At 58.9% G+C, this 226,918-nt stretch carries 213 protein-coding genes, 6 tRNA genes and 1 pseudogene; 99 read left to right on the top strand and 121 right to left on the bottom strand.

Translation table 11 applies throughout. The features are described 5' to 3' along the window. Positions 1–219: 219 nt before the first annotated feature. From ACJ8HT_RS11415 to hinT, 7 genes are all read right to left on the bottom strand, one after another. Positions 220–1,524, bottom strand: coding sequence for an NAD(P)/FAD-dependent oxidoreductase (locus tag ACJ8HT_RS11415; RefSeq protein ID WP_004928794.1), 1,305 nt, complete (start codon positions 1,522–1,524; stop codon positions 220–222). Between the two features lie 332 nt (positions 1,525–1,856). Further along, a complete protein-coding gene (gene ycfP / locus ACJ8HT_RS11410) occupies positions 1,857–2,399 on the bottom strand; it encodes an alpha/beta hydrolase YcfP (protein WP_033638056.1) in 543 nt (180 codons plus the stop codon). Positions 2,400–2,478: 79 nt separating this feature from the next. Continuing rightward, positions 2,479–3,498, bottom strand: a complete 1,020-nt coding sequence (nagZ, locus tag ACJ8HT_RS11405) for a beta-N-acetylhexosaminidase (protein ID WP_033646434.1) — start codon at positions 3,496–3,498, stop codon at positions 2,479–2,481. A gap of 38 nt (positions 3,499–3,536) precedes the next feature. Next, positions 3,537–4,403: a thiamine kinase gene (thiK, locus tag ACJ8HT_RS11400; RefSeq protein WP_197651993.1), complete on the bottom strand. Its 867-nt coding sequence runs from the start codon at positions 4,401–4,403 to the stop codon at positions 3,537–3,539. Continuing rightward, positions 4,384–4,974 carry a penicillin-binding protein activator LpoB gene (lpoB, locus tag ACJ8HT_RS11395; protein ID WP_049271371.1) on the bottom strand — a complete coding sequence of 197 codons (591 nt, stop codon included), beginning with the start codon at positions 4,972–4,974 and terminating at the stop codon, positions 4,384–4,386. The genes thiK and lpoB overlap by 20 nt, the downstream gene beginning before the upstream one ends. Positions 4,975–5,000: 26 nt before the next feature. Continuing rightward, the gene (locus ACJ8HT_RS11390; RefSeq protein WP_049202783.1) at positions 5,001–5,390 is read right to left on the bottom strand and encodes a YcfL family protein; all 390 of its coding nucleotides are present in this window, start codon (positions 5,388–5,390) and stop codon (positions 5,001–5,003) included. 11 nt (positions 5,391–5,401) lie between these two features. Next, complete coding sequence (gene hinT, locus ACJ8HT_RS11385) at positions 5,402–5,752, bottom strand: purine nucleoside phosphoramidase (protein ID WP_004928776.1); 351 nt, start codon at positions 5,750–5,752, stop codon at positions 5,402–5,404. 219 nt (positions 5,753–5,971) lie between these two features. Here hinT and ACJ8HT_RS11380 point away from each other — a divergent pair, with 219 nt between their 5' ends. Next, a complete protein-coding gene (locus ACJ8HT_RS11380; protein WP_197651994.1) occupies positions 5,972–6,877 on the top strand; it encodes a transporter substrate-binding domain-containing protein in 906 nt (301 codons plus the stop codon). Here the strand turns inward: ACJ8HT_RS11380 and ACJ8HT_RS11375 are convergent. Continuing rightward, positions 6,874–7,251 carry a winged helix-turn-helix transcriptional regulator gene (locus ACJ8HT_RS11375; protein ID WP_147839435.1) on the bottom strand — a complete coding sequence of 126 codons (378 nt, stop codon included), beginning with the start codon at positions 7,249–7,251 and terminating at the stop codon, positions 6,874–6,876. The two genes, ACJ8HT_RS11380 and ACJ8HT_RS11375, sit on opposite strands and share 4 nt — an antisense overlap. Positions 7,252–7,350: 99 nt before the next feature. Between ACJ8HT_RS11375 and ACJ8HT_RS11370 the strand changes: the two genes are divergently transcribed. Beyond that, positions 7,351–8,100, top strand: coding sequence for an SDR family oxidoreductase (locus ACJ8HT_RS11370; RefSeq protein WP_197651995.1), 750 nt, complete (start codon positions 7,351–7,353; stop codon positions 8,098–8,100). 42 nt (positions 8,101–8,142) lie between these two features. Here the strand turns inward: ACJ8HT_RS11370 and ACJ8HT_RS11365 are convergent, their stop codons facing one another. Beyond that, positions 8,143–9,447: an Nramp family divalent metal transporter gene (locus ACJ8HT_RS11365; RefSeq protein WP_049271379.1), complete on the bottom strand. Its 1,305-nt coding sequence runs from the start codon at positions 9,445–9,447 to the stop codon at positions 8,143–8,145. A 230-nt stretch (positions 9,448–9,677) separates the two neighbouring features. Between ACJ8HT_RS11365 and mntR the strand changes: the two genes are divergently transcribed. Together mntR and ACJ8HT_RS11355 are read left to right on the top strand one after the other, a co-directional pair. Beyond that, on the top strand, positions 9,678–10,148 hold the full coding sequence (mntR, locus tag ACJ8HT_RS11360; protein ID WP_197651996.1) for a manganese-binding transcriptional regulator MntR: 471 nt from the start codon (positions 9,678–9,680) through the stop codon (positions 10,146–10,148). Between the two features lie 14 nt (positions 10,149–10,162). Then, entirely contained in the window at positions 10,163–10,528 is a 366-nt protein-coding gene (locus ACJ8HT_RS11355) for a DUF4180 domain-containing protein (RefSeq protein ID WP_197651997.1), read from the top strand. Between the two features lie 56 nt (positions 10,529–10,584). Here the strand turns inward: ACJ8HT_RS11355 and ptsG are convergent, their stop codons facing one another. From ptsG to yceD, 14 genes are all read right to left on the bottom strand, one after another. Then, a complete protein-coding gene (gene ptsG, locus ACJ8HT_RS11350; protein ID WP_016928184.1) occupies positions 10,585–12,018 on the bottom strand; it encodes a PTS glucose transporter subunit IIBC in 1,434 nt (477 codons plus the stop codon). Positions 12,019–12,361: 343 nt separating this feature from the next. Then, entirely contained in the window at positions 12,362–13,138 is a 777-nt protein-coding gene (locus tag ACJ8HT_RS11345) for a metal-dependent hydrolase (protein WP_197651998.1), read from the bottom strand. Between the two features lie 19 nt (positions 13,139–13,157). Then, entirely contained in the window at positions 13,158–14,165 is a 1,008-nt protein-coding gene (holB, locus tag ACJ8HT_RS11340) for a DNA polymerase III subunit delta' (protein ID WP_197651999.1), read from the bottom strand. Then, positions 14,165–14,803 carry a dTMP kinase gene (gene tmk, locus ACJ8HT_RS11335; protein WP_033646442.1) on the bottom strand — a complete coding sequence of 213 codons (639 nt, stop codon included), beginning with the start codon at positions 14,801–14,803 and terminating at the stop codon, positions 14,165–14,167. Before tmk ends, holB begins: the two co-directional genes overlap by 1 nt. After that, positions 14,793–15,818 carry an endolytic transglycosylase MltG gene (gene mltG, locus ACJ8HT_RS11330; RefSeq protein ID WP_049197996.1) on the bottom strand — a complete coding sequence of 342 codons (1,026 nt, stop codon included), beginning with the start codon at positions 15,816–15,818 and terminating at the stop codon, positions 14,793–14,795. Before mltG ends, tmk begins: the two co-directional genes overlap by 11 nt. Positions 15,819–15,831: 13 nt before the next feature. Then, positions 15,832–16,629, bottom strand: coding sequence for an aminodeoxychorismate lyase (pabC, locus tag ACJ8HT_RS11325; protein ID WP_197652000.1), 798 nt, complete (start codon positions 16,627–16,629; stop codon positions 15,832–15,834). A gap of 145 nt (positions 16,630–16,774) precedes the next feature. After that, positions 16,775–18,016, bottom strand: coding sequence for a beta-ketoacyl-ACP synthase II (gene fabF, locus ACJ8HT_RS11320; RefSeq protein ID WP_025159944.1), 1,242 nt, complete (start codon positions 18,014–18,016; stop codon positions 16,775–16,777). Between the two features lie 82 nt (positions 18,017–18,098). Continuing rightward, on the bottom strand, positions 18,099–18,335 hold the full coding sequence (acpP, locus tag ACJ8HT_RS11315; protein ID WP_004719003.1) for an acyl carrier protein: 237 nt from the start codon (positions 18,333–18,335) through the stop codon (positions 18,099–18,101). Positions 18,336–18,489: 154 nt separating this feature from the next. Beyond that, positions 18,490–19,224, bottom strand: coding sequence for a 3-oxoacyl-ACP reductase FabG (gene fabG / locus ACJ8HT_RS11310; protein ID WP_016928193.1), 735 nt, complete (start codon positions 19,222–19,224; stop codon positions 18,490–18,492). Positions 19,225–19,235: 11 nt separating this feature from the next. After that, positions 19,236–20,165, bottom strand: a complete 930-nt coding sequence (gene fabD, locus ACJ8HT_RS11305; RefSeq protein WP_015377451.1) for an ACP S-malonyltransferase — start codon at positions 20,163–20,165, stop codon at positions 19,236–19,238. 18 nt (positions 20,166–20,183) lie between these two features. Continuing rightward, positions 20,184–21,137: a beta-ketoacyl-ACP synthase III gene (locus ACJ8HT_RS11300; RefSeq protein ID WP_025302411.1), complete on the bottom strand. Its 954-nt coding sequence runs from the start codon at positions 21,135–21,137 to the stop codon at positions 20,184–20,186. A 6-nt stretch (positions 21,138–21,143) separates the two neighbouring features. After that, a complete protein-coding gene (gene plsX, locus ACJ8HT_RS11295) occupies positions 21,144–22,178 on the bottom strand; it encodes a phosphate acyltransferase PlsX (RefSeq protein WP_071845251.1) in 1,035 nt (344 codons plus the stop codon). An 11-nt stretch (positions 22,179–22,189) separates the two neighbouring features. Next, positions 22,190–22,357: a 50S ribosomal protein L32 gene (rpmF, locus tag ACJ8HT_RS11290; RefSeq protein WP_004927778.1), complete on the bottom strand. Its 168-nt coding sequence runs from the start codon at positions 22,355–22,357 to the stop codon at positions 22,190–22,192. Between the two features lie 16 nt (positions 22,358–22,373). Next, complete coding sequence (gene yceD / locus ACJ8HT_RS11285; RefSeq protein WP_004927780.1) at positions 22,374–22,895, bottom strand: 23S rRNA accumulation protein YceD; 522 nt, start codon at positions 22,893–22,895, stop codon at positions 22,374–22,376. A gap of 141 nt (positions 22,896–23,036) precedes the next feature. On the opposite strand from yceD, the gene ACJ8HT_RS11280 reads away from it, so the two are divergent. Further along, positions 23,037–23,618: a Maf family protein gene (locus tag ACJ8HT_RS11280; RefSeq protein WP_197652001.1), complete on the top strand. Its 582-nt coding sequence runs from the start codon at positions 23,037–23,039 to the stop codon at positions 23,616–23,618. Between the two features lie 6 nt (positions 23,619–23,624). On the opposite strand, the gene rluC is transcribed toward ACJ8HT_RS11280, so the two are convergent. Next, positions 23,625–24,584 (bottom strand): 23S rRNA pseudouridine(955/2504/2580) synthase RluC, encoded by a 960-nt coding sequence (gene rluC, locus ACJ8HT_RS11275; RefSeq protein ID WP_038875510.1) that lies wholly within the window; start codon positions 24,582–24,584, stop codon positions 23,625–23,627. A gap of 552 nt (positions 24,585–25,136) precedes the next feature. Between rluC and rne the strand changes: the two genes are divergently transcribed. Beyond that, on the top strand, positions 25,137–28,496 hold the full coding sequence (gene rne, locus ACJ8HT_RS11270; RefSeq protein WP_197652002.1) for a ribonuclease E: 3,360 nt from the start codon (positions 25,137–25,139) through the stop codon (positions 28,494–28,496). A 61-nt stretch (positions 28,497–28,557) separates the two neighbouring features. Here the strand turns inward: rne and ACJ8HT_RS11265 are convergent, their stop codons facing one another. Next, the gene (locus tag ACJ8HT_RS11265; RefSeq protein WP_015377446.1) at positions 28,558–28,845 is read right to left on the bottom strand and encodes a putative quinol monooxygenase; all 288 of its coding nucleotides are present in this window, start codon (positions 28,843–28,845) and stop codon (positions 28,558–28,560) included. A 213-nt stretch (positions 28,846–29,058) separates the two neighbouring features. Here ACJ8HT_RS11265 and pyrC point away from each other — a divergent pair, with 213 nt between their 5' ends. From pyrC to ACJ8HT_RS11225, 8 genes are all read left to right on the top strand, one after another. Next, on the top strand, positions 29,059–30,105 hold the full coding sequence (gene pyrC, locus ACJ8HT_RS11260; RefSeq protein ID WP_126180782.1) for a dihydroorotase: 1,047 nt from the start codon (positions 29,059–29,061) through the stop codon (positions 30,103–30,105). Between the two features lie 75 nt (positions 30,106–30,180). Then, a complete protein-coding gene (gene dinI / locus ACJ8HT_RS11255) occupies positions 30,181–30,420 on the top strand; it encodes a DNA damage-inducible protein I (RefSeq protein WP_038875499.1) in 240 nt (79 codons plus the stop codon). A 130-nt stretch (positions 30,421–30,550) separates the two neighbouring features. Then, complete coding sequence (locus ACJ8HT_RS11250; RefSeq protein ID WP_159317894.1) at positions 30,551–30,829, top strand: hypothetical protein; 279 nt, start codon at positions 30,551–30,553, stop codon at positions 30,827–30,829. Between the two features lie 201 nt (positions 30,830–31,030). Next, positions 31,031–31,285, top strand: coding sequence for a biofilm formation regulator BssS (gene bssS / locus ACJ8HT_RS11245; RefSeq protein ID WP_004927812.1), 255 nt, complete (start codon positions 31,031–31,033; stop codon positions 31,283–31,285). A gap of 141 nt (positions 31,286–31,426) precedes the next feature. Next, a complete protein-coding gene (solA, locus tag ACJ8HT_RS11240; RefSeq protein ID WP_197652003.1) occupies positions 31,427–32,542 on the top strand; it encodes an N-methyl-L-tryptophan oxidase in 1,116 nt (371 codons plus the stop codon). A 216-nt stretch (positions 32,543–32,758) separates the two neighbouring features. Beyond that, complete coding sequence (locus tag ACJ8HT_RS11235; RefSeq protein ID WP_038875489.1) at positions 32,759–33,385, top strand: LuxR C-terminal-related transcriptional regulator; 627 nt, start codon at positions 32,759–32,761, stop codon at positions 33,383–33,385. Positions 33,386–33,507: 122 nt separating this feature from the next. Next, positions 33,508–33,624 carry a DUF2770 family protein gene (locus tag ACJ8HT_RS11230; protein ID WP_046686852.1) on the top strand — a complete coding sequence of 39 codons (117 nt, stop codon included), beginning with the start codon at positions 33,508–33,510 and terminating at the stop codon, positions 33,622–33,624. 3 nt (positions 33,625–33,627) lie between these two features. Further along, positions 33,628–34,632, top strand: a complete 1,005-nt coding sequence (locus ACJ8HT_RS11225; protein WP_197652004.1) for a zinc-dependent alcohol dehydrogenase family protein — start codon at positions 33,628–33,630, stop codon at positions 34,630–34,632. On the opposite strand, the gene ACJ8HT_RS11220 is transcribed toward ACJ8HT_RS11225, so the two are convergent. Beyond that, on the bottom strand, positions 34,580–35,638 hold the full coding sequence (locus ACJ8HT_RS11220) for an AI-2E family transporter (protein WP_060440213.1): 1,059 nt from the start codon (positions 35,636–35,638) through the stop codon (positions 34,580–34,582). The genes ACJ8HT_RS11225 and ACJ8HT_RS11220 overlap by 53 nt on opposite strands. 442 nt (positions 35,639–36,080) lie before the next feature. Between ACJ8HT_RS11220 and ACJ8HT_RS11215 the strand changes: the two genes are divergently transcribed. Together ACJ8HT_RS11215 and ACJ8HT_RS11210 are read left to right on the top strand one after the other, a co-directional pair. After that, a complete protein-coding gene (locus tag ACJ8HT_RS11215; protein ID WP_033646456.1) occupies positions 36,081–36,635 on the top strand; it encodes a cytochrome b in 555 nt (184 codons plus the stop codon). 23 nt (positions 36,636–36,658) lie between these two features. Further along, entirely contained in the window at positions 36,659–37,237 is a 579-nt protein-coding gene (locus tag ACJ8HT_RS11210; RefSeq protein ID WP_016928208.1) for a YceI family protein, read from the top strand. A 43-nt stretch (positions 37,238–37,280) separates the two neighbouring features. Here the strand turns inward: ACJ8HT_RS11210 and trhO are convergent, their stop codons facing one another. Next, a complete protein-coding gene (gene trhO / locus ACJ8HT_RS11205) occupies positions 37,281–38,348 on the bottom strand; it encodes an oxygen-dependent tRNA uridine(34) hydroxylase TrhO (RefSeq protein WP_033638032.1) in 1,068 nt (355 codons plus the stop codon). A 33-nt stretch (positions 38,349–38,381) separates the two neighbouring features. Continuing rightward, a complete protein-coding gene (locus tag ACJ8HT_RS11200) occupies positions 38,382–38,678 on the bottom strand; it encodes a hypothetical protein (protein WP_197652005.1) in 297 nt (98 codons plus the stop codon). Positions 38,679–38,728: 50 nt separating this feature from the next. On the opposite strand from ACJ8HT_RS11200, the gene ACJ8HT_RS11195 reads away from it, so the two are divergent. The 4 genes from ACJ8HT_RS11195 to ACJ8HT_RS11180 all read left to right on the top strand — a co-directional run bounded on the left by ACJ8HT_RS11195 (position 38,729) and on the right by ACJ8HT_RS11180 (position 43,497). Further along, a complete protein-coding gene (locus ACJ8HT_RS11195; RefSeq protein WP_038875457.1) occupies positions 38,729–39,649 on the top strand; it encodes a Kdo(2)-lipid IV(A) acyltransferase in 921 nt (306 codons plus the stop codon). A 98-nt stretch (positions 39,650–39,747) separates the two neighbouring features. Continuing rightward, on the top strand, positions 39,748–40,032 hold the full coding sequence (locus ACJ8HT_RS11190; RefSeq protein WP_123894593.1) for a YciI family protein: 285 nt from the start codon (positions 39,748–39,750) through the stop codon (positions 40,030–40,032). 199 nt (positions 40,033–40,231) lie between these two features. Further along, positions 40,232–41,470 carry a multidrug efflux MFS transporter MdtG gene (mdtG, locus tag ACJ8HT_RS11185; protein ID WP_194572878.1) on the top strand — a complete coding sequence of 413 codons (1,239 nt, stop codon included), beginning with the start codon at positions 40,232–40,234 and terminating at the stop codon, positions 41,468–41,470. 473 nt (positions 41,471–41,943) lie between these two features. Continuing rightward, complete coding sequence (locus tag ACJ8HT_RS11180) at positions 41,944–43,497, top strand: peptide MFS transporter (RefSeq protein ID WP_046686847.1); 1,554 nt, start codon at positions 41,944–41,946, stop codon at positions 43,495–43,497. Positions 43,498–43,547: 50 nt separating this feature from the next. On the opposite strand, the gene ACJ8HT_RS11175 is transcribed toward ACJ8HT_RS11180, so the two are convergent. From ACJ8HT_RS11175 to ACJ8HT_RS11160, 4 genes are read right to left on the bottom strand one after another with little or no spacing between them, the layout of a single operon-like run. Next, positions 43,548–43,946 carry a VOC family protein gene (locus ACJ8HT_RS11175; RefSeq protein ID WP_197652006.1) on the bottom strand — a complete coding sequence of 133 codons (399 nt, stop codon included), beginning with the start codon at positions 43,944–43,946 and terminating at the stop codon, positions 43,548–43,550. Beyond that, positions 43,937–44,365, bottom strand: a complete 429-nt coding sequence (locus ACJ8HT_RS11170; RefSeq protein WP_193158955.1) for a YeeE/YedE family protein — start codon at positions 44,363–44,365, stop codon at positions 43,937–43,939. The genes ACJ8HT_RS11175 and ACJ8HT_RS11170 overlap by 10 nt, the downstream gene beginning before the upstream one ends. A gap of 2 nt (positions 44,366–44,367) precedes the next feature. Then, positions 44,368–44,802 carry a YeeE/YedE family protein gene (locus ACJ8HT_RS11165; protein ID WP_060440216.1) on the bottom strand — a complete coding sequence of 145 codons (435 nt, stop codon included), beginning with the start codon at positions 44,800–44,802 and terminating at the stop codon, positions 44,368–44,370. After that, positions 44,792–45,109, bottom strand: coding sequence for an ArsR/SmtB family transcription factor (locus tag ACJ8HT_RS11160; protein ID WP_197652007.1), 318 nt, complete (start codon positions 45,107–45,109; stop codon positions 44,792–44,794). The genes ACJ8HT_RS11165 and ACJ8HT_RS11160 overlap by 11 nt, the downstream gene beginning before the upstream one ends. Positions 45,110–45,246: 137 nt before the next feature. Between ACJ8HT_RS11160 and ACJ8HT_RS11155 the strand changes: the two genes are divergently transcribed. Further along, the gene (locus tag ACJ8HT_RS11155; RefSeq protein WP_126178817.1) at positions 45,247–46,041 is read left to right on the top strand and encodes an AraC family transcriptional regulator; all 795 of its coding nucleotides are present in this window, start codon (positions 45,247–45,249) and stop codon (positions 46,039–46,041) included. On the opposite strand, the gene leuA is transcribed toward ACJ8HT_RS11155, so the two are convergent. Further along, on the bottom strand, positions 45,998–47,680 hold the full coding sequence (gene leuA / locus ACJ8HT_RS11150; RefSeq protein WP_197652008.1) for a 2-isopropylmalate synthase: 1,683 nt from the start codon (positions 47,678–47,680) through the stop codon (positions 45,998–46,000). The genes ACJ8HT_RS11155 and leuA overlap by 44 nt on opposite strands. A gap of 209 nt (positions 47,681–47,889) precedes the next feature. On the opposite strand from leuA, the gene ACJ8HT_RS11145 reads away from it, so the two are divergent. Further along, the gene (locus ACJ8HT_RS11145; RefSeq protein ID WP_102984855.1) at positions 47,890–48,267 is read left to right on the top strand and encodes a MysB family protein; all 378 of its coding nucleotides are present in this window, start codon (positions 47,890–47,892) and stop codon (positions 48,265–48,267) included. A gap of 33 nt (positions 48,268–48,300) precedes the next feature. Then, positions 48,301–48,846: a GNAT family N-acetyltransferase gene (locus ACJ8HT_RS11140; RefSeq protein ID WP_197652009.1), complete on the top strand. Its 546-nt coding sequence runs from the start codon at positions 48,301–48,303 to the stop codon at positions 48,844–48,846. 6 nt (positions 48,847–48,852) lie between these two features. Here ACJ8HT_RS11140 and ACJ8HT_RS11135 read toward each other — a convergent pair whose 3' ends face one another. The 3 genes from ACJ8HT_RS11135 to mdoG form a co-directional block, all read right to left on the bottom strand. Beyond that, entirely contained in the window at positions 48,853–49,050 is a 198-nt protein-coding gene (locus tag ACJ8HT_RS11135; protein ID WP_046688460.1) for a YceK/YidQ family lipoprotein, read from the bottom strand. A 211-nt stretch (positions 49,051–49,261) separates the two neighbouring features. Beyond that, entirely contained in the window at positions 49,262–51,820 is a 2,559-nt protein-coding gene (gene mdoH, locus ACJ8HT_RS11130) for a glucans biosynthesis glucosyltransferase MdoH (RefSeq protein ID WP_084826418.1), read from the bottom strand. Beyond that, positions 51,813–53,381, bottom strand: a complete 1,569-nt coding sequence (gene mdoG / locus ACJ8HT_RS11125; RefSeq protein ID WP_004927882.1) for a glucans biosynthesis protein MdoG — start codon at positions 53,379–53,381, stop codon at positions 51,813–51,815. The genes mdoH and mdoG overlap by 8 nt, the downstream gene beginning before the upstream one ends. A gap of 259 nt (positions 53,382–53,640) precedes the next feature. Here mdoG and mdoC point away from each other — a divergent pair, with 259 nt between their 5' ends. The 4 genes from mdoC to ACJ8HT_RS11105 all read left to right on the top strand — a co-directional run bounded on the left by mdoC (position 53,641) and on the right by ACJ8HT_RS11105 (position 57,686). Further along, positions 53,641–54,771, top strand: coding sequence for a glucans biosynthesis protein MdoC (mdoC, locus tag ACJ8HT_RS11120; RefSeq protein WP_197652010.1), 1,131 nt, complete (start codon positions 53,641–53,643; stop codon positions 54,769–54,771). Between the two features lie 304 nt (positions 54,772–55,075). Beyond that, on the top strand, positions 55,076–55,300 hold the full coding sequence (locus tag ACJ8HT_RS11115) for a hypothetical protein (RefSeq protein WP_038875417.1): 225 nt from the start codon (positions 55,076–55,078) through the stop codon (positions 55,298–55,300). 283 nt (positions 55,301–55,583) lie between these two features. Continuing rightward, positions 55,584–57,305, top strand: coding sequence for a potassium/proton antiporter (locus tag ACJ8HT_RS11110; RefSeq protein WP_197652011.1), 1,722 nt, complete (start codon positions 55,584–55,586; stop codon positions 57,303–57,305). A 252-nt stretch (positions 57,306–57,557) separates the two neighbouring features. Continuing rightward, positions 57,558–57,686, top strand: a complete 129-nt coding sequence (locus tag ACJ8HT_RS11105) for a hypothetical protein (protein ID WP_019455877.1) — start codon at positions 57,558–57,560, stop codon at positions 57,684–57,686. Positions 57,687–57,748: 62 nt separating this feature from the next. Here ACJ8HT_RS11105 and ACJ8HT_RS11100 read toward each other — a convergent pair whose 3' ends face one another. The 5 genes from ACJ8HT_RS11100 to cho all read right to left on the bottom strand — a co-directional run bounded on the left by ACJ8HT_RS11100 (position 57,749) and on the right by cho (position 60,119). Continuing rightward, a complete protein-coding gene (locus ACJ8HT_RS11100; RefSeq protein WP_015377413.1) occupies positions 57,749–57,880 on the bottom strand; it encodes a hypothetical protein in 132 nt (43 codons plus the stop codon). Positions 57,881–57,949: 69 nt separating this feature from the next. Further along, complete coding sequence (locus ACJ8HT_RS11095) at positions 57,950–58,453, bottom strand: YlaC family protein (RefSeq protein ID WP_038875410.1); 504 nt, start codon at positions 58,451–58,453, stop codon at positions 57,950–57,952. A gap of 123 nt (positions 58,454–58,576) precedes the next feature. Next, entirely contained in the window at positions 58,577–58,876 is a 300-nt protein-coding gene (locus ACJ8HT_RS11090) for a sigma-S stabilization anti-adapter protein IraP (protein WP_016928230.1), read from the bottom strand. A 185-nt stretch (positions 58,877–59,061) separates the two neighbouring features. Beyond that, positions 59,062–59,158: transfer RNA gene (locus ACJ8HT_RS11085), tRNA-OTHER, on the bottom strand. A gap of 112 nt (positions 59,159–59,270) precedes the next feature. Then, positions 59,271–60,119: an excinuclease Cho gene (gene cho, locus ACJ8HT_RS11080; protein WP_197652012.1), complete on the bottom strand. Its 849-nt coding sequence runs from the start codon at positions 60,117–60,119 to the stop codon at positions 59,271–59,273. Positions 60,120–60,359: 240 nt separating this feature from the next. On the opposite strand from cho, the gene ACJ8HT_RS11075 reads away from it, so the two are divergent. The 6 genes from ACJ8HT_RS11075 to ACJ8HT_RS11050 all read left to right on the top strand — a co-directional run bounded on the left by ACJ8HT_RS11075 (position 60,360) and on the right by ACJ8HT_RS11050 (position 67,391). Then, complete coding sequence (locus ACJ8HT_RS11075; protein ID WP_350429770.1) at positions 60,360–61,541, top strand: efflux RND transporter periplasmic adaptor subunit; 1,182 nt, start codon at positions 60,360–60,362, stop codon at positions 61,539–61,541. Then, positions 61,538–63,475 carry a MacB family efflux pump subunit gene (locus ACJ8HT_RS11070; protein ID WP_060440224.1) on the top strand — a complete coding sequence of 646 codons (1,938 nt, stop codon included), beginning with the start codon at positions 61,538–61,540 and terminating at the stop codon, positions 63,473–63,475. The genes ACJ8HT_RS11075 and ACJ8HT_RS11070 overlap by 4 nt, the downstream gene beginning before the upstream one ends. A 3-nt stretch (positions 63,476–63,478) precedes the next feature. Continuing rightward, on the top strand, positions 63,479–64,846 hold the full coding sequence (locus ACJ8HT_RS11065) for a TolC family protein (protein ID WP_197652014.1): 1,368 nt from the start codon (positions 63,479–63,481) through the stop codon (positions 64,844–64,846). A 414-nt stretch (positions 64,847–65,260) separates the two neighbouring features. Then, the gene (gene proP, locus ACJ8HT_RS11060; RefSeq protein ID WP_197652015.1) at positions 65,261–66,763 is read left to right on the top strand and encodes a glycine betaine/L-proline transporter ProP; all 1,503 of its coding nucleotides are present in this window, start codon (positions 65,261–65,263) and stop codon (positions 66,761–66,763) included. Positions 66,764–66,903: 140 nt separating this feature from the next. Further along, positions 66,904–67,041 carry a hypothetical protein gene (locus ACJ8HT_RS11055; protein ID WP_164550953.1) on the top strand — a complete coding sequence of 46 codons (138 nt, stop codon included), beginning with the start codon at positions 66,904–66,906 and terminating at the stop codon, positions 67,039–67,041. 80 nt (positions 67,042–67,121) lie between these two features. Further along, positions 67,122–67,391, top strand: coding sequence for a hypothetical protein (locus ACJ8HT_RS11050; protein ID WP_197652016.1), 270 nt, complete (start codon positions 67,122–67,124; stop codon positions 67,389–67,391). A 66-nt stretch (positions 67,392–67,457) separates the two neighbouring features. Here ACJ8HT_RS11050 and ACJ8HT_RS11045 read toward each other — a convergent pair whose 3' ends face one another. From ACJ8HT_RS11045 to ACJ8HT_RS11035, 3 genes are all read right to left on the bottom strand, one after another. Further along, positions 67,458–68,009 carry a hypothetical protein gene (locus tag ACJ8HT_RS11045; protein ID WP_197652017.1) on the bottom strand — a complete coding sequence of 184 codons (552 nt, stop codon included), beginning with the start codon at positions 68,007–68,009 and terminating at the stop codon, positions 67,458–67,460. Beyond that, positions 67,975–68,256, bottom strand: coding sequence for a hypothetical protein (locus tag ACJ8HT_RS11040; protein WP_049199467.1), 282 nt, complete (start codon positions 68,254–68,256; stop codon positions 67,975–67,977). Before ACJ8HT_RS11040 ends, ACJ8HT_RS11045 begins: the two co-directional genes overlap by 35 nt. A gap of 141 nt (positions 68,257–68,397) precedes the next feature. Next, entirely contained in the window at positions 68,398–68,850 is a 453-nt protein-coding gene (locus tag ACJ8HT_RS11035) for a PaaI family thioesterase (RefSeq protein WP_197652018.1), read from the bottom strand. Between the two features lie 232 nt (positions 68,851–69,082). Here ACJ8HT_RS11035 and ACJ8HT_RS11030 point away from each other — a divergent pair, with 232 nt between their 5' ends. Then, positions 69,083–70,423 carry an anaerobic C4-dicarboxylate transporter gene (locus tag ACJ8HT_RS11030; protein WP_126180304.1) on the top strand — a complete coding sequence of 447 codons (1,341 nt, stop codon included), beginning with the start codon at positions 69,083–69,085 and terminating at the stop codon, positions 70,421–70,423. A 170-nt stretch (positions 70,424–70,593) separates the two neighbouring features. On the opposite strand, the gene ACJ8HT_RS11025 is transcribed toward ACJ8HT_RS11030, so the two are convergent. The 8 genes from ACJ8HT_RS11025 to uvrY form a co-directional block, all read right to left on the bottom strand. After that, positions 70,594–70,679: transfer RNA gene (locus ACJ8HT_RS11025), tRNA-Leu, on the bottom strand. A gap of 10 nt (positions 70,680–70,689) precedes the next feature. Beyond that, positions 70,690–70,763, bottom strand: a tRNA-Cys gene (locus ACJ8HT_RS11020). A 361-nt stretch (positions 70,764–71,124) separates the two neighbouring features. Further along, the gene (locus ACJ8HT_RS11015) at positions 71,125–71,577 is read right to left on the bottom strand and encodes a hypothetical protein (RefSeq protein ID WP_194571927.1); all 453 of its coding nucleotides are present in this window, start codon (positions 71,575–71,577) and stop codon (positions 71,125–71,127) included. Between the two features lie 103 nt (positions 71,578–71,680). Continuing rightward, positions 71,681–71,923 (bottom strand): competence protein TfoX, encoded by a 243-nt coding sequence (locus tag ACJ8HT_RS11010; protein WP_350429769.1) that lies wholly within the window; start codon positions 71,921–71,923, stop codon positions 71,681–71,683. Positions 71,924–72,494: 571 nt separating this feature from the next. Then, positions 72,495–72,570 (bottom strand) — tRNA-Gly (locus ACJ8HT_RS11005). Positions 72,571–72,714: 144 nt separating this feature from the next. Continuing rightward, positions 72,715–73,263: a CDP-diacylglycerol--glycerol-3-phosphate 3-phosphatidyltransferase gene (pgsA, locus tag ACJ8HT_RS11000; protein WP_033642639.1), complete on the bottom strand. Its 549-nt coding sequence runs from the start codon at positions 73,261–73,263 to the stop codon at positions 72,715–72,717. 58 nt (positions 73,264–73,321) lie between these two features. After that, positions 73,322–75,154 (bottom strand): excinuclease ABC subunit UvrC, encoded by a 1,833-nt coding sequence (uvrC, locus tag ACJ8HT_RS10995; protein ID WP_194571929.1) that lies wholly within the window; start codon positions 75,152–75,154, stop codon positions 73,322–73,324. After that, the gene (gene uvrY / locus ACJ8HT_RS10990; protein ID WP_004927947.1) at positions 75,147–75,803 is read right to left on the bottom strand and encodes a UvrY/SirA/GacA family response regulator transcription factor; all 657 of its coding nucleotides are present in this window, start codon (positions 75,801–75,803) and stop codon (positions 75,147–75,149) included. Before uvrY ends, uvrC begins: the two co-directional genes overlap by 8 nt. 702 nt (positions 75,804–76,505) lie before the next feature. On the opposite strand from uvrY, the gene ACJ8HT_RS10985 reads away from it, so the two are divergent. Continuing rightward, the gene (locus tag ACJ8HT_RS10985; protein ID WP_004927950.1) at positions 76,506–76,730 is read left to right on the top strand and encodes a DUF2594 family protein; all 225 of its coding nucleotides are present in this window, start codon (positions 76,506–76,508) and stop codon (positions 76,728–76,730) included. Positions 76,731–76,857: 127 nt separating this feature from the next. Next, positions 76,858–77,199 carry a GlpM family protein gene (locus ACJ8HT_RS10980; RefSeq protein WP_049201590.1) on the top strand — a complete coding sequence of 114 codons (342 nt, stop codon included), beginning with the start codon at positions 76,858–76,860 and terminating at the stop codon, positions 77,197–77,199. A 17-nt stretch (positions 77,200–77,216) separates the two neighbouring features. Here the strand turns inward: ACJ8HT_RS10980 and ACJ8HT_RS10975 are convergent, their stop codons facing one another. Both ACJ8HT_RS10975 and ACJ8HT_RS10970 read right to left on the bottom strand, forming a co-directional pair. Continuing rightward, positions 77,217–77,648 carry a hypothetical protein gene (locus tag ACJ8HT_RS10975; protein WP_194571930.1) on the bottom strand — a complete coding sequence of 144 codons (432 nt, stop codon included), beginning with the start codon at positions 77,646–77,648 and terminating at the stop codon, positions 77,217–77,219. A 171-nt stretch (positions 77,649–77,819) separates the two neighbouring features. Continuing rightward, a complete protein-coding gene (locus tag ACJ8HT_RS10970; RefSeq protein WP_077267548.1) occupies positions 77,820–78,134 on the bottom strand; it encodes a hypothetical protein in 315 nt (104 codons plus the stop codon). Between the two features lie 544 nt (positions 78,135–78,678). Between ACJ8HT_RS10970 and ACJ8HT_RS10965 the strand changes: the two genes are divergently transcribed. Then, on the top strand, positions 78,679–79,038 hold the full coding sequence (locus ACJ8HT_RS10965; RefSeq protein ID WP_194571931.1) for a hypothetical protein: 360 nt from the start codon (positions 78,679–78,681) through the stop codon (positions 79,036–79,038). 38 nt (positions 79,039–79,076) lie between these two features. On the opposite strand, the gene ACJ8HT_RS10960 is transcribed toward ACJ8HT_RS10965, so the two are convergent. From ACJ8HT_RS10960 to ACJ8HT_RS10945, 4 genes are read right to left on the bottom strand one after another with little or no spacing between them, the layout of a single operon-like run. After that, positions 79,077–80,345 (bottom strand): NAD(P)/FAD-dependent oxidoreductase, encoded by a 1,269-nt coding sequence (locus ACJ8HT_RS10960; RefSeq protein ID WP_194571932.1) that lies wholly within the window; start codon positions 80,343–80,345, stop codon positions 79,077–79,079. Then, positions 80,338–80,598, bottom strand: coding sequence for a (2Fe-2S)-binding protein (locus ACJ8HT_RS10955; protein ID WP_194571933.1), 261 nt, complete (start codon positions 80,596–80,598; stop codon positions 80,338–80,340). Before ACJ8HT_RS10955 ends, ACJ8HT_RS10960 begins: the two co-directional genes overlap by 8 nt. Beyond that, positions 80,595–81,719, bottom strand: a complete 1,125-nt coding sequence (locus ACJ8HT_RS10950; protein ID WP_197652019.1) for an NAD(P)/FAD-dependent oxidoreductase — start codon at positions 81,717–81,719, stop codon at positions 80,595–80,597. Before ACJ8HT_RS10950 ends, ACJ8HT_RS10955 begins: the two co-directional genes overlap by 4 nt. Further along, positions 81,719–82,666 (bottom strand): 4-hydroxyproline epimerase, encoded by a 948-nt coding sequence (locus tag ACJ8HT_RS10945; protein WP_194571690.1) that lies wholly within the window; start codon positions 82,664–82,666, stop codon positions 81,719–81,721. The genes ACJ8HT_RS10950 and ACJ8HT_RS10945 overlap by 1 nt, the downstream gene beginning before the upstream one ends. Positions 82,667–83,053: 387 nt before the next feature. Here ACJ8HT_RS10945 and ACJ8HT_RS10940 point away from each other — a divergent pair, with 387 nt between their 5' ends. Then, a complete protein-coding gene (locus ACJ8HT_RS10940; protein ID WP_194571689.1) occupies positions 83,054–83,908 on the top strand; it encodes an AraC family transcriptional regulator in 855 nt (284 codons plus the stop codon). Between the two features lie 17 nt (positions 83,909–83,925). Here ACJ8HT_RS10940 and ACJ8HT_RS10935 read toward each other — a convergent pair whose 3' ends face one another. Further along, on the bottom strand, positions 83,926–84,087 hold the full coding sequence (locus ACJ8HT_RS10935; protein ID WP_159108343.1) for a hypothetical protein: 162 nt from the start codon (positions 84,085–84,087) through the stop codon (positions 83,926–83,928). Positions 84,088–84,116: 29 nt separating this feature from the next. Between ACJ8HT_RS10935 and ACJ8HT_RS10930 the strand changes: the two genes are divergently transcribed. From ACJ8HT_RS10930 to ACJ8HT_RS10915, 4 genes are read left to right on the top strand one after another with little or no spacing between them, the layout of a single operon-like run. Continuing rightward, entirely contained in the window at positions 84,117–85,037 is a 921-nt protein-coding gene (locus ACJ8HT_RS10930; RefSeq protein WP_197652020.1) for a dihydrodipicolinate synthase family protein, read from the top strand. Between the two features lie 55 nt (positions 85,038–85,092). Further along, positions 85,093–86,709 carry an aldehyde dehydrogenase family protein gene (locus ACJ8HT_RS10925; protein WP_197652021.1) on the top strand — a complete coding sequence of 539 codons (1,617 nt, stop codon included), beginning with the start codon at positions 85,093–85,095 and terminating at the stop codon, positions 86,707–86,709. Between the two features lie 44 nt (positions 86,710–86,753). After that, the gene (locus tag ACJ8HT_RS10920; RefSeq protein ID WP_197652022.1) at positions 86,754–88,319 is read left to right on the top strand and encodes an APC family permease; all 1,566 of its coding nucleotides are present in this window, start codon (positions 86,754–86,756) and stop codon (positions 88,317–88,319) included. Positions 88,320–88,338: 19 nt separating this feature from the next. Further along, positions 88,339–89,352, top strand: a complete 1,014-nt coding sequence (locus ACJ8HT_RS10915) for an Ldh family oxidoreductase (RefSeq protein WP_197652023.1) — start codon at positions 88,339–88,341, stop codon at positions 89,350–89,352. 46 nt (positions 89,353–89,398) lie between these two features. On the opposite strand, the gene ACJ8HT_RS10910 is transcribed toward ACJ8HT_RS10915, so the two are convergent. The 3 genes from ACJ8HT_RS10910 to ACJ8HT_RS10900 all read right to left on the bottom strand — a co-directional run bounded on the left by ACJ8HT_RS10910 (position 89,399) and on the right by ACJ8HT_RS10900 (position 91,581). Next, entirely contained in the window at positions 89,399–90,079 is a 681-nt protein-coding gene (locus tag ACJ8HT_RS10910; RefSeq protein WP_197652024.1) for a hypothetical protein, read from the bottom strand. 177 nt (positions 90,080–90,256) lie between these two features. Then, entirely contained in the window at positions 90,257–90,685 is a 429-nt protein-coding gene (locus ACJ8HT_RS10905; protein WP_033642623.1) for a universal stress protein, read from the bottom strand. Between the two features lie 179 nt (positions 90,686–90,864). After that, a complete protein-coding gene (locus ACJ8HT_RS10900; protein ID WP_197652025.1) occupies positions 90,865–91,581 on the bottom strand; it encodes an autoinducer binding domain-containing protein in 717 nt (238 codons plus the stop codon). Positions 91,582–91,915: 334 nt separating this feature from the next. On the opposite strand from ACJ8HT_RS10900, the gene ACJ8HT_RS10895 reads away from it, so the two are divergent. The 7 genes from ACJ8HT_RS10895 to ACJ8HT_RS10865 all read left to right on the top strand — a co-directional run bounded on the left by ACJ8HT_RS10895 (position 91,916) and on the right by ACJ8HT_RS10865 (position 99,001). Continuing rightward, the gene (locus tag ACJ8HT_RS10895; RefSeq protein WP_141958759.1) at positions 91,916–93,445 is read left to right on the top strand and encodes a 3-hydroxyacyl-CoA dehydrogenase NAD-binding domain-containing protein; all 1,530 of its coding nucleotides are present in this window, start codon (positions 91,916–91,918) and stop codon (positions 93,443–93,445) included. Between the two features lie 9 nt (positions 93,446–93,454). Then, positions 93,455–94,666, top strand: a complete 1,212-nt coding sequence (locus tag ACJ8HT_RS10890) for an acetyl-CoA C-acyltransferase (RefSeq protein ID WP_197652026.1) — start codon at positions 93,455–93,457, stop codon at positions 94,664–94,666. 15 nt (positions 94,667–94,681) lie between these two features. Then, positions 94,682–95,893, top strand: a complete 1,212-nt coding sequence (gene hemA / locus ACJ8HT_RS10885; RefSeq protein WP_060440242.1) for a 5-aminolevulinate synthase — start codon at positions 94,682–94,684, stop codon at positions 95,891–95,893. Continuing rightward, positions 95,890–97,062 (top strand): MFS transporter, encoded by a 1,173-nt coding sequence (locus ACJ8HT_RS10880; protein ID WP_038875325.1) that lies wholly within the window; start codon positions 95,890–95,892, stop codon positions 97,060–97,062. The genes hemA and ACJ8HT_RS10880 overlap by 4 nt, the downstream gene beginning before the upstream one ends. Next, positions 97,055–97,774 (top strand): enoyl-CoA hydratase/isomerase family protein, encoded by a 720-nt coding sequence (locus tag ACJ8HT_RS10875; RefSeq protein ID WP_060440243.1) that lies wholly within the window; start codon positions 97,055–97,057, stop codon positions 97,772–97,774. The genes ACJ8HT_RS10880 and ACJ8HT_RS10875 overlap by 8 nt, the downstream gene beginning before the upstream one ends. A gap of 122 nt (positions 97,775–97,896) precedes the next feature. Beyond that, a complete protein-coding gene (locus tag ACJ8HT_RS10870) occupies positions 97,897–98,463 on the top strand; it encodes a GNAT family N-acetyltransferase (protein ID WP_194572770.1) in 567 nt (188 codons plus the stop codon). Next, positions 98,447–99,001, top strand: a complete 555-nt coding sequence (locus tag ACJ8HT_RS10865; protein WP_197652027.1) for a hypothetical protein — start codon at positions 98,447–98,449, stop codon at positions 98,999–99,001. The genes ACJ8HT_RS10870 and ACJ8HT_RS10865 overlap by 17 nt, the downstream gene beginning before the upstream one ends. Before the next feature lie 117 nt (positions 99,002–99,118). On the opposite strand, the gene ACJ8HT_RS10860 is transcribed toward ACJ8HT_RS10865, so the two are convergent. After that, positions 99,119–99,421, bottom strand: a complete 303-nt coding sequence (locus tag ACJ8HT_RS10860; protein ID WP_197652028.1) for a putative quinol monooxygenase — start codon at positions 99,419–99,421, stop codon at positions 99,119–99,121. Between the two features lie 383 nt (positions 99,422–99,804). Between ACJ8HT_RS10860 and ACJ8HT_RS10855 the strand changes: the two genes are divergently transcribed. Then, entirely contained in the window at positions 99,805–101,118 is a 1,314-nt protein-coding gene (locus ACJ8HT_RS10855) for an MFS transporter (protein ID WP_110157635.1), read from the top strand. A 74-nt stretch (positions 101,119–101,192) separates the two neighbouring features. After that, positions 101,193–101,696 carry a DedA family protein gene (locus ACJ8HT_RS10850; RefSeq protein ID WP_197652029.1) on the top strand — a complete coding sequence of 168 codons (504 nt, stop codon included), beginning with the start codon at positions 101,193–101,195 and terminating at the stop codon, positions 101,694–101,696. 220 nt (positions 101,697–101,916) lie between these two features. Here the strand turns inward: ACJ8HT_RS10850 and ACJ8HT_RS10845 are convergent. Further along, positions 101,917–101,992: transfer RNA gene (locus tag ACJ8HT_RS10845), tRNA-Lys, on the bottom strand. 349 nt (positions 101,993–102,341) lie between these two features. Here ACJ8HT_RS10845 and cycA point away from each other — a divergent pair. Then, positions 102,342–103,742, top strand: a complete 1,401-nt coding sequence (gene cycA, locus ACJ8HT_RS10840; RefSeq protein ID WP_197652030.1) for a D-serine/D-alanine/glycine transporter — start codon at positions 102,342–102,344, stop codon at positions 103,740–103,742. Positions 103,743–103,793: 51 nt separating this feature from the next. On the opposite strand, the gene ACJ8HT_RS10835 is transcribed toward cycA, so the two are convergent. Beyond that, positions 103,794–104,717, bottom strand: coding sequence for a DMT family transporter (locus ACJ8HT_RS10835; protein ID WP_169318244.1), 924 nt, complete (start codon positions 104,715–104,717; stop codon positions 103,794–103,796). 67 nt (positions 104,718–104,784) lie between these two features. On the opposite strand from ACJ8HT_RS10835, the gene ACJ8HT_RS10830 reads away from it, so the two are divergent. The 5 genes from ACJ8HT_RS10830 to ACJ8HT_RS10810 all read left to right on the top strand — a co-directional run bounded on the left by ACJ8HT_RS10830 (position 104,785) and on the right by ACJ8HT_RS10810 (position 108,171). After that, complete coding sequence (locus ACJ8HT_RS10830) at positions 104,785–105,360, top strand: helix-turn-helix domain-containing protein (RefSeq protein ID WP_197652031.1); 576 nt, start codon at positions 104,785–104,787, stop codon at positions 105,358–105,360. 117 nt (positions 105,361–105,477) lie between these two features. After that, on the top strand, positions 105,478–105,948 hold the full coding sequence (locus tag ACJ8HT_RS10825) for a helix-turn-helix domain-containing protein (protein WP_049272896.1): 471 nt from the start codon (positions 105,478–105,480) through the stop codon (positions 105,946–105,948). A gap of 86 nt (positions 105,949–106,034) precedes the next feature. Further along, entirely contained in the window at positions 106,035–106,634 is a 600-nt protein-coding gene (gene wrbA / locus ACJ8HT_RS10820) for an NAD(P)H:quinone oxidoreductase (RefSeq protein WP_049201633.1), read from the top strand. Between the two features lie 236 nt (positions 106,635–106,870). After that, complete coding sequence (locus ACJ8HT_RS10815; RefSeq protein WP_016928271.1) at positions 106,871–107,185, top strand: hypothetical protein; 315 nt, start codon at positions 106,871–106,873, stop codon at positions 107,183–107,185. A gap of 185 nt (positions 107,186–107,370) precedes the next feature. Next, the gene (locus ACJ8HT_RS10810) at positions 107,371–108,171 is read left to right on the top strand and encodes a DNA/RNA non-specific endonuclease (RefSeq protein WP_015377376.1); all 801 of its coding nucleotides are present in this window, start codon (positions 107,371–107,373) and stop codon (positions 108,169–108,171) included. A gap of 50 nt (positions 108,172–108,221) precedes the next feature. Here the strand turns inward: ACJ8HT_RS10810 and ACJ8HT_RS10805 are convergent, their stop codons facing one another. Together ACJ8HT_RS10805 and ACJ8HT_RS10800 are read right to left on the bottom strand one after the other, a co-directional pair. Beyond that, the gene (locus ACJ8HT_RS10805; protein ID WP_195873626.1) at positions 108,222–111,302 is read right to left on the bottom strand and encodes a MexW/MexI family multidrug efflux RND transporter permease subunit; all 3,081 of its coding nucleotides are present in this window, start codon (positions 111,300–111,302) and stop codon (positions 108,222–108,224) included. Positions 111,303–111,312: 10 nt separating this feature from the next. Beyond that, entirely contained in the window at positions 111,313–112,398 is a 1,086-nt protein-coding gene (locus tag ACJ8HT_RS10800; RefSeq protein WP_060440252.1) for an efflux RND transporter periplasmic adaptor subunit, read from the bottom strand. A 145-nt stretch (positions 112,399–112,543) separates the two neighbouring features. On the opposite strand from ACJ8HT_RS10800, the gene soxR reads away from it, so the two are divergent. Next, positions 112,544–113,017 carry a redox-sensitive transcriptional activator SoxR gene (soxR, locus tag ACJ8HT_RS10795; protein WP_195873625.1) on the top strand — a complete coding sequence of 158 codons (474 nt, stop codon included), beginning with the start codon at positions 112,544–112,546 and terminating at the stop codon, positions 113,015–113,017. Positions 113,018–113,058: 41 nt separating this feature from the next. Here soxR and ACJ8HT_RS10790 read toward each other — a convergent pair whose 3' ends face one another. The 5 genes and pseudogenes from ACJ8HT_RS10790 to ACJ8HT_RS10770 form a co-directional block, all read right to left on the bottom strand. Beyond that, positions 113,059–114,129 carry a fimbrial protein gene (locus ACJ8HT_RS10790; protein WP_195873624.1) on the bottom strand — a complete coding sequence of 357 codons (1,071 nt, stop codon included), beginning with the start codon at positions 114,127–114,129 and terminating at the stop codon, positions 113,059–113,061. Positions 114,130–114,147: 18 nt separating this feature from the next. Further along, positions 114,148–116,640: pseudogene (locus tag ACJ8HT_RS10785) on the bottom strand (fimbria/pilus outer membrane usher protein). Between the two features lie 15 nt (positions 116,641–116,655). Continuing rightward, positions 116,656–117,351 (bottom strand): fimbrial biogenesis chaperone, encoded by a 696-nt coding sequence (locus ACJ8HT_RS10780; protein WP_194572759.1) that lies wholly within the window; start codon positions 117,349–117,351, stop codon positions 116,656–116,658. A 48-nt stretch (positions 117,352–117,399) separates the two neighbouring features. Continuing rightward, positions 117,400–117,981: a fimbrial protein gene (locus tag ACJ8HT_RS10775; RefSeq protein WP_422663508.1), complete on the bottom strand. Its 582-nt coding sequence runs from the start codon at positions 117,979–117,981 to the stop codon at positions 117,400–117,402. 185 nt (positions 117,982–118,166) lie between these two features. Continuing rightward, on the bottom strand, positions 118,167–118,778 hold the full coding sequence (locus tag ACJ8HT_RS10770) for a response regulator transcription factor (RefSeq protein WP_197652032.1): 612 nt from the start codon (positions 118,776–118,778) through the stop codon (positions 118,167–118,169). Between the two features lie 403 nt (positions 118,779–119,181). Here ACJ8HT_RS10770 and ACJ8HT_RS10765 point away from each other — a divergent pair, with 403 nt between their 5' ends. After that, a complete protein-coding gene (locus tag ACJ8HT_RS10765) occupies positions 119,182–119,979 on the top strand; it encodes a winged helix-turn-helix domain-containing protein (protein WP_194572756.1) in 798 nt (265 codons plus the stop codon). Then, positions 119,980–120,462: a hypothetical protein gene (locus ACJ8HT_RS10760; protein ID WP_060440259.1), complete on the top strand. Its 483-nt coding sequence runs from the start codon at positions 119,980–119,982 to the stop codon at positions 120,460–120,462. Positions 120,463–120,551: 89 nt separating this feature from the next. Here ACJ8HT_RS10760 and ACJ8HT_RS10755 read toward each other — a convergent pair whose 3' ends face one another. Both ACJ8HT_RS10755 and ACJ8HT_RS10750 read right to left on the bottom strand, forming a co-directional pair. Beyond that, a complete protein-coding gene (locus tag ACJ8HT_RS10755; RefSeq protein WP_016928277.1) occupies positions 120,552–120,767 on the bottom strand; it encodes a hypothetical protein in 216 nt (71 codons plus the stop codon). A 228-nt stretch (positions 120,768–120,995) separates the two neighbouring features. Further along, a tRNA-Ser gene (locus ACJ8HT_RS10750) sits at positions 120,996–121,083 on the bottom strand. A gap of 226 nt (positions 121,084–121,309) precedes the next feature. Between ACJ8HT_RS10750 and yccA the strand changes: the two genes are divergently transcribed. Both yccA and tusE read left to right on the top strand, forming a co-directional pair. Further along, positions 121,310–121,969, top strand: a complete 660-nt coding sequence (yccA, locus tag ACJ8HT_RS10745) for an FtsH protease modulator YccA (RefSeq protein ID WP_004928091.1) — start codon at positions 121,310–121,312, stop codon at positions 121,967–121,969. Positions 121,970–122,080: 111 nt separating this feature from the next. After that, the gene (tusE, locus tag ACJ8HT_RS10740) at positions 122,081–122,410 is read left to right on the top strand and encodes a sulfurtransferase TusE (protein ID WP_049200467.1); all 330 of its coding nucleotides are present in this window, start codon (positions 122,081–122,083) and stop codon (positions 122,408–122,410) included. A 34-nt stretch (positions 122,411–122,444) separates the two neighbouring features. Here the strand turns inward: tusE and yccX are convergent, their stop codons facing one another. Beyond that, positions 122,445–122,723 carry an acylphosphatase gene (gene yccX, locus ACJ8HT_RS10735; protein WP_197652033.1) on the bottom strand — a complete coding sequence of 93 codons (279 nt, stop codon included), beginning with the start codon at positions 122,721–122,723 and terminating at the stop codon, positions 122,445–122,447. A 92-nt stretch (positions 122,724–122,815) separates the two neighbouring features. Here yccX and rlmI point away from each other — a divergent pair, with 92 nt between their 5' ends. Both rlmI and hspQ read left to right on the top strand, forming a co-directional pair. Then, positions 122,816–124,006 (top strand): 23S rRNA (cytosine(1962)-C(5))-methyltransferase RlmI, encoded by a 1,191-nt coding sequence (gene rlmI / locus ACJ8HT_RS10730; RefSeq protein ID WP_060442462.1) that lies wholly within the window; start codon positions 122,816–122,818, stop codon positions 124,004–124,006. A gap of 60 nt (positions 124,007–124,066) precedes the next feature. After that, positions 124,067–124,384, top strand: a complete 318-nt coding sequence (hspQ, locus tag ACJ8HT_RS10725; protein ID WP_033637900.1) for a heat shock protein HspQ — start codon at positions 124,067–124,069, stop codon at positions 124,382–124,384. 57 nt (positions 124,385–124,441) lie between these two features. Here hspQ and ACJ8HT_RS10720 read toward each other — a convergent pair whose 3' ends face one another. Next, positions 124,442–124,855, bottom strand: coding sequence for a CoA-binding protein (locus ACJ8HT_RS10720; RefSeq protein ID WP_194572754.1), 414 nt, complete (start codon positions 124,853–124,855; stop codon positions 124,442–124,444). 256 nt (positions 124,856–125,111) lie between these two features. On the opposite strand from ACJ8HT_RS10720, the gene ACJ8HT_RS10715 reads away from it, so the two are divergent. Together ACJ8HT_RS10715 and ACJ8HT_RS10710 are read left to right on the top strand one after the other, a co-directional pair. Continuing rightward, positions 125,112–125,777 carry a DUF2057 family protein gene (locus tag ACJ8HT_RS10715; RefSeq protein WP_194572771.1) on the top strand — a complete coding sequence of 222 codons (666 nt, stop codon included), beginning with the start codon at positions 125,112–125,114 and terminating at the stop codon, positions 125,775–125,777. A 121-nt stretch (positions 125,778–125,898) separates the two neighbouring features. After that, the gene (locus ACJ8HT_RS10710) at positions 125,899–126,357 is read left to right on the top strand and encodes a methylglyoxal synthase (RefSeq protein ID WP_015377363.1); all 459 of its coding nucleotides are present in this window, start codon (positions 125,899–125,901) and stop codon (positions 126,355–126,357) included. A gap of 33 nt (positions 126,358–126,390) precedes the next feature. Here the strand turns inward: ACJ8HT_RS10710 and helD are convergent, their stop codons facing one another. Then, positions 126,391–128,445 (bottom strand): DNA helicase IV, encoded by a 2,055-nt coding sequence (helD, locus tag ACJ8HT_RS10705; protein ID WP_197652034.1) that lies wholly within the window; start codon positions 128,443–128,445, stop codon positions 126,391–126,393. Between the two features lie 166 nt (positions 128,446–128,611). Here helD and ACJ8HT_RS10700 point away from each other — a divergent pair, with 166 nt between their 5' ends. Beyond that, on the top strand, positions 128,612–129,064 hold the full coding sequence (locus tag ACJ8HT_RS10700) for a YccF domain-containing protein (RefSeq protein WP_049200455.1): 453 nt from the start codon (positions 128,612–128,614) through the stop codon (positions 129,062–129,064). A gap of 26 nt (positions 129,065–129,090) precedes the next feature. Next, positions 129,091–131,226 carry a YccS family putative transporter gene (yccS, locus tag ACJ8HT_RS10695; RefSeq protein WP_197652035.1) on the top strand — a complete coding sequence of 712 codons (2,136 nt, stop codon included), beginning with the start codon at positions 129,091–129,093 and terminating at the stop codon, positions 131,224–131,226. A gap of 4 nt (positions 131,227–131,230) precedes the next feature. On the opposite strand, the gene ACJ8HT_RS10690 is transcribed toward yccS, so the two are convergent. After that, positions 131,231–131,887 (bottom strand): TfoX/Sxy family DNA transformation protein, encoded by a 657-nt coding sequence (locus tag ACJ8HT_RS10690; protein ID WP_049200451.1) that lies wholly within the window; start codon positions 131,885–131,887, stop codon positions 131,231–131,233. A 229-nt stretch (positions 131,888–132,116) separates the two neighbouring features. Between ACJ8HT_RS10690 and sulA the strand changes: the two genes are divergently transcribed. Beyond that, complete coding sequence (sulA, locus tag ACJ8HT_RS10685) at positions 132,117–132,623, top strand: SOS-induced cell division inhibitor SulA (protein WP_049200449.1); 507 nt, start codon at positions 132,117–132,119, stop codon at positions 132,621–132,623. Between the two features lie 357 nt (positions 132,624–132,980). After that, positions 132,981–134,060 (top strand): porin OmpA, encoded by a 1,080-nt coding sequence (ompA, locus tag ACJ8HT_RS10680; protein ID WP_025159667.1) that lies wholly within the window; start codon positions 132,981–132,983, stop codon positions 134,058–134,060. A gap of 101 nt (positions 134,061–134,161) precedes the next feature. Here ompA and matP read toward each other — a convergent pair whose 3' ends face one another. After that, positions 134,162–134,620, bottom strand: coding sequence for a macrodomain Ter protein MatP (gene matP, locus ACJ8HT_RS10675; protein ID WP_004928138.1), 459 nt, complete (start codon positions 134,618–134,620; stop codon positions 134,162–134,164). Between the two features lie 210 nt (positions 134,621–134,830). Between matP and ACJ8HT_RS10670 the strand changes: the two genes are divergently transcribed. Together ACJ8HT_RS10670 and fabA are read left to right on the top strand one after the other, a co-directional pair. Further along, on the top strand, positions 134,831–136,579 hold the full coding sequence (locus tag ACJ8HT_RS10670; protein WP_197652036.1) for an AAA family ATPase: 1,749 nt from the start codon (positions 134,831–134,833) through the stop codon (positions 136,577–136,579). Between the two features lie 68 nt (positions 136,580–136,647). Beyond that, positions 136,648–137,166 carry a bifunctional 3-hydroxydecanoyl-ACP dehydratase/trans-2-decenoyl-ACP isomerase gene (gene fabA / locus ACJ8HT_RS10665; protein WP_049200448.1) on the top strand — a complete coding sequence of 173 codons (519 nt, stop codon included), beginning with the start codon at positions 136,648–136,650 and terminating at the stop codon, positions 137,164–137,166. 317 nt (positions 137,167–137,483) lie between these two features. On the opposite strand, the gene rmf is transcribed toward fabA, so the two are convergent. The 6 genes from rmf to rlmKL all read right to left on the bottom strand — a co-directional run bounded on the left by rmf (position 137,484) and on the right by rlmKL (position 145,541). Then, positions 137,484–137,654, bottom strand: a complete 171-nt coding sequence (gene rmf, locus ACJ8HT_RS10660; RefSeq protein ID WP_004928150.1) for a ribosome modulation factor — start codon at positions 137,652–137,654, stop codon at positions 137,484–137,486. A gap of 270 nt (positions 137,655–137,924) precedes the next feature. Next, a complete protein-coding gene (gene pqiC, locus ACJ8HT_RS10655; RefSeq protein WP_049272921.1) occupies positions 137,925–138,485 on the bottom strand; it encodes a membrane integrity-associated transporter subunit PqiC in 561 nt (186 codons plus the stop codon). After that, the gene (gene pqiB, locus ACJ8HT_RS10650) at positions 138,482–140,128 is read right to left on the bottom strand and encodes an intermembrane transport protein PqiB (RefSeq protein ID WP_049272923.1); all 1,647 of its coding nucleotides are present in this window, start codon (positions 140,126–140,128) and stop codon (positions 138,482–138,484) included. Before pqiB ends, pqiC begins: the two co-directional genes overlap by 4 nt. Then, positions 140,115–141,431, bottom strand: a complete 1,317-nt coding sequence (pqiA, locus tag ACJ8HT_RS10645) for a membrane integrity-associated transporter subunit PqiA (RefSeq protein ID WP_197652037.1) — start codon at positions 141,429–141,431, stop codon at positions 140,115–140,117. The genes pqiB and pqiA overlap by 14 nt, the downstream gene beginning before the upstream one ends. A 73-nt stretch (positions 141,432–141,504) precedes the next feature. After that, positions 141,505–143,409, bottom strand: a complete 1,905-nt coding sequence (locus ACJ8HT_RS10640) for an ABC transporter ATP-binding protein (protein WP_197652038.1) — start codon at positions 143,407–143,409, stop codon at positions 141,505–141,507. Positions 143,410–143,414: 5 nt separating this feature from the next. Beyond that, on the bottom strand, positions 143,415–145,541 hold the full coding sequence (rlmKL, locus tag ACJ8HT_RS10635) for a bifunctional 23S rRNA (guanine(2069)-N(7))-methyltransferase RlmK/23S rRNA (guanine(2445)-N(2))-methyltransferase RlmL (RefSeq protein ID WP_087762369.1): 2,127 nt from the start codon (positions 145,539–145,541) through the stop codon (positions 143,415–143,417). Positions 145,542–145,644: 103 nt separating this feature from the next. On the opposite strand from rlmKL, the gene ACJ8HT_RS10630 reads away from it, so the two are divergent. Further along, positions 145,645–146,748: a YcbX family protein gene (locus tag ACJ8HT_RS10630; protein ID WP_197652039.1), complete on the top strand. Its 1,104-nt coding sequence runs from the start codon at positions 145,645–145,647 to the stop codon at positions 146,746–146,748. Between the two features lie 6 nt (positions 146,749–146,754). Here ACJ8HT_RS10630 and ACJ8HT_RS10625 read toward each other — a convergent pair whose 3' ends face one another. Beyond that, positions 146,755–147,303: a cell division protein ZapC gene (locus ACJ8HT_RS10625; RefSeq protein ID WP_004928171.1), complete on the bottom strand. Its 549-nt coding sequence runs from the start codon at positions 147,301–147,303 to the stop codon at positions 146,755–146,757. A gap of 176 nt (positions 147,304–147,479) precedes the next feature. Then, positions 147,480–148,490 carry a quinone-dependent dihydroorotate dehydrogenase gene (gene pyrD, locus ACJ8HT_RS10620; RefSeq protein WP_197652040.1) on the bottom strand — a complete coding sequence of 337 codons (1,011 nt, stop codon included), beginning with the start codon at positions 148,488–148,490 and terminating at the stop codon, positions 147,480–147,482. A gap of 258 nt (positions 148,491–148,748) precedes the next feature. Between pyrD and ssuE the strand changes: the two genes are divergently transcribed. Genes ssuE through ssuB form a run of 5 tightly spaced genes read left to right on the top strand, consistent with a single transcriptional unit; the run spans position 148,749 to position 153,062 of the window. Continuing rightward, a complete protein-coding gene (ssuE, locus tag ACJ8HT_RS10615) occupies positions 148,749–149,327 on the top strand; it encodes an NADPH-dependent FMN reductase (RefSeq protein WP_197652041.1) in 579 nt (192 codons plus the stop codon). Between the two features lie 24 nt (positions 149,328–149,351). Further along, positions 149,352–150,317, top strand: coding sequence for a sulfonate ABC transporter substrate-binding protein (locus ACJ8HT_RS10610; protein ID WP_126178717.1), 966 nt, complete (start codon positions 149,352–149,354; stop codon positions 150,315–150,317). Positions 150,318–150,337: 20 nt separating this feature from the next. Continuing rightward, positions 150,338–151,486 carry an FMNH2-dependent alkanesulfonate monooxygenase gene (ssuD, locus tag ACJ8HT_RS10605; RefSeq protein WP_197652042.1) on the top strand — a complete coding sequence of 383 codons (1,149 nt, stop codon included), beginning with the start codon at positions 150,338–150,340 and terminating at the stop codon, positions 151,484–151,486. 11 nt (positions 151,487–151,497) lie between these two features. Continuing rightward, the gene (gene ssuC / locus ACJ8HT_RS10600; RefSeq protein WP_060440270.1) at positions 151,498–152,292 is read left to right on the top strand and encodes an aliphatic sulfonate ABC transporter permease SsuC; all 795 of its coding nucleotides are present in this window, start codon (positions 151,498–151,500) and stop codon (positions 152,290–152,292) included. Then, a complete protein-coding gene (gene ssuB, locus ACJ8HT_RS10595; RefSeq protein ID WP_159317868.1) occupies positions 152,289–153,062 on the top strand; it encodes an aliphatic sulfonates ABC transporter ATP-binding protein in 774 nt (257 codons plus the stop codon). Before ssuC ends, ssuB begins: the two co-directional genes overlap by 4 nt. A gap of 56 nt (positions 153,063–153,118) precedes the next feature. Here the strand turns inward: ssuB and pepN are convergent, their stop codons facing one another. Next, entirely contained in the window at positions 153,119–155,737 is a 2,619-nt protein-coding gene (pepN, locus tag ACJ8HT_RS10590) for an aminopeptidase N (RefSeq protein WP_197652043.1), read from the bottom strand. 335 nt (positions 155,738–156,072) lie between these two features. Between pepN and ACJ8HT_RS10585 the strand changes: the two genes are divergently transcribed. The 5 genes from ACJ8HT_RS10585 to ACJ8HT_RS10565 all read left to right on the top strand — a co-directional run bounded on the left by ACJ8HT_RS10585 (position 156,073) and on the right by ACJ8HT_RS10565 (position 163,709). After that, on the top strand, positions 156,073–157,773 hold the full coding sequence (locus tag ACJ8HT_RS10585; RefSeq protein ID WP_197652044.1) for a diguanylate cyclase: 1,701 nt from the start codon (positions 156,073–156,075) through the stop codon (positions 157,771–157,773). Between the two features lie 255 nt (positions 157,774–158,028). Continuing rightward, entirely contained in the window at positions 158,029–159,234 is a 1,206-nt protein-coding gene (pncB, locus tag ACJ8HT_RS10580; protein WP_126179014.1) for a nicotinate phosphoribosyltransferase, read from the top strand. Positions 159,235–159,447: 213 nt separating this feature from the next. After that, on the top strand, positions 159,448–160,848 hold the full coding sequence (gene asnS / locus ACJ8HT_RS10575) for an asparagine--tRNA ligase (RefSeq protein ID WP_033642576.1): 1,401 nt from the start codon (positions 159,448–159,450) through the stop codon (positions 160,846–160,848). 301 nt (positions 160,849–161,149) lie between these two features. Further along, entirely contained in the window at positions 161,150–162,274 is a 1,125-nt protein-coding gene (gene ompC / locus ACJ8HT_RS10570; protein ID WP_342142860.1) for a porin OmpC, read from the top strand. A 244-nt stretch (positions 162,275–162,518) separates the two neighbouring features. Continuing rightward, positions 162,519–163,709: an amino acid aminotransferase gene (locus ACJ8HT_RS10565; protein WP_060421780.1), complete on the top strand. Its 1,191-nt coding sequence runs from the start codon at positions 162,519–162,521 to the stop codon at positions 163,707–163,709. A 72-nt stretch (positions 163,710–163,781) separates the two neighbouring features. Here ACJ8HT_RS10565 and ACJ8HT_RS10560 read toward each other — a convergent pair whose 3' ends face one another. The 7 genes from ACJ8HT_RS10560 to cmoM form a co-directional block, all read right to left on the bottom strand. Further along, positions 163,782–164,429, bottom strand: coding sequence for an MBL fold metallo-hydrolase (locus tag ACJ8HT_RS10560; protein ID WP_049195843.1), 648 nt, complete (start codon positions 164,427–164,429; stop codon positions 163,782–163,784). Positions 164,430–164,493: 64 nt separating this feature from the next. Next, positions 164,494–165,042 (bottom strand): YcbK family protein, encoded by a 549-nt coding sequence (locus tag ACJ8HT_RS10555; protein WP_025302289.1) that lies wholly within the window; start codon positions 165,040–165,042, stop codon positions 164,494–164,496. 180 nt (positions 165,043–165,222) lie between these two features. After that, positions 165,223–167,031, bottom strand: coding sequence for a L,D-transpeptidase (gene ldtD / locus ACJ8HT_RS10550; protein WP_071605332.1), 1,809 nt, complete (start codon positions 167,029–167,031; stop codon positions 165,223–165,225). Between the two features lie 220 nt (positions 167,032–167,251). After that, positions 167,252–171,700, bottom strand: a complete 4,449-nt coding sequence (gene mukB, locus ACJ8HT_RS10545) for a chromosome partition protein MukB (RefSeq protein WP_197652045.1) — start codon at positions 171,698–171,700, stop codon at positions 167,252–167,254. Beyond that, positions 171,697–172,425, bottom strand: a complete 729-nt coding sequence (mukE, locus tag ACJ8HT_RS10540; protein ID WP_033637863.1) for a chromosome partition protein MukE — start codon at positions 172,423–172,425, stop codon at positions 171,697–171,699. The genes mukB and mukE overlap by 4 nt, the downstream gene beginning before the upstream one ends. Further along, entirely contained in the window at positions 172,406–173,728 is a 1,323-nt protein-coding gene (gene mukF, locus ACJ8HT_RS10535; protein WP_004928228.1) for a chromosome partition protein MukF, read from the bottom strand. Before mukF ends, mukE begins: the two co-directional genes overlap by 20 nt. Further along, positions 173,725–174,510, bottom strand: a complete 786-nt coding sequence (gene cmoM / locus ACJ8HT_RS10530; RefSeq protein ID WP_015377334.1) for a tRNA uridine 5-oxyacetic acid(34) methyltransferase CmoM — start codon at positions 174,508–174,510, stop codon at positions 173,725–173,727. The genes mukF and cmoM overlap by 4 nt, the downstream gene beginning before the upstream one ends. 152 nt (positions 174,511–174,662) lie before the next feature. On the opposite strand from cmoM, the gene elyC reads away from it, so the two are divergent. Next, entirely contained in the window at positions 174,663–175,436 is a 774-nt protein-coding gene (elyC, locus tag ACJ8HT_RS10525; RefSeq protein ID WP_038880809.1) for an envelope biogenesis factor ElyC, read from the top strand. Positions 175,437–175,443: 7 nt separating this feature from the next. Here elyC and ACJ8HT_RS10520 read toward each other — a convergent pair whose 3' ends face one another. From ACJ8HT_RS10520 to cspE, 6 genes are all read right to left on the bottom strand, one after another. After that, a complete protein-coding gene (locus ACJ8HT_RS10520; RefSeq protein ID WP_194572334.1) occupies positions 175,444–176,340 on the bottom strand; it encodes a YcbJ family phosphotransferase in 897 nt (298 codons plus the stop codon). Positions 176,341–176,489: 149 nt separating this feature from the next. Further along, the gene (gene kdsB / locus ACJ8HT_RS10515) at positions 176,490–177,239 is read right to left on the bottom strand and encodes a 3-deoxy-manno-octulosonate cytidylyltransferase (RefSeq protein ID WP_004928235.1); all 750 of its coding nucleotides are present in this window, start codon (positions 177,237–177,239) and stop codon (positions 176,490–176,492) included. Beyond that, the gene (locus tag ACJ8HT_RS10510) at positions 177,236–177,418 is read right to left on the bottom strand and encodes a Trm112 family protein (RefSeq protein ID WP_004928237.1); all 183 of its coding nucleotides are present in this window, start codon (positions 177,416–177,418) and stop codon (positions 177,236–177,238) included. The genes kdsB and ACJ8HT_RS10510 overlap by 4 nt, the downstream gene beginning before the upstream one ends. Positions 177,419–177,713: 295 nt before the next feature. After that, positions 177,714–178,940, bottom strand: a complete 1,227-nt coding sequence (locus ACJ8HT_RS10505) for a winged helix-turn-helix domain-containing protein (protein ID WP_197652046.1) — start codon at positions 178,938–178,940, stop codon at positions 177,714–177,716. 113 nt (positions 178,941–179,053) lie between these two features. Continuing rightward, positions 179,054–179,275, bottom strand: a complete 222-nt coding sequence (locus ACJ8HT_RS10500) for a cold-shock protein (RefSeq protein ID WP_004928241.1) — start codon at positions 179,273–179,275, stop codon at positions 179,054–179,056. Positions 179,276–179,497: 222 nt separating this feature from the next. Next, complete coding sequence (cspE, locus tag ACJ8HT_RS10495) at positions 179,498–179,707, bottom strand: transcription antiterminator/RNA stability regulator CspE (RefSeq protein ID WP_019454537.1); 210 nt, start codon at positions 179,705–179,707, stop codon at positions 179,498–179,500. Positions 179,708–180,232: 525 nt separating this feature from the next. On the opposite strand from cspE, the gene hglS reads away from it, so the two are divergent. After that, complete coding sequence (hglS, locus tag ACJ8HT_RS10490) at positions 180,233–181,639, top strand: 2-oxoadipate dioxygenase/decarboxylase HglS (RefSeq protein WP_197652047.1); 1,407 nt, start codon at positions 180,233–180,235, stop codon at positions 181,637–181,639. A gap of 2 nt (positions 181,640–181,641) precedes the next feature. Here the strand turns inward: hglS and lpxK are convergent, their stop codons facing one another. The 9 genes from lpxK to ansB all read right to left on the bottom strand — a co-directional run bounded on the left by lpxK (position 181,642) and on the right by ansB (position 193,949). Further along, a complete protein-coding gene (gene lpxK, locus ACJ8HT_RS10485; RefSeq protein ID WP_197652048.1) occupies positions 181,642–182,622 on the bottom strand; it encodes a tetraacyldisaccharide 4'-kinase in 981 nt (326 codons plus the stop codon). Then, positions 182,622–184,370, bottom strand: a complete 1,749-nt coding sequence (gene msbA / locus ACJ8HT_RS10480; RefSeq protein WP_049272962.1) for a lipid A ABC transporter ATP-binding protein/permease MsbA — start codon at positions 184,368–184,370, stop codon at positions 182,622–182,624. Before msbA ends, lpxK begins: the two co-directional genes overlap by 1 nt. 35 nt (positions 184,371–184,405) lie before the next feature. Next, positions 184,406–186,676 (bottom strand): ComEC family protein, encoded by a 2,271-nt coding sequence (locus tag ACJ8HT_RS10475; RefSeq protein ID WP_197652343.1) that lies wholly within the window; start codon positions 186,674–186,676, stop codon positions 184,406–184,408. 276 nt (positions 186,677–186,952) lie between these two features. After that, complete coding sequence (gene ihfB, locus ACJ8HT_RS10470) at positions 186,953–187,237, bottom strand: integration host factor subunit beta (RefSeq protein ID WP_004928264.1); 285 nt, start codon at positions 187,235–187,237, stop codon at positions 186,953–186,955. A 62-nt stretch (positions 187,238–187,299) separates the two neighbouring features. Next, a complete protein-coding gene (gene rpsA / locus ACJ8HT_RS10465) occupies positions 187,300–188,973 on the bottom strand; it encodes a 30S ribosomal protein S1 (RefSeq protein WP_004928267.1) in 1,674 nt (557 codons plus the stop codon). 184 nt (positions 188,974–189,157) lie between these two features. Continuing rightward, on the bottom strand, positions 189,158–189,847 hold the full coding sequence (cmk, locus tag ACJ8HT_RS10460) for a (d)CMP kinase (RefSeq protein WP_004928270.1): 690 nt from the start codon (positions 189,845–189,847) through the stop codon (positions 189,158–189,160). Positions 189,848–190,113: 266 nt separating this feature from the next. Next, a complete protein-coding gene (gene aroA, locus ACJ8HT_RS10455; protein WP_197652049.1) occupies positions 190,114–191,400 on the bottom strand; it encodes a 3-phosphoshikimate 1-carboxyvinyltransferase in 1,287 nt (428 codons plus the stop codon). 113 nt (positions 191,401–191,513) lie between these two features. Beyond that, positions 191,514–192,599: a 3-phosphoserine/phosphohydroxythreonine transaminase gene (gene serC / locus ACJ8HT_RS10450; RefSeq protein ID WP_033637853.1), complete on the bottom strand. Its 1,086-nt coding sequence runs from the start codon at positions 192,597–192,599 to the stop codon at positions 191,514–191,516. 303 nt (positions 192,600–192,902) lie between these two features. Beyond that, the gene (gene ansB, locus ACJ8HT_RS10445; protein ID WP_194572351.1) at positions 192,903–193,949 is read right to left on the bottom strand and encodes an L-asparaginase 2; all 1,047 of its coding nucleotides are present in this window, start codon (positions 193,947–193,949) and stop codon (positions 192,903–192,905) included. A gap of 148 nt (positions 193,950–194,097) precedes the next feature. Here ansB and ycaO point away from each other — a divergent pair, with 148 nt between their 5' ends. The 4 genes from ycaO to pflA all read left to right on the top strand — a co-directional run bounded on the left by ycaO (position 194,098) and on the right by pflA (position 200,542). Continuing rightward, positions 194,098–195,861, top strand: a complete 1,764-nt coding sequence (gene ycaO, locus ACJ8HT_RS10440; protein WP_197652050.1) for a 30S ribosomal protein S12 methylthiotransferase accessory factor YcaO — start codon at positions 194,098–194,100, stop codon at positions 195,859–195,861. Between the two features lie 462 nt (positions 195,862–196,323). Beyond that, the gene (focA, locus tag ACJ8HT_RS10435) at positions 196,324–197,184 is read left to right on the top strand and encodes a formate transporter FocA (RefSeq protein ID WP_019454548.1); all 861 of its coding nucleotides are present in this window, start codon (positions 196,324–196,326) and stop codon (positions 197,182–197,184) included. 54 nt (positions 197,185–197,238) lie between these two features. Beyond that, positions 197,239–199,521, top strand: a complete 2,283-nt coding sequence (gene pflB / locus ACJ8HT_RS10430) for a formate C-acetyltransferase (protein ID WP_197652051.1) — start codon at positions 197,239–197,241, stop codon at positions 199,519–199,521. Positions 199,522–199,801: 280 nt separating this feature from the next. Beyond that, positions 199,802–200,542, top strand: a complete 741-nt coding sequence (gene pflA / locus ACJ8HT_RS10425) for a pyruvate formate lyase 1-activating protein (RefSeq protein WP_015377324.1) — start codon at positions 199,802–199,804, stop codon at positions 200,540–200,542. A gap of 48 nt (positions 200,543–200,590) precedes the next feature. Here the strand turns inward: pflA and ACJ8HT_RS10420 are convergent, their stop codons facing one another. Then, positions 200,591–201,742 carry an MFS transporter gene (locus ACJ8HT_RS10420; protein WP_197652052.1) on the bottom strand — a complete coding sequence of 384 codons (1,152 nt, stop codon included), beginning with the start codon at positions 201,740–201,742 and terminating at the stop codon, positions 200,591–200,593. A gap of 163 nt (positions 201,743–201,905) precedes the next feature. On the opposite strand from ACJ8HT_RS10420, the gene ACJ8HT_RS10415 reads away from it, so the two are divergent. Next, complete coding sequence (locus ACJ8HT_RS10415) at positions 201,906–202,271, top strand: DUF1801 domain-containing protein (RefSeq protein ID WP_060421731.1); 366 nt, start codon at positions 201,906–201,908, stop codon at positions 202,269–202,271. A gap of 51 nt (positions 202,272–202,322) precedes the next feature. Here the strand turns inward: ACJ8HT_RS10415 and serS are convergent, their stop codons facing one another. From serS to lrp, 5 genes are all read right to left on the bottom strand, one after another. Beyond that, the gene (gene serS, locus ACJ8HT_RS10410) at positions 202,323–203,615 is read right to left on the bottom strand and encodes a serine--tRNA ligase (RefSeq protein ID WP_060440286.1); all 1,293 of its coding nucleotides are present in this window, start codon (positions 203,613–203,615) and stop codon (positions 202,323–202,325) included. A gap of 109 nt (positions 203,616–203,724) precedes the next feature. Continuing rightward, positions 203,725–205,011 carry a replication-associated recombination protein A gene (locus tag ACJ8HT_RS10405; RefSeq protein WP_197652344.1) on the bottom strand — a complete coding sequence of 429 codons (1,287 nt, stop codon included), beginning with the start codon at positions 205,009–205,011 and terminating at the stop codon, positions 203,725–203,727. 67 nt (positions 205,012–205,078) lie between these two features. Then, on the bottom strand, positions 205,079–205,690 hold the full coding sequence (gene lolA / locus ACJ8HT_RS10400) for an outer membrane lipoprotein chaperone LolA (RefSeq protein WP_019454555.1): 612 nt from the start codon (positions 205,688–205,690) through the stop codon (positions 205,079–205,081). A 198-nt stretch (positions 205,691–205,888) separates the two neighbouring features. Further along, positions 205,889–209,539: a DNA translocase FtsK 4TM domain-containing protein gene (locus ACJ8HT_RS10395; protein WP_197652053.1), complete on the bottom strand. Its 3,651-nt coding sequence runs from the start codon at positions 209,537–209,539 to the stop codon at positions 205,889–205,891. Positions 209,540–209,659: 120 nt separating this feature from the next. Further along, positions 209,660–210,154 carry a leucine-responsive transcriptional regulator Lrp gene (gene lrp / locus ACJ8HT_RS10390; protein ID WP_004928318.1) on the bottom strand — a complete coding sequence of 165 codons (495 nt, stop codon included), beginning with the start codon at positions 210,152–210,154 and terminating at the stop codon, positions 209,660–209,662. 659 nt (positions 210,155–210,813) lie between these two features. On the opposite strand from lrp, the gene trxB reads away from it, so the two are divergent. The 7 genes from trxB (at position 210,814) to infA (ending at position 218,222) form a co-directional block, all read left to right on the top strand. Continuing rightward, positions 210,814–211,785: a thioredoxin-disulfide reductase gene (gene trxB, locus ACJ8HT_RS10385; RefSeq protein ID WP_019454557.1), complete on the top strand. Its 972-nt coding sequence runs from the start codon at positions 210,814–210,816 to the stop codon at positions 211,783–211,785. A 75-nt stretch (positions 211,786–211,860) separates the two neighbouring features. Next, positions 211,861–212,748 carry a LysR family transcriptional regulator gene (locus tag ACJ8HT_RS10380; RefSeq protein ID WP_197652054.1) on the top strand — a complete coding sequence of 296 codons (888 nt, stop codon included), beginning with the start codon at positions 211,861–211,863 and terminating at the stop codon, positions 212,746–212,748. Positions 212,749–212,841: 93 nt separating this feature from the next. Then, positions 212,842–213,459, top strand: coding sequence for a glutathione transferase GstA (gene gstA, locus ACJ8HT_RS10375; RefSeq protein WP_047727949.1), 618 nt, complete (start codon positions 212,842–212,844; stop codon positions 213,457–213,459). Between the two features lie 175 nt (positions 213,460–213,634). After that, the gene (cydD, locus tag ACJ8HT_RS10370) at positions 213,635–215,401 is read left to right on the top strand and encodes a heme ABC transporter permease/ATP-binding protein CydD (protein ID WP_197652055.1); all 1,767 of its coding nucleotides are present in this window, start codon (positions 213,635–213,637) and stop codon (positions 215,399–215,401) included. 2 nt (positions 215,402–215,403) lie between these two features. After that, a complete protein-coding gene (gene cydC, locus ACJ8HT_RS10365; protein ID WP_197652056.1) occupies positions 215,404–217,143 on the top strand; it encodes a heme ABC transporter ATP-binding protein/permease CydC in 1,740 nt (579 codons plus the stop codon). A gap of 29 nt (positions 217,144–217,172) precedes the next feature. Beyond that, on the top strand, positions 217,173–217,898 hold the full coding sequence (gene aat, locus ACJ8HT_RS10360; RefSeq protein ID WP_110157607.1) for a leucyl/phenylalanyl-tRNA--protein transferase: 726 nt from the start codon (positions 217,173–217,175) through the stop codon (positions 217,896–217,898). A 105-nt stretch (positions 217,899–218,003) separates the two neighbouring features. After that, positions 218,004–218,222 (top strand): translation initiation factor IF-1, encoded by a 219-nt coding sequence (gene infA / locus ACJ8HT_RS10355; protein ID WP_002211347.1) that lies wholly within the window; start codon positions 218,004–218,006, stop codon positions 218,220–218,222. A 205-nt stretch (positions 218,223–218,427) separates the two neighbouring features. Here the strand turns inward: infA and clpA are convergent, their stop codons facing one another. Next, the gene (gene clpA, locus ACJ8HT_RS10350) at positions 218,428–220,707 is read right to left on the bottom strand and encodes an ATP-dependent Clp protease ATP-binding subunit ClpA (RefSeq protein ID WP_004928343.1); all 2,280 of its coding nucleotides are present in this window, start codon (positions 220,705–220,707) and stop codon (positions 218,428–218,430) included. 27 nt (positions 220,708–220,734) lie between these two features. After that, the gene (gene clpS, locus ACJ8HT_RS10345; RefSeq protein WP_004928347.1) at positions 220,735–221,055 is read right to left on the bottom strand and encodes an ATP-dependent Clp protease adapter ClpS; all 321 of its coding nucleotides are present in this window, start codon (positions 221,053–221,055) and stop codon (positions 220,735–220,737) included. A gap of 356 nt (positions 221,056–221,411) precedes the next feature. Between clpS and cspD the strand changes: the two genes are divergently transcribed. Continuing rightward, a complete protein-coding gene (gene cspD / locus ACJ8HT_RS10340; RefSeq protein ID WP_004928349.1) occupies positions 221,412–221,633 on the top strand; it encodes a cold shock-like protein CspD in 222 nt (73 codons plus the stop codon). A gap of 87 nt (positions 221,634–221,720) precedes the next feature. On the opposite strand, the gene macB is transcribed toward cspD, so the two are convergent. Together macB and macA are read right to left on the bottom strand one after the other, a co-directional pair. Continuing rightward, a complete protein-coding gene (macB, locus tag ACJ8HT_RS10335) occupies positions 221,721–223,667 on the bottom strand; it encodes a macrolide ABC transporter ATP-binding protein/permease MacB (protein ID WP_197652057.1) in 1,947 nt (648 codons plus the stop codon). Next, the gene (gene macA, locus ACJ8HT_RS10330) at positions 223,667–224,782 is read right to left on the bottom strand and encodes a macrolide transporter subunit MacA (RefSeq protein ID WP_060440293.1); all 1,116 of its coding nucleotides are present in this window, start codon (positions 224,780–224,782) and stop codon (positions 223,667–223,669) included. The genes macB and macA overlap by 1 nt, the downstream gene beginning before the upstream one ends. A 194-nt stretch (positions 224,783–224,976) precedes the next feature. On the opposite strand from macA, the gene ACJ8HT_RS10325 reads away from it, so the two are divergent. Further along, the gene (locus ACJ8HT_RS10325) at positions 224,977–225,930 is read left to right on the top strand and encodes a VirK/YbjX family protein (RefSeq protein ID WP_049272985.1); all 954 of its coding nucleotides are present in this window, start codon (positions 224,977–224,979) and stop codon (positions 225,928–225,930) included. Positions 225,931–225,944: 14 nt separating this feature from the next. Here ACJ8HT_RS10325 and ACJ8HT_RS10320 read toward each other — a convergent pair. Next, a partial coding sequence (locus ACJ8HT_RS10320) for a DUF2813 domain-containing protein (protein WP_442520130.1) occupies positions 225,945–226,918 on the bottom strand: 974 nt, incomplete at its 5' end.

The following is a 226,918-nucleotide window of genomic DNA, read 5'->3' as shown; positions in this document are numbered from 1 at the left end:
TAAAGTCTGCACAATGATTTGAGGGCCCGCAATAAGACAAGGGGACCAAAAATGCGGGAAAACGGCCGTTTCGCCGCTGTTTAGGAGGAATCTTAAGAATTTTACCCATGCCGACGACAGCTTATGCTGAAGAATCAAACAACCGCCGCCGTTCGCCTCGCGCCGCCATAAAAAAACCCGCGCGGGCGAACCGGCGCGGGTTGGTCGACGAAGGCAGGATCAGTGCATTTTCAGACGCGGGCGGATCACCCGGTTGATGCCGCCTACCAGCATCATCAGGCCGGTTTTGATGTAGCCGTGCAGCGCCACCTGGTGCATGCGGTACAGCGAGATGTAAACGAAGCGCGCGATGCGCCCTTCCACCATCATCGAGCCGCGCATCAGGTTGCCCATCAGGCTGCCGACGGTGCTGAAGCGCGACAGCGACACCAGCGAGCCGTGGTCTTTATACACGTATGGCTTCAGCGTCTGGCCGTTCATCAGCGCCAGAATATTGGTGGCGCAGCGCGAGGCCATCTGGTGCGCCGACTGGGCGCGCGGCGGCACGAAACCGCCGCCCTCTTTCGGGCAGGAGGCGCAGTCGCCGATGGCGAAGATGTTCGGATCGCGCGTGGTCTGCAGCGTTGGCTCCACCACCAGCTGGTTGATGCGGTTGGTTTCCAGGCCGCCGATGTCTTTCATGAAGTCCGGCGCCTTGATGCCGGCCGCCCAGACCATCAGATCGGCGTCGATGAACTCGCCACCCTTGGTGTTCAGGCCTTTGGCATCGGCGCTGGTCACCATGGTGTTGGTCAGCACGCGCACGCCCAGTTTGATCAGCTCCTGGTGTGCCGCAGCGGAAATGCGCGGCGGCAGCGCCGGCAGAATGCGCTCGCCGGCTTCCACCAGCGTCACGTTCAATGCGCTGTTGTCCAGGCCTTCGAAACCGTAGCTGTGCAGCTGCTTCACCGCGTTGTGCAGTTCGGCGGACAGCTCAACGCCGGTGGCGCCGCCGCCGACGATGGCGATGTTGACCCGCTCTTTTTGCCCCGGCTGCGCCGAGAACTTCAGGAACAGGTTGAGCATTTCGTTGTGGAAGCGACGCGCCTGATGCGGGTTATCCAGGAAGATGCAGTGCTCTTTCACGCCCGGCGTACCGAAATCGTTCGAGGTGCTGCCCAGCGCCATCACCAGGATGTCGTACGGCAGTTCGCGCGCCGGCACCAGCTCGCCGCCCTGCTCGTCGCAGATCTGCGCCAGCTGCAGCGTTTGCGTCTCGCGGTTGATGTTGGTCAACGACCCCAGTTGGAAGCTGAAATGGTGGTTGCGCGCGTGCGCCAGGTAGCTGAGCGCATCCACGCCGTCATCGAGGGAACCGGTTGCCACTTCGTGCAACAGCGGTTTCCACAAATGGCTGTGGTTGCGATCCACCAGCGTGATCTCCGCTTTGTTCTTGCGGCCAAGTTTATGGCCCAGGCTGGTCGCCAGCTCCAAGCCACCGGCGCCGCCGCCAACAATAACGATTTTCTTCTTTGGCGTTGTCAAAATAACCCCCTAAATGTGAACCATTTGTTATTCCAGGGTAAATAAATAATATCCTTAGAATACATAGGGTTCGCTTAAAATAAATCGGCTCTCTAAGGCCAGAATAACATGTGAGGTTATTTGGTCATACCAAAATTGACGTACATCAAATTTTTTTGGTTAAAGGCTGGACGCGGGGATTTTTTGGGGATTGTGATTCAAATAGTTAGCGCTGAGTCACAGTTTTAAATTTTGCCGATTGCCACGAAAAACTTTACCTTGGCGTACAAAAAAGCCGCACTTTCCGTCGGTACAAAACGGTGGGTGCGGCTCGCGGCGGCGTTATGAAACTGTTAACCCAGCGCCTTGAACGCCTTGATCCGCTGCAGATGCGGCGAGATGTTTTTGAACTTGTGCGTCTGCTGTTCATCCCAGACGATTTCGTAGTAGTGATGCAGCAATTCGGCGCTGCGCCGGTTATCCAGCACCTCGTCGTGCCGCGACAGCACCACCAGACAGCGATCGCGATTTTTCTCGCGGAAATCCTCCACGCACTTGGTGGCGATATCGCGATACTCTTCCGGCCGGTCTATCTTGCCGTGCATGTGCTCTTCCGGGTACAGATTGGGGTTGAACATCGCCTGGCGAATGCCGCACAGGAAGCCGATTCGCTCCGCCCAGAAGCCGCCGAGGCCGACCCCGCAGATCAACGGGTGCGCATCGCCGCCCTGCTGCACCGCCTTGTCCACCTCTTTCAACAGATGCTGCATGTCGTGACGCGGATGCAGCGTGCTGTAGCTGATGAAGCGCACGTCCGGATCGATAAACTGCAACTGTAACACCTTTTCATGATTGCCGGGACTGGTGGAATCGAAGCCGTGCAAATAGATAATCATGTGGATCCTCGCAACAAGCCAAGGGCCGCGGGCGCGGCCCTCATCATTTCCGCTCTGCGCCGCGATGCGGCGCCTGGATTCACCCTTGCGAACGCTGCTTGTGCTCCTCCCAGCGTTCGCTCAGCGCGCTGAGCGCCTTGTGCGCCTGCTGCCAGCGCTCGGAGTCGCGCAGTTCCTGACGGGTGAACTGACCGCGATGATATAACCGCTTCACCTTCTCTGCTTTGACCGGGGACAGGTTATCCAGCACGCTGACCGCACCTTCGCGGTGGTTGCACACCAGGATCATGTCGCAACCGGCATCCAGCGCCGCCTGGCCGCGCTCGGCGTAGCTGCCCATGATGGCGGCGCCTTCCATCGACAGATCGTCGGAGAAAATCACGCCGTCGAAGCCCAGCTCCTGACGCAGGATCTGCTGCAGCCAGTAAGGCGAGCCGCTGGCCGGACGCGGGTCCGCTTCAGTATAGATGACGTGGGCCGGCATGACGGCGTCCAACAGCTGGCGGTTGATCAGCTCGCGGAAGATCGCCATGTCGTGCTCGCGGATCTGCGCCAGCGGCCGCGGATCGCGCGGGGTTTCCTTGTGCGAGTCGGCGCTGACGGCGCCGTGCCCCGGGAAGTGTTTACCGGTGGTTTTCATGCCGGCGCTGTGCATGCCGAGGATAAAGCGTTCCGCCATCGCCAGCGCCTGCTGCGGATCGCTGTGGAACGAGCGCTCGCCGATCGCCGCGCTGCCGTGGCCGATGTCCAGCACCGGCGCAAAGCTGATGTCGATATCCTGTGCGATCATTTCCGCCGCCATCAGCCAGCCGGCCTCCTGCGCCAGACGGCCACCTTCCTGCGCATCGTGCAACGCGGCGAACGACTGCGCCGCCGGCAGGCGGGTGAAGCCCTCGCGGAAGCGCTGTACGCGCCCTCCCTCCTGATCCACCGCCACCACCAGCCGATCGTGCGAGGCGGCGCGGATCTGGCGCACCAGCTCACGCAGCTGCTCGGCGTCGTGGAAGTTGCGGGTAAACAGGATCAATCCGCCAACCAGCGGGTGTTTCAAAATTTCGCGTTCTTCTGCATCCAGCTCGTAGCCGGCGACATCTAGCATTACTGGGCCCACGGGCACCTCACTTCATGATTGTTCGTTCAGAATTCGGATGATGATAAACAAAGCCGCCGGCGCACCGCCGCGCCCCAGCGCAAAAATTCGGCGTCGCCGCTCTGCTGCCAGCGCACTTCAAACCACAGCAGCATCAGATAATCCACCCACGGCAGCCAGCGGCGTACCTGCGCCTGCAGCCGGGCGACGTCGTGATAGCCCTGGCACGCGTAGTGCTGCAAAAAGCGCTGCTGCTGGCCGGCCGACCAACCGTTGCCGCGAAACAGCGCGGCGATATCCAGCGCCACGTCGCCGTCGGCGGCATATTCCCAGTCGATCAGCCGCAGCCCTTCGCCGGTGGCGAGCAGATTACCCGGATGGATGTCCATGTGCAGCGGCGCCAGGCGCAGCGGCCGTGGTAAGGCGCTGCGTAAAAAATGACGCTGCAGGCGCAGCCAGTCAGGGGTTAAACGCCGCCTATCCAGCTGCTGCCAGTAGCGGCGGAACTGCCGCTGCAGATCCAGCCGGTAACCGCTGAGCGGCCGCCGGTGCAGTTCCGCCGCCATCGCCGCCAGCTCGCCGCGCTGATTCAGCGCCGCAAACTCGGCATCTGTGACGACGTCACCTTCGAGCCATTCGAGGATAAGCCACTGATTATTCTGTGCGAAAACCCGTGGCCCCAGCCCCGGCGCGCAGCGCCGCAAGACCCGCGCTTCCCGCCGCCTGCTCACGCCCAGCGCGCGCTTTTCCGCACTGTGCTGCCGCGCCAGCAGCGTGATGCCCGCGCCGTCGATGCGCCAGCTCTCGCCGGTCAGCCCCTGCACCGGGCTGAAATGACAACCGGCGGTATTCACCGCCGGCAGTCTGGTTTCCATCAATCGTCGCAGCGCGGCCTCAGCGTTTAACGGCGCCATTGCCCGACCAGACGATCTCGCCGGTTTGCACCAGCATCAGCTGCATATCCAACGCCGGCGACTTCACGTCGCCGCTGACGTCGCTGTATAGCACGTACTGCGCGCCGACGATGCGCGCCAGGCCAATCGCCTTGCTGCGCGAACCGAAGCTGTCATCCGCCGACAGGCCCAGCGTTTGTCGGGCACTGGTCAGCTTCGCTTCCGGCACCACGCTGAAAGTGGAGTTCGACGCCAGCGCCTTGTACAGCGCCGCGGTGGCCTTGCCCATCTGCAGCGAACCGTTGGTATTGTTCTTGACGCTGTCCAGCAACAGCACGCTGCCGGCCGTGACGCCATCGGCCTTCAGCATCTGCCCCACCAGCGGCTGAACGCTGCCCAGCCAGTCAAGCTGCTGGATTTTCGGCGGTTGCGGCACCGGCTCGGTGGTTGGCGGCTGTGGCTGCTCGACCGGCGGATTCGGTTGATCCGGTTCGACGGTGACCGGCGGCAGCGGCTGATCCGGCTCAGGCGGACGCGACAGACAGCCGCTCAGGGTTAATGCGGCCAGCGCCACTAAGACGTACTTTTTCATGCTTTTTCTCCAAACCTGGCAAGCGCTTACAGGTACAGGTACAGACGCGCGCTTTTGGCGTCCAGGTTGCCGTTAATCGAGTAGATTTTGGCGTCCGAGTCGGGCGCCACAACGATCTCGCGCGGTTTCTCGAAGGGGCGAATATCCAGCCCCTGCGCGTCATACCAATAGAAACGATAATGCACGGTGACCGGCGTCGGTTGGCTGTTATTGAGCACCGAGGTCGCCATCACCCGCCCGGAAGCGTTCGAAATCGAAGGCGTATCGGCCAGAATGCCAGCGGTCAGCACCGAAGGATCCATCACCACCGTTTGGCCTTGGTTGACCGCAATGCCGGACGGCGAACTGCACCCCATCAGCAACGCGGCGGGCAGCGCCAACGCCATCAGACCACGCAGAGTTTTTTTACCGCGCATGATTTCCTCGCTTAGCGTGACAGCAGCGGCCCCAGCGAGCGACCACCGACCAGGTGCATATGAATATGATAGACCTCCTGACCAGCGTGGCGGTTGCAGTTGACGATCAGGCGGTAGCCGTCTTCGGCGATGCCTTCCTGTTCGGCGATCTTCGCCGCGGCGGTGATCATGCGGCCCAGCGCGGCTTCGTGCTCCACGGTCACGTCGTTGACGGTTGGGATCAGCACGTTGGGAACGATCAGCACATGGGTGGGTGCCTGAGGGGAGATGTCACGGAAAGCGGTGACCAGTTCATCCTGATAAACCACATCAGCAGGGATTTCGCGGCGGATAATTTTACTGAAAATCGTTTCTTCGGCCATCTGGCGTTCCTTTTTACACAATTAGCTGTACGCAGTATGAGTGACAAATTCTACTGCTTTCAACCTGATTGCGCACTTTCCGCGTCGAGTGCTGCAGATTCGCGCAGGCCGGCGCCCCGCTTGTGCACCTTTTCACTTTGGTTATTCACTATTGTTGCTTTACTTGCCCCGTGCTGCCGCCAATAGTAACCCCATGATTAACAAAGAGTAGAGGGTGTTATGCCACTGAGGATTTCGGCGCTGTGCGCGCTGTTGCTGAGCGCTGCCGTTCAGGCGGCCACGGCGGGCGGTATCGATCTGCAGGCTAACCGCGAGCCGATACGCGCAGCGAAAAACCCCGCCGCTATCGCACTGATTCCGGCGAATTTTCACTTTGCGGTGCCCGGCAAGCTGACAGTGGCGGTGGCGTTCGAGAACTCCCCGCCGCTGGCGCTGTTCGCCGAAGACAATAAAACGCTGATCGGCAGCGATCCGGACATCGCCCGCCTAGTGGCCGACAGCCTCGGACTGACGCTGAATCTGGTACCCACCTCCTGGGAAGATTGGCCGCTGGGCATCAGCGCCGGCAAATACGATGCGGCGATCTTCAACATCGCCGTCACCAAACAGCGCAAGACCAAATTCGACTTCGCGACCTATCGGGTGGACACGCTGGGCTTTTACGTCAAATCCACCAGCCACATCACCTCGATCAACCGGCCACAGGACGTCGCCGGGCTGCGGATCATCGTCGGATCCGGCACCAATCAGGAAAACATTTTGCTGGGGTGGGATAAACAGAATCGCGCCACCGGGCTGCCGCCGGTGCAGCCGATCTATGTGACCGACGACGCCGCCACCAACCTGAGCATTCAGTCCGGGCGCGCCGACGCGTTCTTCGGCCCCCACTCCACCGGCGCCTACAAGGCGGCGCTGACCGGCAAGACCAAAATGGTCGGTATCGGCCCCAGCGTGGCCTACGTCGCGGTCACCACCAAAAAAGGCAACGGGTTGGTGAACGCCGTCAACGCCGCCATCAACGGCGTTATCGTCAGCGGCGAATACGCGCAGGTGCTGGAGCGCTGGGGCGAAGGCGACGAAAAGGTCGAGCGCTCCGCCATCAACCCGCCGGGCATCGGCGACTAGCCGCCGATCAGCTGCGGCGCGTGCCGACGCATCCACTCGGCCAGCGAGTCCAGCGTCGGCCGCAGCGATTTGCCGAGCGCGGTGACCTGATACTCCACCCGCGGCGGCACTTCGGGATACACCTGCCGCGTCACCAGGCCGCGCTGCTCAAACAGCCGCAGCTGGCGCGTTAGCTCTTTTTGCGCAATGGGCGCCACCGCCCGCTGCAGTTCGCTGAATCGTACCGGGCTGTCGATCACGATCAGCCGGTACAGGATCGGTATCGCCCACTTGCCCGACACCAGATTGACGAAGTCCACCATCGGGCAAGGTTCGCCCGCCGTCGGCAACGCCGCCAAATTATTTTCCGCCGCTAATGGCGCTTGCGCCGTCATTTCATCCCACCTCGCCCTTTAGTATTCAAAAGGTGCCTACTATGCAAAAGGAACTATAGCGCAAATAATGCCGCAACTGACGCTAAAGAGGAATCGGTTATGTCACGACTGCAAGGCAAATACGCATTGATTACCGGCGGCACCAGCGGCATCGGGCTGGAAACCGCCCGCCAGTTCATCGCCGAGGGCGCGACGGTAGCGATCACCGGGCGCAGCCAAAGCGCCCTGGACGCGGCGGGCCAGGCATTGGCGGGCAAGGCGCTGTTGCTGCTGAGCGACGCCGGCGATATCCCGCAGCAGCGCGAACTGGTACAGCGGCTGGGGCTAAGGTGGCCGCGGCTGGACGTGCTGTATATCAACGCCGGCGACGTTACGCATCGCCCGCTGCAGGAGTGGGATGAGCAGAGCTATCAGCGGCTGATGGACATCAACCTGAAGGGGCCGTTTTTTCTGATCCAGGCTTTGCTGTCGCTGCTGGCCAACCCGTCTTCGGTGATCCTGTGCGGTTCGGTCAGCGCCCATATCGGCCTGCCGCAGAGCAGCGCCTATGCCGCCAGCAAAGCCGGCTTGCTGTCGCTGGCCAGAACGCTGTCCGGCGAGCTGCACGCGCGCGGCATTCGCGTCAACGGCCTCAGCCCCGGCCCGACCGAAACCCCGGCGTTGGGTAAGCTGGGGTTGGCGGAAGCGGATGAGCAGGCATTGCGCGACGATATCCGCGCGCTGGTGCCGATCGGCCGCATGGGCAGCGCGCTGGAGCTGGCCAAAGCGGCGGTGTTTCTGGCGGCGGACGAGTCGGCCTTTATGGTCGGCGCCGAGCTGCAGATGGACGGTGGCGTGGGGAATTTATAATTTAATTTAGCGACGCGGCCGCGCCCCGCGCGGCCCATAAGATCACCCCAGCCCAGGGATCTCAACGCCGAAGGTCTGCAACAGCAGCACCACGTTGAGCAGCACGATCACCACCGTGCCGACCACCGCTGCCAGGCTGGTCCAGCGGCCGTTGGCGAACTCGCCCATGATGTCGCGGCGGCGGGTGAACATCACCAGCGCGATCATCGGCGCCGGCAGCGCCAGGCTCAGCACCACTTGGCTGTAGACCAGCGCGTCGGTGGCGTTGACGCCCATCGCCACCACGATAAACGCCGGCACCATGGTGACCAGGCGGCGCACCCACACCGGAATGCGGAAGCCAACGAAGCCCTGCATAATCATCTGCCCGGCCATAGTGCCCACCACCGAGCTGGAAATGCCGGAGGCGATCAGCGAAGCGAGGAAGATGCCGGCGGCCGCCGCACCGAACAGCGGCGTCAGCGTATGGTAGGCGGTGCCAATTTCGGCCACGTCGCTGTTACCGGCGTGGAAGGCACTCGAGGCCATGATGACCATCGCGATATTCACCAGCCCGGCGAGCGCCAGCGCGATCACCACCTCAATATTGGAGAAACGCAGCAGCTTGCGCCGCTCGCCGTTATCGCTGGCCGGGCTGCGGTGCTGAGTCAGCCCCGAATGCAGGAAAATGGCGTGCGGCATCACGGTGGCGCCGATAATGCCGACGGCGATGGTCAGCGCCTGCGCGTCCGGCAGTTGCGGCGTCACCATGCCGATCCCGGCCGCCTGCCAATCCACCGGTACGATGAACATCTCCACCAGGTAGCACAGCGCAATGATGCCCACCAGGCCGCCGATCATCAGTTCGACCGGGCGGAAACCTTTTTTTTCCACCATCAACAGCGCATAGGTGATCACCGCCGTCACCCCCATTCCCGCCAGCAGCGGCATATGGAACAGCAGCGCCAGCGCGATCGCCCCGCCGAGAAACTCTGCCAGATCGGTGGCCATCGCCGCCACTTCGCTAAGCAGCCACATGCCGATCACTACCGGCCGTGAAAACTGGTCGCGGCACATCTCCGCCAGATTGCGGTTGGTGACGATGCCCAGCTTGGCCGACAGCGCCTGGAACAGCATGGCGATCAGGTTGGCCATCACCACCACCCATAGCAGGCTGTAGCCGTATTTCGCCCCGGCCTGAATGTTGGTGGCGAAGTTGCCGGGATCCATATAGGCAATAGAGGCAATCACCGCAGGGCCGGCGAACAGCAACGGCGTAAAGGCGCCGCGCTTGCGTCCGGCAAGGGCGGCGCCAATCGCAATGTTGGTCCGTTCGGTTAACGATGGAGTGGTTGCCGCATCACGCATGAAGTACCCTCAATCTTTCACTGGTTATTTTTCCACCTATCATGCTGACAATGTAGCATCGGCTACACTTTATGCAACAGGCGAAATTCATTGGCTTTGTGTAGAGATATTTCTAACTACCACAATGCGTGGCATCGAATTGATAATGTGTGCTATTTGGACTAACTTAGGGCAACCCTCCCCGCATTGCCGGGAGATGCCATTTTTATGCTTACAGGACGCCCCACGCTATGGTTACCCGCGCGCCAAATAACGCCGACCGCCACGCCCAGACCGACATGCCGGACGAGGCCGAGCACGCCCTGCGTTTTAGCCGCGCCCGCGAAGCGCAGTCCAATGCGCTGATCGAAGATTACGTTGAGCTGATCGCCGATTTGCTGCAAAGCACCCGCGAAGCCAGAACCACCGACATCGCACGCCGCTTCGGCGTGTCTCACCCGACGGCGATCAAAAATATCGCGCGGCTGAAAAGCGCTGGGCTGGTGGAATCGCGCCCATATCGCGGGGTGTTTTTAACGGAAGAAGGCGAGCAGCTGGCGCAGAAGGTGCGCCGCCGTCACCGCATCGTGGTCGATCTGCTGATGTGCGTCGGGGTGCCGAGCGAAACCGCCGAGCTGGACAGCGAAGGGATTGAACACCATATCTCGGACGAAACGCTGGCGGTGTTCGAGCATTACCTGCAAAAGCACGCCAAACCCTGACTCCCGGAGCGCCGATGAGCTACGCCGTGCGGCAAATCCATGATCGGCGCCTGGTGGTTTTCGCCGAAGCCGGGCCGCCGTTGAAAGACGAAAACGGCGTCAGCCTGTTTATCGCGCCCGCCTTTGAACACGATGCCGGGATGATTGCCCTCCCCGTCAACCGCCTCGACGCCGCCTTCTTCCAACTCAGAAGCGGCATGGCCGGCGCCGTATTGCAGAAATTCATCAACTACCGCCTGCGCGTGGCGCTGCTGGGCGATATCACTCCCTGGCTGGCGCAAAGCAACGCGCTGCAAGATTTTGTGCGCGAAGCCAACCGTGGCGAACAGGTCTGGTTCCTCCCTTCTCTCGCCGAGCTCGAACAGCGGCTTGGCGCCTGACGGCAGGCAATAAAAAAGGGAGGCTTTCGCCTCCCTTGGTAACTCCCCTGCCTGAATCAGTGATTACGGATGTATTCGTCCATATCGGTTTTCAGGTTGTCGGACTTGGTGCCGAAGATGGCCTGTACGCCGGAGCCAGCGACGACTACGCCGGCTGCGCCCAGTTTCTTCAGGCCCGCCTGGTCAACTTTGGACACGTCGGCCACGCTGACGCGCAGACGGGTGATGCAAGCATCCAGGTTAGTGATGTTTTCTTTACCGCCGAAGGCCTGAACCAGCGCCGCGGACATTTCGGAACCGCCCTGCGCAGTCTGCTCGGCAGCGGTGTCTTCACGGCCCGGGGTTTTCAGATCCAGCTTGGCGATCAGCACGCGGAAGATGGTGTAGTACACCAGACCGTAGACGATGCCGACGATTGGGAACAGCCAGATTTTGCTGCTGTTGCCGCTCAGTACGATAAAGTCGATCAGGCCGTGCGAGAAGCTAGTGCCGTCACGCATGCCCAACAGGATGCAGATTGGGAACGCCAGGCCGGCCAGGATAGCGTGGATCACGTACAGGATCGGCGCGACGAACATGAAGGAGAACTCGATCGGCTCGGTGATACCGGTCAGGAACGAGGTCAGCGCGGCGGAGATCATGATGCCGCCGACTTTCGCGCGGTTTTCCGGCTTGGCCGAGTGCCAGATGGCGATGGCCGCAGCAGGCAGACCGTACATTTTGAACAGGAAGCCGCCGGACAGTTTGCCCGCGGTTGGATCACCCGCCATGTAGCGAGGGATGTCGCCGTGGAATACCTGGCCCGCCGCGTTGGTGAATTCACCGATTTGCATTTGGAACGGTACGTTCCAGATGTGGTGCAGACCGAACGGCACCAGAGCACGCTCAACCACGCCGTAAATGCCGAAGGCCACGACCGGGTTCTGATAAGCCGCCCACTGCGAGAAGGTCTGGATAGCCGTACCGATCGGCGGCCAGATGAAGGACAGCACTACGCCCAGAACGATCGCCGCCAGACCGGAAATGATCGGCACGAAGCGCTTACCGGCAAAGAAGCCCAGGTATTCCGGCAGTTGAATGCGGAAGAAGCGGTTGAACATATAGGCCGCGATGGCGCCGGAGATAATCCCCCCGAGCACACCGGTATCCGCCAGGTGCTTGGCCGCAATCTCTTCAGCCGGCAGGTGCAGCACCAGCGGCGCAACTACCGCCATGGTTTTCACCATGATGCCGTAGGCCACCACTGCCGCCAGCGCGGAAACGCCGTCGTTGTTGGTGAAGCCCAGGGCGACGCCGATGGCGAAAATCAGCGGCATGTTGGCGAAGACCGAACCGCCCGCTTCCGCCATCACGTGGGAGACTACCGCAGGTAGCCAGCTAAAGTTGGCGGAGCCGACGCCCAGCAGGATACCTGCGATAGGCAACACGGACACCGGCAGCATGAGCGATTTACCTACTTTTTGCAGGTTTGCAAATGCGTTCTTGAACATAGTTGAGTGTGCTCCTGAGTAATAATGCTTTGCTACTTCTTGTCGCGATAATTCGCGCTGCAAGGGGGGGAGAAAAACCCCTGCAATTCAGGGTGTCTGAGCACCCCTTGAATTTATTACGCAGAGTAAAATAAATAGCCTGCGCAATGTTTGATGACAATCACGTTTCGATGATCGAGCCGCGGTAACTTTGCATAAACCGGCTATTTTTTGGCAAAGCTGGCCAAAAAAGACGCATCAATCACCCTGAAACGGGAGGGAACCTTACCCGTTTCAGTGATTAATTACGAGCTTAAAAAAAATTACGCAGACAATGACCTACAGCTATAGCCTAGGTCAAAGATCACAGATCGAGGTGAAATAAGCGTGAAAAGTTGGCGGTGGTCGCTTCGGCCAGTTGTTCCAGGCTGACGCCCTTCAATACCGCCATGTATTCAGCCACATCGCGCACATAGGCGGGTTGGTTTTCTTTGCCGCGATGTGGCACCGGCGCCAGATAAGGCGAATCGGTTTCCACCAGAATGCGATCCAGCGGCACATAGCGGGCCACCTCACGCAGCTGTTCGGCGTTGCGGAAGGTCACGATGCCCGAGAAGGAAATGTAGAAGCCCAGATCCAGCAGCGCTTCGGCCGTGGCCAGATCTTCGGTGAAGCAGTGAAGTACGCCGCCGCAGTCCTGTGCGTTCTCTTCACGCAGGATCGCCAGCGTGTCCGCGCGCGCATCACGGGTGTGGACGATCACCGGCTTGTTCAGATCCCGGCCGATGCGGATATGTTCGCGGAAAGAGTCCTGCTGCAGCTCAAGGTTATCTTTCTGGTAGAAGTAATCGAGCCCGGTTTCCCCCAGCGCTACCACCTGCTCCGCCGCCGCCAAGCGGCGCAGCTCGGCGTAATCATACCCCTCTTCCAGATTGAGCGGATGCACCCCACAGGAGAAGGCCACGTCGTTGCGCTTGCCGATCAGCTCAGTCATGGAACGGTAGCCCGGCAGCGTGGTGGCGACCGCCAGCACATAGCCGACGTCGCGCGCTTTGGCCTTGGCCAGCGCATCGTCCACATTTTGGTGCAGCGCTTGATAATCCAAACTGTCAAGATGGCAATGAGAATCGACTAACAACATAATTTTTAACTCTTTTACTTTACAGCGAATGAGGTTGGGAATAGCCGGCGGCGCCAAGCATCTGTTCCCAGCGAAGTAACTGTTCGGTCAGCAGCAGCTCGCGATTGACGCCCACCACGCTGAGCAGCTGATGGCGGCAGTTCAGCCACTGCTGCACGATCTGCTGCAGTGAGACGCTGCTCAGCAGGCTGGCCAGCTGATGCACCAGCGGCTGCTGATCCTGATTCAATACATAGTGATGTGCGCCCTGCTGCCACTTCATCGCGTCCACCAGCAGCGCGCACAGCCAGTGCAGGCGCTCGGCGACGTCTTCATGGTTCAACACCGGCAACAGCGACAGCATATCGCGCTGCGGCAGCGCGGCGATCAACGCGGCGCACAGGGCGCTGCGCTGTTGCCACTGCTGCGGCTGCAACAGCTGTTCGGCGGCCAGCGGCGCGCCGTCGTGCAGGCGCAGCGCCGTGAGGCGGTCCGTCTGAGATCCGGCCGCCTGCCTGCCCAGCCACTGCAGGCTGAGCTGCTCATCCGGGCTCGCCAAATGCCAGTACAGGCAGCGGCTGCGCAGCGTTGCCATCAGCCGTGACGGCTCACGGCAACCCAGCAGAAAATAGGTTTTCTCCGGCGGCTCTTCCAGCGTTTTAAGCAGCGCGTTGGCCGCCGCCTCGGTCAGCTGTTCCGCCTGCGGCAGCCAAATCACTTTGGCACCGCCCTGCTGCGCGTGGGTGTACAGCGTTTCAATCACCTGACGGATCGGCTCGATCCCCAGGCTGCTCTTGCCCTTTTCCGGCGCCAGCACGTGGTAATCCGGGTGGTTGCCCGCCAGCATCAGCCGGCAGCTGTGGCACTCGCCGCAGCTTTTTTCACCGTTGCGCTGCTGGCAGATCAACCAGCGGCTCAGGCCGTAGGCCAGCGCGTCGTCACCGTTGCCCGCCGCCGCGTGCAGCAGCAGCGCATGATGACCACGGCCGTCGGCGTACTGCCCAACCAGCTGGCGATAAGGGCCGTTCAGCCACGGGTACCAGTTCATTATGCGCCTTCCTGCTGCCGCAGCCAGTGGCCGACGCAGTCGCGGATCGCCGCGGTCACCTGCTCCAGCGGCTGGGCGGCGTCGACGGTGACGATGGTTTTATCCTGCGCCGCCAGCTCGAGATAGCGAGCGCGGGTGCGCTCGAAGAACGGCAGCGCTTCCTGTTCGATGCGATCCAACTGACCGCGCGCCTGTGCGCGTTGCAGGCCGACCAGCGGCGGCAGATCGAGATAGACCGTCAAGTCCGGGCGAAAATCCCCCAGCACGGTGTCGCGCAGCGAGCTCATCAGCTGCGGATCCACGCCGCGGCCGCCACCCTGGTAAGCCTGTGAAGAGAGATCGTGGCGATCGCCCACCACCCAGGCGCCGCGCGCCAGGGCCGGTTTAATCACGGTTTCCACCAGCTGCACACGCGCGGCGTACAGCATCAATACTTCGGCCTTGATGGTCGGCAATTCGCCGTCGATGCCGCGCTTGAACAGATCGCGCAGCTTCTCCGCCAGCGGCGTGCCGCCCGGCTCGCGGGTGAAGACGATGTCGCTGACGCCGTGTTCGCGCAGCACATTGACCACCGTATCGCGCGCGGTGGTTTTACCCGCGCCTTCCAGCCCTTCGATAACAACGAATTTACTTTTCATTCTTTTCCTTTAACGCCTGACGGTACACGCGCACCGCCTGGTTATGGCTCGCCAGATTGGTGGTGAAGGTATGCCCACCCTTGCCGTCGGCGACAAAATAGAGATAAGGCGTTTTGGCCGGATTGGCGGCCGCCTGCAGCGAGGCCTCCCCCGGCATGGCGATCGGCGTTGGCGGCAGGCCGGCGATCACATAGGTGTTGTACGGCGTCGGCGTCTCCAGATCCTTGCGCGTGATGTTGCCATTATAGCTTTCGCCCATGCCGTAGATCACCGTCGGATCGGTCTGCAGGCGCATGCCGATGCGCAAGCGGTTGACGAACACCGACGCTACCTTGCTGCGCTCTTCCGGCACCGCGGTCTCTTTCTCGACGATCGAGGCCATGGTCAGCAGATCTTCCGGCGTTTTATACGGCAGGCTGGTATCGCGGCCGGCCCAGGCGGCCTGCAGCGCTTTGTTCATGCGCACGTGTGCGCGTTTGAGCAGCGCGATGTCGCTCATGCCGGCGGTATACTGATAGGTATCCGGGTACAAATGCCCTTCCGGCGTTTCTCCCGCAGGAATGCCGAGCGCTGCGGCAATCTCCGCTTCGCTCTTGCCCGCCAGGGTGTGTTTCAGGTATTTGGACTGCTGCAGCACCTGCTGCCAGTCACGCAGGCGTGAGCCTTCGATAAAGCGTGCGGTGAACTGCGCCTCTTTGCCGCTGGCCAACAGTTTCAGCATCTGGCGCACCGTCATGCCCGGCGTGAACCGGTAGGTACCGGCTTTAAACTCCGCCAACTCCGGCTCCAGCTTCAGCAGCCACTGGAACCAGCGCCCGTTGTGCACCAGTTTATCGCGTACCAGTAGCCCTTCCAGCGCTACCCGGCCGGTGCCGGCCGGCAGTTTGAAGATGGTTTCTTGCTGGATAGCCAGCGGCGTATCGGCAAAGCGTTCGATCTTCTGGTAGCCCCAAAACAGCAGCGCTAATACCAGAACAACAATAACAGACAGGACCTTCAGCTTTCTTTTCTTCATCAATCAGCCATGGTTAACAGTGTGGATGCAAAAAATCATACAGCTGGCGCGAAGCATAACGCCATGATTGCGCAGCGTTTACCGGCAGCAGCGGCATCAGCGCATTGCTCACCAGCACTTCGTCGGCATCGGCCAGCGTCTCCAGCGGTTCACTGACGCACTGCAGACGGTATTCCGAGCCCGCCAGCAGCGCGATCACCCGCCGCCGCATCAGGCCCGCGACGCCGGCCTGGCTCAGATCCGGGGTAAATACCGCTTTTCCCTTACGCCAGAACAAATTAGCCGCACAGCATTCCACCAGCATACCGGCAGTGTCAAGCACCAGCGCCTCGTCGGCGGCCGTCTGGTCAAGATGCGCGCGGATCAGCACCTGCTCCAGGCGGTTCAAATGCTTCAACCCCGCCAGCAACGGATTGCGCGCCAGCGCCACCGGGCTGAGCGCAAGCGTGATGCCCTGCTCACGCCACTGCAAATAGTGCGCAGGGTAGCTGCTGCGGGCGACGATACGCGTCGGGTTTTCGCACCCCGTCGGGCTGTAACCCCGCCCGCCGCTGCCGCGCGTCAGTATCGCTTTGACCACGCCGAGCGGAATTGATTCGGCCGCCAGCGCCATCTCCCGCTCGAAAGCCAGCCAATCGGTGGCAGGCAGCATCAACCGCTGCGCCGCTTGCTGCAGCCGCTCCAGATGCCAGGGCAGCAGCTCAATTTTACCGTCGATAACCCGGGCGGTAGTAAAGCAGCCATCGCCGAACTGCAGGCCACGATCGCTCGGCGCCAGCGCATCGTGGCGTTGTCCGTTAATCCAGTACATGCTTCCTCCTGTTGCCGGGTTAGTTCATTACGCTCGCAGGATAGCAGGCGGCGAGACGATACGCAGCCCCGCCGGCGGCCAAACGGCAGGCGTAAAAAAGCCCGGTTAAAAAACCGGGCTTTTCGTCAGCTATCCACAGCGCGAGTTATACTCGGCGGAAGATCAGCGAGCCGTTGGTGCCGCCGAAGCCGAAGGAGTTACACAGGGTGAACTCCATATCGCTGACCTGGCGCGCTTCGTGAGGCACGAAGTCCAGATCGCAACCTTCATCCGGGTTATCCAGGTTGATGGTTGGTGGTACCGCCTGATCGCGCAGCGCCAGCACGGTGAAGATAGACTCGATCGCGCCTGCCGCACCCAACAGGTGGCCAGTCATCGATTTGGTCGAGCTCACCAGCACGCGCTGGGCATCGGCACCGAAGACGGATTTCACCGCCTGCGCTTCCGCCTGGTCACCCGCCGGCGTAGAGGTGCCGTGCGCATTGATGTAGCCGATTTGTGACGGGGTCACACCGGCGTCAAGCAGGGCATTTTCCATCGCCAGCGCAGCGCCCGCGCCGTTTTCCGGCGGTGACGTCATGTGATAAGCATCGCTGCTCATCCCAAAGCCCACCACTTCGGCGTAGATTTTCGCGCCGCGTTTTTTCGCGTGTTCGTACTCTTCCAGCACCATCATGCCGGCGCCGTCGCCCAGCACGAAGCCGTCGCGGTCTTTATCCCACGGACGGCTCGCCGCCTGCGGGTTGTCATTACGGGTGGACAGAGCGCGAGCTGCGCCAAAGCCGCCGACGCCCAATGGGGTGCTGGCTTTCTCTGCCCCACCGGCCAGCATCACGTCAGCATCATTGTAAGCAATGATACGCGCCGCATGGCCGATGTTGTGCACACCTGAAGTACAGGCGGTGGCGATGGAAATGCTTGGGCCACGCATGCCGTACATGATTGTCAGGTGGCCTGCAATCATATTCACGATGGTGGATGGCACGAAGAACGGACTGATTTTCCGTGGGCCACCGTTAACCAGTGAACTGTGGTTTTCTTCGATCAAACCCAGGCCGCCGATGCCGGAACCGATCGCGGCTCCAATGCGGGTGGCGTTAGCCTCGGTGATGTCCAGACCTGCATCCTGCATGGCTTGCATGCCTGCAGCGATACCGTACTGGATAAAGGCGTCCATCTTGCGCGCATCTTTGCGAGAGATGAAATCCTCAGAATTAAAATTCTTTACCAGGCCAGCAAACTTGGTCGCATAGGCAGTGGTATCGAAATGGTCGATCAGGCTGATGCCACTCTGACCGGCAAGAAGAGCGTTCCACGTGGACTCTACCGTATTGCCGACAGGAGACAACATGCCCAGTCCGGTCACAACTACTCGACGCTTAGACACGTTTGTCCTCCAGGGAGGGAAAAATATGACACTAGGGATAGAAAAAACTTAGGCGGTCGAACGACCGCCTAGATATGTTCTCTTACTGCTGGCTAGCGTTGATGAAATCAATAGCTGCCTGAACAGTAGTGATCTTCTCAGCTTCTTCGTCTGGAATCTCGGTGTCGAATTCTTCTTCCAGTGCCATTACCAGCTCAACGGTGTCAAGAGAATCAGCGCCCAGATCTTCAACGAAAGAAGCGTTGTTCAAAACTTCTTCCTGTTTAACACCCAGTTGCTCAACAATGATTTTCTTAACGCGTTCTTCGATAGTGCTCATACTCTTAAATTTCCTATCAAAACTCGCTTTCGCGATGGTTTTCGTAGTGTATAAAATGCTGAAAAAGATGCAACTAAATCCCGGCTGGTCAAACCACGATTTTACGCTATTTTGCGGTTTTTGCCTCAAATAACGCAAATGGTTTTCACATTTTTTAAATCATGTACATGCCGCCATTGACATGTAACGTTTCACCGGTGATGTAGCCGGCCTCATCAGAGGCCAAAAATGCAACAGCGCTGGCGATTTCTTTAGCATCGCCCAGCCGGTTGGCTGGAACTGATGACAAAATGCCTGCGCGTTGATCATCTGTCAACGCCCGTGTCATGTCCGTCTCAATAAAGCCAGGTGCCACGACGTTGACCGTAATGCCACGCGAAGCAACTTCACGTGCCAAAGATTTGCTAAAACCAATCAGGCCGGCTTTAGCCGCCGCGTAGTTCGCCTGCCCTGCGTTCCCCATGGTGCCGACAACAGAACCGATGGTGATGATACGGCCAAACCGCTTTTTCATCATAGCGCGCATTACCGCTTTTGACAGGCGGAATACGGAAGTCAGGTTGGTGTCGAGGATATCCTCCCACTCGTCATCCTTCATACGCATCAGCAGGTTATCACGCGTGATGCCGGCATTATTCACTAAAATGTCGATTTCGCCAAATTCGGCGCGAATCGATGCCAGCACGCTGTCGATAGATTGCGCATCAACAACGTTCAACATAAACCCTTTACCGTTTGCGCCCAGGTAGCTGCTGATCGCTTCAGCGCCGCTCTCGCTGGTTGCGGTGCCGATCACTTTGGCGCCGCGTGCCACAAACGTTTCTGCAATAGCTCGGCCAATACCGCGGCTCGCGCCGGTGACCAGAACGATTTTACCTTCGAAGCTCATCATTTTCCTCTTTATTGTTCAAGCGCCGCCGACAGGCTGGCGGTGTCGTTCACCGCCGCAGCCGTCAGGGTGTCAACAATACGTTTAGTCAGGCCGGTCAGCACTTTGCCCGGCCCCACTTCCAGCAGCGACGTCACTCCCTGTGCTGCGATAAATTCTACGCTCTCGGTCCAACGTACCGGGCTATACAGCTGACGCACCAGCGCGCTGCGGATCGCTTCCGGATCGTTTTCGGTACGCACGTCGACGTTGTTCACCACCGGCACCTGCGGCGCGTTGAAGGTGATGTCTTGCAGCGCCACGGCCAGCTTGTCGGCGGCCGGCTTCATCAGCGCGCAGTGCGAAGGCACGCTCACCGGCAGCGGCAGCGCACGTTTGGCGCCGGCGGCTTTGCAGGCGGCGCCTGCGCGCTCAACCGCTTCTTTGTTGCCGGCGATGACCACCTGGCCCGGCGAGTTGAAGTTGACCGGAGAAACCACCTGCCCTTGCGCAGACTCTTCACACGCCTTGGCGATCGCGTCGTTGTCCAGGCCGATGATGGCGTACATCGCGCCGGTGCCTTCCGGCACCGCTTCCTGCATCAGCTTGCCGCGCAGCTCGACCAGACGGATCGCCGCCTTGAAGTCCAGCACGCCGGCGCAGACCAGCGCCGAGTATTCGCCCAGGCTGTGGCCCGCCATCAGCGCAGGCGCTTTACCGCCCTGCTGCTGCCAAACGCGGAAAATCGCCACCGAGGCGGCCAGCAGAGCCGGTTGGGTCTGCCAGGTTTTGTTCAGCTCTTCCGCCGGGCCTTGCTGCACCAGCTGCCACAGGTCGTAACCCAGGGCGGAAGAGGCCTCGCCGAAGGTTTCTTCGACGATCGGGAACTGTGCGGCCAATTCGGCCAGCATGCCAACGGTCTGTGACCCCTGGCCCGGGAAAACAAAAGCAAATTGCGTCATTTTTTCTTCCTGTCCAAATCAGAAACGAACCAGCGCCGAGCCCCAGGTAAAGCCGCCGCCGAAGGCTTCCAGCAGCACCAGTTGGCCACGCTGAATCCGCCCGTCGCGCACGGCTTCGTCCAGTGCGGAAGGCACCGAGGCGGCAGAGGTGTTGCCGTGACGATCTAGCGTCACCACCACTTTGTCCATTCCCATGCCCAGTTTTTTCGCCGTTGCGCTGATGATGCGCAGGTTGGCCTGGTGCGGTACCAGCCAATCCAGCTCGCTGCGGTCCATGTTGTTGGCCTGCAACGTCTCGTCGACGATGCGCGCCAGCTCGGTAACCGCAACCTTGAAGACTTCGTTGCCCGCCATGGTGACATAGGCCGGCTTGTCTTGATTCTGACGATCCTTGTACGGCAGCGTCAGCAGGTTGCCGTAGCTGCCGTCGGCATGCAGATGGGTAGACAGAATGCCCGGCGCTTCAGAAGCCCCCAGCACCACCGCCCCTGCGCCATCGCCAAACAGAATGATGGTGCCGCGATCTTCAGGATCCAGCGTGCGCGACAAGACGTCCGCGCCGATAACCAGCGCATGTTTGACCGCGCCGTTTTTCACGTACTGATCGGCCACGCTGAGCGCGTAAGTGAAGCCGGCGCAGGCCGCAGCCAGATCGAACGCCGCGCAGTCTTTGATGCCCAGCATTTGCTGCACCAGGCACGCCGCGCTCGGGAACGCGTGAGTGGTCGTGGTGGTCGCCACGACGATCAGCCCAATGTCTTCTTTAGCCACACCTGCCATTTCCAGCGCTTTCTCAGCGGCCTGGAAGCTCATCGTCGCAACGGTTTCATCCGCAGCGGCGATGCGACGTTCGCGGATACCGGTACGCGTGACGATCCACTCGTCAGAGGTATCCACCATTTTTTCCAAATCAGCATTGGTGCGCACTTGTACGGGCAAATAACTCCCCGTACCGAGAATCTTTGTATACATGTACGATCAGTCACTCTTAGGTAATACAGCCTCAAGGCGCGCAGCAATCCTTTCCGGGACTTGCCGCTGCACCGCCTGCACAGCCTGTTCGATTGCGACTGCAAACGCGTGAGGGTTCGCAGCGCCGTGGCTCTTGACTACGGTGCTGCGCAATCCTAACAGACATGCGCCATTATACTGGTCGGGGTTCAGGTGGCCGAACCGCTTAACCACCCGTTTTTGCAACCAACGGCCCAACAATTTCAGCCACCACGCTTGCTTGTTTCCGTCGCCGGACGATTTCAGCAGCGATAAGAATACCCTGACCACCCCTTCCATGGTTTTCAGGGTGACGTTGCCCACGAAGCCATCGCAAACCAACACGTCGGTCTTGCCGGTGAGCAGTTCGTTTCCTTCCAGGTAACCAATATAGTTGATTGCCGGAGTATTTTTTAGCACAGCGGCCGCTTCGCGGATATTATCCAGGCCTTTGGTCTCTTCTTCGCCAATATTCAGCAGCGCCACCCGCGGTTGCGCAATGCCGATCACCTCTTCCGCCATCACCGCACCCATCACGGCAAACTGCACCAGCATGGTACTGTCGCACTCGACGTTGGCCCCCAGATCCAGCACCACGGTTTTACTGCGTTGCTGATTCGGGATAGCCGTCATCAGCGCCGGGCGTTCGATGCCCTCCAGCGGCTTGACCAACAGCTTCGCCAATCCCATCAGCGCACCGGTATTGCCGGCGCTGACGCAGCCCTGCGCATTTCCGCTGCTGAGCTGCTCGAGCGCAATGCGCATCGACGTGCCGCGGCTGGCGCGTATCGCTTGTGAAGGTTTGGCGTCGCCGGCGATCACAGATTCGGCGGGCACGACTTGCAGACGCTCCAGAAGAACCGGATCGGCATGGGCAAGCAAAGGGGAGATGACGTCGGGATTGCCGACCAGCAGGAGATGAAGCTGTAAATTAGAGGCCAGTGCCTGCAACGAAGCAGGCACTGTGACGCAGGGACCGAAGTCCCCGCCCATTGCATCTAACGCCAGGGTTAGACGAGTCAAGGTATCGCTACTTAGCCGATAACCTTGCGACCGCGGTAGAAACCGTCGGCAGTGATGTGGTGACGACGGTGAGTTTCACCGGATACTTTGTCTACAGACAGAGTAGTCGTGGTCAGAGCATCGTGAGAACGACGCATGCCACGCTTGGAACGGGTTGGTTTATTCTGTTGTACGGCCATGGACCTTACTCCTCAATTACTTACGCTTTAAACTGGCTAATACGGCAAACGGATTCGGTTTCTCCGCCTCGGGAGGCAGTTGGCCGAATACCATGTCCGCTTCGGACACTTCACAGTGTTCAGATTCATGTACCGGAACGACAGGCAGTGAAAGAATAATTTCGTCTTCAATCATTGCCAACAGATCGACTTCGCCAAACTCGTCAACTTCGATCGGTTCGTACGCTTCCGGTAATGCCTCAGCCTGCTCATCATTGACGACCGGGCTAAAACAATATGTTGTGTGAACCTGATGTTCGAACGGGACTCCACAGCGTTGGCACATCAACGTTACCGTGACGTCCGCATGCCCTGTTATCACCGCGAGGCGCTGATTGTCGATATTGAACGACAACGACACCTCGACATCACTGTCCACACTGACCACGGAGTCGGCAACACGAGTAACCTGCTCAGGCGCATAGACACCAGCATAGTCCAGGCGTTTCTGAGCGGTACGTACCGCATCAATGGTCAAGGGTAATTTTACCTTTTGCATAGGGCGCGCATATTAACTTTGTAACGACATAGAGTCAAAGAAAAAGGCCGTAAAACGGCTCCTTTCACCAATATTCGCTTCCACAGCGGCCGACAGTTTAAAATGCCGTACCCATTTACGCTACGGTTTGCGAAAAAAATTATGCAGAGATTGCTTTTAGCCTCCACCTCCCCCTATCGAAAAATGCTGCTGGAGAAGCTGCAGCTACCCTTCGACTGCGCCGCACCCGAGGTGGATGAAACCCCACTGCCGGGTGAAACCGCCGAAGCGCTGGTGCTGCGCCTTGCGGCGGCGAAGGCTCAGGCGCTGACCCTCGCCTATCCCGAGCATCTGATCATCGGCTCCGATCAGGTCTGCGTAATCGATGGCAACATCACCGGCAAGCCCCATACCGAGGAGAACGCCCGGGCGCAGCTGCGCCAGGCCAGCGGCCAGGCCGTGACTTTTTATACCGGCCTGGCGCTGTACAACGGCCGTAGCAAGCAGCTGCAGGCCCTGTGCGAGCCGTTCCACGTGCATTTTCGCGCGCTGAGCGAAACGGAGATCGCTGCCTATGTTCGCCTGGAGCAACCGCTGAACTGCGCAGGCAGTTTTAAGAGTGAAGGATTGGGGATCGCGCTGTTCGACAGGCTGGAAGGCCGGGACCCGAACGCCCTGATCGGCCTGCCGTTGATCGCGCTGTTGGAGATGTTGCGGGCTGAGGGCATCAACCCGCTGGTCTGACGCGGATTACTTGGCCGCCTGCCGGCGCAGCACCTGCAGGCAGTGGCGCAGCTCTTCGTCCATCGGCGCTTCGATGCGCATCGTTTCGCCGGTGGAGGGATGCTCAAAGCGCAGCGCCGCGGCGTGCAGGAACAGCCGCTTCAGGCCGGTACCCGCCAGTTGGCGATCGAACTCGCGGTCGCCATAGCGATCGTCAAAGGCGATCGGGTGCCCGGCATGCAGCGTGTGCACGCGGATCTGGTGAGTGCGCCCGGTGATCGGGCTGGCCTTCACCAGGGTAGCGAATTCGTAACGCTCTTCCACCTTGAAGCGGGTTTCCGAAGGCTTGCCTTCGCTGCTGACGCGCACGATGCGCTCACCGCTTTGCAGAATGTTTTTCAGCAGCGGCGCCTGTACGGCCTTGCAGTGGGATTGCCACTGGCCGCGCACCAGCGCCAGATAATCCTTCTGCATCCCCTTCAGCCGCAGCTGTTCGTGCAGCGAGCGCAGCGCGGAGCGCTTCTTGGCCACCAGCAGCACGCCGGAGGTGTCGCGATCCAGACGGTGCACCAGCTCGAGGAAACGGGCTTCCGGGCGCAGCGCGCGCAGCCCTTCGATCACGCCGAAGCTCAGGCCGCTGCCGCCATGCACTGCGGTGCCGGAGGGCTTGTTGAGGATCAGCAGGTGGTCGTCTTCATAAAGGATGCAGTCTGCCAGTGCGGCTACCTTATCCAGCTTGGCCGACACCGGCGTCTCTTCGCGCTCGGCCACCCGCACCGGCGGCACGCGCACCACGTCGCCGGCCGCCAATTTGTATTCGACCTTGATGCGTCCTTTATTGACCCGCACCTCGCCCTTACGCACGATGCGATAAATCATGCTCTTCGGCACGCCTTTCAGGCGAGCGAGCAGAAAGTTGTCGATTCTCTGACCGGCTTCGTCGTCGGAAATCGTGATGAATTGTACTGCTGGATTGTTCGTTTTCATGGTGCGGGATTCTAAATAGAGCGCGTGAATAGCGCCACATCTTTTTCTGTGCTTAACTGTCTCTCTGACGGCGGGCGAAACCCCAGCGGACAATAAGGCAGCAAGCCGATTTGAACGTTTGCGATTTCTTCCGCAGTTAAGGAAAAGTCACCTTGCTATAACGGCATCAGCAGTGGAATAATGCAGTCACTTTCCGCGTTGATTCTCGTTAAACAGGGAAAACGGTGGAATTATAAAATTTGTCTGATCGCGCAAAAACGCAGCAATGGCGTAAGACGTAATGCGAAATCAAACAATTAGCGGGCTGCGGGTTGCAGCTTGGCCGGCAAATGGAATCAGATCTGTCGACGTAAATCAGAGGCTATTCCCCTAGTAAAAGTGCTGCCTTTCACAAAGAAAAGCAGGCTTACCGAGATAATGCGCCCCTATGCAGGCGACAACCGTGAGGTTGACGGCTTTGCGAGAAGACACGGGGCTTTCGGTTTAACTCCGGCCATGAGGTTATTTTGCCCGCAGCTTTGTCGATAATGTAAAAATAACGAGTAAGTTAAGATGAAAAGAATGTTGATTAACGCAACTCAGCAGGAAGAGTTGCGTGTTGCCCTCGTAGATGGACAGCGGCTGTATGATTTGGATATTGAAAGTCCGGGTCATGAGCAGAAAAAAGCGAATATTTACAAAGGCAAAATCACCCGCATTGAACCAAGTCTTGAAGCAGCGTTCGTGGACTACGGCGCAGAACGACATGGTTTCCTCCCCCTTAAAGAAATCGCCCGCGAATACTTCCCTAGCAATTACTCTTCCCATGGCCGCCCAAACATCAAAGATGTGCTGCGCGAAGGCCAGGAAGTCATCGTTCAGGTAGACAAAGAAGAACGTGGCAACAAAGGCGCCGCCTTGACCACTTTCATCAGCCTGGCGGGCAGCTATCTGGTGCTGATGCCGAACAACCCGCGTGCCGGTGGTATTTCTCGCCGCATCGAGGGCGACGATCGCACCGAGCTGAAAGAAGCGCTCTCCTCGTTGCAACTGCCGGACGGCATGGGCCTGATCGTTCGCACCGCGGGCGTAGGCAAATCCGCCGACGCGCTGCAGTGGGATCTCTCCTTCCGCCTCAAGCACTGGGAAGCGATTAAAAAAGCCGCCGAAGGCCGCCCTGCGCCGTTCCTGATCCACCAGGAAAGCAACGTTATCGTGCGTGCCTTCCGCGATTACCTGCGCCCGGACATCGGCGAAATCCTGATCGACAACCCGAAAATTCTCGATCTGGCCAAAGAGCACATCGCTGCGCTGGGCCGCCCGGATTTCAGCAGCAAAATTAAACTGTACAGCGGTGAAATCCCTCTGTTCAGCCACTACCAGATCGAATCACAGATCGAATCCGCCTTCCAGCGCGAAGTGCGCCTGCCGTCCGGCGGCTCGATCGTCATCGACAGCACCGAAGCGCTGACCGCCATCGACATCAACTCCGCCCGCGCAACCCGCGGCGGCGACATCGAAGAGACGGCGTTCAACACCAACCTGGAAGCGGCGGACGAGATCGCTCGCCAGCTGCGCCTGCGTGACCTTGGCGGCCTGATCGTCATCGACTTCATCGACATGACGCCGGTTCGCCACCAGCGCGAAGTGGAAAACCGCCTGCGCGACGCCGTGCGCCAGGACCGTGCGCGCATCCAGATCGGCCGCATTTCCCGTTTCGGCCTGCTGGAAATGTCCCGTCAGCGCCTCAGCCCGTCGCTGGGCGAGTCCAGCCACCACGTGTGCCCACGCTGTAACGGCACCGGCACCATCCGCGACAACGAATCGCTGGCGCTGTCCATCCTGCGTCTGATCGAAGAAGAAGCGCTGAAGGAAAACACCAAAGAAGTTCACGCTATCGTGCCGGTTCAGGTCGCTTCGTACCTGCTGAACGAAAAGCGCGAATCCGTCAGCGCGATCGAAAAACGCCAGGGCGGCGTGAAAGCCGTCATCGTGCCGAACGATCAGATGCAAACCCCGCACTACTCGGTGCTGCGCGTGCGTAAAGGTGAGGAAACCTCTACCCTGAGCTACCTGCTGCCGAAGCTGCATGAAGAAGACATGGAGCGCCCGCTGGAAGATGCGCCGATGGAACGCAAGCGTCCGGAGCAACCGGCCCTGGCTTCCTTCTCCCTGTCCGCCGATGCGCCGCCGCCGGCTGAAGAAGCTGTCGCCGTGGCCAAGCCTGCCGCTGCCGCCGCCAAGGCTCAAACCGCAGCGCCGGTCGCCGCCAAGCCGGGCTTCCTGGGCCGCCTGTTCGGGGGTCTGAAGAGCCTGTTCGCCGGTGAAGAACAACCTGCCGTCGAAGAAGCCAAACCGGCCGAAACGCCGAAGGCGGAAGGCAACGGTGAAAACCGTCGTCAGGATCGTCGCGGCCAGCGCCGTCAAGGCACCGGCCGTAAAGAGCGCGGTGAGCGTGGCGATCGTCCGGAACGCGGCGAGCGTAAAGAGCGCGGTGAAGGCCGTGACAATCGCGAGCGCGACAACCGTGAACCGCGTGAGAATCGTGAAGGCCGTGAATCGCGTGAATCCCGCGATGAGCAGCGCCGTAACCGCCGCAACCAGCAGCAAAACGCGCCGGTCGCAGAGGAAACCGCCGCGGAAGAAAGCGCCAAGGCGCCGCGCGAAGATCAGCAGCAGCGTCGTGAGCAACGTGCTGAACGCCAGCGTCGTCGTCAGGAAGAGAAGCGCCAGGCTCAGCAGGAAGTGAAAGCGCTGGAAAGCGTTGAAGCGGTCGAGAGCACCGACGAAGAGCAGGAAGAACGCCAGCAGCAGAACATGCAGCGCCGTCAGCGCCGCCCTCTGTCGCAGAAAGTGCGCATCCTGTCTGCGGAAGAAGAACTGCAGCGTGCAGCGGAAGAGTTGCTGGCGCCGAAAGCACCGGAAGCGAAAGCCGCCGACGCGCAGCCGACCGCCGACGACAGCGTCAAGCTGCTGCCGGAAACCGTTGCCGCTCAGCCGGAAGACGATGCCCAGGGCGAAAACCGCGGCAACGGCGAAGGTATGCCGCGTCGTTCCCGTCGTTCACCGCGTCACCTGCGCGTAAGCGGCCAGCGTCGCCGTCGTTACCGCGATGAGCGTTACCCGCTGCAGTCCCCAATGCCGCTGGCGGGCGCGTTCGCTTCGCCGGAAATGGCGTCGGGCAAAGTCTGGGTCAGCTACCCGGTTGCTCAGGTTGAAGAAACCGAAGTGCAGGCCGAAGTCGTAGAACAGGCAGCGGCACCGGTTGTCGCCGCAGCGGTTGAACAGCACAGCGTTACCGTGGAGGAAACTCAGGCTGCGGCCAGCGTCAACGAGCCGGCACCAGAAACCGCCGTTGAAACTGCAGCCGTCACCGTAACGGAAGAAGCTGCAGCCGTAGCGCCTGTCGTTACCGCCCCAGCCGAGGAAACCCCGGCACCGGTGGAAGCCGCACCGGCACCTGCTGCAGTTGAAGAGCCGAAAGCGGAAGAGACTGTCCCGGCAGTGGAAGCCGAGCCGGTAGCTGACACCGTTGCGGCAGAGCCTGTGGTGGAAGAAGAGCCTGTGGTCGAAACTGCACCGGTAGAAGCCACGCCAGCGGAAGAAACGCCAGTGGCAGAAGCCGCACCTGCGCCAGCCGCCGTAGAAGCCGCTCCGGTCGAAAAAGCCCCAGCGCCAATCGCCGCGGAACCTGCGCCTGTGGTTGCTCAGCAGCCGGCACCGGTGAAAGCCGTGCAGGACGTGCTGTACAAACACATCGCCACTGCGCCGATGACCAAAGCGCCTGCGCCGGCCTACGTGCCGGAAGAACGCAAGCACAGCGACTGGCAGCGCCCTTCCTTCAACTTTGAAGGCAAAGGCTCGGCAGGCGGCCATTCGGCGGTGAGCCAGGCGACTGCGCCGGCCACCAAGCCACAGCCGGTTAACGAATGAGTTAATCTGCAACCCTAAAAAAACCCGCCATCGGCGGGTTTTTTCTTGCCTGTAAAAAGGCTCAGGCTATCTTTTTCAGTTTCTTGATGTCCAAAACGTCCAACTTGCCGTCAAGCCGGCTGACGAACTGCTGAAAATGCGCCGTCTCATTATGCTTATCCAGCGCTTCGCTGCTGGCCCAACGCTCAAAGAACACGAAGACGCCCGGCTTTTCCAGATCGCGATGTAAATCATACTGCAGGTTGCCCAACTCCTGGCGGCTCGGCTCGATAATATCGTGCACCGCTTCGCTGACGGCGGCTTCAAATCCCGCTTTCGCTTGCAGGGTGGCGATAACGCGTACTTCCATTGCTTTCTCCCTTTCCACTTGATGAAGGTCGACGGTATTGGCGTCGGCATCGTTGAAATCTCTGCCACTATGCGCCCGCCGCCCTATTGATTTCAACTTGTCGCCAACAAACAGATGCATCTCAGGCACTTTCCGCTTATCCTTACACCCCGGCGTGAATAAACCCATTATTCGCTTTTCATTAGACGTATTTGACCGCCGGAGCCTAGCTAGATGACCGCACAACCTCAAGTTCTGAAAATCCGCCGCCCAGACGACTGGCATATCCACCTGCGTGATGACGAGATGCTGAAAACGGTGGTGCCCTATACCAGCCAGGTATTTGGCCGGGCGATCGTGATGCCGAACCTGGTTCCCCCCGTAACGACCGTGGCCGCCGCGCGCGCCTACCGCGATCGCATTCTGGCGGCGGTCCCGCAGGGCCACAACTTCACTCCGCTGATGACCTGCTACCTCACCAACTCCCTGGCGGCCAGTGAACTGGTCAACGGCTTCGAGCAAGGGGTGTTTACCGCCGCCAAGCTGTATCCGGCCAACGCTACGACCAACTCCAGCCACGGCGTCAGCGACGTGGCCGGCATTTACCCGCTGTTCGAGCAAATGCAAAAAATCGGCATGCCGCTGCTGATCCACGGCGAAGTGACCGATCCTGCCGTCGATATTTTCGACCGCGAGGCGCGCTTTATCGAACAGGTCATGGAACCTATCCGCCGCCAGTTCCCGGAGTTGAAGATCGTTTTCGAGCACATCACCACCAAAGAAGCGGCGCAATATGTGCAGGCAGGCAATCGTTTCCTCGGCGCCACCATCACGCCACAGCACCTGATGTTCAACCGCAACCACATGCTGGTGGGCGGCATTCGCCCACACCTGTTCTGCCTGCCGATCCTCAAGCGCAATGTCCACCAGGAAGCGCTGCGTCAGGCGGTCGCCAGCGGTTCGGATCGTTTCTTCCTCGGCACCGACTCCGCGCCGCATCTCAAGCACCGCAAAGAATCCAGCTGTGGCTGCGCCGGCTGCTTCAACGCGCCGAATGCCATCCCGGCTTACGCTGCCGTGTTCGAACAACTCGGCGCGTTGGAGCACTTTGAAGCCTTCTGCTCGCTCAACGGCCCACGCTTCTATGGTCTGCCGCTCAACGAAGACTTCATCGAGCTGCAGCGCGTGCCGACCACCCAACCGGAAGAGATCGCCCTGGGCAATGAATCCGTGATCCCCTTCCTGGCCGGTGAAACCCTGAACTGGTCGCTGAAAGACTGATATTTTTGCTTCGCCCTCTTGCCCCCGCACCCGGTTAGCTGTATAAATAAACAGTAAATCGCTTCGGGGGCAATTATGCGTGTTGAAGTCACTATAGATAAAACCCGGCCGCTGCCGGCGGGTGCCATTGAGGCGCTGACCGGCGAACTGGGCAAGCGGGTCAATCGCCAGTTTCCAGACGCCGTCGTGCAAGTACGTTATGCCGGCGCCAACGGCCTCTCCGTGCTGGGAGGCGCCAAAACCGACCGGGATCTGATCGAGGAAATCCTTCAGGAAACCTGGGAAAGCGCGGACGAGTGGTTCAGCGCAGAATAACACTGCAATGCTGTTTTTGCCGGGGGTCGCTCTCCGGCTTTTTTGTTTCTGGCGCCCTGCCCATTCATCGCTTACCCTTACTTTGGAACAAAATCCGCCTCAGCGCTGTATTTAACGCAAAGGAGTAAGCATGGCCCCGGACAAGGTGAAATCCGAAGACGCGATGACGTTTGGTGAACTGCTGGCGCTGATTGCCGATCAGAAAAGGCGCTTGAACGTATTGGAAGTGGCTTTCTCTTATCTGGCCTTCAGCCTGGATGACAAAGCCAACCAACTGCTGATCCACAGCCTGAAGCTGGAGTCGCACAGCCAGAACCGCGACGCCGAAACGCAGAAACATTTCGCCCATTTGGCCGAAGAGCTGGAAAAATGCCTGCACGGTTCACCGCCGCCAACCGGCGCGGAATAATGCCCTGCGCTTTATTCATCCAAAAATTCGCATACCGGTTTGTAGAATAATTGTTCAAATAAATATTTATTTTGCAAATTTCGGTGACAACACCCTCCACCGATGAAAGCGGATGCGTATACTGTAATTGCTCTCATGATGATGAGCCGCATTGATCCTCGTTAGTCACTCACGGTAGTTACTACTCAATAAGGGGTCTTTATGGACAGAAATGATGAAGTAATTCAGACGCACCCGCTTGTCGGTTGGGATATCAGTACTGTCGACGTTTACGACGCCATGATGATACGCCTTCATTACCTGTCTTCACTAGACCAAACGCCAGAAGAAGCCCAAGTAGACAGAACGCTTTGGCTGACCACAGATGTCGCCCGTCAATTAATCAATATCTTAGAGGCCGGCATCGCCAAGATTGAAGCTACGGATTACCAGGATCTTGATCGCAGAAAACATTGATTCATCGTCCCCTAACCCCTGAGGCGCCGCGCCCCATTCCCGGCGCCTTTTTCTTTGCCTTTCGCCGTTCAATCAGTGCATTGCGCTCGGCAACCTTTTATCATGGGGCGATAAGAAATCGCTATCAGAGAGGGTGGGCACGTGGAATATGATTTGATTGTGGTGGGCAGCGGTTCAGTCGGCGCGGCGGCAGGGTATTACGCTACCCTGGCCGGCTTGAAAGTGCTGATGATCGACAGCGCCATTCCCCCGCACCGCAACGGCAGCCATCACGGCGATACCCGCATCATCCGCCACGCTTACGGCGAAGGCGAAAAGTACGTGCCGCTGGTGCTGCGCGCACAGGCGTTGTGGAATGCGCTGATTCGACAATCCGGCGAGGAACTGTTCCAGTCGTGCGGCGTGCTCAATTTGGGGCCGCAGCACTCCGAATTCATTCGCAATGCTCAGCAGAGCGCGCAGAAATTCCGCCTGAACGCACAAACCCTCAGTGCCGAACAGATCGCTCAACGCTGGCCGGAATTCCGCGCGCCAGACGGTTACGTCGGCGTTTTCGAGCCGGACGCCGGCTTCCTGCGTTCCGAACTAGCGGTGGCCAGCCTGATCAAGCTGGCGAAAGAGGCCGGCTGCAGCCAACTGTTCAACTGCCCGGTCAGCGCGGTGGAACCTATCGATGACGGCGTTGCAGTCGTCACCGGCGAAGGGCGTTTCACCGCGCGAAAAGCCGTGGTCACCGCCGGCACCTGGGTGAAAGCGCTGTTGCCGCAGCTGCCGATCGCGCCATTGCGCAAGGTATTCTCCTGGCATCAGGCGGACGGCCGCTACAGCGTGAACAACTGCTTCCCGGCCTTTACCGTCGAAGCGCAGGACGGCACGCACTATTACGGCTTCCCGGCGGATAACGACGGCCTGAAAGTGGGTAAACACGACGGCGGGCAGCCGATGGACGCCCCCGAGCAGCGCAAACCCTTCGGTAGCTACGCCAGCGACGGCACCGAAGTTTTCTCCTTCCTGCGGCAGTTTTTGCCGGGTGTAGGCGTATGTTTACACGGCGAAGCCTGCAGTTATGACATGAGCCCCGACGAAGACTTTATTATCGATACCCTGCCGGAGTGCGATCGCCTGATGGTCATCAGCGGATTGAGCGGCCACGGCTTCAAGTTCGCCAGCGCGCTGGGTGAGATTGCCGCCCTGTTCGCGCAGGGCAAAGCGCCACCGGTCGACGTCTCCAGCTTTGGTCTGAAACGATTTAGCTAAGCGAAGGATTTCTCTGTCCAGGTTGACGTCGTGCCCTGGACAGCAAAATTTGGCAGTTACAATTTATTAACCTGCTAACTCTTTTAAATACCAAGTAAAAATTCTGATAACGGAAATTTCTTGCATTCAGCATTTGAATTTCCGAATTGAACACTTGCAGTGTAAGTCCTATTTTACAGAAGATATGCTCCATCGGCTTTCAACAAGGACGTCACCATGAAACTACTTGTCGTGGACGAATGCTGCTTCACCCGGGTCGGTATAGCCAGCTACTTTGCTGATAGTGGGATTACGACGATCAAGTGCTGCCACAGCATTGAGTACGCTACGCCGCTGTTGGCCAGCTTTCAGCCGAGCCACATTCTGGTGAACCTCAGCAACCAGTGCCGCTATAACGAAGCGGACGCACAGCTGCTGGCGTTTATGGAAGCCAGCCAGTCTGCATTGCTGTTTATCTATCTCGATACGCCTTACCCCTACAGCGAAACGCCAATGCGCATCGCCGATAACGCGTTCCTGTTCAATAAAAGCATTCTGCCGCTCACCTTGCGCACACTGCGCGAAAATCCGCTGGCGCTGGCCGATGACGGCGAAGAGCGTTCCCTGTTCAGCCCGCAGGAACTGACGGTGATGAAATATTGGATGGCGGAAATGCCCAACTACCGCATCGCGAAAAAGCTGCAGATCAGCTCGCATACGGTGTATGTGCACAAGCGCCATATCACGGAGAAGATCAACGCGCGCAACCGGCTGGAGTTCTACTCGCTGTATAACGTGCTGCGTTATTTCTACCCGCCCAGCGCACCAACGAATTCGACGCCGCTGGCGCTGCTGGCGGTGTAACATCAAGCCTGCGATAACGCAGGCTTTTTTATCGCCACTCTTCCAGCGCTAGCGCGCGCCCCGCTATAAAAGGTGCCGAGAAAAGGACTATAATCAAAGGTCTCTTTCTTCAGGCGGCTGAAATGTTAAACCGAATACTGGCGGCTATCGTCAACAACGTGCGTGAGCACCTGGTGCTGTATCTTTGTCTGTGGCTGGTGCTGCTGGTGCTGGATGTCTATTTTTTCTTCGTGATGTAACCCATGCCGTCGTCATTTCCCCGACTGAGCTTCAGCCGCTTCGGTGATCCCGCCCAGGTGCTGGCGCTGCAGCAGACGAGCAGGCCGCCGCTGCGCCCCGGCCGGTTGCTGCTGCAGATGCGCTATGCCCCGATCAACCCTTCCGACCTGATCCCGATTCACGGCCAATACGCGCACCGCATCGCCCTGCCGCAGGTGCCTGGCTATGAAGGCGTAGGCGTCATCGTCGATCCGCAAAGCGGACGCTCGACCGGCCGACGCGCGCTGGCGGTAGCGGGTGACGGCAGCTGGCAAACCTTCGTCACGCTGCCTGAAGAACGGGTGGTCTGGGTACCGGACGACATCGACGACGCCAGCGCGGCGCAAATCTATATCAACCCGCTCACCTGCTGGGTGCTGCTGACGCAATGGCTGCCACTCAACGCCGGTGACGTGCTGCTGCTCAACGGCGGCGGCTCCGCCGTTAGCCTGCTGCTGGCACAGATGACGGCGCTGCGTGGCATTCGTCTGGCGGTGGTGGTGCGCAACCTCACTCATCGCCCGGCGCTGCTGGCCGCCGGTGCCTGGCGCGTTATTGAGGCGCCGCAGCTGGCGCAAATGACCCACTTTGGCGCCCGCGCCGCTATCGACTGCATCGGCGGAGAAGACGGATTGCAGCTGGCGCGGGCAGTTCGCACCGGCGGCGACTTTGTGGCGCTGGGCCTGCTGGGTGGGCGCCAGGTGGACTGGCGGCGCGTGGTGGACGAATTGAAGCTGCGCGCTTCGCTGTTCCACCTGCGTAAATGGAATGCGCAGGCGGCACCGGCGCAGTGGCAAACGGCATTTTATCAGCTATTCCAGCTGCTGCGGCGCGGCCAGCTGGCATTGCGCCAACCCGCCGCGATTTACCCTTTATATCAGTACGCAGCGGCGCTGCAACACGCTGTGCAGCCCGGTGTGAACGGCAAGATCTTCCTCACTCCGGCGGCGCCGGAGGCTGACGTGGCGGGCGGCCGTCGCCCAGGATAACCGCCAGCCGATAGCCGCCCTCGGTGGTTTCCAGCGCGATGCGCGCCACAATTGTCAGCGGCACCGACAGCAGCATGCCGACCGGGCCGAGTAGCCAGCCCCAAAAGATCAGCGACAGGAACACCACCAGCGTCGACAACCCCAGCCCACGCCCCATCACCCGCGGTTCGAGGATATTGCCGATCACCATGTTGATTGCGATAAAACCGCCCGCCACCACCAGCGCATCACCCAATCCGTTGAACAGCAGCGCCTGAATCAGCGGCGGAATGGCGGCCAATACCGAGCCGATATTGGGAATATAGTTGAGCAGAAATGCCAGCAGCCCCCAGATAAAGGCGAAGCGTACGCCGACCGCCGCCAGGAAGATCCAGACGATCACCCCGGTAGCCAGGCTGATGATGGTTTTAATCACCAGATAACGCGTCACGCCGTCCAGCGCCCGTCGCATCGCGGCGAGGCCTTCATTCGGCTTATCCAGCGCCTGCTGCAGCTTATAAGGCAGCAGCTGCACTTCGAACAGCATAAACACCACGGTCATCAGCAGCAGGAAGACGTTGGTCATGGCGCCAGACAGGTGCCCCAGCATGCGGGTAACCAGATTCATCGCCGCGCTGGGATCGACATATTGCAGCATCGCTTCGCTGGAGAGGCTGATATTGAAGCGATCGGCGTAATACTGCAGCTCGCGCAGTTTCTCGATCATCATGCCGCGGTACTGCGGCAGCGAACGGGCGAACTCGTTCAGCGAAGCGCCCAGCATGCCGATGAACAGCATCACGACCACAATCACCGCCGTCACCAGCAGCGTCACCCCAAGGATACGCGGCACCCGTCTGCGTTCCAGCATCGCCACCAGCGGGTTCAGCACCATGGCGAGGAACACCGCCAGTAGAAACGGCACCACGATGTCGGCGGCGGCTTTCACCCCAGCCAGAATGATCACCAACATCGCCAGCAGGACGGCCAAACGCAGGCTGTTGTCGGTTACACGGGTTCGGCCCATGACGTTTCCTTGTTATTTCACTGGGTTAGCCGGCCATCAAGAGCCGATGTTTGACGCTAATGGTAGCAAAGTCCGCCGTTATGCCGCAGAGGATTTCGCGTAACCGTTCGAAAAAATTAATCTTTCCGCCCTGCTCTTCGCCGCGAGAAATAGGCATAACCTTTGCCAACAAATAATCCCACCGAGCAATTTATGGACGGTTTACGTAAAATGACAAAAGCTGACATTAATAGATAATAAGCCTAATTTTCAACAACTAGCATAATCGTTACGTGAAAGAAATAATATCATCTTCAACGATTTATCTGATGAACTCCGAACATCTCAAACAAATTCACTGACTAATATTTCTAAGAAGTAACATAGTTAAATTTATTATTGATTTTATGTTTCCTAAAGTTTAATTATTGCAGCCAGCCAATCGGTAATCGAAGGAAACAGGATGCTCTGGAAAAATACCGCCGATCGTTTCGGCCATGTGTCAGTGTTGATCCACTGGCTGGTGGCGCTGACGGTGTACGGCATGTTCGCACTTGGTCTGTGGATGGTTACGCTGGGCTATTACGACGTCTGGTACCACCAGGCGCCGGAGATCCACAAAAGCATCGGCGCGCTGCTGTTCATCGTCATGGTGATCCGCGTGATCTGGCGCTTTGTCTCGCCGCCGCCCAAGCCTCTGGCCAGCTATGGTCGCCTCACTCGCGTCAGCGCCATTCTCGCGCATCTGGCGTTGTACGCCGTGTTGTTCGGCATTCTGATCAGCGGCTATCTGATCTCGACCGCCGACGGCCAACCGATCAGCGTATTCGGCTGGTTCGACGTGCCCGCCACCGTGACCGGGATGGCGGAGCAAGCCGATACCGCCGGCGCCATTCACCTTTACCTGGCCTGGGCCGTGGTAGTGCTCTCGGTACTGCACGGGCTGGCCGCGCTTAAACATCACTTTATCGATCGTGATGTCACTTTGAAACGGATGCTGGGTAGCAGCGCCGATTAACCTTTGGACTTATGGAGATTGCTATGTTGAAAAAGACCGTATTGGGCCTGACCGCAGGCGCCCTGCTGCTGAGCGCCGGTTCCGCACTGGCGGCGGACTACAAGATCGACAAACAGGGCCAGCACGCCTTTATCGAATTCCGCATCCAGCACCTGGGCTACAGCTGGCTGTACGGCAGCTTTAAAGACTTCGACGGCGGCTTCACCTTCGACGAAAAAGATCCGTCCAAGGACAAGGTCAACGTGACCATCAATACCGCCAGCGTCGACACCAACCACGCCGAACGCGACAAGCACCTGCGCAGCGCCGAGTTCCTCAACGTAGAGAAGAACAAGCAGGCCAAGTTTGAATCCACCGAAGTGAAGAAAAGCGGCGACGGTTATGCGGTGGTCGGTAACCTGACGTTGAACGGCGTGACCAAGCCGGTCACGCTGGACGCCAAACTGATTGGCCAGGGCAACGATCCGTGGGGCGGCTACCGCGCCGGCTTTGAAGCCAACGGCAAGATCAAGCTGAAAGACTTCGGCATCACCACCGATCTGGGCCCGGCGTCGCAAGACGTTGAGCTGATCATCTCCGTAGAAGGCGTGCGCGAGAAATAAAAAAAAGCCCGGCTTGGCGGCCGGGCTTCTCATTTCCTCAGGCTCAGCGGGCTGGGCCTTCTTCTTCCGGTGCCGGAATGTGCATCGTAGTCTGCAACAAGCCTTTCGACTTATTGAAGATCTTGACGCCGTTTTCACGGCCGGCACGGCGCGCGCGCTGCTCTTCGCGCGGCAGCTTCAGCTCTTCGCGGCAAATCTCGCTGCAGCACCCTTCAAACTTGGCGGCGCAGCTCGGGCACTGAATGAACAGCAGATGGCAGCCGTCGTTCTTGCAGTTGGTGTGGGTGTCGCACGGCGCACCGCACTGGTGGCAGTTGGCGATCACATCGTCGGAGATGCGCTCGCCCATGCGCTCATCGAACACGAAGTTTTTGCCGATAAACTTCAGCGGCAACCCCTGCTCTTTCGCTTTGCGGGTGTACTCGATAATCCCGCCTTCCACGTGGTAGATGTTTTTAAAGCCGTTGTGCAGCATATAGGCGCTGGCTTTTTCACAGCGAATGCCGCCGGTGCAGTACATGACGATGTTTTTGTCTTTGCTGTCCTGCAGCATCTCCACCGCCATCGGCAGCTGATCGCGGAAGGTATCCGACGGCACCTCGATGGCGTTTTCGAAGTGACCGACTTCGTACTCATAGTGGTTGCGCATATCGACGAACACCGTATTCGGATCGTCGATCATCTGATTGACGCGATCGGCCTGCAGATACTCGCCGACGTTGCTTGGGTCAAAGCTCTCGTCATCGATGCCGTCGGCCACGATACGCTCGCGCACCTTGAGGCGCAACACCCAAAAGGATTTGCCGTCGTCTTCCAGCGCGATGTTCAGGCGCACCTGATCCAGCGCCGGGTGCGAGGCGAACAGCGCGGCTTTGAACGCGTCGAAATTATGCTGTGGCACGCTGATCTGCGCGTTGATGCCCTCTTTCGCCACGTAGATGCGGCCGAACACCTTCAGTTTTTCGAACTGAACGTACAGGCTGTCGCGAAACGCTTTGGGATCGTCGATGGAGAAGTATTTGTAAAAAGAAACTGTGGTGCGAGGCTCGGTTTCCGCCAGCATGCGCGCCTTCAGTTCCTCGTTAGAAATTCGGTTATGTAACACTGGCATGGTGTACTTTCCTGTCTTTCGGGAGGTGACTGATTATCGCGCGCAGCCTGCCGGCCCGCGCGCGGCGCACATCATACCCGAAAAACCGCCGCCGCGCAGCCCCGCCATCATGCCTACACGGTTGCTCCTGAATAATGCCCGGCCATGATATTGCCGTTGGCCTTTAGCGGGAAATATTGTGGAAAAATCCGGCACCTGATGCATATTTAACGCCGAAAAGGGGATTTTAATGCGTTGTGTTTTCCCGGAGCACGAGAAAAATGCCACAATAGTCGCAAACAAACGGCAGAAACGAACCTTGCGGCCGAACTCACCCGGCCGCCAGACCATGCTATGACTCTGTCATTACACTTAAACAACCGTATTCAAACAGAGAACCCATGACTCAAGTTCCTACTTTCAATCGCTCCTTATTGCACCCACGCTATTGGCTGACCTGGGTCGGCATCGGCTTGCTGTATCTGCTGGTGTTGCTGCCTTACCCCGTCATCTACTGGCTCGGCACCTCGATCGGGCGGTTTGCCATGCGCTTTCTCAAGCGCCGCGTCGCTATCGCCCAACGCAACCTCGAGCTCTGTTTTCCCGACATGCCGCAGGCCGAACGCGATGCGCTGGTGGTAAAGAATTTCGAATCGGTCGGCATGGGGCTGTTTGAAACCGGCATGGCGTGGTTTTGGCCTAACTGGCGCATTGAGCGCTGGTTCAAGGTCAGCGGCCTGGAGCACATCCAAAAAGCGCGTGACAACCATCAGGGCGTGCTGCTGATTGGCCTGCACTTTCTGACGCTGGAGCTGGGCGCGCGCATCTTCGGCATTCACAATCCGGGCATCGGCGTTTACCGCCCGCACGACAACAAGCTGATGGACTGGCTGCAAACCTGGGGACGCATGCGCTCCAACAAGTCGATGCTGGATCGCAAGGACGTCAAAGGCATGATTCGCGCCCTGAAACAGGGCGATATCATCTGGTATGCGCCGGATCACGACTACGGCCCGCGCAGCAGCGTTTTCGTGCCGCTGTTCGCGGTCGACAAAGCCGCTACCACTACCGGCAGCTACGTGCTGGTGCGGATGGGCAAACCGGCGATCATTCCGTTCACCCCGCGCCGCCTGCCGGACGGCAAAGGGTATGAGCTGATCATGCAACCGGCGGTGGAAAACTTCCCGCTGGATAACGAAATCGAGGCCGCCGCCTTTATGAATAAAGTGGTGGAAAAAGAGATCCTGATGGCGCCTGACCAATATATGTGGCTGCATCGTCGCTTCAAGACCCGCCCGGAAGGCGAGCCTTCGCTCTACTGATAAAGCAAACCCGCCACCGGCGGGTTTTTTATTGCGCGCCTCTTGAGAATCGACGGCGAGGGTGGGATGGTAAAGCCTTTCGCCAACCTGGAGCCGCTATGTACATTGTCAGCCTGACCTACCATCGCCCGATCGCCGAAGTCGACAGCCACCTTGACGGGCACATCGCCTGGCTTAAGAAATATTTTCAGGACGGCACCTTCGTCGCCTCCGGCCGCAAAAATCCCCGCACCGGCGGCGTGATCCTGGCCAAGGGCATTGACCGTGCGCGGCTGGACGCCATCCTGGCCGAAGATCCCTTCAACGCCGTGGCTCACTACGAGGTCACCGACTTTAGCGCCACCACCACCGCCGCCGGTTTCGAGGCGCTGGCCGGACTATAAAACGCTGTAAATTCCGCGCGCTAAGCGCGGAATAAGGTTTAAACGTCTTTTTTAAAACTTTATTTCATTTTTTGCCCAATCCTTGTCCCCTCGTTTGCCGTCGCCGCGCTGGCGGCGCATACTTACCAAGCTAACTTTCACGTTTTGCCCCTTCATCTTGCCGCCGGCAAAACGCGTCACCTTTCGGCAGTGGATATTTATGGCTTCGGCAGCAGAACCCGTTAACTGGAAACGCAACCTTTTCGTCGCCTGGGTAGGGTGTTTTCTCACCGGCGCCGCCTTCAGCCTGGTAATGCCGTTTCTGCCGCTATACGTAGAGACGCTGGGCGTAACCGGCCATCAGGCGCTCAATATGTGGTCCGGTCTGCTGTTCAGCATCACCTTTCTGTTTTCCGCTATCGCCGCGCCATTTTGGGGTGCCCTGGCCGACCGACGCGGCCGTAAACTGATGCTGCTGCGCTCCGCATTGGGCATGGCGATCGTCATGATGCTGATGGGCATGGCGCAAACGATCTGGCAATTTCTCGCGCTGCGAGCGGTGCTAGGGCTGCTTGGCGGGTTCATACCCAACGCCAACGCGCTGATCGCCACCCAGGTGCCACGCAACCGCAGCGGCTGGGCGCTCGGCACCCTATCTACCGGTGGCGTAGGCGGTGCGCTGATCGGCCCGCTGATCGGCGGCCTGTTGGCCGACCTCTATGGTCTGCGCCCGGTGTTTTACATCACCGCCACGGTGCTGTTCGTCTGCTTCGTGCTGACGCTGCTGTATGTCAAAGAGCAGTTCACCCCGGTACAAAAACGCGACATGTTGCACGCACGGCAGGTGTTTGCCTCGCTCAAAAACCCGAAACTGGTGCTCAGCCTGTTCGTGACTACCATGATTATCCAGATCGCCACCGGCTCGATTGCGCCGATCCTGACGCTGTATGTGCGCGATCTGGCCGGCGCCACCCATAATCTGGCGTTTATCAGCGGGCTAATCGCCTCGGTGCCCGGCGTCGCGGCATTGATGAGCGCCCCACGTCTGGGCAAGCTGGGCGATCGCATCGGCCCGGAGCGCATTCTGATATGTATGCTGATCGTCTCGGTGCTGCTGCTGATCCCGATGGCCTTCGTGCAAACGCCGTGGCAGCTCGGGGTGCTGCGCTTTCTGCTGGGGGCGGCCGACGGCGCGCTGCTGCCGGCGGTACAGACGCTGCTGATTTACAACTGCACCAATCAGGTGGCCGGCCGCATTTTCAGCTATAACCAGTCGTTCCGTGACGTCGGCAACGTCAGCGGCCCATTGCTTGGCGCCGCGGTCTCCGCCGGCTACGGTTTTCGCGCGGTCTTCGGCGTCACCGCTTTAGTCGTGCTGTTCAACGCCGGTTATTCCTGGTGGTGTCTGCGGCGGCGGCCGGGCTACATGCGGGAAGACACGCTGCAGGAAGAACAATAGCTGCATTTATCGCCAATTTCCGCCATTGGCCAGATCAACACCGCGTTTCCCCTACTTTTAATAATGCTTCCTTCGGGCCTGCGAATTTTCGGCCCACTCGGAACATTCTTACCTCAACATCTTGTTTATCAACAATTAATTAACTTTCAGCGCATAAAACCCGCTGTCAATCATATTCCCGCCACAACCAACAGAAAAACCAGAAAAGGAGATGCTTGTCGACTTTTCGTCTAAAAAATGGGATACAGGTACTAGACAAAACCAACGACCAGTTATCAAATGGTTAAATAATATCACGCCAGATGTGAACCATCGGCCAAGTGAAAAAAGGTCAGCACGCTTTCCACGGTTTATCAGCGTTGCAGCCGCGGTTTTGTCGGGTAATCCGCATTGGGCGGATCGCCTTCATTAAATACACATACAACCACAGTACGGGCTGCAGCCATGCAGCGCCTTTTTATTGGGAAATCGTTATGCAATCCTCTGTCAATAAGTCAGAAAGCCGGACCTTCTTCGGCCATCCCTATCCGCTGGGTTCTCTGTTCTTCACCGAAATGTGGGAGCGCTTCTCGTTCTACGGCATCCGTCCGCTGCTGATCCTGTTTATGGCCGCCACCGTGTACGACGGCGGCCTGGGTCTGGCACGTGAGAACGCGTCGGCGATCGTCGGCATTTTCGCCGGCAGCATGTACCTGGCGGCGCTGCCGGGCGGCTGGCTGGCGGACAACTGGCTCGGCCAGCGCAAGGCCGTCTGGTACGGTTCGATCCTGATCGCCCTCGGCCACCTGTCGATCGCCCTGTCCGCGGTGATGGGCACCAACCTGTTCTTCATCGGCCTGATGTTCATCGTGCTCGGTTCCGGCCTGTTCAAGACCTGTATCTCGGTGATGGTCGGCACGCTGTACAAGAAAGGCGATGCGCGCCGTGACGGCGGTTTCTCGCTGTTCTATATGGGCATCAACATCGGCTCGTTCATCGCCCCGTTGATCTCCGGCTGGCTGATCAAGTCACACGGCTGGCACTGGGGCTTCGGCATCGGCGGTATCGGGATGCTGGTGGCGCTGGTGATCTTCCGGGTGTTCGCCGTACCGGCGATGAAACGCTATGACCGCGAAGTGGGCCTGGATTCCACCTGGAACAGCCCGGTCGCGAAGAAAAAAGGCGTCGGCGCCTGGCTGCTGGCATTGGCGGTAGTCCTGGCTGCGGTCATCGTACTGATCGCTCAGGGCACCATCGTCATCAACCCGGTTGAGGTAGCCAGCGTGCTGGTGTACGTCATCGCCGCGTCGGTCACCCTGTATTTCATCTACCTGTTCGCCTTTGCCGGCCTGAGCCGCAAAGAGCGTGCACGCCTGCTGGTGTGCTTCATTCTGCTGATCTCCGCCGCGTTCTTCTGGTCGGCGTTTGAACAGAAGCCAACCTCGTTCAACCTGTTCGCCAACGATTACACCAATCGCATGGTTGGCGGCTTCGAGATCCCGGCGGTGTGGTTCCAGTCGATCAACGCCCTGTTCATCATCCTGCTGGCGCCGGTGTTCAGCTGGGCCTGGCCTGCGCTGGCGCGCAATAACGTGCGTCCGAGCAGCATCACCAAGTTCGTGATCGGTATCCTGTGCGCCGCCGGCGGTTTCGGCCTGATGATGCTGGCCGCGCAGAATGTGCTGAGCAACGGCGGCGCCGGCGTATCGCCGATGTGGCTGGTGGGCAGTATCCTGATGCTGACGCTGGGTGAGCTGTGCCTGAGCCCGATCGGTCTGGCCACCATGACGCTGCTGGCGCCGGAGAGAATGCGCGGGCAAATGATGGGATTGTGGTTCTGCGCCAGCGCGCTGGGCAACCTGGCCGCCGGCCTGATCGGCGGCCACGTCAAGGCCGACCAGTTGGATATGCTGCCGGATCTGTTCGCTCGCTGCTCCGTCGCGCTGCTGATCTGCGCCGCCGTGCTGATCGTACTGATCGTGCCGATTCGCCGCATGCTGGAAAATACCCAGTCCAAGAGCGCGCAAAAACCGGCGACCAACGCCTGACGGATAACCCGTTTTTATCTCGCAAACCGGCGCTCGAGGCGCCGGTTTTTTTATGCTTGCCAGGCCTGATGTTGCAGGACCACCCGGTAGCCGTCAGGATCTTCAAAGGTTTGCCCCGCCCTATCCCAATAGGGGTTATAGGCGACGGCCACCAAGAATCCCGCCGCCCGCATCCGCTCACACCCGGCTCGCCATTCGTTTTCATCCGGCAGGTAAAACACCAGCAGATGATCCTGCGTCGGCGCCTGCCCGACCCGCACCCCGCGATGCTGCGTGAACTCCAGATGGTAGGCATGCTGCGGATGCCCGATCATAATGCCGTCAAAGCCCTGATGATCGACAAACTCGCCCAGCCTTTCAAACCCCAACCCGCGGCAATACAGCGTGGCAATCTCTTGCAACCGATCGGTCGGGCGCGCAATGCGCAGCACCGCCTTGGCTATCGACATGAACGCCTCCACCTCATGATAATCTCATACAGCGCCATGCCCGCCAGCATCGCCAGCAGGAACGGCCATACCCGTTGTATTTCCGCCCCCGCCAACACCCAGGCCGGGCCAGGGCAAATGCCCGCCATGCCCCAACCGATGCCGAACAGCGCGCTGCCCACCAGCAAACGGCGATCCACACGCCCGGCGGCCGGGATCTGCAGCGGTTCCCCCAACAGGCTCCGCTGGCGTCGGCGCGCCCACATAAAGGCCGGCGCCGCCACTGCAATCGCCCCAACCATCACCAACGCCAGCGAAGGATCCCACCGGCCGGTAATATCGAGAAACGCCAGTACTTTGGCCGGATTGGCCATGCCGGCGATAATTAACCCCAGGCCGAAAATCACGCCGCTCAGCAGCGCCAACAGAGACTTAAGCATCTTCAGCCTCCCAACAGGTGGCGCATCAGCCACACGGTCGTAAAGCCCAGCAGCATAAACACCGCCGTGGCGGCCAACGATCGCGGTGCCAACCGCGCGACGCCGCACACGCCGTGCCCGCTGGTGCAGCCGCTGCCCAACCGGGTACCCACCCCCACCAACAGCCCCGCGATCGCCAGCCAGCCGCTGCCGGCCGCAATCTCACCAGGAGGCAAAGCCGCCGCAGCAGCATACAGCCAGGGAGAAATCAGCAACCCGCCAAGAAATGCGGCGCGCCAGCCCCGCTCCCGGCCGCCCGCGCTCAATAAGCCGCCGGTAATGCCGCTGATGCCGGCGATGCGGCCGTTGAACAGCAGCAGCAGCGCTACCGCACCGCCGATAATGGCCCCGCCCGCCAGCGCGGAATAGGGCGTGAAGTGTTGCCAGTCAATGGTCATCTCGGTTCTCCGGCTGTGGGCAATACAGTTGATACAGGGTCGTTAGCAGCGCCAGCGCTTTGGCATCGGCCACCGCATAGTAAATCTGCTTGCCGGCTCGCCGGGTGGAGACCAACCCTTCCTCCCGCAGCACGCCAAGCTGTTGGGATAACGTCGGCTGGCGGATAGCCAGCGCCTGCGCCAGCTCGCTCACTGCCATCTCGCCCTGGCTGAGTCGACACAGCAGCAGCAGCCGATCTTCATTGCCCAAGGTGCGCAGCATCGCGCCGGCCTGCGCCGCCGCCTTGCGCATCGCCTCAATATCCATCCCCCCTCCAATCAATTTACAAAATTATATAATATCATTTTATAAACTACTTATCTGCCTCGTGCCACAGGCTGGTGTGGAACCGCGCCGCATGGCATGCTGTCATCCCCCTTTTTGCCGCGCGGAGGCCGCTAACGATGCTGCTGTTTCATGACGTTCTGCCGGTCGATCAGCCCGTCCGGCCGTTGGCCAAGGATTATCGCCACGGCGACAGCGAGCCGGATCACTACCATAACTGCGCGCAGCTGATTCACAGCCTGAGCGGCGTAGTGCAGGTCACGACCCGGCTCGGCAGTTGGGTGGTGCCACCCGGCCGCGGCGTCTGGGTACCGGCGAAAATGGTGCACAGCCTGCGCATCACCGGCCAGGTGGCGGCCAGGACGCTGTTCGTCGATCCATTGGCGCGCGCCGATCTGCCGGCCCAATGCCAGGTGGTGCAGGTTTCGCCGCTGCTGCGCGAGTTGATTATCTGTGCGATGGAGATTGCGCCCGGCTACCCAAGCGGCGGGCGCGATGAGCGCGTGATGGAACTGATCCTGGATGAGTTGAGAATGCTGCCGATCCTGCCGTTGCACCTGCCCGAACCGCGTGAGGCCTCACTGCTTGCCCTATGCCGCCATATTCAGACCACGCTGGCACAGCCCTGGACGCTGGAACAGGCGGCCGCTCATCTCAGCGTCAGCGGACGCACCCTGTCGCGGCGCTTCCAGCGAGAAACCGGGCTGCATTTTAGTGATTGGGTGCGGCGCGCCCGTTTGCTGGCGGCGTTGAACGCGCTGGCGACCGGCCGCTCGGTGTTGGAAGTGGCGCTGGATCTTGGCTATGACAGCCCCAGCGCGTTCAGCGCCATGTTCCGCCGGTTATTGGGGGTCGCGCCCAGCGACTATTTCAGCCGGACCGCGCCGACGACAGATAGCGCCCGGCAACGTTGAACAGCGCCTGCAGCGAAGCGCTGGCGGAGTCAACGTCGATGCCTACGCCGTAGGTCGCCTCACCTTGCGGCAGCGTACAGCGGATATAGGCCACCGCTCGGCTATCACTCTGATGCCCCAGCGTGTGCTCGTGGTAATCCTCGATCGCCAGCGGCAAGCCGAAGCGCTGACGCAGCGCATCCACCGCGCTGGAAAGCAGACCGTTGCCGGCCCCCTGCAGACGCAGTGTCTCTCCCTCGCAGGCAACTCGCGCGTTGAAGCTGTAGGCCTCTACCCCATGACTTTCCGTCTGGTAGCTCAACAGCTGCAAGCGCGGCTGCTCCACCAGCCCATAGGTGTCGCGGAATAAGCGCCACAGCTGTGCGCCGCTCATTTCCTTCCCGCTGCCGTCGGTCGCACGCTGCACCACCTGGCTGAAATCAATCTGCAGACCGCGCGGCAGCGCCAGCCCATGATTTTGTTCCAGTAGCCAGGCAGCCCCGCTTTTACCGGACTGGCTGTTGACCCGGATCACCGCCTCATAGCTGCAGCCGACATCGGCGGGATCGAGCGGCAGGTAAGGCACTTGCCACCAGCCATCTTGTCGCTGCCGTTGCGCGGCGAAACCTTTTTTGATCGCATCCTGATGCGAACCGGAGAAGGCGGTAAACACCAGCTCACCGGCATAAGGATGGCGAGGATGCACCGGCAGTTGATTGCACTGTTCCACCACTTCCACCACCTGTTTCAGGCGGCTGAAGTCCAGGCCCGGCGCCACGCCTTGGGTATAGAGATTCAACGCCAACGTAACCAGATCGACGTTGCCGGTACGCTCTCCGTTGCCGAACAGGCAGCCTTCGACCCGATCGGCACCGGCCAGCAGCGCCAGCTCCGCGCAGGCCACGCCGGTACCGCGATCGTTATGCGGATGTACGCTGATCGCCACATCGGCGCGACGGCTGAAGTGACGGCAGAACCACTCAATCTGATCGGCATACACGTTGGGCGTACTCACCTCCACCGTCGCCGGCAGGTTGATGATCATCGGCCGCTGCGGCCCCGGTTGCCACACCTCCGCCACCGCCTCGCAGATCTCCAGCGCGAACTCTAATTCAGTAAAACAGAAGGTTTCCGGCGAATACTCGAAGCACCAGGCGGTATCGGGCTGAGCCTCGCAATGCCGGCGAATGCGCCGCGCGCCGTTCACCGCCAGCGCCACGGTTGCGGCCTTATCCTGACGGAACACGATGTCGCGAAACATCGGCGCCGTGGCGTTATACAGATGCACGATTGCCCGTGGAGCCCCCAGCAGCGCCTCGAAGGTGCGATCGATCAGATCGTCTCGCGACTGCGTCAGCACCTGAATCGTGACGTCGTGCGGGATCAGTTGCTCGTCGATCAGCGTGCGCACAAAATCGAAATCCGTTTGCGACGCCGAAGGGAAAGCCACCTCAATCTCTTTGAAACCGCACTGCAACAACAATTGATAGAATTCGCGCTTGCGCGCGTTATCCATCGGCTCCGCCAGCGCCTGGTTGCCGTCGCGCAGATCGCTGGAGCACCAGCGCGGCGCCTGCCGCAGGGTACGCGAAGGCCACTGACGATCCGGTAATGTCACCGGCGGGAACGGTCGGTATTTGCTTGAAGGGTCGATTAACATGGGCTTCTCCTGGCAACTGAGTGAACGATAGCGCCATTATTTCCCGCCATCGCCTCCTCTTCTCCCGCTTTGCGGACAACCGTCGTCGCAAAGCGGACAACAAAAAAATTTGCATCCTGCGCCAGTGAGACAACAATTAGTTTTGACGTTTATCCCACCGCACCGGCAATGCGCCGGGCGCTCTACTCTCATTGTCAACGGAGGCGAACATGAGCCTGTATGCAACCCTGGAAGAAGCCATCGAGGCCGCACGTGAAGAGTTTATCGACACCGCCGAAGGCGGCGGCGATGACGAACCGCCGGTGCCGCAGCAGTTCAATCTGCAAAAGTACGTGATGCAGGATGGCGACACGATGTGGCAGGCCGAGTTCTTCGAAGAAGAAGGCGAAACGGTGGAATGCCTGCCGCTGCGCAGCGGTGCGGCGGCGCAGGCGATATTCGACGGTGACTACGACGAGGTGGAGATCACCGCCGAGTGGATAGACGAAAATACCCTGTACGAATGGGAAGAAGGCGACTTCCAGCTTGAGCCGCCGCTGGATACCGAAGAAGGCCAGGCCGCGGCCGATGAATGGGATGAACGTTAACCCGCACCACGTTTTTATCGCCAAGGAGGCAGTATGATTATCCGCCGGGCCCGCCCTACCGACTACCCCGCCATTTTACAGCTGCAGGGGGAAAACGTGCCGGAAGCACTCGACGAGCGCCACAAACGGCAGGGATTTATCGTATCGCGCATGAATGAGGCGCAGCTGACGGCGATCAACCGCGGCATCGGCATACTCGTGGCCGAACAGGAGAACCAACTGGCCGGGTTCGTTTGCCTGATGCCCGCCGACGTGCAACCGCGGCCGCCGGTGGTGGATGCGATGCTGGCGACGCTCGCCACGCAGTCCTTCGCCGGGCGGGCGCTGAGTGAGCAGCGGGTGTTTCTCTACGGCCCGGTTTGCCTCGACGCAGCCTGGCGCGGCAAAGGCGTGCTGAAACGCCTCTACGCCGCCGTCAAAGCGCACACCAGTCATGACTACGACGTGGGCGCGCTGTTTATCGACGACGACAATCCGCATTCGTTGGTCGCTCATGTGCAAGGGTTGGGCATGACGGCGCTGGCACCTTTCCATTGCGGGCAGAAAGGCTATCAGCTGGTGGTGTTCGCCACCCGCTGAGCAGGTTTATTCATAGGGGCCATGCTGCGCATCGAACGGCAGCATAAAGGTGTCCACCACCATCGACAGCGGCACGTCTATCACCGTGACGTAACGCCAGGGCGTATCGCGCAAATCCCACTGCACGCCGGGATAGTACTGGTGGCCATGCCCCGCACCGGGCACGGTGCGGCTGATGATGCTGCCGCAACCGGTTAAGACCATCACGCCGGCCGCCACGCAGGCCAGCCGAAGGTAGGAAGAGAGCTTCACGACATTGACTCTGAGCAAAGGGTTGTTTCGCGAGTGAACAACGCATCGGCCGCAGTCTATCACAGTTCCCTTTCTCTTCCGGTACCGGCGCGCGTAAGCAAAAGGTAAAAAAAACGGGGAACGCGCCATGCGCATTCCCCGTCTGAGCGTTACCGTTCAGCGATTAACGTCGGCCCGTTGGGTGTGCCAGCGGGTTGTGCGGCAACTGCTGATAGTGCTCGCGCCAGGCGGCGCCTTCCGGCAACAGCCAGACGCGCTGGTGCAGACGAGCCAGCGTGACCGGATCGCTCAGCAGCTCCAGACGTTTGCCCTTCACCAGCTTCTCCGGCCCCAGCTGCAGCGCTTCGTTTACCCGCTCCTCGCGGTTGCGATCGAGGGTAGCGCGCAGATGGTGACGCGCCGTCGCCAACGCCGTCGCCAGCGCGTTGAAGGACGGGTTGACCACCGCATGCATAAAGCCGTTGGTCAGCGCGCGGTTGCGGTTGAGATGCAGGTACTCTTCCGTCGCCAGCAACTCGCGCGGCGGGTTGTACTCTTCCGGGATCAGGAACAGCTTGGCGCGTTTGCTCTTCATGCCCAGCGTCGCGCGGCTCGACAGCACCGACACGAACGGCGACAGGATCAGCGAGAACACGATCGGCGCCAACCACCACAGGAAGCGAAGATCCAGCCACGCCATGCCGCCGGCCCACACCAGGCCCAGCAACATCTGCGAGCCATGGCGGCGGAACGCTTCGCCCCAAGGCGTATCGTCATCGTCACGCTGCGGCGAATTCCACACCACTTCCCAACCGAGGAAGGCGCTCACCACGAACACGGTATGGAACAGCATGCGCACCGGCGCCAGCAGCACCGAGAACAGCATTTCCATCAGCATCGAAATGAACAGACGGAACGCCCCGCCGTACTCTTTCGCGCCCTTGGCCCAGATCAGCACGATGCTGAGCAGCTTCGGCAGGAACAACAGCACCAGCGTGGTGGAGAACAGCGCTATCGCCAGCTCGGGCCGCCACTGCGGCCAGACCGGGAACAGCTGCCGCGGCTGCAGGAAGTATTGCGGCTCCATCAGGGTGTGCACCACCTGCAATGCGGTGGAGAGCGCCAGGAACATGAACCACAGCGGCGCCGACAGGTAGGACATGACGCCGGTCAGGAACACCGCGCGGTGCACCGGGTGCATGCCTTTCACCAGGAACAGGCGGAAGTTCATCAGGTTGCCGTGGCACCAGCGACGGTCGCGTTTCAGCTCGTCCAGCAGGTTTGGCGGCAGCTCTTCGTAACTGCCCGGCAGATCGTAAGCGATCCACACGCCCCAGCCGGCGCGGCGCATCAGCGCCGCTTCAACGAAGTCGTGCGACAAGATTGAACCGGCGAAGGAACCCTCGCCCGGCAGCGGCGCCAGCGCACAGTGCTCGATAAACGGCTTCACGCGGATGATGGCGTTATGGCCCCAGTAGTGCGACTCGCCCAGCTGCCAGAAATGCAGGCCGGCGGTAAACAGCGGCCCGTAAACGCGGGTAGCGAACTGCTGCACGCGCGCATACAGGGTATCCATACCGGACGCCTTCGGCGCGGACTGGATGATGCCGGCGTTCGGGTTGGCTTCCATCAAACGCACCAGCCCGGTGAGGCATTCGCCGCTCATCACGCTGTCGGCGTCCAGGATCACCATGTAGCTGTACTCACCGCCCCAACGACGGCAGAAGTCGTCGATGTTGCCGCTCTTGCGTTTTACGCGACGGCGGCGGCGGCGATAGAAGATGCGGCCGTGGCCGTCGACATCGCGGCACAGCTCCATCCACGCCTTTTGCTCCGCCACGCAGATGTCCGGATCGTAGCTGTCGCTCAGCACGTAGATATCGAAGTGTTCCAGCTGACCTGTCGCGGCGACGGACTCATAGGTCGCACGCAGGCCGGCGAACACGCGTTCGACGTCTTCGTTACAGATCGGCATGATCAGCGCGGTGCGGTGCGCCGGGTTGATCGGCTCATCGCCCTTGATGGTGGAGGAAATACTGTATTTGTCTTTACCGATCAGCAGCTGCAGGAAGCCCATCAGCGCGGTCCAGAAACCGGCCGAGACCCAGCAGAACAGTACGGCGAACAGGATCAGAATGCCGGTTTGCAGCACATAAGGCAGCAGCTGCAGCACCGACTGCATCAGATCCTGATCCAGCATGGCGATAGGATCGATCAGCGCCCAGCCCTGATAAGGCAAGATGGTTTTCATGTACCAGGTGGCGATGCCGGTCTGCACCAGCATCAGCACCAGCAGCACATAGCGGCGCATGGAACCGACAACGCGCCAGCGGTTCTCGGCCTCGGCCTCCTCTTTGGTGGCGTGCCGATTGTGCGGCGAACGCCCCAGCAGAGAATCCCAGAAGCGCGCCACCGGGTTGGTACGCCAGGCTTCCGGGAACATGGTGGTTCGTTTGATCGGCGGCGTCGCCTTCAGAATGGCGCGCCCTTCGGCGTCGGTGTCGAAATCGTCATCGCTGACCGCATCCGGCCAGGCGCTTTCGATGCGCGGTTTGACCGAGGCCAACGCCACGTCATCCGCCGACAGGCTGTTGACGTTGGCGTCGGCGGCGCCCATCTGCCGATGGAGCGCCTCCAGTGCCTGAGCGTCATCCGCCGTGTGAGGGTTGAGCGCCTCCGACCGCTCGGCGGTCAGAGGCAGCGCCGCAAGATAATCCTGGGCGGGTTGAGTAGGCTTATTCATTGGCAGGTAGCTGATAGCTCCAGGTTTCCGACAGAGTCTTATCGCCATTGACCAGCGCTGCGCGCATTTCTACCGGCTTCTTGTCGTCTTTTACTTTCAGACGTACCGTCAGGCGCCAGCCTTTGGTCACTGGGTTATAGCGGACGTTGTTTTCTACCATTTCACCGTTGTCGCCGATGCTGATCTGAGAAGCGACCGGGGTGTTGGCGTCCAGCCCTTTCAGCACCGGGCCGACGAAGTCGACCAGGAAGGCCACGCTGCCGTCAGGCTCGCGAATCAGGTTGGACTGCTTCACGTCACCGGTCGAACGCATGGTCCGCGCCACATAGGCGATGTCTTGCGAATGCAGTTTGTCTTCGTCGCGGGTGAAGTTCAGGCGGTAGCTCAGCGTCAGCGGCTTTTTGGCTTCCGGCAGCGTATCCGGCGTCCAGAACGCCACGATATTGTCGTTGGTTTCATCCGCCGTCGGGATCTCCACCAGCTCGACCTTGCCTTTACCCCAGTCGCCCTTCGGTTCGATCCAGGCGCTCGGGCGCAGATCGTAACGATCGTCCAGATCTTCGTAATCCTTGAAGTTGCGGCCGCGCTGCAGCAGACCGAAGCCTTTCGGGTTCTCGACGGTATAGGTGCTGACGGACAGGTGTTTAGGATTGTTCAGCGGGCGCCAGATCCACTCGCCGTTGCCGGCATGGATAGACAGACCGTTGGAGTCGTGCAACGCCGGGCGATAGTTCAGCGTCGGCGATGGCTGGTTCGGCCCGAACAGGTACATGCTGGTCAGCGGCGCCAGGCCCAGTTTGCCCACCTTGTCGCGCAGGAACACTTTAGACTCGACGTCCACGGTGGTGTCGCGGCCCGGGATCACCGTGAAACGGTAAGCGCCGGTGGCGCGCGGGGAATCCAGCAACGCGTAGATCACCAGGTGTTTGTCGCCCTGCTTCGGACGCTCAACCCAGAATTCGCGGAAACGCGGGAACTCTTCGCCAGATGGCAAAGCGGTATCGATAGCCAGGCCGCGAGCGGAAAGCCCGTAAACCTGCCCTTTACCCACCACACGGAAATAGCTCGCGCCCAGCAGGCTCATGATCTCATCGTTTTTGTCGGCGCTGTTGATCGGGTAGAGCACCTTGAAGCCGGCAAAACCGAGGTTTTTCACCGATTCAGGATCGTGTTTGACCGAACCGAAGTTGAAATAATCCGGGCTGTACTTGATCTGTTTTACGCTGGTAGAAGTGACTTCGTTGATTTTCACCGGCGTGTCGAAGTACATCCCCTGATGATAAAACTCAAGCTTGAAAGGGGTTTTCAGCTTGCTCCAATAGGCTTTATCGTGATTGAACTGAATCTGCTGATAGTCTGCGAACTTCATCTCGCGGAACTGAGAAGGAAGGTTGCTCTTCGGGGCTTCGAAACCTTTCGCGGCCAGATCCTGCGCCTGCTTGGCCACATCATCAATAGAAAAGGCCCATGCCGGCGAACTGAACAGCGTGAACAATACGGTAGCACCTAACCAACGAACGCTCGCGGCGCGTGGTTGTCCGGATAATATATTAACTAGCACATCCCCCCCTATTCGTGTGCTCAAATCATTTAAATCCATATTAATGGATTACTCAGCTTTCCGACAACATGATAAATGGATGGTTCATGTTTACGGCTCATTGTTTAAGCAGCTGATGGAACACCAGCGTAGCAAGCCGCGCAACAAGACGCTATGGAAAAATGCGGGGGGCTATAGTAGGGTTTCGGATAACAATTTAACGTTTGACGACTTATTAAGCGTGTTAATGGGCACCCGATTAAATCACCAGCGGTAATCTATGACTAAAGGCAGCAAACAGCGCGAGTTTTTCCTCGATTCGATCCGAGCCTATTTGATGTTGCTCGGGATTCCGTTTCACCTCTCCCTGATTTATTCCAGCCATGCCTGGGCGGTGAACAGCGCGTCCCCCTCCTTCTCGCTCACGGTGCTGAACGACTTCATCCACGCTTTCCGCATGCAGGTGTTCTTCGTGATATCCGGCTACTTCTCCTACATGCTTTACGAGCGCTACGAGCGCCACCAGTGGCTGAAGGTCAGGCTGGAGCGGGTGGCGATCCCGCTGCTGAGCTCCATCCCGCTAATAACGGTGCCGCAGTTTTTCATGCTGAAATACTTCACCGATAAATTAAACGGCTGGGATGAATTTTCTCTCTATCAGAAAATAAATGTAACAGTTTGGGAATTGGTTTCTCATCTGTGGTTCTTATTGACGCTGTCATTGTTAACCTGTGCCTGCTTTTATCTGTTCCGTAAAATCAAGCGTCAAACCCGCGAGCATATTCCGGCGTTAATAAACAGACTGCGTGGATTAGGAAACATCTCACTGTGTTTCTTTATTTATGCGGTATGCTATTCGGCCGCGCACCGTATTATTTTAATTTTCGCGCCGCAGCTATTATCCAACGGCCTGTTCAATTTCGTGGTGATGGAGACGATGTTCTACCTGCCGTTCTTCATCCTCGGCGCCTATGCGTTTAAGTACGTGTGGCTTAAGGAGATTTTTCTGCGTCGCTCGCCGCTGGCGCTGCTCGGCTCGCTGCTGTTGTTTATCGCATATATGCTGAATCAAAAGCTGTTGGCGCACAGCAGCTATATGTTCGAACTGGAAGTGGTGATCAAAACCCTAATGGGGATCCTGATGACCAACGTGGTGTTCTCTTTCGGGCATAACCTGCTGAATTATCACTCGCCGCGCATCACCTATCTGGTCAATGCCTCACTGTTTATATATCTGGTGCACCACCCGTTGACCCTGATATATGGCGCTTTCGTGACGCCTTATATCGGCAACAACCTGTTGGGATTCTTGCTGGGCCTGCTGTTTGTGTTCTCGCTGGCCTTCGCTTTATATGAACTGCACAAGCGTATTCCGGTGCTGCGCTTCTTGTTCTCCGGCAAGCCACAATAACCTTCTACCCCTGTAAACCCGACCGTTTGCAGGGGTTTTCTGTCATCTTGCCGTCGTGCAAAAAGCCTATACTGGTGGTTTGCATGCAAAGCACACATTGCTCAGCCTGGCGCCGTCCGTTAGGGCAAAGTGATACGGCTGCATACATAACCCAGTCGTTATAACTGCAATGCATAAGTAGAAATCCGGATCCCTGCCTTACGGTAGTGATTGGGCTCAACACCCCCGAAGGGCTGCGCGATCGTTTACTTCATTCGATGGCGTTAGCTGCATCTCCCTTCCGTCACGACAGAGAGGATTTTGAATGACTGATAAGAAGACCCCGGCTCAGGAAGCCGAAGTGGAAAATGCCACCCTGCTGAAGATCCTCGGCAGGCTGCTGTCCGCGCTGGACGCCTCAATCAGCGGCAAAGAACGTAGCGTTTTGGTCACTGAACTCTCCAACTTCAATCTCGACGGCATTTCCGAAACGGAAAGCAAGTTGGCCAGCGAGCTGATCAAACGGGCGCTGGAATCGCTCGACCACTAACCCTACCGCGCCTGCAAACCATTGAGCCTGCCTGCGCGGGCTTAATGGTTTTTCCCTCAGCCACGATCGGCCATTGTTGCCAAAGCCGAAATACAGCAGCCTGATAATGTTAGATAAAAGGCAGGATTCTCTCTCTTCTCATCACTTTCTTCGGTTAATCACACCAAAGGGCAATAATTGATCGGTTGTTTTCGCAATCAGCCTTGGCGTTTTACCCACTAAACACGCTATCATCGACACACGCGCAGTGCCCCCTATCCCCCAGCCTCAGGAGAACGATATTTTGGATGCCAGCACCATTAACAGTTTGTTCGTCATCGGTGCCGTGCTGGTGGGGGCAAGCATTCTGCTCAGCTCATTTTCTTCCCGGCTCGGTATTCCGATCCTGGTGATCTTCCTGGCGATCGGCATGTTGGCCGGCGTCGACGGCCCCGGCGGCATCGTCTTCAGCAATTATCCGGTCGCTTACCTGGTCAGTAACCTCGCGTTAGCGGTGATCCTGCTCGACGGTGGCATGCGCACTCGGGTCAGTTCTTTCCGCGTCGCCCTGTGGCCGGCGCTGTCTCTCGCCACCGTCGGCGTGGTGATCACCGCCGGCCTGACCGGCATGGCTGCCGCCTGGCTGTTCAATCTCGATCTGCTGCAGGGACTGTTGATTGGCGCCATTATCGGCTCCACCGACGCCGCCGCAGTCTTCTCGCTGCTGGGGGGCAAAGGTTTGAACGAGCGCGTCAGCGCTACACTGGAGATCGAATCCGGCAGCAACGATCCGATGGCGGTGTTTCTCACCATCACGCTGATTGCGATGATCGCCGCCGGGGAAACCGCGCTGAGCTGGACCTTCCCGCTGCATCTGATGCAGCAGTTCGGCATGGGCATCGTCTTTGGCCTGGGCGGCGGCTGGCTGCTGCTGACGCTGATCAACCACATCAAACTGGCGGACGGCCTCTATCCGCTGCTGGCGGTGAGCGGCGGCATTCTTATTTTCGCGCTGACCACCGCGCTGGACGGCAGCGGCATTCTGGCGGTGTACCTGTGCGGTTTGCTGTTGGGCAACCGGCCGATCCGCAACCGTCACGGCATCGTACAAACCTTCGACGGCCTGGCCTGGCTCAGCCAGATCGGCATGTTCCTGGTACTCGGTCTGCTGCTCAACCCGCACGAGCTGTTGCCGATCGCCATCCCTGCCCTGCTGCTGTCGCTGTGGATGATCCTGTTCGCCCGCCCGCTGTCGGTGTTCATCGGCCTGCTGCCGTTCCGCAGCTTTACCCTGCGCGAACGCGGCTTTATTTCCTGGGTCGGTCTGCGCGGCGCGGTGCCGGTGATCCTGGCGGTGTTCCCGATGATGGCCGGCCTGCCCAACGCCCAGCTGTTCTTCAACGTGGCGTTCTTCGTGGTGCTGGTCTCCCTGCTGCTGCAAGGCACCACGCTGTCGTTTGCCGCCAAAAAAGCCAAGGTGATCGTGCCGCCGGCGCTGACGCCGATCTCCCGCGTTGGGTTGGATGTGCACCCGGAGAACCAGTGGGAACAGTTCGTTTATCAGCTTTCGGCGAAAAACTGGTGCGTCGGCGCGGCGCTGCGTGAGCTGAGAATGCCGCCCAACACCCGCATCGCCGCCCTGTTCCGCGGCAAAGAGCTGCTGCACCCTAGCGGCAGTACCCGCCTGCGGGAGAACGATATTCTGTGCGTCATCGGCCATGAGCACGACCTGCCGATCCTCGGCAAGCTGTTCAGCCAGGCGCCGGCCGTGACGCTCGACGAGCGCTTCTTCGGCGACTTTATCCTGCAATCCGACGCCCGTTTAAGCGATATCTCACAGCTTTATGGCCTCAATCTGCAAGACGACGTGGACGAGCAGCAGACGCTTGGCCAGTTCGTCATTCAGCTGATTGGCGGCGAACCGGTGATCGGCGACCAGGTGGAATGGGACGGCCTGACCTGGACCATCGCCGAAATGGACGGCAATCAAGTCAGCAAGATAGGCGTGCGGATTGTAACCGACTGACGCTGCCGCACCGGCTGCGTTACCAGACGAGGGAACTTCTGGCCTTAAGAACGTTCTTAATCACTATCATGATGCATGAAGTACGGGGTCGCTGAATTATATCCGGTTGATGTAAAAACAATTTAACAGCGACGCCAACAGGGATTAGGGATGTGAACGGCAAGACTCGATTTCTTTCGGTGATGATGATCATGGCGCTGGGCGTAGCGGCGCTCGATCTCAGCATCGCCGGTTTGGTCCATAGACTTTTAATTGGATAATTTCAACGTGACGCAGCGGGAACAAGAAAAAGACATTCTGGGGAAAATACTGGTGACGGTGTCCGCGCTTTGCCTGATTCTGGTGGCGGCGTTCCTCATCTGGGGATTCGTGCTGGATTGATACCGCCCGACGCTCAGAGATAAAAAAAACCGCCGCGGCGGTTTTTTTTATGGGTCAGGCGATCAGATCTTGCAACCTTCACAGTCCGCTTCGTCTTCGAGGAACTCAGGGACCTCTTTTACCTTCTGCGCCGCTTTTTCTTCGGCTTTCGCCAGTTCGGCATCGATATCAAAATCGAAAATATCATCACTCATCGCTTGGTCCTCACTCTGCTTCACGTTCAAACGCTGAGTATAATCGACAAGCCGCCGGCCGGAAACCTTTCAGTTTGCCGCCGCCAGCTGCGGTGGCTCATCCTGCGGCTTTTTTCCGTAGGCCATGTCGTACACGTCGTAGAAGTCGATTTCACCTTTGTTGCCGATGATTACCCGCATCTTCTGTTTCAGTGCGGCGCCGATAGACGGTTCATCCAGCAGCTGCTGCACCGCATAAGGCGACAGCGCGCGGGTAAAGTACCATTCGCCGTTGTAGCAAACCCGCAGATCCAGCACCCCGATGTCCTCGAAGCGGTATACCGGCCGGATCTCTATCAGCAGCATGGCGAACATGAACAGCACGAAAGCGGTGAAGCCCAGGAAGGCATATATCCCCATGTACGGCACCTGGTACATCACGGCGATCACCGCGAAATAACCGGCGAACATGGCAAGGCACAGATAGCGGTGAGTGCGGGCGAATTCGCTGTTGAAGCGCGGCTTGCCGTCACGCCCTTCGCGCCGATTGATCTGTTCAATCTCTTTAACCAAGATGCTTTTAATCGCGTCCATCGTTACAACCTTATGCTGGAAACAGCATTGCCATCAAATCTCACCGCTAAAAGTAACACAAGTACAGTTTCGCCGGGTAGATCAGTTAGCCAACTTAATGGCGGCAACTGTTATAGTTCGGATTCAGCGCGGCTGGGCGGCCTTGCCTTGCGCAAACATGAACATGCGCTGGGCCACATCGTCGGCCTGTTTGATTTTCTGCTTTTGCGGTTCGTTGCTGCGTTGAATGGCGCGGGCGTAAGCGATTTCATGAGCCTGATCGATCATCGCGATAATCCGGTCACGTTCGGTCTTCTCCATATTGCCCAACATGGTGGTGATAATCGCCTGATAAGCGTTGGACGCGGCGCTCAGCGCTTTCTCTCTCGCCTCGAGGGCGGCGACGCGTTGCAAGAGTTCCTGCAGTTGCTCGGAGTGAGACATACCGACCTCCTGTTGCCGGGCAGCAAGCCTGCCTGATTACAGTTTAGCAAAGGATCGAAAGAGAAAGAGGAAGGAAAGCCAGCGGTTACGGTAAAGCACACCCGAAAATCCCAACGAGGAGCCGATAGTGCAAATCAACCCGGGTGCGCTTTACGGTAAGCGCGGTGAGATGAAGGGAAGAAAGCTGGCGCGCTATGCAGGACTCGAACCCGCGTCTATCAATTTTCAAGCCAAAACAAGCCATTATAAAACCAATCACTCTGCCAACTGAGTTAATAGCGCGTTCCTTCGCTTCGGGGCGCCATTATCCATAACAACATTATGGACACAAGCTTTTTTAGCATAATGCCCTGAATTTACAGATAAGTCTTAGGTTATCGATAGCGTTATGGCATTACGGCAGCTCAATAATCCGATAATCGCCGGCGATGAGCGGCTTGCACAAAATCTTGTAGCCATCGCTGTCAAAGTGGCTGGCCGCGCTCTGCAACCGCTGCGCCTGCGCCAGGCTGCTGACCGAGCCCAGATAAAACCAATTGTGAATCACATGATACTGGCGCAGCGTCTCGCCCTGCTCTTCCAACGCCACGCGCCCGGCGAACGGCCAACAGGCGATGCGTAGCTGTTCCAGCGCCGCGCCGAGCCGCCGCGCATGTTCCTGCGCCGGCTCCACGCCGCAGCAGGCGCCGGCACACTTGCGCAGGCTGTAGCGGAAGCAGGCGCGCCCGGCGGGCAGCTTGTCAATCCCCAGCTTGCCGTAACATAAACGATGCTCGTCGGCGATGGCACGCAGCTTTTCCAGCGCGGCATGGCGATTGGCAAACAGCCCATAAAGGTGGGGCGTGACGGCGAAATCGATCTCTTTGGCGTGGGCAATCGTCACCGTGTCCGCCTGCAGACGCAGCGCGCACAGCTGTTTCGAGCGCCGCAGGCGTTTGTTGAACAGCGGCTGCTGTTGCTTGATCAACTGCGCCTCCAGCAGCAGTGCCCCCAACTCGCCCGCAGTCTCGATAAAACTGATGCGCCGGATTTGGCGCAGCATTTTTGCCTCATCCTGCGCACGGAAATGCGCCATTACGCGGCTGCGTACGTTGACGCTTTTACCGATGTAAAGCGGCAGGCTTTCGCTCTGGCCGTGAAACACATAGACGCCCGGCCCTTTGGGCAACGGTGCCAGGCAGGCGCGCAGGTGCTCCGGGTATTGGTAAATGTCGAGTTCCGGCTCGAGGCGGTTTGGCATCATGGCGGCGGCGTTATCCTGCTGATGAATGAATACTGGTTTTTTAGCCAGTATAGCGTGCCGCGCAGCCGGTTGCACACCCGGCGGATAATAACTCACCGTGATCTTTAGCGGGAAAGCCTTTACTATCCCCTTTCCAGCGGGAAAGCGCCTCACGTTTAGCGCCAGTTCAGGCTGGCGCTGCCATGATGGCAGACTGGAACCGCCGCTTTTATCGTTATGGAAAACCTGGGCATGCCATCACTGAAACTCACACCCCGTCGTCTGGCGTTGATCGCCGTCATCGTTTTCATCGCCATCGCTGTCGCGCTGGCCCTCTATTGGCAACGCCCGCCGCAGCAGGATTACGTTACCGCACCGGCCCGCCTGGGCGATATCGAGAATGCCGTGCTGGCCACCGGGCGGCTGGATGCCGTCGAACGCGTTAATGTCGGCGCGCGGGTCTCCGGTGAAGTCAAATCGCTGAAGGTCAAACTGGGGGATCGCGTCACCAAAGGACAGCCGATCGCCGACATCGACGATCTGCAACAGCGCAACGATCTGCGCAACGCCGAGGCGGCGCTGAACGTCATCAAAGCCGAACTGCAGGCCAAGCAGGCACAGCTTAAGCAGGCCGAGTCGCGTTTCAAACGCCAGCGGCGCATGCTGAACGACGAAGCCAGCTCGCGTGAAGACTTCGAAACCGCCGAGGCCACGCTCGCCACCACCCGCGCCGAACTGCTTTCGCTCAATGCGCGCCTGGTGCAGGCGCAGATTGAAGTCGACAAGAAAAAGATCGACCTGGGGTATACCCGCGTCGTCGCGCCGATGGACGGTATCGTCATCGCCGTGGTCACGCAGCAGGGTCAAACGGTCAATTCCACCCAAAGTGCGCCGACCATCGTCAAGCTGGCGCGGCTGGATATGATGACCATCAAGGCGCAGATCTCCGAAGCCGACATCACCCGCATTTCGCCGGGGCAAAAGGCTTACTTCACCATTTTCTCCGATCCGGATAAACGCTACGACGCCACGCTTCGCACCATCGAACTGGCGCCGGAATCGGTGATGAAAGACGACTCGCTCGCCGGCACCAGCTCCGCTTCGGGCTCCGGTACCTCGAACGCGTCGGTCTATTACAACGCGCTGCTGGACGTGCCCAACCCGGAAAACCGCCTGCGCATCGCCATGACCGCGCAGGTTTCCTTGCTGCTCGGCGAAGCGAAGAATGCCTTGCTGGTGCCGATCCAGGCGGTGCATAAAACCGAAGCAAAAGGGCAACAGGTGCAGGTGCTGACCCAGGATCAGCGGCTGGAAACGCGTGAAGTGACCACCGGCATCACCAACAACGTCGACATTCAGATCCTCAGCGGCCTGAAAGCCGGTGAAACCGTGGTGCTGTCGCAGCCCGCCGCCAAGTCGGCTGAGGATGGCATTTTCCTGTGAACGCGATCATCGAGCTAAAAGGCATCAGCCGGACCTACACCAACGGCGGTCAGGCGCTGACGGTGTTGAAAGACATCGATTTGACCATCGCCGCCGGCGAGCTGGTGGCGATCATCGGCGCCTCCGGCTCCGGCAAATCGACGCTGATGAACATCATGGGATGTCTCGACGTGCCGGATCGTGGCGACTACTACATCAGCGGCCAGAACGCCGCCCACCTGTCGCCGGACGAACTGGCCCGCCTGCGCCGCGAGCATATCGGCTTTATCTTCCAGCGTTATCATCTGATGCCCGATCTCAGCGCGCTGGGCAACGTTGAAATTCCGGCCATCTACGCCAACGCCCGGCGCGATCAGCGGCGGCAGCGGGCAGCGCAGCTGCTCGCGCGGTTGGGTCTGGAAGGACGCGAAGACCACAAGCCCGGCCAGCTTTCCGGCGGTCAGCAGCAGCGCGTCAGCATCGCGCGCTCGCTGATCAACGGCGGCGAAATTATCCTGGCGGACGAACCGACCGGCGCACTGGACACCCAATCCGGCCAGGAAGTGCTGGCGATCCTCAGCGAGCTGAATCAGCGCGGCCACACCGTGGTGATCGTCACCCACGATATGAACGTGGCACAACATGCGCAGCGCGTCATCGAGCTGCGGGACGGTGAGATCATCGCTGACAGCGGCCGCCAATCGGCACCCGCCGTCGCGCTGCCGCCGCCGAACCGCAGCCGGCAAAGCGGCTGGCAAAGCCTGATCGACCGCACCCGTGAATCGCTGCACATGGCGCTGAAAGCGATGAACGCCCATCGCCTGCGCACCGCGCTGACCATGACCGGCATTATCTTCGGCATCGCCGCCGTCGTTACGGTGGTGGCGCTGGGCGAAGGGGCCAAGCAGCGCACGCTGGAGAATATCAAGGGACTCGGCACCAACGTGGTGAGCATCTATCCGGGGCGTGATTTCTTCGACGACGCCATCGACAGCATCCGCACCCTGGTGCCGGCCGATGCCGACGCGCTGGCGCAGCAAAGCTTCGTCGACAGCGTCAGCCCGGAGGTCAGCGCGTCCGACAGCATTCGTTTTCGCAGTAAATCTGCCACTGCGTCAATCACCGGCGTCGGGCGCGACTATTTCCGCGTCAACGGCATCACGCTGGTGCAAGGCGCCACCTTCCGCGACGATCGCAACGCGCTGCAGGAAGTGATCATCGACGATAACGCGCGCCAGGCGCTGTTCGGCGATTTCGGCGTTGAGCCACTCGGCCAGATCGTGTTTCTCGGCTCGGTGCCGGCGCGGGTGGTCGGCGTCGCCAAAAGCGAACGCAACTATGCGCCCAACCGCATCAGCGTCTGGATGCCCTACAGCACGGTGATGTACCGCATGGTCGGCAAAACCACGCTCAGCGGCATTACCGTGCGGCTGAAGGATGACGTCGCCAGCGAAGCCGCCGTCAGCGCCATTACGCAGTTGCTGACCCAGCGGCATGGCGTCAAGGATTTCATGACGTTCAACCGCGATCAGTTCCGTAAATCGATCGAGCGCACCTCGATGACGCTCAGTTTGCTGATCCTGATGGTGGCCTCGATCTCGCTGGTGATCGGCAGCCTGGGCGTGATGAACATCATGCTGGTCTCGGTGACCGAGCGCACCCATGAGATCGGTGTGCGCATGGCGGTCGGCGCAAGGCGCGGCGATATCATGCAACAGTTCATGATCGAGGCGGTGCTGGTCTGCCTGATCGGCGGCGCATTGGGCATCGCACTGTCGTTCGCCGCCGGGTCGCTGTTCACCTCGCTGGCGGGCGGCATGTTCACCGCCATCTATTCCTGGCAAGCCGCCGCGACGGCGTTTTTCTGTTCAACCTTAATCGGCATGATCTTCGGTTATCTCCCCGCCCGCAAAGCGGCAAGGATGGATCCGGTCGTTTCATTGGCCAGCGAGTAACCCATGAAAATTTTCTCTCCCTTGGCATTAAGCCTCGCCGCCCTGCTCACCGCCGGCTGCGGCAACGCCCTGAAAAGCGACTACCGGGCGCCACAGGTCAACTATCCGACGAGCTGGCAGCACGCCGCCGAAAACGCCGCGCCGACGCCGTTCGACTGGCGCGATTTCCACGATCCCGAGCTCGATCGCTGGCTGCAACAGGTGATGGCGAGCAACAACGATCTGGCCGTCGCCGTGTTGCGCGTCTACCGCGCGCGCCTCGAGGCTGAACGCGTTGGCATCAGCACCGCGCCCGACGTCAACGCCTCGTTGAACAGCGGCATCAATCGCCCGCTGTCGGAGTCCTCCGCCTGGAATAAAACCAGCAGCGCGACGCTCTCTACGAGCTATGAAGTCGACCTGTGGGGCAAATTGGCGCGCCAGCGCGACGCCGCCGAGTGGGCCAGCCAGGCTTCCGAGCAGGATCTGCAGACGGCGCGCCTGACGCTGCTGGCCAACGCCGCCACGAATTACTGGCGCATCGGCTTCCTCAATCAGCAGATCGGCGTCAGCCAGGCGAGCATCGCCTACGCCAAACAGACGCTGCGGCTGGCCAATGCCCGCTACCGGGCCGGCAGCATCTCGGCGCTGGACGTGGTGAACGCGGAACAAAACGTGCTAACGCAGGAAAGCCGGCTGCTGACGTTGCAACACGAACGTCAACAGGCGTTGAACGAACAGGCGGTGCTGCTGGGCGTACCTTCAGGCCAGACCACCATCGCGCCCGCACGTCTGCCGACGGCGGCAATGCCGCAGATCAGCACCGGCATTCCCGCCAACGTCTTGAGCCGTCGCCCGGATCTCAGCGCCAAAGAGCTGCGGTTGCGCGCCGCTCTGGCCAACGTCGACGAGAAACGTCTGCAATACTACCCCGCTTTCAGCCTGACCGGCTCGCTGGGCACCAGCAGCAGCGCACTGCTGGAGTTTCTGCGCAACCCGACGGGCAGCCTCGGCGCCGGCCTGACGTTGCCGTTCCTGCAATGGCGGCAAATGGGCGTGGATATCAAGATCGCCCGTAACGACTACGAACAGCAGGTGCTGGAATTCAGGCAGGCGCTGTACAAGGCGATGGGCGATGTAAATAACGCCCTGTCGCTGCGCGCACAGCTGCTGGCGCAAGAGGCGCAGTTGCAGGCCTCGCTGGCGCTGGCGCGCAAATCGGAGCGGCTGAACGAGGTGCGTTACCGGCAGGGCGCCGTCACCATTACCGATTGGCTGAATGCTCAGGAGCAGCGTCGTCAGGCGGAGCTGGCGGTGGACGAAAACCGCTTCGCGCAGTACCAGAACCTGGCGAACATCTATCTGGAATTCGGCGGTTCATCGGCCCCCTAATCCAAACCACCTGGCCATCCGGCTAGGTGGTTTTTTAGTGGCAAACACATCAATTTTTCCTGTTTTATCTCCCGCACTCTCTATACTTCAAACATTGCCAATCAGACGAAAAACCGTCAAATCGCGCAATTATTAGACCATTCTCGCACCAAATCGGTGCAAACACTTAAGTTAAACTGCTGGATTTGATCGCCGCAAGATATAACGTTAAGCTATAGATGCAAAATAATTAGTCACCTAAATGACATAACCTTGGTATAAACGGCCGTATTTTGTGATCCACATCCCAACTTAAATGTGGATAATGAATCGTCTTGAACCGCGATTCGATTAGCCGATTTGATAACTCGAAAACAACAGTGAACGGAGATTACGCTTTCACGAACAACGAATAATTCATTAAGGGATGATTATATGAAGTTAAGAAAAAAACGACATAAACCGATGCACATCAGCGACATCACCATCATCGATGACAGCAAACTCAAGAAAGCGATCACCGCGGCGGCCCTGGGCAACGCGATGGAGTGGTTCGACTTCGGCGTATACGGCTTTGTCGCCTACGCACTTGGCCAAGTCTTCTTCCCCGGCGCCTCGCCCGGCGTACAAATGATCGCCGCGCTGGCAACCTTCTCCGTGCCCTTCCTGGTACGTCCGCTCGGCGGTCTGTTCTTTGGCGCCATGGGTGACAAGTTCGGTCGCCAAAAGGTGCTCTCGGTCACCATTATCATCATGGCGGTCAGCACCTTCTGTATCGGCCTGATCCCGTCCTATGCGTCGATCGGTATCTGGGCACCGATCCTGCTGCTGCTGGCCAAGCTGGCGCAGGGCTTCTCCGTCGGCGGTGAATATTCCGGTGCGGCAATTTTCGTCGCCGAATACTCGCCGGACCGCAAACGCGGCTTTATGGGCAGCTGGCTGGACTTCGGCTCCATCGCCGGCTTTGTGATGGGCGCAGGCGTGGTGGTGCTGATCTCCAGCATCGTCGGCGAAGCCAACTTCCTCGACTGGGGCTGGCGTATCCCGTTCTTCATCGCCGCGCCGTTGGGCTTGATCGGCCTCTATCTGCGCCATGCGCTGGAAGAAACCCCGGCGTTCCAGCAGCACGTGGACAAGATGGAGAAAGAGGATCGCAACGCCATCGAAAATCCGCCGAAAACCTCGTTCAAAGAGATCGCGGCCAAACACTGGAAAAGTCTGCTGGTGTGCGTCGGCATCGTGATTTCCACCAACGTGACCTATTACATGCTGCTGACCTACATGCCGAGCTACCTGTCGCATAACCTGCACTACTCGGAAGATCACGGTGTCCTGATCATCATCGCCATCATGATCGGCATGCTGTTCGTACAGCCGGTAATCGGCCTGACCAGCGACCGTATCGGCCGTAAGCCGTTTATCATCGGCGGCAGCATCGGCCTGTTGGCGCTGGCGATCCCGTGCTTCATTCTGATCAACAGTAACGTGATTGGCCTGATCTTCGTCGGTCTGCTGGTGCTGGCGGTGCTGCTCAACTCCTTCACCGGGGTGATGGCATCGATTCTGCCGGCGATGTTCCCGACGCACATCCGCTACAGCGCGCTGGCGATTTCGTTCAACATTTCGGTACTGATCGCCGGTGCGACACCAACTGCCGCCGCTTGGCTGGTAGAGGCGACCGGCAACCTGTACATGCCGGCCTACTACCTGATGGTCGTGGCGGTGATCGGTCTAATCACCGGTCTGTATATGAAAGAAACCGCCAATAAACCGCTGCGCGGCGCGACGCCGGCCGCTTCGGACCGCACCGAGGCGAAAGAACTGCTGCAGGAGACCTACGACAACATCGAACAGAAAGTCGAGGACATCAATGCACAGATCGCCGAGCTGGAAAAGAAAAAGCAAATCCTGATCGACCAGCACCCCAAACTGGACTGATCGACGCTGGAAGACAAAAGCCACCCGTTTGGGTGGCTTTTTACTTTGAATTCAACCGAAATAATATGCAGCGCATTTTATGACAATCGGGTTTGATGGTAGGCTTTACAGCACACTCTTAATTGATGAAGCACGCGATCATGAGCAAAATGGACCTTCCCGTCATCATCGGCATCCTTGTTATGCTCTCCCTGTGGCTCGGCGCACTCTTTAACATCGGCGATATCACCTTCAGCATTTCACGTCTGTTCCATTGGATTGAAAGCCAACGCGGCTAATCCCACGCAACATCCGCTATGATTGAAAGACCTTACCGCCATTTTCCGCGATTATCGCTTGCGATAAAGGGGACTGCATCATGACCGACTATGCGTTCTACAATCAGATCCTGACCCGCCTGGCCGCCAATCACCCCGGCACGCTGGATGAAAAAACCTACGAACTGTGGAAACAAGACGCCACCAGCCCGCACGCCTTCGCCGATCCCTTCGCCTATCTCAAAACCAAAGGGCTGATACAGGCCTATGTGATGAGCGACATCGACGAGAACAACTATGATATTGACCCGCATCAAACGCGGATCACCGCCGCCGGTCTCGATTTCATACGCAACGGCGGGTTCAAATAAGGGTGACACGCGCCAATAAAAAACCGCCAAACGGCGGTTTTTCACTCTAAAAGCATGCGGACCGGCTTAGGCGGGGAAAGGCCGATAAAAAATACGCAGCACTTCGTTGTCGCCCTGACGTAAAAAACCACCTTCCGGCTGCCAGTGCAGATCGCGCGCCAGATTGAGATTTTCCCAGCCGACCGCGCCCCCGACGCCGATGCAAAGATTTTTGTTGCCTGCGGCAAATCCCGCCCCGGTGCCGATCATGGCATGCAGCAAACGGGGCGCCGCCGCGTCACGCAGGGAGAATATGCCGATAAAACATCCCTGCGGCGCGCGCAGCATATCCGCCATGGTGCGGATCTCGGTATCGTCAGGGCTGACGAAATGTTTGTATTGCTTATCAAACACCGTCTGCCACAGCTGCTTGTATTTCGCCTTGCTGAGCGCACCTGAACGATGGGCACAAAGCACCACCGCATCCCAACACATCTCCCCGCTCAGCGAAAGATACTCTTCCGTATCGGTTTGCGGCTTATCGGCGTAATGCCGCGCAAATTCAGCCGCATTCAAATGCGGCGGCACGGCCTGTTTGGCGACGTCACTCTTGTAGCGTTTGAAATTCAACCAATGCATGGGGAGTATCCTCTTCACCCGGTAGATTAAAAAATCGGCAGCCGTGGATGAGACGCGCCATCAAATCCAGGGCATCGTCGGCCGTGGCGATTTCGTCATCATTCAGCCCCTGTTCCACAGACCGCTCAATCGCGTTCATCACCGCCGGAGCGCTGGTTTCGTCCCCCTGCGCCACCACGTCCAATACGGCTTTGCCAATCGCCAAACAAAGCTCATGATCAAACTCAACCTCTTTATACGGCTGCATAATCACCCCGATAAATTTTTACCCAAGAATACTAGACCACAATGACGCATCGCGCCTGCCGTCGTATCACAGCCCTGTAGGCAACCGAAGAGAAATGCATCAGGCCCCGGGGTGATAGCCCGAAGCCCGATAAAAGGTAGGTTATTGCGGTGCTTGCCCGGTGAGGCGAATGATAAAACAAGTAGCGGTCGCCGAAGCCAGCAACTTCCCTTCGGCCGTTTTGAGCGTGCCTTCCGCAAAGGCAACGTTCTTCGACGCATAGACCAAACGCCCCTCGGCGATCAGGTCTGTTTCCTTCGGCACAGGGCGCAACATTTTAACCTGCAAATCAACGGTGCCATAACCCATCCCCGCGCCCAGCGTAGTGTGCACCGCGCAACCGGTCACCGAGTCCAAGACCGTGGCGGCAAAGCCGCCATGAACGCCCCCCAGCGGATTCAAGTGGCGCCCGTCGGCCCGCGCCACGATGCGGATATACCCCTCTTCAACCGCAACTGGTTTCATGGGCATGGTTTCAGCGATCGAAGCCGGTGGGATTTTCCCGGCCATCGCTGCCTGTAACAGCGCCAGTCCGGTCATTTTTGTCGGGTCCATGGGTTTCTCCTCGGGTCAGTAAACCTCTCATATAGTAGAGGTCAGACCTGTCAGCTTGCTTTTTCGTGCGGATGCCACCTACGCCCTGACTCCTTTGAGTGTGACCAGCATCACTCTTTAGGGTTAATAACCATAAATTTATTAGTGCCTTTAGATTTAAAACAACTTTCTGCAGCCAACACGGCCGGAAACTGAGCGCAGTTAAGTTCAACATTATTAAGGCGTATTTATCATGGATTTCTTTCTGCAATTAGCGGTGATATTGGCATGCCTGCTGTATGGGGCGCGTAAGGGCGGCATTGCGCTCGGGTTGCTGGGTGGGATCGGGTTGATGATCCTGGTGTTCGGCTTTCACCTGCAGCCCGGCAAACCACCGGTGGACGTGATGCTGGTGATTATCGCGGTGGTAGCGGCCTCCGCCACCCTGCAGGCCTCAGGCGGTTTGGACGTCATGCTGCAGATCGCCGAACGGATGCTGCGACGTAACCCGCGCTATGTCTCGATCATCGCGCCGTTCGTGACCTGCATTCTCACTATCCTGTGCGGCACCGGGCACGTGGTGTACACCATCTTGCCGATCATTTATGACGTGGCGATCAAAAATAACATCCGCCCGGAGCGGCCGATGGCGGCCAGTTCGATCGGCGCGCAGATGGGCATTATCGCCAGCCCGGTTTCGGTGGCGGTGGTCTCACTGGTGGCGATGCTCAGCAGTTACACCTTCAATGGTCGCCATCTGGAATTCCTCGACCTGCTGTCTATCACCATCCCTTCGACCCTGTGCGGCATTCTGGCGATCGGCATCTTCAGCTGGTTCCGCGGCAAAGACCTGGACAAAGACCCGGAGTTCCAAAAATTCATCTCGGTGCCGGAAAACCATCGCTACGTCTATGGCGATGCTGCCACCTTGCTGGACCGGGTGCTGCCGCGTAGCAACTGGATAGCCATGTGGATTTTCCTCGCCACCATCGCACTGGTGGCGGTGCTGGGGGCGTTTTCCGATCTGCGGCCCAGCTTCGGCGGCAAGCCGCTCTCCATGGTCCTGGTGATCCAGATGTGTATGCTGATGGCCGGGGCGTTGATCGTCATCATTACCCGCACCAACCCGGCGTCTATCTCTAAAAACGAAGTGTTCCGCTCCGGCATGATCGCCATCGTAGCGGTGTATGGCGTCGCCTGGATGGCGGAAACCATGTTCGGTGCGCACCTGGCGCAGATCGAAGCCACGCTGGGCGTGCTGGTGAAAGAATATCCCTGGGCCTATGCGCTGATCCTGCTGCTGGTGTCGAAATTCGTCAACTCGCAGGCCGCCGCGCTGGCGGCACTGGTGCCGGTGGCGCTGGCAATCGGCGTCAACCCGGCCTATATCGTCGCTTCGGCGCCGGCCTGTTACGGTTATTACATTCTGCCGACCTACCCTAGCGATCTGGCAGCGATCCAGTTCGACCGCTCCGGCACCACCCGCATCGGCCGCTTCGTGATCAACCACAGCTTTATTCTGCCCGGCCTGATCGGCGTCAGCGTCTCCTGCGTCTTCGGCTGGGTCCTCGCCGCGGCGTTCGGTTTCTTATGAGTTGTATTTCGGAGCCCTGCGGGGCTCCCTGCAGGCAGGCTGGCAATCCAAGGTCACGACAAGAAAGGAAGAAATGCAGGTGTAATACGAATTTCAGGCACAAAAAAACCGCCTCTCGGCGGTTACGACATTACTGCTTATTGCTTTGATTATTCGGTATTTTAATTCCCTGGTACCCGGGGCGGGACTTGAACCCGCACAGCCATAAGCCGAGGGATTTTAAATCCCTTGTGTCTACCGATTTCACCACCCGGGCTCGGGAAAATTGGAGGCGCGTTCCGGAGTCGAACCGGACTGGACGGATTTGCAATCCGCTACATAACCGCTTTGTTAACGCGCCTTTATTCTGTTTGCCTTTTCAGGCCAAAGCCGGTGATTCACCCACTTCGTTTTGTTCTTTTGGTTGGCGATGTTGAAATCGCTTATCCTAAGCATCTGATTCTTAAGTAATTTATTTCGTTACTGCCGAATCGATGGACTGCATTATGGACTAAACCCCCCACCTTGGCAACCCCCCGAAATAGCAAAAAGTTCTCTAACGCTTTCAACTGCTTATTTTGTGGGCGCACTGTTCACAATGCCGACACAAAGGCAAGCGGAATGTTGATTTTATATGCATCGGCTCAGGAATTCACGGGCAAATCGGTTCTTTTTTCTCGGCAGGAACCGCTTACCCGCACCCTCGCCAGCTTTTCATTTGCTTATGGTGATGGGGTACCGTGCAAAACATCCTCATGGGAGACATCGCGCAATCTCCGGCGCCACCATAAAAACCCGGCGATCGTGCCCGGCAAAACCGCGATCGTACCAAAAATACGCTGATCGGCATTCAGCAAACCAGGAGCAACGGCGGATAGCACCGCGCATAACAACAGAAACCACCGCAATCGGCGAATGCCGGGATGAGCGATTCCGACGATAGCCCCCACCAAACATGCCGGCAGAAAACCGAGCGCATAGGAAAAAGCCCCAATGAACACCAGCATTCCCAGCACATCGCCGACGTTAAAGTACCCGGGATCCACATAGCCACTGCTACCAAACGTCATCAGCAGCAGCATCAGCATGCCCCCCAACGGCGGGGCGACCAGCCCGAAGAACAATATGCATCCAGCCACTCTCCTGACCAGATGCCGTATAGCGCCAGACTTCATACTCCCTCCCGTTCCCGCTTCCTTAATGATACCGGCAGTAGATATTTAACCTATGGATTGCAATAAAGAGGCCCCCACCCGGCGGGCGCCCTAATCCATAGGCTTAAGTGGGTTTCTTCGAGATCTTTTTCTTCGTCGCAGGCAGCTGAGCATAAGTCAGCGCGATTAATTGGGAAAGCCAGGCGCTTTCGCCCCACTTCTCTTCCGGAATCACAAAACAAGGCTTTGCGCCCGGATAAGGCGGCGCTTCTGAATATTCGTTCAGAAACGCTTTGCCGCCCGGCGTCGGTTTAACAAACAACCGATCATCGCATACCAGCGCCACCATTTTCTCAGCGCAATAAATACCCTACTCACCGAACATCTTCTTCGCCGAAAGTTTACCCGACGCAGAGATATTGCCGATGATAAACTCTACCGTACTCAGTTTTGAAACCATCGGACTCCCTTCTTCGTATTCGCAGTACATCCGTATCAAACTCGGTTCAATTTACTCTTATCCAGAGAGTAAACGTTATAGGAACAGATGAGTCTCGCTCTTTAGATGGCCCGTCGTCTAAAGATACCCTCGCCACAATAGAAAAACGGCTGATAAAACACATCGGGCGCCAGATGCTTGAACGACGTCACGATTAATCAGTGACAAGGCAAAGATAGCGGAATCAACGTCGGGCGGCGAGAGAACGCCTGAAAGACCACTTGGATGTCCAGACTATTTGCGAAGAGAGGAAAAGTACATCATGCAAGAAGAGTGCGCGATTCTGTTGCTTCGGCATATCGGATCGATAACCAGCAACGTAACCACTTGATTAAAGATTGGTCGGATATACAGAAAACGGGAAGGGATAGAAAACGAAAAAGGGGCCGAAGCCCCTTTCACTTACCTGCCGAATCACGGGATTCGACCGGCTAATATTTGGAGCGGGAAACGAGGCTCGAACTCGCGACCTCAACCTTGGCAAGGTTGCGCTCTACCAACTGAGCTATTCCCGCATTACCAGAACTGACTGATTTCTTTGCTAACTTTCTGCAATTCATCGTTGCCGTCTGATGCGATGCATTCTACTTACCTGACGTGATGAGTCAATAAAATTGTTGGCTCATCACGATCGTTTGCCGCTTTTTGCAGCGCATCGATCACGGTTCCAGCAGATCGTTACGCGCCGCGTTCAAATATTGGAACATCGACCAGAAAGTCAGCACCGCCGCGATATACAGCAAACCGATCGCCACATACTCTACGGAGCGATCCGGCCGCCACAGCAAGCCCACCAGCGACATCATCTGTGCCATGGTTTTCACTTTGCCGATCCAGGACACCGCCACGCTGCTGCGTTTGCCAATTTCCGCCATCCACTCGCGCAGCGACGAAATGATGATTTCACGGGCGATCATGGTGGCCGCCGGCAGCGTGATCCACCAGCTGTGGTAGTGCTCCGCCACCAGCACCAGCGCCACCGCCACCATCACTTTGTCCGCGACCGGATCCAGGAACGCCCCGAAGCGCGTCGTTTGTTTCCAGCGGCGTGCCAGGAAGCCGTCAAACCAGTCGGTGACGGCGGCAAACACAAAGATAACGGCGCAAACCATCGGAGCCCAGCTGAACGGCAGATAAAACGCCAGCACAAAGAATGGGATCAGAACTACGCGAAACAGGGTAAGCCAAGTCGGTATATTCAATTGCATAATGCTACGGTAACTATCTGGCTAGAGTGGAAATTAAGAGTATGTTGCTACATTGCCCTCAGTGTTTCAATGCATTGTAGATCTTTTCTGCCAATGCTTGTGAAATACCCGGCACTTTTGCAATTTCCTCCACGCTGGCGTTCAACAAAGGTTGCAGTCCGCCCATATACTTCAACAGCACCTGGCGCCGTTTCGGCCCTACGCCTTCAATCAGCTCCAGTGCGCTGGTATTTCTGACTTTCGCCCTTCTCTGCCGGTGGCCGGTAATCGCATGATTGTGCGAATCATCACGGATGTGTTGGATCACATGCAGCGCCGGCGAATCCGGCGGCAGCGAAATCCCCTCGCCTTCCGGCACGAAGAACAGCGTTTCTAACCCGGCCTTGCGATCCGCGCCTTTGGCAATACCAACCAGCAGCGGCTTGTTCTTGTCCCAGGTAACATTCAGAGATTTGAACACGTCGATCGCCATGCCGAGCTGCCCTTTGCCGCCGTCGATGAAGATGACATCCGGGATCTTTTTCTCTTCCAGCGCCTTGCCGTAACGGCGCTTCAGCACCTGCGTCATCGCCGCGTAGTCATCGCCAGGGGTGATGCCGCTGATATTGTAGCGCCGATACTCCGCGCGCACCGGGCCGTTACCGTCGAACACCACGCACGAAGCCACGGTTTGTTCGCCCATGGTATGGCTGATATCGAAGCACTCCATCCGGTTGATTTCCGTCAGGTTCAGCACCTTGGCCAGCTCCGCCAGCCGCTGATGGATCGTCGACTGTTGCGAAAGCTTGGTGGTCAACGCCGTTGCCGCGTTGGTACGCGCCAGCTTCAGATAACGGGCGCGATCACCGCGCGGTTTGCTTTGAATGTGGATCTTGCGCCCCGCCAGCTCGGAGAGCGACTCCGCAAGCAGGTCTTTTTCCGGCAGGCTGAAATCCAACAGGATCTCGCCGGGCAGCGTACGCGCCTGGCTACCCTGCAGATAGAACTGGCCGACAAAAGTCTGCACCACTTCGCTCATATCCGTGCCGCCCGGCACTTTAGGGAAATAACTGCGGCTGCCCAGCACCTTGCCCTGACGGATGAACAGCACGTGCAGGCACGCCATACCGGCGTCGAACGCTACGCCGATCACGTCCAGATCGTCGCTGTCACCCGACACGAACTGCCGCTCGGTAACGCGGCGCACCGCCTGAATTTGATCGCGAATGCGCGCCGCCTCTTCGAAATTAAGCAGTTTGCTGGCGTCTTCCATGCGCGCAATCAGCTGGTGCAACACCTGCTGATCTTTGCCCGAAAGGAACAGCCGCACGTAGTCCACCTGCTGTCGGTACTCCTCTTCACTCACCAGGCCGGCGACGCAAGGGCCGAGACAGCGACCGATCTGATACTGCAGGCACGGACGCGAACGGTTGCGGTACACGCTGTTTTCGCACTGGCGGATCGGGAACAGCTTCTGCAGCAGCGCCAACGTTTCGCGCACGGCGTAAGAGTTGGGAAAAGGCCCGAAATATTCGCCCTTGGCGTGTTTGGCGCCGCGGTGCACCGACAAACGGGGATGAGTATCCGCGCTGAGAAAAATCAGCGGATAAGATTTATCGTCTCGCAAAAGAACATTATATCGCGGTTGGTACAATTTAATGTAGTTATGTTCCAACAACAGCGCTTCCGTTTCGGTGTGGGTAACCGTTACATCTATTTGCGCGATATTTTTAACCAGTGTCTCGGTTTTACGGCTGCTGACCTGCTGCCGAAAATAGCTGGCGAGACGCTTTTTCAGGTCTTTGGCTTTACCGACGTAGATCACCGTGCCCGTGGCGTCGTACATACGGTAGACGCCGGGCTGGCTGGTGACGGTACTCAGGAAGGCTTTGGCATCAAAACGGTCATTCACTGCTTAACAACGTCTCCGCATTGAACAATCCATGTCGGATGGCCAGGTGGGTCAGTTCAACGTCGCCGCTGATATTCAGTTTGCTGAACATGCGGTAACGGTAACTGTTCACCGTTTTCGGGCTGAGACTCAACTGCTCCGAGATCTCATTCACTTTTTTGCCTTTAGTGATCATCAACATGATCTGCAGCTCGCGTTCAGACAGGCAGCTGAACGGAGTTTCGGCCTGCGGCTCCAGCTGACTCAGGGCCATCTGCTGGGCGATATCAGACGCGATATAGCGCTGCCCCGCATGCACGGAACGCAAGGCATTAATCACTTCCTGCGGCGCGGCGCCCTTGCTCAGATAGCCGGCGGCACCCGCCTGCATCACCTTCGCGGGCAAAGGATTTTCAGTATGGATAGTCAACATGATGACTTTGACGTCGGGTGCATAACGCACAATCTTGCGCGTGGCTTCCAGCCCGCCAATGCCCGGCATATTCATGTCCATCAGCACGATATCGACAGCGTTGCCACGGCACCATTTTACGGCGTCTTCACCGCATTGGGCCTCACCGACAACTTTTATACCTTTGATATCTTCAAGAATGCGTCGTATCCCTGCGCGCACCAGTTCGTGGTCATCAACAAGAAGAACGCTAATCAAGGAAAAATCTCCAAAAAAGGGAGTAACGCAATCAGCCTCTGTTTTCGCCAGAGATATTACTTGTTTTTCAGACAAGAATGAATACAGATTAATACATACTTCCGAATAACTTTGCGGAGCAGAGCTGATTTTTCAATTTTAGCCGTCTATGCCGCCAATAAATCGTCACGTCGGAAAAGATCGGGTGACGAAAATAATTTCGTTGCGCTGCGCCTGAGACAGGATAGCGCGATAATCATGCAACGAGGGGGAAATCTGTGTAAGCAATCACGACATGAATAATATTAACACGGCTGCTGGCCGTTTGTAATCATTTGATATTTAAAGACGTAGCAAAAGCGACTGCCATCGCCAGTCGAACCCCTGCGAGCAAAACTATTATTCTCGCTGAACACAGGCAAAATCAGTGCCAGCCGCCCAAAATAATTATAATAATCCCAATTGTTCAACAATAACGTGCCGGACAAATACTTGTTAACCGTCTCGAAATAACTTGCTGATAATTGATGATTCGGGGGGACAATGAAAGGATGTCGCCCAACGTTGAACCCTGAGCAAGCCCGGTGCAGATGGCGGACGCATGCTATGCTATACTCCGCGCCCAGTTAAATTCGCCACCGAGCGTGGAGCAACTTTTCAGCCTGCGCGCAGTGTGCAAAAGCAGCTTGTATCAGGCTACGGCCTCAAAAATCAGGAGAGAAAATGAGCAACGTTGATTTCACTACGTCTGCAAACCCGGAGATCTTGGCGACTGAGGTTGCCTGCCTCAAAGCCACGCTGACGCTGATCCTGAAGTCGATCGGCCAGGCCGACGCCGGGAAAGTTATCATCAACATGGAACGTTTTATCGCCCAGATTGAAGATCCCACTCAGGCAGAAATCTTCAAGAACAGCATTCAGCAAATCAAGCACGCTTACCGCCAGTAAGCGTTGCGCCTCAGACCCGCGCGTAATGCGGGTCTGTTTTTCCCGGCGTTACGCCACACCCCATTGATCTTGCACGGGCTTTCGGGCAGTGTGTTGGGTTTCCCCCACACCCGAGACCGTTATCGTTATGGGCATCCTTGTCAAAGCGCTGATCGGCGCATTGGTCGTGGTTCTGATCGGCCTGCTGGCCAAAACGCGCAACTATTATATCGCCGGTTTAGTCCCGCTTTTCCCCACTTTCGCCCTGATTGCGCACTACATTGTCGGTAATGAACGTTCCATTGCGGCGCTGAAAACGACGCTGATTTTCGGCATGTGGGCGGTGCTGCCCTACCTGGTGTATTTGATTTCACTGTATTTCTTGATTAACAGCTTGCGGCTGTCGTTAGCTCTGGGTGCGGCGGTGCTGTGCTGGGTTGCAGCGGCGTGGCTATTAATTACGCTGTGGGGATGGTGGCAAGGGCGCTAATGCCCTTGCCTGAGCGGTTACGGTCGCCCCGCCTGCAAAACGAAACCACGCTGCCGGTCACCGGCAATACGCAGATAACGGCTTTCACCGGCTCGCAGCGTCATAGGTACGCTGCCGCCGGTATCACGCCAAATGCACAGGTGATTCTCGATCATATCTTGCCCGATGCTGATCGAGATATTGCCTGGCGGCACGCGAAACTCTGCTTTTTCTTTCGCTTCCAGCGAAGCGGCGAACTCTCCATTCACATAGACCCCGGTACGGCAGCTGCCTGCCAGCATTCCGCTGTCGCGTACCACCACCACCGTGGCGTAAGGCGTATCCGGGATATTCTGATAGAGCATCAGACGGCTTGGGGGCGGTGACTCAGCCTGTTGCGGCGGTACAACTTGAGTCGCACATCCCGTCAACAGCGCAGAGGCAAATAACAACGCGGCGTAGTGCTTCATCCTTGTCTCCTGAAAAAATAATGCATATCGTAACAAGAGAGTAGCTGCAACCAATAGTGTTCATGCCGCAGAGCCGAAAAAATCGGATAACTTCCCACTCCCGCCCAGTGTTCTACAGAAATAAGAAGATTCCGCATTAAAGCTATTGAAATAAAGGCGATTCTTACAAATTTAAAACTTTACCATGCCGCGTTTGATATCTGCCGCAAACGCACCGCTGACGTAACTGAAACCATCCGGCGTGACGTAAACCCGGGTATGACCGCTCTCTGATAACACCGCTACCATATATCCCAGGCTGATCATTTCATGTGACGGAACGTTCATCGGGGTTAGAAATCCACGCCCGCGACACCACTGGTAAAAACGAGTTCGCCCATATCCCAACACGGAACCAACATCGGAGAGGTGCTTAAACGTATCATAATCCTCTGATGGTGAAGGTAAACCGTCATGACTCTCAGGCGTTTTCTTTATCCCAGACAAAATAAACTCCTTTTTTGACTCTGTCGCGAACGGTTATCCTTCGTCTGAGCTGAATTTAAAAAATCCCAATTTAAAATGCAAATGAATTCCCTGTAACTAAAAAGCCGTTCATGGAGTAAATCCGAAAATAAAACCACAATAAAAAAACAGAAATAAAAAAATAGGGTATTAATACTGAGCATTAAATCCTTGGCATGGGTAAATATCCTAAATAAAAATAATATTTCATCCGGATAAGAAAATACTTAGCTTGCATATGATTTTTCCTCGCGTAGCGGTCCTAGAATGAGCGGATCATTGCAGCAAAAAGAGAATGGATGAAACAAGAGGTACGTCAGCCTGCCCTCGTTTTGAGATAGCCGCTCCCGACAAGCCCTATCATTTCGGCAACATCATCCTTCAACGCGGCGCTTCCTCAATCACACCTAAACAATAACCATTATCATTTCCAATTGTTTCGTCAGTTTATTACACTTTCATACCTCGCCAGTTAGGAACATTCCTAGGCGGCGAGCCTTAGGATAGAGAAAGAGTTAGGGACACCATGAAGAATTGCCGTTGTTTAATTGTTTTGCCGCTTTTGATGATGACCGCCTGCACCCAATGGGAAAGGCCCGGCGCGGTCGAAAGCACCCGGGATGCCGAATATGCCGAATGCCGTAGCCGCGGCTACGATCGCTTCCCCCCGGACGTGGTGCGGGACGTGGAGTTCAGCTACGAAAACAAATACATCCCTTGCGAGAAAAATAAGAAAGATTGCCCATCGGGATATCGCTATGACAAAGAGCCGTCGATTAAGACGGTGCAGACCGACCGCAACCAGTCCGCCCGAAACGCCACCATCGAAGCCTGTATGTACGGCAAAGGTTGGCGAGAGAAAACCTACTATTGGCCGCAATGGTGATGTGGTGCCATTTGCCTGAGGTAAATGCCACTAACCACTCAGTTGCCGTCATCACTGCAACTCAGGCCCAGCGCAACCAGCGTTTCCGCTCTGACCGGCGTTAAAGGCACACGCGGTGGCGATAAAGGCCAGCCCAAAAGCTGCCTCGCCGCCGTCGCACAGATTTTGCCCTGGCAAGCCCCCATGCCACAACGGCTGCTCAGCTTGGCCGTGTTCCAATCTGGCTGATGGCGCACCTGTTCCAGCGTGACATCTTCGCAGCGGCACAGTAGCGTCTGCGGGTTGGCTAGCGAACTCAGACGTTCATCGAGTGCAAAGGTGCTTGCCACCGCCGTGGCGAAACGCCTCCACTGCCGCCGCTGCGCCGCCAGGGAGTCGGCTTTTGACTTCTGCCCGATGGCGGCATAACCGGCGATAGCGCCTTCGATGAGCGCCAGTTCACTGCCGCCGATGCCGGTACACTCCCCGGCAGCATAAATGTGCGCCTGGCTGGTTTGCTGCCAATGATCTACCGCCACGGCGTCTTGCTCGATCCTACACCCCAACAGCATCGCCAACTCAATGTTCGCCACCAGACCAAAACCACAGGCCAACCTGTCACAAGCGATCGTTCTCTCCTTCCCGCCGCTATTGACGCGCACCGAGGTTAAACGTTCTTGCCCCAACGCCGCCGGTACTCGACTGCCGGCACAGTAACGACGCGGCATCAGAGAAAACGCCTGGCGCAGCTTGGCCGGCCAGCGCCACAGGCCACCGGCGAACGCCGCCAATCGCCAAAGCGGCGCCTGTTCCGCCACCAGCACTACCTCGCCGCCGGCCTGTTTCACGCTGTTTGCCACCGCTAGCAACAGCGGACCACTGCCGGCTATCACCACTCGCTCACCGTGGATCGTCAGCCCCTGCTTGATTTGCGCCTGTAGGCCACCGGCGCCGGTCACCCCCGGCAGCGTCCAGCCGGGAAACGGCAGCAGCAGTTCACGCGCGCCATTGCATAAAATCAGTTTTTGATAGCGAATCACGCCGCAGCCTTCGGCGTCTTCATACGCCAATCGGCCAGCGCCGCACTGCGCCACCAGCTTGCAGCCGGACTGTAGCGCAATATTTTCCCTCGTCGCTATCGCCTGCCGATAGCGGTTCGCCGATTCAGACAAAGCCACCTGCGGGCCGTCGCGCCAGATTTGCCCGCCGGGATGCGGATTATCATCAATCATTCGCACCTGACCACCACTTTCCGCCGCGGCCAGCGCCGCCGCCATGCCGGCCGGCCCGGCACCGACGATCAGTACCTCACAGTCGAAGTTACTCATCATCGCTCCTCTCAATGCGCATGCCGGCTTGGCACAACGTCTGGCACGCCAGGCGACGCAGCCCGTTAATGGTCACCCGACACTCCTGACAAATTCCCATACCGCAAAATGGCGCGCGCGGCTGGTGTGAAATCGACAATCGGCAACGATCCTCGCCGCACAGGCTGAGCGCCGCGGCAACGCTGATGCCTACCGGCACTCGGCAGAGCTCACCATCGATGCTCAACGTGAGCATACTTTGCCTTTCATTCATATCGGCAGCTCCTCGGCGGCAAACGCCCGCGCCGCCAAATACGGGGTATCGTCAATCTCCGGCGTTTGCCGGCCGATCTGCGCAGTAATCAGGGCGGCGCTGCCGAGAGCAGTCGTGACGCCCAATCCCTCGTGCCCCAACGCCAGCCACAGCCATGAATGCCGCGGATGCATGCCCAACAGCGGCAGCCCGTCGGCGGAAGCGGCGCGCAGCCCGGTCCAGCAGCGAATGATGTTCATCTGCGCCAGCGCGGGCAAGAAATGCTGAGCGCGCGTGAGCATCGCCGCCAGTAGCGGCATATCCAACGCCAAATCGACGGCGTCGAACTGACGGGAAGAACCGATCAACCATTGCCCGGTGGGCCGAGCCTGCACATTGAATGCCACCGACGTGCCGTTGCTGGCATGCGCGCTGGCGCCATACCCCAACTCTACCAGCTGATGCCGCACCCGCGGCGGGTAACGATCGGTGATCGCCAAATGCCCCTTCTTGGCGTGCAGCAAAGTCTGCGGCAATAGACCATTGGCCCTAAGGCCGCAGGCCAAGACCACCACCGGCGCCGCCAGGCGCCTGCCGTCCGTCAGCCGCACCGCCTCCTCTTCCAGCGCTGACGCTTCGCCATGCACCACGTCGATCGCCGCTCCGCCGTCGGCCAACAGCCAGCGAGCCGCGAGCGGCGCATACAGAATGCCGTCGCCCGGCACCCGCAGCCCACCGGTCAGGCCGTGCCTCAGCATCGGTTCCATGGCGGCGATCTGCTCCGCCGTCAGCAGCTCTGCAGCCACGCCCTGCTCAGCCAATCGCACCCGCTTTTGCTCGGCGATGGCCATTTCATCCGTTTTATCCGCCAGCCATAGCGTTCCGCAGCCGCGCCAGGCACACGCTTGCGGCATGCGCCCCGTCACCTCTCGCCATAACCGCAACGAATAAGCGCTCAACGCCAGCTCGGCCGGGTTGTCGTCCATGCACACCAGATGCCCCATGCCGGCGGCCGTGGCGCCGGCGCGGCCATCGTCCACCACCGAGACGCAATACCCTTCTCGCGCCAGCCGCCAGGCGCAGGCGGCGCCGATGATGCCAGCGCCGATCACGATGACATCGACTTTCCGCCCGACGCCCATCAGCGTATTCCCCAGACAAAGGGATCGCGTTCGTCGAGCAGCAGTTGGCTATCGGCACACACATAGGCCTGCCCGCGAATAAAGGGGGTTATGCGATCGCCATTCCGGCGATAGTAGGCCTGAAATTCGCTGCCGATCACGCTGGCCTGCCGCCACTGCGTGTCCGGCGGCAGTTTGCCGTCCGCCGCCAGACACGCCAATTTGGCGCTGGTGCCGGTGCCGCACGGGGAGCGATCATAGGCTTTGCCGGGGCACAACACGAAGCTGCGGCTGTCGGCCTGCGGATCGTCACCGAACAGTTCGATATGGTCTATCACCCCGCCGTCTTCACCGCAGATGCCCGCCTGCTCCAACGTCTGCCGCACCGCCCAGGTGAACGCGGTCAACGCCTCCAGATTTTGTTTATCGATGGGCAACGGCGACTCGCCGATCAGGAAGAACCAATTGCCGCCCCAGGCGATGTCACCCGTCACCGGCCCGTAACCCGCCACCTCAAGCCGCACCTGGCGGCGGTAACGATAAGCCGTCACGTTCTCCACCGTGACGCTGCCGTCCTCGTGCAGCGTGGCGTTTACCGGGCCGACCGGGGTCTCTATCAGGTGACGCCCGGCGTGGATGCGCCCCAGGTGCGCCAGCGAAGCGATCAGACCGATAGTGCCGTGACCGCACATGCCCAGGTAGCCGCTGTTGTTAAAGAAGATCACACCGGCGGTGGCCTGTGGCGAACAGGGGCGGCACAGCAACGCCCCCACCAACACGTCGTTACCGCGCGGCTCGAGCATCACCGCACAGCGCCAATCGTCATAATGTTGCGCGAAACGCGCCCGCCGTTCCGCCATGCTGCCCTCGCCAAGATCGGGAAAGCCTTCCACGATCAGGCGGGTCGGCTCTCCGCCGGTATGAGAATCGATCGCCCGCAAAGCGGTGATATGCGCAGAAAGTGCCATCGGCGTCTCCTGGGTTAATGAGATGTTACCAATGGCGTTAGCCTGAACGAATGTGGCCATAACGGCTTGATGCGTTTCGGCGCGGCAAATGAAGAAATCAGCACAGTGACAAAAGTCAGGCCTGACGCGTCACGGGGACGCCCTTAACGAACACCATAACAATAACTTATTTATCATGGCGTTACTTTCATGCTAAACCTCCGCGTGGCGAGAAACGCCGCAGTTTTCAAGCAACCGCCACGCATCGCCCGGCAAAAGTATGCGGCAATCCGCATATTTGGCAGGCGACCGGAAATAGCGCTTGATTCGTTACAAAAAAGTTAATATTGATGCGAATGCGCCAACCTGGCCGCCTGTTTTTTCGGCTAACGACGAAAAGGGACTGCTATGCGATCCACTTCAGACCACCAGCCTCAGGTTTCTCTCTCGCCGCCTTCGCTAGCGGGGTTGCCGGAGCAGGAAGACGTTTTTGCCATTGAGCATCTGTCGCGCCTGTGCGACGGGCTGGCGCAGCAGCGCCCGAACAACCTGCGCGATCTGCTGAATACGCTGGCGCTGATTGCACCGTTGCTGAACGCGATCCCCAACGTGGTGTTCTTTATCAAAGACGCCCAGGCCCGCTACCTGCTGGCCAACCTGACGCTGGCCAGGCGCTGCGGTTTCAAAACCGTCACGCCGCTGCTGGGCAAGACCTCCGCCGACGTTTTTCCCGCTCAGCTCGGATCCGGCTATACCGAACAAGATCTGCGGGTATTGCGCCACGGCGTGCTGATTCAGGATCAGCTCGAGATGCACCTGTACAACGGCCGCGAAACCGGCTGGTGCCTGACGCAAAAGCTGGCGCTGTATGACGCACAGGGAAAAATCATCGGTATGGCGGGTATTTCGCACGATCTGCAGGAAGCCAGGGCTAATCACCCGGCCTACCAACGGCTGGCGGCGATCGACGTGCACATCCGCCGCCACTACGCCCGACCGATCGCGCTTGAGGAGCTGACGGCGCTGACCGGCTTGTCGGTGGCGCAGATCGAACGCTACTGCAAACGTATATTCCACCTCACCCCGCGCCAGATGATCCACAAAGTGCGGTTGGAAAAGGCCACGGAACTGCTGGCCGGCGATCTGCCGATCACCGACATCGCGCTGCTGTGCGGCTATACCGATCACAGTGCCTTCAGCCGTCAATTCAAAGCGATGACCGGCTCTACGCCGCGCGATTTCCGCCTGACGCTTTCCGTTTAATGCGCTGATTTATCTGGTTAACCCCCTCTTTTCACGGCGGCCACCGCGCCTGTTTTTTCACGCCCGCTTGTCGGCGCCATTGTGCCAATTTCGTCGCGGCAATCGGCGAAAAGCGTCAAGCCTCCCTGCGCAATACCGGTCAATCTGTCGGTGAGCCTTACCAAAGATTCACTTTTCATTAACACTTTCGGACGACAGGACAAACACGATGAGCCATAAAGCCATAAGCTGGAGCGGCGTATTCCCGGCGGTGACGACCCAGTTCCGCAACGATTTCTCTCTGGACCTCGACGCCACCCATACGGTGATCAAAAACCTGGTGCGTGACGGCGTCTCCGGCCTGGTGGTGTGCGGCACCGTCGGTGAAAACACCTCGATGACGGTGCAAGAGAAGCTGGCGGTGATCGAAGTGGCAAGAGACGCCGCCGACGGTAAAGTTCCGGTGATCGCCGGCATCGCCGAGTTCACCACCGCCTTCGCGCAGAACATGGCGCGTGAAGCGCAAAAGGCAGGCGTCGACGGGATTATGGTGATGCCGGCGCTGGTCTACTCCGCCAAGCCGCACGAAACTGCCGCGCACTTCCGCAGCGTCGCCGGCGCGACCGATCTGCCGATCATGGTCTACAACAATCCTCCCATTTACAAAAATGACGTCACGCCCGATATCCTGACCTCGCTGGTCGACTGCGAAAATATCGTGTGCTTCAAAGACTCTTCGGGCGACACCCGCCGCTTTATCGATCTGCGCAACGAAGTCGGCGATCGCTTCGTGCTGTTTGCCGGGTTGGACGATGTGGTGCTGGAAAGCCTCGCCGTTGGTGCGCAAGGTTGGATCTCCGGCATGTCCAATGCCTTCCCGCGCGAAGGAGAAACGCTGTTCCGGCTGGCGAAGGAAAAACGCTATGAGGAAGCCTTGGCGCTGTACAGCTGGTTTATGCCACTGCTGCACCTCGATGCCCGCCCCGATCTGGTGCAGTGCATCAAACTCTGCGAACAGCGGGTCGGTCGCGGCAGCGCCGTCACTCGTCCGCCGCGCCTGGCGCTGCAGGGCGAGACGCTCACCGAGATCAACGCCGTGATCGATAAAGCGCTGGCCACTTGCCCTGCGCTGCCGAACGTCGGCCTGTAACGCCTTCATCGCCCGGCCATGCCGGGCGTCATGCTTTCTCTACCGGGGGGAACCGATGCCCAACGATCGCTACGCCGCCATCAACGGCCAACAATTTATCGGCGGCCAGCGCCGCGCCGCAGGGGAAGCGGCGCTGCTCAGCCTGCGCGCCGACGACGGTGAGCCGACCGGCTACCGCTTCCATCAGGCCACGGCGGCAGAAACCGCCGCCGCCGCAGAAGCTGCCGCCGCGGCCTTTGCACCCTATTCGCAGCTCAGCGCGGAACAACGCGCGAACTTTCTCGACGCCATTGCCGAGGAGTTAGACGCGTTGGATGAGGCTTTCTTCGTCTTCGCCATGCAGGAAACCGCCTTGCCGCCGGTGCGGTTGAGCGGCGAACGCGCCAGAACCAGCGGCCAGATGCGGCTGTTCGCTACGCTGCTGCGGCGCGGCGACGTCGAGGGCGTGCGCATCGACTGTGCGCTGCCGCAGCGCTCCCCCCTGCCGCGCCCCGATCTACGTCAATATCGCATGGCGCTCGGCCCGGTGGCGGTATTCGGCGCCAGCAACTTCCCGCTGGCGTTCTCCACCGCGGGTGGCGATACCGCCGCCGCGCTCGCCGCCGGCTGCCCAGTCGTGTTCAAGGCGCACAGCGGCCATATGATCACCGCCGAGCTGACCGCTCAGGCGATCGAGCGCGCACGGGAACGCACGGGGATGCCCGCCGGCGTTTTCAACATGATCTTCGGCAACCGCGTGGGAGCCGACCTGGTACAACATCCGGCGATTCAGGCCGTGGGATTCACCGGCTCGCTGCAAGGCGGCCGAGCGCTCTTCGACCTGGCGATGCAACGCCCTCAACCTATCCCGGTCTTCGCCGAAATGTCGAGCATCAACCCGGTAGTGATCCTGCCACAGGCGTTGGCGCGACGCGGGCAGCACATCGCGCAGGAACTGGTCTCTTCCTTTACTCTCGGCTGCGGTCAGTTCTGCACCAAGCCCGGCGTGATCGTCGCGCTGCGCGGCGCCGCCTTCGATCGGCTGGCCGAAACGATGAGCACCTTGGTCAACGCCGCCGAGCCGCAACCGATGCTGAATACCGGCACGCTGGAGCACTACCGCCACGGGCTGGCGGCCCTCGATGCGCACCCCGGTATGCACCGTCTGGCGGGCCGCAGCGAAACGCCCCCTCATCGGGCGACGGCACGGCTGTATCAAGCGGAGGAGGCACTGCTGCTGCAGGCCGATCCGCTGCTGCAACAGGAGGTCTTCGGCCCGGCCAGCATCCTGGTGGCGGTGGATAACGAAACACAGCTGCATGCGGCGCTGGTGGCATTGCAAGGCCAGTTAACCGCCACGCTGCTGGCAGACGACGACGATCTCGATATGGCCGCCGGGCTGACGACGCTGTTGGCGCGCAAAGCCGGCCGGGTGCTGTTCAACGGATATCCGACCGGGGTAGAAGTGTGCGACGCGATGGTGCACGGCGGCCCCTATCCGGCAACCAGCGACGCACGTGGCACCTCGGTAGGTACGTTGGCCATCGAACGTTTCCTGCGGCCGGTCTGTTTACAAAACACGCCAGCGGCGCTGTTGCCGCCACCGCTGCAGGACGCCAACCCGCTCAATCTGCTGCGGCTGGTGAACGGCGTTTTCACCCGAGATCCCCTAGTTTCACCTGCCCAAAATTAGCCCGGCCGCATCTGCCTGCCACTCAATAACAAAAGGGTAATACTATGACAACCCAAGGCAAATTCAAGAAGCAGCTTACGCTCACCGATCTGACGTTCATCGGTCTGGGCGCCATCTTCGGCTCCGGTTGGCTATTCGCCGCCAGCCATGTCTCCTCCATCGCCGGCCCGGCCGGTATCTATTCCTGGCTGATCGGCGGCCTGGCGGTGCTGCTGCTCGGCATCGTTTACTGCGAGTTGGGCGCCGCCCTGCCGCGCGCCGGCGGCATCATTCGCTATCCGGTGTTCTCGCACGGCGAATTGATGGGTTATCTGCTGGGGTTTATCACGCTGATCGCCTTCTCCAGCCTGATCGCCATCGAAGTCGTCGCCGCCCGGCAATACGCCGCCGCCTGGTTCCCGTTCCTCAGCCAGCCTGGGTCCGGCGACCCGACGCCGATCGGCTGGCTGGCGCAGCTGGCGCTGCTGTGCTTTTTCTTCGCGCTTAACTACTACAGCGTCAAAACCTTCGCCAAATCCAATAACCTGATCAGCGTGCTGAAATTTCTGGTGCCGCTGCTGGTGATCGTGGTGTTGTTCAGCTTTTTCAAACCGGAAAACCTGCACAGCCAGGGCTTTGCTCCCTTCGGTTCCGCCGGAGTTGAAGCCGCCATTTCCGCCGGTGGCATCATCTTCGCCTACCTCGGCTTGACGCCGATCATTTCGGTCGCCAGCGAGGTGCAAAGGCCGCAGCGCACCATTCCCATCGCGCTGATCCTGTCGGTGGTACTGTCCACTATCATCTATGTGCTGCTACAGATAGCGTTTCTCGGCAGTATCCCCAGCGAGATGCTGAGCGGCGGCTGGGCCGGCATCAGCCAACAGTTCTCCCTGCCGTTCCGCGACATCGCCATCACGCTGGGCATGGGATGGCTGGCATTTCTGGTGGTCAGCGATGCGATCGTTTCGCCGAGCGGCACCGGCAACATCTATATGAACGCCACGCCTCGCGTGATCTACGGCTGGGCGCGCGCCGGCACCTTCTTCAAACTGTTCACCCGGGTGGATGGCGAGTCCGGTATTCCCCGCCCGGCGCTGTGGCTGACCTTCGCCCTTTCGGTATTCTGGACGCTGCCGTTCCCGTCGTGGGAAAAACTGATCGGCGTGGTGTCCGCCGCGCTGGTACTGAGTTACGCCATCGCCCCGGTCACTGCCGCCGGGCTGCGGCGCAATGCGCCCAATATGCCGCGTCCGTTCCGGGTGCGCGCCTTCTGCGTGCTCGGCCCGTTGTCGTTTATCATTTCGGCGCTGATCGTCTTCTGGTCCGGCTGGGATACCGTCTCCTGGCTGCTCGGTTTGCAGATCCTGATGTTCTTCATCTACATCCTGTTCAAAAATCAGGTGCCGACCCACGCCGTTAGCCTCCGGCAGCAAATTTGGTCCTCGCTGTGGCTGATCGTCTTCTATGCGCTGGTGATCGCACTCTCCTACCTCAGCAGCTTCGGCGGCATCGGCGCCATTGCCCACCCGTGGGACACCCTTACCATGGCGGTGATTGCGCTGGCGGTTTACTACTGGGGCGCCTATACCTGTTTACCCCAGGCCAATTTTATCGGCGATGAAGAAGAATGAACCCAGGGAGGACATTAAAATGACATCCATGCACGTTCTGTCGCTGGAACAGGCTTATCAACTGGCGTTGCGCGCACTGCGCAGCAACGGTTTCAATCAAGCGCATGCCGAGGCGGTGGCGCAAAATGTCACCCAGGGTGAGCGCGACGGCTGCGCTTCGCACGGGTTGTACCGGCTCTTGGGCTGCGTGCGATCGCTGCAGGCAGGCAAGGTTTCCGCCGATGCGATACCCAGGCTGTTCGACCAGGCGCCGGCTATCTTGCGCACCGATGCCGGCGGCGCGTTTTCTCTGCTGGCCTACCGCACCGCTCTGCCGGCCTTTGTCGAGAAGGTGCGCGCCAACGGCATCGCCGCGCTGGCGATCAACCGCTGCGTGCACTTCTCCGCGCTGTGGGCCGACATCGAGCCGTTGACCGAGCAGGGGTTGGTGGCCTTAGCCTGCACGCCGAGCCACGCTTGGGTGACGCCGGCCGGCGGTTCACGCCCGCTGTTCGGCACCAACCCCATCGCCTTCGGCTGGCCGCGCCCGAATCGGCCACCGTTTTTGTTCGACATGGCCACCAGCGCTGCGGCGCGCGGCGAAATCGAATTACATCGCCGCGCAGGCACCCCGCTGCCTGAAGGCTGGGGCATTGATAAGGCAGGCAATCCGTCCACCGATGCCGCCAGCGTATTGGAGGGCGCTATGCTGACCTTCGGCGGGCACAAGGGCTCGGCGCTGGCGGCGATGGTTGAATTATTGGCTGGGCCGCTGATCGGCGATATGACCAGCAAAGAGTCGCTGGCCTACGACGACGGCACCGGTTCGTCGCCTTACGGCGGTGAGCTGATCATCGCGTTGGATCCCGAACGTTTTCTCGGTGCGGATCAGGAGAAATATTTCGCCAACGCAGAGGCGATGTTTGCCGATATGCAGGCGCAAGGCGCACGCATCCCAGGCGAACGCCGTTATCGACAGCGGCGCCAGAGCGAACAAGACGGCGTAGAGATCCCCAGGACGTTGTACGACGAAATAGTGGCGCTGTGCGATTAGCGCCGAATTGATGCCCCCGCGCCGGCAATCCGGCGCGGGGAAAGACTTATCCTGCCTGAGCCAGATCGCTGTGCAGGCGCTTGCGCCATACCGGTTTGGTATCCCAGCGGGCGAAGTGTTTCGCCTCTTTACCCGGCTGCACCTGATGCCACATGTCCTCTTGCCACCGGATCGGTTCCTTTCCTCGCAACGTTGGGCGGGTCTGTTTAATCGTCCGTTGCAAGACGCTCGCTTCTTCTGCAGTAATGTTCGGCGCCTGTCTGGCGGCGTCCAGCGCACGGTTTCCCAACGGCTCCATCACCCGATATAGCACGTTGACCTGCTGCTGCGTCGCTCGCTGATTAGTGCTCATGCCATTACCCGACCAACCGTCGAAATTTTCACCGGGATCGTCCCCCTGCGCACGATATTCATTACCCGGCCCCTCGACGATATTCCATCCTTGCCAGGTCACCAAAGTGTGTAATCCATCGCGATCCTGCAGGTTTTTATTCTTGATCTGTTTGAGCACCTCGGCGCGGTTTGGCACACCGATCAGGTTCATAAACTCGTCCAGCGCGTCCCAATGCTGCCCCGCGACCAGACCATTCCAGACATTACGTAAACAGTTCCAGGGAATGGTGTGATGCCAGGTCAGCGTGATATGCGGTTTGGTTGATGCATGTTGCCAACGGTTCGGTTCACTGCCCCTATCGCCTCTGATGATCCCATCGACTTCTAATGGCATAGCTGCCCCTCTTCTGGCTGAAATGAAGAATATGCGCAAGGCCGGTGCCCCGGTTGGCATAAAAACGTCAGCTAAAATCGTAGCAGCTCAGGCTGAGATGGCAATAAAACGCCAGGCACGCTCTGCAGCCGACCGGCAACCGCAGAACGCGCCCGAAAACGGTGGGCTTAAGACGGATTATCTGACGACCATCACCGAAATATTGGCATGGCGAACGATAGCGGCAGCGTTAGACCCCAGCAAATAGGTTTTCACGCTCGGGCGGCGCGAACCGATGATGATCAGATCAGCGTCGATCTCTTCCGCCAGCTCCAGCGCCTGATCGCGCGCAGAGCCGAAGCTGACGGTGTAATTGAGGCGATCCAACGGCAGATCGATTTCCGACATGATTTTCTTCAGCTTCTCGACCGCCTTCACTTCCGCCTGATTCTCAAATTCCTTGAGACCGAACGAATAGGCAGTCACAAAAGCCGAGGCATCCGGCAGCGCATGGAAGAAATGCACTTTAGCGCCGGACATCTTCGCCAAATATTCCACATGCTTCAGCGCATGTTCGGTCAACAGGTCCTCTTCAATATCGATCGGCACCAAAATAGTCTTGTACATATCACGTCCTTTCTATGTAAACCGGGTGCCTACAGAATACTGCCGCGCTCGGGCGCGGTGAATCGCTTTATCACGCTTTTGTGATCGGGGGTAAATACTGATAAGGATAGTTCTTAATTTAACAAAATATAAACATCACACCAATAACGGATAGGCGATTAATTATTTAGTACTCGAGATTAAATCAGCTGCAAATAAACCGCTTTGGCGGTGGCGGCGGTCTTATTAGCGACAGAAAGTTTTTTAATCGAGTTGCCTATATGGAAATTGACTGTGCGTTCGCTTACTCCCATCAGCAGCGCAATCTCTTCCGCCGTTTTCCCTTCGCTGCACCAGCGCAAGATGTCTTTTTCGCGCAGCGTCAGCACATATTTTATCGCGTCGTCGTTCACCGATATCAAAGCTTCCCGCAGCGTTTTATGAGCGGTTTGCGCTAGCCAAAGGAAAAAGGTTTCATTTGCCGCCCGCGCTTGCGGCGTTTGCTCCGGCAACGCCCTGCCGGCAAACGTCAGGATCCCCAGCCGGCCATAGCAATCCTTAACCGACTGCGACCAACCTGCGCACAGGCCGAATTGCGCCATATGCCGCCAAAGCGTCGGCCGCTCGTGATAAAAGCTTTCGTCCCACTGGAACTGCAGCGTGGAATGGTGAGCGCGCTCAATAACCGGATCCTGCAAATACACCCGCTGCCGCCGATAATCCTCGAGATAGTTCGCTGAAAAATTCCCTTCGATCAGCATCTTGGGGCGGCTGGCCGGATAACAGGAAAACACGATGTAGGAGAAATAATCAAACCCCAGCGCCTCGGCGCAGGGCTCCAGCTGCGTCAGAAAGCATTCGCGATCGGCCAGGCTGCCAATCACCTCCGCCATGAGCCGTTGAGTGCGGGTATCCATAACGCAGGTTCTCCAGATAGCGATGCCGATTTATCGATAGGTCAGACTCACTATAGAATATCGTCGCCCGGCGCCAGTAGCCGTTTCATATAATAAAAAATACCAACGCTATAACGAAAACAGCTATTCCCTTTAAAATAAGCCTTTTATTGCACCGAATTGGAAAACTGCGCGAATAGCATAATCTCCTCGGCACGTAAACCTGTCATTTCTACCGTTAGACAGCCGGGACACCGCCAATTACTTTCCAGACAGGCACCCAGTGCCGCCGTAAATCCAAAGAGATAATAAGCATTTGCGAATTTCGCATGGCATACAGTGACGGGGATTTTCTATGGCAGAAAGTAATGCGGCAATTCAGTCGGCTGCGATTATCGGCGCGGGAACGATGGGCAGAGGCATCGCTTATCTTTTCGCGCAAAAAGGCATTCGCACGGTGCTTTATAATCGCAACGGCAATACCCTCAGTCAGGCTCGCGACTATATCGAGCTAGACCTGAACAAGAAAGTCGAACAGGGCAAGATCGCGCTGCAGGATAAAGGCGCGGTGTTGGCCAATCTGGTGTTCACCTCGGTATTTGAGACCATTGCCGACAGCGAGCTGGTGATAGAAACCATCGCCGAGCAAGAGCAAACCAAACTTGAGGTGCTGGCGACCATCGCCGCTGCAGTCAAGCCCGACACGCTGATCGCCACCAATACCTCCTCACTGTCGCTAAATAAGCTGGCAACCGCGGTGACGCACAGCGAGCGGTTTATCGGTTTGCACTTTTTCAACCCCGCGCCGCTGATGAAACTGATTGAAATCATCCCGGCCTACTGTACTGCATACGCCACCACGGAGCGTTGCCGCCAGCTGGTGGCCGCGTTGGGGAAACGTGACGTCGTCTGCCAGGCCACGCCGGGGTTTATCGTCAACCGCATGGCCCGCCCCTACTACCTGGAAGGGTTCCGACTATTGGAAGAACACGTGGCGCGCGCGCCGCAGATCGACCGTGCCCTCAAGGCCGGTGGGCACTTTCGTATGGGGCCACTCGAACTGACCGATTTTATCGGTCAGGACATCAACTATCAGGTCAGTCGGCAAATCTGGCAGGACATGCAATACGACGCGCGCTATACCCCCGGCCACCTGCAGCGTTCGCTGGTCGATGCCGGTCTATTGGGAAAAAAGAACGGCCGCTCCTATTTTGCCGTCGAAGAAAACGCCCCGCCGGTGATGGCCGCCACCGATGCAGACATTGAGACGCTGCACGTTTACGGCGAACACCCTTTTTTTACCCTGTTACAACAGCGGGCCGCGCTTCAGTGGCCACGGCTGCGCGTGGAACAACGGCCGGCATTACCGGGCCTGGGGCCGGCCGTCCGGATCAATGACGCTTTCACCATCAGCATCACCGATGGCCGCACGGCAAACCAGCTGGCCGAGCAGACGGCGGCGGATGCCTTTGTGGTCGATGTTGCCCTGAATTACGCCGACACGGCGTATCTGGTGGCAGCGCACAGCCGCCACGCCTCTGGGGCCAATAAAGCGCTGTTCTTACGCCTGCTGCACACGGCAATCCCGCAGGTTGAATTTATCAAGGATTCCCCGGCCTTGATCGTCGCCCGCGTCCTCAGCAGCCTAATCAACGAGTCGGTGATCATGGTGGAAAGCGGCGTCTGCAGCCGGGAAGACATCGATGTCGCCGCCGTCGCCGGCGTTAACTACGCCGACGGCATTTTCGGCTGGCTCGATAGCCTGGGGGAGAAAAACGTCAGGACGACGCTGAGCAACCTGGCGCAGTTGCTGCACGCGGCGCGCTATGCGCCGCATTACACCCTTCTGCACGCCGCGCAACCGGCGCTGACGACCACGCCATAAGGATTAATGATGAGCATTCAAGATGACGGCGTTTATCTGATCGACGGCACGCGCACGGCGATCGGCACCTATGGTGGCAGCCTGGCGCATACCCGCCCCGACGACATGGCGGCAACGATCATTCGCAGTCTGCTGCAGCGCCATCCGGCGGCGGAAACGAGCCTGGACGAAGTGGTTCTGGGCTGCGCCAACCAGGCCGGCGAGGACAACCGCAATGTCGCCCGCATGGCGGCGCTGCTTGCCGGACTGGATCCGTCGGTGCCGGCCATCACCCTCAACCGCCTTTGCGCCTCCGGGTTGGATGCCGTGATCTACGCCGCGGCAAAAATCCGCAGCGGCCTTAGCGAACTGATTCTGGCCGGCGGCGTGGAAAGCATGAGCCGCGCGCCCTATGTGCTGAGCAAGAGCGAAACGCCGTTCGATAAGGGGGTAAAGCTGTACGACACCACGCTGGGATGGCGCTTTGTTAATCCGCGGCTGGCGGAGCGCTACGGCAGCGATCCGCTCGGCATCACGGCAGAAAACGTGGCTCAACGGCAGCATATCTCACGCGAGGAACAGGATCTGTTCGCGCTGGCCTCGCAGCAAAAGGCTCGCCGGGCGATCGACAGCGGCCGGCTGGCACGGGAAATCACGCCCATAGACGTGCCGGCGGATCGTAAAACGACCCGCATATTCGCGCAGGACGAGTTTCCCCGGCTCAGCACGCTGCAACAGTTGCAGACGCTGAAACCGGCGTTCTCCGCCGGCGGTACAGTCACGGCAGGCAACGCTTCCGGCATCAACGACGGCGCCGCCGTGCTGCTGCTGGCTTCCGGGCGCTACGTGAAGCGTCAGGGGTGGCAACCTCTGGCGGAGATCGGCGACAGCACGGCCGCCGGGGTTGAACCGGCGCTGATGGGGCTGGGGCCGATCGCCTCCACCGAGCGCTTACTGCAGCGCGGCGGGTTCACCTTGAACGACTTCGACATCATCGAGATTAACGAAGCGTTCGCCTCACAGGTCCTAGCGGCGCTGAAACACTGGCGTATCGACGCCAACGACGCGCGGGTTAACCCGAACGGCGGCGCCATCGCGCTCGGTCATCCGTTGGGGATGTCCGGTGCGCGCCTGGTGCTGTCGGCGGCGCTGGAATTACGCGACCGACAGGCGAGCAACGCATTGGTGACGATGTGCGTCGGCGTCGGCCAGGGTCTGTCACTAAACCTTAAAGCCGTTTAACACAAGGAATATGCTATGAGCGTACTGAACATTCTTGAAGAAAAGCTGGCGGAAACCAAAAAACAGGGGCGTTTTCGCGAGTTCCTCAACCTTGAACGCGGCGTACAGGACAAACCCTGGGCCACCAGCCACGGACACCAAGGTGAGCGCCGTCTCAACGTCTGGTGCTCGAACGACTATCTGGCGATGAGCCACCACCCCAAAGTGCTGCTGGCCACCACCGAAGCGGTTAACCGGGTCGGGTTGGGCACCTGCGGCGCCCGCAGCATTTCCGGCACCTCGGTCTACCACAGCGAGCTGGAAACGCTGCTGGCCAGCGCTTACGGCAAAGAATCGGCTCTGCTGTTCACTACCGGTTTCGGCGCCAACGACGCCACCTTGTCCACCCTGTGCGACGCCATTCCCGATCTGATCGTATTCTCCGACGAGCTGAATCACGCCTCGATGATTTACGGTATCCGCTACAGCAAGGCGGAGAAAAAGATCTTCCGCCACAACGATGTGGCACACCTCGCCGAGCTGCTGCAGGCCGCCGATCCGGCGCGGCCAAAGCTGATCGCCTTCGAGTCGCTGTATTCCATGGACGGTGACTTCGCTCCCTTGGCACAGATCGTGGCGCTGGCGGAACAGTATCAGGCGCTGACCTATCTCGACGAGATCCACTCCGCCGGCGTCTATGGCGAACGAGGGCTGGGCTACGCCGAACAGCTGGGCCTGCTGGATAAAATCACCATTATTCAGGGCGGTTTCGGCAAGTCTTACGGTGCGGCGGGCGGCTATATCGCCGCCCCCCGCTCGGTGGTGGAGGCGGTGCGCAGCTGGGCCCCGGCATTCGTCTTCAGCACCTCGTCACCGGCGCCGGTGGTGGCCGCCGCGCTAGCCAGTTTTAAATACAACCTCGAGCATGACACCCAGCGCAAGCACCTGCTGGCGATCGTCGATCACCTGAAAACCGGCCTGCGCGCCGCCGGCATTCCGCTGGTGTCGGCCGACAGCCATATCCTGCCGCTGCGGGTCGGCGATCCGCACCGCAACAAACACATCAGCAAAGTACTGCTCGATGAGCATGATATTTACGTGCAGCCGGTCAATGCGCCGACGGTGCCCGCAGGCAGCGAGCGGCTGCGGGTAACGCCAACCTCGGCGCACTCCCATGCCGACGTGGAGACGTTCCTGGCGGCGCTGGGACGGGTCTGGGCAGCGAACGATCTGCGGAGGGCAGGATGAAGTTAGCGGATTATAACGGCCATCTGGTCACGCTCTGTCTAATGGCGACCGGCACGTTCGCCATCGGCACCGACGCCTTTATCGTCGCCGGCGTGCTCAGTGACATTTCCGATACCTTTGCCGTCAGCCCCGCGCAAGCGGGGCAGTTGATATCGGTATTCGCGCTGGCTTATATGCTGTTCGCGCCACTGACCGCCTGGCTGCTCGGCAACGTCAACCGCAAGCATATCCTACAGTTGGCGCTGGTGCTGTTCATCGCCGGCAATTTGGCCTGCGCCTGGGCCACCAGCTACCTGCAGATCTCGTTCGGCAGAGTGCTGGCCGCATTGGGTGCAGCCTGTTACACGCCGCAGGCCGCCGCCGCCGCAGTGGGGCTGGTGGCGGAAAAACGCCGCGGCCTGGCCATTTCCATCGTCTATGGGGGCATGACGTTGGCTATTGCGCTCGGTATTCCATTCGGTACCTTTCTCGCCAAACTGATCGGCTGGCGTGAAATATTCCTGTTCATCGCCCTGTTGGGGGCAATTGCGCTGCTGGGCCTTTCGCTGGCGCTGCGCGCCATTGCGCCACCGGGCAAGCATTCGCTGAAAGAGCGGCTCGCCCCGCTGCGGCAAAAGGCGGTGCTGACTACGCTGCTGATCACCTTTTTTGCCGTTTGCTCGGAACACATCGTCTATAGCTACGTCAGCGTCTTGCTGAAAAACACCCAGTTCGGCCCGCAGGCGATTCTGCCCCTCGCGCTGCTGGTGTTCGGCATTGGCGCGGTGATCGGCAATTTTGCCTCCGGTGCGTTAACCGATGCCCTCGGCAGCAAGTTTGTGCTGCTATTTTCCGTGGCGCTCCAGACGCTGTCCCTGTTTCTGCTGGCCTTTTATGTCACTTCCCCCTGGTGGGTACTGGCCATCTTCCTGGTCTGGGGCATTACCGGCTGGATGTATCTGGTGCCGATCCAACATCACCTGTTGTCGCTGTCGAAACGCTTTGGCGCACTGACCGTGTCGCTCAACAGCTCGGTGCTGTACGCCGGCATCGCGGCGGGCGGCATGCTGGGCGGCCTGACGCTCTACGCACTGCCGGCCCATTACCTGCCGCTGTTTTCGCTGCCGCTCGGCGCCATCGCCCTGCTGCTGACGCTGCTGTTTTTCCGGGGAGAGACCAACAATGAATGAAGCCCTCCCGGTGCTTTATGAGCGCCATGGCGAGCTGGTTGCGGTCATCACCCTCAATCGGCCGGAAAAAAAGAACGCCATCAACCTGCAGATGGCCGAGCTGATCCGCACCTACCTGCGGCAGGCAGATAACGATGACTCGGTGCGCGCGATCGTCCTGGCCGGTCAACCGGCGGTATTTTCCGCCGGCATGGATATCAACGCCTTTCATCAGGGTGAACTGCCCATTGTCACGCCGGAGGGGTTTGGCGGGCTGATCCATGCACAGATCGCCAAGGTGATCATCGCCGCCGTTGATGGCATCGCTTACGGAGGTGGCTTTGAGCTCGCCCTGGCCTGCGATCTGATCGTCGCCGGCCAGGGCGCACGCTTCAGCTTCCCCGAAACCGGGCTCGGATTGGTCGCCGCACAAGGCGGGTGCGCGCGCTTGCCGGCGCGAGTTTCTCCCTATGTCGCACTCGACTGGCTGCTGACCGGCAGAATCGTCGATGCGCAGGAGGCGTTATCACACGGTGCCATTTCCCGTATCAGCGAGGGAACGGCCCGGGAAGAAGCACTGCGCATCGCCGAACAGATCGCCGGAAAAGATCTTGCCGCCAGCCAAACGGTTAAGGCCATCGTGCGCCAGGGGCTGGCACGACAGGAAGCTCCCTCATTCGATTTTCAACAAGGCCCGGTCGAGCGCCTGCGTCAGGCTGCCGCCCGCCGATAATCCCCCTGCCGGTTCGCCTGAACCGGCATTTCCGCTTTTCCGCCACAGCTCATTTTACGCAGCCCACCTCTCGGCGCTGGGCTACACTGCCGGTAGCCCTAATGCGCTGATAAGGAAAAACAATGCGCCCTTTGCCTCTGCTGACCCCCAGGCTGATCCTGCGCCCGTTCACGCCCGACGATCTGCCCCATTTTACCGCTTACCGCAGCCATCCTGACGTGGCGCGCTATCAGAGCTGGAGCGACTACAGCGCGGCCGATGCGCAGGCCTTTTTCGAACGGCAGCAGCGGCTCGAGTTCAACCGTGACGACAGCTGGTTTCAACTGGCGGTCGAGCGCCGCGAGGACGGCGCGTTGCTCGGCGATGTCGCGGTACATTTCTTCGATGCGGGGCGCCAGGCTGAACTGGGCGTGACCTTCGCGCCCAGCCATCAGCGGCAAGGGATGGCGCGCGAGGCGCTGAACGCCGTCATCGCCCTGCTGTTCGGGCCGCTGGCGAAGCACCGCATTACCGCGGTAGTGGACGCGCGTAATCTTCCCGCCGCCGCGCTGTTCGGCAAACTGGGTTTTCGGCGCGAGGCCCATTGGCGGCAAAACGTGTTTTTTAAAGGCGCGTGGGGCGACGAATTCGGTTTCGCTCTGCTGCAAAGCGAATGGCGGGAGAATGCAAAGCATGGCGCTGCTGAATAAATACCTTGGGCAATACCAGTTCTCGGAGCGGCATGCCATCACCATCGCCGCACCGCCGGTCCGGATCCTGGCGGCCGTGGCCGCTTACGATCCCAAGCACGATCGCTTCTTCCGCAGCATGATAGCGCTGCGCGAATTGCCCGCGCGGCTGATGCCACGCGATAAGCCCAGCCCACCGCCGTTTGGCCTGCATAACTTTTGCCTGCTTGAGCGGGATGAAACGGCGCTGGTCTATGGCCTGATCGGCCGCTTTTGGCAGGCCGAATACGGTCTGGAGGAAGTCGCCGACGGGCCGGGGTTTCTGGCCTTCGCTCAGCCCGGCGTCGCCAAACTGGCGTTGGGTTACGTCGTGAATCCTTTGCCGGACGGCCGCTGCCGCCTGGTAACGGAAACGCGCATCTTCTGCCCCGACGACGCCAGCCGACGGCGGTTCACCCCCTACTGGTATACTATTCGCCTGGTCAGCGGGCTGATACGCCGCCGTATGTTGCGCGAAATCAAAAATGCCAGCGAGGTCACAGCGCATAATCATTCATAGAATGAATGCATTTAGGAGCATTCTCAGAGCATGCCTCAAGCAATAAGGTTATTTATTAACCATTACAAGATGCATTGAGAAGCCATTAGCCCCGCCCCCCTGCGGGGCTTTTTTCATCTAGTCGCCGTTCAAACCAGGAAATACCTGCATAAACAGGAAGGTGCAAGGCTTGCGCTGATGCTGGTTGATCTGTGGCACCAGCCGGGTGAAATGCTCAGTCTGGCAATGCACATCCAGGGCGGCGCGATCCGGCCAGCTTTCGATAAAAATAAAATGCCCGGGGTCCTGCTGGTCGATACACAGCTCATAACTGATGCACAAAGGTTCCTGCCGGGTTTTATCCACCAGCTCGCGATACCATGGCATAACGGTTTCAATGTGTTCCGGGTGGATAAAATCTTCAGCGATGACCTTCAGCATGTTGCTCTCCTGCATTCTGTTTTGCCGTGCTGCACTTTATCGTCCTCATTCCCGAGATGAAAGCGCCCTACTCCAGGCCTACCACCGGATTCCCAATTCGGTGATAGCGCACACAGATCTCGCGCAAAGCGCTTGAACCTACCCTGGCCCTGTGTGAACTTCTGGTTAACAAAAAAGCAACACACCATTCACCATGGTGATGTCTGTATCAACTTGCCGACCCGATACGCGGCGTTTTTTTCGCCCTTAAAGGCCTGACCATTAGTCCTTTAGGCCTTTAAGGATCGCGAAGAGAAAACGTGGTTACCGTCGTGTTGAGGGCAACGGCATCAGGACGGTCCTGTGACCGACGCTTGTCATTCTCAGAAGAGAGGTTAACGCCAGTGAATCACGCCACCTATGCCGCTCCTGCACTCAACGTCGCCATTCGCAAAACCTGGCGCAGGCTGGTGCCATTGATGTTCGCCATGTACTTTGTCGCCTTTATCGACAGGGTTAACGTCGGCTTTGCCAAGGACGCGATGGCTATCGATATCGCGCTATCCCAATCCGCCTTTGCGCTCGGCGCGGGGATATTTTTTGCCGCCTATGCATTGTTCGGCATCCCGGCCAACCTACTGATGAACCGCTGGGGCGCCAAACGCTGGCTCAGCGCCACCACCGCGCTGTGGGGGGCGCTGTCGGCCTGCACCGGGCTCGTGACCAACGAACAGCAGTTTATCGCCCTGCGGTTTCTGCTGGGGATCGCCGAAGCCGGCTTTTACCCCGGCATCCTGCTGCTGGCGTCGATCTATTTTCCCAATAAGGTGCGCGCCTCGGTCATTGGCATTTTCGTGCTCGGCGTGCCGGCGGCCCTGACGCTCGGCTCCCCGCTGTCGGGGGCATTGCTGGAGATGCACGGCGTACTGGGTAAGCCCGGCTGGTTCTGGATGTTCGTGCTGGAAGGGTTGCCGGCCGTCGCCCTCGGCGTCTTCGCCTTTTTCTATCTCGACGATAGCCCGCAGCAGGCCCGCTTTCTGACTGAGGAAGAACGCACGGCGCTGGTCGCACAGTTGGCCGCCGAACAGCAGCAGACCGAAACCAGCAGCGTCAAAGCAGCGATGAGAAGCGGCAAAGTTTGGCATCTGGCGTTGATCTACGGCACCCTGCAGATCGGCGTGTACGGCCTGATGTTTTTCCTGCCTTCGCAGGTCGCCTCGCTGATGGGCACCCATCTCGGCTTCAAGGCCTCGCTGGTGGCCGCCATTCCCTGGGCGTTCTCTGCGCTGGGCGTCTATTTCCTGCCGCGCTTTGCCGACAGAAACACCGCCAGAAGACTACCGATCGCCGTCGCCTGCATGGTCGCGGCGGCGTTAGGGCTGGTGGTCTCTTCCTATGCCGGTCCTTTGCTCGCTATCGCCGCACTGAGCTGTTGTGCAGTCAGTTTCCTGGCGGTACAGCCGATTTTCTGGACGTTTCCCGCTCAGGTGCTCACCGGCCCGGCGCTGGCGGCCGGCATCGGCTTTTGCACCACGCTCGGCGCGGCGTTCAGCTTTTTAGCCCCGCTTATCCGCACCGAGGCGGAACAGCGTTTTCACAGCCCGCATGCCGGGCCGCTGGTGCTGGCCGCCTTTGCACTGCTGTGCGCCGCGCTGTTGTGGGCGCTCAAAAACCGGCGCGCCGACGTGAGCAAGCAAGACGCAAAGATTGCCGGATAGCGGCGCGTTATTTAGCCATTATTGAACCTGCGGATGGGACACTGGCATTCAGCCTCCTCGCCCACAGGTGTTAAATGGATGAATTGACGCACATTATCGCCAAATACAGCCCGGAGCCGGAGATGTTGCTGCTGCTGATTTTCCTGTTTGCGCTGGGTAAATCCGTGATCTTCGTTTCCTCCGTCCTGCCGCCCGCCTCGGTCACGCTGCTGATGGGCATCGTTGCGGGCAAGCACGCGCTGCCTGTCGGCACCGTTTGGGCGGCCATCACCCTCGGGGCCGCGCTGGGATCGATCTTGTCGTTCCACTGCGGCGCGCTGCTATGCCGCCGCGATCTTGGCAGCCGGCTACCGGCGCGTTTTCATGCTCCGCTGCACAAAGCCCAGCGCGCCCTGCAAAAGCGCGGGTTGCCATTGCTGTTCGCCTCGCGTTTTCTGGCGGTAATGCGCTATACCGTACCGCTGATGGCCGGCATGCTGAAGCTGCCGCTGGGGCGCGTCTATGCCACCGCCGCACTCTCGGCCGCCGCCTGGGCGCTGATCTTGATGTCGGCTGCGCATTTATTCCCCACATCTTGACCTGAAAGATTCTTGGGCAAATGACCGCCCCATGCGCCGACGTTGCGCCAGCGCACAGCCTCTCTTGCCGTATAAACTGCCGTGCAACACCGCAGTTTGCGCCAGATCACCTTTCTGAACATCAGTCGAAAAATGCGAATTTTTTTGCAGAATGCGCGCTTAAAACGGCGCAATGCGGGAAGAAACGGAGAAAAGCCTGGGCGTAACACGCTGATTTGGTTGGTGGGTCGTACAGGGTTCGAACCTGTGACCAATTGATTAAGAGTCAACTGCTCTACCGACTGAGCTAACGACCCAACGAGATAAATTGTCCTCCTCGCCAATGCCGCTGTCAAACGCTTACACTCATTACTTTTTCTCATGCGAATTTTACAACCCTTTGTTTAATCAACGAGATAAGCCGCATAAGGTCTATTAATCCCACCTTTTGAAGAGTAATCTTCCGTTCCCTGAACGTCCGATTTGCCTCCTCCGTGTAAAGATTGATCGACTTTTATCCCGCGTATAAATGTTGTAAACATGTTGCACAAAGGTGGCGTTATTGCACTACCTTACTAAAGCCGGGCCAACCGGATAAATGTATAAAAAAGAGCCACTTCAGAGCTCGCGACTTCACTAATGACAGGTAAAACAGGACATCATCAGATGGTAGATCACTCTAAAATAGCGACTGACGCGACGCCCGCTTCAGAAGATCATCTACGGCGAAACCTCACTAACCGACATATTCAACTGATCGCCATCGGCGGCGCCATCGGCACCGGTCTGTTTATGGGCTCAGGTAAAACCATCAGCCTGGCCGGCCCTTCGATCATCTTCGTGTACATGATCATCGGCTTTATGCTGTTCTTCGTGATGCGCGCCATGGGCGAGCTGCTGCTGTCCAATCTGGAATACAAATCGTTCAGCGATTTCGCTGCAGATCTGCTCGGCCCGTGGGCCGGTTTCTTCACCGGCTGGACCTACTGGTTCTGCTGGGTGGTCACCGGCATCGCCGACGTCGTGGCGATTACCGCCTACGCCCAGTTCTGGTTCCCCGGGCTGTCGCAATGGATCGCTTCGCTGCTGTGCGTACTGTTGCTGCTCGGCCTTAACCTGGCGACGGTGAAGATGTTCGGCGAAATGGAATTCTGGTTTGCGATGATCAAAATCGTCGCCATCGTCGGGCTGATCGTCGCCGGGCTGGTGATGATCGCCATGCAGTTCCAGTCGCCGACCGGCACCGTGGCCTCATTCACCCATCTGTGGAATGATGGCGGCATGTTCCCGAAAGGCATCAGCGGCTTCTTCGCCGGCTTCCAGATTGCGGTATTCGCCTTCGTCGGCATTGAGCTGGTGGGCACCACCGCCGCAGAAACCAAGGATCCGGAGAAATCGCTGCCGCGCGCCATCAACTCGATTCCGATCCGCATCATCATGTTCTACGTGTTCTCCCTGATCGTCATCATGTCGGTGACGCCGTGGAGCTCCGTGGTGCCGGACAAGAGCCCGTTCGTTGAACTGTTCGTGCTGATCGGCCTGCCTGCCGCGGCCAGCGTGATCAACTTCGTGGTGCTGACCTCCGCCGCCTCCTCCGCCAACAGCGGCGTGTTCTCCACCAGCCGCATGCTGTTCGGATTGGCGCAGGAGGGCGACGCGCCAAAATCGTTCGCCAATCTGTCCAAGCGCGCGGTGCCGGCCAACGGCCTCACCTTCTCCTGCATCTGCCTGCTGGGCGGCGTGGTGCTGATTTACCTGATCCCGAACGTGATGACGGTCTTCACCCTGGTGACCACCGTATCGGCGATTCTGTTCATGTTCGTCTGGACCATCATCCTGTGCTCGTATCTGGTCTACCGTAAACAGCGCCCGGCGCTGCACCAGAAATCGATCTACAAGATGCCGGCCGGCAAACTGATGTGCTGGGTGTGCATGGCGTTCTTCGTGTTCGTGCTGGTGCTGCTGTCGCTGCGCGAAGACACCCGCCAGGCGTTGATCGTCACCCCGCTGTGGTTCATCGTGCTCGGCCTGTCTTACGTGTTCCTGCGCAAGAAGAAAACCGCGTGATGCAAAAAGGGGCGGATATCTCCGCCCCTTTCTTCTTTCTAAGCCTCCGCGCTAATCCGCTTCCGTCGCCACCGCCGCTTTATCCTTGCGCCGCACGCGCAGCTCGCTGACCACCACCCCAATCACGATCAACGCGCCCCCCAATAACGCCACGCCCGGCAAACGCTCGCCGGCCAACCGCCCGACGATGCCGGCCCAGACCGGTTCGCCGGCGTAAATCACCGTGGCCCGCGTCGGCGAAACGCTGCGCTGTGCCCAGTTCATGGTCAACTGAATCAAGGCGCTGGCCAGCCCCAGCCCAATGGCGCTGTACAGCAGATAATCCGAATACGGCGGCGGGGACTCGCCGGTCGGCGCCATCATTAAAAATGAGGTCAGCGAGGCGGTCGCCAGCTGCACGATGGTCACCCGGCGGATATTCACCTTACCGGCGAAGGCGCCGATCAGAATGATCTCTGCCGCCATCCCCAGGGTGCCGGCCAGCGTCAGAATTTCGCCGAGGCTCAGCGTCATGTCGGTGCTGCTCGGCGCCGCCAGCAGCATCAGGCCGGTAAAGGCCAACAGAATGCCGATCCACGACATGATGCCGGGGAACCGCCCCAGCACCAGCCATTGCAACAGTGGCACGATCGGCACGTACATGGCGGTGATAAACGCCGATTGGCTGCTGGTGATGCTCTGCAGGCCGACGGTTTGCATACTGTAACCAAACATAATCGCCAGCCCAATCAGCCCGCCCGCCTTCAGTTCATACAGGGTCAGGCCGCGCAACACGCGCAGCGAAAACAGGGTCAGCGCCAGCGTCGCGGTGGCGAAACGCAGACCGACGAAAAAGAACGGCCCGCTGACCTGCATCGCGTGATGCACCGCCAAAAAGGTGCCGCCCCAGATCATGGTGATGAAAATCAACACCGCTTCCGGCAGCCTGATTTGCGGAACCACGGCGGAAATAAAGGATTTTTTTGCTGCTGACACCGGCTTGCCCTTCCTGCTGAGTGCAATATAATGCACAGATCCTGCCAGTATGAGATAAAGTCCGGCGATGAGCAATACGGCGCATAACGCAAAAACCGATCCCCCCAAGGTGCTGCAGTACCTGAGCAGCAATCTGCGCGGCTACCGCCAACAGGCGGGCCTGAGCCAAATGGCGCTGGCCGAGCTTTCCGGCGTCAGCCGTCGCATGTTGGCGGGCATCGAGGCCGGCGATCGCAACGTCAGCCTGGCGGTGCTCGACAAGATCGCCGCCGCCCTGGCGATTTCCTTTACCGACCTGATCCAAGCACCGGAGGCGCGCGGCAGCCATATGGTCGGGGAATTGGCCTGGCAAGGCGCGCAGCCGGGCAGCCAGGCGCTGTTCGCCGCCAGCGTACCGGCGCGGCAGCGGGCCGAGCTGTGGGAATGGACGCTGATGCCGGGCGAGCGCTATGACTCTGCGCCGGACGCCGAAGGCTGGAGCGAAATGATCTACGTGATTGCCGGTACCCTGACGCTGGAGCTGGAACAAGATACGCTGACGCTCACCGCCGGCGCCGCGCAAACCTTCAACAGCGATCAACGCTACGCTTACGCCAACCACGCCGACCTGCCCCTGCGCTTTATCCGCAACGTCGCCTTCTGACCGCCCGCCGGCCCGCATCGGCGGCGGATGTCGTGTCGCTGTCGTGCCGCTGTCGTGGCGCCGCCAACCCGCTCGCCCTACACTGAATGACAGTGACAGCGAACTCAGGAGTGCACCATGCAAAAGTACCGCATCAGGCCATTACGTCTGGAAAAAGGCTGGTCGCAGGAGCAGCTGGCGACGATCGCCGGCCTCAGCACCCGCACCGTCCAGCGGATTGAAAACGGTGAACAGGCCAGCCTGGAAACCTTGACCGCGATCGCTGCCGCGCTGGGCGTGCAGGTCAGCGATCTCAATGCGCAGCCGCAACAGGCAATGGAGGAGGAGACGCCTGACGAACAGCGCATTCGTCGCCAGGTCGCGGCAGAAGGTAAACTGCTGAGCATGGCGGTGCGTTTCGCCGTGATTGGTGTGATGTTGTTCGCCATCAACTGGTTTACCCATCCGCAATATCTCTGGTCGCTGTGGGCGATCGGCGGCATGAGCCTCGCGCTGGTCATGCGGGCAGTGCGTACCCTGCTGCTGCGCAATGTCTTCAGCCGCTGGCAGGAACAGCGGCTGGCGCACAAGCTGCGGCGCTTGCCCTGAATCCGCCATTCGACAAAACCAAATTCGTCATTCGCTTCTATGCTTATCAAGGGTTTTTGTTAATCATCTGAGCGGGAGTACGGAACATGACGAAAGTGTTGGTGCTTTATTACTCAATGTACGGCCATATCGAACACCTGGCGCAGGCGGTGGCCGAAGGCGCGAATCGGGTTAACGGCGTGGACGTGACGATTAAACGCGTGCCGGAAACCATGACGCCGGAGGCCTTTGCCAAAGCAGGTGGCAAACAACATCAGCAGGCGCCGGTCGCCAGCCCGCAGGAGCTGGCGGACTATGACGGCATTATCTTCGGCACGCCGACCCGCTTCGGCAATATGGCCGGGCAGATGCGCACCTTCCTCGATCAGACCGGCGGCCTGTGGGCCTCCGGCGCGTTGTACGGCAAGGTAGGCAGCGTCTTCTCTTCCACCGGCACCGGCGGCGGCCAGGAACACACCATCAGTTCCACCTGGACCACGCTGGCGCACCACGGTTTCATCATCGTGCCGATCGGCTATGCCACGCCAGAGCTGTTTGACGTTTCGCAGGTACGCGGCGGCACCCCGTATGGCGCCACCACCATCGCCGGCGCCGATGGTTCGCGGCAACCGAGCAACGAAGAGTTGACCATTGCCCGCTATCAGGGCGAGCACGTGGCAAAAATCACCGCCAAGCTGAAAAGTTAAGCACCCTCCTGCGCCTGTGATTCAAAGGGCCGCGCATTCGCACGGCCCCATCTTGTTGCCGACCCGCCGCAAGGTTAGAATGCCCCTCCCCCGGCCATTCAGCGTCTGAAGGCCAGGCCCGAATTCGTTCTGCCCGTCGCTTGTCAGCCTTAGGCGCGAGGACGGGCGTTCTGTTTTTTGCGCACAGCGAAGGGAATAAGTCAGTGTCTAAAGATTTTGATGAACTAATAAGAGACATGGATCTTATTATTGAAAATGTAGACAGCTTCAAGGCTCTGGCTCCGCGCGCGCCCGAGCCGGCTCCGGCCCCGCCGCCGCCGGTTCATCACTACGATTCGTTCTGCGAGAACATCGCGCTGAAAGTGGTCTTGAAGGTGCTGCTGTCTTCGGTGGACAAGATAGTCAAAGTGCAAATCGCCAACAAAGTCGAGCAAGAGATCGCCCAGATTGAACAGCAGGTGGTGCGCGCCGGCGGCGGCCCGGTGTCGCCGGACGATCTGGCGCAAATGACACACTATGTGCGCCGCACGGTCAACGACCTGCTGGAATAACCTCCTTTGAAACGGCGTTTGTTGGACGCCGTTTTTCTTTCTGCTGCCTTCAGATTAACAATGGCTGTATCAAAGCTGACACATTCACAACACGAATGTGTTGCATTGTTGTATTCGTTTCACTGCGATAAGTTTAATTCACTGTAAATATATACAGTATTTTTTAACTTATTGAGGATATGAATATGCGCTTTAACAACAAGATGTTGGCCCTGGCCGCCCTGCTGTTCGCCGCACAGGCGTCGGCCGACACGCTCGAATCCATCGACAACTGCGCGGTCGGCTGCCCGACCGGCGGCAGCAGCAACGTGTCGATCGTGCGTCATGCTTATACGTTGAACAACAACAGCACCACCAAGTTCGCCAACTGGGTGGCCTATCACATCACCAAAGACACGCCGGCCAGCGGCAAGACGCGCAACTGGAAAACTGATCCGGCGCTCAATCCGGCGGATACCCTGGCGCCCGCCGATTACACCGGCGCCAATGCGGCGTTGAAGGTCGATCGCGGCCATCAGGCGCCATTGGCCTCGCTGGCGGGCGTTTCCGACTGGGAATCGCTGAACTACCTGTCCAACATCACGCCGCAAAAGTCCGATCTTAACCAGGGCGCCTGGGCGCGGCTGGAAGATCAGGAACGCAAGCTGATCGATCGCGCAGATATTTCCTCGGTCTATACCGTGACCGGGCCGCTGTACGAGCGCGATATGGGCAAACTGCCGGGCACCCAGAAAGCGCACACCATCCCCAGCGCCTACTGGAAGGTGATTTTCATCAACAACAGCCCGGCGGTAAACCACTATGCCGCCTTCCTGTTCGATCAGAACACGCCTAAGGGCGCCGATTTCTGCCAATTCCGCGTGACGGTGGACGAGATCGAGAAACGCACCGGCCTGATCATCTGGGCCGGTCTGCCGGACGACGTGCAGGCCTCGCTGAAGAGCAAGCCCGGCGTCCTGCCGGAGTTGATGGGCTGCAAAAACTGACGAAAAAACCCGCCTCGGCGGGTTTATTTTTTCATCCGGGCGCCGGCGGTTTATTCCGTCAGCGCCTTTTGCGCGGCGGCCAACTCACGCTGCCGGGGCGACGCCACCGCGTGATCGCGCGCCAACAGTGTGTACACCGTCGGCAGCACAAACAGGGTGAACAGCGTGCCCACCAGCATGCCGGACACGATCACCAGCCCCAGACCGAAGCGGCTGGCGGCACCGGCGCCGCTGGCGAACAGCAGCGGGATCAAGCCGAACACCATCGCCCCAGTGGTCATCAGCACCGGCCGCAGGCGAATTTGCGCCGCCTGCAAAATCGCGGCGCGCCGCGTCAACCCCTGATGCATCTGCAGTTCGTTGGCGAACTCCACCATCAGAATGCCGTGCTTGCTGATAAGCCCGATCAGGGTCACCAGCCCGACCTGGGTATAAATATTCATCGTGGCGTAACCCAGCGCCAGCGGCAATAAGGCGCCGCAGATCGACAGCGGCACGGTGATGAGGATGATCAGCGGATCCTTCAGGCTCTCATACTGCGCCGCCAGCACCAGGTAGATGATCACCAACGCCGCCAGGAACGCGAACGCCAGCGCGCTGCCTTCCTGGGTATATTGGCGCGAATCCCCCTGCCAGTCGTGGCTAAATTCGGCCGGCAGCGCATTGGCCTGCCGTTCGAGGAAGGCGACCGCTTCGCCCATCGAAACGCCAGGGGCGGGGATGGCCTGCAGGGTGGCGGCGTTCTGCTGGTTAAACTGGGTCAGCTTGTTCGGCTCGACCTTAACGGCCACCGACACCACGGTGGAGAGCGGCACCAGCGTATTGTCCTGCGTGCGAACGTACTGCCGCGCCAGCGCCTGCGGCGTCAGCCGCTGTTCGCGCAGGCTCTGTGGGATCACGTCATAGGCGCGCCCGTCCATGCCGAAGCGGTTGAGGTAGTTCTCCCCCACCAGCACCGCCAGCGATTCGCCGATATCGCTCATGCGTATCCCGAGGCTGTTGGCCTTGGCGCGGTCGATATGCACCTCCGCCAGCGGGTTGTTGTAGTCCAGATCGCTGTCCACCACCATAAACAGGCCGCTGTTTCTGGCATTCTGCTTCACCTCTTCCAGGGTGCGATACAGCTGCGGGTAGTCCTGCGGCGTGCGCAGCACCATCTGTACCGGCAGCCCGCCGGTGGAGCCCGGCAAGGCGGGCAACTGGAAGGCGAAAATGCTGGTGCCTTCGACGTCGTTCACCGCCCGTTGCAGATCGGCCTGCACCGCCGACGCCGAGCGCTGGCGCGCCTGCCACAGCGTCAGGTTGATGCCGCCGATGCCGGACGCCGTGCCGTCGCTGCCGTTGATGATCCAGCGGCTTTCGGTTTCCGGCATGCGGTTGTAAACCTCGTCCAGCTTGTACGCAAAGCGCTCGACATAGTTCAGGTTAGCGTGCTGCGGCGCCTTGATGGCGGTCAGTACGATGGCCTGATCCTCGGTCGGCGCCAGCTCGCGCTGCGGCATCAGGTACAGCAGCGGCAGGCTGATCATCACCAGCAGCGCCAGCGCGCCGGTCATCCAACGGTGGTGCAGCGAGAAATCCAGCGCGCGCGCATAGCGCCGCGTCAGGCCGCCGAAGAACCACTCGGCGGCGCGCGCCACGCGCCCTTCGCTCTGTTTGGCAGGCAGTAGAAGAGAACTCATTACCGGCGACAGCGTCAGCGCCACCACGCCGGACACCACCACCGCGCCGGCCAGCGTCAGCGCGAACTCGCGAAACAGCGCGCCGGTCAGCCCGCCCATCAGGCCGATCGGCGCGTAGACCGCCGCCAGCGTCAGGGTCATGGCGATCACCGGCCCCGCCACTTCGCGCGCGCCGATCATCGCCGCCGCCAGCGGCGTTTTCCCCTCTTCGATATGGCGATGCACGTTCTCCACCACCACAATAGCGTCGTCCACCACCAAACCGATCGCCAAAACCATCGCCAGCAGCGTCAGCAAATTGACGCTGAAGCCGAAGGCCAGCATCAGCCCGGCAGCGCCAAGGATCGACAGCGGAATGGTCACCACCGGGATCAGCACGGTGCGCAGCGACCCCAGACACAGGTAGATCACCGCCACCACGATCGCCAGCGCTTCGAGCAGGGTATGCACCACTTCATCGATCGAGGCCTGGATAAAACGTGCGGTTTCGAACGCCAGCGCCATCTTCACGCCCGGCGGCTGCATCTTGTCAATTGCCGGCATCAGGTGACGAATGCCGTCGACGATCACCAGCGGGTTGCCGGTTGGCGTGGGGAAGACGCCGAGAAACACCGCCGGTTCGCCATCCATCAGCGCGCTGGTTTCCGTGGCTGCGGCGCCCAGCTCCACGGTGCCGACGTCTTTCAGGCGCACCAGGCCGTTGCCGTCGTTGCGCACCACCAGATTGCGGAACTCCTCCACGCTGGTGAGATCGGTATTCACCCGCACGTTGGCAACCACATACTGCCCTTTCACCTTGCCCGGCGCCGCCTGGTAGTTGTTGCGCCGCACCGCGTCGGCCACGTCGGCGGCGGTCAGGCCGCGGCCGGCCAGCCGATCGCTGTCCAGCCACAGGCGCATCGCCATTTTTTGCCCGCCGAACACTTCCACCTTGGCGACGCCGTCGATAGTGGTGAACATCGGCTCCACCACCCGCGTCAGGTATTCGCTCAGCGCCGGCGTGGACAGCGTTTTACTGGAAAAGCCGACATAGGCCACGGCGGTAGCTTCACCGGCGGAGCGCTCAATCACCGGATCGTAAGCCTGCTCCGGCAGCTTGTAGCGCACCTGGTTAACCTTGGCCATCACTTCGGTCAACGCCTGGGTCGAATCGCGGTTCAGCGCCATGCGCACCGTCACCACGCTGCGCCCCTGCACCGACGAGGATGAAAGGTAGTCAACGCCCTCGACGGACGACACCGCCTGGGCGATCGGCTGCGTGACAAAGCCCTGCATCAGCTCGGACGACGCACCGGGATAGTCGGTGCTGATGGTGATGGTGGAGTTTTCCAACAACGGGTATTGACGGATCGGCAGTTGGCTGAGCGCCAGCGCGCCGAACAGCAGGATCAGGGTGCTGACCACCAGCGCCAGCACCGGCCGACGCACGAACAGATCGGTAAATGTCATCGGTCTCTCCTCAAGAACCAGCCTGGGCGGCGTTCAACGTATCCTGCGCCACCGGTTCGGCCGCCATGCCGTCGCTCAGCTTGAGCTGGCCCGAGGTCACCACCCGATCGCCTTCCTGCAGGCCGCTGACGATCTCGACGCGCCCGTCGTTGCGCTCACCCACGGCGACCGAGACGCGTTTGACCGTCATGCCCTTTTCACCCTGCTGCGCCAGGAACACGGTATCGCCGTAGGCCGTGTAGGTCAGCGCCGTTTCCGGCACCGTCAACACCGCCACGCGCTGCTGCTGCGTGACGCGAATGCCGGCGTACATGCCGGCCTTCAGCAGCCCCTGACGGTTAGTCAACGTCGCCTGCACCTGCACGGTGCGGGATTTGCCGATCATCGGGTCGATAGCGGTGATGGCGGCGGGGAAAGCGCGATCGGGGTACGCCCCAACCTGCACCGACACCGCCTGCCCCAGCGCCAGCCCGGCGCTGCTTTGTTCGTCCAGCGAGAAGTTGACGCGCAGCGTATCGGCGTCCACCAGGTTCGCCACCGCGTCGGCGGCGTTGAGGTATTGCCCTTCATGCACGCGGCGAATGCCGATGGTGCCGGCGAACGGCGCGCGGATTGCCTTTTGCGCGATTTTGGCCTGCGTTTCCTGCACCGCACCGAGCGCCATATCCCGTTCGGCCAGCGCATCGTCCAGCTGTTGCCGCGCGGTGGCGTTGAGGTTCATCAGCTTGCGCATGCGCGCCAATAGCAGATCGGCATTGCGCAATTGCGCCTGCAGGCGCACCAGCTCAGCCTGCTCGACCGCATCGTTGAGCTGCACCAGCAGTTGCCCCTGTCGCACCGTTTGGCCGGATTCGAACAGAATGCGCGTGATGCGGCCGCTGGTCTCCGCCGCCACTGCCACCTGGCTGGCCGCCTCCAGCTCGCCCACGCCGGCGTAACTGCGCGCCGCCTGTTCACGCAGGGCGGGCGCCAGCGCCACTTTCACCGGCGGATAGGCCGGCGCGCCTTCGTTTTGCCGCGCGGTGGATCGCATCGCAACGGCGGCGACGGCGAGCGCCGCCAGCAGCGCGGCAATAATGAGGTATCGTTTCATCATGTAACGGTTTCTTCCTGATTTTACAGCCAAAGCCATCCTTCCCCCGACGCAGCGCAGGCAGGTGACGAGAGATGCCGGTTGCCAAGCCCGGCTGGCTGCACTATAAAACCTCAGGTTAACTTGAGGTCAAGCTGAGGAACGTGGAATGGCAAGAAATGAACCGATTGACACCTATCGGCTATTGACCGTGGGGGAAGTGGCGAAGCGCAGCGGCGTGGCGGTATCCGCGCTGCACTTTTACGAAAGCAAGGGGCTGATTCAGGCAACGCGCAACGCCGGTAACCAGCGCCGCTACACGCCGGTGGTGTTGCGCTACATCGCGGTGATCAAAATCGCGCAAAGCGCGGGCATTCCGTTGGAGGAGATCCGCGCCACGCTGGGCCGCTTTCCTGCCGGCAGCAAGCTGACCGCCGAACAATGGGGAGTTTTGTCCTCCGCCTGGCGCAAAACCCTGGATGAGCGCATTCAGCGGCTGACGGTGCTGCGCGACCATCTCGACAGCTGCATCGGCTGCGGCTGCCTGTCGCTCACCGACTGCCCGCTGCGCAACCCAAACGATATTTTGGGCCAACAGGGCGCCGGCGCGCATATTTTCGATCGCATGACGGAACACCGGTGAGCGAAACAAGTTGCGCACCGATTATTCCGGGCCCGAGCCTCTCAGGGATAGATGATGTTCAACGTGGCCGAGGTGTTGATTTCCCCCTGCGTGACGCCATCTCGCTGATAAGGGTAATAATAAGCCCCCATGCCGATGATGAAGTGACTGTTCAGGCTGCCGCCGGCGGCGACGTGAAACAGTGAGGTGGCGCTGCCGCGATCGACGTTGGAAGGCGACAGTACCACCGGCGAACTCGGCATATCGCGCTTGACCAGACGCAGCCCCACCCCTTGCGCCCCGCCCGCATTGGCATTGGTCAACACGCTGGCGTCTGAGGCCAGCAGGTTATTGCTGGACAGGAACATCTCAACGGCGCGATCGGCGATGCCTTCCTGCTGCATGTTCTGGCAGCTGATGTTCAGCGAGAACGGCGTGTAGCCGGGTTGGTTGTTACTCAGCACCTGCGCCACGCCCATTTTGGGCAATCTGACCGTCAGGCCGGCGTTGTCGAAACGGCAGGTGGTGGTTTTCGGCGCGTACTTGATGTGCATCGGCTGGCCATACATATCGCGATCGTCATAAGGCCAATTGCCGGTAAGCAACCAGGTGAGCAGTTTCCCCACCTGCTCCAGCAGCCAAAACGGTAATTCCAGTATGCCGATGCCGGTCACGTCACTCACCATTAAAGCATCATCGAGCATCAGTGTATCGCCCGGTACCACCCGCCCATCCTTAGGCTTTTGCACCAGAGAATAACGAATGGTCATCGGGGAATTTAATTCTGAAGCAGAGTGTTCCCCTCTCCCCCTCAACGTTCTGTCGCCTATCTTGTTGGTGATTTCTGCGCGGACCCACTGTTGGCCATCGTTAAAACCGAAAATCGCGGCCTGCGAGTCTTTCGTCGGAAGTTTGATAGTGTAGGAAAAGTTGCTTTTGGACTTGCTGCAGTTAAAGGTGCCGGTGTACTGGGTATTGTACTGTGCTTCCCATACCGGCGTATTGGCGCTCAGCTTATCGGAGAGATCGACGAAAATCGGCGACGCAAACTCTACTCCCTTGCCATAGCAGGAAGCATAGCTATAGCCGCTGAACAGCCCGGACAGCAGCAGCAAAAAAATCAGCCTGATCATAGGTTCGGTTATCCTGTATTAGCGGCAAACGCCGGGCGACGCGTCAAGCGCCAGGGTCGGTTTGGCGATGCGGCAACGGCCGTCGCGCAGTTGCACCGCCAACGCCGTCGGCGGCTGTTCGGCGCGCAGATACAACACGCTGGCCTGGCCGACAAAACCTATCGACCGGCCGTTTTCATCCAGCACTTCGGCGCCGAACGGCAGCGGTGCGCCATCGGCGCGCTGCGCCCGCAGCTGGAATGGCCGACGTTGGTCAGTTTCGAATTTCAGGTAGCTGACCGCACCGTAGTACGGCACGTGGTTGGCAACGTTGCCGCTGATTTCCGCCCCGCTGCTGTGGCCGGTATCCGACAGCGTGACCGAATTTTGCCGGTACGGCGTGGCATAAGGCACCAGCGCCAAACCCTGCACGTTGGTCACGATGCTTTCGTCGCCGTTGACCATCAGCCCTGCGGCCTGCGGCGCCTCGACCACCGTCATGGTGTTACCGATTTCGTTCGACGCCAGCACATGCCAAGGGATCGCTACCAGGCTACCGCGCGCGCTGAGGCCGCTCTGGCGATAGTCGTTGCCTTCGCTGTAGGAGGCGCCAAGCGTCGAAACGCGGGTGCGATAGGCCGCATTGACGCTAGCCATGTTGTCGCCGCCGCTGCGATTGCTACCGCTCAGCGAATAGCTCAGGCGGTTGGATTCCAGGGCATTGCCGCTCAGGCTGACCGTGCTTTGCTGATAGTGAGAGTCCGTCGCCGACAGGCCGGTGCTGAGATAAGCGTTGTTGTCGAACACCGACAGCGGCAGGCTGAACGACAGGTAATAACGCGTTTCTTCCGCACGCTGGCTATTACGCACCCGACTGGCGGAAACGGAGTAGCTGACGCGCCCCAGATTGTTGGAGTATCCCAGCTGGTATTCGCGGCTTTTCGCGTTGGCCGTCCAGTAATCGCGCTGGGAACCGGAGAAGAACAGCGTGCCCCACCCTTCGTTAAGACGCTGGTTCAGGTTAAGCGTAAAGGTATTTTTCGGCCGGGCGGAACGCAGCGCGTCCCAGGTGTTCATATCCAGTTCGGACACGCCCTCCTCGTCGCGCCAGCGGTCAAACTGCCGTTCCAGTTGGCGGTAGCCGTCATTGGAGTAAATGGCGTCGGTAAAGCTGTAGTAACCGCGGGTGGAGTAACGGTAGGCCGCCAGCGTGAAGTTGGTCGCGGTGACGTCGAGGAATTTACTGTAGGCAATACGGAAACTTTACCCGCTTTCACGGCGGTTTTTCAGGCGGGTATCGGCATGCGTCAGGTCGATGGACACCGCCCCTATCGGCAGGTTCCAGCCACTGCCGAGCAGCCAGGCCTGATAGTCGTCGCTCAAAATGCTGCCGGCATAACCGGTCACCAGGTTGTTGAAACCGTACTGCAGGGTACCCTGCACAAAGCCGGGATCGTAATCGGTATTGCTTTCGTTCACCTTGCCGGCCAGCACGCTGTATTGGCTGACACCCTGTTTCAACATGTTGGGTACGGCGGAAAACGGCACGCTGAACGACTGTTCGCGCCCATCCGCCTCTTTGACCGTCACCCACAGATCGCCCGCCGAGCCGGTCGGCTGAATGCTGTCGAGGGTAAAGGCGCCCGGCGGCACGTTTTCCTGGTAGATCACGTTGCCGTTCTGCATCACTTTCACCAGGGCGTTGGTTTGCGCCACGCCCCGCACGACCGGTGAAAAGCCCTGCTGCGAGTTGGGGCGCATGCTGATGTCCGACGCCAGCGCCACCCCGCGGATGCGTACCGAGTCGAACAGATCCCCCGGCGAATAAAAATCACCGGCGGTCAGGTTGGACTTGATGTCGGCGAAGCCGCGCTGCAGGTAGCGAGTGTTGTTCTGCCAGTGGCTCCCCCGCCCGCTGCCGTGGCGAAAGCTGCTGCTGTCGCGAAATTGCCAGCCGGCCAGATTGATCCCGGATTCCAACCCGGTATAAAAATCGTCATTGTTGCTGTGATTGCCGTCGCCGCGCGCCTCGGCGTGGTAGTACGTCGCGTTGTAAGCCAGCGTCAATGCGGAGATGCCGCGATTCCAGAAGGCCGGATCCACGTATCCCGCCTCCGACCGGTTGACCCGCGCCTGCGGCACCGTCAGCCGCAGGCTCAGCGCACCGACGTCCATATCGAACCGCCCACCCTGTACCAGCGTGGCGATCGACAGCGTCGTCAACGGTGCCTGGGGCCTCGGCAACTGACTCAGATCGATGCCCAGCCGCTGCGCATCCTGGTAGTCGATTTGGATATCGTCGCGTTGTGTGCCAAACAGCAGCGCATAGCGCCCTTTCCAGTCATGGTTGACATACACATCGATCTCCTGTCGGCCGGCAGGCATGTCATTATTGAGGTAAAAACGCGAGAGATCGGAATCGCGTGATTCGCCGGCCAACAGCGAAGTGTCGAACGTCACCGCCCAGGCCGTATCCGGCAACAAGAATGAAGAGGCGGTCAGCAGCGAGAGGACTTTTTTATTCAGCTTCATTGTTGTTCTTTCAGGTTAGTGTGCGGTGATGGCTTTAGACTTGTAAGCCCCCAGATCGTCGATATACATCAGGTCATAACGGACGTTTTTACTGACCGATCGTTTGCTGGCAGCAAACTGGGAGGAAAACGGCGCGACCATCAGCGAATCAACCAGCAGATGCTTGTCCGTACCCTGGCCGATATTCGCTACCGTGATGAAATACGGGCTGCTGTTGATGACGTTGAACCCTTTGCCATTGGCTTGCAGCGTCAATTTCTCCAATGCATTTTCTACGCCGCGAGTTAAGGCCTGCGGGCGGTAGAACAGTTTGATGCGCGACTTGATCGCCAGCTGCAGCGTATTGGTGCCCTGCAGGTTTTCCGGCGTCGGTGGGATATCCAGCACGTTGAGATAGAACACCGATTCGCGATCCGCCGCCAACGCGGCGCCGACTTTCTGAATGCGCAGCTGCTGCCCGCTGTTGCCGTTCACTTTCACCACCGGCGGCGACAGCAAAAACGGCACGTTGGCGGTTTCCGGGGTGGAATTGATATCGCCGTCGTCGATCCAGGCCTGAACCAGTGAAGGATCGGCGCCGTTATTCAGCAGCTGGACAATCACATCCTTGTTGTTTGCCGGGTAGATCACCCGCGTACCGTTAACTACCACATTGGCCTGCGCGCCAACGGAACCGAGCAACAGCGCCGCTATCATCATGTATTTTTTCATCGTTCCCCCGGGTGGCCAGGCCCATCAAGGGCCTGGCTTTCAGCGCGATTACAGGTAAGAAATGGTGTAAGTCACGTTGGAGCTCAGAGCGCCCACTTTTGCCGCTTCGGCGTTGGTTTTGTAGTAGTACGCGTCCAGCGTCAGGGTTTCTGAATCCGGTGCCGTTTTGTCACCCATGATGTCGGTGACGTAAGGCACGTTCAGCTGGATCGGGGTGGAAGAACCGGTTTCCGCCAGAGAGAAGCCCACGTTCTTCGCGACGGAAGCGTCGTTTTCGTTGACCGAGTTGTTCAGCAAATATTTGCCGTCGGTAGAGATGTTATCCGCAGAGGAGAAGTAGATTTTCAACGGGGTGCCTGCGGTACCGGCCGCCGGCGAACAGCCGGAGAAGGTCAGCGAGAAGGACTTCTTGTTCTTGGTGATTGGCCCAACGGCGTTCCCCGCGTCGGTCACCGAGATCGGGCTCAGTGCTACGGTGAAATCCGCGCTTTTGCCGCCGTTAATCGTACAGGTGGTGTCGGTAATGGCACCGGTAAAGTTAATGATGCCACCGGCGGAATTGTCTTCAGCAAAAGCCGTAGGCGCAGCGACCGCAGTCGCCATGATTGCAACAGAAAACATCTTCTTCATCATGAGATAAAACTCCATAACAGTTTGGTTTGAGAGAATAAATAAAAAACGGCCGCTGCCGGCGGGATGAAATAATCCCTCCCCGTAATACAGAGGCAAAAGGATGAGCACATTCCTGTTTTTATAAAATCAAGCCATAGCGTTATTCATCACCCGACAATAAAAACGATGAAAATAACGAATTTCTAGAGAACCTCCGAGAAATCGGATGAAATCTCCAATAAGTTGTGTACCCGATTCTTCAATCCCATTTTGCGTAGCGCACTGCATTTCTGCGTGCTGACCGTCTTTACACTTTTATCAAGAATTCGGGAAACCTGAGTCACCGTATAGCCGAAGGAAAGCAAATGGAGCGTTTCCACCTCACTTTCCGTCAGGCGGTTTTTCGTATTGCGAACCGCTCCGCCCTCAACGCCTCCATTTAATGCAGAGCGCTGCGTGACCTTATCCACCAGAAAAGAAAACTCTTTACTCATACCGGGGATACTGATTTTTTTATCGAGCACAACCACATCACGCGATACGGAACGAAATAACAGACGGCGTTTTTCTTCCGTCGTCAAAAAAACCTTTACGCCATGAATAGCAGACAATAATGTCATCGCCATGCTGAAGCGCAGCATGCTTTTTACCGCATCATCGACGATCAGAATATCGTGGCAATTACGCCCCATAGCCAAAGGCAGATCGTCGTAGTAGGCAATAACGTGATCTTTATGAAAAATCCTTGGCATCAATATTCTTTTTATCGCTTCTCTGAAAAATATGTTTTCAGATACGATACCGATACTGAGCATACTTCCTCCATCCATGGCTAAGGATAACGGCGATACCTTGCACTAAATACCCGCCGTCTTCTTGGAAAATTCGCATTGCCGTTCGGGAGCAAACAATAAGCGACTGGCACGTAAACCGGTGCCGTAAAACACTAAGATAATTCTGCATCAAACCATTAACAACAGGAACATTATTTTTATTAACGCAAATTTTAATTATTATAATCTATAAAATATTTAATTTTCAGCATTTAACACCAAAAAAGGCCGGTAAGAGGGTAATTCACCGTACATTCCTTTCGCCGGAAAAATAAAAACAGACCTGAATTATTTATGTTTTCCGTCCGGAACCTTGACCTCTCCGAAGTTTCACTAAATACTAGCCGCGAACTGGAAGCCTATATCATTATAAAAACCTGAATACATGAAATATATTATCGACCTCTGCGTTATCTATGACGCAAACGCGTGTCGTCTCCAACTCATTGACAATGATGAGTCATCGATACGGATATCCAACCCGGCTTCACGCCTGTTAATTGAAATGCTGACTCATCCGAATATCCCATTGAAACGTGAGATGTTGATAAAAAAGGTATGGGAAGAGTATGGTTTTTCAGGCTCATCGATCAGCCTCAACGTGGCCGTCAGTGAAATAAGGAAAGCATTCAAACTGCTGGGGAGAGAAACCTCCCCCATAAAGACCCTGGCGAAAGTCGGCTTTTGCTTTACCGCCATGATTGATATTTATCCATCACCGCAGACAACCGTGAACGAAACGCCGCCCTCTTCCACATCAGAGCCGCTTTCGCCTCCCCAGTCGGTTGCCGGATCTCATATCACGTCACCGCAGAAGAAGGTAAAGATTAGCGCTATTGCCGCTATCTGCGGCGTATTTATTCCGCTGTTGTTCATCGCGGCCTTCTATCCTATTGAACCACCCGATCAACCGAGAGAAAAGTTAGTTCCGCTAGGAAAAAAAGACCGCTGCACCTTGTATTCTCTGGATGCGGACAAGCATATTGATGACAACCTGGAAAAAAGCATGGTTAACCAAGCGTTAGAGAGCAGCGGCGTCGATTGCATCAACAGCAAGGCGGATATCTATTTCTCCTCCGTAAAGCACACGTTGACTTATAACACCTTTCTCGGTGTGTGTTATCTCAGTTCGCAAGATCAATATACCCAGTGTGTCACCTACAAAATTCTCAACGGAAAATAAATGGCCGCATTGCACAATCCCAAAATACTGATTATCGGATTTTTGGCAGTGATCCTCTTCATTGTCCTGTTTCGCGTTTTAACACCCGCCGCACCTGTGCATATGAATTGCCAGGCCGATACGATAACTAAAAAACGATTAGCTTCAGGCGATGACCTGGAATTAAAAGTGACGGGCAGTTTATTCATCTATGACGAACACCATGCCATGATCGTGCAGCGCGGGGACATTACCGTGAGAGGAAAAACCTACAGCCTGGATAGAAAAATAAACTTAGATATAAGGAGGTTAGCTCACGGGTTTTACATGACTACCCACCGAGAAATCAGCAAAACCCCCGACGACAACGCACCGGATGAGCTGACCAAAGAAATCCCCATGATCTCTCTCGGCATTAAGAACGGCGTTTTTTCGATGCGTAAAGTTCGGCAGGATGCGTACATCGTTCATGGCGTGCTTTTCCCGGTCACGCTATGCCGTTAACGTGAAAACAGAATGTAATGGAGAGGCAGCGAAACAGCACAAAGGGCGCGTTTATGGCAAACACGCCCCAGATACCGGTTAGGGAGGGGCTATTTTACCGACATATCCGTGCGGACGATGCCATGGTTTTTCATCACCTCTTCCATGGTGAGGTTCTCATCGTACGGCGTATCATCCACCACGACGTCTTGCGGGCGGACATAAGGTTTGGTCGCGCGTTTGAACATCCACCACCATACGAACACCAGGAAAGCGCCGGACTTCAAAAAGATCATGGTCCATAAGGCGACTTGATACCAGTTCATCTCTATCTCCATAAGAGCATTAAGCGAAATTGATAAGGTGGCGCTGATTATCGCACCGGTAGCGCCTGACAGCAGCAGGCATCCGAGCGGCCGACCTTGATGAGCGCATAATCTCACCGATGCATGGCCCTTATCAATAGCCGATCGCGTTTCCTGCAGAGGCGCCCCGGTTTCTGCGCACGCAAAAGCAAAAAACCCCGTGCTCAGAGAGCACGGGGTCAGAATGTATGGCGGAGGAGCAGAGATTCGAACTCTGGAACGGTTTCCCGTCGACGGTTTTCAAGACCGTTGCCTTCAGCCACTCGGCCACCCCTCCGCAACGACGCGAACTATAAACAGACCTTATTCGCTTGTAAAGCCCGAACGCGTTCAACCGCGCGAAAAATCGACGAAGGCAAAGCAAACGGCGATCAAACGAACACCTTCCCTCACTGTTGCCATAATGATAACTAAGGGTAAAGATTGGTAAACAAACTTTAATCAAGCGCTTGCGCTGCCTATCATCGGGATTATTTTGTGATGGCTTGATAAGAGAGAGCATTATGGACCGCATTGTCGTCTCATCTTCTTCGCGCGACTCGCTGCTCAGCACGCATAAAGTCCTGCGTAACACCTATTTTCTGTTATCCCTGACCCTGGCTTTCTCAGCCCTGACCGCGACCGCCAGCACGATGCTGGGTCTGCCTGCGCCAGGCTTGCTGCTGATGCTGGTCGGTTTCTACGGCCTGATGTTCCTGACCCATAAACTGGCCAACAGCCCGGCGGGCATTCTGGCGGCGTTCGCGCTGACCGGTTTCATGGGATACGCCCTCGGCCCGATCCTCAGCTCATTCCTGAACGCCGGCGCGGGCGACCTGATCATGCTGGCGCTGGGCGGTACCGCAGCCGTCTTCTTCTGCTGCTCGGCGTACGTGCTGACCACCCGTAAAGACATGTCGTTCCTGTCCGGCATGATGATGGCCGGTTTTGTGGTGCTGCTGGTGGCGGTGATCGCCAACCTGTTCCTGCAGATCCCTGCCCTGCACCTGGCTATCAGCGCGCTGTTCATCCTGTTCTCCGCCGGCGCGATCCTGTGGGAAACCAGCAACATCATTCACGGCGGCGAGACCAACTACATTCGTGCCACCGTTAGCCTGTACGTGTCGCTCTACAACATGTTCATCAGCCTGTTGAGCATTCTGGGCTTCGCCCGCAGTAACTGATTGCAGGTTACACATACCTTTCTGGCCCCGCTTCCGCGGGGCTTTGTTTTTTGCGGCCGAGAAAATTTGCTAAACTGGCGGCCGTTCCGAATCATCCGTTATCGAGGCAGTATGTTGGAGTTTGAAGGTCAGGTTATCGACACTGACGCACAGGGGTATCTGAAAAACAGCGCCGACTGGCGCGAGGGACTCGCGCCGCTGCTGGCCGCGCAGGAAGAGATCGTGCTCACCGAAGCACACTGGGAAGTCGTGCGCTTCGTACGCGACTTCTATCAAGAATTTAATACTTCACCGGCTATTCGCATGCTGGTCAAAGCCATGGCGCAGAAATACGGCGAAGAAAAAGGCAACAGCCGCTATCTGTATCGCCTGTTCCCGAAAGGGCCGGCCAAACAAGCCACCAAAATCGCCGGATTGCCAAAACCGGTAAAATGCATCTGACCGCTTTGCCCGCAGCGCTGCTGCAGGCAGGCGTTCAATAGCGAATGCCAAACCCGGCGTAATCGGCTACGCCCTGCGGCTCCACCAGCACGCGTTCGACGCGCGCGCTGCGCGGGCCGCCCTGTTTCAACCACGCCACCAGCTTGTCCACCTGCGTCTGTGTGCCGCAGGCCACCACCTGAACGCTACCGTCATCGAGGTTGCGCGCATAGCCGGTCACTCCCAGCGCCTCAGCCTGCCGCTGGGTGGAATAGCGGAACCCTACCCCCTGCACCACGCCATACACATACGCAGCCACGCAAACTTGTGTCATAATCGCCCCCTTATTCAGTTTTCGTTATGGCATTGCCGTGCCTTTGCACCGCCGTGTCACTCTTTCTCTCCTAGCTGGCAGCATTATTAATTATGACCGTACGCCTGTTTCTCGCCAAAGGACGTGAAAAGTCCTTACTCCGTCGCCACCCTTGGGTGTTCTCCGGCGCCGTTCAACGCGTTGAGGGCAAAGCCCACTCCGGTGAAACCATCGATATTCTCGACAGCCAGGGAAAATGGCTGGCGCGCGGCGCCTATTCGCCCGAGTCGCAGATCCGCGCACGCGTCTGGACTTTCCAGCAAGATGAAGAGATTAACATCGATTTCTTCATCCGCCGCCTGCAGCAAGCGCAAAGCTGGCGCGATTGGGTCGCGCAGCGCGACGGTCTGGACGGGTACCGCCTGATCGCCGGCGAGTCCGACGGCCTGCCGGGCATCACTATCGATCGCTTCCAGAATTTCCTGGTGTTGCAGCTGCTGTCCGCCGGTGCCGAATACCAGCGCCCGGCCCTGCTTTCCGCCCTGCAGCATTGCTACCCGGAATGTTCGATCTACGATCGTTCCGACGTTGCGGTGCGCAAAAAAGAAGGCCTGCCTCTGGCGCAGGGCCCGGTGCTGGGCGATCTGCCACCTGAGCTGTTGCCGATCACCGAACACGGCATGAAGCTGCTGGTGGATATTCAGCAGGGGCACAAAACCGGTTTCTACCTCGACCAGCGCGACAGCCGCTTGGCGGCGCGTAATTACTCCGCCGGCCGTCGGGTGCTGAACTGCTTCTCCTACACCGGCGCCTTCGCCGTTTCCGCTCTGATGGGCGGCTGCGCGCAGGTGATCAGCGTGGATACCTCGCAGGCGGCGCTGGACATCGCCCGGCAGAACGTCGAGCTCAACAAGCTGGATCTCAACAAGGCAGAGTTCGTCCGCGATGACGTGTTCCAGCTGTTGCGCAACTACCGCACCCAAGGTGAGAAATTCGATCTGATCATCATGGATCCGCCGAAGTTCGTCGAGAACAAGAACCAGCTGGCCAGCGCCTGTCGCGGCTACAAAGACATCAACATGCTGGCGCTGCAGCTGCTGAATCCGGGCGGCATTCTGCTCAGCTTCTCCTGCTCCGGTCTGATGCCGACCGACCTGTTCCAGAAAATTTTGGCCGACGCCGCTGTAGATGCCGGACGTGATGTACAATTTATAGAACAGTTCCGTCAGGCGGCCGATCACCCGGTGATCGCCACGTACCCTGAAGGGCTGTACCTGAAAGGATTCGCTTGTCGGGTGATGTAACTTGAAATGCGCTGCTTTGCCCCCATATATGAGCAAGGCATTGTTTCTCAGGAGGTCATCATGATTGCCAGCAAATTCGGTATCGGACAACAGGTTAGGCATAAACTGCTGGGGTATTTGGGTGTCGTTATCGATATCGACCCGGAATACTCTTTGGAACAACCCAAAGCTGACGAAATAGCGGCGAACGATGAACTGCGTTCCGCCCCTTGGTACCACGTGGTGATGGAAGACGAGGAAGGCCAACCGGTACACACCTATCTGGCTGAAGCGCAGCTGGATAGCGAAGCCCAGGAGGCACACCCCGAGCAACCATCGCTGGATGAACTGGCGGAATCCATCCGTCACCAGCTACAGGCGCCACGCTTGCGCAATTGACCGCGCCAAGACCTGAGAAACCCGAGAGGGCCTGGCATCGTGCCAGGCCCTTTTTATTCAGCGCTCCAACCCCAAACGCGGAATTTCGATTTTCGGACAGCGATCCATCACCACGCGCAGCCCGGCCTGTTGCGCCAGCTCCGCCGCCTGATCGTTAATCACCCCGATCTGCAGCCACAGCGCCTTGGCGCCGATCGCTATTGCCTCTTGCGCCACGCCGTAAGCCGCCTCTGAATTGCGAAACACGTCAACCATATCCACCGGCTGCGGGATAGCGGCCAGCGTAGCGTAAACCGGCTGCCCCAGCAGCGTCTGCCCCGCCAGTTTTGGGCTGACCGGGATCACCTGATACCCTTGCGCCAACAGATATGCCATCACCCCATAGCTGGGCCGCGACGGGTTATCGCTGGCACCGACCAGCGCGATCGTTTTCACCCGCTGCAACAGCTCGATAATCTCTTGATCTTGCATCTTTCAACTCCCGTTTATCACACCGCCACTCTCCGCTTCGAGAGTAACCGATCGCCACCCGCTCGGCTAAACGCAACGCGAGGGAAACTTCAGCGCAATCTTATGGTCAGAGGCTGTCGCGGTTCAACTGCTCATGGTCGTGTCTAATCGCGATAAAATATGTGAAAATGTAAACAAAATACCCAATTGATAAATTTTGACACAACCTGTGCCGTGTTCAACACTTAGGGCTACGTCACTTTATAAGGAGATAATGATGAAATTTGGTCTGGTGGTTGCGGCGTTGCTCAGCATCAGCATGCCTGCCGCGGCTACGACCCTGAAACTCTCCCCGGACATCGACCTGTTGGTGGTCGACGGCAAGAAAATGACAGGTTCGTTGTTAAAAGGCGCCGACAGTCTTGAACTGGATGGCGGACAGCACCAGCTGCTGTTTAAAGTGACCAAAACCGTCCGCTCCGGCCAGCATACGCAGGCCTATGCATCCCTGCCGCTGGTTGCCACTTTCAATACGCAAAAGATCAGCCAGGTGGCGATCGAACTGCCGCGCATCGAGAACGATCGCGATGCGCAACGCTTTGACAAAACGTTGAACTACCTGGTGGTCGATAAAGACGGTAACGCACTGCCGTTTCAACATGACGTGCTGCATCCCGACAGCGTCACTTTCAATGCCGATTTGGAGAAAGTGATGACAGATTATAACCGCCAGAATCGCCCGGCCTCCGTCTCCTCCTTCGTTCAGATGAACGCCGGCAATCCCTCAACCCCCCCGCTGGCCGGCACGCCACTGAGCGCCCCAACGGTGACGTTGAAAGGAGAAAATGTGTCGGAACAAATGCTGCAATATTGGTTCCAGCAAGCCGACAAAGAAACGCAGAAACGTTTTCTGCGGTGGGCCAATAAACAACCGGTTCGCTGATCCTACCCGGCGTCTTTCCTCGCAAGGCGCCTTTTCTTCGCATTTTCAGGCGCAAACGCTAGGCAGTGAAAAACAGTTTCAGTAATCTGTCGCACATCCCCGATTAGCGAAGGACATCGAGATGGAATTGACCACCCGCACTATCGCCGCGCGCAAGCACATTGCGCTGGTGGCGCACGATCACCGCAAACAAGCCCTGTTGGAGTGGGTAGAGAGCCACAAGACCATTCTGGCGCAGCATCAACTGTACGCCACCGGCACCACCGGCAATCTGATCCAGCGCGCCAGCGGCATTCCGGTCACCAGCATGCTGAGTGGCCCAATGGGCGGCGACCAACAGGTCGGCGCATTGATTGCAGAAGGCAAGATAGACATGCTGATCTTCTTTTGGGATCCGTTGAACGCGGTACCGCACGATCCGGACGTGAAGGCGCTGCTGCGGCTGGCGACCGTATGGAATATCCCGGTGGCCACCAACCGCTCGACCGCTGACTTTCTGATTGACTCTCCGCTGTTCAAAAGCGAGGTGGAGATCGCCATCCCCGACTATCAGCGCTATCTGCAAGACCGCCTGAAATAGCCCTCGCGGCCTGGCTACCGCCAGGCCTGATGCCTACGGTTTTTTCTGCACCGGTACGCCAAGATCCTGCAGGTGTTCGACGAACACCGAAGGACGTTCACGATCCTGCAACAGCCAGACCTGATGTTTGGCACGAGTCAACGCGACATACAGCAGACGGCGCTCTTCGGCATCTGGGAAATCCTCCGGCTGTGGCAACAGCACCTCTTCCAACACCGACTCGCGCGCTACGGCGGGGAAACCGTCACGCCCTTCATGCAAACCGGCGATGATGACGTATTCCGCCTGCTGCCCCTTGCTGGCGTGGATGGTCATGAACTCCAGATCCAGCTTAGGCCAGCGGGTGGCCGCCTTCGCCAGCGCTTCCGGTTTCAGATGATGGTAGCGCGCCAGTAGCAGGATACGCTCATCCGGCTTGGCATAGCCGCTCAGTTTATCCAGCAAGGGCTCCAGCTGCTCGTGCGGCAGGATCGCCACCGACTTTTTATTGCCCTTGCTCAGGCTGTTGAGCGGTTTTTGCAGCTGGTGCGGGTTCTGCTGCACGAAGCGGTTGGCTACCTCACCGATACGTTCATTGAAGCGATAAGTGGTATCCAGCGCGCACTGCGCCCCTTCACCGAAGTGAGTAGCGAACGCCGTGGTTAACGTCAACTCTGCGCCGCTGAAGCGATAAATCGCCTGCCAGTCATCCCCCACCGCAAACAGGCAGGTCTGTTTGTTTTGCCGGCGCAGCGCCGCCAACAACAGCGCACGCTGCGGCGAGATATCCTGAAACTCATCGACCAGAATATGTTTCCACGGGCTGACAAAGCGCCCCTTGTCGAGAATATTGACCGCCTGATGGATCAGACCGGAGAAGTCCACCGCCCCTTCCTCTTTCAAGGCGCTTTTCCAGGCTTTCAGCAGCGGTGCCATCAGCCGGATGCGTTTTGAAAACAGATCGCGGATTTCTTCATCCGCCTGCTCAATCATTTCCGCCTGGCTGCCGCCGTGCATGCGCATCAGCCCCAGCCAGCGTTCCAAGCGGCCCGCCAGCCGATCCGTCAGGCGTTGATCCTGCCAAAAGTCACCTTCCGGCACTTCCCATTCCAGCTCTTCGCTCAACCACTGACGCCACCCCTTGGCCTGAGCTTTCTTCTCCGCGCACTGTTGCCGCCAATGGGTAATCAGTAACTCTTTGCGTGCTTTGGCATCGGTTTCCAACCGGCTGATGGCCGGAGCCTTGCGGCTGCCCTGTTGAATGATCTGCAGCGCCAACGCATGGAATGTCTTGGCCTGAATACCGACATCGCCCAAGCGCTCTTTGATACGGTCATTCATTTCACTGGCAGCCTGGCGGCCGAACGCCAACAGCAAGATTTGCCCCGGCTCCGCCTCCTGACGGCGCAGCAGCCAGCCGGCGCGCGCCACTAGCACCGACGTTTTGCCGCTGCCGGCCCCCGCCAATACCAGAACAGAATCCTCGCCGTTGACGACTGCACGGCTCTGGGAGTCATTGAGCGGTGAACTCTCGACGGTTTGGAAGAAATCATGGTGTTGCTCCAGCATGCGTTCGGTCCACTGCCGGTTGCGCTGTTCGACGCTGCGTTGCCCCTGCTGCAGCCATTGCTGACACAGGTGGTAATCGGCCCGGCAATTGTCGAACTCATCCAGACGCGCCACCGGCATCGGCAACGCGGAGAAAGCTTCGCGGATTTGCTGCTGCAGCTTGCCCAGCTCAGACTTTTTGAACCATTTATCTTGCTGCTCGATGCGCTGGATCTGCGCCACCTGCTGTTGCAACACGCCGGCGCTGACCTCGCTCATTTCGGCACTCCACTGTTGCCATGCCTGCTGCAGATAGTGATGAAAACGCTGCGTTTCCTGCCACTCGGTGCCGTGCAACCGCACCACTTTTTCGTCCGGTAACTCAAACTCCAGCTCGCCCCAGACGATGCCTCGCTTGCACCTGACCTGAATCAATTGATTAAAGGGGATCAGGTATTCATGTTTTTCCCCGCTCACCTCAACGCCGGCGTGCAGCAACCGCACGCGGTTATAAGGGTGCTGAGCCAGGTGTTTCCCCAGCGATGTCGCTTTAAGTTCCATATCGTCGCGCCATGACTATGTTGAGATTAAATAACGGATATCTGCCAGTTTACCTGCGATAAGCAGTGGCACTCTAGCGCTAAAAAAAGGGTAGAATAGATTTTGCGTTTTTATCGTGAATACGCCCGCATCGCGGTTTGGTCATCATTAGAGCAGAATGACGTCTATGCGTACTGTACTGAATATTCTTAATTTTGTGTTGGGCGGTTTCTTCACTACGCTGGGCTGGCTGATCGCCACGGTGTTCAGCGTGCTGCTGGTCATCACCCTGCCCCTCACCCGCTCCTGCTGGGAAATCACCAAGCTGTCGCTGGTGCCGTTCGGCAACGAAGCGATACATGTCGATGAACTGTACCCGGAAAAAAGCAATGCACTGCTCTCCGCCGGCGGTTCACTGCTCAACATTATCTGGTTGGTGTTGTTCGGTTGGTGGCTGTGCCTGTCACACATCGCCGCCGGTATTGTGCAGTGCGTTTCGATCATCGGCATTCCGGTCGGCATCGCCAATTTCAAAATTGCCGCCATCGCGCTGTGGCCGGTGGGGCGCCGCGTCGTCTCGGTAGAAATGGCTCAGCAAGCCCGTATTGAGAATGCTCGCCGCCAATATCATCAGCGTTAATTTTATCTCCGTTTGAGGAGTTTTTCGTGCTCTCTTTTGCACCCGCAGTTCGTCGTTACACCTACAACAGCAACCTGCTGTATCACCTGCGCATTCTTATTGCGCTGACCGGCACTACCGTCGTTCCCTGGTGGCTGGGCATTCCCAAGCTGACCATACCGTTGACGCTGGGCGTGGTGGCGGCGGCCTTGACTGATTTGGATGATCGCCTGGCCGGCAGGTTACGCAACCTGCTGATCACGCTGGTGTGCTTCTTTGTCGCCTCCGCCTCGATCGAACTGCTGTTCCCCTACCCCTGGTTGTTCGCCCTTGGCTTAACCACCTCGACCTGCGGTTTTATCCTGCTCGGTGCCTTGGGGCAACGTTATGCCACCATCGCCTTTGGCGCGCTGCTGATCGCGGTTTACACCATGCTCGGCACATCAATGTACGACGCCTGGTATCAGCAACCGCTGCTGCTGGTGATCGGTGCACTGTGGTACAACCTGCTAACGCTGGCAGGCCACCTGCTGTTCCCCATCCGGCCGCTGCAAGAGAACCTGGCGCGCTGCTACGATCAACTGGCCAACTATCTGGATGCCAAAGCCAACCTGTTCGATCCGGACGCCGAGCGCGACGCCGATCTGCCCTGGATGGATGTCGCGATGGCCAACAGCGCTTTGGTTGCGTTGCTGAACCAGACCAAAGCCTCGTTGTTGACGCGCCTGAAAGGCGATCGCGGCCAGCGCGGCACCCGCCGCACTTTGCACTACTATTTCGTCGCGCAAGATATCCACGAACGCGCCAGCTCCTCCCACGTTCAGTACCATGCTCTCAGCCGCCAATTCCGTCATAGCGACATATTGTTCCGCTTCCAGCGTTTGCTGAGCATGCAAGCGCGTGCCTGTCGCCAATTGGCGCAATCTATCCTGCTCAGGCAAAAGTACCAGCACAACCCAAGGTTTGAGCCGGCTTTCAGCCGCATTCAGGAGGCGTTGGCGCGCATCGCCGAAACCCAGGGTAATACCGAGCAGACCAAGGCGCTGGCGCATCTGTTGAAAAACCTGCATGCGATCGATGCGCAGTTGGCCAATATCGAGTCAGAGCAGACGCTGGCCAGCGGGCAAGCAGAAGAAAACAGTCTGGCCGACGACCGCTTAACCGGCTGGAGCGATATTCGGCTGCGCATCAGCCGCCATCTGACCCCGCAGTCGGCCCTGTTCCGCCACGCGATCCGCATGTCGGCGGTGCTGTGCGTGGGTTACGCCTTCATTCAATTCACCGGCATGCAACACGGTTACTGGATCCTGCTGACCAGCCTGTTCGTCTGCCAACCGAACTATAACGCCACCCGCCGGCGCTTAGCACTGCGCATCATCGGCACCCTGGCCGGTATCCTGATCGGCCTGCCGATCCTTTATTTCGTGCCTTCACTGGAAGGACAGCTGGTGTTGATCGTCATCACCGGCGTTCTGTTCTTCGCTTTCCGCACCGTACAATATGCACACGCGACGATGTTCATCACGCTGCTGGTACTGTTGTGCTTTAACTTGTTGGGTGAAGGATTCGAAGTCGCAGCCCCACGCGTTTACGATACCTTGCTAGGCTGCGCCATCGCTTGGGCGGCGGTAAGCTTTATCTGGCCGGATTGGAAGTTCCGCCAACTGCCGGCGGTGGTGGATAAAACGCTGAATGCCAACTGCCGTTATCTGGACGCCATTCTGGTGCAATACCACCAGGGTAAGGATAACGGCCTCGCCTACCGCATTGCGCGACGAGATGCCCACAACAGCGATGCCGAACTGGCTTCGGTCATCTCCAACATGTCCGCTGACCCCAAGGCCGACAAGGCGCTACAGGAAGCCGCTTTCCGTCTGCTCTGCCTAAATCACACTCTCCTGAGTTATATCTCGGCATTGGGCGCGCACCGCGAGCGGCTGAACACTCCTGCCACGCTCGATCTGCTCAATGATGCCGTATGTTATGTAGACGGCGCCTTGCACCAGGAGGAACGGAACAGCCAGCGAATTACGCAGGCGCTGGAACAACTGGCGGAGCGCATTCGCAAAGCCGTTCCGGAACCAGAAAGCAAAGAACAGCTGGTTTTGCAGCAGGTGGGACTGGTGCTCGAATTGCTGCCGGAACTCACCGCGCTGCACACTCAAATCAATAAGGCCGCCTAATTATTCAGGGCCCGCTCGGTGGGCCCTGAATCACCGGCGCATGCCCATGGCGACGCATCGCCATCATATGATCAAACCAACGCACCAGTTCGTTGTACAAGTCGCTCGGCAATGCTGCCTGATGATAACCGGCTATCGCTCCACCCAGCGACAGCAGAACTCGCAATCCCAAATTGGTCTGTTGTTGCAGCAGGCAAAGATAGCTGCGTTTCGCACCGTGCAGCCGCAGATCATAGGCGTTGCGGATACCCGCTCGCCACAGCAAGCGTTCCATGTTGACATCTATATTTGGTAGCGCCTTCAATCTTCCATGATCGCCGGCCTTGAGCCGCTGCTCCCGGCGCGCTTCCCTGACAGCTTGCCATGCCAGCCCCACCAGCTCATTACGTTCCCGCCACAGAGACTCATCAACCCAGTAATAACGCAAAGTGATGGGCACACCGCGCTTGGAATAAACCATATTGACCATGCCCCGGGCGCGAAAGGCCGGCTCCATGCTCGCCGTAGCCCGTAAATACAGCTCGCCTTCCGCTATCACAGCAAACATCACCCCCTCAGCCAGCAACCCATAGCCACCAAACTGCGACCGCGTGGTGATGGTACCCAACGCGGCGAAGCAATTTTTAGCCTGCGCGATTCTTCTCGTCGACATCCTTTTCATAGCGTTCCTCCTTTTTAGGTTCCGTTCGTATTATTTCTCTCATCAATGAAAAAAGTAACGTGAACAACTAATTAGGAAAATACGCACTATCCGCCTGCATGCCAATCACAAAAAACATCAGTACAAAAAATGATCGCAATTATGCGAGCCGCTACGAAAATTTGGGTTGATCTTATCCTAAACCAGAGGTACTGTATAAACATACAGTAACACGACGGGCGGGAACTTTATGCGTACTCAATCACTCTACCAACCTCATTTCAGCCATGGCTCTTTTACAGCGAATAACGTTGCGAAGAACACGGATGTCGGCAAAGAGAATGGCTTAATCAGTGAACTTGTTTACAACGAGCGCCAGCCCGCAGTGGCTCAACTGCTGTTGCCCCTGCTGCAGCAACTGGGCAAGCAGTCTCGCTGGCTTCTGTGGCTGACGCCGCAGCAAAAGTTAAGCAAGCAATGGCTGCAGCAGTCCGGCCTGCCGGTGGATAAAATGGTGCAGTTGAGCCAAATCAGCCCGGTGAATACGGTTGAGGCAATGGAAAAAGCGCTGCAAACAGGGAACTACAGCGTGGTTCTCGGCTGGTTGCCCGAGCTAACGGAGGAGGATCGTCTAAAATTAAGACGTGCGGCAGAATTGGGTAATGCCTACGGGTTTATCATGCGTCCTCAACGTGACATTGACCCGACTCACGGACACTGTTCCACCCTAAAAATTCACTCTTCTTTGTATCATTAAGTAAATTTAGGATTTTTCCCATCATTTTCGCACCCCGTAGAGGGAACCTTTGCGGGATGAGGCACAAAGCTAGTCCGGCCGCGGTTTGCCAAGCAAAAACGCCCGATGAATCGCCGTTTTTTTAGGCTAAGAATGTTAGCAAATATGTACAATTCCGCGTTTTTTTTTAGAGCCTTATCACATCACACTTGTAACTTTCGCGCCACGTTGTAGACTTTACATCGCCAAGGTTGCTCTATAACGTCAGAAAAACTGGCGAGTAACAAACGAGGGCTTAAACCTTGGCGAAGGAATTTAACCAAGGGCTTAAAACAGCTTTAAAGCTCATTGCCTATTTGGATGATAACGAGGCGCAAAATGAAAAAGACAGCTATCGCATTAGCAGTGGCACTGGCAGGTTTCGCTACCGTAGCGCAAGCCGCTCCAAAAGATAACACCTGGTACACCGGTGCTAAACTGGGCTGGTCCCAGTACCACGACACTGGTTTCTACGGTAACGGTTACCAGAACGGTATCGGCAACGGCCCAACCCACAAAGATCAGCTGGGTGCCGGCGCGTTCCTGGGCTACCAGGCAAACCAATACCTGGGCTTCGAACTGGGCTATGACTGGCTCGGCCGTATGCCTTACAAAGGCAGCGTGAACAACGGTGCTTTCAAAGCGCAGGGCGTTCAACTGGCCGCTAAACTGAGCTACCCAATTGCTGACGATCTGGACATCTACACTCGTCTGGGTGGTATGGTATGGCGTGCAGACTCCAAAGCTAACTACGGCAACGGCACTCGCCTGAGCGACCACGACACCGGCGTTTCTCCGCTGGCTGCTGTTGGTGTTGAATACGCACTGACCAAAAACTGGGCTACCCGCCTGGACTACCAGTTCGTAAGCAACATCGGTGACGCAGGTACCGTTGGCGCACGTCCAGACAACACCATGCTGAGCCTGGGCGTTTCTTACCGCTTCGGTCAGGATGACGTAGTTGCTCCAGTTGCTCCAGCTCCAGCTCCGGCTCCAGTTGTTGAAACCAAGCGTTTCACTCTGAAGTCTGACGTGCTGTTCAACTTCAACAAAGCAACTCTGAAGCCACAAGGTCAGCAGGCTCTGGATCAGCTGTACACCCAGCTGAGCTCCATGGATCCTAAAGACGGTTCCGTAGTTGTTCTGGGTTACACCGACGCCGTTGGTTCTGCTCAGTACAACCAGAAACTGTCTGAAAAACGCGCACAAAGCGTTGTTGACTACCTGGTCTCCAAAGGCATCCCGTCAGACAAAATCTCTGCACGTGGCATGGGCAAAGCTGATCCAGTTACAGGCAACACCTGTGGCTACAAAGCTGGCCGCGCTACCAAAGCTCAGATCGACTGCCTGGCACCAGATCGTCGCGTAGAGATCGAAGTTAAAGGTATCAAAGACGTTGTAACTCAGCCTCAGGGCTAAGTTTACCCGTCTAATAAAAAACCCCGCATTGCGGGGTTTTTTTTCGTCCTGCTGTTATCAGAACATTCAAGGCCTGGCGCAGCGAAGGCACTCTGCCTCGCTTACTTGGGATCCTTGCCGAGAATCGCCTTCAAGTCTTCTTTCAACGATGACATCTGATTCGCATACTTCTCTTTGCGCTCAGCATCTTCGATAAGTTGTACAACGGTTTCCGACAGCGTGACGCCACGACGGCGCGCCAGGGCAGCCAAACGTTGCCAAACCAAAAACTCCAGATCGATAGATTTTTTACGCGTATGCTGGTGTTCTGCGTTAAAATGACGTTTGCGGCGGGCGCGGATCGTTTGCTTCATCCGGTTATCCAACTCCGGATTCATATGAGCAGCAATCCATGCAAGAACCTTTACCGGCTCATTTTCCAGCTTCAGCAGCTCGTTAACCGCCTCCTGAGCAGCGCTGTTTTCAATGTAGCGGGTAATAAGTTCCCCTTCCCGGTGCTTCTTCACCAGGTACTTCCATTTCCAACCGCTCTCCAGATTTTCCAGTTGCTGATATTTCATCTTGAGCTCTTCAGTGACCGCGTAACTTCAAATAAGCATAACAGCTTTGCGCCGAATTTCCCCGGCAATTAAGCCGTCTTTTAGACTGTTTTTTGCACAGTCATCGCGCGATGTCAAACTCCCTGATGCCAACAGGCACTCCGCATGTATCAAGCTGCCGTTATTCTTGTATAATCGCCCTTTCCCTTTTTAACGATTGCATCTAACACTTTGACCAATAACCGACTTGAATGGCAATCTTTATTGCCGGACGTAACGCCTTATCAGGCGATATTTGATACCGCCGCTCAGTTGGCACCCGTGCCCTTTTCCGCCATTCAGCCTCGGCTGGAAAATGCCCTGACGCTATTTTGCCACCCTCAATCGCCACCGCGATTCATGCTGTTGAAAGCGCAAGAAACGCGAGAGTACCTGGAACTGATCGCTCACGCCGTCAAACCGCTACTGACGCAAAACACGGCATGCCGCGGCAGCCACTATGTCATTCAGGGTGGCAAGGTCAGCGTTGAGCCTGCCAGCCGTGGCGATGAACCTTTCGCCGCCGGCAGTGCCTGCCTGTTCCAGGAGTGGATTGAACCGGAGCAGCTGTTTGGCTGCGTGCGGATCCACAATGGCGACATTACCCTGCAGCCGGGCCTAGTGCACCAGGCCAACGGCGGCGTTCTGATCCTGTCGGCCCGAGCGCTGTTGGCTCAGCCGTTGCTATGGCTGCGGCTGAAGCAGATGATCGGCCAGCGTCAGTTCCATTGGGTTTCGCCAGACGAAACCCGCCCGCTGCCGGTAACCATTCCACCGATGCCGCTGGACCTGCGGCTGATAGTGGTCGGCGACCGTCACGGCCTGGCCGACTTCCACGACATCGAGCCGGAACTGAGCGAACAAGCGGTCTACGGCGAATACGAAGACGATCTGCAGCTGACTGAAGTCGATGATATGGCGCAGTGGTGCGGCTACGTCAATGGCGTGATTGCCGACCAGCAGTTGCCGACGTTGGCGGCTGATGCCTGGGCGCCGTTGATCGTCCAGGCTGTGCGTCACACTGGCGATCAGGGCATCCTGCCACTCTCACCGGTTTGGCTTGGCCAGCAGCTGTCCGAAGCCGCACTGTATGCCGAAGAGGAGCGCATTACCGCCAAAGCGTTTGAAGCGGCGTTGAATGCCCGCGAATGGCGTGAAAGCTATCTGGCCGAGCGCATGCAGGATGAGATTGAGCTGGGCCAGATCCTGATTGAGACCGAGGGCGAAGTGGTCGGGCAGATCAACGGTCTGTCAGTCCTGGATTATCCCGGCCATCCGCGCAGCTTCGGTGAACCGTCGCGCATCAGTTGCGTCGTGCATCTCGGCGACGGCGAGTTTACCGACGTCGAGCGCAAAGCCGAACTGGGCGGCAACCTGCATGCTAAAGGCATGATGATCATGCAGGCGTTCCTGATCGCCGAGCTGGACCTGGATCAGCAGCTGCCCTTCTCCGCCTCCATCGTCTTTGAACAATCTTACGGTGAAGTGGACGGCGACAGCGCTTCGCTGGCTGAGCTATGCGCCTTGGTCAGCGCTCTGTCGCAGCAACCGATCACACAACAGATTGCCGTCACCGGCTCCGTCGACCAATTCGGCAACGTACAGCCGATAGGCGGCGTTAACGAAAAGGTCGAAGGTTTCTTCGAAGTTTGTTTACGCCGCGGCCTGACGGGCAAACAGGGCGTCGTATTGCCCGTGACCAACGTGCGCCACCTGTGCCTGCGTCAAGATGTCGTCGACGCGGTACGCGAGGGGCAATTCCATCTGTGGGCGGTAGAGAGCGCGGCGGAAGCCTTGCCTTTGCTTACAGGTTGCCTCTACTCTGATGAACAACAGCCGAATTTGTTGGCGGCCATTCAGGAACGGATTGCGCAGGTGAGCCTGCAGGAACGCCGTCGCCCATGGCCGCTGCGCTGGCTCAACTGGTTCAACCACGGCTGATCGGACTTGTTCAGCGTACACGTGTTAGCTAATCTGCGTCCTTCATTAAAATAAGGCTTACTGAGAACATGGTAGATAAACGCGATTCCTATACAAAAGAAGACCTCGAAGCATCCGGCCGTGGCGAGCTGTTTGGCGCCGGTGGCCCACCGTTGCCGGCAGGTAACATGTTGATGATGGACCGCGTGGTCAAAATGAGCGAAGACGGCGGGACTCACAACAAAGGTTATGTGGAAGCGGAGCTGGATATTAATCCTGACCTATGGTTCTTCGGTTGCCACTTTATCGGCGATCCAGTCATGCCGGGCTGCCTGGGCCTGGATGCGATGTGGCAGTTGGTCGGTTTCTATCTCGGTTGGCTGGGTGGCGAAGGCAAAGGCCGCGCGCTGGGCGTCGGTGAAGTCAAGTTTACCGGCCAGGTGCTGCCAACCGCGAAGAAGGTGACTTACCGCATTAACTTCAAGCGCGTTATCACCCGTAAGCTGATCATGGGCGTCGCCGATGGCGAAGTGCTGGTTGACGGCGAAGTGATCTATACTGCCACCGATCTGAAAGTGGGCCTGTTCAAGGATACCGCAGCGTTCTAATCACGCTGACGAGAAGGCGGCCACCGCCTTCTTTCCCAACGATCGCGCATGCCGTCACGTCTCTCGTGGCGGCATTTCTTTTATCCCCCAACGCTTTGCACCGCCTCTGCCCTCCCTTTAAGGATCTCCTGTTTACCCGCTTCCAGAGCGCCTAAAGCGTGCCCCGTCGATACGAATCACGCTTTCTCGCTCCTCGTCAGGCCAGCGCGAAGCAATAACCCCACTGAGAACGCCCTGGGTGATGCCACCTCAGAGGCCACAAACAAAAACCTCCGCCAAAGGGCGGAGGTTATTCCTTTTATTTGACAGGGAGCCGCTTAAGCGGTCACAGCCCTGTCTTCCATGGCTTCTCGCCAACCTCCCAGCCATTGAGACCGGGCGTCCACCGATGATTGGTAGGGACAATGTTCCCTGGAACGCCCTAAAATACCTGCCTGATACCCTCTCGAATGCGCCCTTTCCAGACGATCGCGTTTCTGTCTCTTCATGCCTCGTTTCCCTCATTTTGGTCTGGTGGAAAGAAAACAATGGCTGCTTTTTGCGCAGCCACGAGTTATCAATAGCGCTAAAAGAAGAGAAGATCAATGCGCAAAATTCACGCCAATGTCATATTTGTGAGCTACGCCCGAGGAAAGTGCTAAGTGGCTGATCTGCCGGGAAAGGGTTTAACTTTTTGAAATGAAAAAGAAATCCCTGCCAGGGAGAAAAAAAGACTTTTCACGCTGACAGGGATTAGACGATTTTAGACCAAATTATGACTAAATGCCGCCCATCTGTGCTGCGATAGCCTGGGCTTCCTGCTGCCAGCCCTGCGCCAGCGTGCGCACCAGGGCATCATAGCCGTCCTCACCCTGTTTCAACTCCAGGCTGAAAGGCCGTTTGATCAAGCGCCCCTGGCGGTTCAGCACCCACTCGCCGCGAACGATGGCCTTGCCGTCAAAGCGGCCATGGAAACCGCTGATGGTCACGTTCAGCACATCCTGATCGCTGCTCATCGGTTGCGAAGAAACCACCCAGCCTGGCAGCGCGCTGCTCAGGTTGGTGACCAGCGTTTGCTGCAGCTGTTGGTCGAGCGGGCTGGCCCATAGGTTGTTCTGGGCTATCACATACTGTACGTCGTTGGTTTGATACACCACGCCGCTCTGCGCCAGATAATCCGCCACGCTCACGTGTTCCAGCCACAGCTGGCGCGTGGAAGCGCCGCTGCTGCTGGCCGCGGCCGGCGCACCCAGCGCCGGCAACTGGTAGTAGGTCTTCTGTGGCGAACTGCTGCAGGCGCTGAGCAACAACGCCAGGGCTACCGGGATCCATTTCATCATTTCGTGGCCTTCTTCGGCTGAGGGTCAGTGCTGCCGGCGGCTTCAAACACCAGCGCGTTGCTCTTCTCATTCAGGGTGCGCAGCACCGGTTGCAGCTCACGCAACACCTGGTCGAGGCGCTGCATATCGCCCACCATCTTGTTGTAAGCCGGTGAACCAGGCTGGAACCCTTTCATGCTGCGGTTCAGCTCCAGCAGCGTTTTCTGCATGTCCTGCGGCAGCGCCTGCATCTCTTTGCTGGCGATGATGTCGTTCAGCGACTTCATGGTCTGCTGCGTCGACTTCATGGTTTTCTGACTTTCCGCCAGCGTCTTGGTCGCTTCGTTGATCATCGGATTGATCGGCATCGCGTTGATCTTGTCCAGCGTCTGCATCAGTTTCTGCTGGATCTGCGCCAGCCCGCCGCTGGTGGTCGGCATCAGCGGATAACCGAACAGCTCGCGCGGCCCTTTCCACGGTTTCTCCTGCGGATAGAAGTCGAGATCGATATACAGCGAACCGGTCAGCAGGTTGGCGGATTTCATTGAAGCGCGCATGCCGCGGGATTCCGCGTCTTTCAAGTGCCCTTCGATATCGAAATTACCGCCCAGCTGTTTCTGGAAGCGATCCGGCTCGATGCGGATCAGCACCGGAATGCGGTAGTCGTTATCCAGGCGTTGCGCCATGCCCTCTTTATAGAATGGCACCTGAGCCACCGTGCCCAGGCGGATGCCGCGGAACTCGACCGGGGCACCCGGCTGCAGGCCGCGTACCGAATCGGAGAAGAACAGCAGGTAATCCTTATGCACGGTATACAGCGAATCTTGCGTGCTGCGCTGGTTGTCGAACAGCTGGTACTCCGCCTTCTCTTTCGCCTGTTCGCCGCGATCCCAGCCGTCCGGCACGTCGAAACTGACGCCGCCGCTGAACAGCGTGGTCAACGAGCCCATCTCCACCCGCATGCCCTGCGCCGACATGTCAAACGCCACGCCGCTGTCTTTCCAGAAGCGCACGTTGGTGGTGACCAACTGATCGTAAGGCGCGGTGATGAACAGCTGATAGCGCATGGCGCGTTCTTTAGGATCGAAGTAGCTGGTTTCCACCGACCCGACGCGATAGCCGCGGAACAGCACCGGGTCGCCGGCGTTGAGCTGGCCCGATTTCTCGCTGTCCAGCACGATGCGCAGCCCCTTGGCGTCCGGGGAGGCCAGCGGCGGCGCGTCGAGCAGCTGATAGTTGTCTTTGCCGTCTTTGCCCTTGCTGCCCGGCTGCAGTTCGATATAGGCGCCGGACAGCAGCGTGCCCAGCCCGGAGACGCCTTCACGGCCGATCTGCGGCTTCACCACCCAGAAGGCGGAGTCCTGACGCAGCAATTTCTCCATGCCGGAATTGAGACGCGCCTGCACCATCACCTTGCTCAGATCATCGCTCAGCGTGACGGTTTCCACCACGCCGACGTCCACGCTGCGGCTTTTGATTTTGGTTTTACCCGCTTCCAGCCCTTCCGCCGTCGTGGTGACCAGCGTCACCACCGGCCCCTGATGGCTGAAGTGGTAAAACAGGATCCAGGCGCCGATCAGCGCGGTCACGATGGGAATGATCCACACCGGCGACCAGCGTTTGATCTTCTCAACGTCTGCGACGCTATGATTATTTTCCGTCACCTTGCGGCTCCTTGTTGATTGTTTCACTTGCGCGATCCCAGGTCAGCCGGGGATCAAATGTCATGGCGGCGAACATGGTGAGGATCACCACCAGCGCGAACAGCACAGCGCCCGTCGCAGGATAAATGCTCATCAACTGCCCCATTCGCACCAGCGCCGACAATACGGCGATCACAAACACGTCGATCATTGACCAGCGGCCAACGAACTCGACCACTTCATAAATCAGGTGCATGCGTTCGCTGTCGGCACGCGGTTTCTTCCTGCCGTTGGCATCCCAGCACAGCCAACCGATCGCCAGCATTTTCAGCGACGGCACCATGATACTGGCGATGAAAATCACCATCGCCACCGGATAAGAGCCGTCCCCCCACAGCAGGATCACCCCTGCCATGATGGTGGAATTCATCTTGTTGCCCAGCGCCTCGGTCACCATGATCGGCATCAGGTTAGCCGGAATATACAGCATGACAGAGGTTACCAGCAGCGCCAGCGTCCACTGCAGGCTGTGACGGCGGCGCACGTAGCCCTTGGTGTGGCAGCGCGGGCAGCTCACCTGATTGGCCGGCAGGATCGCCGTGCAGCAGGCGCAGGAACGCACGCCCTGACGCATGCCGGTGCGCCCCACCGTCAGCGGGCGATCGATACGCGGCGCCGGTTCGATGTCCTGCCACAGCCAGCGCCGATCCACGCACTGGAAGGCGCGCACCTGCAGCAGGCAGAACAGGCAATAAGGCACGAAGCTGCTGCCGATGCCGATATCGCCGTAGGCCATCAGCTTGACGAAGCTGACCAGCACCCCGGCGAGGAAAATTTCCACCATGCACCAGGTTTTGAACTGGAACAGCACCCGGGCCATCCACGCTTTGAGCCCGAGCGGCAAGCGCACTTTGGCGCACAGCAGGATGATCGCCACCATGCAAAATGCCGGGATCAGCTGCACGAACACCATAAACAAGGTGGCCATACTGGCGTAATCTTCCGCCACCATGACCTCCGGAATTTGAATCAGCCGGATTTCGTTGCCGAGACCGGCGACGCGCATGTTGATAAACGGGAAAATGTTGGCCAGCACCAGCATGAATAAGGCACTGAGCGCGTAACCGATCGGCCGCTTGCGCGGTTCGTCCCAGCGGGCGCTGAGCGTGGTTTTGCAACGCGGGCATACCGCTTTGCTGCCATAGGCCAGCGGCGGTAGCGCCACCAGCATGTCGCACTGCGGGCACAGCATCAGGTTATCCTGGTGCTCCGCCGAAGGTACGGAATGACTATGCTGCTGATGATTGTTGTGGGAACACACCATATTCCTCCTCAATAACGTTGCTCACCGGCACGTCGATACCGCCCGCAGCAGCGCGCGGGCGGTATCGCAACGGTCAGCCGTTTTTCATCGCTTCCAGCTCTTCCCAACGGGCGAAGGCCTGCTCGAGCGCCTGCTCGGCGTTAGCCAGCGCCGTCAGCACTTCTTGCGTTTCGCTGTGCGGCCGCGTGAAGAAGTCGGCATCGCTCATCTGCGCCTGCAGCGCTTCGATTTCCGCCTCCAGCTGTTCGAGCCGCTGCGGCAACTGTTCCAGCTCGCGCAGCAGGTTGTAACTCAGCTTGGCCGCCGCTTTCTTCGGCTGTTCGGCCTTTTTCTCCGCCGCCGGTTTGCTCGCGCTCGGCGCCGCCTGACGAATCGGTTTCGCCGTGGCCCGCTGATGATGCGCATCGTAATAACCGCCGACGAAGGCGTTGATCACGCCGTTACCTTCAAAGATCCAGCACTCGGTCACCGAGTTGTCGACGAACTGGCGATCGTGGCTGACCAGCAGCACGGTACCCTGATAGCCGTCGATCAGCTCTTCCAGCAGCTCCAGCGTTTCGACGTCGAGATCGTTGGTTGGTTCATCGAGGATCAGCAGATTGCTCGGTTTCAAAAACAGCTTAGCCAACAGCAGACGGTTACGCTCACCGCCCGAGAGTGCCTTCACCGGCGTCATGGCGCGTTTCGGGTGGAACAGGAAGTCCTGCAGGTAGCCCAAGACGTGACGAGGACGGCCGTTGACCATCACTTCCTGCTTGCCTTCCGCCAGGTTGTCCATCACCGTGCGCTCCGGATCGAGATCCGCGCGGTGCTGGTCGAAATAGGCCACTTCCAGCTTGGTGCCGCAGTGCACGCGGCCGCTGTCGGCTTTCAGCTGACCGAGCATCAGTTTCAGCAGCGTGGTTTTGCCACAGCCGTTCGGCCCCACCAACGCAATCTTGTCGCCGCGCTGTACCTGCGCGGAGAAACCGCGCACCAGTACTTTTTCACCGACCTGATAATTGACGTCTTCCAGCTCGAATACGATTTTGCCGGAGCGGGTCGCCTCTTCCACCTGCATCTTGGCGGTGCCCATCACTTCACGGCGCTCTGAACGCTCGACGCGCAGCGCTTTCAGCGCACGCACGCGGCCCTCGTTACGGGTACGGCGCGCTTTGATGCCCTGACGGATCCAGACCTCTTCCTGCGCCAGCTTGCGATCGAACTCGGCGTTTTGCAGCTCTTCCACCCGCAGCGCTTCTTCTTTGCTCTGCAGATACAGATCGTAGTTGCCCGGCCAGGAGACCAGCTTGCCGCGATCCAGATCGATGATGCGCGTCGCCATGTTGCGGATAAACGAACGGTCGTGCGAGATGAAGACGATGCTGCCGTCAAACTCTTTCAGGAAACCTTCCAGCCAGTCGATGGTTTCGATATCCAGGTGGTTGGTCGGTTCGTCGAGCAGCAGCACGCGCGGCGAGCTCACCAGCGCGCGGCCCAGCGCCGCTTTGCGCAGCCAGCCGCCGGACAGCGAGGAAAGCTCGGCGTCGCCGTTCAGCCCCAGCTGCAGCAGCACTTCGCTGATGCGGCTGTCGAGCTGCCAGAGCCCCTGGTGATCGAGTATCTCCATGATTTGCGCCATGCGCGCCAGGTTTTTCTCGCTCGGATCGCTCTCCACCAGGTGGGAAATCGCATGATACGCCTTCAGGTGTTCCGCCTGCTCCGCGACGCCTTCGGCCACGAAGTCGAACACGCTGCCGCCGATATTGCGCGGCGGATCCTGTTGCAGGCGCGCCACGATCAGATCCTGTTCGTAGATCACCCGGCCGTCGTCCAGCGGGATCTCTTTGCCGAGGATCTTCAGCAGCGTGGACTTACCGGCGCCGTTGCGCCCGACCAGACACACGCGCTCGTTGTCTTCGATATGAATTTCGGTGTTGTCTAAAAGCGGCGCATCGCTGAAAGAGAGCCAGGCGCCGGACATGCTGATTAACGACATAGTAATTATTTTCCTTCGCCGGCGTGAGTCACCAGCCAGCAGTTGTGGATCTGACGGTTACGGGCAAAGTCCTGCGACAGCGTCTTGGCGGTGATCTCTTTCGCCTCCAGGCCCAGCGCGCTCAGCCCTGCCATATCCATTTGGAAACCGCGCTTGTTGTTCGAGAACATGATGGTTCCGTTACGGCGCAGCAACCGTTTCAAATCTTTCATCAGCGCCAGATGATCGCGCTGCACGTCAAAAGTGTTCTCCATCCGCTTGGAGTTGGAGAACGTCGGCGGATCGATGAAGATCACGTCGAACTGTTCGTTGGCGTTGCTCAGCCACGACAGGCAGTCGGCCTGGATCAACCGATGCTGACGGCCGGTCAGGCCGTTGGCGCGCAGGTTCTTCTCCGCCCATTCCAGATAGGTACGCGACATGTCCACCGTGGTGGTGCTGCGCGCGCCGCCCAGCCCGGCATGCACGCTGGCGGTGCCGGTATAGGCGAACAGGTTGAGGAAGTCCTTGCCGTTGCTCATCTCGCCCAGCATGCGGCGCGCGATGCGGTGATCGAGGAACAGGCCGGTATCGAGATAGTCGGTCAGGTTGACCCACAGCTTGGCGTTATACTCTTCCACCAGCAGGAATTCGCCTTTCTGCGCCAGTTTCTCGTACTGGTTCTTACCCTTCTGCCGCTCGCGGGTTTTCAGGATCAGCTGATTCGACGGCAGCTCCAGCACCGCCAGCGTCGCATTGATCACATCGAACAGGCGCTGACGCGCTTTCTGCGCATCCACGGTTTTCGGCGGCGCATACTCCTGCACCACCACCTTGCTGCCGTAACGGTCCACCGCGACGTTGTATTCTGGCAGATCGGCGTCGTACAGGCGGTAGCATTCAATGCCCTGCTGTTTCGCCCACTTGTCGAGCTTCTTCAAGTTCTTGCGCAGACGGTTGGCGAAATCCTCCGCCACCTGCACGCCGCCGGTAGTGGCGCCGGCCGGGTTCGCCGCCAGCTGATAGTTTTTCTGCACGCACTCCAGCGGGCCGTTTTTCGCCTTGAACTGGCGCTCGGCGCGCAGCTGCAAGCAGCTCAACAGCTCCGGCGAGGCGCTGAACAGCGAAAGCTGCCAGCCGCCGAAGGCGCTTTTCATCACGCGGCCCAGCATGTTGTGCAGCGCGATCAGCGCCGGTTCGCTTTCCAGACGCTCACCGTACGGCGGGTTGCTGATCACGGTGCCGTGCGGGCCTTCCGGCAGCGGATTGGTCAAGCGCGCCACGTCGCCGACGTTGAAGGTGATCAGCTCGGCGACGCCGGCGCGGCGGGCGTTGCCGCGCGCCATTTCAATCACCCGGCGATCGATGTCGGAGCCGAAGAAGCGAGAGGCGGTTTCCTGCAGGCCACGGCGTGCGCGCACCTGCGCTTCAGTGGTGACTTCACGCCACAGTTCGGCGTTGTGACCGTTCCAGGCGCTGAAGCCCCAGTGTTGGCGGTGCAGGCCCGGCGCACGATCGGCGGCGATCATTGCCGCTTCGATCAAGAGCGTGCCGGAGCCGCACATCGGATCGAGCATCGGCGTGCCCGGCTGCCAGCCGGAACGCAACACGATGGCGGCCGCCAGGTTTTCCTTCAGCGGCGCCTGGCCGGTGAGATCGCGGTAACCGCGCTGATGCAGGCCTTCACCGCTCAGATCGAGCGCCACGCTGGCCATATCGCGCTGCAGAAAGACGTTAACGCGAATATCCGGCTGCTGCTTGGCGACCGTCGGGCGTTGGTCAAGTTTGCGGGTAAAGCTGTCGACGATGGCGTCTTTCACCTTCAGCGCGCCATACTGGCTGTTGCGGATCTCTTCGTTCACGCCGCTGAAATGCACGGCAAAGGTTTTATCCACGCCAAAAATGCTCGGCCAGTCTATCGCCTGCACCCCGAGGTACAGATCCAGATCGCTGTGCACGCGGAATTCGTTCAGCGGCAACAGAATGCGCGAAGCCAGGCGGCTCCACAGCAGGCTTTGGTACAGAAGACGATCGTCACCCTGAAAATGTACCCCACCCTGCACCACTTTGCAGTCGTGAGCGCCAAGCGCTTCCAGCTCGCTTTTTAACAGTTCTTCCAATCCACGCGCCGTGCTGGCAAACAGAGAGTTCATATCGTGCTTATCACCAAAAAGAAAATTGTTGCGCATTATAGCTAATCCGCACCGCTTGTCATAAAGTTGCTCCCTTCTATTTAATAATCGCACGGAGATAAGGGTGATCACGCTTTCCAGACTCTACGTCCATCCGGTTAAATCACTGCGCGGTCTGCAGCTTTCTTACGCCCAGGTCGGCAGCAGCGGTCTGGCCTTCGACCGCAACTTTATGATCACCGAGCCGGATGGCACCTTTATTACCGCGCGCCAACACCCGCAGATGGTGCTGTTCACGCCGGCGCTGCTGCCGGACGGGCTATTCCTGACCGCGCCGGACGGCGAAAGCGCCGCCATTCGCTTCAGCGACTTCGCCGCCGCGCCGCAGCCGACCGAGGTATGGGGCAACCATTTCACCGCGCTGATCGCGCCGGATGAGATCAACCGCTGGCTGAGCGGCTATTTCCAGCGTGACGTGCAGCTGCGCTGGCTGGGGCCGGAGTTGACCCGCCGGGTGAAGAAGCACCCCGAGATCCCACTGACGTTTGCCGACGGCTATCCTTTTCTGCTGATTAACCAGGCTTCGTTCAACGATCTGCAGCAGCGCTGCCCCGGCAGCATCAAACTGGAGCAGTTCCGCCCCAATCTGGTGGTGAGTGGCGCAACCGCCTGGGCCGAGGACGGCTGGCAGGTGATCCGCGTCGGCGACGTCATGTTCGATTTGGTGAAGCCCTGCAGCCGCTGCGTGCTCACCACCGTCAGCACCGAGCGCGGCCGCAAGCACCCGAGCGGCGAACCGCTGAGCACGCTGCAAAAATTCCGTTCCGCCGACAACGGCGACATCGATTTTGGCCAGAATATGATCGCGCGTAACAGCGGCATCATTCGCGTGGGCGATGCGGTGGAAGTGCTGTCGACCAAGCCGCCGCGCCCTTATGGCGCCGGGAAAGTGGTGGAGAGCGTGCAAGCGCCGCAAGACAGCGAGCACAGCGTCACTATCGAATACGAAGGAAAGGTGTTTACCGGCAATAACCAGCAGATCTTGCTCGAGCAGCTGGAACAGCAAGGCATCCGCGTACCTTACTCCTGCCGCGCCGGGATTTGCGGCAGCTGCCGCATTACATTGTTGAGCGGTGAAGTCGCGCCCCTGAAGAAAAGCGCGCTGGGCGACAACGGCACCATCCTGTGCTGCAGCTGCATCCCGAAAAGTGATTTGACCCTGGCGTGATCCGCCTTATACCGCCCTGTCGTAAGCCGGGGCGGCGCTTTCATCCTGCGCGCAGGGTTTCAGCCGATCGTGCATTACCTTGATGGCGTCACCCAATACCATGGTGCGGCCGGCGACCGTCAGCTGATTTTGCGCCAGCAGGCACAGGCTGGCGTTATCCCCGGCCTCTACCACCAGCAGGCGCGCTTCCGCGCCGCTTTCCATCACTTTCACCGCCGCCAGCTCACCGTTTTTCGGCTGCAACGGGTAGTGCTGCTGCGAGAAATGCCAGCTCTTCGGCATCAGCGGTTTCAGGAAGCGATAGGCAACCAGCGCATTCAACACCAGCTCGGCGCGCTGTTCATGGCTGAGCTTGACCTGTTTGCACTGTTCTTCATAGGTGAAATAAAGGGCGGCGTCGTCCACGCAAAAAGCGCATTCATCGAAGGCGTCCGGCGTTAACATTTTGGCCGGGAAACGTGAACGAAAGATCATACCATTAGCTAAATCCAGCATTAGCCGATCGTGTTCGGCATCAAAATACCAACGCCAATTATCGTCAGGTTTTATCTTCATTTCGTATCCTTCTCGCTGCCTATGCCAACGCCGCACTCACCCTAAAAGGCGATTTTATCACCGATAAAATAGCTTAAACATCGGATAATTCCGCGAACGATATTTATGCTAACGAACAAAATATAGACGAGCCGGGGGCAGAAATAAACCCCCGGAATAAAATGAGAGGAAAAATATTAGATATGGGTAACGATATCTTTAATCAAACGCGGGCCGTGATAGATAAATCCAGAATAAATTTGCAGCAGGCTCGCGCCGGCCTCCAATTTTTCTCGCGCCGCCGTCAGCGAATCGATGCCGCCCACGCCGATAATCGGCAGGCGCCCTTGCAGTTCGGTGGAGAGACGACGGATCACTTCGGTGCTGCGTGATTGCAACGGACGCCCGCTCAACCCACCCGCTTGCTCGCAGTAATTCAACCCCTGGATCAATTTTCGATCCAACGTGGTATTGGTGGCAATCACCCCATCGATATTATGCCGCACCAGACTATCGGCAATTTGGATCAATTCTTCTTCAGAAAGATCCGGCGCGATCTTTACCGCCACCGGCACATATTTGTGATGGCGCGCATGTAATTCCTGCTGCTTATTTTTAATCGCGGCCAAAAGATCGTCCAGCGCTTCGCCATACTGTAAGGATCGTAACCCCGGCGTATTCGGTGAAGAGATGTTAATCGCGATATAACCGGCATACGGATAAACTTTATCCATGCAGATCAAATAATCGTCTTTACCCTGTTCGACCGGAGTGTCTTTATTCTTGCCGATATTGATCCCAAGAATGCCGCCGAAATGGGATTTCTTAACGTTTTCAACCAGATTGTCCACGCCATGGTTATTGAACCCCATGCGGTTGATCAGGCCTTCCGCCTCAACCACGCGGAACAAACGCGGCTTGTCGTTGCCTGGCTGCGGGCGCGGCGTCACGGTGCCAACTTCCACATGGCCGAAGCCCATCGCGCCGAACGCATCGATGCATTCGCCGTTTTTATCCAGACCGGCGGCCAATCCCAGCGGGTTTTTAAACGACAGCCCCATGCAGCTAACCGGTTTGGTCGGCACGGACTGACGGACAAGAAACGCTAATGGGGTGCCGGTAATACGGCTGAGCTGACGAAAGGTCACTTCGTGCGCTCGCTCGGGATCGAGCTGGAACAACGCTTTCCTGATGAGGGGGTAGTACATGGACTCTCCTGATTTCCCGGTTGCAAACCGGGGGCGTATTATCCGGTATCCCCCGCCCAATTGGAATTGATTAAAGGCAAAAAAAGCCGTTTTTACGCAATCGTTTTCTCTCTTCGCCGCCAAATCGGCGCCAATCCGCTTTTACGCATATCGAAATCAAAAAATGAGATTTAAAAAACGCGCCCGATTGCTGGTAGGTTTAAAACACTTCCTATTGATTTTCTAATTAACCCTAACTTTTAGTTATAAGGAGTGGCAATGCGCGTTATATCACTGGCCGGCAGCCCACGCATCCCATCACGTTCCGCAGCGCTGCTCGCGCTGAGTCAGAACTGGCTGCGGCAGCAAGGGGTGGAAGTGACGGCTTATACCCTGCACGACTTCGATGCCGAAGACCTGCTGTACGCCAACTTCAACAGCCCGGCGATCAAGGCGTTTGCCGACCAGCTGGCGCAGGCCGACGGCCTGCTGATTTCCACGCCGGTTTATAAAGCGTCGTTCTCCGGCGCGCTGAAGACCTTACTGGATCTGCTGCCGGAACGCGCTCTGGATCATAAGGTGGTGCTGCCGCTGGCGACAGGCGGTTCGGTCGGTCACATGTTGGCGGTGGACTATGCGCTGAAACCGGTGCTGGCGGCGCTGAAAGCGCAGGAAGTGCTGCACGGCGTGTTCGCCGACGACAGCCAGGTCCAACTGACCGGCGAAGGCGCCACGCTCACCGACACCGTCGCCGCCCGGCTGGAAGAGGCGTTGGATAGTTTCTATCTGGCGCTTGGCCGCCGCAAACCGCCCGCGCTGCGCGTCACCACACCGCTGACGGCGCGTCAGATCGCCTGAAACGCCTGGAAAAGGAGAGCCTGAATGAAAAAACGCATCGCTTTACGGCGCTGGCTGAGCGCCGCTACCCTCACCGGCCTGCTGTCGCTGGTCTGGGCCAATGCCGCCGCTGCGCAGGATCCGGCGCAGTTCCGCATCGGCTACCAAAAAGGATCGGTCAGCCTGGTGCTGGCGAAGAGCCACCGGCTGCTCGAGGAGCGTTTCCCCGCCACCCGCATCAGCTGGATCGAGTTTCCCGCCGGCCCGCAGATGCTGGAGGCCTTGAACGTCGGCAGCATCGATCTGGGCAGCACCGGCGATATTCCACCGATCTTCGCGCAGGCCGCCGGCGCTGACCTGCTGTATGTCGGCGTTGAGCCGCCCAAACCGAAGGCGGAAGTGATCCTGGTGCCGGAAAACAGCCCGATCAAAACCGTCGCCGATCTGAAAGGCCATAAGGTCGCCTTCCAAAAAGGCTCCAGCTCGCACAACCTGCTGCTGCGATCGCTGCAAAAGGCCGGCCTGCAGTTCACCGATATCCAGCCCGCCTATCTGACGCCCGCCGATGCGCGCGCCGCCTTCCAACAGGGCAACGTCGACGCCTGGGCCATCTGGGATCCTTACTATTCCGCCGCGCTGCTGCAGGGCGGCGTGCGAGTGCTCGGCGACGGCACCGATCTGAACCAGACCGGTTCCTTCTATCTGGCGGCGCGCCCCTATGTCGAAGCCAACGGCGCCTTTATCAGCCAGGTCTTGACGGTGCTGACCCAGGCCGATGCGCTCACCCGCAGCGACCGGGCACAAAGCGTGACCCTGCTGGCCAACGCCATGGGGCTGCCGGAACCGGTGATCGCCAGCTATCTGGATCACCGCCCGCCGACCGCCATCACGCCGCTCGATGCGCAGACGATCGCCGCGCAGCAGCAAACCGCCGACCTGTTTTACGCCAACCGGTTAGTGCCGGTGAAGGTCGACATCTCGCAACGCATCTGGCGCCCAAGCGCGCAATAAACAATGGGAGAACATTGACGATGAGCCTGAACGTTTTCTGGTTTTTACCCACCCACGGCGACGGCCATTATCTTGGCAGCGCACAGGGAGCGCGCAGCGTCGATCACGGTTATTTGCAGCAAATCGCCCAGGCGGCGGACCGGCTGGGATTCGGCGGGGTGTTGATCCCCACCGGCCGTTCGTGCGAAGACTCCTGGCTGGTGGCCGCCTCGCTGATCCCGGTCACCCAGCGGCTGAAGTTTTTGGTCGCGCTGCGGCCGGGCATCATCTCCCCTACGCTGGCGGCGCGCCAGGCGGCGACGCTGGATCGCCTGTCCAACGGGCGCGCGCTGTTCAATCTGGTCACCGGCGGCGATCCGGAAGAGCTGGCGGCCGAGGGGCTGCACCTTAGCCATGAAGAACGCTACGAAGCCTCAACCGAGTTCACCCACATCTGGCGCCGGGTGCTGGAAGGCGAAACCGTCGATTTCGACGGCAAGCATATTCAGGTGAAAGGCGCCAAACTGCTGTACCCGCCGGTGCAGCAGCCGCGCCCGCCGCTCTATTTCGGCGGATCCTCCGCCGCCGCGCAAGATCTGGCCGCCGAACAGGTAGAACTGTATCTCACCTGGGGAGAGCCGCCGGCGCAGGTTAAAGAGAAGATCGAAGAGGTGCGCGCCAAAGCAGCGGCGAAAGGCCGCCAGGTACGCTTCGGTATCCGCCTGCATGTCATCGTGCGGGAAACCACCGAAGAGGCCTGGCGCGCCGCCGACCGGCTGATCGCGCACCTCGATGAGGAAACCATCGCTAACGCGCAGCAGGCCTTTGCGCGTTTCGACTCCGTCGGCCAACGGCGCATGGCGGCGCTGCACGGCGGCAAAAAGGATAACCTGGAGATCAGCCCGAACCTGTGGGCCGGCATCGGCCTGGTGCGCGGCGGCGCCGGCACCGCGCTGGTGGGCGACGGCCCGACGGTCGCGGCGCGCATGCAGGAATATGCCGATCTGGGCATCGACACCTTTATTCTCTCCGGCTATCCGCATCTGGAAGAGGCCTACCGCGTCGGCGAACTGCTGTTCCCGCACCTCGATCTGGCGCAGGAGGAAACGCCCGTGCGCCTTCAGCCGGTGCGCCCGCAGGGCGAAGTGGTGGCCAACATCTATGTTCCGCAAAAAGTGTCGCAGAGCTGAGGAGCGCCCCGATGGCAAAGAACGCGCAACGCATCCTGTATCGGCTGGCCCCCTGGGCGCTGCCGCTGGCGCTGGTGATCCTCTGGCAGATCGCTGTCGAAACCGGCTGGCTGTCCAACCGCATTTTACCGGCGCCGAGCGCAGTGCTGGCCGCCTTCTGGAGCCTGAGCCAAAGCGGCGAACTGTGGCAGCATCTGAGCATCAGCAGCCAGCGCGCGTTGATCGGCTTTGCCATCGGCGGCAGCATCGGGCTTACCCTCGGCTTTATTACCGGGCTGTCGCGCTGGGGCGAACGCCTGCTGGACAGCTCGGTGCAAATGATCCGCAACGTGCCGCACCTGGCGCTGATCCCGTTGGTGATCCTGTGGTTCGGCATCGATGAATCCGCCAAGATCTTTCTGGTGGCGCTCGGTACGCTGTTCCCGATTTATCTCAATACCTACCACGGCATCAAAAACATCGATCGCGGCCTGTTGGAGATGGCCCGCAGCTACGGCCTGAGCGGTTTCCGCCTGTTTACACAGGTGGTGCTGCCGGGCGCGCTGCCGTCGATTATGGTCGGCGTGCGTTTCGCTCTCGGCTTCATGTGGCTGACGCTGATCGTCGCCGAAACCATCTCGGCCAATTCGGGCATCGGCTATCTGGCGATGAACGCGCGTGAATTTCTGCAAACCGATGTGGTAGTGGTGGCCATCGTGCTGTACGCCCTGCTCGGCAAGCTGGCGGACGTGGGCGCGCAGCTGCTGGAGCGCGTCTGGTTGCGCTGGCATCCGGCCTATCAACTGAAACAGGGAGAAGCACTATGACCCTTCCCGCTCGCCTTGCGCAAGGCACGCCGGTGACGCTGGAGTCCATCGGCAAAGGTTACGGCAACCGCACGGTGCTGGACAATATTCAGCTGCACATCTCCGCCGGGCAGTTCGTGGCGGTAGTCGGTCGCAGCGGCTGCGGCAAAAGCACCCTGCTGCGCCTGCTGGCCGGCCTGGAACAGGCCAGCAACGGCGTGCTGCTCAGCGGCAACGCGCCGCTTGCCGCCGTTAAAGAGGATACCCGGCTGATGTTTCAGGATGCGCGCCTGCTGCCGTGGAAAACAGTGATCGACAACGTGGGGCTGGGGCTGCGCGGCCAGTGGCGCGATGCGGCGCTGCAGGCGCTGGACGCGGTCGGCTTGGCGGATCGCGCCCGCGACTGGCCGGCGGCGCTGTCCGGCGGGCAAAAGCAACGGGTCGCCCTGGCGCGCGCGCTGATCCACCGCCCTCGCCTGCTGTTGCTGGACGAACCGCTCGGGGCGCTGGATGCCCTGACGCGCATCGAGATGCAGGGGCTGATAGAAACGCTGTGGCAACAGCACGGTTTTACCGTGCTGTTGGTCACGCACGACGTCAGCGAAGCCATCGCGCTGGCGGATCGGGTGATCCTGATTGAAGAGGGGCGTATCGGGCTGGATCTCTCCCTCGATCTGCCGCGGCCGCGCCGCAAAGGCTCGGCCCGGCTGGCGGAACTGGAAGCCGAAGTGCTGGAACGGGTATTATCGCCGCCGGTTACCGGGGCCAGCCCGCGCCAGGCGGCGAATTGAACGTATAAAAAAAGGGACGGCAAAAGCCGTCCCTTGATCTATTCAGCGTGAAAAAATCAGGCGTCGAGCGCCTTGCTGATCTTCTCGTACAGATCGCCGGACAGGTTTTCCAACCCTTTCAACTGTTCCAGCGCCTTGCGCATCAGCGCCTGGCGGCCCGCGTCGTAACGCTTCAGGCGAATCAGCGGTTCAATCAGGCGCGCGGCGATCTGCGGGTTACGCTGGTTGAGATCGCTGAGGATCTCCGCCAGGAACTGATAGCCGCTGCCATCCGCCGCATGGAACGCCGCCGGGTTACCGGAAGCGAAGCCGCCGATCAACGAGCGGGTGCGGTTCGGGTTGCTCAGGCTGAACGAGCGGTGTTGCAACAGCGCACGCACCTTGCTCAGCACGTCTGCCGCCGGGCTGCTGCCCTGCAGCACGAACCATTTGTCCATCACCAGGCCATCCTGATGCCAGCGCTCGTCGAACGCCGCCAGCAGCGCATCGCGGCACGGCAGCTGGGCCGCGACCGCGGCGGACAGCGCCGCCAACGAATCGGTCATGTTATCCGCCTGGCGATACTGTTCGCTCACCAGCTGATCCGCAAGCGCCACATCTTCGCCGAACGCCAGGTAGCCCAGGCAAACATTGCGCAAGGCGCGCTTGGCGATCTCGGCGTGCTCCACGCGGTAGCCGTCGGTCTTGTTGGCGTGATACACCGCCAACCACTCATCGGCCAACTCACGCGCCAGGCAGCGTACTATCGCTTCGTGCACCGCAGCGATCGCTTCCGGATCGATGGTGGCGAACAGCTCGGCGATTTCGTTCTCCGACGGCAGCGTCAGGATCTGCGCCGCCAGCGCCGGATCCAGTTTTTCGTCCAGCAGCACCGCGCGGAACGCATCGGCCACGTGCAGCGGCAGCGACAACGGCTGCTTCTGCTGGTGCCGCGCCACGTTCAGCTTGATATAGGTCGCCAGCAGGCTCTGCGCCGCATCCCAGCGCGCAAATTCATTGCGCGCGTGCTGCATCAGGAAGGTCAGCTGCTGGTCGCTGTACGGATAGTCCAGCTTCACCGGCGCGGAGAATTCGCGCAGCAGCGACGGCACCGGCTTGTGCGCCACGCCGTCGAACACGAAGGTCTGCTCCGCTTCGGTGACGTTCAGCACGTTGTTGACCGGCAGACCGCCCTTTTGCAATGGAATGACGTTGCCTTCGCTGTCGTACAGTTCGATATCCAGCGGGATATGCAGCGGCAACTTCTCCGGCTGATCGGCGGTTGGCGCGGTTTTCTGGCTGACATACAGGCGATACTGCTGGGTTTCCGCGTCGTATTCGTCGCGCACCGTCAACAGCGGCGTGCCGGACTGGCTGTACCAACGGCGGAAGCGCGACAGATCGACGTTGGACGCATCCTCCATCGCCTGCACGAAATCGTCGCAGGTGGCGGCGCTGCCGTCGTGGCGTTCGAAATAGAGCTGCATCCCTTTCTGGAAGTTCGCTTCCCCCAGCAAGGTGTGCATCATGCGGATCACTTCGGAACCCTTTTCATACACCGTCAGGGTGTAGAAGTTGTTCATCTCGATCACTTTGTCCGGGCGGATGGCGTGCGCCATCGGGCTGGCGTCTTCGGCGAACTGCGCGCCGCGCATCACGCGCACGTTATCGATGCGGTTGACCGAGCGCGATCCCAGATCGGAACTGAACTCCTGATCGCGGAACACCGTCAGCCCCTCTTTGAGGCTGAGCTGGAACCAGTCGCGGCAGGTCACGCGGTTACCGGTCCAGTTGTGGAAGTATTCGTGGCCGATCACCGCTTCGATGTTCAGGTAGTCCTTGTCGGTGGCGGTTTCTGCCTTCGCCAGCACATATTTGGAGTTAAAGATATTTAACCCTTTGTTCTCCATCGCGCCCATATTGAAGAAATCGACCGCCACAATCATATAAATGTCGAGATCGTATTCCAGGCCGAAGCGGGTCTCATCCCACTTCATCGAGTTCTTCAGCGAAGTCATCGCCCAGTCGGCGCGATCCAGGTTGCCGCGATCGACGAACAGCTCCAACGCGACCTTACGGCCGGAGCGGGTGGTGAAGCTGTCGCGCAGCACGTCGAAGTCCCCCGCCACCAGCGCGAACAGGTAGCAAGGTTTCGGGAACGGATCCTGCCATTGCACCCAATGGCGGCCATCGGCCAATTCGCCCTGGCCGATGCGGTTGCCGTTCGACAGCAGGAACGGATAGCGCGCCTTGTCGGCCACTATGCGGGTAGTAAAGCGCGCCAGCACATCCGGGCGATCCTGATAATAGGTAATGTGGTGGAAGCCTTCGGCTTCGCATTGCGTGCACAGCGCATCGCCGGACAGGTACAGCCCTTCCAGGGCGGTGTTTTTCGCCGGGTGAATATCGTTGACGATGGTAAGAGTGAATTGTGCCGGCAACTCTTCGATAATCAGCTGGTTATCCTGCTGACGATAGGCGCTCCACGGTTGACCGTCGACCTGAATGCTCACCAGCGTCAGATCTTCGCCATCCAGCACCAGCGGGGCGCCGGCCGCGCCCTGACGTTTGATTTTACTGACGGCGGTCACGCGCGTGGTTTCCGCGTCCAGACTGAAGTCCAAATCGATATCGGTCGTGGTGTAATCAGGGGCGCGATAATCGTGGCGATATTTTGCCTGTGGCTGTTGTGTCATAAAAACCCTTAAACGTCTCAGTGAGTTATAGGTGCAGGCCGCTCTTCTCCTCCGCGCCGCAGCCGGTGTGTTCACCTGCGGCGCACGGCGGACCTGATTGTGAATAAACTGTATCACAGCTGGCCGAAAAGCCCAGAGCCGCCGGGCGACCACGAGAGAGAAATCAGAGGCAAATCATAAATCGCCCGCCAGACGACAGCGCGGGTGACCAATGGCTAAATAGAAATCAGCATTTAATGCTAAAAAAACGCCGTCCGGGCGCGCCGGCATAGTTGAGGCGGCACAGGCGGCATAGTGGTATAATTGCCAAATCAGGCCCAGGGATGACTCGCACTATGAAAATCAAATACGCAATCTATTTTTTTACCCTGTGCCTGATGACCTCCTTCTCGCTGTTCATCGTCGAGGAGCTGCTCGAAGCCCATACCGACTACCGCGATAACCAGCTCAACCTGTATAAGATCGATCGCGCCAAAGAAATTTCCGAGGCCTTCCAGGCTTCGCTGCAGGCTCACCGCCTCAAACGATTGAGCCTGATCGATCCGCAAATCACCCGCGCGCAATGTTTGGCCGCCGATCGGGTGGCGCGTGAGAAAATTACCCGGATCCGCGAGCATCTGAACGATCCGGTCGTCAGGCAGCTCGGGGTGCGGCAAAAAATCGCCGCGCTGTCGATGATCGGCCTGATGGAACAGCTGTTGGATAACGACAACCTGCAGCTTTCGCAGGTCAACAACGCCAATGCCAATCTGTTCAACATCAACAGCGCCTATTACATCTCGCAAACCAGCAAGAGCTATTACCGCTACACCTACGATACCCGGATGGTGGATACCGATTCCTTTATGTTTCTCGAGGCCATTCGCCTCAACAACCGGCTGAATATGTCACTGACGGAGTTAAGCGATCAGATTATCGACGTCAACGTCAACCCGCTCGATCGCAAAGACGCCTACCTGAAGTCCATTCAGTTGACCGGCGTGCTGAACGCACTGAGCACCCGATTGATCTTCATGAAGATCAACTACGACGACGTGCAAACCACCGAGCTCGTCAATCAGTTGCTCACCCTGGTGTCGACCGAACGTCTCAAACAGATCACCGATGGGTTATACACCGCCATCAATACCCAAAAACCCTATCCCGCAGCGCTTATTTCGCGCTATGTCGACGAGCTGAGCGGGCTTTCGCAGGCGCTGTATCAACGCAGCTTCGAGCTGGAAACCGTCGCTTCGCGTCACAAAATTTACGATAGCCAGACCACCATTTACGGCATGATCGCGCTCGCCGGCCTGGTGGTGTTGCTGTTCATCTTGCCGGCGCTGGTGTTCTGCACCAACATCAACCGTTGGCTGACCAAGACTCACAACAATATCGTTCGGCTGTCGCGCGGCGAGATGAATATCGATCGCAACGACGCCTTCTACAGCCGGGAACTGATCGCCATCAGCGACGCCATTCAGCAGCTCAGGCAATACCAACTGGACAAGGTCTCGCTGGAAAGTGAGAAGCAACTGCTGATTAAAGAGCTCGAAGCCTCTTCCTTCCTCGATCCGCTCACCAATATTTATAACCGCCGTAAATTCTTCCTTGAGTGTCAGCTGCTGGGTGACAGCAGCTATCCACAGGCCTTTTGCCTGATCGATATCGACAACTTCAAACAGCTCAACGACAGCTATGGCCACGACGTAGGTGACCAGGCGCTGGTAGCATTCGGCCACCTGCTGCAACGCGCGTTCCGCGCCAGCGACATTTTCTGCCGCTACGGCGGCGAAGAGTTCGCGGTGCTGTTGGGCAACTGTTCGTTGGACAACGCGCGGGACATCATGGAGCAATTGCGCACCCGTACTCATCACCTGACGCTAAATCTGACCGACGGACGGCAAGTGCGTTTCACCACCAGCTGCGGCATTGCGCCGGTCAACGCGTTCACCGCGCTGCAGGCGGCGATCAAACAGGCGGATGAAGCGCTCTATTTTTGCAAAAAGAACGGCAAGGATCGGGTCAGCGTACACACTCAGGTCGGGTTTATCTGATTCGCTGTTTAAAATAATTAACATTATAATTTTTATGACTAATTAGGCTAAGTCATTCACCTTACAGGCATATCTGGCTTTTTTTCTTCCCCGTCGCCGCCAGGCCGCCATAAAGGCACGTTTAATCCTCGACCCGCTTTGGTGATTTATGGTGTGATGCAGCTTCAATAACAGGATAATCCGGGTATACTCCACCCCCACTTTTATGATTATCCGGATTTGGACACGCGCCTGACGAGGATGCTGTAACGCGCTATGACTCAATACGCTTCCCCGATTTTGACATCACTGCTTGATACCGATGCTTATAAGCTTCATATGCAGCAAGCAGTGTTCCATCGCTATCCCGCGATCAGCGTGGCGGCGGAATTCCGCTGCCGCGGCGACGAACTGCTGGGCGAATATGCCGACGAGATCCGCGCACAGGTGGCGCTGATGAGCCGGCTGGCGCTGACCGACGCCGAATTCGCTTATCTCTCGGGCCTGCCCTTCTTCCGTCAGGATTATCTGAACTGGCTGCGGACGTTCCGCTACGATCCGCAGCAGGTGATCGTCGAGAACCGCGACGGCAAACTGCACATCCGCATCGCCGGGCCGTGGCGCGAAGTGATCATGTGGGAAGTGCCGCTGCTGGCGGTGATCAGCGAAGTGGTGCACCGCCGCCGCTCTGCGCAGGTGACGCCGGAACAGGCGGTGGCACATCTGCAGACCAAGCTGGCGCAGTTCAAGACGCTGGCGGGCGATCTGGACCTTTCGCGCTTCAAGCTGATGGACTTCGGCACCCGTCGCCGTTTCTCTCAGGGCGTTCAACAGGCCATCGTCAGCACCTTGCAGGCCGAATTCCCGTACCTGTCGGGCACCAGCAATTACGATCTGGCTCACCAGCTCGGCCTGGCGCCGGTCGGCACGCAGGCGCATGAATGGTTCCAAGCGCACCAGCAGATAAGCCCGGTGCTGGCCAACAGCCAGCGCGCCGCATTGCAAGCCTGGCTGGATGAATACCCGGACCAGCTTGGCATCGCGCTCACCGACTGCATCACCATGGATGCCTTCCTGCGCGACTTCGGCCCTCAGTTCGCCGAGCGTTACCAGGGGCTGCGCCACGATTCGGGCGATCCCGTCGAGTGGGGTGAAAAGGCCATTGCCCACTACGAGAAACTGGGCATCGACCCGATGAGCAAAACGCTGGTGTTCTCGGACAACCTGGATCTGGAAAAAGCGCTGGCGCTCTATCGCCACTTTTACCAACGCATCAACCTTAGCTTCGGCATCGGCACGCGCCTGACCTGCGATATTCCCGGCGTCAAGCCGCTGAATATCGTGATCAAACTGGTCGAGTGCAAAGGCAAACCGGTGGCCAAGCTCTCCGACAGCCCCGGCAAAACCATCTGCCAGGATCAGGCATTTGTCAGGGCCTTGCGCAAAGCCTTCGATCTGCCGCTGGTGAAGAAAGCCAGCTGATCCTTCTTTATATATAAAGAAAGCCGGCCCGGTTCACGCGCCGGCTTTTTTGTTTTTATCCCGAACGCCCTCTTTTCAGCCAGCCACGATAAATGTTGCGCCAATCCGATGATTTCTGCTTGTGCTCTGCACCGCGGCAAGTAACATAGCCATTACCCCCATATTCTTGGGTTGTAAGCTATTTCTAAACCAAATTATTAAAGAGAGAAATCTATGAGCGTAGTGCCTGTAGTCGACGTACTGCAAGGTCGTGCTGCGGTTGACAGTGAAGTCACCGTACGCGGCTGGGTACGTACCCGGAGAGATTCAAAAGCTGGTATCTCCTTCCTGGCCGTCTATGACGGTTCCTGCTTTGATCCGTTACAGGCCGTCGTTAATAATTCTCTGCCGAATTATCAGGATGAAGTGCTGCACCTGACCACCGGTTGCTCGGTTGAAGTGACCGGCAAGGTCGTCGCTTCACCGGGCGAAGGCCAGAGCTTCGAACTGCAGGCCACCGCGATCAAAGTGGTCGGCTGGGTCGACGATCCGGACACTTACCCGATGGCGGCCAAACGCCACAGCATCGAATACCTGCGTGAAGTGGCCCACCTGCGCCCGCGCACCAATCTGATCGGCGCCGTGGCGCGCGTGCGTCATACTCTGGCACAGGCGATTCACCGCTTCTTCCATGAAAATGGCTATTTCTGGGTGTCCACCCCGCTGATCACCGCCTCCGATACCGAAGGCGCCGGCGAGATGTTCCGCGTATCCACGCTGGATCTGGAAAACCTGCCGCGCACCGACAAGGGCACCGTCGACTTCAGCGAAGACTTCTTCGGTAAGGAAGCCTTCCTCACCGTTTCCGGCCAGCTGAACGGCGAAACCTACGCCTGTGCGCTGTCCAAGGTTTACACCTTCGGCCCAACCTTCCGTGCTGAAAACTCCAACACCAGCCGCCACTTGGCCGAATTCTGGATGATCGAACCGGAAGTAGCCTTCGCGACGCTGGACGACGTTGCCGGCCTGGCCGAAAGCATGCTGAAGTATGTGTTCCAGGCAGTGCTGGATGAACGCGCCGATGACCTGAAATTCTTCGCCGAACGCGTAGATAAAGACGCTATCGCACGTCTGGAGCGTTTCGTCTCTTCCGATTTCGCTCAGGTGGACTACACCGACGCCATCGAGATCCTGCTGGCCTCGGGCCAAACCTTCGAAAACCCGGTTTCCTGGGGTATCGATCTCTCTTCCGAACATGAACGTTACCTGGCTGAGAAACACTTCCAGGCGCCGGTGGTGGTGAAAAACTACCCGAAAGACATCAAAGCGTTCTATATGCGCATGAACGAAGACGGCAAAACCGTCGCGGCCATGGACGTTCTGGCACCGGGCATCGGCGAAATCATCGGCGGCTCGCAGCGTGAAGAACGCCTCGACGTGCTCGACCAGCGTCTGGAAGAGATGGGGCTGAATAAAGAAGACTACTGGTGGTATCGCGATCTGCGCCGCTACGGCACCGTGCCGCATTCCGGTTTCGGCCTGGGCTTTGAACGTTTAATCGCCTATGTCACCGGCGTGCAAAACGTGCGCGATGTGATTCCATTCCCGCGCACACCACGTAACGCAAGCTTCTAATTTATACGATCAAACGTTTTTTAAACGATTTCGTTACAAAACAAAGGCCAGCCTCGCTGGCCTTTCGCATTTTTTAATATTGACGCACGTCACAAAGTTCCCTAAAAATTACATTTAGTTACACATACTTTCTTTTTGCAACCTGATTGGGACATTGGTATCATTTTCGTCCTAGATTAACCCGCCTGTGAATGGAACACTGCGTTCAGACACAGGACGACACCAATCTATCAACAATAGTTCCCAAAGAATTATTGGCGGCAGTGGCAAAGGTGTCCGAATAACACCAATGAGGGTAATAATGATGAAGCGCAACATTCTTGCAGTGGTTATCCCGGCTCTGTTGGCTGCTGGTGCAGCAAACGCAGCTGAAATCTACAACAAAGACGGCAACAAGCTGGATCTGTACGGCAAAGTTGACGGTCTGCACTACTTCTCCAAAGACAAAGGTAATGACGGCGATCAGACCTATGTTCGTTTTGGCTTCAAAGGTGAAACTCAGATTACTGACCAACTGACCGGTTACGGCCAGTGGGAATACAACGTTCAGTCCAACCACTCCGAGTCTCAGGGCACCGAAGGCACCAAAACCCGTCTGGGCTTTGCCGGTCTGAAATTCGCTGACTACGGCTCCTTCGACTACGGCCGTAACTACGGCGTACTGTACGACGTGGAAGGCTGGACCGATATGCTGCCAGAGTTCGGTGGCGATACCTACACCTACACCGACAACTTCATGACTGGCCGTACCAACGGCGTTGCGACCTATCGTAACAACAACTTCTTCGGTCTGGTTGACGGCCTGAACTTCGCTCTGCAATACCAGGGCAAGAACCAGAACGACGGTCGTGACGTTAAGAAACAGAACGGCGACGGCTGGGGTATCTCCTCTACTTATGACATCGGCGAAGGCGTAAGCTTCGGCGCTGCATACGCTTCTTCCAACCGTACCGACGATCAGAAACTGCGTTCCAACGAGCGTGGCGACAAGGCTGACGCATGGACCGTGGGCGCGAAATACGACGCCAACAACGTTTACCTGGCGGCCATGTACGCAGAAACCCGTAACATGACTCCATTCGGCGGCGGTGACTTCACTAACACCTGTGCTGCTTCTGAAAAATGCGGCGGCTTCGCCAGCAAAACTCAGAACTTCGAAGTGACTGCTCAGTACCAGTTCGACTTCGGTCTGCGTCCAGAAGTGTCTTACCTGCAGTCTAAAGGTAAAAACCTGAACGTCCCAGGCGCGGGTTCTGACCAGGATCTGGTTAAATATGTTTCTGTTGGTACCACTTACTACTTCAACAAAAACATGTCCACCTACGTTGATTACAAAATCAACCTGCTGGATGACAACGCGTTCACCAAAGCAACCGGCACTCCTACCGATGATATCGTAGCCGTTGGTCTGGTATACCAGTTCTAAGTTGTCTTGCTTAACGGCGGTTCACCGTCGGCTAAGTTAAAAAACAGGGCTTCGGCCCTGTTTTTATTTGTGTCAGCCGGTAACTTTTTATCCTGCCAATTTCCCCTTCCCCATCATTTTTTCTGTCTAACACTCCCCCTTCGCAAGATCGCGGTGTTTTTGTCGCAAACGGTTGGCAAAGCCGGTAACTGGCGTTACCCTGATGCTTCTGTCTGCTTAACTCCGAGATTTGGAAGCACCTGACATGTTTGAAAAAATCACCGCCGCACCCGCCGACCCGATCCTGGGCCTGACCGACATTTTCCGCGCCGACGCCCGCCCGAATAAAATCAATTTAGGGATTGGCGTTTATAAAGACGAAACCGGTAAAACCCCGGTGCTGACCAGCGTAAAAAAAGCTGAGCAGTATCTGCTGGAAAATGAGACCACCAAAAACTATCTCGGTATTGAAGGCATCCCGGCGTTCGCCAGCTGCACGCAAGCGCTGTTGTTCGGCAAAGAGAGCCCGATCATCGCCGATCGTCGCGCGCGCACCGCACAGACGCCAGGCGGCACCGGCGGCCTGCGCGTGGCGGCAGACTTTATCGCTAACCAGACCAGCGCCAAACGCATCTGGATCAGCAACCCAAGCTGGCCGAACCACAAGAACGTCTTTAGCGCCGTGGGCCTGGAAGTGCTGGAATACGCCTACTACGACGCCGCCAACCACGCGTTGGATTTCGACGGCCTGCTGAACAGCCTGAAACAGGCGCAGGCCGGCGATGTGGTGCTGTTCCACGGCTGTTGCCATAACCCGACCGGTATCGATCCAACGGCGGAGCAGTGGGCGCAGCTGGCCGAACTTTCCGTCGCCAACGGCTGGCTGCCGCTGTTCGACTTCGCTTATCAGGGCTTCGCCAATGGACTGGAAGAGGATGCGCAGGGCCTGCGTATTTTCGCCGCCAAACATAAAGAGCTGATCGTCGCCAGTTCCTACTCGAAAAACTTCGGTCTATACAATGAGCGCGTCGGCGCTTGCACCATTGTGGCTGCCGATGCCGAAACCGCCGATCGCGCCTTCAGCCAGGTGAAAGCGGCGATTCGCGCCAACTATTCCAACCCGCCGTCACACGGTGCGGCCGTGGTCGCCACCATTCTGGGCAACGACGCGCTGCGCGCGATGTGGGAGCAGGAACTGACCGACATGCGCCAGCGTATTCACCGCATGCGTCAGCTGTTTGTGAACACCCTGCAGGAGAAAGGCGCGCAGCAGGACTTCAGCTTCATCATCCAGCAGAACGGCATGTTCTCGTTCAGCGGCCTGACCAAAGAGCAGGTGCTGCGTCTGCGCGAAGAGTTCGGCGTCTACGCCGTGAACTCAGGCCGGGTGAACGTGGCCGGCATGACGCCGGACAACATGGCGCCGCTGTGCGAAGCCATCGTCGCCGTGCTCTAAAAGCATCGACGCAGGTCATAAAAAAAGGGGCGCTCTATGCGCCCCTTGATTTTTCCTGCCGGGAAATAATCGTTACCACACCGCCGGCTCTTCGCGCAGGAACGGGTTGGTCTGGCGCTCGTGGCCGAAGGTCGACATCGGGCCATGGCCGGGAATAAAGCGCATGTCGTCGCCCAACGGCAGCAGTTTGGTACGAATAGAGGCAATCAGCGCCTGATGGTCACCGCGCGGGAAGTCGCTGCGCCCCACGCCGCCGTTAAACAGCACGTCGCCCACCAGCGCCAAACGCGCCTGCTCATTGATAAAGACGATGTGGCCCGGCGTATGCCCAGGACAGTGCAGCACCTTGAGCGTCATCTCGCCCACCTGCATCTCATCGCCTTCCAACAGCCAGCGGGTCGGCGTCAGCGGCGCGCACTCTTCCAGTCCAAACATCCGACTCTGCGCCGGCAAACCGTCCAGCCAAAACGCGTCTTCTTTATCCGGGCCGTAGATCGGCACCTGATAATGGTCCGCCAGCTCCGCCGCCGCACCGACGTGATCCAAATGACCGTGCGTCAGCAGAATCTGAGTGATCGTCACCCCCTGCCGCGCGACTTCCGCTTTGATTTTCTCCGCTTCACCGCCGGGATCGACCAACGCCGCCTGCTGCGTGTTTTCGCACCAAATCAGGCTGCAATTCTGGCTAAAGGCGGTAACGGGAATAAGATGGTATTTCATAAGGCTCCAACGACAATAACGCCGCATCCGCAAGGGGCGGCGTTATTCACTGATGGCACAGCGATTACCAGGTCCGAACCGGGCCGGTATCGATGTGTACGAAGTTGCTACGTGGGTAATATCCTACACCACCGGCGCGCATTTTTAACGCCGCTTTACGGATATTACTCAATTGGATGCCTTCGATATGGAAATCCATCGCCTGGCCTTTGGTGTGGTAGCTGTGCTTGGCCACGCCGCGGCTATGCGCACGCAGTTCGTTGTTGGTATCTACGGAACGGTATCCGGAGATCAGCTGCACCGGCTTGCTGGTGCCCAGCAGCCCCTGCAGGCGATAGAGGTGATCAAACAAGCGGGGATCGATCGATTTAACCTTGTTGGCGCGATAATCGCGGAACAGATGATTTAGCCGCACCAACTCTTCTTTATTGTAACCTTTGCCGTCAAAGAACTCGGCTTTAATAGATTCACCGGTATTCAGGTTATTCAACACTAAAATACGCGGTCGAGCGGTGGAAAGACTGGCAAACGCCTGCCCTGGAAGCAGCGCTATGCCCATAGCGGCGCCACCTAGCGCCAGCCATTTACGGCGGTGATGATCAATTTTGTCCATGACTCTGTTAAACCCGGCAAGAATGTCAAAATAAATGCACAAAGCAGCGCACTGTCCGAACCATAACCGCCTGCGTATGCTGAGTCAACCCGCGATACGCCTAGGTTTACAGGCCCCCGGCGACGAGGGCCTGCGGTATAGCCAAACATTCTGACCGTTATTTATTTATAATTACTGCATTTACTGCATTAATTTTTTGGCCTGAGCCAAAATTTGTGCGCCCGATCGCACCGTATTATCATAATTGTAAATATCTGTACGGAATTGCGGTTGGCCGTCATCCGAAACCCAGGCGGTCAGATAATACAGTTTTACGGGAATACGCTGGCGAATATTCACATAAGTGGTATTCCCCTCTTTCAGCGTGGAAGACACGCGGCTGTTGTTCCAGCCGGCGTCCTGCAGCAGCATATTCGCCAAATCGGAAGCCTTGTTCACCCGCACGCAGCCGGAGCTGAGCGCACGGATATCTTTCTGGAACAGGCTGTGGTTCGGGGTATCGTGCAGGTAGATGGCGTCCGAGCTCGGCATATTGAACTTGAAGCGCCCCAGCGAGTTGGTGGCACCCGGCGCCTGACGGACGCGATACGGGAAATTGCGCGCAGAAACCATGCTCCAGTCGATCATCGCCGGGTTGATCACTTCCGCATCGTTGCTCCAACCCGACAGCACCGTATAGCCGTGTTTCTGGAAGTAATTACCGTCGCGCATCGCCTTCGGCACAATGTCCTCGCGCACCAGCGTAGTCGGCACGTTCCACGGCGGGTTGACCACCACGTTGTTCAACGCGCTGCTCATCAGCGGCGTCTTACGGCTAGGCCGCCCGACGATAACGCGGGAAGACAGCACTTCATTGCCGTTCTGGTAGTAGGTCAGCGAGTAGTTGGGAATGTTCACCATAATGCCGGTGCCGACATGCCCCGGTAAAATTCGCAGGCGTTGGATATTCAACGCCAGCAGCGCGGCGCGGGTTTTCGGTGACACGTTGAGCCACTCACGGGTGCGCACGCCGATCACGCCGTCCGCCGTCAACCCCTGCCATTTCTGGAAGCGCTTGACGCCCTCCACCAGCTCATTGGTATAAAGATTGTCGCTCACCACGCTGCCAATCTGCGGCGGCGTCTGCTCCGCAGTCAACTCCGTTACCGGCGCCGCCGATGGGCTGACCGTCACGCGGCTTTTCTCTTCGTCTACCGTCAGCCCGCCGTCGTCGGGCTCATTGCTCTTCGCCGAAACCACCGCCGGTTCCGGCTCCGCTTCCGGCGCCGAGGCGGCCAGCATGCCGGTACGCGTCAGGATCTCACGCAGCGCCGGGATATCGTTGCTCATTTGGCCTGGGCGCAGGCTCGGGCCGCTGCCCACCTGTGGCCACGGACGATTGTCCGCCAGCATGTCGCGCAGCGCCTGATGCATCTTGGCGTATTGCGGATGCTGCGGCGCGAGCGAATTCACATAGCTCAGGGTACGCGCCTGGCGCACCGCCAGCTGCCATTGGTTGATCACCGCGGTGGGCGGCAAGCCAAGCTTGTAGGGAATATTGCTGTACAGCCAGTTGTTGCCGTTGGCACCGATGGCAGAGACGAACTGCAAATAGCCCAGCATCGCATCGGACAGCACCGCATCGCGGCCCGCTTCACTGAGCGCCGGATCGGTCAACATCTTCACCCATTGGGTAAACTGCGGCTGCACGCCGGACATCGCCAGTTCGGCCAGCTGCTGCTGAAACTGCTGAACGGCTTCGCGATCCTGCCACATCGGCTGCATGTGATTCGCCGCATACAGCGGTGCCAGCGTGGAAAGGTAGTGCAAATCCATGCCGCGCGGCAACGCGGCCAGCAGCTCAGAACGGCTCTGCGCAACGGACATGCCTGCTGATGCCACCGGCAACGCCGTAACGGTAGCCGATGCGGAAAACGACGACACAAGACTACAGGCGATAGCGCCACTCAGCGCCAAACGTCGTAGAGAGTTTCCCTTTTTAAGCAACATCCCTTGCCCCCTGTATGCTCACAAAAAAAACGTCAAAAACTGCATATAGTTTCAGTATACAAACAGAAAGGCCGTTTCGCCCTGCGGGCGTCGAATAACTGTTTATGTGATTAAACTAACCGCTTTTCAACGGATAAAAAAGCAGGACTATCATCCACGCGCACAAAAAAATAGCCACCCTGCGGCGGCTATTTTCGGATTTTTAGGGCGTTTTTCTGCGTTACGGCGTTTCAACCGGCGCAGTACCCAGCGCCGGCGGCTCGCCGGCGAAACCGCGCAGCCCCACCACGTGCACATGCTCGTGGTTCTGGAACACTTTACGCACCAGTTTATAGGTGGTGCCCTTCTCCGGACTGATGTTTTCCGGCGCCGCGATGATCAGCTGCATCTCCAGACGGTCGCACAGTTCGAACAGCGTAGCGATCGACTTGGCATCCAGACGCGCCGCTTCATCGAGGAACAGCAGGCGACACGGCGAGATGTCTTTACCGCGCAGGCGGCGGGATTCTTCTTCCCAGCTCTGCACCACCATCACCAGGATTGACATCCCGGTACCGATGGCTTCACCGGTAGACAACGCGCCGCTTTCCGCACGCAGCCAGCCGTCGGAGCCACGGTATACCTCCACTTCCATCTCCAGGTAGTTGCGGTAGTCCAGCAACTCCTCGCCGATGGTCTGTGGCGTGCGCTGCCCCATGTCGATCTGCGGATTCAGGCGCTGATACAGCTTGGCCAACGCTTCGGAGAAGGTCAGACGGTTGCTGTTGAACAAATCCTGATGCTGTTCCTGCTGCTCGGAGAGCACATCCAGCAGGGTGGCATGCGCTTCGCGCACATTGACGTTCAGGCGCACGCTCTTCACCTGGCCGAAGGAAACGGCCTGCAGACCCTGGTTCAGCATGCGAATGCGGTTCTGTTCGCGCTGAATGGTTTTGCGAATGATGTTGGCCACGCTTTTCGAACTGATCGCCAGCTTCTGCTCGCGCGCGGTCAGCTCTTCGGTCAGACGGCCCAGCTCAATTTCCATCTGTTCGATGGCCTCGACCGGATCGTCGGTGCGGATGATGTCCTGACGGATGCGCTCGCGCAGGTGCTGGTACACCGCGATATAGAACTGAATCTTACGCTCCGGCCGCTTCGGATCTTCCGACAGGCGCAGCACATCGCGCAGGTGTTCGTTATCCGCCACGGCCAGACGCAGCGCACCGAGCGCCTTATCCGACATCGAGCGCAGCTCGTCGCCATCCATATACGCCAGCTCGCGGCGGTGCAGGCGGCGTTCCACGCCGTTGTCTTTCACCAGGCGCATCACCGCGCACCAGCCCGCCTTGGCGGTCACCACCTGCTCACGCAGCTGATGATAATCGCGTTCCAGCTTGCGCAGTTTCTTCTGCAGGCCGTCCATTTCGGCTTCGCAGAAGGTCAGCTGCTTCTCCAGCTGGTTGCGGCGAGCGCGGTTGTTGCTCAGCGCCGCATGCAGTTCGTCGCGACGCGCACGGGCGCGCGCTTCGGCATTGGCGTCGGCCTGCACGCCGATGTCCACCAGCTCTTGGCTCAGCTCTTTCAGCATGTCGCGCTTGGCGTCGTACGAGCTTTTCAGCGAGGCCAGCACCTGGCTGTACTGGGTGAACTGGGTTTGATACTGACGCAGTTGCTCACGGGCGCGGGCGCGTTCGGCTTCCGCCTGCTCCAGACGCTGGCGCAGCTTATCGTTCAGATCGTTGTTGGCATTCTGCATGCCGGCAGAATCGGTGTAGCTGAAGTGCGCACGACGCTGCACCACTTCAGTGAGCGCGAACGCCTGCTGTTTAGCCTGACGCTGCACGCTTTGCGCCTGCGCGTAATCCTGCTGCAGCTGTTCATGCTGCTGCGGATCGCTCTGCAGCACCGACAGCAGCGGTTCCAGCTTGGTCAGCGACATGCCGTGCTGTTGGATATGACGCGCGGCGTCCTGCGCTTCTTCCAGCTCTTCGCGGATCTCGTCGACGCGGTCCTGCAAGGTTTCATCGTTCAGCAACGACACCAGCGGCATCAGGCGGTTGAGCGCGGAAATGCCCTCTTTGGCCTGTTCGTACTGCTGACGCTGCTGCTGGTTCTGCGCTTCGTGATTGTTCAGCGCGCGTTCGATCTCGCCACGACGGGCGTTCAGACCGCGGATCTCCGCTTCCGGGTCGGCGTCGAACGCCACCGCCAGATGGGTACCGATAAAGCGGCTGAAAGCCTGGTGCGAACGCTGGGTTTTCTGCACGTCGAACGACAGCGTGGCGTAGCGCTCCGCCAGCGTTTCACGCTCGGCATGCAGCACTTCCAGACGGTTTTCGCGCGCCGCGCGGCCGAACAACGGCACTTCCGGATAACGGGAGTAACGCCACTGGCGATCGGCGATCTTCACCACCACCGCTTTGTCCTGCTCTTCGACGGCGAACACGCTGTCATCGAACGACTGCGGATCCCCTTCGATCAGGTAAAGATCTTCCGGGCAATCTTCCAGCCCTTCAAGCATCTCGCGCACCAGCGACAGATCCGGCACCACGATAGCGTGGCGCGAAGGGCCGTACAGCGCCGAGAAGTAAGGCGCGTCGTCGATGGTGACGTCATCGTAAATTTCCGACAGCAGCACGCCGCCGAAACGTTCGGCCAGCGTGACCAGGCGCTGATCTTCCGCGCCGCCCGGCTGGCTGAGACGCTCGATCTGCGCTTCCACTTCACGTTTGCGGGCCGCCACTTCGTCGCGCTCGACGGTGGTTTCACGCTCGCGCTCTAGCAGCTGCTGCATGTATTCGGTCACCTGCTGGCTGTTTTCCAGCGGCTCTCCGCTCTGATCGCTGAGCTGGCCCAGGGCGTCCTGCGCCGCCAGCCACACCGGTGCGCGCGCCGTCAGCTCACGGATACGCTGCTGGATCTGCTCCAGCTCCTGGCGCATCTCCATACGGCGTTCACCGGCTTCGCTGACGTTCTGCGACAGCGCTTCCAGGCGCTCTTCCAGCTCCTGCTGCAGCATATCGAGATCGTCAGGCTGGTACTCTTGGCCATGGCGTTTGCAAAACTCTTGCAACAAGCGCTCGGCATCCTGCTGCGAGCGCAGGCGCTGTTCCAGTTCGCTCAGGCGCAGGCGCAGGGGCTGAACGCGCTCGGCGAGGTGCTGCTGCGAAGGCCAGTCGCGCAGCAATTCGCGCGCGCACTGCCAGGCTTCGCTGCGGCTGACCTGGCCGGCGATTTTCCCCACCAGCTGATAGGCCTGCTCGAACTGGCCGTGCGCGGCGTCGGCCACGCTCAGCTTCTGTTCCAACATCAGCAACGCTTCGGTCGCTTCCTGTTCGCGGGCCTGGAAGGTGTCCAGCCACTGTTCGGCGTTATCGGCGGTCAAATCCGGCAGTTGGCACAGGGCGCGCGCGCGCTCCAACGCTTGCAGCGCCTGCTGGTACTGAATGGCGCGGGTCTGCTGCACGTCGAGCGCCTGCTGGTAGTCGGCCAGCTGGCTCTTCAGCTCGTCCACTTCCAGCTCGGCCGCTTCGGCGCGCGCTTCGTTTTCGGCCTGTTGCTCGCTCGCCTCGGCCACCACTTCGTTCTGCTCTTCCAGACGGTAGGTCAGCTCTTCCAGATCGGCTTCATAGCGTTCTATCTTCTCCTGCTGACGCATCGCCGTCTGCACCAGATTCAGGTGGTCGCTGGCGGCCTGGTAATCGGTTTCCAGATCGGATTCGGCACCGCTTTGTTCGCTCAGCTCACGCGCCATTTCCACATGGCGATACTGTTCGGCGGCCAGCTGCTTGCGGCTGCCAAACAGATCGCTGCGCAGCGCCAGCGCGCCGTCCAGATGGATGCGGCGTTCGTTGGCGTGGCGCATATAGTCCGCCGCCACATAGGAAGTGGCCTCGGAGATTAAATGCTTGAACAGGTCGCGATCCGACTGGGTGACGCGGATGGCTTCCAGCGTCATGCGGTTTTCGCGCAGCGCCGCCTCCATGTCCTGGAACGCCTTGCGCACGCCGCTATTTTCCGGCAGCAGATAGTCGCGCAGCGAGCGGGTGATGGCGCTTGAGATACCGCCGTACAGCGACGCTTCAATCAGACGGTAGAACTTGCTGCGATCGGCGGACGAACGCAGGCGTTTCGGGATCACGCCCAGATCGAACATCAGCGAGTGGTAATCGGTGATGGAGTTGAACTGCTTAAACTGCACCCCCTCCATCTCTTCCACGCGATCCTTCAGCTCCTGCAGCGACAGCACGCGCGCCTGGCGATCCCCCACGGTCTGGGTCAGCAACTCGGTCGGCTGCACCGCGGTCGGCAGGCCCTGGATGGTGAACGGTTTGATGTCGACCTTGCGATCGCGCCCCGCCACCTGCTGCAGACGCACGCCCACCACCACGCGCTGGTGGCGCGAGTTGACGACGTCGAGGGTGGAGTAACACACGCCGGCGCGCAGCTTGCCGTGCAGGCCTTTATCGCGCGAGCCGCTGGTGGCGCCCGCTTCGGTGGTGTTACGGAAGTGCAGCAGCGTCAGATCGGGGATCAGTGCGGTGACGAAGGCCGCCATGGTGGTGGATTTCCCTGCCCCGTTACCGCCGGACAGCGTGGTCACCAGCTCATCCAGATCAAAGGTGCGGGCGAAGAAGCCGTTCCAGTTAACCAGCGTCAGCGAGCGAAATTTACCGCGTTCAATCATTCCTGTTCATCCTCTGCACCGTCAGGAGCGTTATCAACCTGCTGATCCTCAGCCTCATTCTCATCGTTCAGCGACAGGCTGGTTTCAACCGGCATCGCCTCGCCGTCGCGAATCATGCGCAGCTGCGCTTCACGCGGATCGTCGCCGCTGCGCACGTCGGCGCCGAAGCGGAACACCGCCTCGGTAATGCGGAACTTGCTGCTGTCATTGCCCATGAAGTAGACCATGCCGAGGCGGCGCAGGCGGTTCAGCGAAGTGCGCACCTTTTCGTGCAGCTTCTGCCGATCGAGATCCGAGCCGGTGGAGCGCTGGTTGACGAACTTCAGCAGTTTGTTCTCATCGGCCAGGCTCAGCAGCTCGTCGTACAGCTCCTGATGGCTGAAAATGCCCTCATGCGCCAGGCGCTCGGGGCTGAGATACAGGTAGCACAAGATTTTACCGACCATCATATCCAGCTCGGACAGCACCGAACGCGGGATCAGCGTGGTGGAGCGCGGGCGCAAATAGAAGAAACCTTCCGGCGCCCGAATCAGCTCGACGCTGTAACGGGTGTAAAATTCTTCCAGCTCATCCTGGAAATCCATTAAAAAGGCGTGGTTGTCCAGCTCATCGATACCGATGTGACGACCCGCGCGCAGTTGGCTGTCCAGCGCCGGGAACAGCGAGTTGGACAGTGCCTTGGCCAGCTTGACTGGCATTACTTGTTCAATATTTGTCGATGACATGGGCCTGGACCTTGGCTCCGTAATCATTGATTGCCTGCCATTCCGCCGGCAACCCTGAGAAATCTGCTTCAGCCACACCGAGGCGCACTGCCTGGTCGACCACTAAGCGTGCCACGTCGAAATGACGCGCACGCGGATATTGCGCCAGATAATCGCGCATCACCGCTGCAAGGTTGAGCGGCATCTGCTGTTCCTGATACACCTTCAGCGCCTCTTCGATCATTGCCGCCAGCTGTTCGCGAATTTCGCTGAACTCTTCGAACTCCAGATCCGGCGGCAGTTCCCCGGTTACTTCCTCGCTGCGCAGCGCCAGTTCTTCGTCGCGCATGTCCAGCAGACGATCGGCATTGGCATGGGTCAGCGCCCACGGGTGGTCGAAATAGGTTTGCACCGACTGGCGCAGGCGTTGGGCGAACACGCGGTTTTTATCCATATCGATAGCGGTACGGATAAATTTATGTACGTGGCGATCGTAGCCGATCCACAGGTCGATCGCCTGCTGGCCCCAGCTGATGATGCGATCCAGCTTGCTTTGCAGATCGAACACCAGCTTGTCGACGAAGCCCAGCTCCACGTTGCCGAGGGTCGCGTCCTGGATGCGCAGCAGGTTGGCCTGCAGCTTATCCCCCGCCGCATCCAACGTATCTTGCAGCTCGCGCAGGGTGCCCGAGGTTTCCGACAGCAGCATCTCGCAGCTGGAGATCGCCGCCCGCCAGTCTTTGCTCAGCAGCGCCGCGATGTCGTTTTTCACGCTCTGCTGCTGCTCGTCCATCACGCGTTGGGTCATGTCGATGCTGTCGAAGATTTCCGCCACCGAATATTTCAACGGCGCAAACACGTTGCGGTGCCAATGGAAATCGTCGCCGCCCTCGTCGGCGGCGTCGGCGGCGCGCTTGAGTTCCTGCGCCACGATCGACAGCTGCATCGACAGACGCAGCGTGGAGAATTCGCGTTGGCGAATATAGTAATCGGTAATGCCGATCCCCAGCGGCGTGAGGCGGTAAATCGCATTGCCGTCCGCCAGTTCGCTGGTAAAGCGGTTCAACAGGCGCTGGCGCACCATGTCGTTGATCGCATTGTTGGCGCGCATCGCCACCGTTTCATGCGTCTGTTCAAAACCCTTGCTGACATGGCGAAATGCATCAACCAGCTCACCTTCGCTCATCTCGCCGTCCAGCCGTTCGCCGTTCAGGGTGGCGATGGCGAGCAGAAATGCGAGACGCTCCGTAGGGAGCGAAATAGAGAAATCATTTTTCCGTGCCCAGGCGACCAGTTCGGGTACTGTCTGGGAAAATTCACTCATAGTTCGTCCTTCAGGTTTGGTTTATGCGCCATGACGTGAATATAGCGCCCCAAACTCACGTACGGCTCCTGCCGGCAATAGTGCTGTTCAAGCGCCAGTAACTCTTCAAATTTTTGTGTTTGCAGCTGTCTGCTCTGCAGATAGTCGTGGAACACCCGCACGCCGGTTTTGCCGCCGATGCGCATGCCCAGCTGTTCCAGCCAACCGTAGACCAATAGCGGATCGTGCGGATATTGCGGCGACAGCGAACGCTTGCGGCGCCGCCTGACCTCGGGATCCACCAGTTGGAAATTACCCAACACCACGTTGCGCATCAAGAGGCCGTTGGCGTTGAAGAACATCAGCGACAGCGCGCCGCCCGGCGTCAGGCAGTCATACAACGCCTGCAGCGCCGCTTCGGGCTCGGCGATCCATTCAAGCACTGCATGAAACAATATCAGATCAACCGGCTGTTCCAAATGTTGAGCGATATCCTGCGCAGAACTTTGTACGAATTGCATGTTCTGGCTCACACCTTTCTGCTCAGCCAGCTGCGCGGCGCGCTGGATCATCTCACCAGAAAGATCGCACAACAACACCTGATGTCCTAATTCTGCCAGCTGGCAGGCCATATGGCCTTCACCGCCCCCGGCGTCGAGGATGCGCAGCGGCCGCTGCGGCAACTGCGCCAGCAGCCCGGTCAGATCCTGCCAAACCACCGCCTGGCGGATTTTTCCTTTCGTGGTGCCGTAAATATTACGCGCAAATTTTTCAGCAATATCGTCAAAATTACGATCCTGCATGGACAACAGCTCCGCTGATCTCATTCTTGTCGGCGGCAAAGCGCACGCCCATTCAAACCTGCTATTTTGGCACAGACTGGCTTAGAATGTATCTTCTTGCGGCCTGTTTATGCCTGGATGCCGCTTTTTCACCCAAAAGGATCTGATTTTCGATGCTGTTCAACCTGAAAAAGTTCTTTGGCGCCATGCTGATGCCGCTGCCGCTGTTGATGCTGCTGATGGGGCTGGCGCTGCTGCTGTTGTGGTTCACCCGCTGGCAAAAAAGCGGTAAGACGATTTTTACGCTGAGCTGGCTGTTTTTACTGCTTTTCAGCCTGCAGCCGGTGGCCGACCGGCTGCTGCGGCCGATCGAAGCCCAATACCAGACTTATCGCGGCAACGATCCGGTCAGTTACATCGTGGTGTTGGGCGGGGGCTATACCTACAATCCCGATTGGGCGCCCAGCTCGAATTTGCTCGGCAACAGCCTGCCGCGCGTGACGGAAGGCGTGCGGCTTTACCTTGCGCATCCCGGCGCCAGAATGGTGTTTACCGGCGCATCCGCCGGCAGCATGCAAAGTAACGCCGCCACGGCGGCACTGGTGGCCGAAAGCCTGGGCGTGCCGCGCAGCGATATGGTGATCCTGAGGGAACCGCGCGATACCGAGGAAGAAGCCGCTCAGGTCGCCAAGTTGGTCGGCGAGCAACCGTTCATTCTGGTGACCTCCGCCAACCATCTGCCGCGCGCCATGCGCTTCTTCGAGGCGAAAGGCCTGCACCCGATCCCAGCACCGGCCAACCAGTTGGCGATCGACTCGCCGCTGAATATCTGGGATCGCGCCACACCGTCCTCGATGTTCCTCGGCCATACCGAACGTGCCTGGTATGAAACGCTGGGCAGCCTGTGGCAGTGGCTGAAAGGCGCGGATCGCGCCGGCGCCGAGTAAGGCCCGTTCAACCGGCCAGCCAGGGCAGCAGCTGTTGCGACGCATAGTCGAACGGCCGCCGCTCCAGCTTGCCGGTATGAACCAAGCGCCCTACCGCTTCCCACACCACATACAGCCAGCGCCGCGCCAGGAAAGCGTCGGCGACCGGCGCGCGCTGCAGATAGCTGAACAGCAGTTGGCTGGGCATACCCGCCTCGCACAGGCGAAAAAGATCGTATTCGCGCGGCGCCCACAGCACCACGCCGGGATTGAGCATCGCCAGCAACTGATCGCTTTTGGGATCCTTCAGCATGCTGCGCAGCGAGAGGTTACCGTGCACCAGAACACAGGGATCGTCGAAGCCGACGAAGAAATGGGTCAGCGCTTCGCGCGTGCGGTACAGCAAACGCCGATCCGCCATGGTCAGCTGTGGGGTGGTGAGATTGACTACCGTCGCCCACAGCACTTCGACCCGCTGTTGATACCAGCAAAACCAGTCGTTCTCCTGCGTGCTGTCAACGCTGCCGACGCTGCCGTGGCTGTCGATGCGGTGCCAGGCCAATATCCCGTCAACGATCTGTTCCATCAGCATGTTCCAGCGATCCGGCGAGCGCGTCGGCGCTTCAGCCGACACGCCGCGCAGGCGCTCGATCAGCAGGATTTCCTTATACGGCGTCTGTTGAGTACACACCACGCCGTACACCGTGGGCAGCCGAATATCCCCGTCGCGCGCCAGCATCGACAGCTTGTAAGCCTCCTGCTGGGCGATGCCTTGACAGATAAAGCTTTTCGCCATCAGCGGGATCGCGTTGCCCTGCCGATCATACAGCGAATACATATGCGCATAAGGCTGCTCGCTCACCCGCTCCAGTCGGCTGATCGACTCACCCAGCACAATGCTCAGTTCGGCGCGTAACTGCTCCATAAGGCATTCACCTCAGGCTAATAAGGGGGGACGTAACATCATCGAACGGTGAGCGGAAAAATTCTTCAACGCAGATCAACAAAACGGGGAACAATCAAGGGGGGTGTTGCATCGTCGGCGCGTTGCGCAGCGCGCCGACGAACTCAGGCTCAGGGTTGGATGCTGTCGCGCACGCGCTGGAGATCTTCCGGCGTATCGACCCCCACGCTCGGGATCGCTTTCGCGACCGCCACGTGGATTTTTTCACCGTACCACAGCACGCGCAGCTGTTCCAACAGCTCGATCTGCTCCAACTGGCTCGGCGCCCAGCTGACGTAGCGACGCACGAAGCCGGCGCGGTACGCGTAGATGCCGATATGACGCAGCAGACTGTCGCCGATGCTCTCTTTCGACGCGGCGAAACGCTCACGATCCCACGGAATGGTGGCGCGTGAAAAATAGAGCGCGTAGCCCTGCGCGTCCATCACGACCTTCACCGCGTTGGGGTTGAAAGCCTCTTCGGCGCTCTCGATCGGCACCGCCAGCGTCGCCATACCGGCCTGGCTGCCCGCCAGGTTCTCCGCCACCTGACGCACGATCACCGGTGGGATCAGCGGTTCGTCGCCCTGCACGTTAACGATGATCTGGTCGTCGGCAAAGCCGTAGTGTGCGATCACTTCCGCCAGCCGTTCGGTGCCGGAATGGTGGTCCGGGCTGGTCATGCACACTTCGCCACCGGCGGCTTCCACCGCTTTGGCGACTTCAGGGTGATCCGTCGCCACGATGACGCGGCTGGCGCCGGACTCGCGGGCGCGCTCCATCACGTGTACCACCATCGGCTTGCCGTGAATATCGGCCAGCGGCTTACCCGGCAAGCGGGTCGAGGCGTAGCGGGCGGGAATAATAGCGATAAAACTCATGCGTGTTTCTCATCCAGCGACAGCGCACGCGCTTCATTTTCCAACAGCACCGGAATGCCGTCGCGCAACGGGTAAGCCAACCCGTCCGCTTTGCACACCAGTTCCTGGTTTTCTTTATTGAAATAGAGTTTGCCGTTGCATACCGGGCAGGCAACGATTTCGAGTAAACGGTGGTCCATGCATCCTCCGTAAGGGGATAGGTCATCTGGGAAAGGCTGTGAGGATAGCATAACGCCCGGCCTCAGGTTAATCACCGGTGGCGCCAACCCACCGATATTTCCTCATCGCGCGGGGGCAACCGCTTGAACTGGGGCGCATCCCGGCGTAGAATTTTGTGATACAAATCACAAAAAGGCCGTGATACGTGATCAAACGTCTGCATAAAATCATCGCTCTGTTCGCTAACTTCAGCCACTGAGCCCCTTTGTAACGAGCGGCGCTGAACTTCGTTTTACCCACCGACGGCGTCGTTCGTTATTCCACTTCCCAGCCAGCCCCCCATTCAGCGGCCAACGCCGCCGGAATGTCGCCCAGCGCGACGCGTTGCGCACCGTGCCATTTGGCCGTACGCGCGATGGCCTGCCGGATATCCTGCGCCCGCTGTTTGCCGAAGCGCACCTGCGGCTCCGCATGGAAGCTGATGATCTCGAACACTCCCTGCCGACGGTGCGCCTTGGCGTCAATGCGCCCCACCAGCTCACCGCGGTGCAGCACCGGCAGGGTGAAGTACCCATAGCGACGTTTTTCTTTCGGCGTATAACACTCTAGCCGATAGTCAAAGTTGAACAACTCAAGCGCCCGCCGCCGATCCCAAACTACCGGATCAAAGGGGGACAACAGGCTGGTGACCGTCGATTTGAGTTTGCCCTGTTCCGCCAGCGGCAGCAGTTCCGCCAGAGATTCATGCGCATAGAACAGCCCTTCCAGCCCTTCTACCTGTACGGGCGTAATCTCCCCCTGCTCCTGTAGCTCTGCCAGCAAGGCTTTTGGCGCCACGCGTTTCAGCCGATAGTAATCTGCCAACCATTCAGCGCGAAAGATACCCAGATAGCGGCAGGTGCGGCGCAGCATCTGCCTGCGCGCCTGCTCCGCAGGCAGCGTATGACGCGCATCGTCCCAGGCCGGCAGCAACCTTTCGGTCAGATCGTAAACCCGGTGGAAGTTGCGGCGTTCGGCCACCATCAGCTTGCCGGCGGTAAACAGGATCTCCAGGTGTCGTTTCTCCGGTTTCCAGTCCCACCATCCGCTGTTGCCCTTTTTCTCGGCGCTGAAATCGGCGGAGCGCACCGGCCCCTGTTGTTCGATGTGCCGCAGCAGGCTGTCCATCGCCGCCTGGTGCTGCTGCACCCAGTCGGCTGAATATTTCCAGCCCATATCATGAGGTGCCAGCATGCGGTGCCGCAGCAGACTAAAATCCTCAATCGGCAGGAAACAGGCTTCGTGCGCCCAATATTCGAACAGCTTGCGGCCGGCAAGCGCCTGCTCCAGCCACTCCGACTGATAGGCGCCCAAACGGCTGAACAGCACCAGATACGGGCTGCGGGCGACGACGCTAATGGTATCGATTTGTAACAGCCCCATGCGCTGGATCGCGCTCACGACGTCATCGGGTTTAGCCTGGCGTTTAAGCGGAGAAAGCAGCCCCTGGGCGGCAAGGTGCAGCGCGCGAGCGGCGGTAAGGGAAATTATCGGGGTGGTCATCCTGATATCCGTGGCAAGTAGGCGGTGGCCTGATAATAGTGGATATCGAGGGATTTATCTTCGCCAGTGCTTGCGGGTGGCGACACCGGCACTGGCGAGGAAGGAGGGTGCGATCAGAACGCGATAACGTCTGCCGCGGACAGCCCATGCGAGCTGCGATAGATCGAGAACTCAACGTTCTGACCTTCGTTCAACGACTTATTTTTGGTGTTGGCGATAGCGTTGCGATTGACATAGATTTCGTCGCTGCCATCTACCGGTGAAATAAAACCATAGCCTTCGGCCTGATTAAACCATTTCACCCGTCCCATTTTTAACACAGTATTTTTAAACATAACTTATATCCTTTTACTTGAGCATCCTTGACAACGTCATTTTTTATATTGTCTGGACGCTACCAGCCCATCCTAAAGTTTTTCGTAACAAACCTCTCGTGAGCAAAAAAATAAAAAACCCGCACTAAGGCGGGCTTGTTGAACTTAATATCTTCCGCATGACTCGGCGCTAAAGCGTCACCATGGTTGTATTAAGATCTCTTATACGCGTTCCCTGTATTCTTACAGAGCAACTACGTTGGCGGCAGCCGGCCCGCGCGGGCTGTCCTGGATGGTGTACTCGACGCGCTGGCCTTCAGCCAGGGTCTTGAAACCGTCGGTCATGATTGCGGAGAAGTGTACGAATACATCTTTGCCGCCGTCGTTCTGCTCAATGAAACCAAAACCTTTGCTTTCGTTGAACCACTTAACCTGACCAGTCTTCTTAGACATTACATTTACCTTTAAATATATTTACAAAACCTGCCATAAGAGGCAATTGGGGCCATTTCAGAAACATTACTTATGGGAGGTACTTAGAAGGTTCGTCTTTGAAGCGGAATCGGATGATAACGTTTTTGGAGGAACTGCTTAACTCTAAACTCGAACATAAATAGGTCTGGATTACAGGCCGACTTTCATTTACTCATAAAACTGGTGAATGCACAAGAGGTTTATCGCATTAAATTCGCCATTACGCCGGATTTGTTTTTATCCCCCTGAATACACATGAATTAATTTATCGTTCTCCACAGCCCATCCACCGCCTCTTCCCCCAGGCCGGCGCATCATTTGTCCGTCTGTGCGCTGCAAATGAGAGCTAACGCATAAAACTCTAATATGCTTGGCGCGCTTATAACAAATCCCAAATCAGATGGCTAAACTTGAGGGGAAAACAAGGCAGACGGCTTTTTCGCCAGCACTTTTGCCGCTAAAAACACGATTTTTCAGATTATGCTGAATCAAGGAGCTATGCGCATGACCGCCCAGCAGTTCGTTTCACCTAATGAAATCCGCGCCAGATTCTCTCACGCGATGTCGGACATGTACCAAAAGGAGGTACCGCTGTACGGCGATCTGCTGGAACTGGTAGCGGAGACCAACCGACAGGTTCTGCGCGAAGATGCCGCACTGGCTCATCAACTACAAATCACCGGCGAGATAGAACGCCTGGCGATGGAACGCCACGGCGCGATCCGGGTCGGCACCGCAGACGAGTTGGCCACCTTGCGCCGCCTATTCCGGGTGATGGGCATGGCGCCGGTCGGTTACTATGACCTGTCGGTAGCGGGCGTTCCGGTGCACTCCACCGCTTTTCGCGCCGTACATGAAGACGCGCTGCAGATCAGTCCTTTCCGCGTGTTCACCTCCCTGCTGCGTCTGGAACTGATAGAAGATCCCGCGCTGCGTGAGCTGGCTGAGCGCTTGCTGGCGCGCCGCCGCATCTTTACCGATCGTGCGTTGGAGCTGATCGCGTTGCAAGAAGCGCAAGGCGGATTGAATGCAGCGCAGGCGCAGGAATTTGTCGAACAAGCGCTGGAAACCTTCCGCTGGCACAATCAGGCGACGGTCAGCGCCGAAGAATACCGGCAGTTGCACGATCAGCATCGCCTGATCGCCGACGTCGTGGCGTTTAAAGGGCCGCATATCAACCACCTGACGCCGCGCACGCTGGATATCGATCGCGTTCAGCAGGCGATGCCCGGCCGCGGCATTACGCCCAAGGCGGTCATCGAAGGCCCACCGCGCCGCCGCCGAGCGATCCTGCTGCGCCAGACCAGCTTCAAGGCGTTGGAAGAAAGCGTCGATTTCGTTGAGCACGACGGCCACGCCATCGCCGGTCACCATACCGCGCGCTTCGGCGAGATCGAACAACGCGGCGTGGCGCTGACGCCTAAAGGACGCGCACTCTACGACCGCCTGCTGCAGGCGACCAACGATGCGCTGCAGGCCCCGCCAAGCGAGAAGAATGCCGAGCGTTACTATCAACTGCTTGAGGAAAACTTCCGGGCGTTTCCTGATGATTACGCCACGCTGCGCGAGCAACAGCTGGCCTGGTTCCGCTATTTTCCGACCGAATGCGGCCTGGCGGCCAAAGAGTCGTTGGATAAGCACAGCACCCTGGAGCAACTGATCGAGAAAGAACATGTTCGCTTCCAGCCGCTGGTGTATGAAGACTTTCTGCCGGTCAGCGCAGCGGGGATTTTCCAGTCAAATCTGGGGGACAGCCGCCATGCGCAGTACAACGCCGCTTCCAGCCGGGCTGCGTTTGAACAAGCGTTAGGCAGTGAGGTGATCGACGAGCTGGCGCTGTATCAGCAAACCCAGCAGCGTTCGCTGGAGGCCTGCGCGCAAGCCCTGGGGCTCGCCACGCTGGCATCCTGAGGTTACTTGGTCAGCAGAGATTCGATATCCTGCAGCAGTTGCTCAGCCTGAGCGGACGGTAGCACCGCATCAACCGGTAAATACCACCAATTAGGCTGGGCAAAGGCGCGGCACTTCACCGCGTCCTTCTCCGTCATCAGCAGCGTTTGCTCTGCGGTAACCAGCGCCGCCAGCTGCGCCTGCTGATATTCCTGATGATCGGCAAACGCCACTTCCTGCACCACCTCGACGTTCAGCTTTTCCAACGTCGCGAAGAAGCGCGGCGGATGCCCGATGCCCGCCATCGCCACCACGCGCGGCAACTCGGCCGCCGGGCGACGTTCACCGCTCAGCAGGTTTACCGCGTCACGCGCCTGCAGGCGCATGGCGATCTCCCCGGCCTGCGCCACGCCGCCATTGGCGATGCACGCATCGACGCTGCCAAGCCGCGCGGCACGCTCGCGCATCGGCCCGGCCGGTAACCACCAGCCGTTGCCGAAACGACGCACGCCGTCGATGACCACCAGCTCAAAATCACGCTGTAAGGCATAATGCTGTAAACCGTCGTCGGTGATGATCGCATCCAGCGGCTGTTGTTGCAGCAAGGCCTGCACCGCCTCGGCTCGCTTGGGCGCGATCGCCACGGGCGCGCCGGTGCGCTGATAAATCAGCACCGGCTCATCCCCCGCCTCGCGGGTCGAGGTATTCTGATTGAGCACCAGGGGATAAACCGCCGACTTGCCGCCGTAGCCGCGTGAGACCACGCCAACACGATAGCCTCGCTGCTGCAGGTGTTCCACCAGCCAGATCACCATCGGCGTTTTGCCGTTGCCACCGGCGGTGAGGTTGCCCACCACCACCACCGGCACCGGCGCGCGCCAGCTTTTGCGCAGGCCACAGCGATAGCTGAGACGAATCAGCCAACTGAACAGGCCATACAGCCAGGAGAGCGGCAGCAGCGCCAGATAAAGCAGCGAACCGCCGGACCAGATGCGCTCAATCATTATTGACCAAACTGCATGCGATGCAGCTGCGCATAAGCGCCCTGCTGTTCAAGCAGTGCGGCGTGTTCGCCGCGTTCAACGATGCGGCCGTCCTCCACCACCAGGATCTCGTCCGCCTTCTCAATCGTAGACAGACGGTGCGCGATCACCAGCGAAGTGCGATCTTTCTGCAGTTCGTCCAGCGCGGCCTGAATGGCACGCTCGGACTCTGTATCCAGCGCAGAAGTCGCCTCGTCGAGTATCAGGATCGGGCAGTCGCGCAGCAGCGCGCGCGCAATGGCGATACGCTGGCGTTGGCCGCCTGACAGCATCACGCCATTTTCGCCAATCACCGTATCCAGGCCGTTCTCCATCTTGTTGATGAAGTCCATCGCGTACGCCATTTCGGCCGCTTTCTCAATCTGCTCGCGGCTGTATTCGCTCTCGCGCGCATAGGCGATGTTGTTGGCGATGGTGTCGTTAAACAGGTGCACGTTTTGCGAGACCAGCGCCACCTGATTACGCAGTGAGGCCAGGGTATATTCGCGCAGATCGTGGCCGTCCATCAGGATTTCGCCTTCCTGGATATCATAGAAACGCGTCAGCAGGTTGGCGATGGTGGATTTGCCCGAACCGGAACGGCCCACCAATGCGACGGTCTTGCCTTCGGCAATTTTCAGGTTGATATCACGCAGCGCCGGCGTTTCTTTGCCCGGGTAGTAGAAGGTGACGTTGCGGAATTCGATGTCGCCTTTCGCACGCTTCACTTCGCGAGTGCCGGTGTCTTTTTCCTGTTCCATATCCAGAATAGAGAACAGTGTCTGGCAGGCCGCCATCCCACGCTGGAACTGGGCATTCACGTTGGTCAGCGACTTCAGCGGACGCATCAGCGCGATCATCGACGAGAACACCACGGTGATGGTCCCGGCGGTCAGGGTTTCCATCACGCTTGGGAAGCTGGCGGCAAACAGCACGAACGCCAAGGCCAGCGAAGCGATCAGCTGAATGATCGGATCGGAAATGGAAGACGCGGAGACCAGTTTCATGCCCTGTTGACGCATGCGGTTGCTCACCGAGTTGAAGCGCTCGGTTTCCACCTGCTGGCCACCGAAGATCAGCACTTCTTTATGGCCTTTCAGCATCTGTTCGGCGCTGGTGGTCACTTGCCCCATGGTGTTCTGCATGTTCTTGCTGATGTTGCGGAAACGCTTGGACACCAGGCGAATGGCGATGGAAACGATCGGTGCCAGCACGATCAGGATCACCGACAGCTGCCAGCTGTAGTAGAACATCATGATGAACAGGCCAATAATCGAAGCCCCTTCACGCACCACGGTCACCAGCGCGCTGGAAGAGGAGGAAGCCACCTGCTCGGAATCATAGGTAATGCGCGACAGCAGCGTCCCGGTGGACTGCTGATCGAAGAAGGCCACCGGCATTCTCATCATGTGGCCAAACAGGCGGCGGCGCATCTGCATCACCACCATGCCGGAAACCCAGGAAATGCAGTAGCTTGAAACAAAGCTGGTCACGCCGCGCATAAGCATCAGTGCAATCACCGCCAGCGGCATCCATACCAGCACGCTGCTGTCGGTTTTTCCAAACCCATCGTCCAATAGCGGTTTAAGCAGAGACAGCATCAGCGTGTCCCCCGCTGCGTTCATAATCAACGCAATGGCGGCCACAATCAGCCCGGTCTTAAAAGGAGTGATCATCGGCCAGAGTCGACGGAACGTCTGCCAGGTCGAGAGATCTTTATCATTCATCATGCAAATACCAGCATCGGAAGAAATAGCGGCCTATTTTACTCATTATCACCCTCTACGCCAAACCGCTGATGGTACCAACGGGGCATTAATTGTTCGCGAAAGCCTTTAATTTGCCAATCGTTGTCGAAAAAAAGTACCGATAACTGGCCGGAGCGCGTTGTATCACGCCATGTAATGCCATTTGCCCGGTATCTGGCGACCACTTTACGCGCCGGCAATCGCCATTTGTTGTAACGAGATGCTGACGCCAGCGCCACCTCAGGATTGACCGCGCGCAGAAACGGCGGCGTCGAAGACGTTCTGCTGCCATGGTGCCCCACCTGCAATACCGTGGCCGCCAAACGGTCGCGGCGCAATCGAATCAGCTGTGCCTCCGCCTTTTTTTCCGCGTCGCCGGTAAGCAGCAGGCTGTATTTCCCGTCGTCGATGCGAATCACGCAGGAGTCGTCATTGACCGGCCTTTTGAGCGTTTTCGGCGGCCACAGCACCTCGAATTGCAACGACTGCCATCGCCAACGCTCACCGGCGACGCAGGGCAAGTGCCCCTCCCCGCGTATCGGGCTGCGCACCGTCGCCTGTGGAAACGCACTCTGTACCGTCGACAGCCCGCCGATATGATCGAGATGAGCATGGCTGATAATGATCTGTTCCAGTTCAATGCCCCGCCAGTTCAGCATCGGCAAAATATGCCGCTCGGCGGCGCTGCCTGCAGGCCAACGATCGCCGGTGTCATACAATATGCCTTTGCCGTTTTGCTCTATCACCATCGCCAGGCCGTGCCCGACATCAAGCATATCGACGCGCCAGCGGTATCCCGGCTCTTTTCCTCGCCACAGCACGCAGCATATCGCGATCGTCGCCAGGCCCGGCGCATAGCGCCACCACCAATGAAAGCGCCAACAGATAACGATAAGCCATCCCGCTATGCTGGCCAGCAGCGAGGCAGCCCCCAAATCCACCCAACCGCGCTGCAGGTAATGCAACGGCACAAACACCCCTCTCAACGTGAAATCGGCCAACCACCAAAGCCCGTAACTTAGCGAGGGGAAGGCGCCGCCGATCACCGCCAACAGAATCAACGGCACCGTCACCAATGAAACGATGGGCACCGCCCAGAGATTGGCCGGCAACGAAGTCAGCGTCAGGCCTAAAAACAGCGCGACCTGCATCGGCACCAGCAGCAGCGTCATGCCCAGTTGAATATGCAGCCAGCGTACCGGCGCCCAATACCAGGCCGAACGAAATCGCTCGCCGAGCGGCGCCCATTCGAACCAAAAAATCAAACACCCTACCGCCAGCACCGACAGCCAAAAACTGTCCGACAATACCGCCAGCGGATCGCACAGCAAAATCAGCCCGACGCACCACAGCCACACTTGCCAGGAAGAACAATGAACGCCGCGCAAGCGCAGCAGCATCCACAGCGTCATCGCCAGCGCGGTGCGTACCGCAGGCGGTTGGGCGCCCACCAACCAGACATAGATCAGCGTCGCCACCCAGCCCGCGACCAGCGGAAAGCGGTAACCAATCAGATGGGCGGGAAGAAAAAACTGCAGCGCACGCAGCACCGCCCAAAACAAAATGGCAACCATCGCCACATGTAGCCCCGAAATGGCCATCAGGTGCGCAATGCCGGTTTTCAGCATCAGCGTACGCAAAGCCTGTTCCAGTGCGGTGCGTTCCCCAAACGCCAGCGCCAGCAACACCGCCTTGTAACGCAATTCACCGATGTTGGTTTCCGCATGGCTGATTATGCGCTGGCGCAGGCCGCAATCGCCATCCAGCAAACGAGCCTGCCTGACCTGCGCGGTCAAGGGTTGGCGCTGTGCGATTGCCCAACGCTGGCTGTCAAAGCCGCCTTCATTGAGCTTTCCGTGCACCGGCCGCAAACGCAGTTTCAACTGCCAACGCTGTCCGGCGCACAGTCGCTGCCGTTCTGGGGCCCACGTCGTGGTAAACGCCAGCGCAGGCACCAACCAATGGTCGTCAACCCGCTCGATGCGCATCAGCGTCTGCTTACTGGCGGCAGGCTCCAGTGCGACACTGCTCACCTGCGCCACCGCCGTTACATCCGGCATGCGGCTTAGGCACTCCATTTGCCCAAGCAGGCTTCCGGCGTTGAAAACCGCCCATATGAATCCCAAACCCAGACAGGCCAAATAACGGCAGATCGGCCAACGGGTGCGCAGCAGTAAACCGGCGACAAACAGCATCGGCCACAGCAGCCATGGCTCTGGCAACAGCGGTAAAACCAGCAGTGGCAGGATGCCGCAGATAACGGCGAATATCGCCAGATCCAGCGAAATTTTGATCGCTCTTCTCCCATCGGCTCCACCATGAGCAAAAACGCGTCACGGCATGCAAGCAGGATCGTTGAGGCGATATGTCGCCGCCAGCGGGCTTTAACGAAGATGCGGTGAGCATGGCAGGATAAGAGAGGCCTATGCAGCAGCCACACCGCAAATGCGGTGCAGTACGCAATTCACGAGCGGCTCGCAGAGAATCGCAGGCGAAAAAAAACGGCGCCTTGAAGGCACCGTTTTATATTCTTTACAAGCAACAACGCTATGAGCAGTCAGCGACTAGCCATAGATATTGGCGCGGTCACGCAACTCTTTGCCTGGCTTGAAGTGAGGAACGTACTTGCCGTCCAGCTCAACTTTGTCACCGGTTTTCGGGTTGCGGCCTACACGCGGGGCACGGTAGTGAAGAGAAAAACTGCCGAATCCGCGGATCTCAATGCGTTCGCCCTCGGCCAGCGTTGCGGCCATGTGCTCAAGCATCTCTTTCACTGCATCCTCAACGGCCTTCGCCGGAATATGAGATTGCTGGCCAGCAAGTCTTTCAATAAGTTCAGACTTGGTCATAGTACCTCCAAGCTTTGCAGCTAAACTACCGTATCGGGGCGGTCAGAAACCGCCCCCCGTCATTACTCGCCTTTAGCCGCTTTGAAAGCTTCAGCCATTGCGTTAGAGAAGTTGCCTTCTTCCTGTTTGTTGTTAACAGTTGCGATGGCGTCTTTCTCGTCAGCTTCGTCCTTAGCACGTACGGACAGGCTTACAACGCGGTTCTTACGGTCAACGCCGGTGAATTTAGCTTCAACTTCGTCACCTACGTTCAGAACCAGAGTTGCATCTTCAATGCGGTCGCGAGAGGCTTCAGATGCACGCAGGTAACCTTCTACGCCGCCTGCCAATTCAACTGTAGCACCTTTGGCGTCAACTGCAGTGACTTTACCAGTAACAATAGCACCTTTCTTGTTCATAGACAGGTAGTTATTGAACGGGTCTTCAGCCAGCTGCTTCACGCCCAGGGAGATACGCTCGCGCTCTGCGTCAACTTGCAGAACAACCGCTGCGATTTCGTCGCCTTTCTTGTATTCACGTACTGCTTCTTCGCCTGCAACGTTCCAGGAGATGTCAGACAGGTGAACCAGGCCGTCGATGCCGCCGTCCAGGCCGATGAAGATACCGAAGTCAGTGATAGACTTGATTTTACCTTCAACGCGGTCGCCCTTGTTGTGGGTTTCTGCGAACTGCTGCCATGGGTTGGATTTGCACTGCTTCAGGCCCAGGGAGATACGACGACGTTCTTCATCGATGTCCAGAACCATAACTTCCACTACGTCGCCCACGTTAACAACTTTGGACGGATGGATGTTTTTGTTGGTCCAATCCATTTCAGAAACGTGTACCAGACCTTCAACGCCTTCTTCGATTTCTACGAAGCAGCCGTAATCAGTCAGGTTGGTTACACGACCAGTCAGCTTGGTGCCTTCTGGGTAACGTTTCGCGATAGCAACCCATGGATCTTCGCCCAGCTGTTTCAGGCCCAGGGATACACGAGTACGCTCGCGGTCGAACTTCAGCACTTTAACAGTGATTTCATCGCCAACGTTGACGATTTCGCTTGGGTGCTTAACGCGTTTCCAAGCCATGTCAGTGATGTGCAGCAGGCCGTCTACGCCGCCCAGATCAACGAATGCACCGTAGTCAGTGAGGTTCTTAACGATACCTTTAACTTCCATGCCTTCCTGCAGGTTTTCCAGCAGTTGATCGCGCTCAGCGCTGTTCTCGGATTCGATAACCGCACGGCGAGAAACGACAACGTTGTTGCGCTTCTGATCCAGCTTGATGACTTTGAACTCAAGCTCTTTGCCTTCCAGGTGCAGAGTGTCACGTACCGGACGCACGTCAACCAGGGAGCCTGGCAGGAACGCGCGGATGCCGTTCAGCTCGACGGTGAAGCCACCCTTCACTTTGCCGTTGATAACACCGGTTACAGTCTCAGCTTCTTCGTATGCTTTTTCCAGCGTGATCCAAGCTTCGTGACGCTTAGCTTTCTCACGGGACAGCAGGGTTTCACCGAAGCCGTCTTCAACAGCATCCAGAGCAACGTCAACTTCGTCACCAACCTGGATTTCCAGCTCGCCCTGGGCGTTTTTGAATTGCTCAGCCGGGATGGCAGACTCAGATTTCAGACCGGCGTCAACCAGTACGATATCTTTGTCGATAGCAACAACGACGCCACGAACGATGGAACCCGGGCGGGTTTCGATTTCTTTTAAGGATTCTTCAAAGAGTTGAGCGAAAGATTCAGTCATGTTGTTAATCTTCAGGGTTCTTTAGTTTAACGTCCATTTAGCGTCCCGCCGAATGGGGTTGTTTCACATACCCCGCCATTGGCTCCATGCCGACAGGGTTTAAGGTTACAGGGGTAAAATTTTACCCGATATATTGCGATACCGCTATGACAAATATGACAAAAAGCCAATAGCGCCGCCGCGCTTATTGCTGCGGCAACGCCAACACTTTCTGTGCATACGTCAACGCCTGCCGGATCACTTCTTCGATCGACATGCTGGTAGAATCCAGCACGAGAGCGTCAGAAGCGGGCACCAGAGGCGCGATAGGCCGATTACGGTCACGGTCGTCCCGTTCCTTTATCTCGGCTAAAAGACGTTCAAAGTTAACATTAAAGCCCTTCTCCTGCAACTGCAGCATGCGGCGGTGCGCGCGCTCCTCCGAGCTGGCGTCGAGGAAAATCTTGACCGGTGCGTCCGGGAACACCACCGTGCCCATGTCGCGGCCATCGGCAATCAGGCCGGGCGCCTCGCGGAATGCACGCTGGCGGCGCAACAGCGCCTCGCGCACGCGCGGAAACGCCGCCGCTTGCGACGCGGTGTTGCCGACGGTTTCGGTGCGGATCTCATTGCTGACGTCCTCACCTTCCAAAATCACCTGCAGCTTGCCGTCCTGGGCAACGAAGCGAACATCGAGATGTGCGGCCAGCGGAACCAGCGCTTCCTCAGAAGTGATATCCACCTGATGATGCAACGCCGCCAGCGCCAGCACGCGATAGATCGCGCCGGAGTCCAGCAAACGCCAACCAAGGGACTCGGCCAACGCTTTACACAGCGTGCCTTTGCCTGCGCCACTTGGTCCATCAACGGTTATCACCGGGGCTGTAGCCGTCATTTCTCTCTCCTTCAGGTAGAAAACCTCACAGAGACACGGTGCGCTTCGGCTCTAAGCCCGCGCGCCGCGCTCTCTGTCACCTGCCCAATCAGGGGCAAATACGGTGGCGTATTATACGCTGCCCTACGGCGATCTGTTACCCTGGAACTGTCCGGTTGTTGAAAATAAGCGCACAACCGCGAAAAAGTATAGAAGAAACGCCGGTCGCCAAAGGTTAAAAACAATAAAGGCCCACAAAGGGGCCTTAAAATAAACGATTTGACGGGTTACGCCGGCTGGCTGATGCGCGCCAGCTGTTCGAAATAGTCCGGGAAGGTTTTCGCGGTGCATTTCGGATCGAGAATGGTGACCGGAGTATCCGACAACGCCACCAACGAGAAACACATCGCCATACGGTGATCGTTGTAGGTGCCAATCTCGGCAAACTGCAGTTTGGCCGGCGGCACGACGTGAATGTAGTCTTCGCCTTCGTCCACTTCCGCCCCCACTTTACGCAGCTCGGTGGCCATCGCCGCCAGACGGTCGGTCTCCTTCACCCGCCAGTTGTAGATATTGCGAATGGTGGTCGGCCCCTCGGCGAACAGTGCTGCGGTGGCGATGGTCATCGCCGCGTCCGGAATGTGGTTCATGTCCATGTCGATGCCGCGCAGTTCACCGCGGCTGCATTCGATGAAATCGTCGCCCCAGGTAATGCGCGCGCCCATTTTCTCCAGCACGTCGGCAAACTTGGTGTCGCCCTGCACGCTTTTGCGGCCGATGCCGGTCACGCGCACGGTGCCGCCCTTGATAGCCGCCGCCGCCAGGAAGTAAGAGGCGGAAGAAGCGTCGCCCTCAACCAGGTAATCGCCCGGCGCGATATACATCTGACACCCCTGGATATGGAACACCCGGTAGTTGTCGTGGCTCACCGATACGCCGAAGGTGCGCATCAGATGCAGCGTGATCTCGATGTACGGCTTGGAAACCAGCTCGCCCTTGATGTGGATCTGCGTATCCTGCGGCGCCAGCGGCGCGGTCATCAGCAACGCGGTCAGGAACTGGCTGGAGACGCTGCCGTCAACGGTGACGTCGCCGCCCTGGAAGCCGCCGCGCAGGCGAATCGGCGGGTAATCGGTCTGCTCGAGGTAATCAATCTGCGCCCCGCCCTGGCGCAAAGCGTCCACCAAATGGCCGATCGGGCGCTCTTTCATGCGCGGTTCGCCGGTCAACACCACGTCGCCTTCACCGAGGCACAGCGCCGCCGCCAATGGGCGCATCGCCGTCCCGGCGTTGCCGAGGAACAGTTCCAGCGGCTGGCCGGCCACCAGCGGCCCGGCCACGCCGGTCACTTCGCACACGGTGCGATCGGCGGAAAGCTGATAGTTCACGCCCAACGCCTGCAGCGCGTTCAGCATATGACGCACGTCGTCGCTGTCCAGCAGGTTGGTCAGCCGGGTCGTGCCTTTCGCCAGCGCCGCCAGCAGCAGAGCGCGGTTAGAAACGCTCTTGGAGCCGGGTAAGTTGACGGTGCCATTGACCAGGGCGACCGGGTGTAACGTCAGGGAATCCACCATGTGAACAAAACTCTCCAATTCTGATAAACGAAACGGCTCCGGAATAATGCCGGAGCCGCTTTAATGCAAAAGGACAACAGCCTGAGCAGCCCGCGTCGGGCGGGCTGACGGAATCAACCGTGACGACGTTCGAAGTCGGCCATGAAGTCGGTCAGCGCCTGCACGCCGGCCAGCGGCATCGCATTGTAAATAGAAGCGCGCATCCCGCCAACTACCCGGTGGCCTTTCAGCGCCTGCAGGCCGATGGCTTCGGCTTCACTGAGGAACACCTTGTCCAGCGCCGCATCGGCCAGCTGGAACGGCACGTTCATCCAGGAACGGTTGGCGATCGCCACCTGGCTGCGGTAAAAGTCGGATTTATCGATGGTCGCGTACAGCAGTTCGGCCTTGGCCTGATTGCGTTTTTGCATCTCCACCAGGCCACCCTGCTCTTTCAGCCATTTGAACACCAGCCCGGACAGGTACCAGGCGAAGGTTGGCGGGGTGTTGAACATCGAGTCGTTTTCGGCCAGCACGGTGTAGTCGAGGATCGACGGCACTTCTTTGCGCGCCTTGCCCAGCAGATCGTCGCGTACGATCACCAGCGTCAGGCCGGCCGGGCCGATATTTTTCTGCGCGCCGGCGTAAATCACGCCGAAACGGCTGACGTCGAGCGGGCGGGACAGGATGGTCGAGGAGTAATCGCCGATTACCACCTTGTCGCCGAAGTCCGGCGTTTCATCGATGGCCACGCCGTCGATGGTCTCATTCGGGCAATAGTGGACATAAGCCGCGTCGTCGCTGAGCTGCCACTCTTTCATCGGCTTGATGCCGCTCAGGCCGTCGATACGGGTTTTCACGTCGATGACGTTCGGGGCGCAATACTTTTCCGCTTCCTTGATGGCGCTGTGCGCCCAATAGCCGCCGTCGATATAGTCGGCGGTGGCCTTGTCGCCCAACAGGTTCAGCGGCAGCGCGGCGAACTGCGCGCGGGCGCCGCCGTGGCAAAACAGCACTTTATAGTTGGAGGGGACTTTCAGCAGATCGCGCAGATCTTGTTCCGCCTGCTCGGCAACGGCGATGAATTCTTTGCTGCGGTGACTGATCTCCATCACTGACGTGCCCAGCCCGTGCCAGTTGCACAGTTCCTGTTCCGCACGACGCAACACTTCCACCGGCAGCATCGCCGGGCCAGAGCTAAAATTATAAACCTGAGTCATTTCCCCTCACCACATTCACTGTTCGCCGCAGAAAAGCGACCTGTCGAAAAGACGCCCGAAGTTAACGCTCGCGTTAACCAACCCATCGGTTTTATCACTCACGCCCCATGGCTGCAACGCTTATTCGCCCGTCGGCGGCAAACGGCCGCGCCGGGTGATGACAGGCTCTGCGGCCGTCACGATTGTTTGGACGATAAAACCCTGCGACATGGGGAAATTCAGCGGGTTAACGCGGTGTTTTATGCTGTATTCAGCCAAGATGGCTGCGGGAGCCCCGGTCGACCCCCGCAGAAGAGAAAACGATCAGTACTGATTGAACATCTGCTGAATTTGCTTCGCGTCTTTGGTTTGCGTCAGCGCCAGCTGCAGCAGAATGCGCGCTTTTTGCGGATTCAGCGTGCCGGCGGCAACAAAGCCGTACTTGGCGTCGTCCACTTCCGCATCTTCGGTGGTGGCGCCGGTCGGCACGCGCGATGAGCGCACCACCGCCACACCGTTGTGCGCCGCCGTCGCCAAGGTGTCGAACACCGTTTTATACAGGTTGCCGTTGCCGACCCCGGCGCTGACGATGCCCTGATAGCCTTCGGCGATCAGCGCCTTGGCCGGCGCATCGGAGGCGTTGGCATAGTTGTAGACGATGCCAACCTTCGGCAGTTCGTTCAGCTTGCTGACGTCGAACGGCGTATCCCGGGTATGCTTACGCTGCGGCGAACGCTGGTAATCGATCTTGCCGTTGTGGATATACCCCAGCGGGCCGTAGTTTGGCGACTGGAAGGTCTGCACGGCGGTGGTGTTGGTCTTGGTGACGTCACGCGCATCCAGCACGGTGTCGTTCATCGCCACCAACACCCCGCGGTTGGCCGATTGCGGATCCGCCGCCGTCATCACCGCATTATACAGGTTGAACGGGCCGTCGGCGCTCATCGCCGTCGCCGGCCGCATCGCCCCCACCAGCACCACCGGCTTACCGCACTTCACCGTCAGATCGAGGAAGTAGGCCGTCTCTTCCAGCGTATCGGTGCCGTGGGTGATGACGAAGCCGTCGGTCTTGCCGCAATCGGCGTCAATTTTCTTCGCCAACGTCAGCCAGACCCGATCGTTCATGTCCTGCGAACCGATGTTTACCACCTGCTCCCCCTGCACGTTGGCGATGTTTTTCAGCGCCGGCACCGCATCGACCAACGCCTCGACGCCCAGCTTGCCCGCCGTATAGTTGGATTTCGTCGCCGAATCGCCGCCGCCGGCGATGGTGCCGCCGGTCGCCAGCAGAGTGATGTTGGGCAGCGCCAGCGCCGAGGCGCTGAAGCCGGTCAACAGAAGGGTTAACGCGCTGAGTTTCACTGATTTCATTAGATTTCTCCGTGACAGATAACTCGCTGAATTATGGCCTTTATCCTTAAAAAAACTGTGACTTTGCCGCCGCTTTAGGAATACGTGGAGCTCCAGCGTAAAACCCCGTATCATTGCGCGTTTTTAGTACGCGCAAAAAGTGAAGACAATGACGCAAACTTTTATCCCCGGTAAAGACGCCGCCCTGGAAGACTCCATCGCCCGTTTCCAGCAGAAACTGAGCGATCTCGGTTTCAACATTGAAGAAGCCTCCTGGCTGAACCCGGTGCCGCACGTATGGTCAGTGCACATTCGCGATCGCGATTGCCCGCTGTGCTTCACCAACGGCAAAGGCGCCAGCAAAAAAGCCGCGCTGGCCTCCGCGCTGGGTGAATATTTCGAGCGCCTGTCCACCAACTACTTCTTCGCCGATTTCTATCTGGGCAAGCAGATTGCCGAAGGCGACTTCGTGCACTACCCAAATGAGAAATGGTTCCCGATCCCTGAAGACGACGCGCTGCCGGCCGGCATCCTCGACGAACGCCTGCACGCCTTCTACGATCCGCAGCAAGAGCTGAGCGCCAGCGATCTTGTCGATCTGCAATCCGGCAATGCCGATCGCGGCGTGTGTGCGCTGCCGTTTACCCGTCAGTCCGACCAGCAAACGGTGTACATCCCGATGAACATCATCGGCAACCTGTATGTTTCCAACGGCATGTCCGCCGGCAACACCGCCAACGAAGCGCGCGTGCAGGGCCTGTCGGAAGTGTTCGAGCGCTATGTGAAAAACCGCATCATCGCCGAATCCATCAGCCTGCCGGCGATCCCGGACGACGTGCTGAACCGCTACCCAGGCGTAGTGGAAGCCATCGCCAAGCTGGAAGAGGAAGGTTTCCCGATCCTCTCCTATGACGCCTCGCTGGGCGGCAACTACCCGGTCATTTGCGTGGTGCTGTTCAACCCGACCAACGGTACCTGCTTCGCTTCGTTCGGCGCGCACCCGGACTTCGGCGTGGCGCTGGAGCGCACGGTAACCGAACTGCTGCAGGGCCGCAGCCTGAAAGATCTCGACGTGTTCACCGCACCGACCTTCGATGACGAAGAAGTGGCGGAACACACCAACCTGGAAACGCACTTCATTGACTCCAGCGGCCTGATCTCCTGGGATCTGTTCAAACAGGACGCCGATTACTCCTTCGTTGACTGGAACTTCAGCGGCAGCACGCAGGAAGAGTTCGCCACCCTGATGAGCATCTTCGACAAAGAAGACGCGGAAGTGTACATCGCCGACTACGAGCACCTGGGCGTCTACGCTTGCCGCATCATCGTGCCGGGCATGTCCGACATTTATCCGGCGGAAGACCTGCTGCTGGCCAACAACAGCATGGGCGCGCACCTGCGCGATACGCTGCTGGCGCTGCCGGGCAGCGAGTGGGAGCCGGAAGAGTACCTGGCGCTGATCGAGCAGTTGGACGACGAAGGGCTGGACGACTTCACCCGCGTACGCGAACTGCTGGGCATTGCCAGCGGCAAAGACAACGCCTGGCATACCCTGCGCGTGGGCGAGCTGAAGTCGATGCTGGCGCTGGCGGGCGGCGATCTGGATCAGGCGCTGATCTGGACCGAATGGACGCAGGACTTCAACGCCTCGGTGCTGAGCCCGGCGCGCAGCAACTACTACCGCTGTCTGCAAACGCTGCTGCTGCTGGCGCAGGAGCCTGAACGCGAAGCGGCACAGTACTACACCGCGTTCGTGAAGATGTACGGCCAGGAAGCGGTCGACGCCGCCTCCGCCGCCATCAGTGGTGAAGAGCGCTTCAACGGGCTGTTCGCCGTCGATGCAGATCTGAAGGCGTTGCCGGCCCACCAGGCGCTGCTGGCGGCCTACGAGAAGCTGCAGGCGGCCAAACGCCGCCACTGGGCCAAGGCCTAAGCATCATCAGGGGATACTGCCACGTTTGGAGTACCCCCTGATGCCAAACGCCGCACTCCGTTGCGGCGTTTTCATTTCTGCGGTTTATTTCAACGCTTTCGGTTTTATTTTCTCACCGGAAAATAGGCGGTTAAACGACCATAAAAATAAATAAACCGTCAATTGTTGCCGGACGGTGAAATAATAATTAACCGATAATTAAACTTTCAGCGCTGCGCGGCGACAAAACGCCTAAAAATTTAACTTTACCCAACGCCGTCCACCCGTTGAATTCAAAAAATTTTGCAAACATTAAAAAAATGTTTTTACTTAAAAATCAATAAATTAACCACAAAACCCACACAAAAAACACGCCATTTTGCCACTCTACTTCCCCGCCTTATGATCCAAATCAAATTTTCCCCTATACTGCTTTGCTAGTATCTCATTGCGTTGTTTTAACCCTTAAGAGCGAGAGTTAGTTTGAAAACTGACAGCCCCTTCGATCTGATTTTACCTGCGGCCACGGCGAAAATCGCTGAAGATGCCGGCGTGTATAAAGCCACCAAACATCCGCTGAAAACGTTTTATTTGGCGATCACCGCCGGTGTCTTCATTTCCATCGCCTTCGTCTTCTACATCACGGCGACCACCGGCACCGCCGGCGTGCCTTTCGGGCTGGCGAAACTGGTCGGCGGCATCTGCTTCTCTCTCGGGTTAATGCTGGTGGTGGTGTCGGGTGCCGACCTGTTCACCTCTACCGTGCTCATCGTCATCGCCAAGGCCAGCGGCCGCATCAGCTGGGGTCAGCTGGGCGCCAACTGGCTGAACGTTTATCTCGGCAACCTGGTCGGCGCGCTGTTCTTCGTGGCGCTGATCTGGTTCTCCGGCGAGTATATGGTCGCCAACGGCCAGTGGGGCCTGAATGTCCTGCAAACTGCAGACCACAAGCTGCATCACACCTTTATCGAAGCCGTGTGCCTCGGCATTCTGGCTAACCTGATGGTCTGCCTGGCGGTCTGGATGAGCTACTCCGGCCGCACTCTGACCGACAAGATGCTCGCCATGGTGCTGCCGGTCGGGATGTTTGTCGCCAGCGGCTTCGAACACAGCATCGCCAACATGTTTATGATCCCTATGGGCATCGTGGTCAAACACTTCGCCACGCCGGAGTTCTGGCAAGCCGTAGGAGCGGTACCTGAGCAATTCGCTCATCTGACAGTAAGCAATTTCATCATCGACAACCTGATTCCGGTCACCATCGGCAACATCATCGGCGGCGGTCTGCTGGTTGGGTTGACTTACTGGGTAATTTATCTGCGCGGGGGCCGCGAACAGCACTAAGCTGTGAGTTACCGCGCGCAGAGTTAGAAATCCACAATCAAAGGTAGGTGTACAATGACCGAACTTAACGAGAAATTAGCCAACGCTTGGGAAGGTTTCAGCAAGGGTGACTGGCAGAATGAAGTCAACGTTCGTGACTTCATCCAGAAAAACTACACGCCTTATGAGGGTGACGAATCCTTCCTGGCTGGCGCAACTCAAGCCACCACCACCTTGTGGGACAAGGTTATGGAAGGGATCAAACTGGAAAACCGCACTCACGCGCCGGTTGATTTCGACACCAACGTTGCTTCAACCATCATTTCTCACGACGCGGGTTACATCGCCAAAGAGCTGGAAACCATCGTAGGTCTGCAGACCGACGCCCCTCTGAAACGCGCGCTGATCCCGTTCGGCGGCATCAAAATGGTCGAAGGTTCGTGCAAAGTGTACGGCCGCGAACTGGATCCGCAGCTGAAAAAAGTGTTCACCGAATACCGTAAAACCCACAACCAGGGCGTATTCGACGTTTACACCAAAGACATCCTGAACTGCCGTAAATCCGGCGTGCTGACCGGTCTGCCAGATGCCTACGGCCGTGGCCGCATCATCGGTGACTACCGCCGCGTGGCGCTGTACGGTATCGACTTCCTGATGGCCGACAAGCTGAACCAGTTCAAATCGCTGCAGGAAAAACTGGAAAACGGCGAAGATCTGGAAATGACCATCCAGCTGCGCGAAGAGATCGCTGAACAGCATCGCGCTCTGGCTCAGATCAAAGAGATGGCCGCCAAATACGGTTACGACATCTCCGGCCCGGCCACTAACGCGCAAGAAGCGGTGCAGTGGACCTACTTCGGCTACCTGGCCGCGGTGAAATCCCAGAACGGCGCCGCCATGTCCTTCGGCCGCGTATCCACCTTCCTCGACGTGTTCATCGAGCGCGACATCAAGGCGGGCAAACTGACCGAAGAGCAAGCGCAGGAACTGATCGACCACCTGGTGATGAAACTGCGTATGGTGCGCTTCCTGCGTACCCCTGAGTACGATGAGCTGTTCTCCGGCGACCCAATCTGGGCAACGGAATCCCTGGCCGGTATGGGCGTCGACGGCCGCACCCTGGTCACCAAAAACAGCTTCCGCTTCCTGAACACCCTGTACACCATGGGGCCGTCTCCGGAGCCGAACATGACCATCCTGTGGTCTGAGAAGCTGCCGCTGAACTTCAAGAAATTCGCGGCGAAAGTGTCCATCGACACCTCTTCCGTTCAGTACGAAAACGACGACCTGATGCGCCCTGACTTCAACAACGATGACTACGCCATCGCTTGCTGCGTCAGCCCGATGATCGTCGGTAAACAAATGCAGTTCTTCGGCGCCCGCGCCAACCTGGCGAAAACCATGCTGTACGCCATCAACGGCGGCGTTGACGAAAAACTGAAAATGCAGGTCGGCCCGAAAGAAGCGCCGATGATGGACGAAGTGCTGGACTATGACAAAGTCATGGCGCGCATGGACCACTTTATGGATTGGCTGGCCAAGCAGTACGTGACCGCGCTGAACATCATTCACTACATGCACGACAAGTACAGCTACGAAGCTGCGCTGATGGCGCTGCATGACCGTGACGTTTATCGCACCATGGCTTGTGGCATCGCCGGTCTGTCCGTGGCGGCCGACTCCCTGTCTGCCATCAAGTACGCGAAAGTCACCACCATTCGCGACGAAGACGGCCTGGCCATCGACTTCAAAGTAGAAGGCGAGTATCCGCAGTTCGGTAACAACGACGCCCGCGTCGATGACATCGCCTGCGACCTGGTGGAACGTTTCATGAAGAAAATTCAGAAACTGCGCACCTACCGCAATGCGGTACCGACCCAGTCCGTACTGACCATCACCTCCAACGTGGTGTACGGTAAGAAAACCGGTAACACCCCGGATGGCCGCCGCGCAGGCGCACCGTTCGGCCCAGGTGCCAACCCGATGCACGGCCGCGACCAGAAAGGCGCAGTAGCCTCCCTGACCTCGGTAGCCAAACTGCCGTTTGCCTACGCGAAAGACGGGATCTCCTACACCTTCTCCATCGTGCCTAACGCGCTGGGTAAAGACGACGACGTGCGTAAAGCCAACCTGGCGGGCCTGATGGATGGTTACTTCCACCATGAAGCCTCCATCGAAGGCGGCCAGCACCTAAACGTCAACGTGATGAACCGCGAAATGCTGCTGGATGCGATGGAAAACCCTGAGAAATACCCTCAGCTGACCATCCGCGTTTCCGGTTACGCCGTACGCTTCAACTCGCTGACCAAAGAGCAACAGCAGGACGTGATTACTCGTACCTTCACTCAAACGATGTAATACGCCAACCGGGCGGAAAACCGCCCGGTGCCAACGACAGGGCCGGTTCTGCCGGCCCTTTTCTCCCACCGCTCTCCCCTGACTCCGTAGAGTCTGTTTTGCCGGACATCTATACTGAATGGATAGCCGGCAAAACAGTTATCCGGCAACTGACCGGCCGACAGGCATCATTACCCCCGGTGGCGGGCTCACCCCGCCACTGCATCGCAGATACCTGGCCGGCGGCCACGCGCCTATTTTTAGACTGCGTTTGACAGTCAATATTGGAGAAAACCCCGCAATGTCAGTAACTGGTCGCATCCACTCCTTCGAATCCTGCGGCACCGTCGACGGGCCCGGGATCCGCTTTATCGTCTTTTTCCAGGGCTGCCTGATGCGCTGCCTCTATTGCCATAACCGCGACACCTGGGATACCCACGGCGGCAAAGAAGTGACCGTCGAAGAGCTGATGAAAGACGCGGTGGCCTACCGCCACTTCATGAACGCCTCCGGCGGCGGCGTGACCGCGTCCGGCGGCGAGGCGATCCTGCAGGCTGAATTCGTGCGCGACTGGTTCCGCGCCTGCCACGCCGAAGGCATCAATACCTGCCTGGACACCAATGGCTTCGTGCGCCGCTACGATCCGGTGATCGACGAGCTGCTGGACACCACCGATCTGGTGATGCTGGACCTGAAACAGATGAACGACGAGATCCACCAGAACCTGGTCGGCGTCTCCAACCACCGCACGCTGGAATTCGCCCGCTACCTGGCGAAACGCAACCAGCGCACCTGGATCCGCTACGTGGTGGTGCCGGGTTGGTCAGACGACGATAAGTCGGCGCACCTGCTGGGCGAGTTCACCAAAGACATGACCAACATCGAGAAAATCGAGCTGCTGCCCTACCACGAGCTGGGCAAGCACAAATGGGTGGCGATGGGGGAAGAATACAAGCTGGACGGCGTTCATCCGCCAAAGGCCGAGACCATGGATCGCGTCAAAGGCATCCTGGAAAGCTACGGCCACAAAGTCATTTACTGATTGGCGCAGCGCCAAAGAAAAACCGGTTCATGGCCGGTTTTTTTATGCTCAGGCGGCGGCGAACGGCGTGTGATGGTGATCCGGCTTCTGCTTCTTCAGCAACATCAGCAGGTAAACCAGCGCCACGGCGGCGATCATCACGAACAGCACGCGATCGGAGTAGTTTTGCATCAGCAGCGCCGTCATCGACGGGCCCAGCAGGCTGCCGATGGTGTAACTCATCAGGAGCGCCTGATTCATCGCCACCAGTTCATGCGGCATTGCCTTCTCGCAGGCCCAGGACATCGCCACCGGGTACAGGGTAAAGCCGGCGCAACCGAGGATGAACAGCGAAGGCGCCATGGCGTAGTTGCCGAGCATCGCCACGCTGGCGAGGATCACCACGAACACCTGAATGCGCAGCACCAGCAGGCGCCCGTAACGATCGGCCAGCCGCCCGACCGGCCATTGGCCGACGATGCCTGAGCTGACCAACAGCGCCATCCAGTAACCGACGTTGGCATCGCTCATGCCCTGATGGGAGAGGTACAGCGGCATCAGGCCGTACAGCGAACCGAGCACGATGCCGGAAATGATGCAGCCATTGATGCCGAGGCGCGCGCTGCGGCGTCTCAGCATTGTCCACACCGCCGCCTGCTGCGGCTCGTCTTCATGGCGGTTGACCCGCGCAAACAGCATCGGCAACATCGCGCTGATCACGATGGCAGTCACCCACGGCACCACGTGCAGCAATTCCGTCGAGGTCATGCTCAACAGCAATTGGCCGGTCACCGTACCGAGGTAATAGACAATCATATAGGCCGCCAGCAGCTGGCCGCGGTTGCTGAGATTGCCGCTGCGCAACAGCGCGCTCTCCACGATCACCCAAATCCAGGCGCAGCCGACGCCGGCGAAGAAGCGCCAGCCCAGCCAGCTCCAAAAATCGATCGACAGCACCATGCCGGCGGTCGCGGCGGCGAACACCAGACAAGAAAGATGATAGCTGCGGGTAAAGCCGACGCGCTGGATCAGTTTGCCCGCCACCAGCGTGCCCAACAGGTTGCCGCTGAAATAAGAGGAGCTGACCATTCCCACCTGCCAGGTCGACAGCTGAGCATGGGTTAACCAAAGAGGCACGAGCGTATTCAAAACGGCAATGGATACCGTGAGCAGCAAGAGACCGCAGAGCAATAAGAGCACTGGGCGGGAGTATGCGGACATAGTGAAATTGTGACCGAACGCGCAATGAGAGTGCGCGCATCATGCCACTGGCGATAAAAAAGTCAATCGCCTCTTATCATTCCACCGCACGATTTGTTTCCGGCTAACTGGCTGAAAAAGCGCTATGCTCAGCGCAGAGCGAATTTGACGACAAAGAGGCAAGATGAGTCAGGCAAATGATGCGGCGGTAGAGGCCCTGCTGGCGGACATCGGCAGTACGCAAGGTGACCTGCTGGCCATTGTGCAGCAGGTGCGGCGGATCGCTGCGGCGAGCGGCAACGGCGTCACCGAATCGGTCAAATACGGCGGCATCATGTTCTCGCATAGCCAATTTTTCTGCGGCGTTTTCGCCTATCGCCACCACGTCACGGTGGAGTTCGGCCACGGCTACCGATTGGAAGATCGTTATCTCCAGCTCGAAGGCAACGGCCAGTATCGGCGGCACATCAAGCTCCACTCGCCCGACGAGGTGAAAAGCAAGCATCTGGCGGACTACATTCAACAGGCTTATACGCTGGCGACGGGCTGAACTCTCGGCATAAAAAAAGCGCCCGCAGGCGCTTTTTTCGTGGTTTGTCGTTTAGCCGATGTATTCCAGGCCGCCCATATATGGACGCAGCACTTCAGGTACCTGAATGCGGCCGTCGGCTTGCTGATAGTTTTCCAGCACCGCCACCAGCGTACGGCCAACCGCCAGGCCCGAGCCGTTCAGCGTGTGGACCAGACGCGGTTTCTTGTCGGCTTTGCTGCGGCAGCGCGCCTGCATGCGGCGTGCCTGGAAGTCCCACATGTTGGAGCAGGACGAGATCTCGCGGTAGGTATCCTGCGCCGGCAGCCACACTTCCAGATCGTAAGTCTTGCACGCGCCGAAGCCCATGTCGCCGGTGCACAGCAGCACCTTGCGGTAAGGCAGGTTCAGCAGCTGCAGCACTTTTTCCGCGTGGCCAGTCAGCTCTTCCAGGGCATCCATCGAATCTTCCGGACGAACGATCTGCACCATTTCAACCTTGTCGAACTGGTGCATGCGGATCAAACCGCGGGTGTCACGGCCGTAAGAACCGGCTTCAGCACGGAAGCATGGCGTGTGTGCGGTCATTTTCAGCGGCAGAGATTCCTCTTCCACGATCTCGTCACGCACCAGGTTGGTCAGCGGCACTTCCGCCGTTGGGATCAGCGCGTAGTTGCTGCTGTCGGCTTCTTCTTCCAGCGGACGGGTATGGAACAGGTCTTCGCCGAACTTCGGCAGCTGGCCGGTACCGTACAGCGTGGCGTGGTTGACCAGGTAAGGCACGTAGGCCTCCAGGTAGCCGTGCTGCTCGGTGTGCAGATCCAGCATGAACTGGGACAGCGCGCGGTGCATGCGGGCGATTTGCCCTTTCATCACCACGAAGCGCGAACCGGTCAGCTTAACCGCGGCGGCAAAATCCAGCCCGCCGGCCATTTCGCCCAGATCGACGTGATCGCGCACCGTGAAGTCGTACTGGCGCGGTTCGCCCCAGCGGGTCACTTCCAGGTTTTCGCTGTCGTCTTTACCATCCGGCACGGCGTCGTCCGGCAGGTTAGGCAGCGTCAGGGCGTAATCGCGGATCTCGCTCTGCAGCGCATCCAGCGCCGCCTTGGCGGCATCCAGCTTGTCACCCAGCTCGTTCACTTCGCGACGCAGCGGCTCGATGTCTTCCCCACGCGCTTTGGCCGCGCCGATGGATTTCGATCGGGAGTTGCGTTCCGCTTGCAGCGTTTCAGTTTCTACCTGCAGAACTTTGCGACGTTCTTCCTGCGAACGCAGCAGATCCAGATCGAGTTTAAAGCCTCGGCGAGCCAGTTTGACGGCGACTGCGTCTAGCTCATTACGCAGCAGATTGGGATCGAGCATGCTAATCCTGTGCTTGTTGTTATTGAAAGAAGTGTTGTTGTTCTATGCGGCTGATTTATAGCCGCATAAAAGAAGAGTGATACCCGCTAACCTTACCGCAACGGCCTCGCTAGCGGTAGCGTTTTGTCGGGCTATTTTGATCCTGCTCAGCCAGCCATGCCAACTTTTCGCCGATTTTCCCTTCCAGCCCGCGCGAGGTCGGTTGATAGTAGCGCGTATGAGCCATTTCAGGCGGGAAATAGTTCTCGCCGGCGGCGTAGGCGTTGGGTTCGTCGTGGGCGTAACGGTACTCCGACCCCAGCCCCATCTCCTTCATCAGCTTGGTCGGCGCGTTGCGCAGGTGCTCCGGCACGTCATAATCGGCCTGCTCTTTGGCGTCGCGCATGGCGGCCTTGAACGCGGTGTAAACCGCGTTGCTCTTCGGCGCGCAGGCGAGATAAACGATCGCCTGCGCGATGGCGCGCTCGCCCTCCGCCGGCCCCACGCGGGTGAAGCAATCCCAGGCGGCGATCGCCACCTGCATGCCGCGCGGATCGGCGTTGCCCACGTCTTCAGAGGCGATCGCCAACAGGCGGCGCGCTACGTAGAGCGGATCGCCGCCGGCGGTAATGATGCGCGCATACCAGTACAGCGCGGCGTCCGGCGCCGAGCCGCGCACCGATTTATGCAGCGCGGAAATCAGGTCGTAATAACGGTCGCCCTTGTTGTCGAAGCGCGCGCTGCGCTCGCCCGACACCTCTTTCAGCAGTTCCGGCGTCAGCACCCGCACGCCTTTGGCGTCTAACTCCGCCATGTCCGCCATCATTTCCAGACTGTTCAGCGCCCGGCGCGCGTCGCCGCCCACCAGCTCCGACAGCAGGCGGCGCGTTTCCGCCGGCAGTTCGACGTTCTGATTGCCAAAGCCGCGCACCTTGTCGCCCATCGCCTGATCCAGCACCTGGCCGATATCTTCGGCGGTCAGCGCCTTCAGCAGATAAACGCGGGCGCGGGACAACAGCGCCGAGTTCAGCTCGAACGACGGATTTTCGGTGGTGGCACCGATAAAGGTGATGGTGCCGTCTTCGATGTGCGGCAGGAAAGCGTCCTGCTGGCTCTTATTGAAGCGGTGCACTTCGTCGACGAACAGGATGGTGCGGCGGCCGGCGTCGCGATTTTGCCGCGCCCGCTCGATCGCCTCGCGGATCTCCTTGATACCAGAGGTCACGGCGGAGATCCGTTCGACATCTGCCTGGCCGTAACGGCCGATCAGCTCTGCCAGCGTCGTCTTCCCGGTGCCCGGCGGCCCCCATAAAATCATCGAGTGCAGCTGCCCGGCCTCGATGGCGCGCGGCAGCGGCTTGCCGGCGGCCAGCAGGTGCTGCTGGCCGATATACTGCGCCAGCGTGGTCGGCCGCATACGCGCGGCCAACGGCTGGAACTCGTTCTGGGAAAAATCGAGCGACAGATTATTACTCACTTGCACCTCACTGGCGCTGGTCGTCCAGCGTCACCCCCTTCGGCGGGGTAAATTTAAATTTGGCCGGATCGGCGGCGACGTTCTGCTGGCTTTTCAGCGTGTAGGAACTGCGCTGGCCATCCTGCTCCACCGCAGCAAAGCTGCGAATGGTACCGCTGTTGGTCACGCTGATGGCGAACTGCTTCAGGTTGCCGCTGGCGGACTTCGGCGTCAGCTCGAAATCATCGCCCTTTTGCTTCACGTTGTACTGTTTCCAGTCGCTGGCATTATTGCGGGTGATCAGCATAAACGGCGTATTGCCGGTGGCGTTCTTCAGCCAGGTCGCCGTCACCTGCTCGACGAACGGGTTATAGAACCACAGGGTCTGGCCATCGGAGACCAGCACGCTCTCATCCGGCGACGTCATATGCCAGTTGAACAGGTTTGGCCGCTTCACCCACAGCTCGCCTTCCCCTTGTTGCACCGCGGCACCGTCAGCGCTGGTCACGGTTTGTGAGAAGCTGGCGTGGAAACTGTTCACCTTCGCCAGGCGACTTTGCAGATCCTGTGCGGCATCGGCCAGCACGGAGGTGGAAGCGAATCCCGAAAGCAGACAGCAGGCAACTAACAGTTTTTTCATTATTCCAGATACCTTATGAAATGCGTTAACCGCAGGGCGACGCCGTGCGGGTCAAATCAACCCTATACGCGCTTACTTTACCCGAAGCCGGCAATCGGCCGGTAGGCCAATGTTCCGAGAAGAGACGGGTTTACGCTTCTTTGCACAAGGGCCGCTTAAGCGGCCCTTTCTTATTGAATTGCAATGGCTAAACGACCATCAATCGTGCCGAGGCGGTGCCAGCACCTCGCGGTTGCCGTTGTGCCCCTGCTCGCTGACGATGCCCTGCGCTTCCATCTGTTCGATGATGCGCGCCGCGCGGTTATAACCGATGCGGAACTGGCGCTGCACGCCGGAGATGGAGGCGCGACGTTTATCCACCACGAAATCCACCGCCTGGTCAAACAACGGATCCAGCTCTTCGTCACCGTCCATACCGCCGCCGGCACCGCCCTCGCCGTCTTCGCCGCCGCTGAGAATGCCCTCTTTATATTGGGGCCGCTCGCGCGCTTTCCAATCCTTGACCACCGCGTGCACTTCCTGATCGCGCACGAATGCGCCATGTACGCGCACCGGAATCGAGGAGTTCGGCGCCAGATAGAGCATGTCACCCATGCCCAGCAAGGACTCGGCGCCCCCCTGATCGAGGATGGTGCGGGAGTCGATTTTGCTCGACACGGTAAAGGCGATACGCGTCGGGATGTTGGCCTTGATAAGACCCGTGATCACATCCACCGACGGACGCTGGGTCGCCAGCACCAGGTGGATACCCGCCGCACGCGCTTTCTGCGCCAGGCGAGCGATCAACTCTTCGACCTTCTTGCCAACCGTCATGATCAGATCGGCGAATTCGTCGACCATCACTACGATGTACGGCTCTTTCTCCAATACCGGCGGCGTGATGTCCATGCTGTCGGTCGGTTTCCAGAACGGATCCGGGATCGGGCGCCCCATCGCTTCGGCCTGATCGACGCGCTCGTTGTAGCCGGCCAGGTTACGCACGCCCAGGGCCGACATCAGCTTGTAGCGGCGTTCCATTTCACCCACGCACCAACGCAGCGCATTGGCGGCGTCTTTCATGTCGGTGACCACATCGGTCAACAGGTGCGGAATGCCTTCGTAAACCGACAGCTCCAGCATTTTCGGGTCGATCATGATAAAGCGCACTTCTTTCGGCGTGGCTTTATACAGGATGCTCAGGATCATGGCGTTGACCCCGACCGACTTACCGGAACCGGTGGTACCGGCGACCAGCAAGTGCGGCATTTTACCCAGATCGGCCACCACCGGCTCGCCGGAGATGTCCTTACCCAATACGATGGACAACGGCGATGGGTTGTCACGGAAGGCCGGGCAATCCAGCACTTCGCGCAGGTACACCGTTTGCCGCTTGGCATTCGGCAGCTCCAGACCGACGTAAGGCTTGCCGGGGATCACTTCCACCACGCGCACCGCCGAAGTCGACAGCGAGCGCGCCAGATCGCGCGACAGGTTGGAAATGCGCGCCGCTTTAACGCCCGGCGCCAGATCCAGCTCGAAGCGGGTGATGACCGGCCCCGGCAGGATGTCCACCACATCGGCTTTCACGCGGTAATCGGCCAGGCTGGCCTCCACCAGGCGCGCCTTCTGTTCCAGCGCGAAGGAGTCGACCGGCTCCACCTCTTTCGGCGCTTCGGTCAGCAGATCCAGCGTCGGCAGCGGCGTGGTCGGCTTCTGCAGCGGCTGATCGTTACGCATCAGGAACGGGTGAATCAAGCTGTCCATCGCCGGATGTTGCTCGGCCTGAGTTGGCTGAGGCGGCAGCTGCACCGGTTGCTGCGGCTGCTGATATTGCGGCTGCGACGGCTGTTGATACTGCTGTTGCTGCGGTTGTTGGTACTGTTGAGGCTGCGAGTGCGGTTGCTGAGGTTGGGCAACCGGCGCCGCAGGCTCAAACTGGCCGAACGGCACGTCGTCCTCTTGCTCGCTTTGCTGTTCAATGCGCTCTTCAAGCTGCGGGGACAGCGTGAACATCGGCTCGCTCGGGCCATCGTCCACTAAATCCGCCATCGGCGAGAAGCTGAAAGCATTGCGGGTATCGACCGGGCTGGCAGCCGGCGCCTGCGGGGCCTGTTCTTGCTGGCCGTAGCGCGCCTGCTGCTGCTCGGCGAACGCCTGGCGCAGCGCGGCCTCTTGCAGCGCCTCTTCGTCGTTCTGTTGATAACCTTCGCCATAACGTTGGCTCTGCTGTTCGGCAAACGCCTTGCTCAGCTCAGCTTCCTGCAGGGCGCTCTCGTCATCTTGCTCCGGCGCATAGCTTTCACCGTAGCGTTGGCTTTGCTGCTCGGCAAACGCCTGACGCAGCGCAGCTTCCTGCAGCGCCTCTTCTTCCTGCGGGCTCACCGCCGTCGGCTGCTGAGGCTCCACCTCGGCCTGGCGCTGTTCCTGCTCGGCCGCACGCTGCGAAGGCAGCTTGATGCCGTAAGAAGCCAGCTCGCGGCGGGTCGGAATACGTACCGGATTCGGCCGCGGCAGCTCAGGGCCGATGCCCTGTTTAACCTGCGGATTGCCGTCGCTGGTGGCCGTGAAAGCCGGCATGAAGGTCGCCGCTACGGCGCCTGTAGCAGCGGCTGCTGCCGTATCCAGCTGTGGCTTGGCGCCGGTGGCGCTGAAACCACCCGCTCCGCTGACGTCGGCACTGTCGCGCTGCGCGGCGGTAAAATCAAAGGGAGAACGCGCCGGCTGCGGCGATGCAGCCGGCTCTTGCCAATTGCCCAGGCGCGGCTCATCGTCGTCCTGATAAGGATCGACAGGGCGCGTCGCCTTAGGCGCAGGCGTTTCTTCCGGAATTTCGAAGGAGTACAGCGGCGGCGTAGCGTCTTGCGCTGGTGCGCTTACCGGGTGCTGATTGACCGAGGTCGGCGCGGCCGGCGCCACCGTTACCGACGGCGCCTGTGTGGCGATCGGTGCAGCAACCGGCTCGTGGCTCTCTGCCGTCACCGCCGGTGCAGGCGAAGCCGCCGGCGCGATTGGCGCGGCGTCGGCTTCAACCTCACCATCGTCGGCTCGCAGGCCGCTGAGCAACGGATCGGAGGCGTCTTCCGCCGCCTCTTTGGCGCTTTCGGTGACCGAAGGCGCGGAGAACAGCACGTCGTCATCGGCGGCCGCGGCTCCGGCGGCGGTCGCGGCAACCGCGGCTGCGGCGCCCTTCCCTGCCTGCTCAGGCTCGTCGTCAACGTAACGTTCGTCATCCTCGAAATAGCGCTCTTCGCGGCGTGAGCGGTTGGTCATCACCGTCGCGACGCCCAGCACAGCACCGCCGATCTTCTCAGCGATCACCAGCCAGGACCAGCCGGTAAACAGCGTCAGCCCCGCCGCCCACACGCACAGCAGCGCCAACGTGGCGCCGATGCCGTTGAACCACGGCAACATGGCGTTGCTCAGCAGGCTGCCGATCACGCCACCGGAAGCGAAGTAATAGAGATCGTCAACGTTCAGCGCCGCCAACCCACAGGAGGTAAGCACTAACGCCAGGGTGCCGATCAGGCGCAGGGAGAGCGCGAAATAGTCGATGTAGTCTCTGTTGCCGCGCTGGCGATAGGCCGCCCAGCACAGGACCAGCATGATCGGGGGTATCGCGTAGGCGAGCACCCCGAAGGTGAAGAACAGCGTGTCGGCCAACCAGGCCCCAACACCGCCGCCCAAATTGTGAATCGGCTCATGCCACGCGGTCTGCGACCAGCTTGGGTCAGATGGGTTGAAACTGACCAGCGCAGCCATGAGGTAAACGGCAAAAATCGCTACCACGATCAGCACAGCTTCCAGCAAACGCCGGCCACTGCTGAGTCTTTTCAGGGTAACTTCTTTATCTTCTGTATATTCCTGGCTCAAGAAAGGCTCTCCAGGTTCCTGTTAGCTGACATAGCAACAGCGCCGAGAAGCTTCCCCGGCGCCGAAACTGTATGAATAAACAGGAGTGTAACCAATTTAATCAGGTTTTGCACCTGCACCTTACCGTGTTTTGATAACCAGACGGTTACTCTGTTTCACTTCTTCCATCACTACGTAGGTACGGGTGTCATTGACCCCCGGCAAACGCAGCAAGGTTTCGCCCAGCAGCTTGCGGTAAGCCGACATGTCCGGTACGCGGGTTTTCAACAGGTAGTCGAAATCACCGGAAACCAGATGACACTCCTGAATTTCTTCAAGCTTCTGCACTGCCGAGTTGAATTGCTCAAACACATCCGGCGCGCCGCGGTTCAGCGTGATCTCCACGAAAACCAGCAGGGACGCATCCAGATAATGCGGGTTAAGCAATGCGGTATAGCCATGAATGAAACCCTGGCGCTCGAGACGGCGCACGCGTTCTAAACATGGTGTCGGGGATAACCCCACGCGCTTCGAAAGCTCGACGTTCGAAATACGCCCATCCTTCTGCAGCTCATTCAGGATGTTGCGGTCGATACGGTCAAGATCTTTACCCGGGCGTTTCTTGTTGTCTGCCATTATTATTGTCTCTCTTATTTTCTTCCGTGCACTTGCCACACCCTAGCCAACGTCAATGTGTAAGGGTTCGTTCCAAGCGAAGACCCGATGCCTGTCATATGCTTCTTCACTACACTACCATCATTCCACGCCGCGCAGCCTGTCTGTCCAACCCCGCGCGACGCCGGTAACGACGTTTAGGTCGAGAAAAAATCAGCAAACGCTTGCGCGCCCTGCTCCGCACATCCACCGCGCATTGCCGCCTCGCGGCGCAAATACGTACGATTTGCTGGTGTTACGGGGATAATTTCTTCTTCCTATGATGTTTTCGCAAATGCGCAGCGGATTGTCAAAGTAAAAGAAGCAAAATCAGAACAACGTACCGTCATGAAAAGTCTGCATCCCATTTTTGGTTATGAATCGCTGGCAGATAAACCCCGGTGGGAAGCGGCTGAGGTTGCAGATTGCGCCGTTTTTGCACGGTTGGCGCTTCGGTAACCGAATGCGGCTTTGATAAGCTAAATTTCTGCGTTCGCCGTACGTTTTGCCGACAGCGGGTGCATTAATAGGCGACAACTATCATACAAATCGTTAACAACGTCGCCCGGCGCTTTTTTTACTGCGCCATTTTCCCTACAATCGGCTTCATTATCCGCCATTGTGGAATAAAGAGGTTATTCATGGGCACGGCTAAACATAGCAAATTACTGATTCTGGGTTCCGGCCCGGCCGGTTACACCGCCGCCGTCTACGCGGCGCGCGCCAACCTGAATCCGGTGCTGATCACCGGTCTGGAACAAGGTGGCCAGCTGACCACCACTACCGAAGTCGAAAACTGGCCGGGCGACGCCGAAGGCCTGACAGGTCCGGCGCTGATGGAGCGCATGCGCGAGCACGCGGAGAAGTTCCAGACTGAAATCGTCTTCGATCACATCAACAGCGTCGATCTGCAGCAGCGTCCGTTCCGCCTGTTCGGCGACAGCGGTGAATACAGCTGCGACGCGCTGATCATCGCGACCGGCGCCTCAGCCCGCTACCTTGGCCTGCCTTCCGAAGACGCCTTCAAGGGCAAAGGCGTTTCCGCCTGTGCGACCTGCGACGGTTTCTTCTACCGCAACCAGAAAGTCGCGGTGGTCGGCGGCGGCAATACCGCCGTTGAAGAAGCGCTGTACCTGTCCAATATCGCCGCCGAGGTTCATCTGATCCACCGCCGCGACAGCTTCCGTTCGGAGAAGATCCTGATCGACCGGCTGATGGAAAAAGTGAAAAGCGGCAACATCGTGCTGCACACCGACCACACGCTGGACGAAGTGCTGGGTGATGAAATGGGCGTGACCGGCGTGCGTATCCGCAGCACCAAAGCGGAAAACGAAACCCGCGAACTGGAACTGGCCGGCGTGTTCATCGCCATCGGCCACAGCCCGAACACCGGCATCTTCGGCGGCCAGCTGGAGCTGGAAAACGGCTACATCAAGGTGCAGTCCGGCATTCACGGCAATGCGACCCAAACCACCATCCCCGGCGTTTTCGCCGCAGGCGACGTGATGGATCACATTTACCGCCAGGCGATCACCTCCGCCGGCACCGGATGTATGGCGGCGCTGGACGCAGAGCGTTACCTGGACGGCATCGCCGGCGCAGAAGTCTGCTAAGGCTTTCTCGCCACCAGCAAAAAGCGGCTCTCGAGCCGCTTTTTTTGTCTTCGCTCCTCAAGAGGATGCACGCCGATGCATAATCTTCTCCACTGGCGCCTGCTGGTTGCCGTCGCCGACAGCGGCACCATCACTCAGGCTGCCGCGCTCTGCGGTATGACGCAGTCTGCCGCCAGCCAGGCCATCGCTCAACTGGAGACAATGCTGAGCACCCGGCTTTTGGTTCGCCAACCGCACAATGTCGTCTTGACCCAAAGCGGCCTACAGATCGTCACCCATGCCCGCATGATGTTGGAAGCACTGCGAGCCATTCAGCAGTGTGCGCAACAAGCCGGCAACGCACACGCGGGCAAAATACGCCTGGCCAGTTTCCCGTCGGCATTTAGCAAGCTGTTGCCGCCGCTGCTGCGCAAATTTCGCCGTCTGTACCCCGACATTGAGCTGATTACGCTCGAGGGCACCGATCACGAAGTGGAGAGCTGGTTAACATCGGCAACGGCAGACATCGGCGTGGTGCTCAATCCGGCGCCGGAGCGGCTGTGCTTCCCTTTGGGAGAGGATGCCTGGCTGGCGGTCGTGCCCAGCGCGCACCCGCTGGCGCGAGCGCGGCGGCCGGTGGCGCTGGATGCCCTGTTCCGGCTGCCTTTTATCCTGGCGACCGGCGGGTGTGATGTGAATGCGCAACGATTGGCGCAGCAGTCAGGTTTGGCGCTGGCCGATATCCGCGCCACCGTCAGCGATTGGCAAACGGCGTTGACGCTGGTCAGGGAGGGCACGGGCGTTGCGCTGATGCCCGCGTCCGTGATCCCGCCCGACGCGCTCGGAGTTTGTGCTCTGCCGCTTGTTGCGCCGATTTATCGCCGTTTCGGCCTCGCGTGCTCATCCGAGGCGGCGGCCCAGCCCCCCGTCCAAACCCTGATGAGTTACCTGCGAGAACAGGAGCAAACCCTGACCAGTCGCTGAGCTAATAGCGGCTTTCTGAAATTTCCATTTTCCCGCCGCTGCCCGCGTCGGCATGCTGTGGCAAGCGTTCTCATTAACCCACAAGGAAATAGCATGAAGCTGTATTTTGCTCCCGATGCCTGCTCGCTTGCCCCACATATCGTCCTGCGCGAATTAGCGCTCCCCTTCACCCTGATCAGGGTGAACAATCGCAGCAAGCGCTGCGCCGACGGTGAGGATTTCTATCGCATCAACCCCAAAGGCTACGTCGCCGCCCTGCAACTGGACGATGGCAATGTGATCACCGAAGGCCCAGCCATCGTTCAATACCTCGCCGACCTGCGCCCAGAGTGCCGGCTGGCGCCGCCACCGACGGCCTTTGAGCGAGTACGGCTGCAGGAATGGCTTAATTTCATCACCAGCGAGATCCATGCCGGCGCCGCCCCTTTATTCAATGACGCCCTGCCCGACGGCGCCAAGACGTTGTTGCGCGACAAGTTGAGGCGGCGATTGGGTTATATCGCGCAAGCTTTGGCACCACAAACTTATCTGCTGGGAACGCATTTCAGCGTCGCAGACGCTTATCTGTTTACCGTGTTGCGCTGGATGGCGCGCTTCGAGATTTCGCTGAGCGAGTGGCCGCCGCTCCAGCATTATGTGGCGCGGATCGCAGAGCGAGCGTCGGTGTGCGCCGCTCTGGAAGCCGAGGCCGCGAGTGAGGAAGTCAAATAGTCGGTAACGCGTCTGTTATAGCCACATTTGGCCGCTTTATTATTTTCAGTCTGCCGGGTGACGAGGTAACATGGGACCTCGCTTGTTTGCCGCCGATTGCGCCAAACACTATTATTTAACAGTACGTTAACCCAGCCCGTAACAAACGGGCGCCGGCGACGCAGACGCATATCTGATGAAAAAAACCAGACAGCAACAGTTAACCCGTTGGCTTAAAACCCAGAGTTCGTTAGCGCAGCGTTGGCTGCGCCTTTCCATGCTGTTGGGGCTGTTCAGCGGCCTGCTGATCGTGGCGCAGGCGTGGCTGCTGGCCAGCCTGCTGCACGCCCTGATCATCGAGCATACTCCGCGCGAACAGCTGATCCCTTCGTTTATCTGGCTGGCCGCTGCGTTCGCGCTGCGGGCGCTGTTAAGCTGGCTGCGGGAACGGATCGGTTTCCTGTGTGGGCAGGTGATCCGCCAGCGCATGCGCCAACAGGTGCTGGATAAGCTGCAGCAGCTCGGCCCGGCCTGGATCCAGGGCAAACCGGCGGGCAGCTGGGCCAGCATCATCGTCGAGCAGATCGAGGATATGCAGGACTATTACTCGCGCTATCTGCCGCAGATGTATCTGGCGGTGTTCATCCCGCTGCTGATTTTGATCGCCGTCTTCCCGATCAATTGGGCCGCGGGCATCATTCTGCTGGCGACCGCGCCGCTGATCCCGCTGTTTATGGCGCTGGTCGGCATGGGAGCCGCCGACGCCAACCGCCGTAACTTCGTGGCGCTGGCGCGATTGAGCGGCAACTTCCTTGACCGCCTGCGCGGCCTGGACACCCTGCGGCTGTTCGACCGCGCGCAGGCCGAAACCGCGCAGATCGCCAAATCCTCCGAAGACTTCCGCAGCCGCACCATGGAAGTGCTGCGCCTGGCCTTCCTCTCTTCCGGCGTGCTGGAGTTCTTCGCCTCGATCTCCATTGCCGTGGTGGCGGTGTACTTCGGCTTTTCCTACCTCGGCGAACTCAACTTCGGCAGCTACGGCCTCGGCGTAACGCTGTTTTCCGGTTTTCTGGTGTTAATTCTGGCGCCGGAGTTTTTCCAACCGCTGCGCGATCTCGGCACCTTCTACCATGCCAAAGCGCAGGCGATCGGCGCGGCGGAAGCGCTGGAAACCTTCCTCAGCGCCGAAGGCGAACAGATGGGCAACGGCACGCGGCAACTGCCCGCCGATCAACCGCTGACGCTGCAGGCGAACGCGTTGGAAATCCTGTCGCCGAACGGCGTACTGCTGGCCGGGCCGCTGGGCTTCACCCTGCAACCGCAGCAGCGCGTGGCGCTGGTCGGGCTGAGCGGCGCCGGTAAGAGCTCACTGCTGAATCTGCTGCTCGGCTTCCTGCCCTATCGCGGGTCGTTGACCGTCAACGGCATTGAGCTGCGTGAACTGTCCGCCGAAACCTGGCGCCAGCAGCTGAGCTGGGTCGGCCAGAACCCGCATCTGCCGGCGCAAACCCTGCGCGCCAATATTCTGCTGGGCTGCCCGCAGGCCGACGAAGCGCAGCTGCAGCAGGCGGTGGAACTCGCCTACGTCAGCGAACTGCTCCCTTATCTGCCGCAGGGGCTCGACACCGAAGTGGGCGACAACGCCGCTCGCCTGTCGGTCGGCCAGGCGCAGCGCGTGGCGGTCGCCCGGGCGCTGATCGGCCCGCGCAGCCTGCTGCTGCTGGATGAACCGGCCGCCAGCCTCGACGCCCACAGCGAACAACGGGTGATGCAGGCGTTGAATGCCGCTTCGCATCAGCAAACCACCCTGCTGGTAACGCACCAGCTGGAAGATACCGAAGACTACGATCAGATTTGGGTGATGGATAACGGGCGCATCGTGCAACAGGGCGATTACGCCACCCTCAGCGCCCAACCGGGCCTGTTTGCCACTCTGATCGCCCATCGCCGCGGGGAGCTTTAATCATGCGCGTTTTGCTGCCGTTTTTGGCGTTGTATCGCCGCCATAGCCTGCTGATTAACCTGGGCATCCTGTTGGCGATCGTCACTCTGCTGGCCAGCATCGGCCTGCTGGCACTCTCCGGCTGGTTCCTGGCCGCCTCGTCGCTGGCCGGATTGGCGGGCCTGTTGACCTTCAACTACATGCTGCCGGCCGCCGGCGTGCGCGGCGCGGCAATCTTCCGCACCGCCGGGCGCTATGCCGAGCGAGTCGTCAGCCACGACGCCACCTTCCGCGTGCTGTCGCATCTGCGGGTGTTCACCTTCAGCAAGATCCTGCCGCTGACGCCGGGCGGCATCGCCCGCTTCCGCCAGGCCGACCTGCTCAACCGCCTGGTGGCGGACGTGGACACGCTGGATCATCTTTATCTGCGGGTGATCTCGCCGCTGATCAGCGCGGCGGTGGTGATCCTGGTGGTCACCTACGGCCTGAGCTGGCTCGATCCTGCGCTCGCCCTGACGCTGGGCGGCATTCTGTTACTGTTGCTGCTGCTGGTGCCGCCGGTGTTCTATCGCGCCGGTAAACCGATCGGCGGCCAGCTTACCGCCCTGCGCGGCCAATACCGAACCGACCTGACCGCCTGGCTGCAGGGGCAGGCCGAGCTGGTGGTGTTCGGTGCCGTCAACGACTTCCGCCAGACGCTAAACGCCACCGAACAGCGGTGGCAACGCCGCCAGTGGCAGCAGGCCTCGCTGAGCGGCAAGGCGCAGGCGCTGATGATCCTCGCCAGCGGGCTGACGGTGACGCTGCTGCTGTGGCTGACCGCCGCCGGCATCGGCGGCGATACCCAGCCCGGCGCGCTGATCGCGCTGTTTGTCTTCGCCGCGCTGGCGTCGTTCGAAGCGCTGATGCCGGTCGCCGGTGCCTTCCAGCATCTCGGCCAGGTGATCGCCTCCGCCACGCGGGTCAAACAGATCATCGATCGTCAGCCGGAGGTCACCTTCCCGGCCACCGGCCCGGCCGCCGCCGATCGCGCTCAGCTTAGCCTGCGGCAGCTGAGTTTCACCTACCCCGACCAGCCGCAGCCGGTGCTGCGCGACGTCACGCTCGAGGTCGCGGCCGGCGAACACATCGCCTTGCTCGGCCGCACCGGCTGCGGCAAGTCCACCCTGCTGCAGCTGCTGACCCGCGCCTGGCGCACCGACGGCGGCAACATTCTGCTCAACGGCGAACCGCTGGAGGATTATGATGAAACCACGCTGCGTCGGATGACCACGGTCGTCAGCCAGCGGGTGCATATCTTCAGCGATACGCTGCGGGAAAACCTGCGGCTGGCCGCGCCGGACGCCGACGACGCTCGCCTGAGCGAGGTGCTGCAGCAGGTGGGGCTCGGCAAATTGCTGGACAGCGACGGCGGGCTGAACGCCTGGCTGGGCGAAGGCGGCCGGCAGCTGTCCGGCGGCGAACAGCGCCGTCTGGGCATCGCCCGCGCGCTGCTGCACCCTGCCCCGCTGCTGCTGCTCGACGAACCGACCGAAGGGCTGGACGCCGAAACCGAGCAGCAGATCCTGGCGCTGCTGCGCCGGCATTGTCAGGGCAAAACGCTGATCCTGGTGACGCACCGTCTGTACGGCCTGGAGCATCTCGACCGCATTTGCGTGATGGACGACGGCCGGATTGTCGAACAGGGCGATCACGCCACCCTGATGCGCCGGCAGGGCCGCTATGCCCGCTTTCGCAACCGTATCAGCAACCTGGCGCCGTAATCGGCCCATAGAGGACGCAGAGAGCCTGTATGCGCATCGTTAAACTTTCCCCCCAGTCGCTGGCGTTTCCCTCGCCTGAGGGCGCCCTGCGCGACCCTAACGGCCTGCTGGCTATCGGCGGCGACCTGACGGCGCCGCGGCTGCTGGCGGCCTACGAGCGCGGCATTTTCCCCTGGTATTCGCCGGGGGAAGCGATTCTGTGGTGGTCGCCCGATCCGCGTGCGGTGCTGTTCCCGACAGAGTTTCATCTCAACCGCAGCCTGAAACGCTTTTTGCGCCACGATCCGTTTCGCATCACGCTCAATCACGACTTCGCCGCGGTGATCGCCGCCTGCGCCCACCGGCCGGATGAAGGCACCTGGATCGGCCCGGAGGTACAGCGCGCCTATCAGCATCTGCACCGCCTCGGCTATGCGCACTCGGTGGAGGTGTGGCAGGATGATCAACTGGTCGGCGGCATGTACGGCGTGGCGCAGGGCGCGTTGTTCTGCGGCGAATCGATGTTCAGCCGCGTCACCAACGCCTCAAAATGCGCATTGATGGCCTTTTGCCGCCATTTTGCCGCTTATGGCGGGGAATTGATTGACTGCCAGGTGCTGAACGCTCACACTGCCCGCCTTGGCGCGCGTGAAATTCCGCGCCGTCAATTTTTGCAGCAGCTCAGCACCCTTCAACGGCGGCCTTTGGCGCCGGCGTGCTGGGAGCCGCAAGTCATATCCCCACAGCCGGCTGAACCGCCCTCTCCAGTAAACTAATTGGTGGAAACGGTGCAATGTTCACCGACACATCTTTACATAATGGGGGTTTTTCGGCATTATCTTGCCGGTTAAAAACTAAGGTAGTTAGACCTAGAGGATTCGATGGCCAAAGAAGACAATATTGAAATGCAGGGCACCGTTCTTGATACGCTGCCGAACACCATGTTCCGCGTTGAATTGGAAAACGGGCACGTGGTAACCGCACACATCTCCGGTAAAATGCGTAAAAACTATATCCGCATCCTGACGGGCGACAAAGTCACTGTAGAGCTGACCCCGTACGACCTGAGCAAAGGCCGCATTGTCTTCCGTAGCCGTTAATCGGCTCACCGCGCGCCACACGCTGGCGGCATCGAGGATGTAATCCCTCGGGAGCCCTTTCCGTTTACCCCCGCAGCGACGTTACACAACGGGTTGCAGGTGCGCAGGTAAACTGAGAGGGCTCACTCGTTTCTGTTGTACGGTGAATCTCACCCATAAAAAAAGCGATGCCGAAGCATCGCTTTTTCTTTGCCTGTAGGCGGCCTTAATGCACCGCGCCCTCGTCCGCCTTGCGTTTGGCGGCGCTGAGGAAGTGGTAGGTCAGCTGTTTCTTGTCCTTGTCCAGCTCGACCTTCACGGAACCGCCGTCCACCAGCGAGCCGAACAGCAGTTCGTTGGCCAACGGTTTCTTCAGGTTCTCCTGCATGACGCGCGCCATCGGACGAGCCCCCATCGCACGGTCGTAGCCCTTCACCGACAGCCAGTCGCGCGCTTCGTCGCTCACTTCCAGCGAAACGCCCTTCGCATCCAGCTGCGCCTGCAGTTCGACGATGAACTTATCGACCACCTGCTGGATCACCTCGGTAGACAGATGGTTGAACCAGATGATGTTGTCCAGACGGTTGCGGAACTCCGGCGTAAACACCTTCTTGATCTCTTCCATCGCGTCGGTGCTGTTGTCCTGCTGCACCAGGCCGATCGACTTGCGTTCGGTTTCCCGCACCCCGGCGTTGGTGGTCATCACCAGGATCACGTTGCGGAAGTCCGCCTTGCGGCCGTTGTTGTCGGTCAGCGTCCCGTTGTCCATCACCTGCAGCAGCAGGTTGAACACGTCCGGATGCGCCTTCTCGATCTCATCGAGCAGCACCACCGCATGCGGATGCTTAATCACCGCATCGGTCAGCAGCCCGCCCTGATCGTAACCGACATAGCCCGGAGGCGCGCCGATCAGACGGCTGACGGTATGCCGCTCCATGTACTCGGACATGTCGAAACGCAGCAGCTCGATATCCATCGCCTTGGCCAACTGTACGGTGACCTCGGTTTTCCCGACCCCGGTCGGCCCGGCGAACAGGAAGGAACCGACCGGCTTGCGCTCGTGGCCCAGACCGGCGCGGCTCATCTTGATCGCCTCGGTCAACGCTTCGATCGCCTGATCCTGGCCGAACACCAGCATCTTCAAACGATCGCCCAGATTTCGCAGCACGTCGCGATCGCTGGCCGACACGGTTTTCTCCGGGATGCGAGCGATACGCGCCACCACGGATTCGATATCGGCCACGTTGACGGTTTTCTTGCGCTTGCTGGCCGGCATCAACCGGCTGCGGGCGCCCGCCTCGTCGATCACGTCGATCGCCTTGTCCGGCAGATGACGATCGTTGATGTATTTCACCGACAGCTCCACCGCGGCGCGGATCGCCTTGGCGGTATAACGCACGTCGTGGTGCGCTTCATACTTGGCCTTCAGGCCGTTGATGATCTGAACGGTCTCTTCCGCCGTCGGCTCGGTGATGTCGATCTTCTGGAAACGGCGCGCCAGGGCGCGATCCTTTTCGAAGATGTTGCTGAACTCCTGGTAGGTGGTCGAGCCGATCACCCGGATCTTGCCGCTCGACAGCAGCGGTTTGATCAGGTTGGCGGCATCCACCTGCCCACCGGAAGCCGCGCCGGCGCCGATGATGGTGTGAATTTCATCGATGAACAAAATGCTGTTCTGATCCTGTTCCAGCTGCTTGAGCAGCGCCTTGAAGCGCTTCTCGAAGTCGCCGCGGTATTTGGTGCCGGCCAGCAGTGAACCGATATCCAGCGAATACAGCGTGCAGTCCGCCATCACTTCCGGCACGTCACCCTGCACGATACGCCAGGCCAGCCCTTCGGCGATGGCGGTCTTGCCGACGCCGGATTCGCCAACCAGCAGCGGGTTGTTTTTACGACGGCGGCACAGCACCTGAATCGCGCGTTCCAGCTCACGATCGCGGCCGATCAACGGATCGATGCCGCCCACACGGGCCAACTGATTGAGGTTGGTGGTGAAGTTTTCCATACGGTCTTCCCCTCCGGACTGCTCTTCGTTCACCGGGTTTTCCGCATTCGGCGCTTGGCCCGGCTCGTCTTTACGCGTGCCATGTGAAATGAAGTTCACCACGTCGAGACGGCTGACGTCGTGTTTGCGCAGCAGATAGGCCGCCTGCGACTCCTGCTCGCTGAAGATGGCCACCAACACGTTGGCGCCGGACACTTCGCTGCGGCCGGAAGATTGCACATGGAAGACCGCGCGCTGCAACACGCGCTGAAAGCTGAGCGTCGGCTGAGTGTCGCGCTCCTCTTCGCCGGCGGGCAGCGTCGGTGTGGTTTGTTCGATGAAGGCTTCCAGCTCCTGGCGCAACGCGGCCAGATCCACCGTACATGCCTCAAGCGCTTCTCGCGCGGCAGGGTTGCTCAGCAACGCCAGCAACAGGTGCTCCACGGTCATAAACTCGTGTCTGTGCTCACGCGCCCTGGCGAACGCCATGTTGAGACTGAGTTCCAGTTCTTGATTGAGCATAAGCACCTCCCCAATAGATTGCCTTATTCAGGCTTTTTCCAGCGTACAAAGCAACGGATGCTCGTTCTCCCTTGCGTACCGGTTCACATGGACGACTTTGGTTTCCGCCACCTCGGCGGTAAAAACACCACAGATCGCCTTGCCTTGATAGTGGACCGTGAGCATCAGTTGCGTTGCGCGTTCAATATCATAAGAAAAGAACTTTTGCAGAACGTCAATCACAAATTCCATCGGTGTGTAATCGTCGTTGTTAAGTATAACTTTATACATAGACGGCGGTTTTACCGCATCGATTTGTTTTTCTTCGGCCAAGTGTTCAAAGTTTAGCCAGTCGTTGTTATTGCCCATCGCTGCTCATCTTCTCTGCTCTGCCCTCTTATATGGGGGCAGGTTTCGGTTATTCAAAGTGGGGGATAGTTACTATTTTATCATCTTCGGCTTCGTCCCGCCGCACTGTAACGTGCGCAAAAAAACGGGCCAATTGTGACTGAATCGTGGCAATAGCGTTACCTGCTTCAAACTTTGGTGAACTGCTCCCCGCCGACAAAAGCCGATCCCTTGACGGCCCGATCATTTGCTCTAGAGTGTAAATTCGTGGCTGGTGGTCTTTTAACCACCCTTTGTCCACGCTGCTACCCGCCCGCGGCGGGTGCGAAATCAGTTATTCATCTCACTTAAAATAGCGTTGCGAGGGATGTAAAAGCATGGAGACGGGTACTGTTAAATGGTTTAACAACGCCAAAGGTTTTGGCTTCATCTGCCCAGCCGGCGGTGGCGAAGATATTTTCGCGCATTATTCCACCATCAAGATGGATGGTTACAGAACGTTGAAGGCGGGCCAACAGGTCAGCTTCGACGTGCATCAAGGGCCAAAAGGGAACCATGCCAGCCTTATTGTGCCGGTGGAAAGCGAGGCGCTGTCCTAAACGCTTCCGGCAGCGTCGCGCTGCATCGACCGTGACTGCGATAAAAATGCCAGCCGCCGTGTGACTGGCATTTTTTATGCCTTTTACTTACTCGCGCGCCAGCGCATCGATCGGATTCAGCCGCGCGGCATTGCGCGCCGGCAGGTAGCCGAACACCACGCCGATGCCGGTGGAACACAGGAACGCGCTCAGCAACGCCGCCGGCGGGAAGCTGATCTGCCAGCCCGGCAATACCAACTGCACCACCAGGCCGATGGCGAACGACAGCGTAATCCCCAGCGCGCCCCCCACCAGGCAGACCAACACCGCCTCGATCAGGAACTGCTGCAACACGTCGCCGGAACGGGCGCCCACCGCCATGCGGATGCCGATCTCGCGCGTGCGTTCGGTCACCGACACCAGCATGATGTTCATCACGCCGATACCGCCGACCACCAGCGAAATCACCGCCACCAGCGTCAGGAACAGCTGCAGCGTGCGGGTGGTTTTCTCGGCGGTTTGCACCAGGCTGTCCATGTTATAGGTGAAGAAGTCCTTCTTGCCGTGGCGCAGCGTCAACAGGCGCGACAGCTGCTGTTCCGCTTCCTTGCTGTCGTAGCCGTCGCGGATGCGCACGGTGATCGAGTCAAAATAATTGTTGCCCATCAGCCGGTTGGCCATGGTGCTGTAAGGCACCCACACGTTCAGCGTCTTGCTGCTGCCGAACATCGACTGCTTCTCCTTGGCCACGCCGACCACCGTCGCCGGCATGTTGCCAACCAGGATCACCTCGCCCACCACGTTCTTCTGGTGCGGGAACAGCCGGCGCTGGGTATTGGCGTCGATCACTACCGTCTGCGCCTGCGACTGCACCTGCAGCGGATCGATGCCGACGCCCTGGGTAAAGCTCATGCCGTACACGCGGAAGAACTGCTCGCTGACGCCGTTGACGTTGGCCGCCGCGTCGACGTTGCCCAAGCGCAGCCGCATGCTGCTGCTGATGCTCGGCGACAGCGCGCTGATGTACGGCTGTTCGCGCAGCGCATCGAGATCGCCGTATTTCAACGATTGCCGGTAGGTCGGATCGTCATCGCCGAAGTCCTTGCCAGGATAAATATCGACGGTGTTGGTGCCGATGGATTTGATGTCCGCCAGCACCATCTGCTTGGCGGCGTCGCCGATCACCAGGATCGACACCACCGAGGCGATACCGATAATGATGCCGAGCATGGTCAGCGCGGTGCGCATCTTGTTGGCCGCCATCGCACGCCAGGCCATCACCAGCGCCTCGCGGAAACGGCCGCCCACCTGCCGCCAGGAAGCCGCCGCGGCGGCCAGCGCCAACGGCTTGGCCTGCGCATTCTTCTGCGGTGCCGGACGCGAATCGGCGATAATCTCGCCGTCGCGGATCTCGATGATCCGCTCCGCCTGGCGCGCTACCGCCGGATCGTGGGTCACCAGAATCACGGTGTGGCCCTGGGCGCACAGCTGTTTGAGGATCGCCATCACCTCTTCGCCGGAGTGGCTGTCGAGCGCGCCGGTCGGCTCATCCGCCAGGATCACCTGCCCGCCGTTCATCAGCGCGCGGGCGATACTGACGCGCTGCTGCTGGCCGCCGGAAAGCTGGCTCGGCCGGTAGTTGACGCGCTCCCCCAACCCCAGGCGCCGCAACAGCGCCACCGCCCGCTCGCGCCGCGCCGCTTTGCCCAGCCCCGCGTACACCGCCGGCACTTCGACGTTGTGCGCTGCGCTCAGGTGCGGCAGCAGATGATAGCGCTGAAAGATAAAGCCGAAATGCTCGCGCCGCAGCTGCGCCAGTGCATCGTCGCTCAGCGTCGCCACATCCTGCCCGGCCACCCGATACACGCCGGCGCTCGGCTTGTCCAGACAGCCGAGAATGTTCATCAGCGTCGATTTGCCGGAGCCGGAGGCCCCCATGATCGCCACCATTTCACCGGCTTCAATGCTCAGGCTGATCCCCTTCAGCACCTCCACCGTCTGCTCGCCGGAACGGTAGCTGCGGCGGATGCCGCTCAGCTGCAACAGCGCCGCCATCAGCCGGCCTCCACGCCGCCGCGGCTGACGATCACCTCATCGCCCGCCTCGAGGCCGCTGAGGATCTGCACGTCGATATTGTTGCGCAGGCCGATAGCCACCTCGCGCTTCTCTTCCTTGCCCTGTTTCAGCACCGAGACGTGGTAGCGATTGTCGGCGATCTGATCGCCCAGCGCCGCCAGCGGGATCACCAGCGCCTGCTCGACGCCGGCCAGCTGAATATGCACCTGCGCCGTCATTTGCAAGCGCAGCAACCTTTCCGGGTTGGGCACTTCGAAACGAGCGTAATAGAAGATGGCGTTGTTGACCTTTTCCGGCGTCGGCTGAATGTCTTTCAGCACGCCGTCGAAGCGCCGGGTCGGATCGCCCAGCACCGTGAACCAGGCCTTCTGACCCGGCTTGAGGTTAATGACGTCAGCCTCCGATACCTGCGCCTTCACCAGCATGGTGCCAAGATCCGCCAGCGTCAGAATGTTCGGCGCCTGCTGCGCCGCGATCACCGTCTGGCCCTGCAGCGTGGTGATCTGCACCACGTCGCCATCCATCGGCGCTTCGATGCGGGTATAGGCCAGGTTGATCTTGGCGGTATCCAGGCTGGCCTGGTTCCGCGCGATCTGCGCATTGATGGTGCCCACCTGCGCCTTCTTCACCGCCAGCTGCGTCGCCGCCTGATCCAGATCCTGGCGCGACACCGCCTGCAGCTTGGCCAACGCCTGGTTGCGCTGCAGCGTGACCGCCGCCAGCTGCTGTTCGGCCTGCGCCTGCAGCAGTTGCGCATGCAGTTCACGCAGCGTCGCCTCGCCTTCACGGATGCTGTTCTGCGCCTGTTGCGGATCGATAACCCCCAACAACTGGCCTTTCTTCACCTTGTCGCCGATCTCGACATACAGCTTTTCCAACTGCCCGCTGACCTGCGCGCCGACGTCGACCTTGCGCACCGCGTCCAGTTGGCCGGTCGCCAACACGTTCTGCTGCAGATCGCGCTGGGTGGCCTTTACCGTTTTGAAATCGGTTGGCGCCGGATGGCGAAAGTGCCAAACGGCCGCCGCGGCAAGCGCCGCAATGACCGCCAGAACGAGTATCCAGCGGCGTTTATGTCCTTTAAACCCTGTCAAAATTGACCTGCCTGTGCTTGTGAATATCAACCGCCCGTTGCGGCGGCGGAGCTAAATTAGCACGCACCGTAGGGAATAACTAAACCTTAGCTCAACACAATGTGGAGACACGCTTGGTTACAGTTCAGCATTGAACTCCCGTTTAGTGAAGCCTTGATGAAATAGCGCCATTCAATACAGCCAAGGATTTCATCATGTCACAGCTCAGCTACCCACTCGCCTCTGCCCGGCCGCTTAACGGCTGGCAACTGATGACGGCGCTGATCAATGGCGAAAAGGCACCGAGCAACGCCTGGAAAAAGCCCTCGTTTCGCCTGAAGTTTCTCGGCCGTTCGCTGCTCAACTGGCGCACTACCAGCGGCCTGCTCAGCACCCTGGCCAGCAACCCGCTGCTGGAGGAGATCCTGAGCGCGCAGCCGAACCTGCCGTGCAAACTGCATCGCCCGTATCTGGCGGCCAACATGAGCAAGATCGAATGCCTGTTCGCTCTGCGCGATCATTACGATCTTATCGCGCAACGCATGCCGCTAAAGATGCGCCTCGGCCACCTCGGCCCGCAGTCTTTCGTGCTGGCCAGCGCGATGGGCAAAAACGAAGCGCCGATCGCGCTGGAGCTGGCGGCGATCGACAAGCTGAATAAGGAAGGGGAAGCCACGCTGCTGCTGCGCAACGCCAACGGCGTGATGCTGGCGGAGATCACCTTTGCGCTGATGCATTATCAGCAGCAACCCACGCTGTTCATCGGCGGCCTGCAGGGCGCCAACCATGAGGTGCCGCACGCCGAGATCCAGCACACCACCAAAGAGTGTCACGGCCTGTTCCCCAAACGCCTGGTGCTGGAAGGCATCTGCACGCTGGCGCGGCACCTCGGTATCCGCCAGATCGTGGCGGTCGGCAACGCCACCCATATCTATCAAAACTGGCGTTACCAGAGTAAGAAGAAGGACAAACTGCACGCCGATTACGATCAGTTCTGGCTGTCGATGGGCGCCAAACCGCTCGACAGCGGCTATTTCCTGCTGCCCGAACGCATCGCTCGCAAGCCGATCGAAGAGATTGCCAGCAAGAAGCGCGCCGAGTATCGCCGCCGCTATCAGCTGCTGGACGAGCTGGAACAAGGATTGGCGGCGCATTTCTGCGCCCGATAACGCCCGGCTGGCCGTCAGTCCGCCCGGCCGCGCGCCAGCCAGATCACCCGTGAGAACATTTTCTTCAGCAGCGGCGGCACCGAGTCCGTGCCCCATTCGCCGGCCTGCATCGCGACCTCGATCGCCAGATCCGGCTTGGACGAGTGGTGAACCGCTTTCAGGATCACCTTGCGCACCGGCATCTGCGCGTTGAGCGGCACCGACGCCATCCGGTGATAGACCGGGCCGAACCCTTCGCGGAACATGAAGTGCTCCATGTCCGGCGCCGGCAGCGCGGTCAGCCGATCGCGCTCGTTGTCTTCATGATTGTCCAGCAGGCTGCGCACGGTATTGGCGTACTTTTTGCCCGCCTCGTCGCCGTCCACCAGCGCATGCCACTCGATGCCCATGCGGCGGGCAAAGCGCAGCAGCGGCTTCAGGCCGCACTGGGCGAATTCGATGACCCTCACCCCTTCCGCCTCGAAATGGTAGCCGCACTGGCGCGCCAGCTCGTTCAGCAGCCACACTTCGGTCTCGCCTTCCACCAGCAGCCAACAGCGGGCGAACAGCGACGACGGCCGGTTGAAACGGATGTGAAACGCGATGCGCCGCCCGTCTTCGGCGCTCAGCCCGCGCGGCCCGAGACGGTAGGTCGCGACCCGCCCCGACTCGCGCACCAGCCGGCAGACGTGCTCCACCGGCACCAGCGACACCAGTTCGCTGGAGTTGGTGGTGGTGATGCGCTGCAGCGGCAGCTGATTGAGCAGCCCCCAGGCCACCGACAGCATGATCGGGTGCAGGCGAGTTTCCGGGTCTTCCACCAGCAGCAGCGGCCGGGCATGCGGATCCAGCTTGACGTCGCCCTTGGCCTGCAGCAGGGTGGAAAACATCCCGAGCAGGATCAGGCGCATGCTGCGGCTGTTCGGTTCGGCCACCATGCGGTTGATGCCATCCAGCGCACGCCAGGCATCCTGCTCCGGTTCGCCGCCGCGGCGGGGGGGGGGGGGGG

The sequence above is a fragment of the Serratia sp. CY44782 genome (assembly GCF_052168715.1).
In the GTDB taxonomy this organism is placed as follows: Bacteria; Pseudomonadota; Gammaproteobacteria; order Enterobacterales; family Enterobacteriaceae; genus Serratia; species Serratia nevei.
The sequence above is the reverse complement of the archived record's forward strand: the minus strand, read 5'-3'. Positions and strand labels throughout refer to the sequence as shown.

Bases quoted from the DNA above. Each gene is read 5' to 3' on its own strand.
- ycfP (WP_033638056.1), bottom strand. From the start codon at position 2,399: ATGATTATCTATTTGCACGGCTTCGATTCCACCAGTCCCGGCAATCAT.
- nagZ (WP_033646434.1), bottom strand. From the start codon at position 3,498: ATGCTAGATGTCGCCGGCTACGAGCTGGATGCAGAAGAACGCGAAATT.
- thiK (WP_197651993.1), bottom strand. From the start codon at position 4,403: ATGGCGCCGTTAAACGCTGAGGCCGCGCTGCGACGATTGATGGAAACC.
- lpoB (WP_049271371.1), bottom strand. From the start codon at position 4,974: ATGAAAAAGTACGTCTTAGTGGCGCTGGCCGCATTAACCCTGAGCGGC.
- ACJ8HT_RS11390 (WP_049202783.1), bottom strand. From the start codon at position 5,390: ATGCGCGGTAAAAAAACTCTGCGTGGTCTGATGGCGTTGGCGCTGCCC.
- hinT (WP_004928776.1), bottom strand. From the start codon at position 5,752: ATGGCCGAAGAAACGATTTTCAGTAAAATTATCCGCCGCGAAATCCCT.
- ACJ8HT_RS11380 (WP_197651994.1), top strand. From the start codon at position 5,972: ATGCCACTGAGGATTTCGGCGCTGTGCGCGCTGTTGCTGAGCGCTGCC.
- ACJ8HT_RS11375 (WP_147839435.1), bottom strand. From the start codon at position 7,251: ATGACGGCGCAAGCGCCATTAGCGGCGGAAAATAATTTGGCGGCGTTG.
- ACJ8HT_RS11370 (WP_197651995.1), top strand. From the start codon at position 7,351: ATGTCACGACTGCAAGGCAAATACGCATTGATTACCGGCGGCACCAGC.
- ACJ8HT_RS11365 (WP_049271379.1), bottom strand. From the start codon at position 9,447: ATGCGTGATGCGGCAACCACTCCATCGTTAACCGAACGGACCAACATT.
- mntR (WP_197651996.1), top strand. From the start codon at position 9,678: ATGGTTACCCGCGCGCCAAATAACGCCGACCGCCACGCCCAGACCGAC.
- ACJ8HT_RS11355 (WP_197651997.1), top strand. From the start codon at position 10,163: ATGAGCTACGCCGTGCGGCAAATCCATGATCGGCGCCTGGTGGTTTTC.
- ptsG (WP_016928184.1), bottom strand. From the start codon at position 12,018: ATGTTCAAGAACGCATTTGCAAACCTGCAAAAAGTAGGTAAATCGCTC.
- ACJ8HT_RS11345 (WP_197651998.1), bottom strand. From the start codon at position 13,138: ATGTTGTTAGTCGATTCTCATTGCCATCTTGACAGTTTGGATTATCAA.
- holB (WP_197651999.1), bottom strand. From the start codon at position 14,165: ATGAACTGGTACCCGTGGCTGAACGGCCCTTATCGCCAGCTGGTTGGG.
- tmk (WP_033646442.1), bottom strand. From the start codon at position 14,803: ATGAAAAGTAAATTCGTTGTTATCGAAGGGCTGGAAGGCGCGGGTAAA.
- mltG (WP_049197996.1), bottom strand. From the start codon at position 15,818: ATGAAGAAAAGAAAGCTGAAGGTCCTGTCTGTTATTGTTGTTCTGGTA.
- pabC (WP_197652000.1), bottom strand. From the start codon at position 16,629: ATGTACTGGATTAACGGACAACGCCACGATGCGCTGGCGCCGAGCGAT.
- acpP (WP_004719003.1), bottom strand. From the start codon at position 18,335: ATGAGCACTATCGAAGAACGCGTTAAGAAAATCATTGTTGAGCAACTG.
- fabG (WP_016928193.1), bottom strand. From the start codon at position 19,224: ATGAGCTTCGAAGGTAAAATCGTTCTGGTCACCGGCGCGAGCCGCGGT.
- fabD (WP_015377451.1), bottom strand. From the start codon at position 20,165: ATGACGCAATTTGCTTTTGTTTTCCCGGGCCAGGGGTCACAGACCGTT.
- ACJ8HT_RS11300 (WP_025302411.1), bottom strand. From the start codon at position 21,137: ATGTATACAAAGATTCTCGGTACGGGGAGTTATTTGCCCGTACAAGTG.
- rpmF (WP_004927778.1), bottom strand. From the start codon at position 22,357: ATGGCCGTACAACAGAATAAACCAACCCGTTCCAAGCGTGGCATGCGT.
- yceD (WP_004927780.1), bottom strand. From the start codon at position 22,895: ATGCAAAAGGTAAAATTACCCTTGACCATTGATGCGGTACGTACCGCT.
- ACJ8HT_RS11280 (WP_197652001.1), top strand. From the start codon at position 23,037: ATGCAGAGATTGCTTTTAGCCTCCACCTCCCCCTATCGAAAAATGCTG.
- rluC (WP_038875510.1), bottom strand. From the start codon at position 24,584: ATGAAAACGAACAATCCAGCAGTACAATTCATCACGATTTCCGACGAC.
- rne (WP_197652002.1), top strand. From the start codon at position 25,137: ATGAAAAGAATGTTGATTAACGCAACTCAGCAGGAAGAGTTGCGTGTT.
- ACJ8HT_RS11265 (WP_015377446.1), bottom strand. From the start codon at position 28,845: ATGGAAGTACGCGTTATCGCCACCCTGCAAGCGAAAGCGGGATTTGAA.
- pyrC (WP_126180782.1), top strand. From the start codon at position 29,059: ATGACCGCACAACCTCAAGTTCTGAAAATCCGCCGCCCAGACGACTGG.
- dinI (WP_038875499.1), top strand. From the start codon at position 30,181: ATGCGTGTTGAAGTCACTATAGATAAAACCCGGCCGCTGCCGGCGGGT.
- ACJ8HT_RS11250 (WP_159317894.1), top strand. From the start codon at position 30,551: ATGGCCCCGGACAAGGTGAAATCCGAAGACGCGATGACGTTTGGTGAA.
- bssS (WP_004927812.1), top strand. From the start codon at position 31,031: ATGGACAGAAATGATGAAGTAATTCAGACGCACCCGCTTGTCGGTTGG.
- ACJ8HT_RS11235 (WP_038875489.1), top strand. From the start codon at position 32,759: ATGAAACTACTTGTCGTGGACGAATGCTGCTTCACCCGGGTCGGTATA.
- ACJ8HT_RS11230 (WP_046686852.1), top strand. From the start codon at position 33,508: ATGTTAAACCGAATACTGGCGGCTATCGTCAACAACGTGCGTGAGCAC.
- ACJ8HT_RS11225 (WP_197652004.1), top strand. From the start codon at position 33,628: ATGCCGTCGTCATTTCCCCGACTGAGCTTCAGCCGCTTCGGTGATCCC.
- ACJ8HT_RS11220 (WP_060440213.1), bottom strand. From the start codon at position 35,638: ATGGGCCGAACCCGTGTAACCGACAACAGCCTGCGTTTGGCCGTCCTG.
- ACJ8HT_RS11215 (WP_033646456.1), top strand. From the start codon at position 36,081: ATGCTCTGGAAAAATACCGCCGATCGTTTCGGCCATGTGTCAGTGTTG.
- ACJ8HT_RS11210 (WP_016928208.1), top strand. From the start codon at position 36,659: ATGTTGAAAAAGACCGTATTGGGCCTGACCGCAGGCGCCCTGCTGCTG.
- trhO (WP_033638032.1), bottom strand. From the start codon at position 38,348: ATGCCAGTGTTACATAACCGAATTTCTAACGAGGAACTGAAGGCGCGC.
- ACJ8HT_RS11200 (WP_197652005.1), bottom strand. From the start codon at position 38,678: ATGGTCTGGCGGCCGGGTGAGTTCGGCCGCAAGGTTCGTTTCTGCCGT.
- ACJ8HT_RS11195 (WP_038875457.1), top strand. From the start codon at position 38,729: ATGACTCAAGTTCCTACTTTCAATCGCTCCTTATTGCACCCACGCTAT.
- ACJ8HT_RS11190 (WP_123894593.1), top strand. From the start codon at position 39,748: ATGTACATTGTCAGCCTGACCTACCATCGCCCGATCGCCGAAGTCGAC.
- mdtG (WP_194572878.1), top strand. From the start codon at position 40,232: ATGGCTTCGGCAGCAGAACCCGTTAACTGGAAACGCAACCTTTTCGTC.
- ACJ8HT_RS11180 (WP_046686847.1), top strand. From the start codon at position 41,944: ATGCAATCCTCTGTCAATAAGTCAGAAAGCCGGACCTTCTTCGGCCAT.
- ACJ8HT_RS11175 (WP_197652006.1), bottom strand. From the start codon at position 43,946: ATGTCGATAGCCAAGGCGGTGCTGCGCATTGCGCGCCCGACCGATCGG.
- ACJ8HT_RS11170 (WP_193158955.1), bottom strand. From the start codon at position 44,365: ATGCTTAAGTCTCTGTTGGCGCTGCTGAGCGGCGTGATTTTCGGCCTG.
- ACJ8HT_RS11165 (WP_060440216.1), bottom strand. From the start codon at position 44,802: ATGACCATTGACTGGCAACACTTCACGCCCTATTCCGCGCTGGCGGGC.
- ACJ8HT_RS11160 (WP_197652007.1), bottom strand. From the start codon at position 45,109: ATGGATATTGAGGCGATGCGCAAGGCGGCGGCGCAGGCCGGCGCGATG.
- ACJ8HT_RS11155 (WP_126178817.1), top strand. From the start codon at position 45,247: ATGCTGCTGTTTCATGACGTTCTGCCGGTCGATCAGCCCGTCCGGCCG.
- leuA (WP_197652008.1), bottom strand. From the start codon at position 47,680: ATGTTAATCGACCCTTCAAGCAAATACCGACCGTTCCCGCCGGTGACA.
- ACJ8HT_RS11145 (WP_102984855.1), top strand. From the start codon at position 47,890: ATGAGCCTGTATGCAACCCTGGAAGAAGCCATCGAGGCCGCACGTGAA.
- ACJ8HT_RS11140 (WP_197652009.1), top strand. From the start codon at position 48,301: ATGATTATCCGCCGGGCCCGCCCTACCGACTACCCCGCCATTTTACAG.
- ACJ8HT_RS11135 (WP_046688460.1), bottom strand. From the start codon at position 49,050: ATGGTCTTAACCGGTTGCGGCAGCATCATCAGCCGCACCGTGCCCGGT.
- mdoH (WP_084826418.1), bottom strand. From the start codon at position 51,820: ATGAATAAGCCTACTCAACCCGCCCAGGATTATCTTGCGGCGCTGCCT.
- mdoC (WP_197652010.1), top strand. From the start codon at position 53,641: ATGACTAAAGGCAGCAAACAGCGCGAGTTTTTCCTCGATTCGATCCGA.
- ACJ8HT_RS11115 (WP_038875417.1), top strand. From the start codon at position 55,076: ATGACTGATAAGAAGACCCCGGCTCAGGAAGCCGAAGTGGAAAATGCC.
- ACJ8HT_RS11100 (WP_015377413.1), bottom strand. From the start codon at position 57,880: ATGAGTGATGATATTTTCGATTTTGATATCGATGCCGAACTGGCGAAA.
- ACJ8HT_RS11095 (WP_038875410.1), bottom strand. From the start codon at position 58,453: ATGGACGCGATTAAAAGCATCTTGGTTAAAGAGATTGAACAGATCAAT.
- ACJ8HT_RS11090 (WP_016928230.1), bottom strand. From the start codon at position 58,876: ATGTCTCACTCCGAGCAACTGCAGGAACTCTTGCAACGCGTCGCCGCC.
- cho (WP_197652012.1), bottom strand. From the start codon at position 60,119: ATGATGCCAAACCGCCTCGAGCCGGAACTCGACATTTACCAATACCCG.
- ACJ8HT_RS11065 (WP_197652014.1), top strand. From the start codon at position 63,479: ATGAAAATTTTCTCTCCCTTGGCATTAAGCCTCGCCGCCCTGCTCACC.
- proP (WP_197652015.1), top strand. From the start codon at position 65,261: ATGAAGTTAAGAAAAAAACGACATAAACCGATGCACATCAGCGACATC.
- ACJ8HT_RS11055 (WP_164550953.1), top strand. From the start codon at position 66,904: ATGAGCAAAATGGACCTTCCCGTCATCATCGGCATCCTTGTTATGCTC.
- ACJ8HT_RS11050 (WP_197652016.1), top strand. From the start codon at position 67,122: ATGACCGACTATGCGTTCTACAATCAGATCCTGACCCGCCTGGCCGCC.
- ACJ8HT_RS11045 (WP_197652017.1), bottom strand. From the start codon at position 68,009: ATGCATTGGTTGAATTTCAAACGCTACAAGAGTGACGTCGCCAAACAG.
- ACJ8HT_RS11040 (WP_049199467.1), bottom strand. From the start codon at position 68,256: ATGCAGCCGTATAAAGAGGTTGAGTTTGATCATGAGCTTTGTTTGGCG.
- ACJ8HT_RS11035 (WP_197652018.1), bottom strand. From the start codon at position 68,850: ATGGACCCGACAAAAATGACCGGACTGGCGCTGTTACAGGCAGCGATG.
- ACJ8HT_RS11030 (WP_126180304.1), top strand. From the start codon at position 69,083: ATGGATTTCTTTCTGCAATTAGCGGTGATATTGGCATGCCTGCTGTAT.
- ACJ8HT_RS11015 (WP_194571927.1), bottom strand. From the start codon at position 71,577: ATGAAGTCTGGCGCTATACGGCATCTGGTCAGGAGAGTGGCTGGATGC.
- pgsA (WP_033642639.1), bottom strand. From the start codon at position 73,263: ATGCAATTGAATATACCGACTTGGCTTACCCTGTTTCGCGTAGTTCTG.
- ACJ8HT_RS10985 (WP_004927950.1), top strand. From the start codon at position 76,506: ATGAGCAACGTTGATTTCACTACGTCTGCAAACCCGGAGATCTTGGCG.
- ACJ8HT_RS10980 (WP_049201590.1), top strand. From the start codon at position 76,858: ATGGGCATCCTTGTCAAAGCGCTGATCGGCGCATTGGTCGTGGTTCTG.
- ACJ8HT_RS10975 (WP_194571930.1), bottom strand. From the start codon at position 77,648: ATGAAGCACTACGCCGCGTTGTTATTTGCCTCTGCGCTGTTGACGGGA.
- ACJ8HT_RS10965 (WP_194571931.1), top strand. From the start codon at position 78,679: ATGAAGAATTGCCGTTGTTTAATTGTTTTGCCGCTTTTGATGATGACC.
- ACJ8HT_RS10960 (WP_194571932.1), bottom strand. From the start codon at position 80,345: ATGAGTAACTTCGACTGTGAGGTACTGATCGTCGGTGCCGGGCCGGCC.
- ACJ8HT_RS10955 (WP_194571933.1), bottom strand. From the start codon at position 80,598: ATGAATGAAAGGCAAAGTATGCTCACGTTGAGCATCGATGGTGAGCTC.
- ACJ8HT_RS10950 (WP_197652019.1), bottom strand. From the start codon at position 81,719: ATGGGCGTCGGGCGGAAAGTCGATGTCATCGTGATCGGCGCTGGCATC.
- ACJ8HT_RS10945 (WP_194571690.1), bottom strand. From the start codon at position 82,666: ATGGCACTTTCTGCGCATATCACCGCTTTGCGGGCGATCGATTCTCAT.
- ACJ8HT_RS10940 (WP_194571689.1), top strand. From the start codon at position 83,054: ATGCGATCCACTTCAGACCACCAGCCTCAGGTTTCTCTCTCGCCGCCT.
- ACJ8HT_RS10935 (WP_159108343.1), bottom strand. From the start codon at position 84,087: ATGAAAAGTGAATCTTTGGTAAGGCTCACCGACAGATTGACCGGTATT.
- ACJ8HT_RS10930 (WP_197652020.1), top strand. From the start codon at position 84,117: ATGAGCCATAAAGCCATAAGCTGGAGCGGCGTATTCCCGGCGGTGACG.
- ACJ8HT_RS10925 (WP_197652021.1), top strand. From the start codon at position 85,093: ATGCCCAACGATCGCTACGCCGCCATCAACGGCCAACAATTTATCGGC.
- ACJ8HT_RS10920 (WP_197652022.1), top strand. From the start codon at position 86,754: ATGACAACCCAAGGCAAATTCAAGAAGCAGCTTACGCTCACCGATCTG.
- ACJ8HT_RS10915 (WP_197652023.1), top strand. From the start codon at position 88,339: ATGACATCCATGCACGTTCTGTCGCTGGAACAGGCTTATCAACTGGCG.
- ACJ8HT_RS10910 (WP_197652024.1), bottom strand. From the start codon at position 90,079: ATGCCATTAGAAGTCGATGGGATCATCAGAGGCGATAGGGGCAGTGAA.
- ACJ8HT_RS10905 (WP_033642623.1), bottom strand. From the start codon at position 90,685: ATGTACAAGACTATTTTGGTGCCGATCGATATTGAAGAGGACCTGTTG.
- ACJ8HT_RS10900 (WP_197652025.1), bottom strand. From the start codon at position 91,581: ATGGATACCCGCACTCAACGGCTCATGGCGGAGGTGATTGGCAGCCTG.
- ACJ8HT_RS10895 (WP_141958759.1), top strand. From the start codon at position 91,916: ATGGCAGAAAGTAATGCGGCAATTCAGTCGGCTGCGATTATCGGCGCG.
- ACJ8HT_RS10890 (WP_197652026.1), top strand. From the start codon at position 93,455: ATGAGCATTCAAGATGACGGCGTTTATCTGATCGACGGCACGCGCACG.
- hemA (WP_060440242.1), top strand. From the start codon at position 94,682: ATGAGCGTACTGAACATTCTTGAAGAAAAGCTGGCGGAAACCAAAAAA.
- ACJ8HT_RS10880 (WP_038875325.1), top strand. From the start codon at position 95,890: ATGAAGTTAGCGGATTATAACGGCCATCTGGTCACGCTCTGTCTAATG.
- ACJ8HT_RS10875 (WP_060440243.1), top strand. From the start codon at position 97,055: ATGAATGAAGCCCTCCCGGTGCTTTATGAGCGCCATGGCGAGCTGGTT.
- ACJ8HT_RS10870 (WP_194572770.1), top strand. From the start codon at position 97,897: ATGCGCCCTTTGCCTCTGCTGACCCCCAGGCTGATCCTGCGCCCGTTC.
- ACJ8HT_RS10865 (WP_197652027.1), top strand. From the start codon at position 98,447: ATGGCGCTGCTGAATAAATACCTTGGGCAATACCAGTTCTCGGAGCGG.
- ACJ8HT_RS10860 (WP_197652028.1), bottom strand. From the start codon at position 99,421: ATGCTGAAGGTCATCGCTGAAGATTTTATCCACCCGGAACACATTGAA.
- ACJ8HT_RS10850 (WP_197652029.1), top strand. From the start codon at position 101,193: ATGGATGAATTGACGCACATTATCGCCAAATACAGCCCGGAGCCGGAG.
- cycA (WP_197652030.1), top strand. From the start codon at position 102,342: ATGGTAGATCACTCTAAAATAGCGACTGACGCGACGCCCGCTTCAGAA.
- ACJ8HT_RS10830 (WP_197652031.1), top strand. From the start codon at position 104,785: ATGAGCAATACGGCGCATAACGCAAAAACCGATCCCCCCAAGGTGCTG.
- ACJ8HT_RS10825 (WP_049272896.1), top strand. From the start codon at position 105,478: ATGCAAAAGTACCGCATCAGGCCATTACGTCTGGAAAAAGGCTGGTCG.
- wrbA (WP_049201633.1), top strand. From the start codon at position 106,035: ATGACGAAAGTGTTGGTGCTTTATTACTCAATGTACGGCCATATCGAA.
- ACJ8HT_RS10815 (WP_016928271.1), top strand. From the start codon at position 106,871: ATGGATCTTATTATTGAAAATGTAGACAGCTTCAAGGCTCTGGCTCCG.
- ACJ8HT_RS10810 (WP_015377376.1), top strand. From the start codon at position 107,371: ATGCGCTTTAACAACAAGATGTTGGCCCTGGCCGCCCTGCTGTTCGCC.
- ACJ8HT_RS10805 (WP_195873626.1), bottom strand. From the start codon at position 111,302: ATGACATTTACCGATCTGTTCGTGCGTCGGCCGGTGCTGGCGCTGGTG.
- ACJ8HT_RS10800 (WP_060440252.1), bottom strand. From the start codon at position 112,398: ATGATGAAACGATACCTCATTATTGCCGCGCTGCTGGCGGCGCTCGCC.
- soxR (WP_195873625.1), top strand. From the start codon at position 112,544: ATGGCAAGAAATGAACCGATTGACACCTATCGGCTATTGACCGTGGGG.
- ACJ8HT_RS10790 (WP_195873624.1), bottom strand. From the start codon at position 114,129: ATGATCAGGCTGATTTTTTTGCTGCTGCTGTCCGGGCTGTTCAGCGGC.
- ACJ8HT_RS10780 (WP_194572759.1), bottom strand. From the start codon at position 117,351: ATGAAAAAATACATGATGATAGCGGCGCTGTTGCTCGGTTCCGTTGGC.
- ACJ8HT_RS10775 (WP_422663508.1), bottom strand. From the start codon at position 117,981: ATGAAGAAGATGTTTTCTGTTGCAATCATGGCGACTGCGGTCGCTGCG.
- ACJ8HT_RS10770 (WP_197652032.1), bottom strand. From the start codon at position 118,778: ATGCTCAGTATCGGTATCGTATCTGAAAACATATTTTTCAGAGAAGCG.
- ACJ8HT_RS10765 (WP_194572756.1), top strand. From the start codon at position 119,182: ATGAAATATATTATCGACCTCTGCGTTATCTATGACGCAAACGCGTGT.
- ACJ8HT_RS10760 (WP_060440259.1), top strand. From the start codon at position 119,980: ATGGCCGCATTGCACAATCCCAAAATACTGATTATCGGATTTTTGGCA.
- ACJ8HT_RS10755 (WP_016928277.1), bottom strand. From the start codon at position 120,767: ATGAACTGGTATCAAGTCGCCTTATGGACCATGATCTTTTTGAAGTCC.
- yccA (WP_004928091.1), top strand. From the start codon at position 121,310: ATGGACCGCATTGTCGTCTCATCTTCTTCGCGCGACTCGCTGCTCAGC.
- tusE (WP_049200467.1), top strand. From the start codon at position 122,081: ATGTTGGAGTTTGAAGGTCAGGTTATCGACACTGACGCACAGGGGTAT.
- yccX (WP_197652033.1), bottom strand. From the start codon at position 122,723: ATGACACAAGTTTGCGTGGCTGCGTATGTGTATGGCGTGGTGCAGGGG.
- rlmI (WP_060442462.1), top strand. From the start codon at position 122,816: ATGACCGTACGCCTGTTTCTCGCCAAAGGACGTGAAAAGTCCTTACTC.
- hspQ (WP_033637900.1), top strand. From the start codon at position 124,067: ATGATTGCCAGCAAATTCGGTATCGGACAACAGGTTAGGCATAAACTG.
- ACJ8HT_RS10720 (WP_194572754.1), bottom strand. From the start codon at position 124,855: ATGCAAGATCAAGAGATTATCGAGCTGTTGCAGCGGGTGAAAACGATC.
- ACJ8HT_RS10715 (WP_194572771.1), top strand. From the start codon at position 125,112: ATGAAATTTGGTCTGGTGGTTGCGGCGTTGCTCAGCATCAGCATGCCT.
- ACJ8HT_RS10710 (WP_015377363.1), top strand. From the start codon at position 125,899: ATGGAATTGACCACCCGCACTATCGCCGCGCGCAAGCACATTGCGCTG.
- helD (WP_197652034.1), bottom strand. From the start codon at position 128,445: ATGGAACTTAAAGCGACATCGCTGGGGAAACACCTGGCTCAGCACCCT.
- ACJ8HT_RS10700 (WP_049200455.1), top strand. From the start codon at position 128,612: ATGCGTACTGTACTGAATATTCTTAATTTTGTGTTGGGCGGTTTCTTC.
- ACJ8HT_RS10690 (WP_049200451.1), bottom strand. From the start codon at position 131,887: ATGAAAAGGATGTCGACGAGAAGAATCGCGCAGGCTAAAAATTGCTTC.
- sulA (WP_049200449.1), top strand. From the start codon at position 132,117: ATGCGTACTCAATCACTCTACCAACCTCATTTCAGCCATGGCTCTTTT.
- ompA (WP_025159667.1), top strand. From the start codon at position 132,981: ATGAAAAAGACAGCTATCGCATTAGCAGTGGCACTGGCAGGTTTCGCT.
- matP (WP_004928138.1), bottom strand. From the start codon at position 134,620: ATGAAATATCAGCAACTGGAAAATCTGGAGAGCGGTTGGAAATGGAAG.
- fabA (WP_049200448.1), top strand. From the start codon at position 136,648: ATGGTAGATAAACGCGATTCCTATACAAAAGAAGACCTCGAAGCATCC.
- rmf (WP_004928150.1), bottom strand. From the start codon at position 137,654: ATGAAGAGACAGAAACGCGATCGTCTGGAAAGGGCGCATTCGAGAGGG.
- pqiC (WP_049272921.1), bottom strand. From the start codon at position 138,485: ATGATGAAATGGATCCCGGTAGCCCTGGCGTTGTTGCTCAGCGCCTGC.
- pqiA (WP_197652037.1), bottom strand. From the start codon at position 141,431: ATGGTGTGTTCCCACAACAATCATCAGCAGCATAGTCATTCCGTACCT.
- ACJ8HT_RS10640 (WP_197652038.1), bottom strand. From the start codon at position 143,409: ATGTCGTTAATCAGCATGTCCGGCGCCTGGCTCTCTTTCAGCGATGCG.
- rlmKL (WP_087762369.1), bottom strand. From the start codon at position 145,541: ATGAACTCTCTGTTTGCCAGCACGGCGCGTGGATTGGAAGAACTGTTA.
- ACJ8HT_RS10625 (WP_004928171.1), bottom strand. From the start codon at position 147,303: ATGAAGATAAAACCTGACGATAATTGGCGTTGGTATTTTGATGCCGAA.
- pyrD (WP_197652040.1), bottom strand. From the start codon at position 148,490: ATGTACTACCCCCTCATCAGGAAAGCGTTGTTCCAGCTCGATCCCGAG.
- ssuE (WP_197652041.1), top strand. From the start codon at position 148,749: ATGCGCGTTATATCACTGGCCGGCAGCCCACGCATCCCATCACGTTCC.
- ACJ8HT_RS10610 (WP_126178717.1), top strand. From the start codon at position 149,352: ATGAAAAAACGCATCGCTTTACGGCGCTGGCTGAGCGCCGCTACCCTC.
- ssuD (WP_197652042.1), top strand. From the start codon at position 150,338: ATGAGCCTGAACGTTTTCTGGTTTTTACCCACCCACGGCGACGGCCAT.
- ssuC (WP_060440270.1), top strand. From the start codon at position 151,498: ATGGCAAAGAACGCGCAACGCATCCTGTATCGGCTGGCCCCCTGGGCG.
- ssuB (WP_159317868.1), top strand. From the start codon at position 152,289: ATGACCCTTCCCGCTCGCCTTGCGCAAGGCACGCCGGTGACGCTGGAG.
- pepN (WP_197652043.1), bottom strand. From the start codon at position 155,737: ATGACACAACAGCCACAGGCAAAATATCGCCACGATTATCGCGCCCCT.
- ACJ8HT_RS10585 (WP_197652044.1), top strand. From the start codon at position 156,073: ATGAAAATCAAATACGCAATCTATTTTTTTACCCTGTGCCTGATGACC.
- pncB (WP_126179014.1), top strand. From the start codon at position 158,029: ATGACTCAATACGCTTCCCCGATTTTGACATCACTGCTTGATACCGAT.
- asnS (WP_033642576.1), top strand. From the start codon at position 159,448: ATGAGCGTAGTGCCTGTAGTCGACGTACTGCAAGGTCGTGCTGCGGTT.
- ompC (WP_342142860.1), top strand. From the start codon at position 161,150: ATGATGAAGCGCAACATTCTTGCAGTGGTTATCCCGGCTCTGTTGGCT.
- ACJ8HT_RS10565 (WP_060421780.1), top strand. From the start codon at position 162,519: ATGTTTGAAAAAATCACCGCCGCACCCGCCGACCCGATCCTGGGCCTG.
- ACJ8HT_RS10560 (WP_049195843.1), bottom strand. From the start codon at position 164,429: ATGAAATACCATCTTATTCCCGTTACCGCCTTTAGCCAGAATTGCAGC.
- ACJ8HT_RS10555 (WP_025302289.1), bottom strand. From the start codon at position 165,042: ATGGACAAAATTGATCATCACCGCCGTAAATGGCTGGCGCTAGGTGGC.
- ldtD (WP_071605332.1), bottom strand. From the start codon at position 167,031: ATGTTGCTTAAAAAGGGAAACTCTCTACGACGTTTGGCGCTGAGTGGC.
- mukB (WP_197652045.1), bottom strand. From the start codon at position 171,700: ATGATTGAACGCGGTAAATTTCGCTCGCTGACGCTGGTTAACTGGAAC.
- mukE (WP_033637863.1), bottom strand. From the start codon at position 172,425: ATGTCATCGACAAATATTGAACAAGTAATGCCAGTCAAGCTGGCCAAG.
- mukF (WP_004928228.1), bottom strand. From the start codon at position 173,728: ATGAGTGAATTTTCCCAGACAGTACCCGAACTGGTCGCCTGGGCACGG.
- cmoM (WP_015377334.1), bottom strand. From the start codon at position 174,510: ATGCAGGATCGTAATTTTGACGATATTGCTGAAAAATTTGCGCGTAAT.
- elyC (WP_038880809.1), top strand. From the start codon at position 174,663: ATGCTGTTCAACCTGAAAAAGTTCTTTGGCGCCATGCTGATGCCGCTG.
- ACJ8HT_RS10520 (WP_194572334.1), bottom strand. From the start codon at position 176,340: ATGGAGCAGTTACGCGCCGAACTGAGCATTGTGCTGGGTGAGTCGATC.
- kdsB (WP_004928235.1), bottom strand. From the start codon at position 177,239: ATGAGTTTTATCGCTATTATTCCCGCCCGCTACGCCTCGACCCGCTTG.
- ACJ8HT_RS10510 (WP_004928237.1), bottom strand. From the start codon at position 177,418: ATGGACCACCGTTTACTCGAAATCGTTGCCTGCCCGGTATGCAACGGC.
- ACJ8HT_RS10505 (WP_197652046.1), bottom strand. From the start codon at position 178,940: ATGACCACCCCGATAATTTCCCTTACCGCCGCTCGCGCGCTGCACCTT.
- ACJ8HT_RS10500 (WP_004928241.1), bottom strand. From the start codon at position 179,275: ATGTTTAAAAATACTGTGTTAAAAATGGGACGGGTGAAATGGTTTAAT.
- cspE (WP_019454537.1), bottom strand. From the start codon at position 179,707: ATGTCTAAGAAGACTGGTCAGGTTAAGTGGTTCAACGAAAGCAAAGGT.
- hglS (WP_197652047.1), top strand. From the start codon at position 180,233: ATGACCGCCCAGCAGTTCGTTTCACCTAATGAAATCCGCGCCAGATTC.
- lpxK (WP_197652048.1), bottom strand. From the start codon at position 182,622: ATGATTGAGCGCATCTGGTCCGGCGGTTCGCTGCTTTATCTGGCGCTG.
- msbA (WP_049272962.1), bottom strand. From the start codon at position 184,370: ATGATGAATGATAAAGATCTCTCGACCTGGCAGACGTTCCGTCGACTC.
- ihfB (WP_004928264.1), bottom strand. From the start codon at position 187,237: ATGACCAAGTCTGAACTTATTGAAAGACTTGCTGGCCAGCAATCTCAT.
- rpsA (WP_004928267.1), bottom strand. From the start codon at position 188,973: ATGACTGAATCTTTCGCTCAACTCTTTGAAGAATCCTTAAAAGAAATC.
- cmk (WP_004928270.1), bottom strand. From the start codon at position 189,847: ATGACGGCTACAGCCCCGGTGATAACCGTTGATGGACCAAGTGGCGCA.
- aroA (WP_197652049.1), bottom strand. From the start codon at position 191,400: ATGGTGGATTCCCTGACGTTACACCCGGTCGCCCTGGTCAATGGCACC.
- serC (WP_033637853.1), bottom strand. From the start codon at position 192,599: ATGACTCAGGTTTATAATTTTAGCTCTGGCCCGGCGATGCTGCCGGTG.
- ansB (WP_194572351.1), bottom strand. From the start codon at position 193,949: ATGAAATCAGTGAAACTCAGCGCGTTAACCCTTCTGTTGACCGGCTTC.
- ycaO (WP_197652050.1), top strand. From the start codon at position 194,098: ATGACGCAAACTTTTATCCCCGGTAAAGACGCCGCCCTGGAAGACTCC.
- pflB (WP_197652051.1), top strand. From the start codon at position 197,239: ATGACCGAACTTAACGAGAAATTAGCCAACGCTTGGGAAGGTTTCAGC.
- pflA (WP_015377324.1), top strand. From the start codon at position 199,802: ATGTCAGTAACTGGTCGCATCCACTCCTTCGAATCCTGCGGCACCGTC.
- ACJ8HT_RS10420 (WP_197652052.1), bottom strand. From the start codon at position 201,742: ATGTCCGCATACTCCCGCCCAGTGCTCTTATTGCTCTGCGGTCTCTTG.
- ACJ8HT_RS10415 (WP_060421731.1), top strand. From the start codon at position 201,906: ATGAGTCAGGCAAATGATGCGGCGGTAGAGGCCCTGCTGGCGGACATC.
- serS (WP_060440286.1), bottom strand. From the start codon at position 203,615: ATGCTCGATCCCAATCTGCTGCGTAATGAGCTAGACGCAGTCGCCGTC.
- ACJ8HT_RS10405 (WP_197652344.1), bottom strand. From the start codon at position 205,011: ATGCGGCCGACCACGCTGGCGCAGTATATCGGCCAGCAGCACCTGCTG.
- lolA (WP_019454555.1), bottom strand. From the start codon at position 205,690: ATGAAAAAACTGTTAGTTGCCTGCTGTCTGCTTTCGGGATTCGCTTCC.
- lrp (WP_004928318.1), bottom strand. From the start codon at position 210,154: ATGGCAGACAACAAGAAACGCCCGGGTAAAGATCTTGACCGTATCGAC.
- trxB (WP_019454557.1), top strand. From the start codon at position 210,814: ATGGGCACGGCTAAACATAGCAAATTACTGATTCTGGGTTCCGGCCCG.
- ACJ8HT_RS10380 (WP_197652054.1), top strand. From the start codon at position 211,861: ATGCATAATCTTCTCCACTGGCGCCTGCTGGTTGCCGTCGCCGACAGC.
- gstA (WP_047727949.1), top strand. From the start codon at position 212,842: ATGAAGCTGTATTTTGCTCCCGATGCCTGCTCGCTTGCCCCACATATC.
- cydD (WP_197652055.1), top strand. From the start codon at position 213,635: ATGAAAAAAACCAGACAGCAACAGTTAACCCGTTGGCTTAAAACCCAG.
- cydC (WP_197652056.1), top strand. From the start codon at position 215,404: ATGCGCGTTTTGCTGCCGTTTTTGGCGTTGTATCGCCGCCATAGCCTG.
- aat (WP_110157607.1), top strand. From the start codon at position 217,173: ATGCGCATCGTTAAACTTTCCCCCCAGTCGCTGGCGTTTCCCTCGCCT.
- infA (WP_002211347.1), top strand. From the start codon at position 218,004: ATGGCCAAAGAAGACAATATTGAAATGCAGGGCACCGTTCTTGATACG.
- clpA (WP_004928343.1), bottom strand. From the start codon at position 220,707: ATGCTCAATCAAGAACTGGAACTCAGTCTCAACATGGCGTTCGCCAGG.
- clpS (WP_004928347.1), bottom strand. From the start codon at position 221,055: ATGGGCAATAACAACGACTGGCTAAACTTTGAACACTTGGCCGAAGAA.
- cspD (WP_004928349.1), top strand. From the start codon at position 221,412: ATGGAGACGGGTACTGTTAAATGGTTTAACAACGCCAAAGGTTTTGGC.
- macB (WP_197652057.1), bottom strand. From the start codon at position 223,667: ATGGCGGCGCTGTTGCAGCTGAGCGGCATCCGCCGCAGCTACCGTTCC.
- ACJ8HT_RS10325 (WP_049272985.1), top strand. From the start codon at position 224,977: ATGTCACAGCTCAGCTACCCACTCGCCTCTGCCCGGCCGCTTAACGGC.